Origin of the sequence: Escherichia sp. MOD1-EC6098 (genome assembly GCF_002965865.1) — a bacterium.
Classification (GTDB): Bacteria; Pseudomonadota; Gammaproteobacteria; order Enterobacterales; family Enterobacteriaceae; genus Escherichia; species Escherichia marmotae.
The window spans coordinates 1-215,673 of record NZ_PTSN01000006.1; the positions used below are offsets into that span (position 1 = coordinate 1).

The 215,673-nt window shown below is 50.7% G+C and carries 205 protein-coding genes, 2 tRNA genes and 2 pseudogenes; 124 read left to right on the plus strand and 85 right to left on the minus strand.

Going from position 1 to position 215,673, the window contains the following annotated elements; genetic code table 11:
* Nucleotides 1-263, plus strand: a 263-nt coding sequence (locus C0K55_RS08450) for a cellulose synthase subunit BcsC-related outer membrane protein (protein WP_172955679.1), incomplete at its 5' end; no start/stop codon positions are given.
* Between the two features lie 142 nt (nt 264-405).
* Here the strand turns inward: C0K55_RS08450 and pflA are convergent.
* The 4 genes from pflA to ycaO form a co-directional block, all read right to left on the minus strand.
* The gene (gene pflA, locus C0K55_RS08455) at nt 406-1,146 is read right to left on the minus strand and encodes a pyruvate formate lyase 1-activating protein (RefSeq protein ID WP_105266693.1); all 741 of its coding nucleotides are present in this window, start codon (nt 1,144-1,146) and stop codon (nt 406-408) included.
* A 191-nt stretch (nt 1,147-1,337) separates the two neighbouring features.
* Entirely contained in the window at nt 1,338-3,620 is a 2,283-nt protein-coding gene (gene pflB / locus C0K55_RS08460) for a formate C-acetyltransferase (RefSeq protein WP_001292821.1), read from the minus strand.
* Nucleotides 3,621-3,674: 54 nt separating this feature from the next.
* Nucleotides 3,675-4,532 (minus strand): formate transporter FocA, encoded by an 858-nt coding sequence (gene focA, locus C0K55_RS08465; RefSeq protein ID WP_000642551.1) that lies wholly within the window; start codon nt 4,530-4,532, stop codon nt 3,675-3,677.
* A 406-nt stretch (nt 4,533-4,938) separates the two neighbouring features.
* On the minus strand, nt 4,939-6,699 hold the full coding sequence (gene ycaO, locus C0K55_RS08470; RefSeq protein ID WP_001516111.1) for a 30S ribosomal protein S12 methylthiotransferase accessory factor YcaO: 1,761 nt from the start codon (nt 6,697-6,699) through the stop codon (nt 4,939-4,941).
* 129 nt (nt 6,700-6,828) lie between these two features.
* Between ycaO and C0K55_RS08475 the strand changes: the two genes are divergently transcribed.
* From C0K55_RS08475 to C0K55_RS08540, 14 genes are all read left to right on the plus strand, one after another.
* Nucleotides 6,829-7,521, plus strand: a complete 693-nt coding sequence (locus C0K55_RS08475; protein ID WP_000642842.1) for a DUF421 domain-containing protein — start codon at nt 6,829-6,831, stop codon at nt 7,519-7,521.
* A gap of 197 nt (nt 7,522-7,718) precedes the next feature.
* Nucleotides 7,719-8,807: a 3-phosphoserine/phosphohydroxythreonine transaminase gene (gene serC, locus C0K55_RS08480; RefSeq protein ID WP_000057146.1), complete on the plus strand. Its 1,089-nt coding sequence runs from the start codon at nt 7,719-7,721 to the stop codon at nt 8,805-8,807.
* Nucleotides 8,808-8,878: 71 nt separating this feature from the next.
* A complete protein-coding gene (aroA, locus tag C0K55_RS08485) occupies nt 8,879-10,162 on the plus strand; it encodes a 3-phosphoshikimate 1-carboxyvinyltransferase (protein WP_000445220.1) in 1,284 nt (427 codons plus the stop codon).
* A 168-nt stretch (nt 10,163-10,330) separates the two neighbouring features.
* Nucleotides 10,331-11,095, plus strand: a complete 765-nt coding sequence (gene ycaL, locus C0K55_RS08490) for a metallopeptidase YcaL (protein WP_001516112.1) — start codon at nt 10,331-10,333, stop codon at nt 11,093-11,095.
* Nucleotides 11,096-11,267: 172 nt separating this feature from the next.
* A complete protein-coding gene (cmk, locus tag C0K55_RS08495) occupies nt 11,268-11,951 on the plus strand; it encodes a (d)CMP kinase (RefSeq protein WP_000125014.1) in 684 nt (227 codons plus the stop codon).
* A gap of 110 nt (nt 11,952-12,061) precedes the next feature.
* Nucleotides 12,062-13,735 carry a 30S ribosomal protein S1 gene (gene rpsA / locus C0K55_RS08500; protein WP_105266692.1) on the plus strand — a complete coding sequence of 558 codons (1,674 nt, stop codon included), beginning with the start codon at nt 12,062-12,064 and terminating at the stop codon, nt 13,733-13,735.
* Nucleotides 13,736-13,894: 159 nt separating this feature from the next.
* A complete protein-coding gene (gene ihfB / locus C0K55_RS08505; RefSeq protein ID WP_000167336.1) occupies nt 13,895-14,179 on the plus strand; it encodes an integration host factor subunit beta in 285 nt (94 codons plus the stop codon).
* A gap of 205 nt (nt 14,180-14,384) precedes the next feature.
* On the plus strand, nt 14,385-16,649 hold the full coding sequence (locus C0K55_RS08510; RefSeq protein ID WP_061091096.1) for a ComEC family protein: 2,265 nt from the start codon (nt 14,385-14,387) through the stop codon (nt 16,647-16,649).
* A 36-nt stretch (nt 16,650-16,685) separates the two neighbouring features.
* The gene (msbA, locus tag C0K55_RS08515) at nt 16,686-18,434 is read left to right on the plus strand and encodes a lipid A ABC transporter ATP-binding protein/permease MsbA (protein ID WP_000551252.1); all 1,749 of its coding nucleotides are present in this window, start codon (nt 16,686-16,688) and stop codon (nt 18,432-18,434) included.
* Nucleotides 18,431-19,417, plus strand: a complete 987-nt coding sequence (gene lpxK / locus C0K55_RS08520; RefSeq protein ID WP_001516115.1) for a tetraacyldisaccharide 4'-kinase — start codon at nt 18,431-18,433, stop codon at nt 19,415-19,417. The genes msbA and lpxK overlap by 4 nt, the downstream gene beginning before the upstream one ends.
* 35 nt (nt 19,418-19,452) lie before the next feature.
* Nucleotides 19,453-20,685, plus strand: a complete 1,233-nt coding sequence (ycaQ, locus tag C0K55_RS08525) for a crosslink repair DNA glycosylase YcaQ (protein WP_001516116.1) — start codon at nt 19,453-19,455, stop codon at nt 20,683-20,685.
* Between the two features lie 51 nt (nt 20,686-20,736).
* Nucleotides 20,737-20,919: a protein YcaR gene (gene ycaR, locus C0K55_RS08530; protein WP_000350069.1), complete on the plus strand. Its 183-nt coding sequence runs from the start codon at nt 20,737-20,739 to the stop codon at nt 20,917-20,919.
* Nucleotides 20,916-21,662: a 3-deoxy-manno-octulosonate cytidylyltransferase gene (kdsB, locus tag C0K55_RS08535; RefSeq protein WP_000011587.1), complete on the plus strand. Its 747-nt coding sequence runs from the start codon at nt 20,916-20,918 to the stop codon at nt 21,660-21,662. Before ycaR ends, kdsB begins: the two co-directional genes overlap by 4 nt.
* A gap of 152 nt (nt 21,663-21,814) precedes the next feature.
* Nucleotides 21,815-22,708, plus strand: a complete 894-nt coding sequence (locus C0K55_RS08540; RefSeq protein ID WP_000436936.1) for a YcbJ family phosphotransferase — start codon at nt 21,815-21,817, stop codon at nt 22,706-22,708.
* Here the strand turns inward: C0K55_RS08540 and elyC are convergent.
* A complete protein-coding gene (gene elyC, locus C0K55_RS08545; RefSeq protein ID WP_000899544.1) occupies nt 22,685-23,464 on the minus strand; it encodes an envelope biogenesis factor ElyC in 780 nt (259 codons plus the stop codon). The genes C0K55_RS08540 and elyC overlap by 24 nt on opposite strands.
* 135 nt (nt 23,465-23,599) lie before the next feature.
* On the opposite strand from elyC, the gene cmoM reads away from it, so the two are divergent.
* From cmoM to gloC, 7 genes are all read left to right on the plus strand, one after another.
* Nucleotides 23,600-24,385, plus strand: a complete 786-nt coding sequence (cmoM, locus tag C0K55_RS08550; protein ID WP_001516118.1) for a tRNA uridine 5-oxyacetic acid(34) methyltransferase CmoM — start codon at nt 23,600-23,602, stop codon at nt 24,383-24,385.
* Entirely contained in the window at nt 24,382-25,704 is a 1,323-nt protein-coding gene (gene mukF / locus C0K55_RS08555) for a chromosome partition protein MukF (protein ID WP_001288861.1), read from the plus strand. Before cmoM ends, mukF begins: the two co-directional genes overlap by 4 nt.
* Nucleotides 25,685-26,389 carry a chromosome partition protein MukE gene (mukE, locus tag C0K55_RS08560; protein WP_010329756.1) on the plus strand — a complete coding sequence of 235 codons (705 nt, stop codon included), beginning with the start codon at nt 25,685-25,687 and terminating at the stop codon, nt 26,387-26,389. Before mukF ends, mukE begins: the two co-directional genes overlap by 20 nt.
* Nucleotides 26,389-30,849, plus strand: coding sequence for a chromosome partition protein MukB (mukB, locus tag C0K55_RS08565; protein ID WP_000572625.1), 4,461 nt, complete (start codon nt 26,389-26,391; stop codon nt 30,847-30,849). The genes mukE and mukB overlap by 1 nt, the downstream gene beginning before the upstream one ends.
* Nucleotides 30,850-31,105: 256 nt before the next feature.
* Entirely contained in the window at nt 31,106-32,938 is a 1,833-nt protein-coding gene (gene ldtD, locus C0K55_RS08570; protein WP_105266691.1) for a L,D-transpeptidase, read from the plus strand.
* A 181-nt stretch (nt 32,939-33,119) separates the two neighbouring features.
* Complete coding sequence (locus C0K55_RS08575; protein ID WP_001516120.1) at nt 33,120-33,668, plus strand: YcbK family protein; 549 nt, start codon at nt 33,120-33,122, stop codon at nt 33,666-33,668.
* A 26-nt stretch (nt 33,669-33,694) separates the two neighbouring features.
* Nucleotides 33,695-34,342 carry a hydroxyacylglutathione hydrolase GloC gene (gloC, locus tag C0K55_RS08580; protein WP_001109447.1) on the plus strand — a complete coding sequence of 216 codons (648 nt, stop codon included), beginning with the start codon at nt 33,695-33,697 and terminating at the stop codon, nt 34,340-34,342.
* Nucleotides 34,343-34,392: 50 nt separating this feature from the next.
* Here the strand turns inward: gloC and aspC are convergent, their stop codons facing one another.
* From aspC to pncB, 4 genes are all read right to left on the minus strand, one after another.
* A complete protein-coding gene (aspC, locus tag C0K55_RS08585) occupies nt 34,393-35,583 on the minus strand; it encodes an aspartate transaminase (protein WP_000462674.1) in 1,191 nt (396 codons plus the stop codon).
* Nucleotides 35,584-35,767: 184 nt separating this feature from the next.
* Entirely contained in the window at nt 35,768-36,841 is a 1,074-nt protein-coding gene (gene ompF / locus C0K55_RS08590; protein WP_000977929.1) for a porin OmpF, read from the minus strand.
* A 602-nt stretch (nt 36,842-37,443) separates the two neighbouring features.
* Entirely contained in the window at nt 37,444-38,844 is a 1,401-nt protein-coding gene (gene asnS, locus C0K55_RS08595) for an asparagine--tRNA ligase (protein WP_000117892.1), read from the minus strand.
* Between the two features lie 169 nt (nt 38,845-39,013).
* On the minus strand, nt 39,014-40,216 hold the full coding sequence (gene pncB, locus C0K55_RS08600) for a nicotinate phosphoribosyltransferase (protein ID WP_105266944.1): 1,203 nt from the start codon (nt 40,214-40,216) through the stop codon (nt 39,014-39,016).
* 265 nt (nt 40,217-40,481) lie between these two features.
* On the opposite strand from pncB, the gene pepN reads away from it, so the two are divergent.
* On the plus strand, nt 40,482-43,094 hold the full coding sequence (pepN, locus tag C0K55_RS08605) for an aminopeptidase N (protein ID WP_000193796.1): 2,613 nt from the start codon (nt 40,482-40,484) through the stop codon (nt 43,092-43,094).
* A 105-nt stretch (nt 43,095-43,199) separates the two neighbouring features.
* Here pepN and ssuB read toward each other — a convergent pair whose 3' ends face one another.
* Genes ssuB through ssuE form a run of 5 tightly spaced genes read right to left on the minus strand, consistent with a single transcriptional unit; the run spans nt 43,200 to nt 47,436 of the window.
* Nucleotides 43,200-43,967 carry an aliphatic sulfonates ABC transporter ATP-binding protein gene (ssuB, locus tag C0K55_RS08610; protein WP_001090478.1) on the minus strand — a complete coding sequence of 256 codons (768 nt, stop codon included), beginning with the start codon at nt 43,965-43,967 and terminating at the stop codon, nt 43,200-43,202.
* On the minus strand, nt 43,964-44,755 hold the full coding sequence (gene ssuC, locus C0K55_RS08615) for an aliphatic sulfonate ABC transporter permease SsuC (RefSeq protein WP_000235185.1): 792 nt from the start codon (nt 44,753-44,755) through the stop codon (nt 43,964-43,966). Before ssuC ends, ssuB begins: the two co-directional genes overlap by 4 nt.
* A gap of 11 nt (nt 44,756-44,766) precedes the next feature.
* Nucleotides 44,767-45,912, minus strand: a complete 1,146-nt coding sequence (ssuD, locus tag C0K55_RS08620; RefSeq protein ID WP_105266945.1) for an FMNH2-dependent alkanesulfonate monooxygenase — start codon at nt 45,910-45,912, stop codon at nt 44,767-44,769.
* Nucleotides 45,909-46,868, minus strand: coding sequence for a sulfonate ABC transporter substrate-binding protein (locus C0K55_RS08625; protein WP_016242623.1), 960 nt, complete (start codon nt 46,866-46,868; stop codon nt 45,909-45,911). The genes ssuD and C0K55_RS08625 overlap by 4 nt, the downstream gene beginning before the upstream one ends.
* Nucleotides 46,861-47,436: an NADPH-dependent FMN reductase gene (gene ssuE / locus C0K55_RS08630; protein ID WP_001516126.1), complete on the minus strand. Its 576-nt coding sequence runs from the start codon at nt 47,434-47,436 to the stop codon at nt 46,861-46,863. Before ssuE ends, C0K55_RS08625 begins: the two co-directional genes overlap by 8 nt.
* Before the next feature lie 236 nt (nt 47,437-47,672).
* Here ssuE and pyrD point away from each other — a divergent pair, with 236 nt between their 5' ends.
* On the plus strand, nt 47,673-48,683 hold the full coding sequence (gene pyrD / locus C0K55_RS08640) for a quinone-dependent dihydroorotate dehydrogenase (protein WP_105269083.1): 1,011 nt from the start codon (nt 47,673-47,675) through the stop codon (nt 48,681-48,683).
* 173 nt (nt 48,684-48,856) lie between these two features.
* A complete protein-coding gene (gene zapC / locus C0K55_RS08645) occupies nt 48,857-49,399 on the plus strand; it encodes a cell division protein ZapC (RefSeq protein WP_001220666.1) in 543 nt (180 codons plus the stop codon).
* On the opposite strand, the gene C0K55_RS08650 is transcribed toward zapC, so the two are convergent.
* The gene (locus C0K55_RS08650) at nt 49,396-50,505 is read right to left on the minus strand and encodes a YcbX family protein (RefSeq protein WP_001516128.1); all 1,110 of its coding nucleotides are present in this window, start codon (nt 50,503-50,505) and stop codon (nt 49,396-49,398) included. The two genes, zapC and C0K55_RS08650, sit on opposite strands and share 4 nt — an antisense overlap.
* A 244-nt stretch (nt 50,506-50,749) precedes the next feature.
* Between C0K55_RS08650 and rlmKL the strand changes: the two genes are divergently transcribed.
* The 6 genes from rlmKL (at nt 50,750) to rmf (ending at nt 58,860) form a co-directional block, all read left to right on the plus strand.
* On the plus strand, nt 50,750-52,858 hold the full coding sequence (gene rlmKL / locus C0K55_RS08655) for a bifunctional 23S rRNA (guanine(2069)-N(7))-methyltransferase RlmK/23S rRNA (guanine(2445)-N(2))-methyltransferase RlmL (protein WP_001086563.1): 2,109 nt from the start codon (nt 50,750-50,752) through the stop codon (nt 52,856-52,858).
* An 11-nt stretch (nt 52,859-52,869) separates the two neighbouring features.
* The gene (locus tag C0K55_RS08660) at nt 52,870-54,777 is read left to right on the plus strand and encodes an ABC transporter ATP-binding protein (protein WP_105266559.1); all 1,908 of its coding nucleotides are present in this window, start codon (nt 52,870-52,872) and stop codon (nt 54,775-54,777) included.
* 201 nt (nt 54,778-54,978) lie between these two features.
* Nucleotides 54,979-56,232, plus strand: a complete 1,254-nt coding sequence (gene pqiA, locus C0K55_RS08665) for a membrane integrity-associated transporter subunit PqiA (RefSeq protein ID WP_105266560.1) — start codon at nt 54,979-54,981, stop codon at nt 56,230-56,232.
* A gap of 4 nt (nt 56,233-56,236) precedes the next feature.
* Nucleotides 56,237-57,877, plus strand: coding sequence for an intermembrane transport protein PqiB (gene pqiB, locus C0K55_RS08670; protein WP_105266561.1), 1,641 nt, complete (start codon nt 56,237-56,239; stop codon nt 57,875-57,877).
* Nucleotides 57,874-58,437, plus strand: a complete 564-nt coding sequence (pqiC, locus tag C0K55_RS08675) for a membrane integrity-associated transporter subunit PqiC (protein ID WP_001516130.1) — start codon at nt 57,874-57,876, stop codon at nt 58,435-58,437. The genes pqiB and pqiC overlap by 4 nt, the downstream gene beginning before the upstream one ends.
* Before the next feature lie 255 nt (nt 58,438-58,692).
* The gene (gene rmf, locus C0K55_RS08680; RefSeq protein WP_000828647.1) at nt 58,693-58,860 is read left to right on the plus strand and encodes a ribosome modulation factor; all 168 of its coding nucleotides are present in this window, start codon (nt 58,693-58,695) and stop codon (nt 58,858-58,860) included.
* Nucleotides 58,861-58,929: 69 nt separating this feature from the next.
* Here the strand turns inward: rmf and fabA are convergent, their stop codons facing one another.
* The gene (gene fabA, locus C0K55_RS08685; protein WP_000227927.1) at nt 58,930-59,448 is read right to left on the minus strand and encodes a bifunctional 3-hydroxydecanoyl-ACP dehydratase/trans-2-decenoyl-ACP isomerase; all 519 of its coding nucleotides are present in this window, start codon (nt 59,446-59,448) and stop codon (nt 58,930-58,932) included.
* A 68-nt stretch (nt 59,449-59,516) separates the two neighbouring features.
* Nucleotides 59,517-61,277 (minus strand): AAA family ATPase, encoded by a 1,761-nt coding sequence (locus C0K55_RS08690; protein ID WP_105266562.1) that lies wholly within the window; start codon nt 61,275-61,277, stop codon nt 59,517-59,519.
* A 187-nt stretch (nt 61,278-61,464) separates the two neighbouring features.
* Between C0K55_RS08690 and matP the strand changes: the two genes are divergently transcribed.
* Nucleotides 61,465-61,917: a macrodomain Ter protein MatP gene (gene matP, locus C0K55_RS08695; RefSeq protein WP_001516131.1), complete on the plus strand. Its 453-nt coding sequence runs from the start codon at nt 61,465-61,467 to the stop codon at nt 61,915-61,917.
* A gap of 74 nt (nt 61,918-61,991) precedes the next feature.
* Here the strand turns inward: matP and ompA are convergent, their stop codons facing one another.
* Entirely contained in the window at nt 61,992-63,044 is a 1,053-nt protein-coding gene (gene ompA, locus C0K55_RS08700; RefSeq protein WP_001516132.1) for a porin OmpA, read from the minus strand.
* A gap of 355 nt (nt 63,045-63,399) precedes the next feature.
* Complete coding sequence (gene sulA / locus C0K55_RS08705; RefSeq protein ID WP_000288698.1) at nt 63,400-63,909, minus strand: SOS-induced cell division inhibitor SulA; 510 nt, start codon at nt 63,907-63,909, stop codon at nt 63,400-63,402.
* 217 nt (nt 63,910-64,126) lie between these two features.
* On the opposite strand from sulA, the gene sxy reads away from it, so the two are divergent.
* Entirely contained in the window at nt 64,127-64,756 is a 630-nt protein-coding gene (sxy, locus tag C0K55_RS08710; RefSeq protein ID WP_016261884.1) for a CRP-S regulon transcriptional coactivator Sxy, read from the plus strand.
* Here sxy and yccS read toward each other — a convergent pair.
* Together yccS and C0K55_RS08720 are read right to left on the minus strand one after the other, a co-directional pair.
* Nucleotides 64,719-66,881 (minus strand): YccS family putative transporter, encoded by a 2,163-nt coding sequence (gene yccS / locus C0K55_RS08715; RefSeq protein ID WP_122984262.1) that lies wholly within the window; start codon nt 66,879-66,881, stop codon nt 64,719-64,721. The two genes, sxy and yccS, sit on opposite strands and share 38 nt — an antisense overlap.
* A 9-nt stretch (nt 66,882-66,890) precedes the next feature.
* Entirely contained in the window at nt 66,891-67,337 is a 447-nt protein-coding gene (locus C0K55_RS08720; protein ID WP_001261229.1) for a YccF domain-containing protein, read from the minus strand.
* Between the two features lie 122 nt (nt 67,338-67,459).
* On the opposite strand from C0K55_RS08720, the gene helD reads away from it, so the two are divergent.
* On the plus strand, nt 67,460-69,514 hold the full coding sequence (helD, locus tag C0K55_RS08725; protein ID WP_105266563.1) for a DNA helicase IV: 2,055 nt from the start codon (nt 67,460-67,462) through the stop codon (nt 69,512-69,514).
* Nucleotides 69,515-69,545: 31 nt separating this feature from the next.
* Here helD and mgsA read toward each other — a convergent pair whose 3' ends face one another.
* Nucleotides 69,546-70,004 carry a methylglyoxal synthase gene (mgsA, locus tag C0K55_RS08730; RefSeq protein WP_105263246.1) on the minus strand — a complete coding sequence of 153 codons (459 nt, stop codon included), beginning with the start codon at nt 70,002-70,004 and terminating at the stop codon, nt 69,546-69,548.
* Between the two features lie 95 nt (nt 70,005-70,099).
* The gene (locus C0K55_RS08735; RefSeq protein ID WP_000847778.1) at nt 70,100-70,762 is read right to left on the minus strand and encodes a DUF2057 family protein; all 663 of its coding nucleotides are present in this window, start codon (nt 70,760-70,762) and stop codon (nt 70,100-70,102) included.
* Nucleotides 70,763-70,934: 172 nt separating this feature from the next.
* Here C0K55_RS08735 and C0K55_RS08740 point away from each other — a divergent pair, with 172 nt between their 5' ends.
* The gene (locus C0K55_RS08740; RefSeq protein ID WP_001516136.1) at nt 70,935-71,348 is read left to right on the plus strand and encodes a CoA-binding protein; all 414 of its coding nucleotides are present in this window, start codon (nt 70,935-70,937) and stop codon (nt 71,346-71,348) included.
* Between the two features lie 44 nt (nt 71,349-71,392).
* On the opposite strand, the gene hspQ is transcribed toward C0K55_RS08740, so the two are convergent.
* On the minus strand, nt 71,393-71,710 hold the full coding sequence (gene hspQ, locus C0K55_RS08745; protein ID WP_001295356.1) for a heat shock protein HspQ: 318 nt from the start codon (nt 71,708-71,710) through the stop codon (nt 71,393-71,395).
* Nucleotides 71,711-71,767: 57 nt separating this feature from the next.
* Nucleotides 71,768-72,958, minus strand: coding sequence for a 23S rRNA (cytosine(1962)-C(5))-methyltransferase RlmI (rlmI, locus tag C0K55_RS08750; RefSeq protein WP_000116311.1), 1,191 nt, complete (start codon nt 72,956-72,958; stop codon nt 71,768-71,770).
* Nucleotides 72,959-73,052: 94 nt separating this feature from the next.
* Here rlmI and yccX point away from each other — a divergent pair, with 94 nt between their 5' ends.
* On the plus strand, nt 73,053-73,331 hold the full coding sequence (gene yccX, locus C0K55_RS08755; RefSeq protein ID WP_105266564.1) for an acylphosphatase: 279 nt from the start codon (nt 73,053-73,055) through the stop codon (nt 73,329-73,331).
* Here yccX and tusE read toward each other — a convergent pair.
* The 3 genes from tusE to C0K55_RS08770 form a co-directional block, all read right to left on the minus strand.
* Complete coding sequence (gene tusE / locus C0K55_RS08760) at nt 73,328-73,657, minus strand: sulfurtransferase TusE (protein ID WP_010376933.1); 330 nt, start codon at nt 73,655-73,657, stop codon at nt 73,328-73,330. The genes yccX and tusE overlap by 4 nt on opposite strands.
* A gap of 91 nt (nt 73,658-73,748) precedes the next feature.
* Nucleotides 73,749-74,408 (minus strand): FtsH protease modulator YccA, encoded by a 660-nt coding sequence (gene yccA, locus C0K55_RS08765; protein WP_000375136.1) that lies wholly within the window; start codon nt 74,406-74,408, stop codon nt 73,749-73,751.
* 207 nt (nt 74,409-74,615) lie between these two features.
* A tRNA-Ser gene (locus C0K55_RS08770) sits at nt 74,616-74,703 on the minus strand.
* Between the two features lie 404 nt (nt 74,704-75,107).
* Here C0K55_RS08770 and hyaA point away from each other — a divergent pair.
* From hyaA to C0K55_RS08825, 10 genes are all read left to right on the plus strand, one after another.
* Nucleotides 75,108-76,226 carry a hydrogenase 1 small subunit gene (hyaA, locus tag C0K55_RS08780; protein ID WP_001516139.1) on the plus strand — a complete coding sequence of 373 codons (1,119 nt, stop codon included), beginning with the start codon at nt 75,108-75,110 and terminating at the stop codon, nt 76,224-76,226.
* Entirely contained in the window at nt 76,223-78,016 is a 1,794-nt protein-coding gene (gene hyaB / locus C0K55_RS08785; protein WP_105266566.1) for a Ni/Fe-hydrogenase large subunit, read from the plus strand. Before hyaA ends, hyaB begins: the two co-directional genes overlap by 4 nt.
* A gap of 18 nt (nt 78,017-78,034) precedes the next feature.
* Nucleotides 78,035-78,745 (plus strand): Ni/Fe-hydrogenase b-type cytochrome subunit, encoded by a 711-nt coding sequence (gene hyaC / locus C0K55_RS08790; protein ID WP_001156752.1) that lies wholly within the window; start codon nt 78,035-78,037, stop codon nt 78,743-78,745.
* Nucleotides 78,742-79,329 carry a hydrogenase 1 maturation protease gene (hyaD, locus tag C0K55_RS08795; protein ID WP_105266567.1) on the plus strand — a complete coding sequence of 196 codons (588 nt, stop codon included), beginning with the start codon at nt 78,742-78,744 and terminating at the stop codon, nt 79,327-79,329. The genes hyaC and hyaD overlap by 4 nt, the downstream gene beginning before the upstream one ends.
* Nucleotides 79,326-79,724: a hydrogenase-1 operon protein HyaE gene (hyaE, locus tag C0K55_RS08800; protein ID WP_001516141.1), complete on the plus strand. Its 399-nt coding sequence runs from the start codon at nt 79,326-79,328 to the stop codon at nt 79,722-79,724. The genes hyaD and hyaE overlap by 4 nt, the downstream gene beginning before the upstream one ends.
* Nucleotides 79,721-80,578 (plus strand): hydrogenase expression/formation protein, encoded by an 858-nt coding sequence (locus tag C0K55_RS08805; protein WP_061091110.1) that lies wholly within the window; start codon nt 79,721-79,723, stop codon nt 80,576-80,578. The genes hyaE and C0K55_RS08805 overlap by 4 nt, the downstream gene beginning before the upstream one ends.
* Nucleotides 80,579-80,712: 134 nt before the next feature.
* On the plus strand, nt 80,713-82,257 hold the full coding sequence (gene appC / locus C0K55_RS08810) for a cytochrome bd-II oxidase subunit 1 (RefSeq protein ID WP_105266568.1): 1,545 nt from the start codon (nt 80,713-80,715) through the stop codon (nt 82,255-82,257).
* A gap of 11 nt (nt 82,258-82,268) precedes the next feature.
* On the plus strand, nt 82,269-83,405 hold the full coding sequence (appB, locus tag C0K55_RS08815; protein WP_016261889.1) for a cytochrome d ubiquinol oxidase subunit II: 1,137 nt from the start codon (nt 82,269-82,271) through the stop codon (nt 83,403-83,405).
* A gap of 13 nt (nt 83,406-83,418) precedes the next feature.
* Nucleotides 83,419-83,511 (plus strand): cytochrome bd-II oxidase subunit CbdX, encoded by a 93-nt coding sequence (cbdX, locus tag C0K55_RS08820; RefSeq protein WP_000270307.1) that lies wholly within the window; start codon nt 83,419-83,421, stop codon nt 83,509-83,511.
* 87 nt (nt 83,512-83,598) lie between these two features.
* Entirely contained in the window at nt 83,599-84,909 is a 1,311-nt protein-coding gene (locus C0K55_RS08825) for an AppA family phytase/histidine-type acid phosphatase (protein ID WP_105266571.1), read from the plus strand.
* Here C0K55_RS08825 and cspH read toward each other — a convergent pair.
* A complete protein-coding gene (gene cspH / locus C0K55_RS08830) occupies nt 84,897-85,109 on the minus strand; it encodes a cold shock-like protein CspH (protein WP_000087760.1) in 213 nt (70 codons plus the stop codon). The genes C0K55_RS08825 and cspH overlap by 13 nt on opposite strands.
* A 284-nt stretch (nt 85,110-85,393) precedes the next feature.
* Between cspH and cspG the strand changes: the two genes are divergently transcribed.
* From cspG to C0K55_RS08845, 4 genes and pseudogenes are all read left to right on the plus strand, one after another.
* Complete coding sequence (cspG, locus tag C0K55_RS08835) at nt 85,394-85,606, plus strand: cold shock protein CspG (RefSeq protein WP_000066492.1); 213 nt, start codon at nt 85,394-85,396, stop codon at nt 85,604-85,606.
* A 10-nt stretch (nt 85,607-85,616) separates the two neighbouring features.
* Nucleotides 85,617-85,805 (plus strand): cold shock small protein YmcF, encoded by a 189-nt coding sequence (gene ymcF, locus C0K55_RS08840; RefSeq protein WP_071524879.1) that lies wholly within the window; start codon nt 85,617-85,619, stop codon nt 85,803-85,805.
* Nucleotides 85,780-86,001: pseudogene (locus C0K55_RS26355) on the plus strand (protein YmcE). The gene ymcF and the pseudogene C0K55_RS26355 overlap by 26 nt, the downstream one beginning before the upstream one ends.
* Nucleotides 85,991-86,164, plus strand: coding sequence for a GnsA/GnsB family addiction module toxin (locus tag C0K55_RS08845; RefSeq protein ID WP_001019201.1), 174 nt, complete (start codon nt 85,991-85,993; stop codon nt 86,162-86,164). The pseudogene C0K55_RS26355 and the gene C0K55_RS08845 overlap by 11 nt, the downstream one beginning before the upstream one ends.
* Before the next feature lie 49 nt (nt 86,165-86,213).
* Here C0K55_RS08845 and C0K55_RS08850 read toward each other — a convergent pair whose 3' ends face one another.
* Together C0K55_RS08850 and torS are read right to left on the minus strand one after the other, a co-directional pair.
* The gene (locus C0K55_RS08850) at nt 86,214-87,287 is read right to left on the minus strand and encodes a 4Fe-4S binding protein (protein ID WP_105266569.1); all 1,074 of its coding nucleotides are present in this window, start codon (nt 87,285-87,287) and stop codon (nt 86,214-86,216) included.
* A 71-nt stretch (nt 87,288-87,358) separates the two neighbouring features.
* Nucleotides 87,359-90,103 (minus strand): TMAO reductase system sensor histidine kinase/response regulator TorS, encoded by a 2,745-nt coding sequence (gene torS, locus C0K55_RS08855; RefSeq protein ID WP_001054762.1) that lies wholly within the window; start codon nt 90,101-90,103, stop codon nt 87,359-87,361.
* A gap of 82 nt (nt 90,104-90,185) precedes the next feature.
* Between torS and torT the strand changes: the two genes are divergently transcribed.
* The gene (gene torT, locus C0K55_RS08860; protein ID WP_001516147.1) at nt 90,186-91,214 is read left to right on the plus strand and encodes a TMAO reductase system periplasmic protein TorT; all 1,029 of its coding nucleotides are present in this window, start codon (nt 90,186-90,188) and stop codon (nt 91,212-91,214) included.
* Here torT and torR read toward each other — a convergent pair.
* A complete protein-coding gene (gene torR, locus C0K55_RS08865; protein ID WP_001120100.1) occupies nt 91,187-91,879 on the minus strand; it encodes a two-component system response regulator TorR in 693 nt (230 codons plus the stop codon). The two genes, torT and torR, sit on opposite strands and share 28 nt — an antisense overlap.
* 129 nt (nt 91,880-92,008) lie before the next feature.
* Here torR and torC point away from each other — a divergent pair, with 129 nt between their 5' ends.
* From torC to torD, 3 genes are read left to right on the plus strand one after another with little or no spacing between them, the layout of a single operon-like run.
* Nucleotides 92,009-93,181 carry a pentaheme c-type cytochrome TorC gene (torC, locus tag C0K55_RS08870; RefSeq protein WP_001516148.1) on the plus strand — a complete coding sequence of 391 codons (1,173 nt, stop codon included), beginning with the start codon at nt 92,009-92,011 and terminating at the stop codon, nt 93,179-93,181.
* Nucleotides 93,181-95,727: a trimethylamine-N-oxide reductase TorA gene (gene torA / locus C0K55_RS08875; RefSeq protein WP_016248572.1), complete on the plus strand. Its 2,547-nt coding sequence runs from the start codon at nt 93,181-93,183 to the stop codon at nt 95,725-95,727. The genes torC and torA overlap by 1 nt, the downstream gene beginning before the upstream one ends.
* On the plus strand, nt 95,724-96,323 hold the full coding sequence (gene torD / locus C0K55_RS08880) for a molecular chaperone TorD (RefSeq protein WP_016248573.1): 600 nt from the start codon (nt 95,724-95,726) through the stop codon (nt 96,321-96,323). Before torA ends, torD begins: the two co-directional genes overlap by 4 nt.
* Nucleotides 96,324-96,375: 52 nt before the next feature.
* Here the strand turns inward: torD and cbpM are convergent, their stop codons facing one another.
* The 5 genes from cbpM to C0K55_RS08905 all read right to left on the minus strand — a co-directional run bounded on the left by cbpM (nt 96,376) and on the right by C0K55_RS08905 (nt 100,387).
* A complete protein-coding gene (cbpM, locus tag C0K55_RS08885) occupies nt 96,376-96,681 on the minus strand; it encodes a chaperone modulator CbpM (RefSeq protein ID WP_000024563.1) in 306 nt (101 codons plus the stop codon).
* On the minus strand, nt 96,681-97,601 hold the full coding sequence (cbpA, locus tag C0K55_RS08890) for a curved DNA-binding protein (protein ID WP_000420635.1): 921 nt from the start codon (nt 97,599-97,601) through the stop codon (nt 96,681-96,683). The genes cbpM and cbpA overlap by 1 nt, the downstream gene beginning before the upstream one ends.
* 214 nt (nt 97,602-97,815) lie before the next feature.
* Nucleotides 97,816-98,172, minus strand: coding sequence for a RidA family protein (locus C0K55_RS08895; RefSeq protein ID WP_105266572.1), 357 nt, complete (start codon nt 98,170-98,172; stop codon nt 97,816-97,818).
* Nucleotides 98,169-99,422: a D-amino acid dehydrogenase gene (locus tag C0K55_RS08900; RefSeq protein WP_105266570.1), complete on the minus strand. Its 1,254-nt coding sequence runs from the start codon at nt 99,420-99,422 to the stop codon at nt 98,169-98,171. Before C0K55_RS08900 ends, C0K55_RS08895 begins: the two co-directional genes overlap by 4 nt.
* A 50-nt stretch (nt 99,423-99,472) precedes the next feature.
* Nucleotides 99,473-100,387, minus strand: a complete 915-nt coding sequence (locus C0K55_RS08905) for a LysR family transcriptional regulator (RefSeq protein ID WP_000776564.1) — start codon at nt 100,385-100,387, stop codon at nt 99,473-99,475.
* A 273-nt stretch (nt 100,388-100,660) separates the two neighbouring features.
* Here C0K55_RS08905 and C0K55_RS08910 point away from each other — a divergent pair, with 273 nt between their 5' ends.
* Nucleotides 100,661-102,094, plus strand: coding sequence for a hypothetical protein (locus C0K55_RS08910; protein ID WP_001285182.1), 1,434 nt, complete (start codon nt 100,661-100,663; stop codon nt 102,092-102,094).
* 149 nt (nt 102,095-102,243) lie between these two features.
* A complete protein-coding gene (gene agp, locus C0K55_RS08915) occupies nt 102,244-103,485 on the plus strand; it encodes a bifunctional glucose-1-phosphatase/inositol phosphatase (protein ID WP_001516155.1) in 1,242 nt (413 codons plus the stop codon).
* 1,004 nt (nt 103,486-104,489) lie between these two features.
* Here agp and C0K55_RS08920 read toward each other — a convergent pair.
* Both C0K55_RS08920 and wrbA read right to left on the minus strand, forming a co-directional pair.
* Nucleotides 104,490-104,717 (minus strand): YccJ family protein, encoded by a 228-nt coding sequence (locus C0K55_RS08920; protein WP_001143120.1) that lies wholly within the window; start codon nt 104,715-104,717, stop codon nt 104,490-104,492.
* A 20-nt stretch (nt 104,718-104,737) separates the two neighbouring features.
* Nucleotides 104,738-105,334, minus strand: coding sequence for an NAD(P)H:quinone oxidoreductase (wrbA, locus tag C0K55_RS08925; protein WP_001151439.1), 597 nt, complete (start codon nt 105,332-105,334; stop codon nt 104,738-104,740).
* A 361-nt stretch (nt 105,335-105,695) separates the two neighbouring features.
* Here wrbA and C0K55_RS08935 point away from each other — a divergent pair, with 361 nt between their 5' ends.
* Together C0K55_RS08935 and rutR are read left to right on the plus strand one after the other, a co-directional pair.
* On the plus strand, nt 105,696-105,869 hold the full coding sequence (locus tag C0K55_RS08935; protein ID WP_001273657.1) for a general stress protein: 174 nt from the start codon (nt 105,696-105,698) through the stop codon (nt 105,867-105,869).
* Between the two features lie 212 nt (nt 105,870-106,081).
* Entirely contained in the window at nt 106,082-106,720 is a 639-nt protein-coding gene (gene rutR, locus C0K55_RS08940; protein WP_105266848.1) for an HTH-type transcriptional regulator RutR, read from the plus strand.
* Nucleotides 106,721-106,759: 39 nt separating this feature from the next.
* On the opposite strand, the gene putA is transcribed toward rutR, so the two are convergent.
* Entirely contained in the window at nt 106,760-110,722 is a 3,963-nt protein-coding gene (gene putA, locus C0K55_RS08945; protein WP_105263253.1) for a trifunctional transcriptional regulator/proline dehydrogenase/L-glutamate gamma-semialdehyde dehydrogenase, read from the minus strand.
* Between the two features lie 57 nt (nt 110,723-110,779).
* On the opposite strand from putA, the gene C0K55_RS26090 reads away from it, so the two are divergent.
* The 6 genes from C0K55_RS26090 to phoH all read left to right on the plus strand — a co-directional run bounded on the left by C0K55_RS26090 (nt 110,780) and on the right by phoH (nt 117,504).
* A complete protein-coding gene (locus C0K55_RS26090) occupies nt 110,780-110,983 on the plus strand; it encodes a hypothetical protein (RefSeq protein WP_000939659.1) in 204 nt (67 codons plus the stop codon).
* A 160-nt stretch (nt 110,984-111,143) separates the two neighbouring features.
* A complete protein-coding gene (putP, locus tag C0K55_RS08955) occupies nt 111,144-112,652 on the plus strand; it encodes a sodium/proline symporter PutP (protein WP_001018482.1) in 1,509 nt (502 codons plus the stop codon).
* A gap of 210 nt (nt 112,653-112,862) precedes the next feature.
* Nucleotides 112,863-113,693, plus strand: coding sequence for an iron uptake transporter permease EfeU (gene efeU / locus C0K55_RS08960; RefSeq protein WP_000497945.1), 831 nt, complete (start codon nt 112,863-112,865; stop codon nt 113,691-113,693).
* A gap of 57 nt (nt 113,694-113,750) precedes the next feature.
* The gene (gene efeO, locus C0K55_RS08965) at nt 113,751-114,878 is read left to right on the plus strand and encodes an iron uptake system protein EfeO (protein WP_000210439.1); all 1,128 of its coding nucleotides are present in this window, start codon (nt 113,751-113,753) and stop codon (nt 114,876-114,878) included.
* A 5-nt stretch (nt 114,879-114,883) separates the two neighbouring features.
* Complete coding sequence (gene efeB, locus C0K55_RS08970) at nt 114,884-116,155, plus strand: iron uptake transporter deferrochelatase/peroxidase subunit (RefSeq protein WP_105266849.1); 1,272 nt, start codon at nt 114,884-114,886, stop codon at nt 116,153-116,155.
* A 560-nt stretch (nt 116,156-116,715) separates the two neighbouring features.
* A complete protein-coding gene (gene phoH, locus C0K55_RS08975; RefSeq protein WP_000533531.1) occupies nt 116,716-117,504 on the plus strand; it encodes a phosphate starvation-inducible protein PhoH in 789 nt (262 codons plus the stop codon).
* Between the two features lie 278 nt (nt 117,505-117,782).
* Here phoH and C0K55_RS08985 read toward each other — a convergent pair.
* A tRNA-Ser gene (locus C0K55_RS08985) sits at nt 117,783-117,870 on the minus strand.
* 232 nt (nt 117,871-118,102) lie between these two features.
* Here C0K55_RS08985 and ghrA point away from each other — a divergent pair.
* From ghrA to C0K55_RS09005, 4 genes are all read left to right on the plus strand, one after another.
* Nucleotides 118,103-119,041 carry a glyoxylate/hydroxypyruvate reductase GhrA gene (gene ghrA / locus C0K55_RS08990; RefSeq protein ID WP_016248581.1) on the plus strand — a complete coding sequence of 313 codons (939 nt, stop codon included), beginning with the start codon at nt 118,103-118,105 and terminating at the stop codon, nt 119,039-119,041.
* 54 nt (nt 119,042-119,095) lie between these two features.
* Nucleotides 119,096-119,833 carry a zinc-binding phosphatase gene (gene ycdX, locus C0K55_RS08995; protein ID WP_000283676.1) on the plus strand — a complete coding sequence of 246 codons (738 nt, stop codon included), beginning with the start codon at nt 119,096-119,098 and terminating at the stop codon, nt 119,831-119,833.
* Nucleotides 119,834-119,856: 23 nt separating this feature from the next.
* The gene (ycdY, locus tag C0K55_RS09000) at nt 119,857-120,411 is read left to right on the plus strand and encodes a molecular chaperone YcdY (RefSeq protein WP_001516162.1); all 555 of its coding nucleotides are present in this window, start codon (nt 119,857-119,859) and stop codon (nt 120,409-120,411) included.
* Nucleotides 120,412-120,512: 101 nt separating this feature from the next.
* A complete protein-coding gene (locus tag C0K55_RS09005; RefSeq protein WP_010377210.1) occupies nt 120,513-121,004 on the plus strand; it encodes a DUF1097 domain-containing protein in 492 nt (163 codons plus the stop codon).
* Between the two features lie 50 nt (nt 121,005-121,054).
* On the opposite strand, the gene csgG is transcribed toward C0K55_RS09005, so the two are convergent.
* The 4 genes from csgG to csgD are packed head-to-tail and all read right to left on the minus strand — an operon-like array spanning nt 121,055 to nt 123,401.
* The gene (csgG, locus tag C0K55_RS09010) at nt 121,055-121,888 is read right to left on the minus strand and encodes a curli production assembly/transport protein CsgG (protein WP_001189334.1); all 834 of its coding nucleotides are present in this window, start codon (nt 121,886-121,888) and stop codon (nt 121,055-121,057) included.
* 26 nt (nt 121,889-121,914) lie between these two features.
* On the minus strand, nt 121,915-122,331 hold the full coding sequence (gene csgF / locus C0K55_RS09015) for a curli production assembly/transport protein CsgF (protein ID WP_001264092.1): 417 nt from the start codon (nt 122,329-122,331) through the stop codon (nt 121,915-121,917).
* Between the two features lie 25 nt (nt 122,332-122,356).
* A complete protein-coding gene (csgE, locus tag C0K55_RS09020) occupies nt 122,357-122,746 on the minus strand; it encodes a curli production assembly/transport protein CsgE (RefSeq protein ID WP_000833232.1) in 390 nt (129 codons plus the stop codon).
* Nucleotides 122,747-122,750: 4 nt separating this feature from the next.
* The gene (gene csgD, locus C0K55_RS09025; protein WP_000481523.1) at nt 122,751-123,401 is read right to left on the minus strand and encodes a biofilm master transcriptional regulator CsgD; all 651 of its coding nucleotides are present in this window, start codon (nt 123,399-123,401) and stop codon (nt 122,751-122,753) included.
* A 757-nt stretch (nt 123,402-124,158) separates the two neighbouring features.
* On the opposite strand from csgD, the gene csgB reads away from it, so the two are divergent.
* From csgB to clsC, 6 genes are all read left to right on the plus strand, one after another.
* Nucleotides 124,159-124,614, plus strand: a complete 456-nt coding sequence (csgB, locus tag C0K55_RS09030; protein WP_001516164.1) for a curli minor subunit CsgB — start codon at nt 124,159-124,161, stop codon at nt 124,612-124,614.
* 40 nt (nt 124,615-124,654) lie between these two features.
* The gene (gene csgA / locus C0K55_RS09035; protein ID WP_105266250.1) at nt 124,655-125,116 is read left to right on the plus strand and encodes a curli major subunit CsgA; all 462 of its coding nucleotides are present in this window, start codon (nt 124,655-124,657) and stop codon (nt 125,114-125,116) included.
* 58 nt (nt 125,117-125,174) lie between these two features.
* Complete coding sequence (gene csgC, locus C0K55_RS09040) at nt 125,175-125,507, plus strand: curli assembly chaperone CsgC (RefSeq protein ID WP_000992824.1); 333 nt, start codon at nt 125,175-125,177, stop codon at nt 125,505-125,507.
* 121 nt (nt 125,508-125,628) lie between these two features.
* Nucleotides 125,629-125,940, plus strand: a complete 312-nt coding sequence (locus C0K55_RS09045; RefSeq protein ID WP_000489594.1) for a type 1 fimbrial protein — start codon at nt 125,629-125,631, stop codon at nt 125,938-125,940.
* A gap of 94 nt (nt 125,941-126,034) precedes the next feature.
* Entirely contained in the window at nt 126,035-126,568 is a 534-nt protein-coding gene (ymdB, locus tag C0K55_RS09050; RefSeq protein WP_105266249.1) for an O-acetyl-ADP-ribose deacetylase, read from the plus strand.
* Entirely contained in the window at nt 126,510-127,991 is a 1,482-nt protein-coding gene (gene clsC, locus C0K55_RS09055; protein ID WP_123058141.1) for a cardiolipin synthase ClsC, read from the plus strand. The genes ymdB and clsC overlap by 59 nt, the downstream gene beginning before the upstream one ends.
* A 7-nt stretch (nt 127,992-127,998) precedes the next feature.
* On the opposite strand, the gene mdoC is transcribed toward clsC, so the two are convergent.
* The gene (gene mdoC / locus C0K55_RS09060; RefSeq protein WP_001516166.1) at nt 127,999-129,156 is read right to left on the minus strand and encodes a glucans biosynthesis protein MdoC; all 1,158 of its coding nucleotides are present in this window, start codon (nt 129,154-129,156) and stop codon (nt 127,999-128,001) included.
* Between the two features lie 393 nt (nt 129,157-129,549).
* On the opposite strand from mdoC, the gene mdoG reads away from it, so the two are divergent.
* The 3 genes from mdoG to C0K55_RS09080 all read left to right on the plus strand — a co-directional run bounded on the left by mdoG (nt 129,550) and on the right by C0K55_RS09080 (nt 133,986).
* Nucleotides 129,550-131,085: a glucans biosynthesis protein MdoG gene (gene mdoG / locus C0K55_RS09070; protein ID WP_010377222.1), complete on the plus strand. Its 1,536-nt coding sequence runs from the start codon at nt 129,550-129,552 to the stop codon at nt 131,083-131,085.
* On the plus strand, nt 131,078-133,621 hold the full coding sequence (gene mdoH, locus C0K55_RS09075) for a glucans biosynthesis glucosyltransferase MdoH (RefSeq protein ID WP_010377224.1): 2,544 nt from the start codon (nt 131,078-131,080) through the stop codon (nt 133,619-133,621). Before mdoG ends, mdoH begins: the two co-directional genes overlap by 8 nt.
* A 137-nt stretch (nt 133,622-133,758) precedes the next feature.
* The gene (locus C0K55_RS09080; protein WP_001211026.1) at nt 133,759-133,986 is read left to right on the plus strand and encodes a YceK/YidQ family lipoprotein; all 228 of its coding nucleotides are present in this window, start codon (nt 133,759-133,761) and stop codon (nt 133,984-133,986) included.
* On the opposite strand, the gene C0K55_RS09085 is transcribed toward C0K55_RS09080, so the two are convergent.
* The 3 genes from C0K55_RS09085 to lpxL all read right to left on the minus strand — a co-directional run bounded on the left by C0K55_RS09085 (nt 133,987) and on the right by lpxL (nt 136,768).
* Complete coding sequence (locus C0K55_RS09085; RefSeq protein WP_001516169.1) at nt 133,987-134,361, minus strand: MysB family protein; 375 nt, start codon at nt 134,359-134,361, stop codon at nt 133,987-133,989.
* 82 nt (nt 134,362-134,443) lie between these two features.
* The gene (mdtG, locus tag C0K55_RS09090; RefSeq protein WP_000075038.1) at nt 134,444-135,670 is read right to left on the minus strand and encodes a multidrug efflux MFS transporter MdtG; all 1,227 of its coding nucleotides are present in this window, start codon (nt 135,668-135,670) and stop codon (nt 134,444-134,446) included.
* Nucleotides 135,671-135,847: 177 nt separating this feature from the next.
* Nucleotides 135,848-136,768 (minus strand): kdo(2)-lipid IV(A) lauroyltransferase, encoded by a 921-nt coding sequence (gene lpxL / locus C0K55_RS09095; RefSeq protein ID WP_001516170.1) that lies wholly within the window; start codon nt 136,766-136,768, stop codon nt 135,848-135,850.
* A gap of 223 nt (nt 136,769-136,991) precedes the next feature.
* Between lpxL and trhO the strand changes: the two genes are divergently transcribed.
* Nucleotides 136,992-138,044: an oxygen-dependent tRNA uridine(34) hydroxylase TrhO gene (trhO, locus tag C0K55_RS09100; RefSeq protein ID WP_038354857.1), complete on the plus strand. Its 1,053-nt coding sequence runs from the start codon at nt 136,992-136,994 to the stop codon at nt 138,042-138,044.
* A 41-nt stretch (nt 138,045-138,085) separates the two neighbouring features.
* On the opposite strand, the gene C0K55_RS09105 is transcribed toward trhO, so the two are convergent.
* The 9 genes from C0K55_RS09105 to mdtH form a co-directional block, all read right to left on the minus strand.
* Complete coding sequence (locus C0K55_RS09105; RefSeq protein ID WP_000749251.1) at nt 138,086-138,661, minus strand: YceI family protein; 576 nt, start codon at nt 138,659-138,661, stop codon at nt 138,086-138,088.
* Nucleotides 138,662-138,664: 3 nt separating this feature from the next.
* Nucleotides 138,665-139,231, minus strand: coding sequence for a cytochrome b (locus C0K55_RS09110; protein ID WP_038354856.1), 567 nt, complete (start codon nt 139,229-139,231; stop codon nt 138,665-138,667).
* A gap of 261 nt (nt 139,232-139,492) precedes the next feature.
* Nucleotides 139,493-139,606: a YceO family protein gene (locus tag C0K55_RS09115; protein ID WP_085448872.1), complete on the minus strand. Its 114-nt coding sequence runs from the start codon at nt 139,604-139,606 to the stop codon at nt 139,493-139,495.
* A gap of 48 nt (nt 139,607-139,654) precedes the next feature.
* A complete protein-coding gene (solA, locus tag C0K55_RS09120; protein ID WP_016261903.1) occupies nt 139,655-140,773 on the minus strand; it encodes an N-methyl-L-tryptophan oxidase in 1,119 nt (372 codons plus the stop codon).
* 114 nt (nt 140,774-140,887) lie between these two features.
* Nucleotides 140,888-141,142 (minus strand): biofilm formation regulator BssS, encoded by a 255-nt coding sequence (gene bssS / locus C0K55_RS09125; RefSeq protein ID WP_000414435.1) that lies wholly within the window; start codon nt 141,140-141,142, stop codon nt 140,888-140,890.
* A gap of 275 nt (nt 141,143-141,417) precedes the next feature.
* A complete protein-coding gene (gene dinI, locus C0K55_RS09130) occupies nt 141,418-141,663 on the minus strand; it encodes a DNA damage-inducible protein I (RefSeq protein WP_105266248.1) in 246 nt (81 codons plus the stop codon).
* A gap of 74 nt (nt 141,664-141,737) precedes the next feature.
* Entirely contained in the window at nt 141,738-142,784 is a 1,047-nt protein-coding gene (pyrC, locus tag C0K55_RS09135; protein ID WP_000126569.1) for a dihydroorotase, read from the minus strand.
* 106 nt (nt 142,785-142,890) lie between these two features.
* Nucleotides 142,891-143,451, minus strand: coding sequence for a lipoprotein (locus C0K55_RS09140; protein ID WP_010377240.1), 561 nt, complete (start codon nt 143,449-143,451; stop codon nt 142,891-142,893).
* Nucleotides 143,452-143,621: 170 nt separating this feature from the next.
* On the minus strand, nt 143,622-144,830 hold the full coding sequence (gene mdtH / locus C0K55_RS09145) for a multidrug efflux MFS transporter MdtH (RefSeq protein WP_085448870.1): 1,209 nt from the start codon (nt 144,828-144,830) through the stop codon (nt 143,622-143,624).
* A 235-nt stretch (nt 144,831-145,065) separates the two neighbouring features.
* Between mdtH and rimJ the strand changes: the two genes are divergently transcribed.
* The 4 genes from rimJ (at nt 145,066) to murJ (ending at nt 148,878) form a co-directional block, all read left to right on the plus strand.
* On the plus strand, nt 145,066-145,650 hold the full coding sequence (gene rimJ / locus C0K55_RS09150) for a ribosomal protein S5-alanine N-acetyltransferase (protein WP_000468210.1): 585 nt from the start codon (nt 145,066-145,068) through the stop codon (nt 145,648-145,650).
* A 10-nt stretch (nt 145,651-145,660) separates the two neighbouring features.
* Nucleotides 145,661-146,308 (plus strand): YceH family protein, encoded by a 648-nt coding sequence (locus C0K55_RS09155; RefSeq protein WP_000877132.1) that lies wholly within the window; start codon nt 145,661-145,663, stop codon nt 146,306-146,308.
* A gap of 1 nt (nt 146,309) precedes the next feature.
* Nucleotides 146,310-147,233: a Gfo/Idh/MocA family protein gene (locus C0K55_RS09160; protein ID WP_000736170.1), complete on the plus strand. Its 924-nt coding sequence runs from the start codon at nt 146,310-146,312 to the stop codon at nt 147,231-147,233.
* A gap of 109 nt (nt 147,234-147,342) precedes the next feature.
* Nucleotides 147,343-148,878 carry a murein biosynthesis integral membrane protein MurJ gene (murJ, locus tag C0K55_RS09165; RefSeq protein WP_001050690.1) on the plus strand — a complete coding sequence of 512 codons (1,536 nt, stop codon included), beginning with the start codon at nt 147,343-147,345 and terminating at the stop codon, nt 148,876-148,878.
* A gap of 39 nt (nt 148,879-148,917) precedes the next feature.
* Here the strand turns inward: murJ and flgN are convergent, their stop codons facing one another.
* The 3 genes from flgN to flgA form a co-directional block, all read right to left on the minus strand.
* Complete coding sequence (gene flgN, locus C0K55_RS09170; protein WP_105266247.1) at nt 148,918-149,334, minus strand: flagella biosynthesis chaperone FlgN; 417 nt, start codon at nt 149,332-149,334, stop codon at nt 148,918-148,920.
* Between the two features lie 4 nt (nt 149,335-149,338).
* Nucleotides 149,339-149,632 (minus strand): flagellar biosynthesis anti-sigma factor FlgM, encoded by a 294-nt coding sequence (gene flgM, locus C0K55_RS09175; protein WP_000020864.1) that lies wholly within the window; start codon nt 149,630-149,632, stop codon nt 149,339-149,341.
* Between the two features lie 75 nt (nt 149,633-149,707).
* Complete coding sequence (gene flgA, locus C0K55_RS09180) at nt 149,708-150,367, minus strand: flagellar basal body P-ring formation chaperone FlgA (RefSeq protein WP_105266246.1); 660 nt, start codon at nt 150,365-150,367, stop codon at nt 149,708-149,710.
* A gap of 153 nt (nt 150,368-150,520) precedes the next feature.
* Between flgA and flgB the strand changes: the two genes are divergently transcribed.
* The 11 genes from flgB (at nt 150,521) to flgL (ending at nt 160,487) form a co-directional block, all read left to right on the plus strand.
* Complete coding sequence (gene flgB, locus C0K55_RS09185) at nt 150,521-150,937, plus strand: flagellar basal body rod protein FlgB (protein WP_000884689.1); 417 nt, start codon at nt 150,521-150,523, stop codon at nt 150,935-150,937.
* A 3-nt stretch (nt 150,938-150,940) separates the two neighbouring features.
* Entirely contained in the window at nt 150,941-151,345 is a 405-nt protein-coding gene (flgC, locus tag C0K55_RS09190; protein ID WP_001196470.1) for a flagellar basal body rod protein FlgC, read from the plus strand.
* 11 nt (nt 151,346-151,356) lie between these two features.
* Nucleotides 151,357-152,052 carry a flagellar hook assembly protein FlgD gene (gene flgD, locus C0K55_RS09195; protein WP_105266245.1) on the plus strand — a complete coding sequence of 232 codons (696 nt, stop codon included), beginning with the start codon at nt 151,357-151,359 and terminating at the stop codon, nt 152,050-152,052.
* Between the two features lie 24 nt (nt 152,053-152,076).
* Nucleotides 152,077-153,282, plus strand: a complete 1,206-nt coding sequence (gene flgE / locus C0K55_RS09200) for a flagellar hook protein FlgE (RefSeq protein WP_000885838.1) — start codon at nt 152,077-152,079, stop codon at nt 153,280-153,282.
* A 19-nt stretch (nt 153,283-153,301) separates the two neighbouring features.
* Nucleotides 153,302-154,057: a flagellar basal-body rod protein FlgF gene (gene flgF, locus C0K55_RS09205; RefSeq protein WP_000349270.1), complete on the plus strand. Its 756-nt coding sequence runs from the start codon at nt 153,302-153,304 to the stop codon at nt 154,055-154,057.
* A gap of 171 nt (nt 154,058-154,228) precedes the next feature.
* Nucleotides 154,229-155,011, plus strand: coding sequence for a flagellar basal-body rod protein FlgG (flgG, locus tag C0K55_RS09210; protein ID WP_000625823.1), 783 nt, complete (start codon nt 154,229-154,231; stop codon nt 155,009-155,011).
* Nucleotides 155,012-155,063: 52 nt separating this feature from the next.
* Nucleotides 155,064-155,762 carry a flagellar basal body L-ring protein FlgH gene (gene flgH / locus C0K55_RS09215; protein WP_016248589.1) on the plus strand — a complete coding sequence of 233 codons (699 nt, stop codon included), beginning with the start codon at nt 155,064-155,066 and terminating at the stop codon, nt 155,760-155,762.
* Nucleotides 155,763-155,773: 11 nt separating this feature from the next.
* On the plus strand, nt 155,774-156,871 hold the full coding sequence (gene flgI / locus C0K55_RS09220; RefSeq protein ID WP_000589297.1) for a flagellar basal body P-ring protein FlgI: 1,098 nt from the start codon (nt 155,774-155,776) through the stop codon (nt 156,869-156,871).
* Nucleotides 156,871-157,812 (plus strand): flagellar assembly peptidoglycan hydrolase FlgJ, encoded by a 942-nt coding sequence (gene flgJ / locus C0K55_RS09225; RefSeq protein ID WP_001516180.1) that lies wholly within the window; start codon nt 156,871-156,873, stop codon nt 157,810-157,812. Before flgI ends, flgJ begins: the two co-directional genes overlap by 1 nt.
* A 65-nt stretch (nt 157,813-157,877) precedes the next feature.
* Nucleotides 157,878-159,521: a flagellar hook-associated protein FlgK gene (gene flgK, locus C0K55_RS09230; protein ID WP_016261911.1), complete on the plus strand. Its 1,644-nt coding sequence runs from the start codon at nt 157,878-157,880 to the stop codon at nt 159,519-159,521.
* A gap of 12 nt (nt 159,522-159,533) precedes the next feature.
* Nucleotides 159,534-160,487: a flagellar hook-associated protein FlgL gene (flgL, locus tag C0K55_RS09235; RefSeq protein ID WP_001212793.1), complete on the plus strand. Its 954-nt coding sequence runs from the start codon at nt 159,534-159,536 to the stop codon at nt 160,485-160,487.
* A 195-nt stretch (nt 160,488-160,682) separates the two neighbouring features.
* On the opposite strand, the gene rne is transcribed toward flgL, so the two are convergent.
* The gene (gene rne / locus C0K55_RS09240; protein ID WP_001516183.1) at nt 160,683-163,862 is read right to left on the minus strand and encodes a ribonuclease E; all 3,180 of its coding nucleotides are present in this window, start codon (nt 163,860-163,862) and stop codon (nt 160,683-160,685) included.
* A gap of 572 nt (nt 163,863-164,434) precedes the next feature.
* Here rne and rluC point away from each other — a divergent pair.
* Complete coding sequence (gene rluC, locus C0K55_RS09250; protein WP_024191859.1) at nt 164,435-165,394, plus strand: 23S rRNA pseudouridine(955/2504/2580) synthase RluC; 960 nt, start codon at nt 164,435-164,437, stop codon at nt 165,392-165,394.
* 111 nt (nt 165,395-165,505) lie between these two features.
* Here rluC and yceF read toward each other — a convergent pair whose 3' ends face one another.
* Nucleotides 165,506-166,090, minus strand: coding sequence for a 7-methyl-GTP pyrophosphatase (yceF, locus tag C0K55_RS09255; RefSeq protein ID WP_001516185.1), 585 nt, complete (start codon nt 166,088-166,090; stop codon nt 165,506-165,508).
* 198 nt (nt 166,091-166,288) lie between these two features.
* Between yceF and yceD the strand changes: the two genes are divergently transcribed.
* The 14 genes from yceD to ptsG all read left to right on the plus strand — a co-directional run bounded on the left by yceD (nt 166,289) and on the right by ptsG (nt 178,798).
* Nucleotides 166,289-166,810, plus strand: a complete 522-nt coding sequence (gene yceD / locus C0K55_RS09260; RefSeq protein WP_001174477.1) for a 23S rRNA accumulation protein YceD — start codon at nt 166,289-166,291, stop codon at nt 166,808-166,810.
* A gap of 51 nt (nt 166,811-166,861) precedes the next feature.
* Nucleotides 166,862-167,035 carry a 50S ribosomal protein L32 gene (gene rpmF / locus C0K55_RS09265; protein WP_000290727.1) on the plus strand — a complete coding sequence of 58 codons (174 nt, stop codon included), beginning with the start codon at nt 166,862-166,864 and terminating at the stop codon, nt 167,033-167,035.
* Nucleotides 167,036-167,115: 80 nt separating this feature from the next.
* Nucleotides 167,116-168,186 carry a phosphate acyltransferase PlsX gene (gene plsX, locus C0K55_RS09270; protein WP_000197582.1) on the plus strand — a complete coding sequence of 357 codons (1,071 nt, stop codon included), beginning with the start codon at nt 167,116-167,118 and terminating at the stop codon, nt 168,184-168,186.
* Nucleotides 168,187-168,253: 67 nt separating this feature from the next.
* On the plus strand, nt 168,254-169,207 hold the full coding sequence (fabH, locus tag C0K55_RS09275) for a beta-ketoacyl-ACP synthase III (protein ID WP_000288127.1): 954 nt from the start codon (nt 168,254-168,256) through the stop codon (nt 169,205-169,207).
* Nucleotides 169,208-169,222: 15 nt separating this feature from the next.
* Nucleotides 169,223-170,152 carry an ACP S-malonyltransferase gene (gene fabD / locus C0K55_RS09280; protein WP_001516187.1) on the plus strand — a complete coding sequence of 310 codons (930 nt, stop codon included), beginning with the start codon at nt 169,223-169,225 and terminating at the stop codon, nt 170,150-170,152.
* Nucleotides 170,153-170,164: 12 nt separating this feature from the next.
* On the plus strand, nt 170,165-170,899 hold the full coding sequence (gene fabG, locus C0K55_RS09285) for a 3-oxoacyl-ACP reductase FabG (RefSeq protein WP_001008542.1): 735 nt from the start codon (nt 170,165-170,167) through the stop codon (nt 170,897-170,899).
* 210 nt (nt 170,900-171,109) lie between these two features.
* Nucleotides 171,110-171,346 (plus strand): acyl carrier protein, encoded by a 237-nt coding sequence (gene acpP, locus C0K55_RS09290; RefSeq protein ID WP_000103754.1) that lies wholly within the window; start codon nt 171,110-171,112, stop codon nt 171,344-171,346.
* Between the two features lie 88 nt (nt 171,347-171,434).
* Entirely contained in the window at nt 171,435-172,676 is a 1,242-nt protein-coding gene (gene fabF, locus C0K55_RS09295; RefSeq protein ID WP_000044679.1) for a beta-ketoacyl-ACP synthase II, read from the plus strand.
* Between the two features lie 119 nt (nt 172,677-172,795).
* On the plus strand, nt 172,796-173,605 hold the full coding sequence (gene pabC / locus C0K55_RS09300; RefSeq protein WP_016261914.1) for an aminodeoxychorismate lyase: 810 nt from the start codon (nt 172,796-172,798) through the stop codon (nt 173,603-173,605).
* A 2-nt stretch (nt 173,606-173,607) separates the two neighbouring features.
* On the plus strand, nt 173,608-174,630 hold the full coding sequence (yceG, locus tag C0K55_RS09305; protein ID WP_105266244.1) for a cell division protein YceG: 1,023 nt from the start codon (nt 173,608-173,610) through the stop codon (nt 174,628-174,630).
* The gene (gene tmk, locus C0K55_RS09310; protein ID WP_001257001.1) at nt 174,620-175,261 is read left to right on the plus strand and encodes a dTMP kinase; all 642 of its coding nucleotides are present in this window, start codon (nt 174,620-174,622) and stop codon (nt 175,259-175,261) included. Before yceG ends, tmk begins: the two co-directional genes overlap by 11 nt.
* Nucleotides 175,258-176,262 (plus strand): DNA polymerase III subunit delta', encoded by a 1,005-nt coding sequence (gene holB, locus C0K55_RS09315; protein ID WP_001516190.1) that lies wholly within the window; start codon nt 175,258-175,260, stop codon nt 176,260-176,262. The genes tmk and holB overlap by 4 nt, the downstream gene beginning before the upstream one ends.
* A 10-nt stretch (nt 176,263-176,272) precedes the next feature.
* Nucleotides 176,273-177,070 (plus strand): metal-dependent hydrolase, encoded by a 798-nt coding sequence (locus tag C0K55_RS09320; protein WP_105266243.1) that lies wholly within the window; start codon nt 176,273-176,275, stop codon nt 177,068-177,070.
* 294 nt (nt 177,071-177,364) lie between these two features.
* Nucleotides 177,365-178,798 (plus strand): PTS glucose transporter subunit IIBC, encoded by a 1,434-nt coding sequence (ptsG, locus tag C0K55_RS09325; RefSeq protein ID WP_034167088.1) that lies wholly within the window; start codon nt 177,365-177,367, stop codon nt 178,796-178,798.
* 59 nt (nt 178,799-178,857) lie between these two features.
* Here the strand turns inward: ptsG and C0K55_RS09330 are convergent.
* Nucleotides 178,858-179,013: pseudogene (locus tag C0K55_RS09330) on the minus strand (TonB-dependent siderophore receptor); the annotation flags it as partial.
* A gap of 286 nt (nt 179,014-179,299) precedes the next feature.
* Between C0K55_RS09330 and hinT the strand changes: the two are divergent.
* The 8 genes from hinT to C0K55_RS09370 all read left to right on the plus strand — a co-directional run bounded on the left by hinT (nt 179,300) and on the right by C0K55_RS09370 (nt 185,559).
* Nucleotides 179,300-179,659: a purine nucleoside phosphoramidase gene (gene hinT, locus C0K55_RS09335; RefSeq protein WP_010377279.1), complete on the plus strand. Its 360-nt coding sequence runs from the start codon at nt 179,300-179,302 to the stop codon at nt 179,657-179,659.
* Between the two features lie 2 nt (nt 179,660-179,661).
* A complete protein-coding gene (locus tag C0K55_RS09340) occupies nt 179,662-180,039 on the plus strand; it encodes a YcfL family protein (protein ID WP_061090852.1) in 378 nt (125 codons plus the stop codon).
* A 13-nt stretch (nt 180,040-180,052) separates the two neighbouring features.
* Entirely contained in the window at nt 180,053-180,694 is a 642-nt protein-coding gene (lpoB, locus tag C0K55_RS09345; protein ID WP_001516192.1) for a penicillin-binding protein activator LpoB, read from the plus strand.
* On the plus strand, nt 180,675-181,499 hold the full coding sequence (gene thiK, locus C0K55_RS09350) for a thiamine kinase (RefSeq protein WP_105266242.1): 825 nt from the start codon (nt 180,675-180,677) through the stop codon (nt 181,497-181,499). Before lpoB ends, thiK begins: the two co-directional genes overlap by 20 nt.
* Nucleotides 181,500-181,509: 10 nt before the next feature.
* Nucleotides 181,510-182,535, plus strand: coding sequence for a beta-N-acetylhexosaminidase (gene nagZ / locus C0K55_RS09355; protein ID WP_000529327.1), 1,026 nt, complete (start codon nt 181,510-181,512; stop codon nt 182,533-182,535).
* A gap of 22 nt (nt 182,536-182,557) precedes the next feature.
* Nucleotides 182,558-183,100: an alpha/beta hydrolase YcfP gene (ycfP, locus tag C0K55_RS09360; RefSeq protein ID WP_000587920.1), complete on the plus strand. Its 543-nt coding sequence runs from the start codon at nt 182,558-182,560 to the stop codon at nt 183,098-183,100.
* A gap of 387 nt (nt 183,101-183,487) precedes the next feature.
* Nucleotides 183,488-184,792 carry an NADH-quinone dehydrogenase gene (gene ndh / locus C0K55_RS09365; protein WP_001516194.1) on the plus strand — a complete coding sequence of 435 codons (1,305 nt, stop codon included), beginning with the start codon at nt 183,488-183,490 and terminating at the stop codon, nt 184,790-184,792.
* Nucleotides 184,793-185,019: 227 nt separating this feature from the next.
* The gene (locus tag C0K55_RS09370; RefSeq protein ID WP_105266241.1) at nt 185,020-185,559 is read left to right on the plus strand and encodes a glycine zipper 2TM domain-containing protein; all 540 of its coding nucleotides are present in this window, start codon (nt 185,020-185,022) and stop codon (nt 185,557-185,559) included.
* Nucleotides 185,560-185,620: 61 nt separating this feature from the next.
* On the opposite strand, the gene comR is transcribed toward C0K55_RS09370, so the two are convergent.
* Nucleotides 185,621-186,253 carry a TetR family copper-responsive transcriptional repressor ComR gene (comR, locus tag C0K55_RS09375; RefSeq protein WP_000179798.1) on the minus strand — a complete coding sequence of 211 codons (633 nt, stop codon included), beginning with the start codon at nt 186,251-186,253 and terminating at the stop codon, nt 185,621-185,623.
* Nucleotides 186,254-186,493: 240 nt separating this feature from the next.
* Here comR and bhsA point away from each other — a divergent pair, with 240 nt between their 5' ends.
* On the plus strand, nt 186,494-186,751 hold the full coding sequence (bhsA, locus tag C0K55_RS09380) for a multiple stress resistance protein BhsA (protein WP_001516196.1): 258 nt from the start codon (nt 186,494-186,496) through the stop codon (nt 186,749-186,751).
* 82 nt (nt 186,752-186,833) lie between these two features.
* Here bhsA and ldtC read toward each other — a convergent pair whose 3' ends face one another.
* The 3 genes from ldtC to C0K55_RS09395 all read right to left on the minus strand — a co-directional run bounded on the left by ldtC (nt 186,834) and on the right by C0K55_RS09395 (nt 192,689).
* On the minus strand, nt 186,834-187,796 hold the full coding sequence (gene ldtC / locus C0K55_RS09385; protein WP_072274906.1) for a L,D-transpeptidase LdtC: 963 nt from the start codon (nt 187,794-187,796) through the stop codon (nt 186,834-186,836).
* A gap of 248 nt (nt 187,797-188,044) precedes the next feature.
* Nucleotides 188,045-191,491, minus strand: coding sequence for a transcription-repair coupling factor (mfd, locus tag C0K55_RS09390; RefSeq protein ID WP_105266240.1), 3,447 nt, complete (start codon nt 191,489-191,491; stop codon nt 188,045-188,047).
* 127 nt (nt 191,492-191,618) lie between these two features.
* Complete coding sequence (locus C0K55_RS09395) at nt 191,619-192,689, minus strand: acyltransferase family protein (protein ID WP_001516199.1); 1,071 nt, start codon at nt 192,687-192,689, stop codon at nt 191,619-191,621.
* 261 nt (nt 192,690-192,950) lie between these two features.
* Here C0K55_RS09395 and lolC point away from each other — a divergent pair, with 261 nt between their 5' ends.
* Genes lolC through cobB form a run of 5 tightly spaced genes read left to right on the plus strand, consistent with a single transcriptional unit; the run spans nt 192,951 to nt 197,864 of the window.
* Nucleotides 192,951-194,150, plus strand: a complete 1,200-nt coding sequence (gene lolC, locus C0K55_RS09400; protein WP_000284703.1) for a lipoprotein-releasing ABC transporter permease subunit LolC — start codon at nt 192,951-192,953, stop codon at nt 194,148-194,150.
* Nucleotides 194,143-194,844 carry a lipoprotein-releasing ABC transporter ATP-binding protein LolD gene (gene lolD / locus C0K55_RS09405; protein WP_001033706.1) on the plus strand — a complete coding sequence of 234 codons (702 nt, stop codon included), beginning with the start codon at nt 194,143-194,145 and terminating at the stop codon, nt 194,842-194,844. The genes lolC and lolD overlap by 8 nt, the downstream gene beginning before the upstream one ends.
* The gene (gene lolE, locus C0K55_RS09410) at nt 194,844-196,088 is read left to right on the plus strand and encodes a lipoprotein-releasing ABC transporter permease subunit LolE (protein WP_001251382.1); all 1,245 of its coding nucleotides are present in this window, start codon (nt 194,844-194,846) and stop codon (nt 196,086-196,088) included. The genes lolD and lolE overlap by 1 nt, the downstream gene beginning before the upstream one ends.
* Before the next feature lie 27 nt (nt 196,089-196,115).
* Nucleotides 196,116-197,027: an N-acetylglucosamine kinase gene (gene nagK / locus C0K55_RS09415; protein ID WP_105266239.1), complete on the plus strand. Its 912-nt coding sequence runs from the start codon at nt 196,116-196,118 to the stop codon at nt 197,025-197,027.
* 15 nt (nt 197,028-197,042) lie between these two features.
* Complete coding sequence (gene cobB / locus C0K55_RS09420) at nt 197,043-197,864, plus strand: Sir2 family NAD+-dependent deacetylase (RefSeq protein WP_016248601.1); 822 nt, start codon at nt 197,043-197,045, stop codon at nt 197,862-197,864.
* 138 nt (nt 197,865-198,002) lie between these two features.
* Here cobB and C0K55_RS09425 read toward each other — a convergent pair whose 3' ends face one another.
* Genes C0K55_RS09425 through potA form a run of 6 tightly spaced genes read right to left on the minus strand, consistent with a single transcriptional unit; the run spans nt 198,003 to nt 203,110 of the window.
* Nucleotides 198,003-198,788 (minus strand): TPM domain-containing protein, encoded by a 786-nt coding sequence (locus C0K55_RS09425; protein WP_105266238.1) that lies wholly within the window; start codon nt 198,786-198,788, stop codon nt 198,003-198,005.
* Nucleotides 198,785-199,240 (minus strand): DUF3592 domain-containing protein, encoded by a 456-nt coding sequence (locus C0K55_RS09430; RefSeq protein ID WP_105266237.1) that lies wholly within the window; start codon nt 199,238-199,240, stop codon nt 198,785-198,787. Before C0K55_RS09430 ends, C0K55_RS09425 begins: the two co-directional genes overlap by 4 nt.
* Nucleotides 199,241-199,298: 58 nt before the next feature.
* Nucleotides 199,299-200,345, minus strand: a complete 1,047-nt coding sequence (gene potD, locus C0K55_RS09435) for a spermidine/putrescine ABC transporter substrate-binding protein PotD (protein WP_000759322.1) — start codon at nt 200,343-200,345, stop codon at nt 199,299-199,301.
* Complete coding sequence (potC, locus tag C0K55_RS09440) at nt 200,342-201,136, minus strand: spermidine/putrescine ABC transporter permease PotC (protein WP_000580316.1); 795 nt, start codon at nt 201,134-201,136, stop codon at nt 200,342-200,344. Before potC ends, potD begins: the two co-directional genes overlap by 4 nt.
* Entirely contained in the window at nt 201,133-201,990 is an 858-nt protein-coding gene (gene potB / locus C0K55_RS09445) for a spermidine/putrescine ABC transporter permease PotB (protein ID WP_000799418.1), read from the minus strand. The genes potC and potB overlap by 4 nt, the downstream gene beginning before the upstream one ends.
* Nucleotides 201,974-203,110: a spermidine/putrescine ABC transporter ATP-binding protein PotA gene (gene potA, locus C0K55_RS09450; RefSeq protein WP_000531593.1), complete on the minus strand. Its 1,137-nt coding sequence runs from the start codon at nt 203,108-203,110 to the stop codon at nt 201,974-201,976. The genes potB and potA overlap by 17 nt, the downstream gene beginning before the upstream one ends.
* A 249-nt stretch (nt 203,111-203,359) precedes the next feature.
* Between potA and pepT the strand changes: the two genes are divergently transcribed.
* Nucleotides 203,360-204,586 carry a peptidase T gene (pepT, locus tag C0K55_RS09460; protein WP_016248603.1) on the plus strand — a complete coding sequence of 409 codons (1,227 nt, stop codon included), beginning with the start codon at nt 203,360-203,362 and terminating at the stop codon, nt 204,584-204,586.
* Nucleotides 204,587-204,634: 48 nt separating this feature from the next.
* Here the strand turns inward: pepT and roxA are convergent, their stop codons facing one another.
* The 8 genes from roxA to rluE form a co-directional block, all read right to left on the minus strand.
* The gene (gene roxA, locus C0K55_RS09465) at nt 204,635-205,756 is read right to left on the minus strand and encodes a [50S ribosomal protein L16]-arginine 3-hydroxylase (protein ID WP_105266236.1); all 1,122 of its coding nucleotides are present in this window, start codon (nt 205,754-205,756) and stop codon (nt 204,635-204,637) included.
* A gap of 75 nt (nt 205,757-205,831) precedes the next feature.
* Nucleotides 205,832-207,292 carry a two-component system sensor histidine kinase PhoQ gene (phoQ, locus tag C0K55_RS09470; RefSeq protein ID WP_105266235.1) on the minus strand — a complete coding sequence of 487 codons (1,461 nt, stop codon included), beginning with the start codon at nt 207,290-207,292 and terminating at the stop codon, nt 205,832-205,834.
* Complete coding sequence (gene phoP, locus C0K55_RS09475) at nt 207,292-207,963, minus strand: two-component system response regulator PhoP (RefSeq protein WP_001265481.1); 672 nt, start codon at nt 207,961-207,963, stop codon at nt 207,292-207,294. Before phoP ends, phoQ begins: the two co-directional genes overlap by 1 nt.
* A 159-nt stretch (nt 207,964-208,122) precedes the next feature.
* A complete protein-coding gene (gene purB / locus C0K55_RS09480) occupies nt 208,123-209,493 on the minus strand; it encodes an adenylosuccinate lyase (RefSeq protein WP_000423722.1) in 1,371 nt (456 codons plus the stop codon).
* 3 nt (nt 209,494-209,496) lie between these two features.
* The gene (gene hflD, locus C0K55_RS09485; RefSeq protein ID WP_001516208.1) at nt 209,497-210,138 is read right to left on the minus strand and encodes a high frequency lysogenization protein HflD; all 642 of its coding nucleotides are present in this window, start codon (nt 210,136-210,138) and stop codon (nt 209,497-209,499) included.
* Between the two features lie 34 nt (nt 210,139-210,172).
* Complete coding sequence (gene mnmA / locus C0K55_RS09490; RefSeq protein ID WP_001516209.1) at nt 210,173-211,279, minus strand: tRNA 2-thiouridine(34) synthase MnmA; 1,107 nt, start codon at nt 211,277-211,279, stop codon at nt 210,173-210,175.
* Nucleotides 211,280-211,332: 53 nt separating this feature from the next.
* Nucleotides 211,333-211,794, minus strand: coding sequence for a phosphatase NudJ (gene nudJ, locus C0K55_RS09495; protein ID WP_000476079.1), 462 nt, complete (start codon nt 211,792-211,794; stop codon nt 211,333-211,335).
* A 9-nt stretch (nt 211,795-211,803) separates the two neighbouring features.
* Nucleotides 211,804-212,457, minus strand: coding sequence for a 23S rRNA pseudouridine(2457) synthase RluE (gene rluE, locus C0K55_RS09500; RefSeq protein ID WP_001516210.1), 654 nt, complete (start codon nt 212,455-212,457; stop codon nt 211,804-211,806).
* Between the two features lie 171 nt (nt 212,458-212,628).
* Here rluE and icd point away from each other — a divergent pair, with 171 nt between their 5' ends.
* Nucleotides 212,629-213,879: an NADP-dependent isocitrate dehydrogenase gene (gene icd / locus C0K55_RS09505; RefSeq protein WP_000444487.1), complete on the plus strand. Its 1,251-nt coding sequence runs from the start codon at nt 212,629-212,631 to the stop codon at nt 213,877-213,879.
* A 113-nt stretch (nt 213,880-213,992) separates the two neighbouring features.
* On the opposite strand, the gene C0K55_RS09510 is transcribed toward icd, so the two are convergent.
* The 3 genes from C0K55_RS09510 to C0K55_RS09520 form a co-directional block, all read right to left on the minus strand.
* The gene (locus C0K55_RS09510; RefSeq protein WP_105266234.1) at nt 213,993-215,135 is read right to left on the minus strand and encodes a site-specific integrase; all 1,143 of its coding nucleotides are present in this window, start codon (nt 215,133-215,135) and stop codon (nt 213,993-213,995) included.
* Nucleotides 215,125-215,361 carry an excisionase gene (locus C0K55_RS09515; RefSeq protein WP_000088653.1) on the minus strand — a complete coding sequence of 79 codons (237 nt, stop codon included), beginning with the start codon at nt 215,359-215,361 and terminating at the stop codon, nt 215,125-215,127. The genes C0K55_RS09510 and C0K55_RS09515 overlap by 11 nt, the downstream gene beginning before the upstream one ends.
* 139 nt (nt 215,362-215,500) lie before the next feature.
* On the minus strand, nt 215,501-215,673 hold a 173-nt coding region (locus C0K55_RS09520), incomplete at its 5' end, for a DUF4222 domain-containing protein (RefSeq protein WP_105283416.1).

Here is a 215,673-nt window from a genome sequence, read left to right on the forward strand (position 1 = left end):
ACCTGATCCCGACTGACTGGAAAGACGATGCAGCCGGCCAGACCAACGACGGTGGCAGCAGTCAGGGCTTTGGCTACACGGCGCGGGCATTACTTGAACGCCGCGTCACATCCAACTGGTTTGTCGGTACGGCAATCGATATCCAGCAGGCGAAAGATTATGCGCCCAGTCATTTCCTGCTCTATGTGCGGTATTCCGCCGCCGGATGGCAGGGCGACATGGATTTACCGCTGCAGCCGCTGATACCTTACGCCGACTGGTAACGAGCTAGAATCAGAAGATTACGACGCGGAAATTAAGTCGAGCAAGCCAGCGTTGAGAATGCTCCTAACGCTGGCTTACTGATTATCACTAACAGGAGGGGAGCCAAAATTGCAGGGCGAAATTCAACCTGCACGTGATGTTTTAGAACATCACTTTATGACCATACTGCTCAAGAATGCCTTTCACGCGCTCCATGGTCTCTTTCTTCGGTGGTTTCACGCCATCGAGTTTGTACTCTTCGCCCATCGCCACCCATTTGTGTTTGCCCAGCTCATGGTAGGGGAGGAGTTCGATTTTTTCGACGTTACCCATATCACGGGTAAATTCACCAAGACGGTGGGCGGAATCGTCGTCGTCAGACCAGCCAGGTACTACGACATAACGGATCCAGACTTTCACATTTTTGTTCGCCAGATATTTGGCAAACTCCAGCGTTCGGTGGTTGGAAACGCCTACCAGATTTTGGTGGATCTCGTCGTTCATTTGTTTGAGATCAAGCATTACCAGGTCGGTTACTTCCAGCAGTTCATCAATCACCGGATCGTAACGACGAACAAAACCGTTGGTGTCCAGACAGGTATGAATGCCTTCTTTTTTGCAGGCGTGGAACCAGTCACGAACAAACTCAGCTTGCAGAATTGCTTCGCCGCCAGATGCGGTAACGCCGCCACCTGAAGCGTTCATAAAGTGGCGATAGGTCACCACCTCTTTCATTAAATCTTCAACGGTAACTTCTTTACCGCCATGCGTGTCCCAGGTGTCGCGGTTATGACAATACAGGCAGCGCATCAGGCAGCCCTGGAAAAAGGTGATAAAGCGAATACCCGGGCCGTCTACGGTTCCACAGGATTCAAAGGAGTGAATGCGACCAATAACTGACATTGCGGTGTTTCTCCAGATGTGGCCCATCTGAGGCCGTGTTGGTGCGCAGCTCGAAGGCTACGTCGAGTCTGTTTTGGCAGTCACCTTAAAGTATAGATAGCTGACAAAAAAGGCTCTCTTGCTAAAAAAGGCCCCACTTTCGTGGAGCCTTTATTGTACGCTTTTTACAGTACGATTTCAGTCAAATCTAATTACATAGATTGAGTGAAGGTACGAGTAATAACGTCCTGCTGCTGTTCTTTAGTCAGCGAGTTGAAACGTACTGCGTAGCCAGATACACGGATGGTCAACTGCGGATATTTTTCCGGGTTTTCCATTGCGTCGAGCAGCATTTCACGGTTCATCACGTTTACGTTCAGGTGCTGACCACCTTCGATGGACGCTTCGTGGTGGAAGTAACCATCCATCAGACCAGCCAGGTTGGTCTTACGAACTTCGTCGTCTTTACCCAGTGCGTTCGGAACGATAGAGAAGGTGTAAGAGATACCATCTTTAGCGTAAGCGAACGGCAGTTTAGCAACGGAAGTCAGAGAAGCTACAGCACCTTTCTGGTCACGACCGTGCATCGGGTTAGCACCCGGTCCGAACGGTGCGCCAGCACGACGACCGTCTGGGGTGTTACCGGTTTTCTTACCATACACAACGTTAGAAGTGATGGTCAGAACAGACTGAGTCGGGATAGCGTCACGGTAGGTGTGCAGTTTCTGAATTTTCTTCATGAAACGTTCTACCAGATCAACAGCCAGGTCATCTACACGCGGATCGTTGTTACCAAACTGCGGGTATTCGCCTTCGATTTCGAAGTCGATAGCCAGACCGTCTTCGTCACGAATCGGTTTAACTTTCGCATATTTGATTGCAGACAGGGAGTCAGCAGCAACGGACAGACCAGCGATACCACACGCCATGGTGCGGATAACGTCACGGTCGTGCAGCGCCATCAGAGCGGCTTCGTAGCTGTACTTGTCGTGCATGTAGTGGATGATGTTCAGTGCAGTGATGTACTGTTTAGCCAGCCAGTCCATGAAGTGATCCATGCGCTCCATCACTTCATCGTAGTTCAGGACGTCGCCTTTGATCGGTTCAGATTTCGGACCAACCTGCATTTTCAGTTTTTCGTCAACGCCGCCGTTGATTGCGTACAGCATGGTTTTCGCCAGGTTTGCACGCGCACCGAAGAACTGCATTTGTTTACCAACGATCATCGGGCTTACGCAGCAAGCGATAGCATAGTCATCGTTGTTGAAGTCCGGACGCATCAGGTCATCGTTCTCATACTGCAGAGAAGAGGTGTCGATGGACACTTTAGCGGCGAATTTCTTGAAGTTCAGCGGCAGTTTTTCAGACCACAGAATGGTCATGTTCGGTTCCGGAGACGGACCCATGGTGTACAGGGTGTTCAGGAAACGGAAGCTGTTTTTGGTAACCAGCGTACGACCGTCGAGACCCATACCACCGATAGATTCGGTTGCCCAAATCGGGTCACCAGAGAACAGTTCATCGTACTCCGGAGTACGCAGGAAGCGAACCATACGCAGTTTCATGACCAGGTGGTCAACCATTTCCTGCGCTTCTTGTTCGGTGATTTTACCAGCTTTCAGGTCACGTTCGATGTACACGTCCAGGAAGGTGGAGGTACGACCGAAGGACATTGCAGCACCGTTCTGAGACTTAACAGCAGCCAGGTAGCCGAAGTAAGTCCACTGGATAGCTTCCTGAGCATTGGTAGCCGGACCAGAGATGTCGTAGCCGTATTTAGCAGCCATTTCTTTCATCTGACCCAGAGCGCGGTGCTGTTCAGCGATTTCTTCGCGCAGACGAATGGTCTGTTCCAGGTTTACGCCGTTTTCCAGATCAGCCTGCAGAGAGGTGAACTGTGCCAGTTTATCTTTCATCAGGTAGTCGATACCGTACAGCGCAACGCGACGGTAGTCACCGATGATACGACCACGGCCATAAGCATCTGGCAGACCGGTCAGAACACCGGATTTACGGCAACGCAGGATGTCCGGAGTGTAAACGTCGAACACGCCCTGGTTGTGAGTTTTACGGTATTCAGTGAAGATTTTTTTGATCATCGGATCCAGTTCGCGGTTGTACGCTTTGCAGGAACCTTCGATCATTTTGATACCACCGAACGGGATAAGAGCACGTTTCAGCGGAGCTTCAGTCTGCAGACCAACGATTTTCTCAAGCTGCTTGTTGATGTAGCCAGCGTCGTGAGAGGTGATGGTGGAAGCAACAGCGGTGTCAAAGTCAACTGGCGCGTGAGTGCGGTTTTCCAGTTTAACGCCTTCCATTACTTTGTCCCACAGGGTAGTGGTCGCTTCAGTAGCGCCAGCCAGGAAGGACTCGTCACCCTCGTACGGAGTGTAGTTTTTCTGAATGAAGTCACGGACGTTTACTTCATTCTGCCAGTCACCTTTGGTAAAACCTTCCCAGGCTGTGGCTAACTTTTCATTAAGCTCGGACATGTAACACCTACCTTCTTAAGTGGATTTTTTATTTACTGCGTACTTCGACAGCCATTAATGGTTGTCGTTTTCACGCAGGTAAATGACCCAGTATGTCAACCCAACCAACAAACCACCGCCGATAATATTGCCGATCGTAACCGGAATCAGGTTATCAGTGATGAAGTTCATCACGGTCAGGTGAGAAAAATTTTCCGGTGCTGAACCGACAGCGGTCCAGAATTCCGGTGTAGCGAAGTCGCGGATTACAATACCCATCGGGATCATAAACATGTTTGCGATACTGTGCTCAAAACCGCTGGCAACAAACATCGCGACCGGCAGCACCATGATAAACGCTTTGTCCATCAGGCTGCGGCCAGAATAGCTCATCCATACCGCCAGGCATACCATCAGGTTAGCCAGGATACCGAGGCAGACGGCCTCAATAAAAGTATGGTGCACTTTGTGGTCGGCGGTTTGTAGGACGTTCAGCCCCCATTGACCATTGGCGGTCATATACTCGCCGGAAAGCCACATTAAAAGTACAAATAACAACGCGCCGACCAGGTTGCCAAAATAGACATTCAGCCAGTTTTTCGCCAACTGGCCCCAGGTGATACGCCCACTCGCCTTGGCAACAACAATCAACACGGTAGAAGTAAAGAGATCGGCACCGCAGACAACACAAAGAATCAGCCCCAGAGAGAAGCAAATGCCGCCAACCAGTTTTGCCATGCCGAAGGGCATTGTGCCTGTGCCAGTGGTTGCTGTGATATAGAAGACGAATGCGATTGAGATGAAAACACCGGCGGTAATCGCCAGATAGAAAGTCTTAAGCGGATGTTTCGTTGCTTTATAGACACCTGCCTCTTCGGCCACTTTGGCCATTGCTGCAGGAAGTAAAAGATCAAAAGGGTTGTCAGCTTTCACACTAACTCTCTCTTTATTAAGTCGGCGACGAGATACTAACAAAGCATTATAGATGAGAAATTGATATAGATCATATCTCGCCTGGCTTATAGGCCCGTAAGTCGCATGGTTTTTATGCAAATACGGAGTAAGTATTTGATTATCCAAATAAAAATAAATTTTAAAAATTAACAAATGAGTTGAATTTTTTCCGCATCCTCCGCTAAAACAGTTAATTAAAAGGGGGGCATCAGGCAAATAAAGTAACAATATCGATCGTATTTATTAAATATAAATTACCGATATTTAACTTTATAATTACAATTATTTTATTAATGCAAATATATGTAAAGCGGGGCATTAAAAAAACGCCCCGTAATATAACTCAGACTAATCATTAAGCCTACATTGCGTAGGCTATTTGATTTTATTTTGTCCAGAATGCCGCTTTGGCGTGTTGCAGTTTTTCGTAAGCTTTCAGCAGTGACTGATGTGCGGCAAACGCATGTAGATCGTTGTCTACCGGTTGCAGGCCATAAAACGCGGCTTCGCCACTCATGGCTGCGCTGGCAGCTTCTACCGCATCAGCACCGTACATGCGAACAAACGCGTTCAGATATTGCAGTGGCTGACGATCTTCTTCCTGAGCAAGCAGCAGTAAGGTTTGCAGGCAGCGATAATAGTTCGCGCGCTCCGGGCTGAACACCGATGAGTTAAACTCCATCGTCCATTCGGTCCAGACCAGAGCCTGTTCCAGGTCGCCACCAGCCAGAGCCAGCATGGCTTTCAGTTCACCGATACGCAGGGTATACCAGCCGTTGTCCGACCCCGTTGCCAGACCCAGCAGCTCACGTACGCGGGTAAAATCGTCAAAACCTTCTTCATCCAGTTGCTCGATGAGGTTCAGGTAATCTTCTTTTTCCCATTCACTGCCTGGCAGCGACAGAATCGTTTCTCGTAAATGGCTGCCCATACTGTTATTCGCCATCCACAAATCTTCTGCCGGATAAATATCGGACATGCCCGGCACGATAATACGGCAAGCGTAGACACCCAGATGCTCATAATCAGCAATATAAACGTCTTTACCTTCCTTATTGAAGATAGCCATCAGCGTGGCGAACTCTTCTTCAGTGGTGCCGGAGAAATTCCAGTCGACAAACGGATAATCGGCATCCTGCTTGAACAGATCCCAGGAGATCAAACCGCTGGAATCAATAAAGTGCGTTTCGAGGTTGGTATGTTCAGCTACTTCTTCATCGTCGAAGGTTGGCGGAGTAAATACATCCAGGTCCTTCAAACTGCGGCCCTGCAGCAGTTCAGTCACGGTACGTTCCAGTGCAACGCCAAAATCAGGATGTGCGCCGAAAGAGGCAAAGCAAGTGCCGTTAGCCGGGTTGAACAGTACCACGCAGATCACCGGATACTGACCGCCAAGCGAACCATCATAAGCAAAGATTGGGAAACCTTCCGCTTCCAGCGTTTCGATGGCTTCAACCACCGCCGGATAACGTGCCAGCACATCAGCCGGGATCTCTGGCAGGCTGATGCTTTCAGCGATGATGCGGTTTTTCACATAGCGTTCAAAAACTTCGGATAATCCCTGGACGCGCGCTTCGTTGCGGGTATTACCAGCGGACATACCGTTGGAAACATACAGGTTACCGATAATATTCATCGGAATATAAACGGTTTGATTGTCGGACTGGCGAGTAAACGGCAGGCCGCAAATACCGCGATCTTCATTACCGGATTGCAGATCAATCAGCATACTGCCGGTCAGTTCATTCTCCGGGTCGTAAAATGCCCTCAGACGGTCATCAAGCAGGCCTTCCGGCACATCGTCGTTTTCGGTCAGTGGGAACCATTTTTCGTTGGGATAATGCACGAACGGGCCGTTGGCGATGGTTTCGCCCAGCCAGAAATCAGCAAAAAAGTAGTTAGTAGAGAGACGCTCGAAATATTCACCGAGGGCAGAAGCCAGCGCCGCCTTTTTGGTTGCGCCTTTACCGTTGGTAAAACATAGCGCGCACTCTTTATCGCGGATGTGTACAGACCAGACGTTAGGCACCGGATTCAGCCAGGAAGCTTCTTCAATTTGAAAACCGAGGTCGGAGAGTTTTTGCTGGAAGCGAGCGATGGAATCTTCCAGAGCGGCATCTTTGCCGGGGATAAATGTTTGTGTCATGAAAATCACTTTAGTCGTACGGAAAGCGCGCAATAATACGGGTTTTATCTCAAAGGCGCTATCACCGCCGCCATGCCGATGAACTGTTGACTATGCTTTTAGTGGATAAACCACGATAAGAGCATAAAAATGAAGGCGTTCGATCTCCACCGTATGGCATTCGATAAAGTGCCTTTTGATTTCCTTGGCGAAGTTGCCCTACGCAGTCTCTATACCTTTGTGTTGGTCTTTCTGTTCCTCAAAATGACCGGAAGACGCGGCGTGCGGCAAATGTCGCTGTTTGAAGTGTTAATCATTTTGACACTAGGGTCGGCGGCTGGGGATGTGGCATTTTATGACGATGTGCCGATGATCCCGGTACTTATTGTCTTTATTACTCTGGCGTTGTTATATCGCCTGGTGATGTGGTCGATGGCGCACAGTGAAAAACTGGAAGATCTGTTGGAGGGTAAGCCGGTTGTCATTATTGAAGATGGTGAGCTGGCCTGGTCGAAACTTAATAACTCCAACATGACGGAATTTGAGTTTTTTATGGAGCTACGGTTGCGTGGTGTGGAACAACTGGGACAGGTTCGTCTGGCTATTCTTGAAACCAACGGGCAAATCAGCGTCTATTTCTTTGAAGATGAAAAGGTGAAACCGGGATTACTTATTTTACCCAGTGATTGTACTCAGCGTTATAAAGTGGTGCCGGAGTCGGCGGACTACGCCTGTATCCGTTGCAGTGAAATCATTCATATGGAAGCAGGTGAAAAACAATTATGTCCCCGCTGTGCAAATCCAGAATGGACGAAGGCAAGTCGGGTAAAACGGGTGACCTGACAGCAAAAACAGCGGCTTTTTGACTAGAATCCGAGATATTCTGTTGTGTGACGCGGGCCACATTTTTACCCGCAACAGTTTTACCCATTGCGACGCGCGTCACTGAATGATAAAACCGATAGTCACAGGAATAACGTATTACCCAGGGTCGCAATCGATTACCGTGGGTCAATAACAACGCAACGTGGTGAGGGGAAATGGCTCAAATCTTCAATTTTAGTTCTGGTCCGGCAATGCTACCGGCAGAGGTGCTTAAACAGGCTCAACAGGAACTGCGCGACTGGAACGGTCTTGGTACGTCGGTGATGGAAGTGAGCCACCGCGGCAAAGAATTCATTCAGGTTGCAGAGGAAGCCGAGAAGGATTTTCGCGATCTTCTTAACGTCCCCTCCAACTATAAAGTATTGTTCTGCCATGGTGGCGGTCGGGGTCAGTTTGCGGCTGTACCGCTGAATATTCTCGGTGATAAAACCACTGCAGATTATGTTGATGCCGGCTACTGGGCGGCAAGCGCCATCAAAGAAGCGAAAAAATACTGCACGCCAAATGTGTTTGACGCCAAAGTGACTGTTGATGGTTTGCGCGCGGTTAAGCCAATGCGTGAATGGCAACTCTCTGATAATGCTGCTTATATGCATTATTGCCCGAATGAAACTATCGATGGTATTGCCATCGATGAAACGCCAGACTTTGGTAAAGATGTGGTAGTCGCTGCCGATTTCTCTTCAACGATTCTTTCCCGCCCGATTGATGTCAGCCGCTACGGCGTGATTTACGCTGGCGCGCAGAAAAATATCGGCCCGGCTGGCCTGACGATCGTCATCGTTCGCGAAGACTTACTGGGTAAAGCGAATATCGCATGCCCGTCGATTCTGGATTACTCCATCCTTAACGATAACGATTCCATGTTTAATACGCCGCCGACCTTTGCCTGGTACTTATCTGGCCTGGTCTTCAAATGGCTGAAAGCGAACGGCGGTGTGGCTGCAATGGACAACATCAATCAGCAAAAAGCAGAACTGCTGTATGGCGTAATAGATAACAGCGATTTCTATCGTAATGATGTCGCAAAAGATAACCGTTCGCGGATGAATGTGCCGTTCCAGTTGGCGGACAGTGCGCTTGACAAGTTGTTCCTCGAAGAGTCTTTCGCTGCGGGCCTTCATGCGTTGAAAGGTCACCGTGTGGTCGGCGGAATGCGCGCGTCTATTTATAATGCCATGCCGCTGGAAGGTGTTAAAGCGCTGACAGACTTCATGGTTGAGTTCGAACGCCGTCACGGCTAATGCCGAAATTTTGCTTAATCCCCCACAGCCAGACTGTGGGGTTTTTATTTCTGTTGTAGAGAGTTGAGTTCATGGAATCCCTGACGTTACAACCCATCGCCCGTGTTGATGGCACCATTAATCTGCCCGGTTCCAAGAGCGTTTCTAACCGCGCTTTATTGCTGGCGGCATTAGCACACGGCAAAACCGTATTAACCAATCTGCTGGATAGCGACGATGTTCGCCATATGCTGAATGCACTGCAGGCGTTGGGGGTGAGCTATACGCTTTCTGCTGATCGTACGCGTTGCGAAATTATCGGTAACGGCGGTCCATTACACGCAGAAAGTGCGCTGGAGTTATTTCTCGGTAATGCGGGGACAGCGATGCGTCCTCTGGCGGCGGCACTTTGTCTGGGAAGCAATAATATTGTCCTGACCGGTGAACCGCGTATGAAAGAACGCCCGATCGGTCATCTGGTCGATGCGCTGCGCCAGGGCGGGGCAAAAATCGCTTACCTGGAACAAGAAAATTATCCACCGTTGCGTTTACAGGGTGGTTTTACTGGCGGCAATGTCGAAGTTGATGGCTCTGTTTCCAGTCAGTTCCTCACCGCACTATTAATGACCGCACCGCTTGCGCCGGAAGATACGGTTATTCGGATTAAAGGTGATCTGGTTTCTAAACCTTATATCGATATCACGCTCAACCTGATGAAGACGTTTGGTGTTGAGATTGAAAATAAGCAATATCAACAATTTGTAGTAAAAGGCGGTCAATCTTATCAGTCACCGGGCCACTATTTAGTGGAAGGGGATGCATCCTCGGCGTCTTACTTTCTCGCTGCAGCAGCGATTAAAGGCGGTACGGTAAAAGTGACTGGCATTGGACGCAACAGTATGCAGGGTGATATTCGCTTTGCTGACGTACTGGAAAAAATGGGGGCGACCATTAGCTGGGGCGATGATTATATTGCCTGCACGCGTGGTGAACTGAACGCTATCGACATGGATATGAACCATATTCCCGATGCGGCGATGACTATCGCTACGACGGCGCTATTTGCTAAAGGCACTACCACGCTGCGCAATATTTATAACTGGCGCGTTAAAGAGACGGATCGTCTGTTTGCGATGGCGACCGAATTACGTAAGGTCGGCGCAGAAGTGGAAGAGGGATATGATTTCATTCGCATTACGCCGCCAGAAAAACTGAAATTTGCCGGGATCGCCACTTATAACGATCACCGAATGGCAATGTGTTTCTCGCTGGTAGCATTGTCAGATACGCCGGTGACGATTCTTGATCCTAAATGTACGGCTAAAACATTCCCGGATTACTTCGAGCAACTGGAACGTATTAGCCAACCAGCCTGAACGAATATCAGGCAATAAATAGACAGATCTTTCTTTATCAAAACGTCGGTTTATTGTCGGCGTTTTTTTTCGGACATTGTGAGCCATTCGTATTAATGGTAGCGTTAGTTGTCAATGTAACTTGTTGATACATAATATTTATGTATGATTAATCAACGGATGATTCACATGAAGAATACTAAATTACTGCTGGCGATTGCGACCTCTGCAGCATTACTGACAGGGTGTCAGAATACGCACGGTATTAATACCGATCTGGCTATCAGCTCCGGTTTAAATGCCTATAAAGCCGTAACGTTAAGCGATGCCGATGCAAAAGCGATTGCCAATCAGGGTTGTGTCGAAATGGACAGCGGCAACAAAGTCGCTAGCAAATCCAGCAAGTACGGTAAACGTCTGGCAAAAATCGCCAAAGCATTGGGTAGCAATATTAACGGTACGCCGGTCAACTATAAGGTATATATGACCAGCGACGTTAACGCATGGGCGATGGCAAACGGCTGTGTTCGTGTCTACAGTGGCCTGATGGACATGATGAACGACAATGAAATTGAAGGCGTTCTGGGCCATGAATTGGGGCACGTTGCATTGGGTCACTCGCTGGCTGAAATGAAAGCCTCTTATGCGATCGTTGCCGCACGTGATGCGATTTCCGCAACCAGCGGTGTGGCTTCTCAGCTTTCCCGTTCACAATTAGGCGATATCGCAGAAGGCGCTATCAATGCTAAGTACTCCCGCGATAAAGAGTCCGAAGCAGATGATTTCTCCTTTGATCTGCTGAAGAAACGTGGCATCAACACCCAGGGACTGGTCGGTAGCTTTGAAAAACTGGCCAGCCTGGATGGCGGTCGTACCCAGTCTATGTTTGACTCTCATCCACCATCAACAGAGCGTGCACAACACATCCGTGACCGTATCGCCTCTGGTAAGTAAATCATTGTCATCTTTCGGGCTGGTCTTTCGCCAGCCCGCTATAATTGCGCAATAAATCCCCATCTGAATACAGACAAAACTGGTTTTTGCACACAACGTTAACGATTTGTGGCGCTGGCGCGTATAATGCGCGCGGTTATGTTAACGGTACGCCTGTTTTAAGGAGATAAAGATGACGGCAATTGCCCCGGTTATTACCATTGATGGCCCAAGCGGTGCAGGGAAAGGCACTTTGTGTAAGGCTATGGCGGAAGCGTTGCAATGGCATCTGCTGGACTCGGGTGCAATTTATCGCGTACTGGCACTGGCGGCATTACATCACCATGTTGATGTGGCGTCGGAAGATGCTCTGGTGCCACTGGCATCCCACCTGGATGTACGTTTTGTATCGACCAACGGCAATCTGGAAGTGATCCTCGAAGGGGAAGATGTCAGTGGTGAAATTCGCACCCAGGAAGTGGCGAATGCCGCTTCACAAGTCGCGGCATTTCCCCGTGTTCGCGAAGCATTATTGCGTCGCCAACGCGCATTTCGCGAATTACCTGGCCTGATTGCCGATGGCCGCGATATGGGAACGGTGGTATTCCCTGATGCACCAGTGAAAATTTTCCTTGACGCCTCCTCAGAAGAACGTGCACATCGCCGCATGCTACAGTTGCAGGAGAAGGGCTTTAGTGTTAACTTTGAGCGCCTTTTGGCCGAGATCAAAGAACGCGACGACCGCGATCGTAATCGCGCGGTAGCGCCGTTGGTTCCGGCAGCCGATGCTTTAGTGTTGGATTCCACCACCTTAAGCATTGAGCAAGTGATTGAAAAAGCGTTACACTACGCGCGCCAAAAATTGGCTCTCGCATAAGCGACCGAATTTGCAGTACCCCCGCTGCAATGGAATGACAGCGGGTATGTTAAACAACCCCATCCGGCACGGAGCCAGGTGGACGTTAAATATAAACCTGAAGATTAAACATGACTGAATCTTTTGCTCAACTCTTTGAAGAGTCCTTAAAAGAAATCGAAACCCGCCCGGGTTCTATCGTTCGTGGCGTTGTTGTTGCTATCGACAAAGATGTAGTACTGGTTGACGCTGGTCTGAAATCTGAGTCTGCCATCCCGGCTGAGCAGTTCAAAAACGCCCAGGGCGAGCTGGAAATCCAGGTAGGTGACGAAGTTGACGTTGCTCTGGACGCAGTAGAAGACGGCTTCGGTGAAACTCTGCTGTCCCGTGAGAAAGCTAAACGTCACGAAGCCTGGATCACGCTGGAAAAAGCTTACGAAGATGCTGAAACTGTTACCGGTGTTATCAACGGCAAAGTTAAGGGCGGCTTCACTGTTGAGCTGAACGGTATTCGTGCGTTCCTGCCAGGTTCTCTGGTAGATGTTCGTCCGGTGCGTGACACTCTGCACCTGGAAGGCAAAGCGCTTGAATTCAAAGTAATCAAGCTGGATCAGAAGCGCAACAACGTTGTTGTTTCTCGTCGTGCCGTTATCGAATCCGAAAACAGCGCAGAGCGCGATCAACTGCTGGAAAACCTGCAGGAAGGCATGGAAGTTAAAGGTATCGTTAAGAACCTCACTGACTACGGTGCATTCGTTGATCTGGGCGGCGTTGACGGCCTGCTGCACATCACTGACATGGCCTGGAAACGCGTTAAGCATCCGAGCGAAATCGTCAACGTGGGCGACGAAATCACTGTTAAAGTGCTGAAGTTCGACCGCGAACGTACCCGTGTATCCTTGGGCCTGAAACAACTGGGCGAAGATCCGTGGGTAGCTATCGCTAAACGTTATCCGGAAGGTACTAAACTGACTGGTCGCGTAACCAACCTGACCGACTACGGCTGCTTCGTTGAAATCGAAGAAGGCGTTGAAGGCCTGGTACACGTTTCCGAAATGGATTGGACCAACAAAAACATCCACCCGTCCAAAGTTGTTAACGTTGGCGATGTAGTGGAAGTTATGGTTCTGGATATCGACGAAGAACGTCGTCGTATCTCCCTGGGTCTGAAACAGTGCAAAGCTAACCCGTGGCAGCAGTTCGCGGAAACCCACAACAAGGGTGACCGTGTTGAAGGTAAAATCAAGTCTATCACTGACTTCGGTATCTTCATCGGCCTGGACGGCGGCATCGATGGCCTGGTTCACCTGTCTGACATCTCCTGGAACGTTGCAGGCGAAGAAGCAGTTCGTGAATACAAAAAAGGCGACGAAATCGCTGCAGTTGTTCTGCAGGTTGACGCAGAACGTGAACGTATCTCCCTGGGCGTTAAGCAGCTCGCAGAAGATCCGTTCAACAACTGGGTTGCTCTGAACAAGAAAGGCGCTATCGTAACCGGTAAAGTAACTGCAGTTGACGCTAAAGGCGCAACCGTAGAACTGGCTGACGGCGTTGAAGGTTACCTGCGTGCTTCTGAAGCATCCCGTGACCGCGTTGAAGATGCTACCCTGGTTCTGAGCGTTGGCGACGAAGTTGAAGCTAAATTCACCGGCGTTGATCGTAAAAACCGCGCAATCAGCCTGTCTGTTCGTGCGAAAGACGAAGCTGACGAGAAAGATGCAATCGCAACTGTTAACAAACAGGAAGATGCAAACTTCTCCAACAACGCAATGGCTGAAGCTTTCAAAGCAGCTAAAGGCGAGTAATTCTCTGACTCTTCGGGATTTTTATTCCGAAGTTTGTTGAGTTTACTTGACAGATTGCAGGTTTCGTCCTGTAATCAAGCACTAAGGGCGGCTACGGCCGCCCTTAATCAATGCAGCAACAGCAGCCGCTAAATTTGCCTTTAAGGAACCGGAGGAATCATGACCAAGTCAGAATTGATAGAAAGACTTGCCACCCAGCAATCGCACATTCCCGCCAAGACGGTTGAAGATGCAGTAAAAGAGATGCTGGAGCATATGGCCTCGACTCTTGCGCAGGGCGAGCGTATTGAAATCCGCGGTTTCGGCAGTTTCTCTTTGCACTACCGCGCACCTCGTACCGGACGTAATCCGAAAACTGGCGATAAAGTAGAACTGGAAGGAAAATACGTTCCTCACTTTAAACCAGGTAAAGAACTGCGCGATCGCGCCAATATTTACGGTTGAGTTTTTACACAAACTTGAACGCGAAAAAAGCACCTGTCGGGTGCTTTTTTCATTTCTGTAATCTGAATCTGGAAGATGTCTCGCAGAGTTGTGTACAGTTTTCATCTTCCTGTTAAATTCTTCTGAACGCGCCTCGGGCAAAGCAAAACACCCACCAGACAACTGCCGAACAAAGTTGCACACTTTCCAAAACAGGGAGGGGTGCATGAAAGTAACGACGATCAGCGTATGCGTAATTTGTGGGATTTTTCCACTGCTGGTATTACCGCAACTACCCGGGACGTTAGCCACTGCAGTTCTTACAACTTTCGCCTGCGTACTGGCATTTATTCCTGTTAAAGCTGTTCGTTATTTCACGCTGATATTGCTGTTTTTTCTTTGGGGCGTACTGGCGGCGAAGCAAGTTATGTGGGTAGGAGAAGCCTTAGCTGGTGCGACGCAGGATGCAATCGTCGAGATTACTGCCACTGATGGCATGACCACTCATTACGCTCAAATTACCCACTTACAAGGCCGACGTCTTTTCCCTGCGCCAGGCATCGTGCTGTATGGCGAATATCTGCCGCAAGCAGTTTGTGCCGGACAACAATGGTCAATGAAACTCAACGTTCGTGCGGTTCACGGCCAGCTTAATGATGGCGGCTTTGACAGCCAGCGTTATGCCATTGCCCAGCATCAGCCGCTCACCGGGCGCTTTCTGAAGGCAAGCGTCATTGAAGCGAGTTGTAGTCTGCGAGCGCAATATCTGGCCTCTTTACAAACGTCTCTGCAACCCTATCCGTGGAAAACGGTCATTCTTGGTTTAGGTATGGGTGAACGGTTATCTGTACCCAGAGAAATCAAAAATATTATGCGCAATACCGGTACAGCGCATTTAATGGCGATATCGGGATTACACATTGCTTTTGTGGCATTACTGGCGGCAGGGCTTATTCGCAGTGGGCAAATTTTCCTTCCTGGGCGTTGGATCCATTGGCAGATACCATTAATTGGCGGAATTTGCAGTGCTGCTTTTTATGCATGGTTGACTGGTATGCAACCTCCCGCATTGCGTACCGTAGTGGCGCTTGCAACGTGGGGAATGCTTAAGTTAAGTGGTCGACAATGGAGTGGCTGGGATGTGTGGATATGCTGCCTTGCAGTAATATTGCTGATGGACCCTGTTGCCATTCTCTCGCAAAGCTTGTGGCTCTCTGCCGCCGCGGTGGCGGCGCTTATTTTTTGGTATCAGTGGTTTCCCTGTCCGGTATGGTCGCTGCCACCTGCAGTGCGTGCGATGGTTTCTCTCATCCATCTGCAACTGGGAATAACGCTCCTGTTAATGCCTGTACAAATCGTCATATTTCATGGCATTAGCCTGACCTCGTTTATAGCAAATCTATTTGCCATTCCTTTAGTGACATTTATTACTGTTCCGTTGACGCTTGCCGCGATGATCGTGCATTTAAGCGGACCATTAATTGTGGAGCAAGGATTATGGTTGCTTGCCGACAGGTCTTTGGCTTTACTTTTCTGGGGGTTAAAGAGTTTGCCGGAAGGATGGATCAACATTGCTGAACGTTGGCAATGGCTATCATTTTCTCCCTGGTTATTGTTGATAGTATGGCGACTAAACGTATGGCGAACACTGCCAGTGGTGTGTGTGGCTGGAGGCATTATGATGTGCTGGCCGCTGTGGCAAAAACCACAGCCCGACGAGTGGCAGGTGTATATGCTTGATGTCGGCCAGGGACTGGCAATGGTGATTGCGAGAAATGGCAAAGCGATTCTCTATGATACGGGACTTGCCTGGCCGGAGGGCGACAGCGGGCAACAAATTATTATCCCCTGGCTACGCTGGCATAACCTTGAACCGGAAGGCGTCATTCTTAGCCATGAACATCTGGATCATCGGGGAGGACTGGACTCGATATTACGTACCTGGCCGACGTTATGGGTCAGAAGCCCTTTAAATGGGGAGCATCATCAGCCCTGTGTGCGTGGCGAAGCGTGGCAGTGGCAAGGATTACGTTTTAGTGTGCACTGGCCTTTACAAGGTAGCAACGATAAAGGAAATAACCATTCCTGTGTGGTTAAGGTTGATGACGGAATGTATAGCATTCTTTTAACTGGTGATATTGAAGCACTAGCTGAACAAAAAATGCTAAGTCGTTACTGGCAGCATGTGCAGGCGACATTACTTCAGGTGCCCCATCACGGTAGTAATACCTCATCATCATTGCCATTAATTCAGCGTGTGAATGGAAAAGTGGCACTGGCATCGGCATCGCGCTATAACGCGTGGCGACTACCCTCCAGTAAAGTTAAAAGACGTTATCAACTTCAGGGATATCAATGGGTTGACACCCCTCATCAGGGGCAAATAACCGTCGATTTTTCAGCGCAAGGTTGGCTGGTACGCAGCCTAAGGGAGCAAATTTTACCTCGTTGGTATCATCAGTGGTTTGGCGTGCCAGTGGATAACGGGTAGAATATGCGGCTATTTCAACAAATGCTGGTTTTTTGAATGCATAACGACAAAGATCTCTCTACGTGGCAGACATTCCGCCGACTGTGGCCAACCATTGCGCCTTTTAAAGCGGGTCTGATCGTGGCGGGCATAGCGTTAATCCTCAACGCGGCCAGCGATACCTTCATGTTATCGCTCCTTAAGCCACTTCTTGATGATGGCTTTGGTAAAACAGATCGCTCCGTGCTGATGTGGATGCCGCTGGTGGTTATTGGGCTGATGATTTTACGTGGTATCACCAGTTATATCTCCAGCTACTGTATCTCCTGGGTATCTGGCAAAGTGGTAATGACCATGCGTCGTCGCCTGTTTGGTCATATGATGGGAATGCCGGTTTCATTTTTTGATAAACAGTCAACCGGGACTCTGCTTTCACGTATTACTTACGATTCTGAACAGGTTGCTTCGTCATCTTCCGGCGCACTGATTACTGTTGTACGTGAAGGTGCGTCCATCATTGGTTTGTTCGCCATGATGTTCTATTACAGTTGGCAGTTATCGATCATTTTGATTGTGCTGGCACCCATTGTCTCGATTGCAATTCGTATCGTATCGAAGCGTTTTCGCAGCATCAGTAAAAACATGCAAAACACGATGGGGCAGGTGACCACCAGTGCGGAACAGATGCTGAAAGGCCACAAAGAAGTGCTGATTTTTGGTGGCCAGGAAGTGGAAACGAAGCGTTTTGATAAGGTCAGCAACAAAATGCGTTTGCAGGGGATGAAGATGGTGTCCGCCTCGTCCATCTCTGACCCGATCATTCAATTGATCGCTTCTTTGGCGCTGGCGTTTGTTCTGTATGCGGCGAGCTTCCCAAGTGTGATGGATAGCCTGACAGCCGGTACGATTACCGTTGTTTTCTCTTCAATGATTGCACTGATGCGTCCGCTGAAATCGCTGACCAACGTTAACGCCCAGTTCCAACGTGGTATGGCGGCCTGTCAGACGCTGTTCACCATTCTGGATAGTGAACAGGAGAAAGACGAAGGTAAGCGTGAGATTGAGCGTGCTACCGGCGATGTGGAATTCCGTAATGTTACCTTCACCTATCCAGGGCGTGAAGTTCCCGCTTTGCGTAACATCAACCTGAAAATCCCGGCAGGGAAAACAGTTGCTCTGGTTGGACGTTCTGGTTCGGGTAAATCGACCATCGCGAGTTTAATCACTCGCTTCTACGATATCGATGAAGGCGAGATCCTGATGGATGGTCACGATCTACGCGAGTATACCCTGGCGTCATTGCGTAATCAGGTTGCGCTGGTGTCGCAGAATGTCCATCTGTTTAACGATACGGTTGCCAACAACATTGCTTACGCACGTACTGACCAGTACAGCCGTGAGCAAATTGAAGAAGCGGCGCGTATGGCTTATGCCATGGACTTTATCAATAAGATGGATAACGGTCTCGATACGGTAATTGGCGAAAACGGTGTACTGCTTTCTGGCGGTCAGCGTCAGCGTATTGCTATTGCTCGTGCTTTGTTGCGTGACAGCCCGATTCTGATTCTGGACGAAGCCACCTCGGCACTGGATACTGAATCTGAACGTGCAATTCAGGCGGCGCTGGATGAGTTGCAGAAAAACCGTACTTCACTGGTGATAGCCCACCGTTTGTCTACCATTGAAAAGGCAGACGAAATTGTGGTCGTCGAGGACGGGGTCATTGTGGAACGCGGTACGCACAACGATTTGCTTGAACACCGTGGTGTCTACGCGCAACTTCACAAAATGCAGTTTGGCCAATGATTGAAAAAATCTGGTCTGGTGAATCGCCTTTGTGGCGGCTGTTGCTGCCACTCTCCTGGCTGTATGGCCTGGTGAGTGGTGCAATCCGTCTTTGCTACAAATTAAAATTGAAACGCGCATGGCGCGCGCCAGTGCCAGTTGTGGTGGTCGGTAACCTCACCGCAGGTGGCAATGGAAAAACCCCGGTCGTTGTCTGGCTGGTGGAACAACTGCAAAAACGCGGTGTTCGCGTTGGTGTGGTGTCAAGGGGGTATGGCGGTAAGGCCGAGTCGTATCCGTTGTTACTGTCGGCAGATACCACCACGGCACAGGCGGGTGATGAACCGGTGCTTATTTATCAGCGCACTGGTGCGCCTGTTGCGGTTTCTCCCGAACGTTCTGATGCAGTAAAAGTGATTCTGGCGCAGCATCCTGATGTACAACTCATCGTGACTGACGACGGTCTACAGCATTATCGCCTGGCGCGAGATGTAGAAATTGTCGTCATCGATGGTGTGCGTCGCTTTGGTAATGGCTGGTGGTTGCCCGCGGGGCCAATGCGTGAGCGAGCGGGGCGCTTAAAATCGGTTGATGCGGTAATCGTCAACGGCGGTGTACCGCACAATGGTGAAATCCCAATGCATCTGCTGCCGGGTCAGGCTGTGAATTTGCGTACTGGTACGCGTTGTGATGTTGCACAACTTGAACATGTGGTAGCAATGGCGGGGATTGGTCACCCGCCGCGCTTTTTTGCCACGCTGAAGATGTGCGGTGTTCAACCAGAAAAATGTGTTCCGCTGGCCGATCATCAGTCTTTGAATCATGCGGATGTCAGCGCACTGTTAAGTGCCGGGCAAACGCTGATCATGACTGAAAAAGATGCGGTGAAATGCCGGGCCTTTGCAGAAGAAAATTGGTGGTATTTGCCCGTTGACGCACAGCTTTCGGGCGATGAACCAGAGAAACTGCTTGCGCAACTTTCCTCGCTGGCTTCTGGCAACTAATTCCGCCGCGGCAGCGTTCAATAGATGGAGCCATGATGACGCTGCCGTATATTTCCCTTGCCGATGCGCGTAATCTTCACCTTGCCGCGCAAGGCCTGTTAAACAAATCCCGCCGTCGTGCGTCGCCAGAAGATATCCTGTCAACTATCTCCCGTATCTCCCTGCTACAAATAGACACTATCAATATCGTTGCCCGCAGCCCTTATCTGGTACTTTTTAGTCGCCTTGGTAATTATTCTCCGCAGTGGCTGGATGAGTCACTGACACGTGGCGAATTAATGGAGTACTGGGCGCATGAAGCCTGCTTTATGCCGCGTAGCGATTTTCGTCTTATTCGCCACCGAATGCTGGCACCTGAAAAAATGGGCTGGAAATACAAAGACGCCTGGATGCAGGAACATGTAGCAGAAATTGAACAGTTAATTCAGCACATACAAGATAACGGACCGGTACGTTCAGCCGATTTTGAACATCCCCGAAAAGGGGCAAGCGGTTGGTGGGAGTGGAAGCCCCATAAACGGCATCTGGAAGGCTTATTTACTGCCGGAAAAGTCATGGTAGTTGAACGGCGCAACTTCCAGCGAGTTTATGATCTAACCCATCGCGTCATGCCTCACTGGGATGATGAGCGTGATCTCGTTTCGCAAACAGAAGCAGAAATCGCCATGCTGGATAACAGCGCGCGTTGCCTGGGAATATTCCGCGAACAGTGGCTGGCGGATTATTATCGTTTGAAACGTCCTGCACTGTCGGCCTGGCGTGATCTATGTGCTGAACAGCAACAAATTATCCCCATAAATGTGGAGAGATTAGGACAACTCTGGCTGCATGCTGACTTGTTGCCTCTTCTCGAAACAGCTCTCGCGGGGAAACTAACCGCGACGCATAGCACTGTACTGTCACCTTTTGACCCTGTCGTCTGGGATCGTAAACGTGCAGAGCAACTTTTTGATTTTAGCTACCGGCTGGAATGCTACACGCCAGCGCCGAAACGCCAGTATGGCTATTTCGTTCTGCCGTTACTACATCGTGGGCAATTAGTCGGGCGAATGGATGCCAAAATACATCGCCAGGCGGGCATTCTTGAAGTTATCTCCCTCTGGTTACAGGATGGCATCAAACCGACAGCTTCTCTTCAAAAAGGGTTACGCCAGGCGATTACCGATTTTGCTAGCTGGCAGCAGGCGACGCGAGTGACATTAGGGCGCTGCCCACCCGATCTTTTTACCGATTGCCGCACTGGCTGGGAAATAGCCCCCTACGCATAAATGATTATGATAAGATTTATGCATTCATAACCCGATCCATCTGGAGGAACTATGGATCATCGTCTGCTTGAAATCGTTGCCTGCCCGGTTTGCAACGGCAAACTTTGGTATAACCAGGAAAAACAAGAACTGATTTGCAAACTGGATAACCTGGCTTTCCCGCTGCGCGATGGCATTCCAGTTCTGCTGGAAACGGAAGCCCGTGTACTGACTGCCGATGAGAGTAAATCATGAGTTTTGTGGTCATTATTCCCGCGCGCTACGCTTCTACGCGTCTGCCCGGTAAACCGCTGGTCGATATTAACGGCAAGCCCATGATCGTTCATGTCCTTGAGCGCGCCCGCGAATCAGGTGCCGATCGCATCATCGTGGCAACCGATCATGACGATGTCGCCCGCGTCGTTGAAGCTGCGGGTGGTGAAGTATGCATGACGCGCGCCGATCATCAATCAGGCACTGAGCGTCTGGCGGAAGTTGTCGAAAAATGCGCGTTCAGTGACGATACGGTGATTGTTAATGTGCAGGGGGATGAACCCATGATCCCTGCAACAATCATTCGTCAGGTTGCCGATAATCTCGCCCAGCGTGAAGTGGGAATGGCTACCCTGGCTGTACCTATCCACAATGCGGAAGAAGTCTTTAATCCGAATGCGGTTAAAGTGGTTCTTGATGCTGAAGGTTATGCGCTTTACTTTTCACGTGCCACCATTCCGTGGGATCGTGACCGTTTTGCAAAAAGTCTGGAAACCGTTGGTGATAACTTCCTGCGGCATCTCGGTATTTATGGCTACCGTGCAGGTTTTATCCGCCGTTATGTTAACTGGCAGCCAAGCCCGTTAGAACACATCGAAATGTTAGAGCAGCTTCGCGTACTGTGGTACGGCGAAAAAATCCATGTTGCTGTCGCCCGGGAAGTTCCTGGTACAGGTGTGGATACCCCTGAAGATCTCGAGCGCGTTCGCGCTGAAATGCGCTAAGTTAATTTCACGACACTCCACCCGATTTTCGGGGGAGTGTCGTACCGTTACGATTTTCCTCATTTTTCTTTTCAACAATTGATCTCATTCAGGTGACATCTTTTACATTGGCGCTCATTATGAAGGCAGTAGCTTTTATGAGGGTAATCTGAATGGAACAGCTGCGTGCCGAATTAAGCCATTTACTGGGTGAAAAACTCAGTCGTATTGAGTGTGTCAATGAAAAAGCGAATACGGCGTTGTGGGCTTTGTATGACAGCCAGGGAAACCCAATGCCGCTGTTGGCAAGAAGCTTTAGTACGCCAGGGCAAGCACGACAGTTGGCATGGAAAACCACCATGCTGGCGCGCAGCGGGACTATCCGTATGCCAACTATTTATGGTGTGATGACACATGAAGAACACCCAGGCCCCGATGTCCTGTTACTGGAGCGGATGCGTGGTGTTTCTGTGGAAGCACCTGCACGTACACCGGAACGTTGGGAGCATCTGAAAGAGCAAATTGTTGAAGCTCTGTTGGCCTGGCACCGACAGGACAGTCGCGGTTGCGTTGGCGCAGTGGATAATACCCAGGAAAATTTCTGGCCCTCCTGGTATCGGCAACATATTGAAGTGTTATGGACCACGCTCAATCAGTTCAATAACACCGGTTTAACCATGCAGGATAAGCGGATTCTGTTCCGCACCCGCGAATGTCTTCCAGCATTATTTGAAGGATTTAACGACAATTGTGTGCTGATTCACGGCAATTTCTGTTTGCGTAGCATGTTGAAAGATTCGCGCAGCGATCAACTACTGGCGATGGTCGGGCCGGGATTAATGCTTTGGGCACCGCGAGAGTATGAACTGTTCCGACTAATGGATAATACGCTGGCAGAAGATTTACTCTGGAGTTACCTGCAACGCGCGCCAGTGGCGGAGTCGTTCATCTGGCGACGTTGGCTATATGTGTTATGGGATGAAGTTGCGCAACTGGTCAATACCGGACGGTTTAGTCGGAGCAACTTCGATCTGGCATCAAAATCACTCTTGCCGTGGCTCGCCTGATGAACCTTTTAACCACTGCCAGATGCGGCCAAGCGTTTCATAACCGGCCCGGTCGCTATGCATCAACCAGACCGGAGACGGGATTGCCCGTTCCCACGGGTTAAGCGGTGAATCGATCGCCAGTTGATTGGCGGGGGCAGGTAGCGGATTTAACCCTGCATGTTGAAAAAAGATCATCGCGCGCGGCAAATGAGACGCAGAGGTCACCAACAGGAAAGGGGCGTCACCAATTGCCTGTTTCACTGCTGTGGCTTCTTCTTCGGTATCTTTCGGTAAATCCAGCGTAATAATCTGCTCGCGTGGGACACCCAGCGATTGCGCCACTCTGGCCCCCACTTCTGCTGTACTCACCGTATTGGTTTTTGCCACACCCCCCGTGAAGATTAACTTTGATCCCGGATTTTCACGCCACAAACGCACGCCTTCATTCAGGCGTGGCAGACTGTTATTGATTAAATTTGAACTTGGCGCCCACTGCGGGTTCCAGGTATAGCCGCCGCCCAGCACCACTATATAGTCCACTTTTTGTACATTGTTCCATGTCGGATAGGTGCTTTCGATGGGGCGCAGCAGACGATCTGCTACCGGTTGCAAACTTAATAACAAAAGTGCCAGCCATCCTACGCTAATAAATATCTTCCCGGTTTTTTGAAAACGACTAAACCACAGCAGCACCAGGCCAGCACCAATAATCAGCAACATCAGCGGAAGTGGCAGCAGCATACCGCCAATCACTTTTTTCAGTGTAAAAAGCATCCTTTCTGGTTCCTTTTTTAACCATATAGCGAGGGATCGGCAGTGATATTACACCAGACGGGTTCATTCTCGCCTCGGCTGTGACAAAATAGCGCCTTTATCAGAAAACGTCTTAGCCAACCGGTGGAGAAAGCAATGCAGGATCGCAATTTTGATGATATTGCGGAAAAGTTTTCCCGTAACATTTACGGCACCACCAAAGGACAGCTTCGACAGGCTATTCTGTGGCAGGATCTCGATCGTGTGCTGGCGGAAATAGGCTCGCAAAAATTGCGAGTGCTGGATGCTGGCGGTGGTGAAGGGCAGACGGCGATCAAAATGGCCGGGCGTGGGCATCAGGTCATTTTATGCGATCTTTCTGCGCAGATGATCGATCGCGCAAAGCAGGCGGCAGAAGCAAAAGGTGTGAGCGGCAACATGCAATTTATACATTGCGCTGCTCAGGATGTTGCTTCGCATTTGGAAACGCCCGTTGATCTGATATTGTTCCATGCGGTGCTGGAGTGGGTCGCTGACCCCCGTAGCGTGTTACAGACTCTGTGGTCAGTGTTGCGCCCAGGAGGCATGTTGTCGTTAATGTTCTACAATGCGCACGGTTTGCTGATGCACAACATGGTTGCAGGGAATTTTGATTACGTGCAGGCGGGAATGCCGAAAAAGAAAAAACGGACGCTTTCGCCAGACTCTCCGCGCGATCCGGCGCAGGTATATCAGTGGCTGGAAGAAGCTGGCTGGCAAATTACCGGCAAGACCGGCGTTCGCGTGTTTCATGATTATCTGCGTGAAAAGCACCAACAGCGCGATTGCTACGAAGCATTACTTGAATTAGAAACGCGTTATTGCCGTCAGGAACCTTACATTAGCCTGGGGCGTTATATTCATGTCACCGCGCGCAAACCGCAGAGCAAGGATAAAGTATGAGTGAATTTTCCCAGACAGTCCCCGAACTGGTTGCTTGGGCCAGAAAAAACGACTTCTCCATCTCGCTGCCGGTAGACCGTCTCTCTTTTCTGCTGGCGGTGGCCACGCTGAACGGCGAGCGTCTGGACGGCGAGATGAGTGAAGGTGAGCTGGTGGATGCATTCCGCCACGTGAGTGATGCGTTTGAGCAAACCAGCGAAACCATCGGCGTGCGCGCCAACAACGCGATCAACGATATGGTGCGTCAACGTCTGCTGAACCGCTTTACAAGCGAACAGGCGGAAGGGAACGCCATTTACCGTCTGACGCCGCTCGGCATCGGCATTACTGATTACTACATCCGTCAGCGCGAGTTTTCTACGCTGCGTCTTTCTATGCAATTGTCGATCGTTGCAGGCGAACTGAAGCGTGCGGCGGATGCGGCAGAAGAGGGCGGCGATGAGTTTCACTGGCACCGTAACGTCTATGCGCCGCTGAAATACTCGGTAGCAGAAATTTTCGACAGTATCGACCTGACGCAACGTCTGATGGACGAACAGCAGCAACAGGTGAAAGACGATATCGCCCAGTTACTGAATAAAGACTGGCGGGCGGCGATCTCAAGCTGTGAAATGTTGCTTTCGGAAACCTCTGGTACGCTGCGTGAATTGCAAGATACGCTGGAAGCGGCGGGCGACAAATTACAGGCTAACCTGTTGCGCATCCAGGATGCGACCATGACCCATGACGATCTGCATTTTGTCGATCGTCTGGTGTACGACCTGCAAAGCAAACTCGACCGTATTATCAGTTGGGGTCAGCAATCTATCGATTTATGGATCGGTTATGATCGCCACGTACATAAATTTATCCGTACTGCGATCGATATGGATAAAAACCGTGTCTTTGCCCAGCGATTACGTCAGTCGGTACAAACCTATTTTGATGACCCGTGGGCGCTGACTTACGCCAATGCCGATCGTCTGCTGGATATGCGTGACGAAGAGATGGCACTGCGTGACGAAGAAGTGACCGGGGAACTTCCGCCAGATTTAGAGTACGAAGAGTTTAACGAGATCCGCGAACAACTGGCGGCAATCATCGAAGAGCAGCTCGCCGTCTATAAAACCAGACAAGTACCGCTGGATCTTGGTCTGGTGGTACGCGAATATCTGGCGCAGTATCCGCGTGCGCGTCACTTTGATGTTGCGCGCATTGTTATTGATCAGGCGGTACGCCTCGGCGTAGCGCAAGCAGACTTCACCGGACTGCCAGCGAAATGGCAGCCGATTAATGATTACGGAGCCAAGGTACAGGCGCATGTCATCGACAAATATTGAACAAGTGATGCCGGTTAAGCTGGCGCAAGCGCTGGCGAATCCGTTATTTCCGGCGCTGGATAGCGCCTTACGTTCAGGTCGCCATATCGGTCTTGACGAACTGGACAACCATGCATTCCTGATGGATTTTCAGGAATACCTGGAAGAGTTTTACGCGCGTTATAACGTTGAGCTTATTCGCGCGCCGGAAGGTTTCTTCTATTTGCGTCCACGTTCCACCACGTTGATCCCTCGTTCCGTGTTGTCCGAACTGGATATGATGGTTGGGAAAATCCTCTGTTATCTCTATCTCAGCCCGGAACGGCTGGCGAACGAGGGGATCTTTACTCAGCAGGAACTGTATGACGAACTGCTCACCCTGGCTGACGAAGCGAAACTGCTGAAACTGGTAAACAACCGTTCTACCGGTTCAGACGTTGACCGCCAGAAGTTGCAGGAAAAAGTACGTTCTTCGCTAAATCGTCTGCGTCGTTTGGGCATGGTGTGGTTTATGGGCCACGACAGCAGCAAGTTCCGCATTACCGAATCGGTGTTCCGTTTTGGTGCGGATGTGCGTGCTGGTGACGATCCGCGCGAAGCCCAACGTCGCCTGATTCGCGATGGTGAAGCAATGTCTCTGGAAAATCACCTGCAACTCAACGACGAAACCGAAGAGAATCAGCCAGATAGCGGAGAGGAAGAATAATGATTGAACGCGGTAAATTTCGCTCACTGACGCTGATTAACTGGAACGGCTTTTTTGCCCGTACCTTTGACCTCGATGAGCTGGTCACAACGCTTTCCGGCGGTAACGGTGCAGGTAAATCCACCACTATGGCGGCGTTTGTTACGGCGCTTATTCCTGACCTGACCCTGCTGCACTTCCGTAACACCACGGAAGCCGGGGCCACCAGTGGTTCGCGCGATAAAGGTTTGCACGGTAAGCTAAAAGCGGGCGTCTGTTATTCGATGCTCGACACCATCAACTCGCGCCATCAGCGCGTGGTGGTCGGTGTGCGTCTGCAACAGGTTGCCGGGCGCGATCGTAAAGTGGATATCAAACCGTTTGCGATTCAGGGGCTACCGATGTCGGTGCTGCCGACGCAACTGGTGACAGAAACCCTGAACGAACGCCAGGCGCGCGTGCTGCCGCTTAATGAGCTGAAAGAGAAGCTCGAAGCGATGGAAGGCGTGCAGTTTAAGCAGTTCAATTCCATCACCGATTACCATTCACTGATGTTCGATCTGGGCATCATTGCGCGTCGTCTGCGCTCGGCGTCTGATCGTAGTAAATTCTATCGTCTGATCGAAGCCTCACTGTACGGCGGTATTTCCAGTGCCATTACCCGTTCTCTGCGTGACTACCTGCTGCCAGAAAACAGCGGCGTGCGTAAAGCGTTCCAGGATATGGAAGCAGCGCTGCGTGAAAACCGCATGACGCTGGAAGCGATTCGTGTAACGCAGTCCGATCGCGACCTGTTTAAGCATTTGATCAGTGAAGCCACCAACTATGTGGCGGCGGACTATATGCGTCACGCCAACGAACGTCGCGTTCATCTGGATAAGGCACTAGAGTTTCGTCGTGAGCTACACACTTCTCGTCAGCAACTAGCGGCGGAGCAGTACAAACACGTCGATATGGCGCGTGAACTGGCAGAGCACAACGGTGCGGAAGGCGATCTGGAAGCAGATTATCAGGCAGCCAGCGATCACCTGAACCTCGTGCAAACCGCACTGCGTCAGCAGGAAAAGATCGAACGTTACGAAGCGGATCTCGATGAATTGCAGATCCGTCTCGAAGAGCAAAACGAAGTGGTGGCAGAGGCCATCGAACGTCAGGAAGAGAATGAAGCGCGCGCGGAAGCCGCCGAACTGGAAGTGGACGAGCTGAAAAACCAGCTTGCTGACTACCAGCAGGCACTGGACGTCCAGCAAACGCGCGCGATCCAGTACAACCAGGCGATTACTGCACTTAACCGCGCTAAAGAACTGTGTCATCTGCCGGACTTAACTGCCGACAGCGCCGCCGAGTGGCTGGAAACCTTCCAGGCGAAAGAGCTGGAAGCCACCGAAAAAATGCTCTCTCTTGAGCAGAAAATGAGCATGGCACAAACCGCGCATAGCCAGTTTGAGCAGGCTTATCAGTTAGTCGCAGCCATTAACGGTCCGCTGGCGCGTAACGAAGCGTGGGATGTTGCTCGTGAACTGCTGCGCGAAGGGGTCGAACAACGTCACCTTGCAGAACAGGTTCAGCCGCTGCGGATGCGCTTAAGCGAACTGGAACAGCGCCTGCGTGAGCAACAGGAAGCCGAGCGCCTGCTGGCGGATTTCTGCAAACGCCAGGGCAAGAACTTTGATATCGATGAACTGGAAGCCCTGCATCAGGAACTGGAAGCACGCATTGCCTCCCTTTCTGACAGCGTGTCTAATGCCCGTGAAGAGCGCATGGCGCTGCGTCAGGAACAGGAACAACTGCAATCACGCATTCAGAGTCTGATGCAGCGTGCGCCGGTTTGGTTGGCTGCGCAAAACAGCCTCAATCAGTTGAGCGAGCAGTGCGGTGAAGAGTTCACCTCCAGTCAGGATGTCACTGAATACATGCAACAGTTGCTGGAGCGCGAGCGCGAGGCGATTGTTGAACGTGACGAAGTGGGCGCGCGCAAAAACGCCGTTGACGAAGAGATCGAGCGTTTAAGTCAGCCGGGGGGCTCTGAAGATCAGCGCCTGAATGCGCTGGCGGAACGTTTTGGCGGCGTGCTGTTGTCAGAAATTTATGACGACGTTAGCCTGGAAGATGCGCCGTACTTCTCGGCGCTGTATGGCCCCTCTCGTCACGCCATCGTAGTGCCCGATCTGTCGCAGATTGCCGAACAACTGGAAGGTTTAACCGATTGCCCGGAAGATCTCTATCTGATCGAAGGTGATCCGCAGTCATTCGATGACAGCGTGTTTAGCGTTGATGAACTGGAAAAAGCGGTGGTGGTGAAAATTGCCGACCGTCAGTGGCGTTATTCGCGCTTCCCTGAAGTGCCGTTGTTTGGTCGTGCGGCGCGCGAAAGCCGTATTGAAAGCCTTCATGCCGAACGTGAAGTGCTTTCCGAACGCTTCGCCACGCTCTCCTTTGATGTACAGAAAACTCAGCGCCTGCATCAGGCTTTCAGTCGCTTTATCGGCAGCCATCTGGCGGTGGCATTTGAGTCCGATCCGGAAGCTGAAATCCGTCAACTGAACAGCCGCCGCGTCGAACTGGAGCGGGCGTTGAGTAATCATGAAAATGATAACCAGCAGCAACGCATTCAGTTTGAGCAGGCGAAAGAGGGCGTGACAGCGCTTAACCGCATCCTGCCGCGCCTTAACCTGTTGGCTGACGATACGCTGGCAGATCGCGTCGATGAAATCCGCGAACGTCTGGATGAAGCCCAGGAAGCGGCGCGTTTTGTTCAGCAGTTCGGTAATCAACTGGCGAAACTGGAGCCGATCGTTTCAGTGTTGCAAAGCGATCCGGAACAGTTTGAACAGTTAAAAGAAGATTACGCATACTCCCAGCAGATGCAGCGCGATGCCCGTCAGCAGGCATTTGCCCTGACGGAAGTGGTGCAGCGTCGCGCACACTTTAGCTACTCCGACTCGGCAGAAATGCTCAGTGGTAACAGCGATCTCAACGAAAAATTGCGTGAACGTCTGGAACATGCGGAAGCAGAGCGTACCCGTGCTCGTGAAGCACTGCGTGGTCATGCTACACAGTTGAACCAGTACAATCAGGTGCTGGCATCGCTGAAAAGTTCTTACGACACTAAAAAAGAACTGCTTAACGATCTGCAACGCGAATTGCAGGATATCGGTGTGCGTGCCGATAGCGGCGCAGAAGAGCGCGCGCGTATTCGCCGTGACGAGCTACATGCGCAACTCAGTAATAACCGTTCCCGTCGCAACCAACTGGAAAAAGCGCTCACCTTCTGCGAAGCGGAGATGGACAACCTGACCCGTAAACTGCGCAAGCTGGAGCGTGATTATCACGAGATGCGCGAGCAGGTGGTGACCGCCAAAGCGGGCTGGTGCGCGGTAATGCGCATGGTGAAAGACAACGGCGTCGAACGCCGCTTGCACCGTCGCGAGCTGGCTTATCTTTCTGCTGATGATTTGCGTTCCATGTCGGATAAGGCGTTAGGTGCGCTGCGTCTGGCGGTAGCGGATAACGAACATCTACGCGACGTGCTGCGTATGTCGGAAGATCCAAAACGTCCGGAACGTAAAATCCAGTTCTTCGTGGCGGTTTACCAGCATCTGCGCGAACGAATCCGCCAGGATATTATTCGTACCGATGATCCGGTAGAAGCTATCGAGCAGATGGAGATCGAACTTAGCCGTCTGACCGAAGAATTAACCTCCCGTGAGCAGAAACTGGCGATCAGTTCCCGCAGTGTGTCGAACATTATTCGCAAAACCATTCAGCGCGAACAGAACCGTATCCGTATGCTCAACCAGGGCTTGCAGAACGTGTCGTTCGGCCAGGTGAACAGCGTACGTCTGAACGTGAATGTGCGTGAAACGCACGCCATGTTGCTGGATGTGCTTTCTGAACAGCATGAACAACATCAGGATTTGTTTAACAGCAACCGTCTGACCTTCTCGGAAGCGCTGGCGAAACTGTATCAGCGCCTTAACCCGCAAATTGATATGGGGCAGCGCACGCCGCAGACCATTGGTGAAGAGCTGCTGGATTATCGCAACTACCTGGAGATGGAAGTTGAAGTTAACCGTGGTTCCGATGGATGGCTGCGTGCGGAGTCAGGCGCGTTGTCAACGGGTGAGGCCATCGGTACAGGGATGTCGATTCTGGTGATGGTGGTACAGAGCTGGGAAGATGAATCCCGTCGTCTGCGCGGTAAAGATATTTCTCCTTGTCGTCTGCTGTTCCTCGATGAAGCAGCGCGCCTGGATGCCCGTTCTATCGCCACGTTGTTTGAATTGTGTGAACGTTTGCAAATGCAGCTCATCATCGCGGCACCAGAAAATATTAGTCCGGAAAAAGGCACCACCTACAAACTGGTGCGTAAGGTATTCCAGAATACCGAACACGTACATGTGGTTGGTTTGCGTGGCTTTGCGCCGCAGCTTCCTGAAACGCTTCCAGGAACTGACGAAGCGTCTTCCCAGGCAAGTTAAGATTAAGGCGGCAGCGATGTCGCCTTTTTTTTCGAAAACTCCGTTTCTGCACTAAAAAAATGCCGCATTACGGTGCGCTTTTCTTTAAACTTCTTTACATTAGGTTGTGTAAAAACGTATCGACGTTTATATACTGAAGGTAAGCCTGATAAGTAACAGGCTTGCTCGTCATACTTTCGTGAGTATTGGCGTTGTACAGGCAAGTAGAGAAAAGCAGCCTGGCTATTCAAAGTATGATAAAAACAGGGGGCAAGGGATGTTGCTTAACATGATGTGTGGTCGTCGGCTTTCGGCAATAAGTTTTTGTCTGGCCGTAACATTCGCTCCACTGTTCAGTGTGCAGGCTGATGAGCCTGAAGTAATCCCTGGCGACAGCCCGGTGGCTGTCAGCGAACAGGGAGATGTACTGCCGCAAGCGCAAGCGACGGCAATTATGGCGGGGATCCAACCGCTACCAGAGGGTGCGGCGGAAAACGCTCGCACACAAATCGAATCTCAATTACCCGCAGGTTATAAGCTGGTTTATCTTAACCAGCTTCAACTGCTGTATGCCGCACGTGATATGCAGCCGATGTGGGAAAACCGTGATGCGGTTAAAGCTTTCCAGCAGCAACTGGCGGAAGTGGCGATTGCCGGTTTTCAGCCGCAGTTTAATAAATGGGTAGAGTTACTGACTGACCCAGGTGTTAACGGTCTGGCACGTGACGTAGTGTTGTCGGATGCAATGCTGGGTTACCTTCATTTCGTTGCTAACATTCCGGTCAAAGGCACGCGCTGGCTATACAGCAGTAAACCTTATGCGCTCTCAACACCACCGCTCTCGGTCATTAACCAATGGCAGGTGGCGCTAAATAATGGCCAATTGCCAACGTTTGTTGCAGGACTGGCACCGCAGCATCCGCAATATGCCGCGATGCATGAATCTTTACTGACCTTGCTCAGTGATACCAAACCGTGGCCACAACTAACCGGTAAAGCAACGTTGCGTCCTGGCCAGTGGAGTAATGACGTACCAGCACTGCGCGAAATATTGCAGCGCACAGGTATGCTCGATGGTGGGCCGAAAATTACGCTGCCTGGCGATGAAACACCCGCTGATGCAGTCGTTAGCCCATCTGCCGTTGCCGTCGAAACTGCGGAAAAGCAAACAAAGTTTCTTAGTAAACCTAAGCCAACTGTACGTGCCGCCTACGATAATGAGCTTGTTGAAGCGGTTAAACGTTTTCAGGCATGGCAAGGATTGGGGGCAGATGGTGCTATTGGTCCAGCCACACGTGATTGGCTCAATGTGACACCTGCACAGCGTGCAGGTGTGTTGGCGCTCAACATCCAGCGTTTACGTTTGCTGCCTGCGGAGCTTTCTACCGGCATCATGGTCAATATACCGGCCTATTCTTTGGTCTATTACCAGAACGGTAATCAGGTGCTGGACTCGCGGGTGATTGTCGGCCGTCCTGACCGCAAAACACCAATGATGAGCAGTGCCTTAAACAATGTGGTAGTGAATCCGCCGTGGAACGTACCGCCGACGCTGGCACGCAAAGATATTCTGCCGAAAGTGCGTAATGATCCGGGCTATCTGGAAAGCCATGGCTATACGGTGATGCGTGGCTGGAACAGCAAGGAAGCAATTGACCCGTGGCAGGTTGACTGGTCGACGATTACCGCGTCGAATTTACCGTTCCGCTTTCAGCAAGCTCCAGGCCCACGAAATTCGCTAGGACGGTATAAATTTAATATGCCGAGTTCAGACGCTATCTACTTACATGACACGCCTAATCACAATCTGTTCAAGCGTGATACGCGTGCGTTGAGCTCTGGCTGTGTGAGGGTGAATAAGGCATCCGATCTGGCAAACATGCTGTTGCAGGATGCAGGCTGGAATGACAAGCGTATTTCCGATGCTCTGAAGCAGGGAGATACCCGTTACGTCAATATCCGTCAGTCTATCCCGGTTAATCTCTACTACCTGACAGCATTTGTCGGCGCAGATGGGCGTACTCAATATCGTACAGATATTTACAATTATGATCTGCCTGCGCGATCCAGCTCGCAAATTGTATCGAAAGCGGAACAATTAATCAGGTAAATGAAGTAGTTCGGGGAAATCAGTTGTCGTAATAATTGGCATGATTGGGGGCTATTCCTTGTAGCCCCCATCACTGCTGGGGTTGAGTCACCTTGACGTTAGCTTTATGGGCGGTTAAGGTGCACTCTTGTGCGCCAGAAGTGCATATAAACGATAACATTGACCTGTAGACTTGATTACCATGGACAAATTCGACGCTAATCGCCGCAAACTACTGGCGCTTGGTGGTGTTGCACTTGGTGCTGCCATCTTGCCGACCCCTGCGTTTGCGACACTCTCCACCCCACGCCCGCGTATTTTGACACTCAACAATCTCCATACTGGAGAGTCAATTAAAGCGGAGTTTTTCGATGGCAGAGGCTATATTCAGGAAGAATTGGCAAAACTAAACCATTTTTTCCGCGATTTCCGCGCGAACAAAATAAAGTCCATCGATCCAGGATTATTCGACCAGTTGTATCGCCTGCAAGGCCTGTTAGGTACTCGCAAGCCGGTACAGTTAATTTCTGGTTACCGTTCTATCGACACCAATAATGAATTACGCGCACACAGCCGTGGAGTAGCGAAGAAAAGCTATCACACCAAAGGCCAGGCGATGGATTTCCATATTGAAGGCGTCGCGTTAAGCAATATTCGCAAAGCCGCGTTATCTATGCGCGCAGGTGGTGTAGGATATTACCCACGTAGTAACTTTGTGCATATTGATACCGGACCTGCACGGCACTGGTAGCAATCGCTTAACGAAACAGGGGCAGTATGAATTATCGTATTATTCCGGTCACTGCATTCTCCCAGAACTGCTCATTGATCTGGTGTGAACAAACTCGCCTGGCAGCACTGGTTGATCCTGGCGGTGATGCGGAAAAAATTAAACAGGAAGTTGATGCCAGCGGCCTGACGCTGATGCAGATCCTACTGACACATGGCCATCTGGATCACGTTGGTGCAGCGGCGGAACTGGCAAAACATTACGGCGTGCCAGTACTTGGTCCGGAAAAGGAAGATGAGTTCTGGCTGCAAGGCTTGCCTGCGCAAAGCCGCATGTTTGGCCTGGATGAGTGTCAGCCACTGACGCCGGATCGTTGGCTGAATGAAGGCGACACGATCAGCATAGGGAATGTGACTTTACAGGTGTTACATTGCCCAGGGCATACACCGGGTCATGTGGTCTTTTTTGATAATCAGTCAAAACTGCTGATTTCTGGCGACGTCATTTTCAAAGGTGGAGTAGGGCGCAGTGACTTCCCACGTGGCGACCATAATCAACTGATCTCCTCTATCAAAGATAAACTGCTGCCGCTTGGCGATGATGTGACGTTTATTCCAGGGCACGGGCCGTTATCCACCCTCGGCTATGAACGGTTGCATAACCCCTTCCTGCAAGACGAAATTCCCGTCTGGTAAAGGCGCATAAAAAAGCCCGCTTTCACAGCGGGCTTCATTGGTTTTAATGCTTACAGTACAGCCACAATCGCTTCGCACAGCGGAGCCATGTTGTCTGGCGTCATCCCGGCTACGTTCACACGACCGGAAGCCACAGCATACACGCCAAACTCTTCACGCAGACGCAGTACCTGTTCTTTAGTCAGACCGCTAAAAGAGAACATGCCGTTTTGTTTGATAATGAAACTGAAGTCGCGGTTTGCGCCTTTTTCCTGCAGCGTATTAACGAACAATTGACGCATACGCTGAATACGCTGACGCATATCAGTCAGCTCTTGTTCCCAGATAGCACGTAACGCATCATTACTCAGGATAGTGGCAACAACCGAAGCTCCGTGCGCGGGTGGGTTAGAATAGTTCGCACGAATCGCCGCTTTCATCTGGCTGAATGCGCGATCCACGGTTTCACTGTCCGCAGCAACCAGCGTACATGCGCCTACACGCTCGTTGTACAGACCAAAGTTTTTAGAGTAGGAACTGGCGACGATCAGTTCTTTATGCAGAGCTGCGAAAACGCGCAGACCTTCAGCATCTTCTTCCAGACCGCGAGCAAAACCCTGGTAAGCAAAGTCAAACAGCGGTAACCAGCCTTTCTCAACGGAAAGCTGCGCCAGCGTTTGCCATTGCTCCAGTGTAGGATCAATGCCGGTTGGGTTATGGCAGCAACCGTGGAACAGCACCACGTCGCCAGCCTGGGCTTCGTTCAGACTGTTAATCAGGGCGTCGAAGTCCAGAGTATGTTTTTCCGCGTCGTAATAAGCGTATTCACGTACTTCCAGACCTGCAGAGTTAAAGACGCTCTTATGGTTCGGCCAGCTAGGGTTGCTCACCCACACACGCTTAACGTCGGTATTTTTTGCCAGGAAATCGGCAGCCACGCGTAACGCACCAGTACCACCAGGGGTCTGAGCTGTGCGGGCGCGTTTGTCGTTGATTAGGGCGCTACCTTTACCAAACAGCAGTTCCTGGGTGCAACGACCAAATTCAGGAATACCGTCAATGCCGAGGTAGTTTTTGGTGGTTTCATTTTCGAGCAGATACTGTTCAGCCTTTTTAACGCTGGTCAGTACCGGGGTTTTGCCCGTCTCATCTTTATAGACACCAATCCCGAGGTTAATTTTGCCGGGACGTTCATCGGCACGAAACAGATCGGCCAGGCCCAGAATCGGGTCGGCAGGAGCGGCGGTAATGTTCTCAAACATGACGAGGTTCCATTATGGTTACAGAAGGGAAGTCCGCTATCAGGGTAACGGGAGATTTACAAAATTCCAACTATTACTGATGAAAACACCGGCTGTTTTTGCAAGACGTGAGATTGCTCTGGAAGGCATAAAAAAAACAGGACCAAAGTCCTGTTTTTTCGGCATTTAACAAAGAGGTCTGCTATTAGAACTGGTAAACGATACCCACAGCAACTGTGTCGTCAGAACCTACGCCCAGTTTGTTGTCAGAATCGATCTGGTTGATGATGTAGTCAACATAGGTAGACATGTTTTTGTTGAAGTAGTAGGTTGCGCCCACTTCAACATAGTTCACCAGATCAACATCACCGATACCACCTTCTACGTCTTTCGCTTTAGATTTGGTGTAAGCGATGGACGGACGCAGACCGAAGTCAAACTGGTATTGTGCAACTAACAGGATATCTTGCGTTTTGTTAGCAAAGCCGCCGGTGATCGGCGTAGCGTTACGGGTTTCACCGTAGTTTGCTGCCAGGTAGATGTTGTTCGCATCGTACTTCAGGCCGGTAGCCCACTGTTCAGCTTTTTTACCCTGGCCGAGAGGCTGGGCTTCCTGCAAGTTTGTACGGTCAGCAGCACCATAAGCACCAACGATACCAAAGCCTTCGAATTCGTAGCTGATGGAGCCGCCAACACCGTCGCCGTTAGAACGACGTGCGGTGTCGCGTTCGTTTTTACCCAGGTACTGAACAGCGAAGTTCAGGCCGTCAACCAGACCAAAGAAGTTGGAGTTACGGTAAGTTGCAACGCCGCCAACACGACCAACGAAGAAGTCATCGCTGTATGCAGTGTCACCACCAAATTCCGGCAGCATATCGGTGTAACCCAGTGCGTCATAAACCACACCATAGTTACGACCGTAATCGATTGAGCCAGCATCAGCAAATTTCAGACCAGCGAACGCCAGACGGGTTTTGTTGCCATTTTGGGCATCAGAACCCTCAGAGTTGTTACCCTGGAAGTTGTATTCCCACTGACCGTAACCGGTCAGATCAGAATTGATTTGAGTTTCCCCTTTAAAACCAAGACGGGCATAGGTCATATCGCCATTGCCACCGTAACTGTTTTCACCGTTACCCTTGGAAAAATAGTGCAGACCGACAGCTTTACCGTACAGATCTACTTTGTTGCCATCTTTGTTATAGATTTCTGCAGCGTTTGCAGTTCCTGCTACTAACAGAGCAGGGACGATCACTGCCAGAATGTTGCGCTTCATCATTATTTATTACCCTCATGGTTTTTTTTATGACACCTGCCACTGCCGTCAATAAGTTTCGTCAATAAATATTTACGGAGCTATTGATGAAAGTTTGGTGTCTTTATGTATCTGCAGGCATCTTTCCATTCAAACTAACGTTTCGCTACCGTGAAAGTGCTACAAATATAAAGATATAGTTACAAAAAGAAAAAATGTGTAACCAAGTATTGATTTTAAGGAACTTTGTGAACACCGTCATATTTCCACCAGGATTTAATGATATTTATGGCGGATCTTATATATGTATATGATTTACTTATATTAAATCTAACTAAACAGAAATTTTCTTTCTGATGATTTCTCTCTGTGACTTCTCTCTAATACACTTTCAGCCATCCAGAAAGCCAATAATAAGTATAAAAATTGTGCTATCAGATAAGAAATGACTAATCCTCAATAAGGCTATGGGTTATTTTTTGTTCGCAAATGTTGCAGAGAAACATTCCGTAACAGGAAGATTGCTTTGGCAGGGTTGCAATTAGATTGATTGACTTAACAAACAGATAACTTGACAGAAGGGGATAAAAAAGAGCCAGCGGGTGCTGGCTCTCGGAAAAGTTAAATTAGAAACTGGCGTTACGTGGAGTGCGTGGGAACGGAATTACGTCACGCACGTTTTGAACGCCAGTCACGTAGGCGATCAGGCGTTCAAAACCAAGACCGAAACCGGAATGTGGAACAGTACCGTAGCGACGCAGATCGCGATACCACCAGTAATCTTCTTTATTCAGGCCCATCTCCAGCATACGTTCGTCCAGAACGTCCAGACGCTCTTCACGCTGGGAACCACCAATGATCTCACCGATACCCGGAGCCAGAACGTCCATTGCTGCAACGGTTTTACCGTCTTCGTTAAGGCGCATGTAGAACGCTTTAATGTCTTTCGGATAGTTTTTCACGACTACCGGCGCTTTAAAGTGTTCTTCTGCCAGGTAACGTTCATGCTCGGAAGAGAGATCCACACCCCAGTAAACCGGGTTTTCAAATTTCTTACCGCAGTTTTCGAGGATGGTTACCGCGTCGGTATAATCCACCTGCGCGAAGTCTGCCTCAATGAAACGCTCCAGACGTGAAACTGCATCTTTATCCACGCGTTCAGCGAAGAATTTCATATCGTCAGCACGTTCTTCGAGAACCGCTTTAAAGACGTATTTCAGCATGGCTTCTGCCAGGCCGGCGATATCGTTCAGGTTAGCAAACGCGACTTCCGGCTCCAGCATCCAGAATTCCGCCAGGTGACGGCTGGTGTTGGAGTTTTCTGCACGGAAAGTCGGGCCGAAGGTATAAATTTTAGACAGCGCACAGGCATAAGTCTCGCCGTTTAACTGGCCTGATACGGTCAGGAACGACTCTTTACCGAAGAAATCTTTGTCGAAATCAACTTTGCCCTGATCGTTACGCGGCAGGTTTTCCAGATCCAGTGTTGAAACACGGAACATTTCGCCAGCGCCTTCGGTATCGGATGCGGTGATCAGCGGTGTAGAAACCCAGAAGAAACCTTGTTCGTTAAAGAATCGATGCAGTGCCTGCGCCAGCGTGTGGCGAACGCGCGCAACGGCACCAATCAGGTTGGTACGTGGACGCAGGTGAGCGACTTCACGCAGATACTCAATGCTGTGGCGTTTTGCTGCCATCGGGTAAGTGTCTGGATCTTCAACCCAACCAGCGACTTCAACATTGCTGGCCTGAATTTCAAATTGTTGCCCCTGGCCCGGCGACGCCACGACTTTACCCGTCACAATGACCGAGCAACCGGTGGTCAGACGCAGTACGTCTTCATTGTAATTGGGCAGAGAATTATTGATGACAGCCTGTACAGGATCAAAGCAGGAACCGTCATAAACGGCGAGGAAGGAGATGCCAGCTTTTGAATCTCGGCGGGTACGTACCCATCCGCGCACGGTGACTTCGCTGTCAACGGCTACGCGGCCCTGGAGTACGTCGGCTACAGGCACAACGCTCATAATATTCTCTCTGTTAATAGTCGGAAAAAATAAACACTTGTCCACCCGTGAAATGGGGGGATACCTATGTTACCTGGCATCCGCAATCAGACAAGCAGAATTCGCAGATGCAGCGAAAGATTTCGGAATTAAAGGTAAAAAAGGGAGCCGTTATGGCTCCCTGATGATATTAACTGGCTTTTTTAATGTGCGGAAGGTCGAACGCTTTACGAAGTGCGCGAACAAACGCCTTGTCGTGGCAGATTGTTTTGCCAGGACTGTCAGAAAGTTTCGCCACAGGTTTACCGTTACACTCCACCAGCTTAATCACAATATTCAGTGGCTTGACTTGGGGGATATCGCAGGTCAGGCGTGTACCTATACCAAAACTTAATTGCACACGGGAAGAGAAGTGGCGATAAAGCTCGACCGCTTTGCGTAAATCCAGATTGTCAGAGAAAACCAGCGTTTTGCTCTGAGGGTTGATTCCCAGCGTCTCATAATGCGCGATGGCTTTTTCGCCCCATTCTACCGGGTCGCCAGAGTCATGACGCAGCCCCTGATAGCGGCTGGCAAATTCCACGCCGAAATCACGCAAGAATGCGTCCATAGTAATGCAATCGGTTAACGCAATTCCCAGTTGATCGGGATATTCATTGAGCCATGCGGCAAGTGCAGCACGTTGGCTGTTGGCAAGATCCGGGCTGATTTGTTGATGCGCCTGGAACCATTCGTGAGCCTGAGTTCCCATTGGCGTGAGGGAAAGCCGACGCGCCAGATCGTAGTTACTGGTGCCAACGAACCAGGATTCTTGTTGCAAACGTTGAACGATGGTTTCCTGGACTTCGCGGGAAAAACGTCGGCGGGTGCCGAAATCCATCAGATGGAAGCGCGACATATCGAGATCGGCAGTTAACGCCGAGAAGTCGACTAATTTGCTTTCCAGCGTATCAAGGGCTTGCGCAACGTCGGCCTGCGGTGAGCGGTGGCGATGTACCAGTTCACTGATGACCGCCAGCAAAGGAACTTCCCAGAGGATGACTTCACGCCACGGACCGCTTAAACGAATATCCAGCTTGCCGTTATCGTTGGTGACGGTGACCTGTTCCGGGTTAAAGCGGAACTCGCGCAACCAGTTGAGGTAGTCGGCCTTAAAAAAAGGCAGGGCAGAGAGCCATTGATATTCATCATCCTGCAGGCGCAGACGCTGCATCGCCTGGACCTGTTCACGAATAGCATCGGCATAAATACCCAGCAGATCGTCACCTCGGCAACGAAACTCCGCCGCGACATGCACATCATAATAGTGATGAAACACGGCTTGCTGCATATGCAACTTATAAGCATCTGTATCCAGCAGCGAGTGCAGAACAGGAGAAGCGAATTGTGTCATAGGTGCGCAGTAGCGTCCTCGTACGGGAGCGTTTAGTACAATAAACATCTTCAGGAACTGCTGGAGTATACCTTGTTTCGCAATTTATTGAACCCCGATCACACCATATGCCACGTTTATGGTCGATGGCGTTGCGCTCTGTATGTTATAAAAATGTAGCAATAAAAGCGTTTGTACCTGAAAAGATGAAGATTCTGCGTAGCGAGATTTATACAACAGGAATAGACTGAACACCTGACTCTATAAAAGATGCTAAAGGTTATTTATGACTCAACAGCCACAAGCCAAATACCGTCACGATTATCGTGCGCCGGATTACCAGATTACTGATATTGACTTGACCTTTGACCTGGACGCGCAAAAGACGGTGGTTACCGCGATCAGCCAGGCTGTCCGTCATGGTGCATCAGATGCTCCACTTCGTCTTGACGGCGAAGATCTTAAACTGGTCTCTATTCATATTAATGATGAGCCGTGGTCCGCCTGGAAAGAAGAAGAGGGCGCACTGGTCATCAGTAATTTACCGGAGCGTTTTACGCTCAAGATCGTTAATGAAATTAGCCCTGCGTCCAACACTGCACTGGAAGGGCTTTACCAGTCAGGCGATGCGCTTTGCACCCAGTGTGAAGCCGAAGGTTTCCGCCACATTACGTACTATCTCGATCGCCCGGACGTGCTGGCGCGTTTTACGACTAAAATTATTGCCGATAAAACCAAATACCCGTTCCTGCTTTCTAACGGTAACCGCGTTGCGCAAGGTGAGTTGGAAAACGGACGTCACTGGGTACAGTGGCAGGACCCGTTCCCGAAACCGTGCTATCTGTTTGCGCTGGTGGCAGGCGATTTTGATGTGCTACGCGACACCTTCACCACGCGTTCTGGCCGCGAAGTGGCGCTGGAGTTGTATGTCGATCGCGGCAACCTTGACCGCGCGCCGTGGGCGATGACCTCGCTGAAAAATTCCATGAAGTGGGATGAAGAGCGCTTTGGTCTGGAGTATGACCTTGATATTTATATGATCGTTGCCGTGGACTTCTTCAACATGGGCGCAATGGAGAATAAAGGTCTTAACATCTTTAACTCCAAATATGTACTGGCGCGCACCGACACCGCTACCGACAAAGATTACCTCGACATTGAACGCGTTATTGGCCATGAATATTTCCACAACTGGACCGGTAACCGTGTGACTTGCCGCGACTGGTTCCAGCTTAGCCTGAAAGAAGGTTTAACCGTGTTCCGCGATCAGGAGTTCAGCTCTGACCTGGGTTCCCGTGCCGTTAATCGCATCAACAATGTGCGCACCATGCGCGGGTTGCAGTTTGCGGAAGACGCCAGCCCAATGGCTCACCCAATCCGCCCGGACATGGTCATTGAGATGAATAACTTCTATACCCTGACCGTTTATGAGAAGGGCGCAGAAGTGATTCGAATGATCCACACCCTGCTGGGCGAAGAAAATTTCCAGAAAGGGATGCAGCTCTATTTCGAGCGTCATGATGGCAGTGCGGCAACCTGTGACGATTTCGTCCAGGCGATGGAAGATGCGTCAAATGTCGATCTCTCTCATTTCCGCCGTTGGTACAGCCAGTCCGGCACGCCGATTGTGACTGTTAAAGACGACTACGATCCAGAAACTGAGCAGTACACCCTGACCATCAGTCAGCGCACGCCAGCTACGCCAGATCAGGCAGAAAAACTGCCGCTGCATATTCCGTTTGCTATTGAGTTGTATGACAACGAGGGCAAAGTAATCCCGTTGCAGAAGGACGGTCATCCGGTCAATTCAGTGCTGAATGTCACCCAGGCGGAACAGACTTTTGTTTTTGATAACGTCTACTTCCAGCCGGTGCCTGCGCTGCTGTGTGAATTTTCCGCGCCGGTGAAACTGGAATATAAATGGAGCGATCAGCAACTGACCTTCCTGATGCGTCATGCGCGCAATGATTTTTCCCGCTGGGATGCGGCGCAAAGTCTGCTGGCAACGTACATCAAACTGAATGTCGCCCGTCATCAACAAGGGCAGCCGTTATCGCTGCCAGCACATGTTGCAGATGCTTTCCGCGCTGTGCTGCTCGATGAGAAGATCGACCCGGCGCTGGCGGCAGAAATCCTGACACTGCCTTCTGTCAATGAAATGGCGGAACTATTCGATATCATCGATCCGATTGCCATTGCCGAAGTTCGCGAAGCACTCACCCGTACACTGGCGACTGAACTGGCGGATGAATTGTTGGCTATCTATAACGCCAATCACCAGAGTGAGTATCGTGTTGAACATGAAGACATTGCGAAACGTACTCTGCGTAATGCCTGCCTGCGCTTCCTCGCCTTTGGTGAAACGCATCTGGCTGACGTGTTAGTGAGTAAGCAGTTCCATAAAGCGAACAATATGACCGATTCGCTGGCGGCACTTTCGGCGGCGGTTGCTGCGCAGTTACCGTGCCGTGACGCGTTGATGCAGGAGTACGACGACAGGTGGCATCAGGACGGTCTGGTGATGGATAAATGGTTTATCCTGCAAGCCACCAGTCCAGCGGCGAATGTGCTGGAGACGGTGCGTGGCCTGTTACAGCATCGCTCATTCACCATGAGCAACCCGAACCGTATTCGTTCGTTGATTGGTGCGTTTGCAGGCAGCAACCTGGCAGCGTTCCATGCTGAAGATGGCAGTGGTTACCAGTTTCTGGTGGAAATGCTCACCGATCTGAACCGCCGTAATCCGCAGGTGGCTTCACGTTTGATTGAGCCGCTGATTCGCCTGAAACGTTACGATGCCAAACGTCAGGAGAAAATGCGTGCGGCGCTGGAACAATTGAAAGGGTTGGATAATCTCTCTGGCGATCTTTACGAGAAGATCACCAAAGCACTGGCTTAATACAAAAGTGCCTGATGCGACGCTGGCGCGTCTTATCAGGCCTACAAACCCGTTGGAATTGTTGGTTTTGTAGGCTGATAAGGCGTTCACGCCGCATCTGGCATGTTAACCATGACGCCGAATTGGTTGTTCAGAATGCCCTCGCTGCATCACCCGCTGTAACACTTCCGCTTCCAGTTCCGCTAACCGTACTGACCCTAATCGGCGCGGGCGAGGAATATCCACCGTCAAATCCAGGCCAATCTTTCCCTCTTCAATCAACAGCACCCGGTCAGCCATCGCTACCGCTTCGCTCACATCATGCGTCACCAGCAAGACGGTAAAGCCGTGCTCCTGCCAAAGTGACACAATTAAATCCTGCATCTCCAGTCGCGTTAAGGCGTCCAGTGCGCCCAGCGGTTCATCGAGCAACAATAAACCCGGACGATGAATCAACGCTCTTGCCAGCGCCACACGCTGTTTCTGCCCGCCAGAAAGTGCGGCAGGCCATTCCCCGGCACGATTTTCCAGCCCTACCGCAGCCAGTGCCTGATGCGCCGCATCGCGCCATTGGCCTTTAAGACCTAACCCAACGTTATCAATCACCGATTTCCATGGCAGCAGACGCGCATCCTGAAACATCATCCGCGTATCATCCTGAATCTCGGCCAGCGGTGTTATACCCGCCAGTACATCACCTGCGGTTGGTGTTTCCAGCCCCGCCAGCAGACGCAGCAGAGTACTTTTACCGCCGCCGCTACGACCAACAACAGCCACAAACTGACCTGCCGGAATATGCAAATCCAGTTGATTCAGCACGATATTTTCTGCGTAATGTTTGCTCACCGCATTAAGTAGCAGTGGTGTACCCTGGTTCAGACGGGCAGTATTCATGCCGTGGCCTCCTTCAGATGATAAGCCGGGTTCCAGCGCAACCAGAGACGCTCTAGCAATTGGGCGCTAATGTCAGCAAGTTTGCCGAGCAGGGCGTAGAGAATAATGGCGACGACGACGACATCCGTTTGCAGAAACTCCCGCGCATTCATCGCCAGATAACCAATGCCAGAATTGGCAGAGATGGTTTCGGCAACAATCAGCGTCAGCCACATCAGGCCCAACGCAAAACGCACGCCGACCATAATTGAGGGCAGGGCACCAGGCAGGATCACATGCACAAACAGCGGCAAGCCGGATAAGCCATAGCTACGCGCCATCTCCACCAGCCCGCGATCGATATTACGGATGCCGTGCCAGGTATTGATATAAATGGGGAACAGCGTGCCGAGCGCTACCAGGAAAATTTTTGCAGACTCATCAATGCCAAACCACAAAATCACCAGCGGGATCAGCGCCAGATGCGGCACGTTGCGCAACATTTGAATTGAGCTGTCCAGCAACCGTTCTCCCCAGCGCGACAGGCCGCTAATCAATCCCAGAATCAACCCCAGCGATCCGCCAATCGAAAAACCAATCAGCGCCCGCCAGGAGCTGATCGCCAGATGCTGCCACAGCTCACCGCTGGCCGAGAGCGTCCAGAACGCGGCCACCACTCCTTCCGGAGAGGGCAAAATACGCGTCGACAGCCAGCCAACCGAGGAGGCCAGTTGCCACACCGCCACGATGCCCACCGGTAAAAACCAGGGGGCAACGCGCAATAACCACTTCTTCACTGGCGTTGCCATCATTTTCTTCCTTAGCTTTGCGCGACATTACGTGGGATGAACTCATTCGCTACCGCTTCGCCTTGCAGGTTCAATGGCTGTGGTTGGGGAATCTGTGGAATGGCAACATCCAGATGTGGGAACAGTAATTCGCCAACCCGATACGCTTCTTCCAGATGTGGATATCCTGAGAGGACAAAACTGTCGATGCCAAGCGCGGCGTATTCGTTGATTCGTGCGGCGACTGTCGGACCATCGCCTACCAGCGCCGTCCCCGCACCGCCGCGTACCAGACCAACGCCTGCCCATAAATTGGGGCTGATCTCCAGGTTGTCGCGCTTGCCGTTATGCAACGCAGCCATTCGCTGTTGTCCCACGGAATCCGTGCGGGCAAATGCAGCCTGTGCTCTGGCGATGGTGTCATCATCAAGATGGGAGATTAACCGTTCTGCGGCCTGCCACGCTTCGTCGTTGGTTTCGCGGACAATCACATGGAGGCGAATACCGAAACGAATTTTGCGACCATGTGCGGCCGCTTTTGCCCGCACTTGCTCGATCTTCTCTTTTACCAGTGCTGGCGGCTCGCCCCAGGTGAGATAAAGATCAACTTGTTCTGCGGCCAGATCCTGGGCGACGTCTGACGATCCGCCAAAGTAAAGCGGAGGATACGGTTGTTGAATCGGTGCAAAGAGTAGTTTTGCCCCGCGCACATGAATATGCTTACCGTTGAAATCGACAGTTTCTCCCTGCAATAAACGTCGCCAGACCTGAGTAAATTCCGCCGAGGCTGCGTAACGCTCGCTGTGGTCGAGGAACACGCCGTCTCCCGCCAGTTCTTGTGGATCGCTGCCTGTTACCAGGTTAAACAACGCACGGCCATTCGACAGACGGTCGAGCGTGGCGGCCTGGCGGGCGGCAACGGTAGGTGACGTTACACCAGGGCGCAGGGCGACAAGAAACTTCAGCCTTTGCGTAACCGGGATCATCGACGCCGCCACCAGCCACGCATCTTCGCAGGAAGGGCCCGTAGGGATCAGCACGCCGGTATAGCCAAGACGATCCGCCGCTTGCGCGATCTGTTGCAGATAACCGTGATCAACCGGACGAGACTCTGTTTCCGTTCCCAGATAATGACCGTCACCGTGCGTAGGTAAAAACCAGAATATATTCAGACTCATAATTGTTTTCCTTCCAGTTGAGTGGGGTGCCAGATGCGCTGGCGAATATCGACTTTTTTCGGCAGCAGATGATTTTCATAAAACAGGTCGGCAGTATGTTGCTGTAAAGCGGCAACCTCGGCACTCACTGGTTTGATGGTGGTGGGAGGACGGTGGCCAAGATAAGAGGCTATTACCGGTGCCGGTAAGCCCATCGTTTTTGCCAGCAAGGTGATACTTTGCTCGCGCTGGCTGTGGGTTAACGCATCGGCCTGGCTAAAGGTCTCCAGTACGCCCTGAATAAAGGCACCGTTTTTTTCTGCATAGGGGCGGGCCGCCAGATAAAACGACCCGGTCTGATTCAGACCAGTACCATCTTTTAATACCCGCACACCACCCTGTAATAATGCAGCAGAGTAGTAAGGATCCCAGATGGCCCAGGCATCTACGTTACCTTGCTGGAAGGCCGCGCGGGCATCAGCAGGTGTCAGGTAAGTGGGCTGGATATCGGTGAATTTAAGCCCGGCCTGTTGCAGTGCGCGTAGTAACAGGTTGTGCGAACTGGAACCTTTCTGAAATGCGACTTTGTGGCCCTTCAGTTCAGCCACGGTTTTTATGGGACTGTTTTCTGGCACCAGAATGACTTCGGCTTTTGGTTTTGGCGGCTCGACACCGACGTATACCAAATCCGCACCAGCAACTTGGGCAAAGATAGGTGGAATGTCGCCCGTGCTGCCAAGATCAATACTGCCGATGTTGAGTGCTTCCAGCATCTGTGGACCCGCAGGAAATTCCACCCATGAAATTTTTGTTTGCGGATAGCGTTTTTCCAGGAGTTGATGGCTTTTTGCCAGCACCATGCTGATGCTGCCTTTCTGATAACCTATCCGTAACGCTTCAGGCGAAGACTCCGCAGCAACCGCGAGCGTAGTGACGCTAAGTAATCCCGCCAGCGCCAGTTTAAATATGTTACGCATGGGCGTTTCCTCGTAGAGAGAAAAGATCAGGAACCTGGACATCACGACGGTGCAACGCCTGCCAGAAGGCTTCGAGTGCGACATCAAGACGGGATTGCAGATTCGGCGTGAATTGCGGTTTATGCTGGAAATCAATCACCTGCGAGTCATCGGCAAACACACCGTGCAGGATCTCCTGCGCTTTTAAAGCGCTTAGTACCGGTTTGAGTGCGTAATCGACCGCCAATAGATGAGCCACTGTGCCGCCTGTTGCCAGTGGTAAAACCACTTTGCCTTGCAGTGCGCGTTCAGGTAGCAGGTCGAGAAGGGTTTTTAACGCCCCGGAATAAGCCGCTTTGTAGACGGGGGTCGCGACAATCAGCCCGTCAGCCTCTTGCAGTTGTGCAGTGAAAGTTTTCAGAGCCGGGCTGTCGAAACGTGCATAGAGCAAATCTTCCGGGGCGAAGTTTTGCAGATTCCAGTGATAAACCTCCACATCCAGGCTATTCAGCTTTTCTCGCGCATATTCCAGTAAGGAACTGGAGCGAGAAGGAAAGCGAGGACTTCCAGCCAGGGTAATGACACGCATACTCTCTCCTTATAACTAATTGTTCTTATTTCGTTAACATTGATAACAATTGGGTCAGTCTGACAGAGGGAGCTGGTGAGTCGAAATGATTTATCTGGTGAAGGAAAGCCAAAAAAAGCATAAAAAAGGCGCAATAAGAAAACGTTTGCTATTTATTGCCGCAGGTCAATTCCCTTTTTGGCTGAACTCGCACATAATACGCCCCCGGTTTGCACACCGGGAATCCAGGAGAGTTCATGTACTACCCCTTCGTTCGTAAAGCCCTTTTCCAGCTCGATCCTGAGCGCGCTCATGAATTTACTTTTCAGCAATTACGCCGCATTACCGGAACGCCGTTTGAAGCACTTGTTCGGCAGAACGTTCCAGCGAAACCGGTTAACTGCATGGGACTGACCTTTAAAAACCCGCTTGGTCTGGCTGCCGGTCTTGATAAAGACGGGGAGTGTATTGACGCTTTAGGTGCAATGGGATTTGGATCGATCGAGATCGGTACTGTCACCCCGCGTCCACAGCCAGGAAACGATAAGCCTCGTCTCTTTCGCCTGGTGGATGCGGAAGGTTTGATCAACCGTATGGGCTTTAATAACCTCGGCGTTGATAATCTCGTAGAGAACGTTAAAAAAGCCCATTATGACGGTGTTCTGGGAATTAACATCGGCAAAAATAAAGATACGCCGGTAGAGCAGGGTAAAGATGACTATCTGATTTGTATGGAAAAAATCTACGCCTATGCGGGATATATTGCCATCAATATTTCATCGCCAAACACCCCAGGATTACGCACTTTACAATATGGCGAAGCACTGGATGATTTATTAACTGCAATTAAAAATAAGCAAAATGATTTACAGGCGATCCACCATAAATATGTGCCAATTGCAGTGAAGATCGCGCCGGATCTTTCTGAAGAGGAGTTGATCCAGGTGGCCGATAGTTTGGTTCGCCATAATATTGATGGTGTTATTGCGACTAATACCACCCTCGATCGTTCTTTAGTTCAGGGAATGAAAAATTGCGAGCAAACCGGTGGATTAAGTGGTCGCCCGTTACAATTAAAGAGTACAGAAATTATTCGCCGCTTGTCGCAGGAATTAAACGGCCGTTTACCAATCATTGGTGTTGGTGGTATTGACTCGGTCATCGCCGCCCGTGAGAAGATTGCTGTGGGTGCATCACTGGTGCAAATTTATTCTGGTTTTATTTTTAAAGGCCCGCCGCTGATTAAAGAAATCATTACCCATATCTAATTATTTCTTTCATTTTCTCTTTATAAGATAATCAGGGCTTTATTTTCAGCCCTGGTTGTTTTATATTCATTCCTGTTACTTATTTAGATATTTTGTACTTTTCTTGTTGAGGTTATTAAGCAAAGCGACAATGGAATGTGTTGCGGTAGATTTATAGGGTAGAGGAGAGGCATATGCGAATTAAACCAGATGATAACTGGCGTTGGTATTACGATGAAGAGCATGATCGAATGATGCTTGATTTAGCCAATGGTATGCTATTTCGCTCACGTTTTGCTCGTAAAATGCTGACACCGGATGCTTTTTCTCCTGCGGGATTTTGCGTTGATGACGCCGCGCTCTATTTCACGTTTGAAGAAAAATGCCGCGACCTTAACTTATCAAAAGAACAAAAAGCCGAACTGGTGCTTAATGCGCTGGTGGCGATTCGTTACCTCAAACCGCAAATGCCGAAAAGCTGGCATTTTGTTTCTCATGGCGAAATGTGGGCACCAGTATCGGGTGATGCAGCCTGTGTCTGGTTAAGCGACACCAATGAGCAAGTCAATTTACTGGTTATTGAATCTGGCGAAAATGCTGCACTGTGCCTGCTGGCACAGCCTTGCGTCGTCATCGCCGGGCGCGCCATGCAACTGGGTGACGCTATCAAAATTATGAATGACAGGCTGAGACCGCACGTGAGTTATGACAGCGTCAGCCTTGAACAAGCCGTTTAACCTTTCAGTTTCAATGCACTCTTCGGCACACAACTACAGCAAAGAATTGTTCCGTCGTCGCTCATAGCTGATTTTTTCAGCGGGGTGACTTCGCCTTCCAGAAGCTGGATACGACAACTTCCGCAGATGCCAGCACGGCAAGAATAGGGAATACGAATCCCTTGATTTTCTAATTGTTCCAGTAATACCTGTTGGTTATTACCGCGAAATGCCTGCCCTTGCCAGTCGATATCTACATTTGCGTCCGCTTGTTGTGTCGCTGGGAAAGTGTCGTCCGCTGCGGCTGCGCCGTAGGCTTTTGCCGGTGCCGTTGCCAGAATTTCCACTTCATCGCCAACACGAATAACACCGCTGTTGCGGGCAATCAGGTTCTGACCGAAATCGACATCGCCGTTATCCTGGGCAGTACGGAAAGATTGCAACGTTTTTAATGGTTCGCCAGCCGGATGCTTTTGCCCTTTTTCCGGGCTAACGGTGGTGAAAATACAACGGCTACATGGCTTCACCACATCGAACACCACATCGCCAATACGAATCACTTTCCAGGTGTCTTCTTCCCACGCAGGCACGCCAGAAACAACCAGATTGGGGCGGAATTGTTCCATTCTGACGCTTGCCGGACAGCGTTGCTGTACATCACGTAATGAGGATTCATTCGCGAGTAGATACGGATAGCCATCAGCGAATGACAGGGGTACAGTGTTGTGGCGTTTTACGCGCCGCGTCATCTGCGGCCCCACCCAGCGCAACTGCACTTCGCGGGAGAAAAATCCACTTAACCATGTGTTGATCGTGGCTGGAGCAATACGTGCAGTAAAATGGTTGCCCCACACTTCCGTTGGTGCGTCCTGTACGGCGAAATCGGCAAAGCGTACCCACGCGCTGCTGCCATCGGGCGCAGTGAGATGCAGACCGTCATGAACGGGAGAGGGGGTAAAGCGCACCATCTGTGGAAACTGACGGGCGGTAATAAATGTGCCGTCGGGTTCTGTCAGCATAAAAATTCGATCGAAGGCCAGCCCGCTGATATCTGCAAGAGCGTGTGTCAGACCAATGCCGCGCATGGATTTAACAGGATGAATAAAAAGCCGGGTTAATGTCGCCACGGAGCGGTCCTCAAATGAAAATAAGCCCTCAACTTTATGACATGACGCACTTATTAGCTATAATGCGCAACAATTTTCTTAGAGCCTATACCAATAGGCTATTTTATTTGTCAGTTCGGCCCTGGGCTGCGCCCGAAATCATTAGGTACTACGTGTACGCACCGGTTTCTCCGCGCTGCCCATATCCTGACTGACTGCAACAATTACGCCTACTGCGGTAGGCTCTTAGAGTAAAAGTGACGATATGAATTCTCTGTTTGCCAGTACGGCCCGTGGGCTGGAAGAGCTGTTAAAAACTGAACTGGAAAACCTGGGGGCCGTTGAATGCCAGGTGGTTCAGGGTGGGGTCCATTTCAAGGGCGACACGCGGCTTGTTTACCAGAGCCTGATGTGGAGCCGCCTGGCCTCGCGTATTATGTTGCCGCTGAGCGAGTGCAAGGTTTACAGCGATTTAGACCTCTATCTCGGTGTTCAGGCGATCAACTGGACAGAGATGTTTAATCCAGGCGCGACCTTCGCTGTTCACTTCAGCGGCTTGAATGACACCATCCGTAACAGCCAGTATGGCGCGATGAAAGTGAAAGATGCCATCGTTGATGCTTTCACGCGTAAGAATCTGCCGCGTCCGAATGTTGATCGCGATACGCCGGATATCCGCGTTAACGTCTGGCTGAATAAAGAAACCGCCAGCATTGCTCTCGACTTAAGCGGTGACGGTTTACATCTGCGTGGCTATCGCGATCGTGCGGGTATTGCGCCAATCAAAGAAACCCTGGCGGCGGCTATTGTAATGCGTTCCGGCTGGCAGCCGGGAACACCACTGCTCGATCCGATGTGTGGTTCCGGTACGTTGCTGATTGAAGCGGCGATGCTGGCGACCGATCGCGCACCGGGCTTGCACCGTGGGCGTTGGGGATTTAGCGGCTGGGCGCAGCACGACGAAGCCATCTGGCAGGAAGTAAAAGCTGAAGCACAGACCCGTGCCCGTAAAGGTCTGGCGGAATACAGCTCTCATTTTTACGGTTCCGACAGCGATGCGCGGGTGATTCAACGCGCACGCACTAACGCCCGCCTCGCCGGTATTGGCGAACTGATTACTTTTGAAGTGAAAGATGTCGCGCAACTGACCAATCCGCTGCCAAAAGGGCCGTACGGTACAGTACTGAGCAACCCGCCATATGGTGAACGTCTGGACAGCGAACCGGCGCTGATTGCGCTACATAGCCTGCTGGGTCGAACCATGAAAAACCAGTTTGGTGGCTGGAATCTCTCTTTATTCAGCGCTTCGCCGGATCTGTTAAGTTGCCTGCAACTGCGCGCAGACAAACAGTACAAAGCGAAAAACGGACCGCTGGACTGCGTGCAGAAAAATTACCACGTTGCCGAAAGTACTCCGGACAGCAAACCAGCGATGGTGGCGGAAGATTACGCTAACCGTCTGCGTAAAAACCTGAAAAAGTTCGAGAAGTGGGCACGCCAGGAAGGGATTGAATGTTATCGCCTGTATGACGCCGATTTGCCGGAATACAACGTTGCCGTTGACCGCTATGCTGACTGGGTGGTGGTGCAGGAGTATGCGCCGCCGAAAACGATTGATGCGCACAAAGCGCGTCAGCGCCTGTTCGATATTATCGCCGCGACCATTTCGGTATTGGGGATTGCGCCAAACAAACTGGTGCTGAAAACCCGTGAACGGCAGAAGGGTAAAAATCAGTATCAGAAACTGGGCGAAAAAGGCGAGTTTCTTGAAGTCACTGAATACAACGCTCACTTATGGGTGAATCTGACGGATTACCTCGATACTGGTCTGTTCCTCGATCACCGCATCGCACGCCGTATGCTCGGTCAAATGAGCAAAGGCAAAGATTTCCTCAACCTCTTCTCCTATACCGGTAGCGCCACCGTGCATGCGGGATTAGGCGGCGCACGCAGCACCACTACGGTGGATATGTCGCGTACGTATCTGGAGTGGGCAGAACGCAACCTGCGTCTGAATGGCTTAACTGGCCGTGCGCATCGACTGATTCAGGCCGATTGCCTGGCGTGGCTGCGTGAGGCTAATGAGCAGTTCGATCTAATCTTTATCGATCCGCCAACCTTCTCTAACTCAAAACGAATGGAAGATGCGTTTGATGTTCAGCGCGATCATCTGGCGCTGATGAAAGATCTGAAGCGTCTGCTGCGCGCAGGGGGGACGATTATGTTCTCAAACAACAAACGCGGTTTTCGTATGGATCTCGACGGACTGGCAAAACTGGGGCTGAAAGCACAAGAAATTACGCAAAAAACACTTTCCCAGGATTTTGCCCGTAACCGCCAGATCCACAACTGCTGGCTGATTACCGCAGCCTGAAAGGAATAGTAATGTCATTAATCAGTATGCATGGCGCATGGCTGTCGTTCAGCGACGCGCCACTTCTCGATAATGCAGAGCTGCATATCGAAGATAACGAACGTGTTTGTCTGGTGGGCCGTAATGGCGCGGGCAAATCGACGTTAATGAAGATCCTCAACCGTGAACAGGGGCTGGATGACGGTCGCATTATTTACGAGCAAGATTTAATCGTTGCTCGTCTGCAACAAGATCCGCCGCGTAACGTTGAGGGAAGCGTTTATGATTTCGTCGCTGAAGGTATTGAAGAACAAGCGGAATACCTGAAACGCTACCACGATATTTCACGCCTGGTGATGAATGACCCGAGCGAGAAAAATCTTAACGAACTGGCGAAAGTTCAGGAACAGCTTGATCACCATAACCTGTGGCAACTGGAAAACCGCATCAACGAAGTACTGGCACAATTGGGATTAGATCCCAATGCTGCGCTGTCGTCGCTTTCTGGCGGTTGGTTGCGTAAAGCGGCATTAGGACGTGCGCTGGTTAGCAATCCGCGCGTGTTACTGCTCGACGAACCGACCAACCATCTGGATATCGAAACTATCGACTGGTTGGAAGGTTTCCTCAAAACATTCAACGGGACGATAATTTTCATCTCCCACGATCGTTCATTTATTCGCAATATGGCGACGCGTATTGTCGACCTCGATCGCGGTAAGCTGGTGACCTATCCTGGGAATTACGACCAGTATTTACTGGAAAAAGAAGAAGCTCTGCGCGTTGAAGAACTACAAAATGCTGAGTTTGATCGCAAACTGGCACAGGAAGAGGTGTGGATCCGTCAGGGGATCAAAGCGCGTCGTACCCGTAATGAAGGTCGTGTACGTGCCCTGAAAGCGATGCGTCGTGAACGTAGCCAGCGCCGCGAGGTAATGGGCACAGCGAAGATGCAGGTCGAAGAGGCCAGCCGCTCCGGTAAAATCGTCTTTGAAATAGAAGATGTTTGCTATCAGGTTGAGGGCAAACAACTGGTGAAAGATTTTTCCGCTCAGGTGCAACGTGGCGACAAAATTGCGTTGATTGGCCCGAATGGTTGCGGAAAAACCACGTTGTTAAAACTGATGCTGGGGCAACTTCAGCCAGACAGCGGGCGCATCCATGTCGGGACGAAACTGGAGGTGGCTTATTTCGATCAGCATCGTGCGGAACTCGATCCCGATAAAACGGTGATGGATAACCTGGCAGAAGGTAAGCAAGAGGTGATGGTTAACGGTAAACCACGCCACGTGCTGGGCTATTTGCAGGACTTCCTGTTCCATCCGAAACGGGCGATGACGCCGGTACGTGCACTTTCTGGTGGGGAGCGTAACCGTCTGCTGCTGGCGCGTCTGTTCCTCAAACCAAGTAACTTACTGATCCTTGATGAACCGACCAACGACCTTGACGTCGAAACGCTGGAACTGCTTGAAGAACTCATCGACAGCTACCAGGGCACGGTGTTGCTGGTGAGCCACGATCGTCAGTTTGTCGATAACACCGTAACAGAATGCTGGATCTTTGAAGGTGAAGGTAAAATCGGTCGTTATGTTGGCGGTTATCACGACGCTCGCGGTCAGCAAGAACAGTATGTGGCGCTTAAGCAACCAGCGGTGAAGAAAACCGAAGAAGTGCCTGTGCCAAAAGCAGAAGCTGTAAAACGCAGCACGAGCAAACTAAGCTATAAACTGCAGCGCGAACTGGAACAGCTCCCGCAATTACTTGAAGAGCTGGAAGCAAAGCTGGAAGCCTTACAGGCACAGGTGGCAGATGCCTCCTTCTTCAGTCAGTCTCATGAACATACGCAAAAAGTGCTTGCCGATCTGGCTGCTGCTGAGCAGGAGCTGGAACAAGCTTTTGAGCGTTGGGAGTATCTTGAAGCGTTGAAAAATGGTGGCTGATCGCAAAACAGTTGTTTGATATAGAGGCTGATGACAAAGATAAATTGCCTGATGCGCTACGCTTATCAGGCATGAGGGAAACCTCAATTTATTGGATTTGTACAATTTATCATGCCGGAAAAGGCGCTCGCGCCGCATCCGGCATGATAAACGAATACGTTGTCAGCAATCTGTAAAATAGCGCATCATTAAGGAGTACCAATGTGCGAACATCATCATGCCGCGAAGCATATTTTGTGCCCGCAGTGTGACATGCTGGTGGCGTTACCCCACCTTGAGCATGGTCAGAAAGCGGCATGTCCCCGGTGTGGCACGACGTTAACTGTTGCGTGGGATGCCCCACGTCAGCGCCCCACAGCATACGCGTTGGCTGCACTGTTTATGCTGTTGCTGTCCAACCTGTTTCCTTTTGTGAAAATGAACGTCGCCGGGGTAACCAGCGAAATTACGTTGCTGGAAATTCCTGGTGTGTTGTTTTCCGAAAACTATGCCAGCCTTGGCACTTTCTTTCTGTTATTTGTGCAACTGGTTCCTGCGTTTTGCCTGATAACTATTTTGTTATTGGTCAACCGCGCGGAATTGCCAGTTCGCCTGAAAGAGCACTTAGGACGGGTGCTTTTTCAACTTAAAACCTGGGGAATGGCGGAGATTTTCCTCGCTGGTGTACTGGTGAGTTTCGTTAAACTGATGGCTTATGGCAGCATTGGCGTAGGCAGCAGTTTTATTCCCTGGTGTTTGTTCTGCGTGCTTCAGTTGCGTGCCTTTCAGTGTGTCGATCGCCGTTGGTTATGGGATGATATTGCTCCTATGCCTGCGCTGAATCAGCCGCTGAAACCGGGGGGGACAGGTATTAACCAGGGGCTGCGCTCCTGTTCTTGTTGCACAGCAATCCTTCCTGCCGATGAACCGGTGTGCCCACGCTGTAGCACCAAAGGGTATGTTCGACGTAAAAACAGTCTGCAATGGACGCTGGCGTTGCTCGTTACGTCGATCATGCTGTATCTCCCTGCCAATATCTTGCCCATCATGGTGACCGATTTTTTAGGTTCAAAGATGCCGTCGACTATTCTCGCCGGGGTGATCTTGCTGTGGAGCGAAGGTTCTTATCCGGTCGCTGCGGTTATCTTTTTGGCCAGTATCATGGTTCCGACCTTAAAAATGATCGCCATTGGCTGGTTGTGCTGGGATGCCAAAGGACACGGCAAGCGTGACAGCGAAAGAATGCATTTGATTTACGAAGTTGTTGAGTTTGTAGGTCGCTGGTCAATGATTGACGTTTTCGTGATTGCGGTGCTCTCGGCGCTGGTGCGTATGGGAGGTTTAATGAGTATTTATCCGGCAATGGGTGCATTAATGTTTGCTTTAGTCGTCATTATGACAATGTTTTCTGCGATGACGTTTGACCCGCGTTTGTCGTGGGATCGTCAACCTGAACCAGAGCATGAGGAGTCCTGACAGTATGGAATCTAATAATGGGGAAGCCAAAATCCAGAAAGTGAAGAACTGGTCTCCCGTGTGGATATTTCCTATCGTCACGGCGCTTATAGGAGCGTGGGTTCTTTTTTATCATTACAGCCATCAGGGGCCGGAAGTGACCCTGATCACCGCGAATGCGGAAGGGATAGAAGGTGGCAAGACCACTATTAAAAGCCGTAGTGTTGATGTCGGAGTGGTTGAAAGCGCCACACTGGCTGATGATTTGACGCACGTTGAAATCAAAGCGCGTTTGAACGCAGGTATGGAAAAACTGCTGCATAAAGATACCGTTTTTTGGGTAGTAAAACCGCAGATTGGTCGCGAGGGCATTAGCGGCCTGGGGACTCTGCTGTCAGGGGTTTATATTGAGCTGCAGCCTGGGGCGAAAGGGGGCAAGCAGATGAGATACGATTTGCTTGATTCACCACCGCTGGCTCCGCCGGATGCGAAAGGGATTCGGGTGATACTTGACAGTAAAAAAGCCGGGCAACTTTCTCCGGGGGATCCGGTGTTATTCCGCGGCTTTCGGGTTGGCTCGGTGGAAACCAGCACGTTTGATACCCAAAAACGTAATATTAGTTACCAGCTCTTTGTTAACGCGCCTTACGACCGACTGGTGACCAGCAATGTTCGCTTCTGGAAGGACAGTGGCATTGCGGTTGATCTCACGTCAGCGGGAATGCGCGTGGAGATGGGGTCGTTGACAACGCTACTCAGCGGCGGCGTCAGCTTTGACGTGCCTGAAGGGCTGGATTTAGGGCAGCCTGTTGCACCGAAAACAGCATTCGTTTTGTATGACGATCAGAAGAGCATTCAGGATTCGCTGTACACCGATCACATTGATTATCTGATGTTCTTTAAAGATTCGGTACGCGGCCTGCAGCCTGGCGCACCAGTGGAATTCCGTGGTATTCGCCTGGGTACAGTCAGTAAGGTGCCTTTCTTTGCGCCGAATATGCGTCAGACATTTAATGATGATTACCGTATTCCGGTACTCATTCGCATTGAACCGGAACGACTGAAAATGCAGCTTGGCGAAAATGCGGATGTCGTTAAGCATCTCGGAGAGTTGTTGAAGCGTGGTTTACGTGGATCGCTGAAAACCGGAAATCTGGTTACTGGCGCACTCTATGTTGATCTCGATTTCTACCCGAATACGCCAGCGATAACTGGGATCCGAGAGTTTAATGGTTATCAGATTATCCCGACCGTTAGCGGCGGCCTGGCGCAAATCCAGCAGCGACTGATGGAGGCGTTGGATAAGATCAACAAACTTCCGTTGAATCCGATGATTGAGCAGGCGACCAGCACGCTGTCGGAAAGCCAGCGCACGATGAAAAACCTGCAAACTACGCTGGATAGTATGAACAAGATTCTGGCCAGCCAGTCGATGCAGCAGTTGCCGACGGATATGCAGTCAACGTTGCGTGAGCTGAATCGCAGTATGCAGGGCTTCCAGCCTGGCTCCGCAGCTTACAACAAGATGGTGGCGGATATGCAGCGTCTTGATCAGGTCTTGCGTGAATTGCAACCAGTGCTGAAAACGCTCAATGAGAAGAGCAACGCGCTGGTATTTGAAGCGAAGGACAAAAAAGATCCAGAGCCGAAGAGGGCGAAACAATGAAAAAGTGGCTAGTGACGATCGCGGCACTGTGGCTGGCCGGATGCAGCTCCGGCGAAATCAATAAAAACTATTACCAGTTACCTGTTATGCAGAGCGGTACGCAAAGTACCGCCAGCCAGGGTAATCGCCTGTTATGGGTAGAGCAGGTCGCAGTTCCTGACTATCTGGCGGGGAATGGCGTGGTTTATCAAACCAGCGATGTGAAGTATGTGATTGCCAACAACAACCTGTGGGCCAGCCCACTAGATCAACAGTTGCGCAACACCCTGGTCGCCAACCTGAGTACGCAACTGCCCGGTTGGGTGGTTGCCTCCCAGCCTTTGGGAAGCGCCCAGGACACGCTCAACGTAACCGTAACTGAGTTTAACGGCCGCTATGATGGCAAGGTTATTGTCAGTGGCGAGTGGCTATTGAATCACCAGGGACAACTGATCAAACGGCCGTTCCGTCTGGAAGGGGTACAAAATCAGGATGGTTACGATGAAATGGTTAAAGTGCTGGCTAATGTCTGGAGTCAGGAAGCCGCTGCTATTGCGCAAGAGATAAAGCGTCTACCTTAATTATAAATATTTGTAAATATAACCGTCTCCGGCATGTTGCCAGAGGCGGTTTTTTTGTGCAATTCGCAGTAAAAAACTTGTTCCTCTTCACATTTTTTGTACAACCAACATGTCCGTGTGGCTCACAAATATGACAGTGGCGTGAATTTTGCGCATTGACGGCAGTTATGATTCGCGGTATTGCTTAACTGTGATTGCACATTTAGTAATCACTGTTTTCTTTTCCACCAGAAACCAGTATGAGGGAAACGAGGCATGAAGAGACAAAAACGAGATCGCCTGGAACGGGCACATCAACGTGGTTATCAGGCCGGCATCGCCGGACGCTCAAAAGAAATGTGTCCCTATCAGACGCTGAATCAAAGGTCAGAATGGCTGGGAGGCTGGCGAGAAGCCATGGCGGACAGGGTAGTTATGGCCTGATTCTGTCTCTTTAAAAAGAAACCTCCGCAATGCGGAGGTTTCGCCTTTTAATATGCAGCCTGATTTAAATCAGAATGCAGAAGTATCCTGGAACAGACCAACTTTCAGATCGCTGGCGGTGTAGATCAGACGACCATCAACCAGTACTTCGCCGTCTGCCAGACCCATGATCAAGCGACGGTTAACAATGCGTTTAAAGTGAATACGATAGGTCACTTTTTTTGCCGTAGGTAGAACCTGACCAGTGAATTTCACTTCGCCTACGCCCAGTGCGCGGCCTTTACCTTCGCCGCCCAGCCAGCCCAGGTAGAACCCTACCAACTGCCACATGGCATCCAGGCCCAGACATCCCGGCATTACCGGATCACCGATGAAGTGACAACCGAAGAACCACAGATCCGGGTTAATATCCAGTTCTGCTTCAACATACCCTTTGTCGAAGTTGCCACCGGTTTCGGTCATTTTGACCACCCGATCCATCATTAGCATGTTCGGCGCTGGCAATTGCGGGCCTTTTGCGCCAAACAGTTCACCGCGACCAGAGGCAAGAAGGTCTTCTTTTGTATAGGATTCGCGTTTATCTACCATGTTCTCTGTAAGCCTTATTTTATTGAAGCACGCAGGATAGCTAACACGTGTACGCTGAACAAGTCCGATCAGTTCGGAATAAACCAGTTCAGCCAACGTAATGGCCACGGAAAACGGTGACGACCTTCCTGTTGCGATGCTTGCGCAATACGCTCCTGTATGGTCTGCATCAACGTCGTCTGGCCTTCGCCATCCCACATCAGATTTAATAATAAAGGCAGTGCATCAGTGACATCGTCCACTGCCCAGATTGTGAATTTGCCTTCCTCAACCGCCTTCACCAGTTCGCTGTGAAGACTCAAATGGCGAACGTTAGCCGTAGGGATAATCACGCCTTGTTTACCACTTAACTCACGCTGTTGGCAGATAGCGAAGAAACCTTCAATTTTCTCATTTAAACCGCCGACTGGCTGGGCGCGGCCGAATTGATCCACCGAACCTGTGATAGCGATACTCTGATTCACCGGTACATCGGCAAGGGCGCTTATCAGGGCGCAGAGTTCAGCCATTGAGGCGCTATCGCCATCCACTTCGCTATATGACTGCTCAAAAGTCAGTGATGCCGAGAAAGGGATCTGTTGCTCGAGCTGCAGTTCCGACATCAGGAACGCCTGCATGATCATCATCCCTTTAGCGTGTATGTTGCCGCCAAGCTCGGCTTTGCGTTCGATATCGGTAAATTCGCCGTCGCCTATATGCACAACACAGCTAATACGAGAAGGTTCGCCAAAAGCGCGCGGATGGCCCGGAAATTCGATAACCGAAAGAGCGTTAATCTGCCCAACGCGTTCACCTTCGGTTTCGATCAGGATCTGCTCCTGAAGGATCTCATCCTGCATCCGTTCGGCAAGGAATCCTTCGCGCCATTCCCGCTGTTGTAGCATCAAGTTTAGCTGCTCGCCGGTAAAGCTATCGCCTTCGCATAAGGATGCGACTTCTTTACACTGGCGCAGGATCCACTGCGGTCCAAGCGGCAGAGTTTCTTGATCACCTGTGTAGCGGGTGGCTTCGCGGATAAGCACAGGCCAGGCATCGGCACTAGGCGCAGGTAACTGGTTATGTCGGGCGATAAACGTAACCCACCGACACCACTGGCTTACTGATCCCGCATCGACAATCTGGAGGGTATCTTCAAATTCACTATAAATAGCCTGCTCAGACAGTTCCGGCTCCATCTCCTGAAAATCAGCCAATGACTCGCGTTCACCGACCAGAATGACTTTAAGCTTCAGCGGTATTGAAGGAACAGAGACAGGGAGGGGGCGCGACTCATCAAACGCTACCCAGTCAAAACGTTCGCGCTTGACGATATTTTTCAGCCGCATCCACAGCAGAGGTTGTGCCAGCAGTGTACGCAAGGAGATGATTAAAATACCGCCATTTGCCTGATGCACCAGCCCTGGTTGCAAGGTAATGTCGCCATTAAACTGGCGAAGGCAGCCAAAGAGTTGTTCCGCTTCCACCCAGTCAGCAATGACGACTTGCGTTAGTGTTGCGAAATTATCATTTGCGCTAACGGCGTTACGTAAGCGAATGGTGTGGCCGGAAATCTCATAGTGACCGCCCATCAGTTGGCCTGCATCGCTTTGTAGCGTGCTTGCGGCATCGGCAATGAAATTCAGATACTCGGACTCTTCCGGGGCTTTCGCCAGCATAAAAGAGGATGATGCTCGGGCGTGCAGTAACTGTTCCAGCGCAAATTGCAGCCGCGGTTGAATGTCACTGAATAAAGGCTCGTTTTCGTCAATCAAATGTGGCTGTGCAAATACTTCCTGATAGCTTTCGGTATCAGGGACTAAGTCACGCCATGCAAGTTTCGTAATGGTCAAAGTTGATGTTTTTTAGTCTGTTGTCAAAGACGCGATTATACCGTAACCGACACTTCAGCACACGTGGAAAGCGCTGACAAAAGACCAGGCATTCACGCTAAAGCATCACAGGATGCGAGATTCTTTTCATCACACAGTTAAAAAACTGATATTCTGTAAAGAGTTACAGGGTAACATTGAGATCGCTATGAAATATCAACAACTTGAAAATCTGGAAAGCGGTTGGAAATGGAAGTATCTGGTGAAGAAACACCGTGAAGGGGAGTTAATCACCCGTTACCTGGAAGCCAGTGCCGCCCAGGAAGCCGTTGACGTGTTGCTATCGCTGGAAAATGAACCCGTGCATGTTAATGGCTGGATTGAAAAGCATATGAATCCGGAGCTGGTCAATCGCATGAAGCAGACCATTCGGGCCAGACGGAAACGCCATTTTAATGCGGAACATCAGTACACACGTAAGAAATCAATTGATCTGGAATTTATTGTCTGGCAACGGCTGGCAGGTCTTGCGCAGCGTCGCGGTAAAACGCTTTCCGAAACGATTGTCCAGCTAATTGAAGATGCAGAAAACAAAGAAAAATATGCGAATAAAATGTCTTCTTTGAAGCAGGATTTGCAGGCCTTGCTGGGTAAGGAATAACTTGCAAAGATTATTTACTTTACTGAAGACGAAAAAAACCCCGCGTGAAGCGGGGTTTTTTATCAGACGAGAACTTAAGCCTGCGGCTGAGTTACAACGTCTTTGATACCTTTAACTTCGATCTCTACGCGACGATCCGGAGCCAGGCAGTCGATCAGTGCAGCGCGCTGTTTCACGTTGTCACAGGTGTTGCCGGTAACCGGGTTGGATTCGCCCATACCACGTGCAGAGATTTTGTCAGACGGGATACCTTTAGAGATCAGGTAATCAACGACGGACTGAGCACGACGCTCGGACAGAGCCTGGTTGTAAGCGTCAGAACCGATGCGGTCAGTGTAACCCAGAACAACTACGGAACCGTCTTTCGGATCCAGGTTGCTCAGTTGGCTGTACAGCTGATCCAGAGCAGCCTGACCTTCCGGTTTCAGGGTTGCTTTGTTGAAGTTGAACAGAACGTCAGACTTCAGAGTGAAGTGCTTGGTCTGTACTTCCGGTGCCGGAGCTGGAGCCGGAGCAACTACTGGAGCTGCTTCGCCCTGACCGAAACGGTAGGAAACACCCAGGCTCAGCAGGCCGTTGTCCGGACGAGTGCCGATGGTGTGTGCGTCACCGATGTTGTTGGTCCACTGGTATTCCAGACGGGTAGCGATTTCAGGAGTGATCGCGTACTCAACACCACCTGCGAATACCGGGGAAACGCCGGTGTCGTGGTCTTTATAGGATGCGCCACCAGGTACGTTAGCCTTGGTGTCCGCACGCCATACCATACCACCCAGACGAGTGTAGATGTCCAGATCGTCAGTGATTGGGTAACCCAGTTTAGCGGTCAGTTGAACGCCCTGAGCTTTGTATGCGCCATTGATGTTGTCGCCTTTGTACGGCATACGACCTAACCAGTCGTAACCCATTTCAAAGCCAACATACGGGTTAACCTGGTAACCACCAAAAGCACCTGCACCCAGTTGGTTTTCGTGGGTCGGACCATTGTTAGGAATGAAACCAGTGTCATGGTACTGGGACCAGCCCAGTTTAGCACCAGTGTACCAGGTGTTATCTTTCGGAGCGGCCTGCGCTACGGTAGCGAAACCAGCCAGTGCCACTGCAATCGCGATAGCTGTCTTTTTCATTTTTTGCGCCTCGTTATCATCCAAAATACGCCATGAATATCTCCAACGAGATAACACGGTTAAATCCTTCACCGGGGATCTGCTCAATATTAACTCTACCGATATCTTCGGCTTATGCCGAGCACCCCTGGCGATGTAAAGTCTACAACGTAGTTGAAAACTTACAAGTGTGAACTCCGTCAGGCATATGAAAAAAAAGATTTGTATAAGGTACGTTTAACCTTTTTTGTTAACGATAATTTACAGCATAAAATCGCGGAAACCGCTTCAGACAAGCCTCCGCAGGGAAAATGAGCCATGAGTGAAATCATCAGCCGGACGGTAAAAAAAGTTCCAGGATTAATCCTAAATTTACTTAATGATACAAATTAGAGTGAATTTTTAACCCGGAAAGTTGTCTCGTGGCGTGAGAGGATGCGCTTACTGGACGCATAATGAACCCCATTGCGTTACCTTCATTGGCGGCATCCACAAGCTCAGCATGTTCTTCTTCTGTCAGATCATCTGCTAACCAACCGATCACCACGCTGTAATTTCCTGTGCGTAATGCGCGAACCATTGATTCCACTGTGTGGCAAGGGGAAAGCTGGTTGATCTGCATCACTTTCGTTAAAGGTAGTCCAGCAGCCTGAACCCATTCACGACTCAATTTTTGTTGTGGCGTTAACCATAACTGCCAACGCGATTGTTGGCCGAGTTGTTGTAATAATGGCAAAAGCAAGAGTTGCGTCATCATGGGCTGATCTTCGCGATAGACAACTTCACTAATTAGCCCAGCTGTAGTGTTTTCCGTAGAGACACGCGCGATTTTGCTTGTTGCGGATGAGAACAACGAAGAACGATGTGCATAGCCTGAAGTGTACATAATCAATCCAGCCCTGTGAGTTACTGTATGGATATACAGTACATCCGGTGACAACAAAGATCAACCCTATTTTCGGAAAGTGCCTCGCAAATTTTGTCGTTGGTGGCTGGAAAACATAAATTAATCTTGCCCCTTGAGAATAAGTTGCCTATTTTCGTATTTAACGGATCCGTTAATGTGAATCATTCTTTTATATTATGATTTTAAAAGGAATTTTATGAAAAGCCTCTCCTATAAGCGGATCTATAAGTCACAGAAATACCTGGCAACGTTGGGCACAATTGAATACCGATCATTGTTTGGTAGTTACAGTCTGACCGTTGACGACACGGTATTTGCGGTAGTTTCTGATGGTGAGTTGTATCTTCGGGCTTGTGAGCAAAGCGCACAATACTGTGTAAAACATCCGCCAGTCTGGCTGACATATAAAAAGTGTGGACGGTTCGTTACCCTCAATTACTATCGGGTTGATGAAAGTTTATGGCGAAATCAACTGAAGCTGGTACGTCTGTCAAAATATTCTCTCGACGCAGCGCTTAAAGAGAAAACTACACGTAATACCCGGGAAAGACTGAAAGATTTGCCCAATATGTCTTTTCATCTGGAAGCGATTCTCGGGGAAGTGGGGATTAAGGATGTACGGGCGTTACGTATACTTGGGGCGAAAATGTGTTGGTTGCGGCTGCGGCAGCAAAATAGTCTGGTGACAGAAAAGATCTTGTTTATGCTTGAAGGCGCAATTATCGGTATTCATGAAGCAGCGCTCCCGGTGGCACGCCGCCAGGAGCTTGCTGAATGGGCTGATTCTATTACGCCAAAGCAGGAGTTTCCTGTGGAACTTGAGTAATCCTGTGCTGCAGGCGGCCAATTTCTGGCAGTAATGCAATCAATAACCCGATTTGTTGTACAACCAGAGGTTCCTTGCTGTCTGCTCGCGGCTCAAGTTGCTGCATCCGTTGTTTCAGGTCTGCTAATGCCTGATTGACACGTTCTTCATCGGCAGGTTGATGATGTAGCGCGTCATCAACGTAGCAAACAGCATCATCAAGAAACGCCAGAATTTCAGGATTAGTTAACTGCTCACGGTGTGCGCCGAGGGCTGAGATGTAGCTGGTGAATGTATGGTTGAGACACAGTAACCGGAACGCGTCTTCGCGAATTTGCGGTGTAACGTTCGGTTCGCTGGACATATTCGACACTACTGAAGCCAGCTCTGCATCGCGGTTGTGGGCATCGCGGCGGGCAATACGATACGCCAGACGGTTATCACGTCCCTGATGATATTGCTCGAGAATGGCATCGAGATAGCGGCAGTTGGCCTCGGTCGCGCGCTCAAGCATCCTGGGCAGATTGCGGAAACGCCAGTCTGGCCAGATGTAACTTACCGCTGCCCATGCTATGGCACACCCGATTAGCGTATCGATTACGCGTGGCAGCGCCACTTCAAAACCCTCACCCAGCAGATTGAAGCACAGCAGCACCAACAGCGTAATGAACATCGTTGCATGAGCATATTGCACGTTACGGAAGGCGAAAAAGAGCACGCCGGTAATGACCAGGAGCACCAATTGCCCTTCCAGTGATGGAACAAACCACAGCACTGGAATACCAATCGCAATACCCACCAACGTACCAATAATCCTTAACTTCAGGCGGTGGCGCGTGGCGTTATAGTTTGGCTGGCAAACAAACAGGCTGGTCAGCAAGATCCAGTAACCGTGATGCATCCCGGTTATCTGAATGATGGCGTAGCCGACGCACAACACCAGTGACATCCTTACCGCGTGGCGGAAGAGGGCGGATTCCGGCGTAAAGTTACGGCTAAGGCGCAGCCAGATATCACTTAATCCGTGTGGGCTGTCGTCGGCAAGTTGGCTTTCAGTATCGTTATGCGGCATCGCCTGAGCTTGCTCTGATTCAATCGTCGCCAGTTGAGCATCAATGGCGCGTAAGTTTGTCAGCAGAAATCCCAACGTTTTTAGCAAATCAATCGGCGCACCGTTATCGCGCATCCGCTCAAGCGCTGCGTCAATGTGAGTGAAGGCGCGTTCAAAATGCGGGTCGTGTTGGTAAGGCTGACGCAGCAAAATACAGCGTGACAGTTGCTGGCAAGCTTGTCCCTGCATTGACATCAGCCGCTGGAAACGGAACAGCACGTCGCTGTGGCGAAAATGTTCCCGCAACGTTTGATATTGAATATGAGAAGAGCTGGCACGCTCGTGGATATCTTGCGCCACAAAGTAGTAATGTAATGTGCGACGCGTTCCCCGTTGACCACGATCGCCGCGTAAGCGAGTCAGCAATGAGAGCTTCGTCTGGTTCAGCGTCGCCATTAGTTGCCCGTTGGCGAGAGCCAGTTCGTAGAGCGGCGCCTGGCTTTCGTCTTCTATATCGGGATCGAACATGCGTGATTTCAGTTCCAGATAACGTGCCAGTTGTTCATAGCAACGCGCCAGATTGTCCTGCAATGGGCGGACAGGGAACAGCAGATGGCCGATAAGCGTCAGGATGTTGTACCAGACGGCTCCTGCAAGCAGATACATAGGCTGTTGATACCAGTGCTCATACAGAGATGTTCCCAGCATGGTGTAAATGGCTATCAACAACGCGCCAAAAGCGATAGTCGCGTAGCGTTGCCCCAGTCCGCCGAGCAAAATGAAGCCGCTGGTGGAGAGCGTTAAGCCAATGGCAAACAACCAGGGCCACGGGAACAACAGTTCTACCGAGGCCGAAGCGATAAAAAAGCAGAACAGCGTAATGATGAGGTTACGCAGACGTCCCGCCAGCCGGTCATCGAGATCGGTCAATGCCGCCGCAACCATTCCGAGTGTCAGCGGAATCGTCAGTTTTACATCACCCAGCCACCACGGAAACGCAGTAGTACCGCAAAGTGCGATAAAAATGCGGGCGTAATACAGCCAGGCGCTGTTCCAGGTATAGCGTTTGAGCAAAGGGCTTAGCATAAAGGCCATAAAATTAGATTATTCGAAACGGCGGCGCGCATTCGCTTCACGCGCAGCTTGAGCTGTTTCCACAGAAACTACGCGGCGACCTACCGGCCACAGTGCAATAGCGGCAATTTTAAAGTTCGCAATGCCGACAGGAATACCGATGATGGTGAGGCATTGCGCAATACCAGAAGCAATATGCATCAAGCATAACCACCAGCCGAAGAAAATCAGCCAGAAAATATTCAGTACGGTGCCGCCCGTGTTGAGCAACACATTTTTACCCGCCGGATTCAGTTCATCGACATGAATAGCTTCATTGCCGTAGGGCAACAACGAAAGTTTAGTGATTTCCCAGCAGGAACGAGTCAGCGGTAAGGTAAAAATCAGCACAATACTGACAAGGGTCGCTAACAACCAGGCCAGGGTAGTGGCGAATCCGCCCAGGACAAAGTTCAGAATGTTCAAAACGGTACGCATAAAACCTCGCTTTACTGTGGTTTTCAGTAATGGGCGGCAATTGTAACGTTTTTTTGGGCTGGAGCACGTTTTCTCTGACGGTTACACTGATAAGAAATAACATCGTGTGGATCTACAGAGACATGGAACTGAAAGCGACAACTCTTGGCAAGCGTCTGGCACAGCACCCTTACGATCGGGCGGTGATCCTCAATGCCGGGATAAAAGTTTCCGGCGATCGTCACGAATATCTCATTCCTTTCAATCAATTACTGGCGATTCACTGTAAGCGCGGTCTGGTGTGGGGCGAGCTGGAATTTGTGTTGCCTGATGAAAAAGTAGTGCGTCTGCACGGCACCGAATGGGCTGAGACACAGCGTTTTCACCATCATCTTGATGCTCACTGGCGGCGGTGGAGCGAGGAGATGAGCGAAATTGCGGCCGGCGTCTTACAGCAGCAACTCGATTTGATTGCCACGCGCACCGGCGACAATAAATGGCTGACGCGGGAGCAAACTTCTGGCGTACAGCAACAAATTCGCCAGGCTTTGTCGGCGTTACCGTTGCCGGTCAACCGGCTAGACGAATTCGATAACTGTCGTGAAGCGTGGCACAAATGTCAGGCCTGGCTGAAAGATATTGAAGGCAGTCGGTTGCAGCATAATCAGGCGTACACCGAAATCATGCTCAATAAGTATGCGGATTTTTTCCGTCAGGTTGAGTCTTCACCACTTAATCCGGCGCAGGCTCGTGCAGTTGTCAATGGCGAGCATTCGTTATTAGTACTTGCTGGCGCAGGAAGCGGAAAAACGTCCGTGCTGGTAGCGCGAGCCGGCTGGTTGCTGGCGCGCGGCGAAGCGTCTCCTGAGCAAATCTTATTGCTGGCGTTTGGCCGAAAAGCGGCTGAAGAGATGGATGAGCGTATTCGCGAACGGCTCCATACTGAAGACATTACCGCACGCACGTTTCATTCACTGGCGCTGCATATTATTCAGCAAGGTAGCAAAAAAGTACCGACAGTCAGCAACCTGGAAAATGATACTACTGCCCGTCATGAACTCTTTATTGCTGAGTGGCGCAAGCAATGCAGCGAGAAGAAAGCGCAGGCGAAGGGCTGGCGGCAATGGCTGACGGAAGAAATGCAGTGGTCAGTGCCAGAAGGTAACTTCTGGGATGATGAAAAATTGCAGCGTCGTCTCGCATCTCGCCTCGATCGCTGGGTAAACCTGATGCGGATGCACGGTGGTGCACAGGCTGAAATGATTGCCAGCGCGCCCGAGGAAATTCGTGACTTGTTCAGTAAACGCATCAAGTTGATGGCTCCCTTGTTGAAGGCGTGGAAAAGCGCACTGAAGGCAGAAAATGCCGTTGATTTTTCCGGTTTGATTCATCAGGCCATTGTAATCCTTGAGAAAGGCCGCTTTATCAGCCCGTGGAAACATATTCTGGTCGATGAGTTTCAGGATATCTCACCGCAGCGCGCCGCTTTGTTAGCGGCATTACGCAAGCAAAACAGTCAGACGACGTTGTTCGCCGTTGGCGATGATTGGCAGGCCATTTACCGCTTCAGCGGGGCGCAAATGTCGCTCACCACGGCTTTCCATGAAAACTTCGGTGAAGGCGATCGCTGTGATTTAGATACTACTTATCGTTTCAACAGCCGTATCGGGGAGGTGGCGAATCGCTTTATCCAGCAAAACCCCAGTCAACTGAAAAAGCCGCTAAACAGTTTAACCAATGGCGACAAAAAAGCCGTTACTCTGCTGGAAGAGAGCCAGCTTGATGCTTTGCTGGATAAACTGTCTGGTTATGCCAAACCGGAAGAGCGCATTCTGGTGCTGGCGCGTTACCATCATTTGAAACCCGTCAGTCTGGAAAAAGCGGCGACGCGCTGGCCGAAGTTGCAAATTGACTTTATGACGATTCATGCCAGCAAAGGGCAACAGGCGGATTACGTCATCATTGTTGGTTTGCAGGAGGGGAGTGATGGCTTCCCGGCTGCGGCGCGTGAGTCGATTATGGAAGAGGCGCTATTGCCGCCAGTGGAAGATTTCCCTGACGCCGAAGAACGGCGGTTAATGTACGTTGCGCTGACTCGTGCAAGGTATCGGGTATGGGCATTGTTCAACAAAGAGAATCCTTCTCCCTTTGTCGAAGTCCTGAAAAAACTGGATGTTCCGGTGACGAGAAAACCGTAAGAAACAGGTGGCATTTGCCACCTGTGCAATATTATTTCAGGCGTTCCGCGAGATAACGCTGATAATCCGGGATCAGAATATCCACGGCGTCGTTGAAATGCGGCGACTGGATGATGAAATCTGCCGTTGCTACGTTGGTAGCGACCGGAATGTTCCACACTGTCGCCAGACGTAGCAATGCTTTCACATCGGGATCGTGCGGCACGGCGTTTAACGGGTCCCAGAAGAAAATCAGCACATCAATTTTCCCTTCAGAAATTAATGCGCCGACCTGCTGGTCACCGCCCATTGGGCCACTTAGCATGGCATTAACGTTCATTCCTGTTGCGCGGGAAATTAAGTTACCCGTGGTGCCCGTTGCATAAAGCTCGTGCTGCTCCAGAAGCGGTTGATGCCGCTCCACCCAGCTCATCAGCGTTTGTTTGCAGTGATCGTGTGCCACCAGCGCAATATGTTTCCGCGCAGGTAAAGTGCGAGTCGTCAGTTCCATAATTTACATCCGTAGTTAGCTTTCCTACAGATTACTGTAAGCACTTACCGCTGCAAGATAAAGACCGAAAAAGCCTGCGCGCAGGCACAAAAATATCAGGAAGATGGTTGTTTTTCCGCCCATTGCAGGAAGGTATTTCGCGTTTGTGGATCAGCCAGCTTAAACCAATACTTCAGCCGTTGTTCAGTGAGCACCTGAGATTGCGGTGGAATCGCATCCAGTTCGGAAACGCCAGAAAGCAGTGTGCTGTCATCTGCCATCATGGTGGCAAATTGCGGAAGCGAGGCGCGCTTCGCAGATTTGTTATAGCGTTCAACCTCTCCTTCATAATCAATCGTTTTTGCGGTTGAGGTAATCGCCAGAATATCCAGCTTTACCGGGATCGGCGTCGCATCGCCATCTAACAATTCAAGGCGCGGAGTGGCATCAAAATGGGTCGCTTCCCGTTCATTCTCCAGACGGGGCAGGCGAAAATTCACCTGGCTGATAAGTTGGGTATTAAAACTGACGACCAGAGGTGGGGAGATATACAGACGTTCTTCATTACCAGAAAGGTTGATGGTTTTCTCGACGCGAAACACTAATTGATGCGGGCCGTTATCCAGTTCAATGCTGTCCGCGCCGCGCAGCAGAGAACTGGAAACTTTCTTGCCGTCGAGCACCAGAAGGTCAACGTCGCTGGACAGCCGCAGCGTGGTGGCAAAAACGGTCACCGGCAAACATAATACAATCAAGGTGGTCAAAATGCCGGTTTTCATAGATAGCTCCTGTCTAATGACCGCCCGAATAATAATGTATCAAAATTTTTCTTTAATCATACTTACTAACATATAGACATATTTCCATCTTTTGCTCTCATACATTCGTATTAGCTGCATGGTTGGTATGTCGGTATTGTCGTACACTTTGGTAAATAGTCTGGAGGAAATGATGAAAGAAACCGATATTGCAGCCATTTTAACGTCCACTCACACCATTGCGCTGGTAGGGGCAAGTGATAAACCTGACCGTCCAAGTTATCGCGTAATGAAATATCTGCTTGATCAGGGCTATCACGTCATTCCTGTCTCACCAAAAGTCGCCGGTAAAACGCTGCTGGGCCAGCAGGGTTACGGTACGCTGGCGGAAGTTCCGGAAAAAGTAGATATGGTAGATGTCTTCCGTAATTCAGAAGCTGCGTGGGATGTAGCGCAGGAAGCTATCGCCATCGGTGCGAAAACCTTATGGATGCAGCTAGGGGTGATTAATGAGCAAGCTGCGGTACTGGCGCGGGAAGCTGGGTTAAATGTGGTAATGGATCGTTGCCCGGCCATTGAGATCCCTCGTCTGGGGCTGGCTAAATAAAAAAATCCCCGGAAGGCAAAAACCTTCCGGGGATTTTATGGGGATTAGTTACGCAGACGCGGTGCCTGGAGTTGCTTGCGGATCGTCTGCGCCAGCTCATCCATTGACGGCTGCTCTGGATGTTCATCCTGCAATTCGCTACTTAGCTGGGCTTCAGCCAGGTAGGTATGAACCGGTAGGCCGTTGTCATCCTCCATCACCACGTGATACCACGGAGCGGCGCGAAGCTCATCGTTCACCGCCAGCTCATCAGGTGACGGTTCAGAGAGCGAATAAACCGGGTCGATATCCACGACCACTCCGAGATAACCTAACAGGGAATGGCGGACCTGCTGGCCGATACCGAATTTGCTGGCAATCATAGTCACCTCCCGGGAAATCTTCACCTTTGATATAAGGACAGAATTCCACATTTCAAGTTACATGACGCGACAGGCAAACCCTTTCAGATATAGCCCTTCCGGGTAGGTAGCGATCACCGGATGATCGGCTGCCTGACGGAACTGCTCTATAAATTGTATATCACGACCGGCATCAATTGCGGCATCAGCGATGATTTTCTGAAATAAATCGCTGGTCATCAGGCCAGAACAGGAAAAAGTCAGAAGAACACCGCCCTCATTCAATAACTGAATTGCCAGCATGTTGATGTCTTTATAGCCGCGGCACGCGCCCATTAGCTGACTTTTGTTCTCAACAAACTTCGGCGGGTCCATCACGATAACGTCAAATTTTTCACCGCGATCGCGGTAGGTGCGCAGTAATTTAAAGACGTCATCGCGCACAAACTCAGCTTTGCTCAAATCGAGTTTGTTTAGCTCAACGTTTTTCCGTGCGATATCCAGTGCTTCCTGTGAAGTATCGACACTGACCACCTGGCTACAACCGCCCATCAATGCCGATACTGCGAATCCACCGGTATAAGAGAAGCAGTTCAGCACGCGTTTATTTTCTACATAGCGGCGTGTTGCCAGGCGACTGTCACGCTGGTCCAGGTAGTAGCCCGTTTTGTGCCCGTGTTGAATGTCCACCAGTAGCTTCATGCCATGTTCTTCAATAGGCAGCAGGGCAGGTGGCAGCTCGCCGGTTACTGGCCCCTGGGTCAGCTCCATCCCCTCTTTTTTACGTACTGCCACGTCGCTACGATCGTAAATCGCGCATTCCGGATAGAGCGTTTGTAGGGCGCTGATTAATGCTGCGCGCTGATACTCCGCGCCTGCACTCAGCAGTTGCAGCACCAGAAAATTGCCGAAACGATCAATAGTAATACCCGGCAGGCCGTCAGACTCACCGGCGATTAAACGATAGCTATCGAGACCATCTTTTTTCGCCAGCCAGTCGCGCCACTTTTGCGCCTGTTGTAAGCGGCGGGTGAAAAAGGCAATGTCGATGGATTCTGACGGATCAAACGTCCAGACACGAGCGCGGATTTGCGACGCTGGCGAATAAGCGCCGCGTGCTAACCATTTTCCCTGATGATCAACAATATCGATGGTTTCACCGAGGCTGGCTTTACCTTCCATACGTGCGACGGCACCGGAAAAGACCCACGGATGGCGACGAAGTAATGATTTTTCGCGCCCTTTGGCTAACACTAAACGTACACTCATAATTTACTATTCTGTCGATGCAAAGAAATGGGCGTCATTGTCCGGAGTTTTCCATGGATTTGCAACGCGTCCATTAAGGATAAGGAGAGCGGTGATGTCGAAAGTATGCATAATTGCCTGGGTTTATGGGCGAGTTCAGGGGGTAGGGTTTCGTTATACCACTCAGTACGAAGCGAAAAGGCTAGGGTTAACCGGCTACGCAAAAAATCGTGATGATGGCAGCGTGGAAGTGGTTGCCTGTGGTGATGAAGGGCAGGTGGAAAAATTAATGCAGTGGTTAAAGAGCGGCGGTCCGCGTTCAGCCCGCGTGGAACGGGTGCTTAGCGAACCGCATCATCCTTCTGGCGAATTAACGGATTTTCGTATCCGTTAAATGCATTTCACGGGTTTCGGCAGGCCGGCAATTTTGGTGGCTTGCTTTGCCGGGCCTTTCGGGAACAGTCGGTACAGATAGCGGCTGTTACCTTTTTCTTCGCCAAACTTATTCGCCATCGCTTTTACCAGCATACGAATCGCCGGAGACGTATTAAATTCCAGGTAGAAGTCACGCACAAAGCGCACTACTTCCCAGTGTTCAGGCGACAGCGTAATCCCTTCCTTTTCGGCAATCACGGCTGCCAGAGGTTCGCTCCACAGGCTACTCTCTTTGAGATAGCCTTCGGTATCGGTCTCTATCTCTTTACCTTCGAAGATCAACATATTCATTTACTACCTTAGTCAGACTGGCTGCAGTGTAGCAAAAAACAAAGCCCCGCATAAAGCGAGGCTCTGTAAGTGGTATCGGGCGAGATTAATCGCGGCTGGCGAAGCCAAGAATGCTCAACAGGCTCACGAAGATGTTGTACAGCGACACATACAGACTCACCGTGGCACGAATGTAGTTCGTTTCACCGCCATGAATGATGTTGCTGGTTTCAAACAGAATCGCGCCAGAGGAGATCAGAATAAATACCGCACTGATTGCCAGATGCAGGGCAGGCAGTTGCAGGAAGATATTCGCTACCATTCCAATCAACACCACCACAATACCGGCCATCAGCATACCGCCGAGGAAAGACATGTCTTTGCGGGTGGTAAGCACATACGCAGAGCAGCAGAAGAACACTAATGCTGTGCCGCCCAGCGCCATAGCGATTACGTCGCCCATTCCGGCAGACAGGTAAGTGTTCAGAATCGGGCCGAGGATATAACCGAGAAAACCGGTAAAGGCGAACGCGGAGATAATCCCGGTTGGTTTGTTGGCGGTTTTATAGGTCAGGAACATCAGACCATACATCCCTACCAACGTCAGAATCAGGCCCGGAGATGGCAGCATCAGAACCGTACTGGCCGTCGCGGTAATTGCCGAAAAGGCCAGCGTCAGGCTCAGCAGAAAATAGGTATTACGCAGCACCTTATGGGTGCTAAGTAGTGATGTACGGTCATGTGAAGAACTAACTATACGATCCATGGAGTCACTCTCTATGACAGGTGTAATTAATAAAGCAGCATAATGATATTGCCGAAAGCTACCCAGAGGTTTTACCCATCTTTACGCATTTGATCTGGAACAGATTTAGCAAAGACGAGTTTAACCATTGGGAATGGTATAACGGCATGGTGATTTTGACAGGTAAAAGAAAAAGGGGTTAGCATTTAGCTAACCCCTTATCTTATTTGGCGGAAGCGCAGAGATTCGAACTCTGGAACCCTTTCGGGTCGCCGGTTTTCAAGACCGGTGCCTTCAACCGCTCGGCCACACTTCCGGAATGACGCGAACTATAAACATCCCGATGCGTCGTGTAAACCCCCAATTTGTTTGTTTGCCTGAAAAACAAACAAATTGGTGTTGTTTGCGTGAAATAACAGCAATTTGGGTGTTTCGTCGCCATAAAAACCACTCGTAATCTTCCTGCGTCAGGCTTTTAGGAAAATAAGATCCATTTTTATCGCTAAAAGATAAATCCACATACTTTGTATTGTTTTGTGCAAAACGTTCACTACGCTTTATTAACAATACTTTCTGGCGACGTGCGCCAGTGCAGAAGGATGAGCTTTCGTTTTCTGTCTCTCTCGTGAAGCGATAGTTTACCTTGCTACAGGGACGTCGCTTGCCGACCAAAAGCGCCCGGCACTTCAGTCGGTGTCGCAAGGAGAAGAGACGTGCGATATGAATAATGAGGAAACCTTTTACCAGGCTATGCGACGTCAGGGGGTTACCCGGCGGAGTTTTCTTAAATATTGCAGTCTGGCTGCCACCTCGCTGGGATTAGGCGCGGGGATGGCACCGAAGATTGCCTGGGCGCTGGAGAATAAACCGCGCATTCCGGTAGTGTGGATCCACGGTCTGGAATGTACCTGCTGCACCGAATCTTTTATCCGTTCTGCTCATCCGCTGGCGAAGGATGTCATTCTTTCCCTTATTTCTCTCGACTACGACGATACCTTAATGGCTGCCGCTGGTACTCAGGCGGAGGAAGTCTTTGAAGATATCATCACGCAATACAACGGCAAATATATCCTTGCAGTAGAAGGTAACCCGCCGCTGGGCGAGCAGGGGATGTTTTGTATCAGCAGCGGTCGGCCGTTTATTGAGAAACTCAAACGTGCCGCCGCGGGGGCCAGCGCAATTATTGCCTGGGGAACCTGCGCATCCTGGGGCTGCGTACAAGCCGCTCGCCCCAATCCGACGCAGGCAACGCCTATCGATAAAGTCATTACCGACAAACCAATCATTAAAGTCCCTGGTTGCCCGCCGATCCCGGATGTGATGAGCGCCATCATTACTTATATGGTGACGTTTGATCGCCTGCCAGATGTCGACAGAATGGGGCGTCCACTGATGTTCTACGGTCAACGTATCCACGATAAATGCTATCGCCGCGCCCACTTTGACGCTGGTGAGTTTGTCCAGAGTTGGGACGATGACGCCGCTCGCAAAGGTTACTGCCTGTACAAAATGGGGTGTAAAGGGCCAACCACCTATAACGCCTGCTCCTCAACCCGTTGGAATGATGGCGTCTCCTTCCCGATCCAGTCCGGTCACGGTTGCCTGGGCTGTTCTGAAAATGGTTTCTGGGATCGCGGCTCATTCTACAGCCGCGTGGTCGATATTCCGCAGATGGGAACGCACTCTACCGCCGATACCGTGGGCTTAACCGCGCTTGGCGTCGTGGCTGCGGCTGTTGGCGTACATGCAGTCGCCAGCGCGATTGACCAGCGCAGACGTCATAACCAGCAACCAGCAGAGACCGAACAACAGCCAGGCAACGAGGATAAACAGGCATGAGCACTCAGTACGAAACTCAGGGATACACCATCAATAATGCCGGACGTCGCCTGGTGGTCGACCCGATCACGCGTATCGAAGGTCATATGCGCTGTGAAGTGAATATTAACGATCAGAATGTGATCACCAATGCTGTCTCCTGCGGCACGATGTTTCGCGGGCTGGAGATCATTTTGCAAGGCCGTGATCCGCGTGATGCGTGGGCGTTCGTTGAACGTATCTGCGGCGTCTGCACCGGCGTACACGCCCTGGCTTCGGTTTACGCCATTGAAGATGCTATTGGCATCAAAGTGCCGGATAACGCCAATATCATTCGCAACATTATGCTGGCGACGCTCTGGTGCCACGACCATCTGGTGCACTTTTATCAGCTCGCCGGAATGGACTGGATCGACGTACTTAACGCGCTGCAAGCCGACCCGCGTAAAACTTCCGAACTGGCGCAAAGCCTCTCCTCGTGGCCGAAGTCTTCCCCAGGTTACTTCTTTGATGTGCAAAATCGACTGAAGAAATTTGTCGAAGGCGGGCAGTTAGGGATCTTCCGCAACGGCTACTGGGGGCACCCGCAGTACAAACTGCCACCAGAAGCCAACCTGATGGGCTTTGCTCACTATCTCGAAGCTCTCGATTTCCAGCGTGAGATCGTCAAAATCCACGCGGTCTTTGGCGGTAAAAACCCGCATCCCAACTGGATTGTCGGCGGGATGCCTTGTGCCATAAATATCGACGAAAGCGGTGCGGTCGGGGCGGTTAATATGGAGCGCCTGAACCTGGTGCAGTCGATCATTACCCGCACGGCGGACTTCATTAATAACGTGATGATCCCCGACGCCTTAGCCATCGGCCAGTTCAACAAACCGTGGAGTGAAATCGGCACTGGCCTTTCTGATAAATGCGTCCTCAGCTACGGTGCGTTCCCGGATATCGCTAACGACCTTGGCGAGAAAAGTCTGCTGATGCCTGGCGGTGCGGTGATCAATGGCGATTTCAAAAACGTACTGCCAGTGGATTTAGTTGATCCGCAGCAGGTGCAGGAATTTGTCGATCACGCCTGGTATCGTTATCCCGACGATCAGGTCGGGCGTCATCCGTTCGATGGTATCACCGACCCGTGGTACAACCCCGGCGACGTTAAAGGCAGCGATACAAACATTCAGCAACTGAATGAACAGGAGCGCTACTCGTGGATCAAAGCGCCACGCTGGCGCGGTCACGCGATGGAAGTAGGGCCGCTGGCTCGCACGTTAATCGCTTACCACAAAGGCGATGCTGCGACCGTTGAGTCGGTTGATCGGATGATGTCGGCGCTGAACCTGCCGCTTTCTGGCATCCAGTCGACGTTAGGCCGCATTCTGTGCCGCGCCCATGAAGCTCAGTGGGCTGCAAGTAAGTTACAGTACTTTTTCAACAAGTTAATGACCAACCTGAAAAACGGCAATCTTGCCACCGCCTCCACCGAAAAATGGGAGCCTGCGACCTGGCCGAAAGTGTGCCGTGGCGTCGGATTTACTGAAGCACCGCGTGGGGCTTTAGGTCACTGGGCCGCTATTCGCGATGGCAAAATCGATCTCTACCAGTGTGTGGTGCCGACCACCTGGAACGCCAGCCCGCGCGATCCCAAAGGGCAAATTGGTGCTTATGAAGCCGCGCTGATGAACACCAAAATGGCGATCCCCGAGCAACCGCTGGAGATCCTGCGTACCCTGCACAGCTTCGACCCGTGCCTCGCCTGTTCAACGCATGTGCTGGGTGACGACGGTAGCGAACTGATCTCCGTGCAGGTGCGCTAACAGCGAAGGAGAATCATCATGCAAGAGAAAAGCGACAACGTTATCAGCCACTATGTCTTTGAAGCGCCCGTGCGGATATGGCACTGGCTGACGGTGCTGTGCATGGCGGTATTGATGGTCACCGGCTACTTTATCGGCAAGCCGCTGCCTTCAGTCAGTGGTGAGGCGACGTATCTGTTCTATATGGGCTACATCAGGCTAATACACTTCAGCGCCGGGATGATTTTTACCGTCGTCTTGCTGATGCGGATCTACTGGGCGTTTGTCGGCAATCGCTACTCACGCGAGCTTTTCATCGTGCCGGTATGGCGCAAAAGCTGGTGGCTGGGCGTGTGGTACGAAATCCGCTGGTATCTGTTTCTGGCAAAACGCCCGAGCGCTGACATTGGCCATAACCCCATCGCGCAGGCTGCGATGTTCGGCTATTTCCTGATGTCTGTTTTTATGATCGTCACCGGTTTTGCGCTGTATAGCGAACACAGCCAGTACGCCATTTTTGCGCCGTTTCGTTATGTAGTGGAATTTTTCTACTGGACGGGCGGCAACTCGCTGGACATTCATAGCTGGCATCGGCTGGGCATGTGGTTGATTGGCGCATTTGTGATTGGTCATGTTTATATGGCGCTGCGTGAAGACATCATGTCCGACGACACGGTGATCTCCACGATGGTGAACGGCTACCGTAGCCACAAATTTGGAAAGATGAGCAGCGACAAGGAGCGTTCATGAGCGAGCAACGTGTAGTGGTAATGGGGTTGGGCAACCTGCTGTGGGCCGATGAAGGTTTCGGTGTGCGGGTGGCGGAACGGCTGTATGCCCATTATCACTGGCCCGAAAACGTGGAGATTGTCGATGGTGGTACTCAGGGGCTGAACCTGCTGGGGTATGTTGAAAACGCCAGCCATCTGTTGATTCTCGATGCTATTGATTACGGGCTGGAACCCGGAACACTACGAACATATGCCGGAGAGCGCATTCCGGCATATCTCAGTGCGAAGAAAATGAGCCTGCACCAGAACAGTTTCTCCGAAGTATTAGCGCTGGCAGATATCCGCGGACATCTGCCAACACATATTGCCCTCGTCGGGTTACAACCGGCAATGCTCGACGACTACGGCGGTAGCCTTAGCGAGCCTGCGCGGGAGCAACTGCCTGCAGCGGAACAGGCGGCGCTGGTGCAACTGTCGGCGTGGGGAGTTGTGCCACAACGGGCGGAGGAATCGCGTTGTCTCAATTATGGCTGTCTGTCGATGGAAAATTACGAAGGTGTTCGCTTGCGTCAGTATCGGATGACGCTGGAGGAGCAGGGATGATTAACGACTCACCTTTTAGTGCGTTGTGGCAACGTATGCTGGCGCGTGGCTGGACGCCGATCACTGAGCCTCGTCTCGATCAGTGGCTTATGCAAGCGCCGGATAGTGTGGTGCTGTTAAGCAGCGATCCGAAACGTACTCCTGAAGTCAGTGATAATCCGGTGATGGTCGCAGAGCTACTGCGTGAGTTTCCAGATTATGCATGGCAGGTGGCAATTGCCGATCTTGAGCAAAGTGAAGCCATCGGAGACAGATTTAGTGTTTTTCGTTTTCCAGCCACATTAGTGTTTACTGATGGTCATTATCGCGGCGTATTGAATGGCATTCACCCGTGGGCAGAGCTGATAAACCTGATGCGCGGCCTTGTCGAATCAAAACAGGAATGTGATTCATGAGTGAGACTTTTTTCCATCTGCTGGGGCCAGGAACGCAACCTGATGATGACAGTTTCAGTATGAATCCGCTGCCAATTACCTGTCAGGTGAATGATGAACCGAGCATGGCGGCACTGGAGCAGTGTGCTCATAGTCCACGGGTGATTACGCTGTTAAACGATCTACAGCATCAACTAACGCAACGCGTACCGCCATTAGGCGAGGTGCTGGCCGTCGATCTGTTAAATCTCAATGCTGATGATCGCCACTTTATCAATACGCTTCTCGGAGAAGGGGAAGTGTCAGTGCGCATCCAACATATTGACGGCAGTGAAAGTGAAATTCAGGAGGCGATCTTCTGCGGATTGTGGCGAGTACGCAGGCGTAGCGGTGAGCTGTTGCTGGAAGACCGGCTGGAGACAGGCTGCGCGCCGCTGCCGTTATGGCAGGCGGCAACGCATAATACGCTGCCGACAGATTCGCTGCTACCACCGCCCATTGATGGTCTGATGAACGGACTGCCGCTGGCTCATGAATTGCTGGCGTATGTGCGTAATCCTGAGGCGCAGCCACATAGTATTAACCTGACGCAGTTGCCTGTCAGCGAGGCTGACAGGTTATTTCTCTCGCGGCTGTGCGGGCCGGGTAATATCCAGATTCGCACTATTGGCTATGGCGAGAGCTATATCAACGCCACCGGTTTGCGACATGTCTGGCATTTACGCTGTATGGATACGTTAAAAGGCCCATTACTTGAGAGTTATGAAATCTGCCCGATACCGGAAGTTGTGCTGGCAGCGCCGGAAGATTTGGCGGACTCCGCGCAGCGGTTGGGCGAGGTGTGTCAGTGGCTTATAGAAAGCGCGCAACAGTGAAAATGGCGGCAAATATCGCTTTCAGTCCTATGAATATCGCAATCAGCGAATACAACCACCTACAAACTGTAAGGATAAAAAGGGAGATCTACTATTAAAGGGTTATTTCCCTCTCTTCGCCTACAGGAGTTCGCATGTGGGATGTTATTGATTTGTCGCGCTGGCAGTTTGCACTGACCGCGCTATACCACTTTTTGTTCGTGCCCCTTACCCTGGGGCTGATTTTTTTGCTGGCTATCATGGAAACCATTTACGTGGTCACCGGCAAAACAGTCTACCGCGATATGACGCGCTTCTGGGGTAAGCTCTTCGGTATCAACTTCGCTCTCGGCGTGGCTACTGGTCTCACCATGGAGTTTCAGTTTGGTACTAACTGGTCATTCTATTCCAACTATGTGGGCGACATTTTTGGCGCACCGTTGGCGATGGAAGCATTAATGGCCTTCTTCCTCGAATCCACCTTTGTCGGTCTGTTCTTCTTTGGCTGGCAACGGCTGAATAAATACCAGCACCTGCTGGTCACCTGGCTGGTGGCATTTGGTTCCAATATCTCCGCATTGTGGATTTTGAATGCCAATGGGTGGATGCAGTTTCCGACCGGCGCGCATTTCGATATCGACACCTTGCGTATGGAGATGACCAGTTTCAGCGATCTGGTCTTTAACCCCGTCAGCCAGGTGAAATTTGTCCATACGGTGATGGCTGGTTATGTGACCGGGGCGATGTTCATTATGGCGATCAGCGCCTGGTACTTACTGCGCGGACGGGAGCGTGATGTCGCTTTACGTTCGTTTGCTATCGGTTCGGTCTTTGGCACACTGGCGATAATCGGCGCGCTGCAACTTGGAGACAGTTCTGCTTATGAAGTCGCACGCGTTCAGCCGGTAAAACTGGCGGCAATGGAAGGGGAGTGGCAAACCGAACCGGCACCTGCGCCGTTCCATCTCATTGCCTGGCCGGAACAGGATCAAGAGCGTAACGCTTTTGCCATCAAAATCCCTGCGCTGTTAGGGATCCTCGCCACTCACTCATTAGATAAGCCTGTACCAGGGTTGAAAAATTTGATGGATGAAACTTATCCACGATTGCAACGCGGGCGTATGGCCTGGCTGCTGATGCAGGAGATTTCGCAAGGCAACCGCGAGCCGCATGTACTGCAAGCATTTCATGAGCTGGAAAACGATCTCGGTTATGGCATGTTGCTCTCCCGCTATGCGCCGGATATGAATCATGTCACACCTGCGCAGTATCAGGCGGCTATGCGCGGTGCTATTCCACAAGTTGCGCCGGTGTTCTGGAGTTTCCGCATCATGGTGGGCTGCGGTTCGCTGTTGTTACTGGTAATGCTGATTGCGCTCGTTCAGACGCTGCGCGGCAAAATCGACCAGCATCGTTGGGTGCTGAAAATGATGCTCTGGAGTTTGCCGCTGCCGTGGATTGCCATTGAAGCAGGGTGGTTTATGACCGAGTTTGGCCGTCAGCCGTGGGCGATTCAGGACATTTTGCCAACATACTCCGCGCACTCTGCCTTAACCACAGGACAACTGGCTTTTTCACTGATCATGATAGTAGGGCTTTACACCCTGTTCTTAATCGCTGAAGTCTACCTGATGCAGAAATATGCCCGTCTGGGGCCAAGCGCGATGCAGAGTGAACAACCGACGCAGCAGCAGGGGTAAAGGAGAGAATCATGTTTGATTATGAAACATTGCGCTTCATCTGGTGGCTACTGATTGGCGTGATTCTGGTGGTCTTTATGATCTCCGACGGATTTGACATGGGGATCGGTTGCCTGCTGCCGCTGGTGGCGCGTGATGATGATGAACGCCGGATAGTGATTAACAGTGTTGGCGCACACTGGGAAGGCAACCAGGTCTGGTTAATCCTCGCGGGAGGGGCATTATTTGCCGCCTGGCCCAGAGTTTACGCCGCTGCGTTTTCTGGATTTTATGTGGCGATGATCCTGGTGCTGTGCTCGCTGTTCTTCCGCCCGCTGGCCTTTGATTATCGCGGAAAAATCGCGGATGCACGCTGGCGTAAAATGTGGGATGCCGGGCTGGTCATCGGTAGTCTGATACCGCCGGTCGTCTTCGGTATCGCGTTTGGCAATTTGTTACTCGGCGTGCCGTTTGCTTTCACGCCGCAATTACGCGTGGAGTACCTCGGTAGCTTCTGGCAATTGCTGACGCCATTCCCTCTACTGTGCGGTTTGCTCAGTCTTGGAATGGTGATTTTGCAAGGGGGCGTCTGGCTGCAACTAAAAACAGTCGGTGCTATTCACCTGCGTTCGCAACTGGCGACCAAACGCGCGGCTCTGCTGGTGATGCTCTGCTTTTTGCTGGCGGGGTACTGGCTGTGGGTTGGTATTGATGGCTTCGTATTGCTCGCTCAGGATGTTAACGGTCCATCCAATCCGTTAATGAAACTGGTTGCGGTATTGCCTGGTGCCTGGATGAATAATTTTGTTGAATCGCCGGTATTGTGGATCTTCCCGCTGCTGGGTTTCTTCTGCCCGTTGCTGACGGTGATGGCGATTTATCGTGGTCGCCCCGGTTGGGGATTTCTGCTGGCGTCATTGATGCAATTTGGCGTGATTTTCACGGCAGGCATCACGCTGTTTCCATTTGTTATGCCTTCGAACATCAGCCCGATCTCCAGCCTGACGCTGTGGGATAGCACCTCCAGTCAACTGACGTTGAGCATTATGTTAGTAATTGTGCTGATATTTTTGCCTATTGTGTTGCTCTACACTGTGTGGAGCTACTACAAAATGTGGGGGCGTATGACAACTGAAACTCTCCGCCATCACGATCATGAGCTGTACTAAGGAGGGATGAACAATGTGGTATTTATTGTGGTTCGTCGGCATTTTGTTGATGTGTTCACTCTCCACCGTGGTGTTGGTGTGGCTGGAACCGCGTCTAAAAGGTTGATTTGACGCACAACGAACATAGGCCGGAGAAGAAGCGTCAGCGTCGTATCCGGCAATAATGCGAAACATGAAAAACGGAAACCTGGCGATGAAAGCGATATTGCTCCCCTTTTTTTCTCTTCTGCTTCCGTTAACACCACTACCTGCATACGCTCAGAGTGAGCCGGAACTGAAATTGGAGAGTGTGGTGATTGTCAGCCGTCATGGCGTGCGTGCCCCCACTAAATCTACGCAACTCATGCAGGAAATTACTCCAGACACATGGCCAGGCTGGCCGGTGAAACTGGGTTGGCTGACACCACGAGGCGGTGAGCTGATCTCTTATCTCGGACATTACCAACGCCAGCGTCTGGTGGCTGGCGGTTTGCTGGCAAAAAATGGCTGTCCGAAACCAGGTCAGGTGGCGATTATTGCTGATGTCGACGAACGCACCCGTAAAACAGGCGAAGCCTTTGCCGCCGGGCTGGCTCCCAATTGTGCAATAACCGTACATACCCGGTCAGACACCGCCAGTCCCGATCCGCTATTTAACCCGCTGAAAACCGGTGTCTGCCAACTGGATAAAGCGAACGTGACAGAAGCTATTCTTAACAGGGCAGGCGGCTCGATCACTAACTTTACTGATCATCGGCAAACGGCATTTCACGAACTGGAGCGGGTGCTTAATTTCCCGCAATCAAGTCTGTGCCTCAAACGAGAGAAACAAGACGAAAGTTGTTCATTGACGCAAGTATTGCCGTCTGAACTGAAAGTAAGTACCGATAACGTTTCATTAACCGGTGCGGTGAGTCTGGCATCAATGCTGACGGAGATATTTCTCCTGCAGCAGGCACAGGGAATGCCGGAGCCTGGTTGGGGACGAATTACTGATTCACACCAGTGGAACACCTTGCTGAGTCTGCATAATGCGCAGTTTTATCTGCTGCAACGTACCCCAGAAGTGGCCCGTAGCCGTGCCACGCCCCTGTTGGATTTGCTCCTGACGGCGCTGACGCCACATAATCCGCAAAGGCAGAGCTATGGTGTTACGCTACCGACTTCGCTGCTGTTTATTGCCGGGCATGATACTAACCTGGCGAATTTAGGTGGGGCACTGGGACTTAACTGGACGCTGCCGGGCCAACCGGATAACACCCCGCCGGGAGGTGAACTGGTATTTGAACGCTGGCGGCGGCTAAGTGATAACAGTCAGTGGATTCAGGTTTCGCTGGTATTCCAGACCTTGCAGCAGATGCGTGATAAAGCCCGTCTGTCGCTTGATACGCCGCCAGGGGAAGTGAAGTTGACGTTGGCCGAGTGTGAAGAAAGAAACGCGCAGGGCATGTGTTCACTGGCGGATTTTACGCAAATCGTGAATGAAGCGCGTATTCCGGCCTGCAGTTTATATCAGGATAAATAAACATTTGCCGCTGTTGGTCCACGCAGGCCATTAACGCGGCAAAACTCTACGCGTAACCCTGGTATAAGTACTTCTGCGTCGCGGGGGCTGAATGCGGAAATATGGACCTGGACTTCTTTACGACCGTCGGAGGGGATGATGAATCCTTTGCCGCTTTTGCGATCAAAGGTTTTGACAATTCCTGTCATTTTACGGGACAAACAAATTCCTTACTAAAAATACTGCGCTGCACTATACGGTTTTAAAAAAATAAAGCCAGCGATATTTAAGACCGCCGGACGGCTAAAATAAATTTGCTTAATTATGTGTATCATGCGTTAATAGCTGCGTCGGTTTGAAAGACAGACAGCATACAAAGTAGTTTACTAAAGCAGTTCTCATTATCAGGCATTATCCCCTTCTTTTGAGTCTCTCTCCTGAACACTAAGTAGTTTCTGTATTAAAGCCCTGTTTGCCGAAAGGCCCAAAATGAAGGAAGTAAAATATGTCTAATAAAATGACTGGTTTAGTAAAATGGTTTAACGCAGATAAAGGTTTTGGCTTTATCACTCCTGATGATGGCAGCAAGGACGTCTTCGTTCATTTCACCGCCATCCAGAGCAATGAATTCCGCACTCTGAATGAAAATCAGAAAGTCGAATTTTCTATTGAGCAGGGGCAACGTGGTCCCTCGGCAGCGAACGTTGTTGCGCTCTAAGGTTGCCGTTATTACTCAACATCTCCATTTCCGCTGTCCATGTTGTCATGGTTCACAGTACCGCACATCGGCATTCGATGTGACGGAGCGAAATCCTTTGGGAGCTAAGTGTATTTTCTGTAAATCGACGATGATCACCTTTGATAACGTTGCTTTACAAATACGCACAGACCATGCGCCACTGGATTTCACAAAATAATATCAGGCTCCCTCGCGGAGCCTTTTTTATATCTTCTGTTTGCACTCATCCCTGTATGCATATTGAGCGATAACCTACTGATTATTGAATCTTTCAGGCAGATAGCTTATAACTTTTGTTACCTGAACAGGGAACCAACACCTTACTGGCGTGTTGCTGCCTTTTAAGACCAGAAGAGGTTAACAGTGAATATTGAAGAGCTAAAAAAACAAGCCGAAACAGAAATCTCCGACTTTATTGCGCAAAAAATCACCGAGTTAAACAAGAGCACAGGGAAAGAAGTCTCTGAAATTCGCTTCACCGCGCGGGAGAAAATGACCGGGCTTGAAGGCTATGACGTCAAAATCCAAATAATGTGATTTTGTGGACATCACCCCAGCACGAGGTGATGTTCCGCTTGTCACTCTGTTAATGACCAATCATTGCCGCCCGTGGAATTAAGCGTCGGTACAATTCCTCTGGCACCGGGCTTTGCCATACACCTGCATACATCGCGTAACCAATCACCGCGAACATAATTCCCAATATCAGTAGTGTTATTAGCCAGCCAGATAACGCAAAAGCTTTTTTATTTATCGCGGGGTTTCGCAGCGAAAAAGTTAATGTTGAGGCGACCGGGCATGACTCGATGCAGGTCATACAGCCGGTACATTCCACCGTTCTAACCTGGATTAATTTATCGACAGGGATCCGTGACGGACAATTATTTGCGCATTTGCCGCAGTCGATACAACTTTCGGCATTGCGACGAATCTTAAACGGCGATAATAGCGAAACCAGTCCCATTAACGCGCCATACGGGCAGAGATAACGACACCAGGCATGGCGAATAAACAGGCTGGCAATCAGCAAAACGATCACGCTGATTAACGTCGCTGTCCCCATATGACGAAAGAAATCGAGCATTTTAACATCCATCACCACGCTGTAGGGCGATAGCATAAAATAGTGAATCGCCTGAGCGGGCATGAATAACGCGATATAGAGAAAAAAACTCAACAGCAGATATTTCGCCGCACGCAGAGGAATATCCAGCCAGAGAGGAAGGGCAAATTGCCGACCAAACAGTTTTTTCCCCAGATCGCCAATTAACTCAGATAGCGTACCAACCGGGCATAGCCACGAGCAAAAGGCTTTTTTCAGCAGCAAGCTGATAATGATAAAAGCGACCAGCAACAGCATCGCGGCGGCGTGCACGGAAGGTAACTGGCCTGTTTCAAGGCTGTATTTCAGATTCATCAGACCGGCAATAGGGAGCCAGCCTTCAATACCACCTGGCCTTGCGATAAAAGGCGTACTACCTGCCGTTTCGTAATAGCGCACCCAATACCAGAAGGTGATGGCAATATAAATATTGATTGCCAGCAGTAATAATTGCGTCGCTTTACGCCAGGTCGTGGCATTGCGCCAGTCATTCCACGGTAATTTACCGCCCGTTGTGCCTGGCCGCCGCTGCCAGCGGATTCTTTTTTTCTCAGCCATGATTTTGCCAGTCCATTAAGTTGCATGCTAAATGCTACTATTCTAAGTCTTCTTATCTGGCTGATATTGATTCAAATCGCGTTCAGGTCTTTCTTATTCAACCACTCTTCCAGAGCCGCGATACTGCGTGTAATTTCTTCGCGCGGCAGGAGAGCGGCTAATGGTTCCCGCTCAAGTTGCCCGCACAACTGGCTGGCACTGCGCATTCCCAGACTGGCGCAACTACTTTTTAGCTGGTGCGCAGCGCGTTTGATTTTCTCGCTGTCGTGTCTGGCGCGAGCAGTGTCTATTTCATCAAGAAGCGGCAGGGTATGTTGTTTAAATAATGTCAGCCATTCGTGGATCTTATCCGCTCCCATTAACTGTGCATCTTCATTGAGTTGCGATACATCCAGCGGCTGATCGTTATTTTTTTGCTGGTGGAGATAGTGCGCCAGTAACTGACCGAGCACTTCACGCGGCACCGGTTTAGGGATAATTCCGCGAAATAGAGAACTGGTACGCTGGCGCAACGTTTCGTCGATGACATGGGCGCTAAAGCCAATCAAAACCAGCGACGGATATTGCAGCGAAAGTTGCCTGGCAAGTGTAATGCCGTCGATATCCGGCAGATCAAAATCCACCAGCGCGGCAGCAAACGATTCACTATTTTGCAGCGTCTCTAAAGCCTGCGTGGCATTTCCAACGGCAGTGACCTGAGCACCACTGGCGTTCAGTATCTCGATGGTAATACGCTGCGTTAGCGGGTTATCTTCAATTAACAGCAAGCGTAAACCATCCAGATGCACCGCCTGATTGACTATTTTAGGTGCTGGCGCGGTGGCAACGCGTAACGGTAACCGTAAGCAAAAACAGCTTCCAACCCCCGGCGTGCTTGTGGCGATCAGTTCGCCGCCCATCGCCTGGGCCAGGCTGGTACTGATCGTCAACCCCAGTCCACTGCCGCCGCGTTTACCACTCACCTGAACAAATGGCTGGAAGATATCAGCCAGTTTCGCGGGATCAATACCACAGCCGCTGTCTTCCACTTCGACCAGCCATTGTTCGCCATCAGTGCGGCTACGCAGGACAATCTGCCCCTCGTCAGTGAAACGCAGGGCATTACTCAACAAATTGGTAATAACCTGGCGAATACGTCGCGGATCACCCATTAACGCGGTCGGTACATCGTCGGCAATTTCCGTTGCCAGTCGAATCGGACGACCTTTCACCCGCCCGCTCATTAATTGCAGGGTACTTTCCAGCAGCGGGCGCGGTTCATACGGTTCATCGCTGACCGAGACATTCTTGCCACCTGCTTCGATAGCCGAATAATCGAGAATATCGTTAAGGATGGTCAGCAATGATTCGCCAGAATCGGTAATTGCCCGCAAATCATCACGCTGGGCGTTAAGCGCCGGGTTATCCGCCAGCAGTTGAGCGGTGCCGAGAATGCCGTACAGCGGCGTGCGGATCTCATGGCTCATTGCCGCCAGAAACGCCGATTTTGCCTGACTGGCTTTTTCTGCTTCTGCCCGTGCCAGCCGGTGTTCTACTACCAGTTCCTGCAATTCGGCAGTGCGCGCTTTGACCTGCGCTGCCAGTTGTTCGCGGTGGCGATTAAGCGCATGAACACTACTGCGAAAAGCATCCATCAGCCGCCCGATGGTATCCAGCTCCCGCACGCCAGCGGTTTCCGGGAAAGGGGAGTCGATATCGCCGTCCAGCAGGCGTTGCAGTGCCTGCGTTTGTTCGGCAAGTGGGCGCGTGACTGAACGATAAACCACGCGCCAGAGGATCAGAATCAAAGAGCAAAGGGAAACGACGCCCAGGAGTAGCAGGCTGTATTGCCCTCGTTCACTGGCTTTTTCCAGATGAGTGAGTCCACTTTGGTTGCGTTGCTCAATAGTGTCAACCAGTTGGCTGACTTCGCTACTAAACTGTGCGAACTGGGCGATGTTATTTTGGGCGAGAGTTTGCAGACGATTGCTGATTTCATTGTCCTGCTGATAAAGCGCCAGTAAATCGCTATAACGATGAATGATTTCTAAGGATTGTGCCACCCGTGTGCGCACACCCGGATCTTCAATGCGTATTTGCCGACGTTGTAGAATTTTCACTGCATTATTGAGTTGATTTTCCAACGTTGGCGCATCTTTCTGGATCTGCTCCAGCCTCAGAGTCATCACCATTTGCTGCACCCGCAGGGCGCTGAGACGCAGTTCATTCATTTGGTTAACGTACTCAAGATCGATATCAATCAGCCGATCGAGCGCACTTTCGGCAGCCTGGTGTTGATGACGTTCGATCAAATCATAAATCCCGGCTTGAGTGGCTCCGGCAGAGGTCGCAGCGTTATTCGCCTGACCTTGCGCCATACGTGCGATCGCATCAGCGGCAGCGACAATTTGCTGACTGAGTTGTTGCTGTTGCTGGCGCAGTTGCAAACGCTGCCCCACCAGTTCGCCTTGCTGACGTAACGAACGGGAGATCTCCTGCTCCTGTTGTTCAATCGCAGAGGTGTCGAAACCTTGTTCCCGTAACGCTTGCAACAACGCGTTAATCTTCAGGCTTTGCGCGGTGAGCATTCGCCCCTGTGCCTGCCACATCTTTTCGTTATCGGCACTGGTCAGGTTCTGCGCGGCGAAAAGTTCCCAGGCGCTGGCTTCGCTCAACTGACGCGCCATATTCATGGTAGGAATCAATGCCTGAGTATTGGCTTTTTCTACCTGGCTGACAAAACGCAGGTTGTACCATCCCACCAGAGTACTGGTCAGGGTTAGCAACGCCATCAGGGCAAAGCCCATCCAGAGTCTTCGGGTCAGGGTTAAATTCACAGTTGGTGCACTTTAGGTGAAAAAGGTTGAGTCGCAAAGTGGAATGCATCTAGCATAAAGCCTTATTATTGATGAGGCTATCATGCGCATACTGCTTTTGTTACTTCTTCCCTTTTTCGTGTTACCCGTTTTTGCGGGCGATAACCTGTTGCGCTGGCATGATGCGCAACATTTTACGGAGCAGCCTGTTACATCACTTAAAGTCAAACGCTCATGGAAATTGTGTGCGCTCTATCCCAGTCTGAAGGATTCATACTGGTTATCGTTGAACTATGGTATGCAGAAAGCAGCCCGCCGCTATGGTGTGGATTTAAAAGTGCTGGAGGCCGGTGGCTACGGTCAGTTGGCTACTCAGCAGGCGCAAATTGAGCAGTGTAAACAATGGGGCGCAGAAGCGATTTTGCTCGGTAGCAGCACGACGTCATTTCCCGAATTGCAAAAGCAGGTAGAAAGTCTGCCAGTGATCGAGCTGGTGAATGCCATTGACGACTCACAGGTAACAAGCCGCGTTGGCGTGCCCTGGTTTCAGATGGGCTATCAGCCGGGGCGGTATCTGGTGCAATGGAGCAACGGAAAACCTCTCAATGTATTGTTGATGCCCGGCCCGGACAACGCCGGGGGTAGTAAGGAGATGGTAGCGGGGTTCCGCGCAGCCATTGCCGGAAGCCCGGTGCGTATTGTTGATATTGCGCTCGGAGATAACGATATTGAAATCCAGCGTAACCTGTTGCAGGAGATGCTGGAGCGTCATCCAGAAATCGACGTTGTTGCCGGAACGGCCATTGCCGCAGAGGCGGCGATGGGCGAAGGGCGCAACCTGAAAACGCCGCTCACCGTAGTGTCATTTTATCTTTCACACCAGGTTTATCGTGGCCTGAAGCGGGGAAGAGTGATTATGGCTGCCAGCGATCAAATGGTCTGGCAGGGGGAACTGGCTGTTGAGCAGGCTATCAGACAATTACAGGGACAATCGGTGTCTGATAATATCAGCCCACCGATTTTAATCCTGACGCCGAAAAATGCCGACCGTAAACATATTCGCCGCTCGCTGTCGCCAGGAGGATTTCGTCCGGTCTATTTTTATCAGCACACATCAGCGGCTAGGAAATAGCCCTCGCCATGTTGAGTCACCAGTAAATCCGCGCTGAGTTTATGGCGTAAACGACGAATTAACACATCGACGGTACGCAGGTCGGGGTTTTCCACCCGACGGGCAGAGAGCATACGCAGCAGACGTTCGCGACTGAGAATTTTGCCGGGATTGGTCACAAACGCCACCAACATTTCATACTCTGCGCGGGTCAGTTTAATCGGCTCGCCATCCAGCTCCAGCGTATGGCGCGACACATTTAGGCAATAACCAGCAAAGCAATAACAGTTGTCCTGAGTAAGTGGTTGCACCTGCCGCGCGAGGTCGATGCGCCAGAGCAGATTTTTCACCCGCACCACCAGTTCGCGCAATTCCAGCGGCTTGGTTACGTAATCGTCCGCGCCCATCTCCAGCCCGACAATGCGGTCAATCTGATCGCTGCGTCCGGTAACCAGAATAATGCCTACCGTCGAACGTTCCCGCAACGCGCGGGTTAACATCAGGCCATTTTCATCAGGTAAATTAATATCCAACAGAATTAAATCGACCGGCTGATTCTGCATAATTTCCCGCAGCCCGGCACCGCTCGCCGTAACGGAAACGGTATACCCCTCTTGGGTAAAGTAGGTTTGTAAGCGTGCCTGGGTAATCGGCTCATCTTCAACAATAACAATATGATGTGGCATCAGGGGGGATTACTCATTCTGTTCATATCTGTTCATATTTTGCCGTAAGCCGTTCATCCTGACCAGTGCCGCTGTTCATATTTGCTCATTAAGATCACTTCACTAAACCTTAATTTTACAGGGGCTATTATGCGGAAACTCTGGAATGCGCTACGCCGACCCAGTGCTCGTTGGTCGGTGCTGGCGCTGGTCGCTATTGGGATTGTAATTGGCATCGCGCTGATTGTGTTGCCTCACGTTGGGATCAAAGTCACCAGCACAACCGAATTTTGTGTCAGTTGCCACAGTATGCAACCGGTGTATGAAGAATATAAACACTCGGTGCATTTCCAGAACGCCTCTGGCGTGCGTGCCGAATGCCATGACTGCCATATTCCGCCGGATATTCCGGGCATGGTGAAGCGTAAACTGGAAGCGAGCAACGACATTTACCAAACCTTTATTGCCCACTCCATTGATACACCTGAGAAATTCGAAGCCAAACGAGCGGAACTTGCCGAGCGTGAATGGGCGCGAATGAAAGAAAACAACTCGGCAACCTGCCGTTCCTGTCATAACTACGATGCGATGGATCATGCGAAGCAGCATCCGGAAGCGGCGCGTCAGATGAAGGTGGCAGCGAAAGATAACCAATCCTGCATCGACTGTCATAAAGGTATTGCCCACCAGTTGCCGGATATGAGTAGCGGTTTCCGTAAGCAGTTCGACGAGCTGCGCGCCAGTGCTGATGACAGTGGAGACACGCTGTACTCCATTGATATCAAGCCGATTTATGCGGCGAAAGGCGATAAAGAGGCGTCTGGTTCTCTGCTGCCTGCCTCAGAAGTGAAAGTCCTTAAACGTGACGGCGACTGGCTGCAAATTGAAATTACCGGCTGGACGGAAAGTGCCGGACGTCAGCGTGTACTCACCCAGTTCCCAGGCAAACGCATCTTTGTTGCCTCGATTCGTGGTGATGTTCAGCAGCAGGTGAAAACGCTGGAGAAAACCACCGTGACCGATACCAATACCGAGTGGAGCAAGTTGCAGGCCACTGCGTGGATGAAGAAAGGCGACATGGTGAACAACATCAAACCAATCTGGGCTTATGCGGATTCGCTGTACAACGGCACCTGTAATCAGTGCCACGGCGCACCGGAAATCTCCCACTTTGACGCTAACGGTTGGATTGGCACGCTCAACGGCATGATTGGCTTTACCAGCCTCGATAAACGTGAAGAACGCACCTTGCTGAAATATCTGCAAATGAATGCGTCCGACACTGCAGGCAAGGTTCACGGCGATAAGAAGGAAGAAAAATAATGAAGAATAACGATCTCTTTCAGGCATCACGTCGGCGTTTTCTGGCGCAACTCGGCGGCTTAACTATCGCCGGGATGCTGGGGCCGTCACTGTTAACGCCGCGCCGTGTGAATGCGGCGCAAGCGGCTACTGAGGCGGTCACCTCGAAAGAGGGCATTCTGACCGGGTCGCACTGGGGGGCTATCCGCGCGACGGTGAAGGATGGTCGCTTTGTGGCGGCAAAACCGTTCGAACTGGATAAATATCCGTCGAAAATGATCGCCGGATTGCCGGATCACGTACACAACGCGGCGCGTATTCGTTACCCGATGGTACGCGTGGACTGGCTACGTAAGCGCCATCTGAGCGACACATCCCAGCGTGGCGATAACCGCTTCGTGCGCGTGAGCTGGGATGAAGCCCTCGACATGTTCTATGAAGAGCTGGAACGTGTGCAGAAAACGCACGGTCCGAGCGCCCTGTTGACTGCCAGCGGTTGGCAATCGACGGGGATGTTCCACAATGCTTCCGGTATGTTGGCGAAAGCCATTGCACTGCATGGCAATAGTGTCGGTACAGGTGGTGACTATTCTACCGGTGCTGCGCAGGTGATCCTGCCGCGTGTGGTTGGTTCGATGGAAGTGTATGAACAGCAAACCTCCTGGCCGCTGGTATTGCAGAACAGCAAAACCATTGTGCTGTGGGGCTCCGATTTGCTGAAAAACCAGCAGGCGAACTGGTGGTGCCCGGATCATGACGTTTATGAATATTACGAGCAGCTAAAAGCGAAAGTTGCTGCTGGTGAAATTGAAGTCATCAGCATCGATCCGATCGTGACGTCAACTCACGAGTATTTGGGGCGTGAGCATGTGAAGCACATTGCGATTAACCCGCAAACTGATGTGCCGCTGCAATTGGCGCTGGCGTATACGCTGTACAGCGAAAATCTGTACGACAAAAACTTCCTCACCAACTACTGCGTGGGCTTTGAGCAGTTCCTGCCGTATCTGCTGGGCGAGAAAGACGGTCAGCCGAAAGATGCCGTATGGGCTGAAAAACTGACTGGTATTGATGCCGAAACAATTCGTGCGCTGGCACGGCAGATGGCGGCGAACAGAACACAGATCATTGCTGGCTGGTGTGTACAGCGTATGCAGCACGGTGAACAGTGGGCGTGGATGGTTGTGGTTCTGGCAGCGATGCTGGGACAAATTGGCCTGCCGGGCGGTGGCTTTGGTTTTGGCTGGCACTATAACGGCGCAGGTACGCCGGGGCGTAAAGGCGTTATTCTGAGCGGTTTCTCCGGTTCAACGTCGATTCCGCCTGTTCACGACAACAGCGACTACAAAGGTTATAGCAGCACCATTCCGATTGCCCGTTTTGTCGATGCGATCCTCGAACCAGGGAAAGTGATCAACTGGAACGGTAAATCGGTAAAACTGCCGCCGCTGAAAATGTGTATTTTTGCCGGAACTAATCCATTCCATCGTCATCAGCAGATCAACCGTATTATCGAAGGCTGGCGTAAGCTGGAAACGGTTATCGCCATAGATAACCAGTGGACCTCAACCTGCCGTTTTGCCGATATCGTGCTACCTGCGACCACGCAGTTTGAGCGTAACGATCTCGACCAGTACGGCAACCACTCCAACCGTGGAATTATCGCTATGAAACAGGTGGTGCCGCCACAGTTTGAGGCGCGCAATGATTTTGATATTTTCCGCGAGCTGTGCCGTCGCTTTAATCGTGAAGAAGCCTTTACTGAAGGGCTGGATGAAATGGGCTGGCTGAAACGCATCTGGCAGGAAGGTGTACAACAGGGCAAAGGACGCGGCGTTCATCTACCAGCGTTTGATGACTTCTGGAATAACAAAGAGTACGTCGAGTTTGACCACCCGCAGATGTTTGTTCGCCACCAGGCATTCCGTGAAGATCCGGATCTCGAACCGCTGGGGACGCCGAGCGGCCTGATTGAGATCTATTCGAAAACCATCGCTGACATGAACTATGACGATTGTCAGGGGCATCCGATGTGGTTTGAGAAAATCGAACGCTCCCACGGTGGGCCAGGCTCGCAGAAATATCCGTTGCATTTGCAATCTGTGCATCCGGATTTTCGACTTCACTCGCAGTTATGTGAGTCGGAAACTCTGCGTCAGCAGTATACGGTGGCGGGTAAAGAGCCTGTCTTTATTAGCCCGCAGGATGCCAGTGCGCGCGGCATTCGTCACGGTGATGTGGTACGCGTCTTTAACGATCGCGGTCAGGTGTTAGCAGGGGCAGTCGTTTCTGACCGTTATGCACCCGGTGTGACGCGAATTCACGAAGGGGCATGGTACGATCCGGATAAAGACGGCGAGCCAGGGGCGCTGTGCAAATACGGTAACCCCAATGTGTTGACCATTGACATCGGCACCTCACAGTTAGCGCAGGCGACCAGTGCGCATACCACACTGGTGGAAATCGAAAAATACACAAGCACAGTGGATCAGGTGACGGCGTTTAGCGGCCCCATCGAAATGGTGGCGCAGTGCGAATATGTTCCGGCGTCGCAGGTGAAATCATGACTTCCTTGACGGCACAACAGACTGCCTGCGTCTACGCCTGGCTGGCGCAGTTGTTTTCCCGTGAACTGGACGATGAACAACTGACGCAAATCGCCAGTGCGGAGATGGCTGAATGGTTTTCTTTGCTGAAAAGCGAACCGCCGCTGGCTGCGGCGGTGGACGAGCTGGAGAAAAGCATTGCTGCCCTGGTGGTACGTAACGACGCCCGTCTGGAACTGGCCGCTGATTTTTGCGGCCTGTTTCTGATGACCGACAAGCAAGCGGCGCTGCCGTATGCATCGGCCTACAAACAGGACGAGCAAGAGATTAAACACTTGTTGGTTGAGGCGGGCATGGAAACCAGTAGCAACTTCAACGAACCGGCAGATCATCTGGCGATTTATCTTGAGTTGTTGAGCTATCTGCATTTTTCACTGGGGGAAGGGAAAGTTACCACACAAAAAATCAACAGCTTACGGCAAAAAACGCTGGCGGCGCTGCGATCATGGCTACCGGAATTTGTAACGCGTTGCCGTCAGTATGACAGCTTTGGTTTTTACGCGACACTAAGCCAGTTATTGCTGGTGCTGGTGGAGTGCGACAACCAAAACAGATAATGCCGTTTGTAGGCCTGATAAGACGCGTTAAGCGTCGCATCAGGCAACAAACTCACGGATGAGCCACAAACCGGGAAAGCCGTTGGCGCAGCAGGCGGTTTTCCTGTTTCAGATGTGCGATATCATCCATTAACGTTAGCGCCACCGCGATCCCCGGCCAGTCAAGCGCCAGTTCCTGACGCAGACGTACCGCGCGTTGCACCACAATGGCGGCATGGTCGTCAAACACCCAGGTCGTTTCCTGAATCTCACGCGGTTCAACTACGCCTAAACCGACAATTTCATTCAACTCCTCTTCAGAAATGCCGGTATGCAGGCAAAATTCAGTAATGGTAAAAGTCACCGTAACGTTAGCCATTATGCTTTCCCCCAATCTTTACGTGGATCAAAAGACGACTGGGCGTCTGCCAGTTGTTGCCACAGCGCAGCAGTGTTTTCATCAGGTTTCGGCGGCATGACGATTTTCAGCACCGCATACAGGTCGCCGGTCTGTTTTTTACCGACCAGACCTTTACCTTTAACGCGCAATCGTTGTCCGGCCTGACTGCCTGGTGGGATGGTCAGCAAAATGCTTTCTTTCAGTGTTGGAACGGTGACTTTAGCTCCCAGTGCCGCTTCCCACGGACTAACCGGCACCACAATTTCCAGATCCTGACCGACAATATCAAACAACGGATGTGGCGCAATATGAATCACCAGCCACAGATCGCCATTCGGACCGCCGTTTTCGCCCGGCGTCCCCTGGCCTTTCAGGCGGATACGTTGACCATTGCCGACACCCGCCGGGATCTTCACATTCAGCGTTTTCGGGATTTCCTGTTCGATCATGCCAAAGGCGTTATAAACCGGCAGGTTATAGCTGATGGTACGCTTATGCTCAGTAAGCGTTTCTTCAAGGAATACCGCCACTTCGATTTCAATGTCGTGGCCACGTGTGGCCGGGCGCTGGCGGCTCTGACGGGCATGCTGACCGAAAATTGATGAGAAGATATCGTCAAAATCTTCGGCGTTGAAACTCTGGCCGTCACCATGCTGGAACTGACGGTTAAATTGCGGATCGTTGCGATGTTGCCACATCTGATCATATTCAGCGCGACGTTGTTCATCACTCAATACTTCCCAGGCTTCAGCGACCTCTTTGAAGCGGGCTTCGGCATCGGGTTCTTTGCTGACATCAGGATGGTATTTGCGGGCCAGTCGACGATAGGCGGTCTTGATTGTCTTGAGATCGTCCGTCGGTTTCACGCCCATGATGGCGTAATAATCCTTTAATTCCATAGCGTTATCTCGCGTAAATCAATACAGACAAAGGGAAACCCCTGACAAGGTATCAGTGTTAAGTGTAGGGGAAATCAGAAAAAATCGTAGGTCTGTGACGAAACATAACTAAAAATGATATTTTCAGCCTGAATGTTGGCAGGTAAAAGAGGGGGGCGTTTACCCTTCATGGATGCCCCATGACTACGTTGCCAGGGGGCTGAAAACGGGGAACTTATCTTGCTTTTACTGCCGTGACCATCACTTCAACCAGAATCTCCGGGCGAGCCATCTCAGCTTGTACGGCAGCACGGGCTGGGCTATATCCTTCTGGTATCCAACTAACCCATACGTCGTTGAAATCGGCAAAATCGCGGGTGATATCTTTTATCCATACCTGCGCGAATAAGATATGAAATTTATCACTGCCAGCCGCTGCAAGTAATTCGTCGATTTTTTCCAGCACTTCGCGCGTTTGTTGCGCGATGTCTGGGGTATTGCTTTTCGGTGTCTGGCCGGAGAGAAAAACAAGGTTGCTATATTCCACGCTGGCGGCCAGACGCGGCTGTGGGTTATTACGTTTGATATTCAAGCTGATTGGCTCCATGTCAGTCCATCAAGTGAAATTGCAGGATCTTCGCCCGACAGCAGAGCGCCTAACACCACAGCACTACCTGCCGCCAGCGTGAAGCCCAGACTGCCCTGACCAAGATTCATCCAGAGATTTTGATACTTCGCCCGTCCTAATAGTGGCGGACCCGCAGGAGTGGATGGACGCATACCTGTCCATAATTCGGCATCATCGATACCTTGCAGTTGCGGAAAACTGGAGGCTACGATCTGTTTTAAGGCATCAATGCGTTCAGGGCGCAGTTCATTACCGTCATAGCCAATATCGACCATGGCGGCGATACGCAACCGGTCACCGAGTCGGGCATAGACAATTTTATGACCATAGTCGGTGACACTGATTTGCGGTGCGATCCCCATTTTTTGTGGGAAAGGGAGTGTCAGACTGTAACCTTTCAGACCGCAAAGCGGTACGTGAATCCCGGTTTCGGTAAGTAAATGTGTGCTGCCATTTCCGGCGGCAACGACATAATCATCAGCAATCAGCGTTCCTGTACTGGTGGTAATGGAGACTATGCGCTCACCTTTTTTATTCAACTGCAAAACTTCACAACCGGTCTGTAGCGAAAAATTCGCGCTGGCATTAAGTTTGGCAAGTAATGCCTGGCAGAACTTATAGCAGTCCGCCGTTTCATCGCCGGGAGAATAAATACCACCACACAGGGAATTACCAATATGTTTTAGTGCGGGTTCAAGATGAACGCACTCTTCGCGTAATAGAGTCTGTTGAAAATGCGGATTAATGCCTTTTGCCGCTTTGGCTAAATCTTGCTGGCGGCGATGAATAATCAGTTTGCCAGAACGGCGCCAGTGGAAATCATCAAGATTATCCTCCAGCAACCACGCTTCCATTACCTGACAACTTAATAGTGATAAGCGTAAAATATGATCGCCATTGAGTTTATTTGTCCGGTTATTGCAGGCCAGTAAAAACGCCAGCAACCAGCGCCACTGACTTAATGACATGCGCAAACGCATATTCAGTGGAGAGTCACTTTTCCCCATCCATTTAAGCCCCTGCATCGGTACGCCTTTATCCGCCAGAGGAGCAACGTAACGATAACTGAGTTGCCCACCGTTAGCGAAACTGGTGGCGACGCCTGCCTGGCTGTTGCGTTCTAACAATTGTACCTGATGGCCCTGTTTTACCAGGACCCATGCTGTCGCCAGACCAATGACCCCGCCGCCAATAACTACAATGCGTTTTTTCATCACCTGAGATATCCACCGCTAATAAATGCGTTGGGGTTATGTCAAAACATTTAGGCCTGAGGAGCAATTGACTTTTTATTTTCAGGGTATAACTCAAGGTTAATGGCTCGCAGTTGCTGACGTAATTGCTGGCAGAGGAAATCAACAAATTTTTGTGTAATGGGGCTAAGTGACACGTCGGCACGACGTAGCAAACAAAGATCAATTTTCATTGGTGGCTCGATGGGGTGAATTGTTTCTGCCGGGAGGTTATGACGGGCAGAGAAAATATCGGTAATACTGCATCCCATTCCTCGTTTTACAAATTCAGTCGCCATGTAATAGGTCTGGACATTCAGGCGCGTTGTCAAAAAATCACGCCGTTTGGCTATGGCATTGGAAAGGGAATGTGGGCCAGGAGAAATCCAGCGTTGTTGGTCAATCTTGTCTATTTCTACCGCGCCCTGGCGATAGTCCCGGTCGATATAAACCAGCGGAACTTCGGCTATCAGTGTCGTCATAATCTCCCCCTGTTGAATCGGCTGTAGCGTCAGGGCCAGATCAATCTCACGCAGATCAAGTTTTTTAACCAACGTTTCAGTGTGCTCTGTCGTCAGTGTCATTACCAGATTTGCATTCTGCTGGTAAAACGCAGTGACTATTTCGGGCACCAGGCTTAATCCCAGGCTTGGCAGGCATCCCAGGGCTATTCTGGCTCGGGGATCTCGCGTCAGGTTATCGGCCAGCAGTCGCAGGTTATCGAGTTCGTGATAAATCGACTGCGCTTTTTCAAAAAGTGTGATCGCTTCGCTGGTTGGAAGAAGCTTGCCACGAACTCGCTGAAAGAGCTGAAAACCGAGTTTTTGTTCAGCGTTTTTTAACGCTTTACTGGCGGCCGGTTGGGAAATATTCAGCGATTCCGCTGCACGTGAAAGTGTTCCGCATGTCATCACGGCATAGAAGATTTCCAGGTGGCGCAGTTTCATTAAGAGTTAACCCAGAGTTATAGACGATAGATAAAAAGTCATTTCATGGTAACACCAAGTTAACATAAATTTAATCTGTAACGCCTGTTCTGGTAACAATGCGTTATTTGCCCACCTAAAAGGGGTTAATTACGAACTCAGAATAATACCTGTAGTACCCGGACAAACCCTCAGTGCATTTTGCCAACAATAATAACGAGGGGGGATATTTTCTGAGCTGTCCAAATACATCGGCTGATATTGACGGTCGATTCGATGGGGTTAAGGAGTTATATGAGTGACTCAATGCTCGCTGGTGGTTTGCTAACCAGACAAAATATCACCAAAAAGAATGTCATTATTGGCTTACTGTTGGTTATTTTTTTATTGACAGCGTTCTGGTGTCAGGGGCGTCCAGGTAATGAACTCGGACTGCTGGGTTTCACACCGTTGGTGGCGTTAGCGGTGCTCTCGTTGATAGGCGTCGATATTGTTCTGGCGGTTATTTCATCCATTATTATTGCGATGATAATGACTTCCACCGGTTTACCAGAAATGGGCACCATGCTGGCAAAATCGACAGGATCGTTTATCGCCACTGTTGGACTGATCATTATGCTTGGCGCAGGCGTCGGTGAAGTGGCAACACGTACCGGAGCGGCCGTTGAACTGGTCAAATTTGTGGTACATCGGATCGGGCTTTCCAGCCAGACACGGGTCAAATTTGGCATCGTCATCTCTTCCATTCTCATCTGTGGCGCGCTGGGCACTATGGCGGGTGGCAATGCCATTATTGTTGCGGTGATTATTCCTGTGGCAGCAGCAGTACGGCTTACACCTCCCACGGTGGCGGCACTGATGATGACGGCGGGGTCAGTGGGATTGTTTACCGGGCCTTTTACCCCCAGCACAGTGACGATTTTACAACTCGGCGGCCTGACTTATCCGCAATATCTGATGTACGTCGGGTTACCAATGAGCGCCGTGACGTTATTCGCAGGCTGGATCATGGCCGGGCGAATTCAGAAGATGACGGAAGGAAAATTGCATTACGACGTCGATCTTTCAGAGAAAACGCAGGAAGAAGAAGATCCCGCACGCGATCGCCGTCGCAAGCTCAGCGCCCTGGCATTTGCAGCAACCATTATTGTTATGGCGGTTATTGGCGTAGTGATAAAAGCAGGTTTTAGTTTTGCCATTATCGTTATGTTGTTGGTGGCTCTGGTCACCGGGCTGGTGGGAGGGTTAAGTCCAACCGGGATCTTGCAGGCGCTGTATAAAGGGTGTGGCAGGCTGGTGTGGATGTTTCTGCTCTACTGGCTGTATAACCCGATTCTGGAACTTATGGATAGCCTACAGGCGTATCAGGGGTTGCTCGAATATACCCAACCCCTGTTAACCGGGATATCTCCGGCATGGCTTTGCTTCTGTATTTTTGCCTTTAACATTATCGGTCATGTGCCTGGAGCCGCAGTGGCTCAGATGACTTTTACGCACAAAATATTTGGCCCGATGTTGATGGCTGCAGGTGTACCGCCACAGGGTACAACGGCGGTATTGTTAGCTTCATCGCAAGTGGACTGGTTTGGGCCTTTCCCTTCATCGGATATGTTTGGCCAAATGGGGCTGGCACAATCTACTCACCTGAAATATATGCTTTATAACGGTTGGGCCATTGTCATTGCCAATATCATTCTTTTTGCCGTGCTGTTTCAGATATTAGTTTAACGATACAAACCAGGCGATAGCGCAGCTACTGTCCGTTATCGCCTGACGGTTTCCCGCCTCGTCATCTGCTAAATTGCGAACCGGTTCCCGGAAAAATGCCATATTTCTGTCACACTCTTAATTGATTGATAACTAAAGAGGTGATGGGAATGAAAAAAACGCTAATCGCTGCGGCCGTGGCTGGAATGGTTTTACTCTCTTCGAATGCTCAGGCACAGACAGTGCCGGAAGGCTATCAGCTACAGCAAGTGCTACTCATGAGCCGTCATAACTTACGTGCGCCGCTGGCAAATAATGGCAGCGTGCTTGAGCAGTCCACGCCGAATAAATGGCCGCAATGGGATGTCCCCGGAGGGCAACTCACCACCAAAGGCGGCGTGCTGGAAGTGTATATGGGCCATTACATGCGTGAATGGCTGGCAGAGCAGGGGATGGTGAAATCGGGCGAATGTCCGCCACCGGACACCGTTTACGCCTACGCGAACAGCCTGCAACGTACCGTCGCCACTGCGCAGTTCTTTATTACTGGCGCATTCCCGGGGTGTGATATTCCTGTTCATCATCAGGAAAAAATGGGCACGATGGACCCAACCTTTAACCCGGTAATCACCGATGATTCCGCTGCATTCAGCGAGCAGGCAGTGGCAGCAATGGAAAAAGAGTTGAGTAAACTCCAGCTTACCGACAGCTACCAGCTACTGGAAAAAATCGTTAACTATAAAGATTCTCCGGCCTGTAAAGAAAAACAGCAGTGTTCACTGGTGGATGGCAAAAATACTTTTAGCGCGAAATATCAACAAGAGCCGGGCGTTTCCGGGCCGTTGAAGGTGGGCAACTCGCTGGTGGATGCGTTTACTTTGCAATACTACGAAGGTTTCCCGATGGATCAGGTGGCCTGGGGAGAGATCAAATCAGATCAACAGTGGAAGGTGTTGTCGAAACTGAAAAATGGTTACCAGGATAGCCTGTTTACTTCACCGGAAGTGGCGCGCAATGTCGCGAAACCGCTGGTGAGCTACATCGACAAAGCCCTGGTCACCGATCGCGCCAGTGCGCCGAAGATTACGGTGTTGGTAGGACACGACTCTAACATTGCCTCGCTACTCACTGCGCTGGATTTCAAACCGTATCAACTGCATGACCAGAATGAACGTACGCCCATTGGTGGCAAGATTGTCTTCCAGCGTTGGCATGACAGCAAAGCCAATCGTGATTTGATGAAAATCGAGTATGTGTACCAGAGTTCGCAGCAGTTGCGTAATGCCGACGCCTTAACCCTGCAAGCACCTGCTCAGCGCGTGACGCTGGAACTTACCGGCTGCCCGATAGATGCCAACGGATTTTGCCCGATGGATAAGTTTGATAGCGTGTTGAATGAGGCAGTGAAATAACAGAAAACTCCCCCGCGAGAAGCGAGGGAGTATGAGACAGATGACAAATGTTAGATTGCCTGATGCGCTACGCTTATCAGGCCTACCCGAGAATTGCACTATATCGAATTTGCACGATCATGTAGGTCGGATAAGGCGTTTACGCCACATCCGACATGAACAAAGCGCACTTTGTCAACAATTTGAAAACTCCCCCGCGAGAAGCGGGGGAGTATGAGACAGATGACAAATGTTAGATTGCCTGATGCGCTACGCTTATCAGGCCTACCCGAGAATTGCACTATATCGAATTTGCACGATCATGTAGGTCGGATAAGGCGTTTACGCCGCATCCGACATGAACAAAGCGCACTTTGTCAACAATTTGAAAACTCCCCCGCGAGAAGCGGGGGTGTATGGGACAGATGACAAATGTTAGATTGCCTGATGCGCTACGTTTATCAGGCCTACCCGAGAATTGCACTATATCGAATTTGCACGATCATGTAGGTCGGATAAGGCGTTCACGCCGCATCCGACATGAACAAAGCGCACTTTGTCAACAATTTGAAAACTCCCCCGCGAGAAGCGGGGGAGTATGGGACAGATGACAAATGTTAGATTGCCTGATGCGCTACGTTTATCAGGCCTACCCGAGAATTGCACTATATCGAATTTGCACGATCATGTAGGTCGGATAAGGCGTTCACGCCGCATCCGACATGAACAAAGCGCACTTTGTCAACAATTTGAAAGCTCCCCCGCGAGAAGCGGGGGAGTATGGGACAGATGACAAATGTTAGATTGCCTGATGCGCTACGCTTATCAGGCCTACCTGAGAATTGCACTATATCTGTTAGATTGCCTGATGCGCTACGTTTATCAGGTCTACCCGAGAATTGCACTATATCGAATTTGCACGATCATGTAGGTCGGATAAGGCGTTCACGCCGCATCCGACATGAACAAAGCGCACTTTGTCAACAATTTGAAAACTCCCCCGCCAGAAGCGGGGGAATTGCGGATTAAACGTTTTTACGTTCGATGGTCTGTTCGCCCCAAAAAAGCGAATCTTTATCGGTTTTGGCAAAGGCTTTGACTAACACTTCATCGCTACCTTCTTCCCAAATTTTTTCCGCCATTTTTTCGTCATACCCGGCGACTTCAAAAATGGCCTCGGCTATTTCCGGCGACGTATTGCGCAGAGATGCCCATTCACCCACGTGATGGGCTTTCGCTTCTTGAGTTGGCATGCGTATCCTCCTGTTGAAGATTAGCCATTAAGTTTGACTGCCAGACCAGCAACATATTCCCCCTGGTAACGTGCGATAGACAACTCTTCCTGGCTGGGCTGGCGCGAACCGTCACCGCCTGCAATGGTGGTAGCGCCGTAAGGCGTTCCGCCGCGAACCTGCGAGACGTCAAATAATTCCTGCGCTGCGTAGCCAATGGGGACAATCACCATGCCGTGATGCGCAAGGGTCGTCCAGGTGGAAGTAATGGTTTGTTCCTGACCGCCGCCAGTTCCGGTAGAGCTAAAGACGCTCGCCAGTTTTCCGTACAGCGCACCGGAAGCCCACAGGCCGCCAGTCTGATCCAGGAAGGTGCGCATCTGCCCTGACATATTGCCAAAGCGGGTCGGCGTACCAAAAATGATGGCATCGTAATCGGCCAGTTCTTGCGGGGTTGCAACGGGCGCAGTTTGCGGTTTACCGCCTGCTTTTTCGAATAATTGCGGCTGCATGGTTTCCGGTACACGCTTAACGACAACTTCTGCGCCATCGACTTTGCTTGCGCCTTCTGCGACTGCACGCGCCATCGTTTCAATATGTCCGTACATGGAATAATAAAGCACCAGAACTTTAGCCATTTCTAACCACTCCTCGTGTTATCTCTATTCCGTAGCGATTCGCTACCACTCATTTAAAGATAAGACGTCCTTTTCAGAGTGCAAATTTCACAACCACTTATTTGATTTATAACAACTTTCACAAGCCTGTAATTTTGTCGCAAAATGATACATTTTTATCTCATAGCGTTTTTTTAATCATAAGAGCGGCTTATGGCTGATTATCAGAAATGATATCTATTCTCGCTAAGAAGCTGTTGCAGGATATTACCAAACGCAGGCTTACCCGCGTCAGTTCACTAAGCTTAGTCCCACGTAGCGAAAATATGGCATCCGCCATACGCCGCGTTAATCCTGGGCACTATGATGACGGAGGTCAGTAATGGCAAACCATCGAGGCGGTTCCGGCAATTTTGCAGAAGACCGCGAAAGAGCATCAGAAGCAGGTAAAAAAGGTGGACAGCACAGCGGGGGGAATTTCAAAAATGACCCGCAGCGCGCATCTGAAGCAGGAAAAAAAGGTGGTAAAAGCAGTCACGGCAAAAGCGACAAATAGCCGGGCTTAATCAATGACGAATGCGTTTTTGTCTGACGCGCGTCATTAGCCACCACCGCCGGAAACCCCGGCGGTTTTTTCGTTCTGGTGTTCTCCTTTATATCCTCACGTTAATACCTTCTCGCTTATTCCATTCATATTGCGAATGTTGATGGTCGAGGCATTGTGCTGATTTTGCTATCCTGTTGCCCATCGACAAGAGGGGAGAGCGCATGACGCAAGGCGCAGTGAAAACAACGGGTAAACGTTTGCGCGCAGTGAGCGTGAAGAAAAAAGCGATTCTTAGCGCGGCACTGGACACTTTTTCACAATTCGGTTTTCACGGCACAAGACTGGAGCAAATTGCAGAGTTGGCGGGCGTTTCAAAAACCAATCTGCTGTATTACTTCCCGTCGAAAGAGGCACTGTATATTGCCGTGCTGCGGCAAATTCTGGATATCTGGCTGGCACCGTTAAAGGCGTTTCGTGAAGATTTCGCTCCGCTGGCGGCGATCAAAGAGTACATCCGGCTGAAGCTGGAAGTTTCCCGTGATTATCCGCAGGCTTCGCGCCTGTTCTGTATGGAGATGCTGGCTGGCGCGCCGCTGTTGATGGATGAACTGACCGGCGACCTGAAGGCGTTAATTGATGAGAAATCGGCGCTGATTGCCGGTTGGGTCAAAAGCGGCAAACTCGCACCGATTGATCCGCAGCATCTGATTTTTATGATTTGGGCTTCCACCCAACATTACGCTGATTTCGCTCCCCAGGTGGAGGCGGTAACGGGCGCGACATTGCGCGATGAGGTGTTTTTCAATCAAACGGTTGAAAACGTGCAGCGGATTATTATTGAAGGGATCCGACCACGTTAATGATGCCGGAGGAGGTTGCGACATCCTCCGGCTACCTGTTTAACCGATCGTCATCAAACTGGCGTTACCTCCGGCGGCAGCGGTATTCACACTCAGCGAGCGTTCAATATACAGCCGTTCCAGCAGGATATTGCTTTCGCCACGGGCAAACCCCTGCACTGAAACAATCGCACCGTCCCGTGCGGCAACCGCTTCACACAACGCCCGAAGCTGATCCGAATCACCGTGGAAGATCACCGCATCAAACGGTTGAGCGGTAATATTTTCCGCTTTCGCCAGTTGAATACGTTCGCTGACTGCCGATGGCAATGCCTTCACTAACTGACGATGCAGCGCGTCATCCGGCCACAGCACCTGGCTGCCCACAGCCAGCACGGCGGCAAGCTGGGTTAATGCATCCTGTTCATCATCCGCAATACACAGCACGCGCTCACGCGGCAGCAGCGTCCAGGTATTACGTTCACCCGTCGGTCCTGGCAGTAATCGCTGTGTTCCTGCCTGTGCCAGCTCGCCATATTGCGTACATAACGCCTGCAATTCTGTTCGGTTTGATGCCCATTCCCGCAGCGCATTCAGTGGCTGAATTAATGCTGCTTTCAGTTGGGCATCAACCGGATACTCTGCATCCTGACGTGCGAGCGTCACCGCCAGTGCACTTTCCGGGCGATTCGCCAGCAGACGGTAGAGATAGAGCGGACCACCCGCTTTCGGGCCTGTACCGGACAACCCTTCGCCGCCGAACGGCTGCACACCAACTACTGCGCCAACCATATTACGGTTAACATAAAGGTTGCCGACATGTGCCGAGCCAGTGACCTGGGCGATAGTTTCATCAATACGCGTATGGACACCGAGCGTCAGGCCATAGCCGGAAGCGTTAATCTGCTCGATCAGCTCCGGTAATTGATTACGGTTGTAGCGCACTACATGTAGCACCGGGCCAAAGACTTCTTTTTGCAATTCAGCAAAGCTATCCAGTTCGATCAGCGTCGGCGCGACAAAAGTGCCGCTTTGCCATTCACGGGCATCTTCACTGTTTTCCCGCACTGTCTGAAATACCGGACGGCCTTTGCTGCGCATGGTCTGAATATGACGCTCAATATTCGCTTTCGCTTCGCTATCGATCACCGGCCCGATATCGGTGGTCAGGCGACCCGGATTGCCCATTCGGCACTCGGCCATTGCGCCGCGCAGCATTTTCAAGGTGTGATCGGCAATCTCATCTTGCAAACACAGCACGCGTAGCGCCGAACAACGCTGGCCTGCGCTGTCGAACGCCGAGGCCAGTACATCTATTACTACTTGTTCAGTCAGTGCTGAAGAATCGACAATCATCGCGTTCATCCCACCGGTTTCAGCGATAAGCGGAATAGGGCGACCCTGAGCGTCCAGACGGCTGGCGATATTGCGTTGTAGCAAGGTAGCGACTTCGGTTGAACCGGTGAACATCACCCCGCGCACACGATCATCACCCGTCAGTTGTGCGCCCACGGTTTCACCCTGACCTGGCAGCAATTGTACTACGCCTGGCGGCACACCCGCTTCCAGCAAAATGGCGATCCCTTGCGCCGCAATCAGCGGCGTTTGCTCCGCCGGTTTTGCCAGTACGCTGTTACCTGCCGCCAGCGCGGCAGCAATTTGCCCGGTGAAAATGGCCAGCGGGAAGTTCCACGGGCTGATACATACCACGGGGCCTAAAGGACGATGCGTTTCGTTAGCGAAATCATCACGTACCTGTCCGGCGTAGTAGTGGAGAAAATCAACGGCTTCACGCACTTCGGCAATGGCGTTACTGAACGTTTTTCCGGCTTCACGCACCAGAATACCAATCAGTTGCTGCATCTGACTTTCCATTAGCACGGCAGCGCGATGCAAAATCGCTGCGCGTTCAGCCGGAGGGGTGGCAAACCAGATAGGCGCATTGTTGACGGCATTTTCCAGTGCCTGGTCCACTTCACGTGGCGTGGCTTCACGCACATAGCCCACAATATCTTTCGGTTCCGCCGGGTTGATAACGGGCGACATTTCGCCTGCCGCAACCGGTTGTTCCAGCATTGGCAAGGCCTGCCACTTTTGCAGCGCACTGTTGAGCAGAGCAGAGGAGAGTGACGCCAGACGGTGTTCATTGGCGAGATCTAACCCTGCCGAGTTGTCGCGCCCGCGACCGTAGAGATCGCGCGGCAGGGGAATTTTCGGATGCGGTAATCCGGTTTGCCCTTCCTGCTGCGCTATTTTTTCTACGGCAGCGACCGGATCGGCAACCAGTTCATCCAGTGGCAGAGAGGTGTCGGCAATGCGGTTAACGAACGAGGTGTTAGCACCGTTTTCCAGCAGACGACGCACCAGATACGCCAGCAGCGTCTCATGTGTGCCAACCGGCGCATAAATACGACACGGACGGTTAAGTTTGCCGTCGGCAACTTTCCCGGTGACCTGCTCATACAGCGGCTCGCCCATACCATGCAGGCACTGGAACTCATACTGACCCGGATAGTAGTTCTGTCCCGCCAGTTGATAAATCGCCGCCAGCGTGTGGGCGTTGTGTGTCGCGAACTGCGGGTAGATTAAATTCGGCACCGCCAGCAGCTTTTTCGCACAGGCGAGATAAGAAACATCGGTGTACACCTTGCGGGTATAAACCGGATAGCCTTCAAGGCCGTCCATCTGTGCTCGCTTGATTTCACTGTCCCAGTACGCGCCTTTCACCAGACGAATCATCAGGCGGCGACGGCTACGGGTCGCCAGATCAATCAGGTAATCAATTACCATCGGGCAGCGTTTCTGATAAGCCTGAATAACAAAACCGATGCCGTTCCAGCCTGCCAGTTCTGGCTCGAAACAGAGTTTTTCCAGCAGATCGAGGGAGATCTCCAGACGATCGGCCTCTTCGGCATCGATGTTAATACCAATATCGTACTGGCGTGCCAGCAGCGTCAGGGATTTCAGGCGCGGGTAAAGTTCGTCCATCACGCGGTCATACTGCGCGCGGCTGTAACGCGGGTGTAGGGCGGAGAGCTTAATTGAGATCCCCGGGCCTTCGTAGATACCGCGTCCGTTAGAGGCTTTACCAATCGCGTGGATAGCCTGCTGATAAGAGACCATATACGCCTGCGCGTCCGCTGCGGTTAGCGCGGCTTCGCCCAGCATATCGTATGAGTAACGGAAACCTTTCTCTTCCAGCTTACGGGCATTGGCTAACGCCTCCGCGATGGTTTCGCCGGTGACGAACTGTTCACCCATCAGACGCATCGCCATATCCACACCTTTGCGGATCAGTGGTTCACCGCTCTTACCGATAATGCGGTTCAGCGAACGGGAGAGGCTGGCTTCGTTATGGGTAGAAACCAGTTTACCGGTAAAAAGTAGCCCCCAGGTGGCGGCATTAACAAACAGCGACGGGCTACGACCAATATGTGACTGCCAGTTACCATTGCTGATTTTGTCGCGAATTAAGGCGTCACGGGTGGCTTTATCGGGGATACGCAGTAACGCTTCTGCCAGACACATCAGCGCTACACCTTCCTGTGATGACAGCGAAAACTCCTGCAATAGTCCCTGAACCATGCCTGCGCGACCACTGGCGTTTTTTTGGTTACGCAGTTTATCCGCCAGTTGATATGCCAGTTTATGCGCCTGTTCAGCAACCGGCTGTGGCAGACGAGCTTGTTCCAGTAACATGGAAACAGCTTCTGTTTCCGGGCGGCGATACGCGGCGGTGATGGCGGCGCGGGAAACCGACTGCGGCAAAATTTGCTCGGCAAAATCGAGGAAAGGCTGGTGTGGTTCATCTGCCGGATTCGGTGCTTCATCGCTCTCATTGGCCGCGCCAGAAAGCAGCGCAGGTAGCTCCGGCAAGGTATCGCTGTTTTCAAGTTGTTCGAGATAAGAAAAAATCGCCTGCTTAATTAACCAGTGTGGTGTGCGATCGATACGTGTCGCGGCAGACTTAATACGCTCACGCGTCGCGTCGTCCAGCTTAACCCCCATAGTGGTGGTTCCCATGCCATTACTCCTGTTGTTCTGAAAGGTGCAACTTAACGTTATCGTGAAATATCCATTATGTTGCAACTTTGTGCAACTGCGTTAAATGTGACCTGCGTAGCAAGCTTAAAAATGAATGAAATGTTAATAAAAGTAATCGTTATGACAGGAATTAAAAAAGTAACGCAGACTTTTTCTCTGCGGCAGTTAACATTTTTGAAAGGTGCAACCGCAAAAAATGTGAGGGAGTGCAACCTGATGGAAAATAGTATCGCTGGGTAATAAAAATTGATGTAAATGATGTGTTAAATCGATTGTGAATAACCAGCGCTTACGGCAGGATACGGTCGCCCTGGTAAACATAAACTCTGTTACCCCGTTCCGGTGGCAGATATAACGGCAAGTTTCGACATTGCCGATAATATTTTTTTGGAGACTTTAGATGGCTATTAGCACACCGATGTTGGTGACGTTTTGTGTCTATATCTTTGGCATGATATTGATTGGGTTTATCGCCTGGCGATCAACCAAAAACTTTGACGATTATATTTTGGGTGGCCGCAGTCTTGGCCCATTTGTAACGGCATTATCGGCGGGTGCGTCGGATATGAGCGGCTGGTTATTAATGGGGTTGCCGGGCGCGGTATTTCTTTCCGGGATTTCAGAAAGCTGGATCGCCATTGGCCTGACATTAGGCGCGTGGATCAACTGGAAACTGGTGGCCGGGCGGTTGCGTGTTCATACCGAATACAACAATAACGCCTTAACTCTGCCGGACTATTTCACCGGGCGCTTTGAAGATAAAAGCCGTATTTTGCGTATTATCTCCGCGCTGGTTATTTTACTGTTTTTCACTATTTATTGTGCTTCGGGCATTGTGGCTGGCGCACGTCTGTTTGAAAGCACCTTCGGCATGAGCTACGAAACGGCTCTGTGGGCAGGTGCGGCGGCGACCATCCTTTATACCTTTATTGGCGGTTTCCTCGCGGTGAGCTGGACCGATACCGTGCAGGCCAGCCTGATGATTTTTGCGCTGATCCTCACTCCGGTGATCGTGATTATCAGCGTCGGTGGTTTTGGTGACTCGCTGGAAGTGATCAAACAAAAGAGCATTGAAAACGTTGATATGCTCAAAGGCCTGAACTTTGTCGCCATTATCTCGCTGATGGGGTGGGGGCTGGGCTACTTCGGGCAGCCGCATATTCTGGCGCGTTTTATGGCAGCGGATTCCCACCATAGCATCGTCCATGCGCGTCGTATCAGCATGACCTGGATGATCCTCTGCCTGGCCGGAGCGGTGGCTGTCGGCTTCTTTGGTATTGCTTACTTTAATGATCATCCGGCGGTAGCGGGTGCGGTAAACCAGAATGCTGAACGCGTATTTATCGAACTGGCGCAAATTCTGTTTAATCCGTGGATTGCCGGAATTCTGTTGTCAGCGATTCTGGCAGCGGTGATGTCAACACTAAGCTGTCAGTTGCTGGTATGTTCCAGTGCGATTACCGAAGATCTGTACAAAGCGTTTCTGCGTAAACATGCCAGCCAGAAAGAACTGGTGTGGGTTGGGCGCGTGATGGTGCTGGTGGTGGCGCTGGTGGCCATTGCGTTGGCGGCAAACCCGGAAAACCGCGTGCTGGGTCTGGTGAGCTACGCGTGGGCAGGTTTTGGTGCGGCGTTTGGTCCGGTCGTGCTGTTCTCGGTAATGTGGTCACGCATGACGCGCAACGGTGCGCTGGCGGGGATGATTATTGGCGCGCTTACGGTTATCGTCTGGAAACAGTTCGGCTGGCTGGGGCTGTACGAAATTATTCCGGGCTTTATCTTCGGCAGCATTGGGATTGTGGTGTTCAGTTTGCTGGGTAAAGCACCGTCAGCGGCGATGCAAAAACGTTTTGCTGAAGCGGATGCGCATTATCATTCGGCGCCGCCGTCACGGTTGCAGGAAAGCTAAGGGAAGGCGTTTTACCGAAACATAACAGGCAGCAGGCAGAGGGCAATCAGTGATTGCCCTCTGTGTTTTCTTTCAAAGTATTTTTACATTTCATCATCATTATCACTACATTTCGCTTGTGTTTTCCTTCGCCGTAATGATAATCGCTATCACTGCGATTTACTTTTCTTTGCATAGATTGACTCAGAAAAACGTTTAAGGGTGGGTGGCATGTTTGTTCCGTTTCTCATTATGTTGCGCGAAGGACTTGAAGCCGCGCTGATTGTTAGTTTGATTGCCAGCTATCTTAAGCGTACCCAGCGGGGCCGATGGATTGGTGTGATGTGGATTGGCGTGTTGCTTGCCGCCGCGTTGTGCCTGGGACTGGGCATCTTCATTAATGAAACCACCGGCGAATTCCCACAAAAAGAACAAGAACTGTTTGAAGGTATCGTGGCGGTGATTGCCGTGGTGATCCTCACCTGGATGGTTTTCTGGATGCGCAAAGTGTCGCGCAACGTCAAAGTGCAACTGGAACAGGCGGTCGATAGCGCATTGCAGCGCGGAAACCATCACGGCTGGGCGCTGGTGATGATGGTCTTTTTTGCCGTTGCAAGGGAAGGGCTGGAGTCGGTCTTTTTCTTGCTGGCGGCATTTCAACAGGATGTCGGGATTTGGCCGCCGCTGGGCGCAATGCTTGGTCTCGCTACTGCCGTAGTGCTCGGTTTCTTGCTCTACTGGGGGGGGATTCGCCTGAATCTTGGCGCATTTTTCAAATGGACGAGCCTGTTTATCCTCTTCGTCGCCGCAGGGCTGGCCGCTGGTGCCATTCGCGCATTTCATGAAGCCGGACTGTGGAACCACTTCCAGGAAATCGCCTTCGATATGAGCGCGGTGCTCTCAACTCACTCTCTGTTCGGTACGCTGATGGAAGGTATTTTTGGTTATCAGGAAGCGCCCAGCGTCAGCGAAGTGGCCGTCTGGTTTATTTATCTCATCCCGGCGTTGGTGGCGTTTGCTCTGCCGCCACGTACCGGTACGACAGCGTCTCGCTCCGTGTAACGAATACGACGCAAACTCTTACTTAGTTACAACATACTTTAAAGGGATAGTCTCGTCATGACCACTAACTTCCGCCGTAGCGCACTGTACCTGAGCGTGGCTGCGCTTTTCTCCACCGCTTTTATGGCTAACGCTGCTGATGTTCCGCAGGTCAAAGTGACTGTGACGGATAAACAGTGCGAACCGATGACCATTACGGTCAACGCCGGTAAAACGCAGTTCATTATTCAGAATCACAGCCAGAAGGCACTGGAGTGGGAGATCCTCAAAGGTGTGATGGTGGTGGAAGAGCGGGAAAATATCGCCCCTGGTTTTAGCCAGAAAATGACGGCGAATTTACAGCCAGGTGAATACGATATGACCTGCGGTCTGCTGACTAACCCGAAAGGGAAGTTGATCGTCAAAGGCGAGGCGACGGCGGATGCGGCGCAAAGCGATGCGCTGTTAAGTCTTGGCGGTGCAATTACCGAATATAAAGCGTATGTCATGGCGGAAACCGCGCAACTGGTTACCGATACCAAAGCCTTTACCGACGCAATCAAAGCAGGCGATATCGAAAAAGCCAAAGCACTGTATGCCCCGACGCGCCAGCACTATGAGCGCATTGAACCAATCGCTGAACTGTTCTCTGATCTGGATGGCAGCATTGACGCGCGTGAGGATGATTACGAACAAAAAGCGGCTGACCCGAAATTCACCGGTTTCCACCGTCTGGAAAAAGCGCTGTTTGGCGACAACACCACCAAAGGGATGGATAAGTACGCTGACCAGCTTTATACCGATGTGGTCGATTTGCAAAAACGTATCAGTGAACTGGCTTTCCCGCCATCAAAAGTCGTTGGTGGCGCAGCCGGGCTGATCGAAGAAGTGGCAGCCAGCAAAATCAGTGGTGAAGAAGATCGCTACAGCCATACCGATCTGTGGGACTTCCAGGCAAACATTGAAGGCTCTCAGAAAATTGTCGATCTGCTGCGTCCACAATTACAAAAAGCTAATCCAGAACTGCTGGCGAAAGTTGACGCCAACTTCAAAAAAGTCGATACCATTCTGGCGAAATATCGAACTAAAGACGGTTTTGAAACCTACGATAAGCTGACCGATGCCGACCGTAACGCGCTGAAAGGGCCGATTACTGCGCTGGCAGAAGATCTGGCGCAACTTCGCGGTGTGCTGGGACTGGATTAAGCGTTATGCAGTACAAAAATGAAAACGGCGTGAATGAACCGTCACGCCGACGTTTACTTAAAGGGATTGGCGCGCTGGCGCTGGCAGGGAGTTGCCCGGTCGCTCATGCGCAAAAAGTGCAAAGTGCGCCGGGTACGCTTTCGCCAGAAGCGCGCAATGAGAAACAACCTTTTTATGGTGAGCATCAGGCGGGCATTCTGACACCACAGCAAGCTGCAATGATGCTGGTGGCGTTTGATGTGCTGGCCAGCAATAAAGCCGATCTTGAGCGGCTGTTTCGTTTGCTGACTCAGCGGTTTGCTTTTCTGACTCAGGGCGGAGTGGCACCAGAAACGCCCAATCCTCGCTTGCCGCCACTCGATTCCGGCATTCTCGGCGGATACATTGCGCCTGATAATCTCACTATTACACTGTCTGTGGGGCATTCGTTGTTTGATGAGCGGTTTGGCCTTGCGTCGCAGATGCCGAAAAAGTTGCAGAAGATGACGCGTTTCCCTAACGACTCGCTGGATGCAGCATTGTGTCATGGTGATGTGCTGTTGCAGATTTGCGCTAACACCCAGGACACGGTGATCCATGCGCTGCGCGATATCATTAAACACACGCCAGATTTACTCAGCGTTCGCTGGAAACGGGAAGGGTTTATTTCCGATCATGCGGCGCGTAGCAAAGGCAAAGAGACGCCGATTAATTTGCTGGGCTTCAAAGATGGCACCGCCAATCCCGACAGCCAGAATACGAAACTGATGCAAAAAGTGGTGTGGGTAACGGCAGATCAGCAGGAGCCAGCCTGGACTATTGGTGGCAGCTACCAGGCCGTGCGTTTAATTCAGTTTCGGGTGGAGTTTTGGGACAGAACACCACTGAAAGAGCAGCAGACGATTTTTGGTCGAGATAAACAAACCGGTGCACCGCTGGGTATGCAGCATGAGCATGATGTACCGGATTACGCCAGTGACCCTGAAGGGAAGGTGATTGCGCTGGACAGCCATATCCGGCTGGCGAATCCCCGCACGCCAGAGAGTGAGTCCAGCCTGATGCTGCGTCGCGGCTACAGTTATTCGTTGGGTGTCACCAACTCCGGGCAACTTGATATGGGGCTTTTGTTTGTCTGCTACCAACACGATCTGGAAAAAGGCTTCCTGACAGTTCAAAAAAGGCTGAATGGTGAGGCTCTGGAGGAATATGTCAAACCCATCGGCGGGGGGTATTTTTTTGCGCTGCCGGGGGTGAAGAATGCGAACGATTACCTGGGAAGCGCGTTATTGCGGGTTTAATGTTTGTTTACGCCGCATCTGGCGTTCGTGCTCTGATGCCTGATGCGACGCTTGCGCGTCTTATCATGCCTACGGTTAGGGTACAGAGCACACTAATATCGACCCAAATTGCTCGTTTTTGTCATCACACTGTCATCTTTGCGATACAAGCTAATGTCATCAAAATGGTGGTTTATAGTTAAATATAAGTAAATATATTGTTGCAATGAATAAGAGATCTGTTGTACTTATTATGTAACAGCGGTAGTTCCCGGCAGTGATAGTCAGTCACTATGGAGATCGCGGATGGTAACGTCCTGTACTGGACATGTTTTTGACAATCAACGCTCGACTAAACGCGGAGACTTCTCCTCCGGTAGCAACTGCGTCACTCTACATTCTCATCCACTTCCTTTCTTTATTCGTGTTACCGACGCCTTTAACGGTGCGCGTAGCCGTTTTCGGTGTTATTTCCAAAAGCAAACTATGGCTTACAAGGAAGCCAACCCTCTGATGTTCGTGCGCATAATCGCGCTGCCAACGGCGCGTGTGATGAATACAAACAACTCAAGGTGCTCTCCATGGGAAGACAAAAAGCAGTGATCAAAGCTCGTCGCGAGGCAAAACGTGTGCTGAGACGGGATTCGCGTAGCCATAAACAGCGTGAAGAAGAATCGGTCACCTCGCTTGTGCAGATGAGCGGCGTAGAAGCCATTGGCATGGCTCGCGACAGTCGTGATACTTCGCCAATCGCCGCGCGAAATGAAGCGCAATTGCACTATCTGAAGGCTATTGAGAGTAAGCAGCTTATATTTGCCACTGGCGAAGCCGGGTGCGGCAAAACCTGGATCAGTGCTGCAAAAGCGGCAGAGGCTCTGATTCATAAGGATGTCGACAGGATTATCGTCACCCGTCCAGTATTGCAGGCCGATGAAGATCTTGGCTTCTTACCTGGAGATATTGCAGAAAAGTTTGCTCCTTATTTTCGCCCGGTCTATGACGTGCTTGTCCGGCGCCTGGGGGCTTCCTTTATGCAGTATTGCCTGCGACCGGAAATAGGGAAGGTGGAAATCGCGCCGTTCGCCTACATGCGTGGACGTACCTTTGAAAATGCAGTTGTCATTCTTGACGAGGCGCAGAATGTGACTGCCGCGCAAATGAAAATGTTTTTAACCCGCCTCGGGGAAAACGTGACGGTTATCGTCAACGGTGATATCACGCAATGCGATTTACCTCGCGGCGTGCGATCCGGATTAAGTGACGCTCTGGAACGTTTTGAAGAAGATGAGATGATCGGGATTGTCCGATTCGGCAAAGATGATTGCGTACGTTCGGCACTTTGCCAACGAACGCTACATGCTTACAGCTAAGTGTATTATTGGTTCAAAGCCCGGGCGAGCCGGGCTTTGAGATTGATGACAAACGTAAGATGCCTGATGCGCTACGCTTATCAGACCTACAAGATAATCACAATGTATTGAATTTGCGAGATTTTGTGGGGCGGATAAGACGTTCATGCCACATCCGGCATGAACAAAGCGCACAGTGTCAACAATCTGAGAACCCCGGCCGGGGCTTCTCATCCCCCCCGGTGTATGCAATATGCGAAAAAAAAGCCCGTACTTTCGTACGAGCTCTTCTTAAAATATGGCGGTGAGGGGGGGATTCGAACCCCCGATACGTTGCCGTATACACACTTTCCAGGCGTGCTCCTTCAGCCACTCGGACACCTCACCAAATTGTTGTTCCTGTCTTGCTGGAACGGGCGCTAATTTAGGGAAATCATGGCCTGAGGTCAACAAACTTTTTAAAAAAATCGCGCGTTTATTCAAACTTCAATCAATATGCAGTTTTAATAAGCAAAATCTGCTTTTTTTGCCACCGACCGCTGATTTGTTATGCTGGTGGTCTTTGTAGATCATAACGATAAGTGCGAATAAATTTCGCTCAGATTTTTCGGGAGTCAGTATGGATATCATCTTTTATCACCCAACGTTTGATACCCAATGGTGGATTGATGCGCTGGGGAAATCGCTTCCACATGCAAGAGTCAGAGCATGGGAAACCGGCGATAATCATCCTGCGGATTATGCTTTGGTCTGGCATCCTCCGGTCGGGATGCTGGCAGGGCGTGACCTTAAGGCGGTGTTCGCGTTGGGTGCTGGTGTTGATTCGATTTTGAGTAAATTACAGACACACCCTGAAATGCTGAAACCGTCTATTCCGCTTTTTCGCCTGGAAGATACCGGTATGGGCGAGCAAATGCAGGAGTACGCAGTGAGCCAGGTGTTGCACTGGTTTCGGCGCTTTGACGATTATCGCGAGCAACAAAATGCTTCGCTTTGGCAACCACTGCCTGAATATCACCGGGAAGATTTTACTATCGGCATTCTGGGGGCTGGTGTATTGGGCAGTAAAGTCGCACAGAGTTTGCGAACCTGGCGCTTTCCATTGCGTTGTTGGAGTCGCACTCGTAAATCCTGGTCTGGTGTTCAAAGCTTTGCCGGAAGCGAAGAGTTGCACGCATTTCTGAGCCAATGCCGCGTATTGATTAATCTTCTACCGAATACCCCCGAAACGGCCGGCATTATTAATCAACAATTATTAGAAAAATTACCGGATGGCGCGTATCTCCTGAATCTGGCGCGTGGCGTTCATGTAGTAGAAGATGACCTGCTCGCGGCGCTGGATAGCGGTAAGGTTAAAGCGGCGATGCTGGATGTTTTTAATCGTGAACCCTTACCGTCGGAAAGTCGGCTCTGGCAACATCCACGTGTGACAATAACACCACATGTTGCAGCCATTACCCGACCTGCTGAAGCGGTGGAGTATATTGCACGCACCATTACGCAACTTGAACGAGGGGAGACGGCTAGCGGGCAGGTCGATCGCGCTCGAGGCTACTAATAAAGCTTCCGGATTCCTGCTATCCTTGGCGGTAATTGAATACAGGAGAGAGTTATGTATCCCGTCGACCTTCATATGCATACCGTTGCCAGTACGCATGCATATAGCACATTAAGTGATTACATTGCCCAGGCCAAACAGAAGGGCATTAAACTTTTTGCGATCACCGATCATGGCCCGGATATGGAAGATGCACCGCACCATTGGCACTTCATTAATATGCGTATCTGGCCGCGAGTGGTCGATGGGGTAGGGATCCTGCGTGGAATCGAAGCCAACATCAAAAACGTTGATGGTGAAATTGACTGCAGCGGCAAAATGTTTGAGTCGCTGGATTTGATCATTGCTGGTTTTCATGAACCAGTTTTTGCACCACATGATAAAGCCACTAACACGCAAGCGATGATCGCGACTATTGCCAGTGGTAATGTGCATATTATAAGCCATCCGGGGAACCCCAAATATTCCATAGATTTTAACGCTGTTGCCGAAGCAGCGGCTAAATATCAGGTGGCGCTGGAAATTAATAATTCCTCATTCTTACATTCGCGTAAGGGCAGTGAAGAAAACTGCCGTGCAGTGGCTGCGGCGGTGCGCGATGCCGGTGGCTGGGTCGCGTTAGGATCGGATTCTCACACCGCGTTTACCATGGGGGACTTTGCAGAGTGTCGTAAAATCCTCGACGCGGTTGATTTTCCGCAAGAGCGTATTCTGAATGTTTCACCGCGCCGCTTACTGAACTTCCTTGAATCTCGCGGTATGGCACCAATTGCAGAATTTGCTGATCTTTAATTGTTATTAACGGAAATAAATTAATGAACGAGTTTTCTATCCTGTGTCGTGTACTGGGTTCGCTCTATTACCGCCAACCGCAGGACCCTTTACTGGTTCCGCTGTTTACCTTGATTCGTGAAGGAAAACTGGCGGCGAACTGGCCGCTGGAACAGGATGAATTACTGGCGCGCTTGCAGAAAAGCTGTGATATGGCGCAAGTATCTGCCGATTACAATGCACTATTTGTCGGAGATGAATGCGCAGTTTCGCCTTATCGCAGCGCCTGGGTTGAGGGTGCCACTGAAGCAGAAGTGCGTGCTTTTCTTTCCGAACGCGGGATGCCGTTAGCGGATACGCCAGCGGATCATATCGGTACTTTATTGCTGGCAGCTTCCTGGTTGGAAGATCAGTCAACAGAAGATGAAAGCGAAGCGCTGGAAACACTGTTCAGCGAGTATCTGTTGCCCTGGTGCGGCGCATTTCTCGGTAAAGTTGAGGCCCATGCGACCACGCCGTTCTGGCGTACCATGGCACCGCTGACCCGCGATGCCATTAGCGCAATGTGGGATGAACTTGAGGAACAGTCAGAAGAATAAATGTGACTCACGTCACTTATAACTGCAATCTATAATTTGCCGTTGCATAAAATGTGTGCTCGATCTCATTCAATTTCGCGTTTTCTGCTATTATGCGCGGCATGAACATACTTCTCTCTATTGCAATCACAACAGGCATTCTCTCCGGTATCTGGGGATGGGTGGCTGTTTCTCTTGGCTTACTTAGCTGGGCGGGTTTCCTGGGCTGCACGGCCTACTTTGCCTGTCCACAGGGTGGTTTGAAAGGACTGGCAATCTCCGCTGCAACGTTGCTGAGTGGCATGGTGTGGGCGATGGTTATTATTCACGGTAGTGCGCTGGCACCACATCTGGAAATTCTCGGTTATGTCATAACGGGGATTGTGGCTTTTCTGATGTGTATTCAGGCTAAACATCTGTTGTTGTCGTTTGTCCCTGGTACATTTATCGGCGCATGTGCGACGTTTGCCGGGCAGGGGAACTGGAAGCTGGTTTTACCCTCTCTGGCGCTTGGGTTGGTGTTTGGCTACGCGATGAAAAACAGTGGTCTTTGGCTGGCAGCGCGCGGTGCTAAGTCCGCTCAGCGAGAGCAACAAGTCAAAAATAAAGCGTGAGGAGCACTCACGCTTTAGATTGAATAGTAAAGAGCCAGCTTTTTTATGTATCAGGATTCCGGCGGTACTGATAAGTGGCGGTATTTCACCAGAATGTCATTCTGCCGTTCTGCTTTATTCTGCAAATCCCACAGGCCACGGTCGATACCGTCGTTAATCAGGAAGATAACGCCTGTTTCGATGGCTGACATCAGGCACAGCATAACCGGCTCGTTAGAGGTATAACCCACTTCCCCTTCCAGTAACCGTTGGTAGTCAATAAAGCGGAAGACACCCGCCTGGACTTCATAGGAAAGGATTGTCTTACTGGTGTTCACCGAAGAAAGGATCTCGCCGGTACTCACATTGACGACGCGCAGGTTCACGGCGATCTGATCAAGTTGGTATTGCGTGTCTGCACCAATACCAAAGTATCTCGCCCCAACACCGCCCGATTTGACGTTGCTTTCATAACCAATAATTGAGCCTTCAACCATGATATTGGCTGCGGTCAGCGATTGAAGCGGGATTCGGTTGTTTACCGCTACAGTACCGTTTTCCTGTGCTGCACGAATAATCTTGCGTTCGTTGAGCAGGTTTTGTAGGCCCTGACGCTCCAGCGGTATAAACCAGCGAGAATCTTTCAATGCCGTGACCAGCATCGCGGTGGCGCTTTGCGGAACAGCAGTGGAGAAGTTACTCGCCGGGTAGGCTTTAAATTGCCCGGTTTCGTCCTGAATGTTGTATACCGAAACAAAGATCTTACCCGTTGGTGCAGGTAAATGGGTCAAATCTTTATAGCTCTGGGCTCGAGGCATTAATGTTGGCTTGGCGGCTTCTTTTGGTGGGGCGGTTAAGCATCCGCTCAGCAACATGACGGCAACCAAAACAAATAAGCGCTGCATGATTAATTTCCTTATGGAGCTGGGGCTTAAAAATCGGTTGAGTTATTTTGTAAACCCGACACTTCAATAGTCGAAGTTTGTCCGGTTTTACGATCTGTCACGTTCAACTGCAATTGACCATCGCGGTTGGCAATATCGATAATATATTCGTTAGTCACCATTCGGCCCGGTTTGCCAGTGTTAATATTCGACAGCAGGCCACCTAAAATTTGTGACTGAATAGCCTGGGTGAAGTTATCCAGCGCCGATGGTGTTTCAATACCAAAGTCATCGTTATAGCTGGGATCTTTATATGAGTTCTGTGCCTGGGCGCTATTTAATAAAAAAGCGCCGTTATTCGGGTTGCCACCAAAGTTTGGGTTGCGGAACTGAAAGGTCATAGTTCCAGCCCAACTTAATGGAGAAATAAGCATGAGTAGAACTACTGCATGTTTGACACGCATTGCAGCCTCCTGACAAATTTTTTATTTAGAATTCATCATGCGCCAAATCGCCCGTACCCAATAACGCCTGATTTATCTGGCGACGATTTAGTGCTTCTTCAGTTTGTATCAGTGCAAAGACGACAGTTTTCTCGAAGTCTCTTTTCAACGGGAATAAAAATGTCTGGAAAATAACGTCCTGATTCACCGTTATTGTGATCCAGCTTCCCCATCGTGCACTGGGTCTTTCATTAATCGTTAAATTACCGGTGTAGTCACTTTCCCATTTATCACTAAAGGCACGGTAAAAATCGTGCCCAATAGATGAAACAGTATGGTCAGTTAACAATCCCGGTACTTCTACCTCAACGGCGTGAACATTGCCCGCAGCGAAGAGAAGTTCTGCTGCTACAATCCAGCATAAATAACGTTTCATGGCTTTATCGCCTGAGGTTATCGTTTGCCCATGAGACCGCTTGTGTTCGGTTTTTTACAGCTATCTTCTTGAAAAGATTATAAAGATGCGTTTTAACCGTATTTTCGCTGATGAACAGCGAACGAGCAATCTCGTTATTGGAGGCGCCGATACGCAGCTTATTAAGGATCTCTTTTTCCCTATGAGTAAGGAGGGCAGATTCCGTGCTGTTATAACGATAGTTACCGGAGTGTGTAATCAGGTAACTGGCAAGCTTTTGCGTAAAGTAGCATTCACCACGTAAGACGCCTTGCAACCCATTGACTACGCGTTCTTGATCCTCCATGGCGTAAAAAACACCATTGATATGTGGCCAGTTTTCAATGTCGCGGTACGGATAATCATCTGGGGTATTTAACAACATTGTTTTAATGTTGTTGTGTTTTCTGCTTAATGTATCCTGCCAGTAATGAATGAGCTTTTTATCTGCTTCCATCATATCCAACAGAATAATGCAGCCAGAAGATATATCGTCCAGAGAACGTTGAATATTATGCAGTTTTCCTGTGATTGCCAGCGATTGTTTTAAATGCTGCAATAACGCTGTCGCCTGCAAGGAAGGTTTAGTGATCAACAGTAAAGTATGACCATGAACACTATGGACTTCATTAAACATGATGAAACCCCGCTTTTTTTTATTAATCGCACACCTGACAGCTACCTCTAAAAATAGAGGCACCAGAAGTACTGACAGATGTTGCACTGCTGTGTGTAGTAATAAATCAACCCTAAATGGGTAAAATATAAAACTAATGGATTACATCTGATTTCAATCTAGCTATTACAAATCTTAAAGCAAGTGTTAAACGTGTAACAAAATGTAATCTGGTATTTAAAAATGTTAACGCTGCGGGGTGATTAAGTTTAGAAATGATAGAAAAGTTGTACATATAGCTTTTATTGCACAATTTTAAAAAGTCATACAAATAACGCTAAGTCCATAATTATGCATATAAAATTTATTCCCACATAGTCCTTTTGTTGCGCGGAAATTTCTTAATTTTTCGGAGGTTCTCCCTGGACAAATTTTTGCTGCAAAAAGACGATGTTTGTCACGGCTTGTTGAACAGACATATCGACGTAATCTTCTCGACTTGTGCAGAGAGGCCGTCCGTTGAATTTTTGCGGTCAAAAAATAGCAATTTAAAAGTAAACAAAATATTTTTTACGTAAATAACAGCGTATTTACGCGAGTTTTAATACTTTGGTATGAACAAAAAAAGAAAAATACAACGCGTGGGTGAGTTATTAAAAATATTTCTACAGACATACTTTCCATCGTAACGCAGCGTTAACAAAAAGCGGTTTGCGTTAACAACCAAGTTGAAGTGATTTAAATTTCTTTAATGTACGACCAGGTCCAGGGTGACAACATGAAAAACAGATTGTTATTTATGATGTTAACAGTACTGGGTGCGCCTGGGATTGCAGCCGCGGCAGGTTATGATTTGGCTAATTCAGAATATAACTTTGCGGTAAATGAATTGAGTAAGTCTTCATTTAATCAGGCAGCCATAATTGGTCAAACTGGCGCTAATAATAGCGCGCAGTTACGGCAGGGAGGCTCTAAACTTTTGTCGGTTATTTCGCAAGAAGGTAATAGTAACCGAGCCAGGATTGACCAGAAAGGAGATTATAACCTTGCGTATATTGACCAGACGGGCAATGCCAACGATGCCAGTATATCGCAAGGCGCATATGGTAATACTGCAATGATTATCCAGAAAGGTTCTGGTAATAAAGCAAATATTACTCAGTATGGTACTCAAAAAACGGCAATTGTAGTGCAGAGACAGTCGCAAATGGCTATTCGCGTGACACAACGTTAATTTCCATACGACTTTTAAATCAATCCGATGGGGGTTTTACATGAAACTTTTAAAAGTAGCAGCAATTGCAGCAATCGTATTCTCTGGTAGTGCTCTGGCAGGTGCTATTCCTCAGTACGGCGGCGGTGGCGACGGCAACCACGGTGGTGGCGGCAATAACAGCGGCCCGAATTCAGAGCTGAATATTTACCAGTACGGCGGCGGTAACTCTGCTGTTGCATTGCAGGCTGATGCCCGCAACTCCGATCTGACTATTACCCAGCATGGCGGCGGTAACGGCGCTGATGTTGGACAAGGTTCTGATGACAGCTCAATCGATCTGACTCAGCGTGGTTTCGGTAACAGCGCTACTCTCGATCAGTGGAATGGTAAAGATTCTACTATGACCGTTAAACAGTTCGGTGGTGGTAACGGTGCTGCTGTTGACCAGACTGCATCTAACTCCAGCGTCAACGTAACTCAGGTTGGCTTTGGTAACAACGCGACCGCTCATCAGTACTAATACAGAATTTGTATGACAGAAACAGGGCGTAAGCCCTGTTTTTTTTCGGGAGAATAGTATGAACGCGTTATTACTTCTCGCGGCGCTTTCCAGCCAGATAACCTTTAATACGACCCAGCAAGGCGACATGTACACCATTATCCCTGAAGTCACCCTGACACAATCTTGCCTGTGTCGGGTACAAATATTGTCTCTGCGCGAAGGCAGTTCTGGGCAAAGCCAGACGAAGCAAGAAAAGACCCTCTCAGTGCCCGCTAATCAACCCATTGCTTTGACAAAATTGAGCTTAAATATTTCCCCGGACGATCGAGTGAAAATAGTTGTTACTGTTTCTGATGGACAGTCACTGCATTTATCACAACAATGGCCGCCATCTTCAGGAAAGTCTTAATGCGTTGATATATTGAGCATAAAATGAATCGGGAGAGAATGGTCTGATGCGAATCGGCCAACCTGACAGTATGGATAACAGCAACCCTCAAGGATGATTAATCATTGAGGAAATAGAATAAATGTTCAGACCATTTTTAAACTCTCTTATGCTCGGCAGTCTGGTTTACCCTTTTATTGCCATCGCAGGCAGTAATGCACAAGGTGGCGTGATCTATTTTCGTGGTCAAATTGTAGAACCGACATGTGATGTCAGTACTCTTCAGGCACCACCAGAAATGACCTGTATGCAGAATGGTTCGGTTCCGGACAAAACCTATTCCAGCAAAGAGTTGATGAGCGGTAACGTCAAAAATCCGCAAATTGCCTCAGTAAAAGTGCAGTACCTTGATGAGCAGAAAAAGCTGGCTGTGATGAACATCGAATATAACTAAGTTTCTGAGCAACTCACGTTGCTGACAACAAAAATGCGATTTCCCTAAAAGCCCTGCTGTACACTTAAGGAACAAGATGGTGTAAGGAGGCGTTATGAAATCGCGTATTCATGTTGTGCAGGGTGATATTACCAAACTGGCCGTTGATGTTATTGTTAATGCGGCAAATCCATCATTAATGGGGGGCGGCGGTGTTGATGGCGCTATTCATCGCGCTGCTGGTCCGGCCTTGCTGGATGCTTGTTTAAAAGTTCGTCAGCAACAGGGCGATTGCCCTACGGGACATGCAGTCATTACTCTTGCAGGCGATCTTCCTGCCAAAGCAGTTGTGCATACCGTTGGGCCAGTCTGGCGCGGGGGCGAACAAAATGAAGACCAGTTATTGCAGGATGCCTATCTCAATAGTCTGCGACTGGTGGCTGCGAACGGTTATTCGTCAGTGGCTTTTCCTGCCATTAGCACTGGTGTATATGGTTACCCGCGTGCTGCTGCGGCTGAAATAGCTGTAAAAACCGTTTCGGAATTTATTACCCGTCACGCTTTACCTGAGCAAGCATACTTTGTCTGTTATGATGCAGAAAACGCCCACCTCTACGAAAGACTCCTTACCCAACAAGGAGATGAATGATTTGCCCCGGCTGGCGAGCGCGGTGCTGCCGTTGTGCTCGCAACATCCTGGAAAATGCGGCATTTTCCCTCTTGATAAAAGCCTGGATGCGTTTGCCGCAAGATATTATCTGGCGGAAATGGCGGAACATACGCTGGATGTTCAGTACTACATTTGGCAGGACGATATGTCGGGGCGGTTGCTGTTTTCCGCCCTGTTAGCCGCAGCGAAGCGTGGCGTTCGCGTCCGGTTGTTGCTCGATGACAACAATACCCCCGGGCTTGATGACATTTTACGCTTGCTCGATAGTCACCCGCGTATTGAAGTCCGGCTTTTCAATCCTTTCTCGTTTCGTTTGTTGCGCCCGCTTGGCTATATCACCGATTTTTCCCGCCTCAATCGCCGTATGCATAATAAAAGTTTTACCGTTGATGGTGTGGTAACGCTGGTGGGCGGGCGAAACATTGGCGACGCTTATTTTGGTGCGGGGGAAGAGCCGCTTTTTTCTGATTTAGATGTCATGGCAATCGGGCCAGTTGTTGAGGACGTTGCCGATGATTTCGCCCGCTACTGGTATTGCAAATCGGTTTCACCGTTGCAGCAGGTGCTGGATGTTCCCGATGGCGAAATGGCTGACCGCATTGAGCTACCTGCGTCCTGGTACAACGACAGCGGGACACATCGCTATTTGCGCCAAATGGAGTTAAGTCCTTTTATAAATCAACTGGTTGACGGGAAATTGCCGCTAGTCTGGGCAAGAACGCGTTTATTAAGTGATGATCCCGCGAAAGGGGAGGGCAAGGCAAAACGCCATTCACTGCTGCCGCAACGTCTGTTCGATATCATGGGCTCACCCAGCGAACGTATTGATATTATCTCTTCCTATTTTGTGCCAACGCGCGCGGGAGTGGCGCAGCTTTTACGAATGGTGAGAAAAGGGGTCAAGATAGCTATCTTAACCAATTCACTTGCCGCTAACGATGTCGCTGTCGTTCATGCTGGGTATGCCCGCTGGCGCAAAAAATTGCTCCGCTATGGCGTTGAATTATATGAACTGAAGCCGACGCGGGAACAGAGCGGAACGCTGCACGATCGCGGTATAACCGGGAATTCTGGCGCAAGTCTGCATGCCAAAACGTTTAGTGTCGATGGCAAAATTGTGTTTATTGGCTCATTCAATTTCGATCCGCGTTCAACGCTGCTCAATACTGAAATGGGCCTGGTGATAGAGAGTGAAACGCTGGCGCAATTAATCGATAAACGCTTTATGCAGAGTCAGTATGATGCGGCCTGGCAGCTCCGTTTGGATCGTTGGGGAAGGATCAACTGGGTCGATCGTCATGGGAAGGAAGATATTATCCTCAAAAAAGAACCCGCAACCAGTTTCTGGAAGCGGGTTATGGTCAGACTGGCGTCAATATTGCCCGTAGAATGGTTATTATAAACGTGGCTTAACGGGCTGGCGCTTTATCATTCTCACGCTTCACGTTCGGTTTGCCAGAGAATAAAAACTTCAGCAACGGAATGCGTAAATGAATTTCGTACAGAATTATCGCAATCCCTATCACAAATATCAGACCGCAGAGAAAACCAAGCCAATTTGAGGTGATATGCGGGGTGATGTATGCGCCGAAAAAGAGCGTTAACGGGTGGTGAACCAGGTAGATAAACAGCGACGCGTTGACAAAATAAGTTACCCGTGCCGACTGAAAATTAAGCAGGCGGTGGCCGAAGGAGAAGACCACATTAACCATCCACAGTCCGAGCACCATCGTGATCACCGACTCAGTTTCATACATCCAAGCATCGCCACTGCCGTAACGTTGATTGAGCAAATAAGCCATAAATGCCAGTGCTGCCGCGAGGGTACAGCCGCGAGATGGGGTGGTAAACAAAGCTTTAAGGTTAGGAAAAATGAAAGCCAGTGCACCGAGAATAAAGAACGGCATATAAAACAGCGTCTGCATGAAAATAAAATTGAACATGCCATCGCTTAAAATGGGCGGATAAATGATAAATAGTGTTCTTCTTATTGCTGCATAGCCAACACCCAGACAGAAAAATAATATCGATAGCTTAACCATCGAGAAAGATTTATTCGCCTTATCTGAATTTTCTAAATTATTTCTGATGCGCTTAAATATCCACACGCACAGTGTCGTCATAACGACCAGCACCAGTAAAAACCACAGATGCGAGACTAATTCCCAGGCCAGAGTATTATATTTGTCATACAATGATAGCCCAGGCCAGCTTTCCGCTTTGCCTTTGACATATTGCAGCATAATGAATTGCGGCAAGGTGAGCAGGGGAATTGCCGTTAACATCGGGATACCTACGCGCTCAACGCGCACTTTCCACCATTTTTTCAATGGGTAGCGCAAAAACAGCATGTAGGAAAAATACCCGGAAATAACGAAAAATACCTGCATACGGAAGGCGTGGATAAAATCGTTAAAAAGCGTCAGCCACCATGATGGTTCTGCGCTATTCACATGCCAGGTGTGGCTTGAATAAATTAAAGAAATATGAAAAGGGATCCCTAACAACATCAACCATGCGCGGATGGAGTCGAGGAAATATTCACGCTGCGCGGGTACTGGATTCATATATGGTTAACTAATCTCGGATTTTTCGTCTTATCCCGACCGGGTAATGCCTTTAGGCTTTTGCCGTAGCGACACTGACCTGACCACATGTGGCGCAGATTTCAAGTGTGTTTTTATGCGGCATAACCGCTACCACGAACCAAAATGGAAGCGCCTGTAAGACGGTTGATAAATAAATTTGCTGGCAAACCCTACACGAACTCGCTCCTTCTGTCTTTAGGAGAAGCACGGAAAGTGAAAACGGTTGCAATCAGGTGCTTAATCCATGAGCCGGTACGCCGAATAATACCGGGATTCTGTTGTCGGAATGGCTGGTTATCCATTAAAATAGATCGGATCGATATAAGCACACAAAGGGGGAAGTGCTTACTTATTATGAAACATAAACTACAAATGATGAAAATGCGTTGGTTGAGCGCTGCAGTAATGTTAACTCTGTATACATCGCCAGGCTGGGCCTTCAGCATTGACGATGTCGCAAAGCAAGCTCAATCCTTAGCCGGGAAAGGCTATGAGGCACCTAAAAGTAATTTGCCCTCCGTTTTCCGCGACATGAAATACGCGGACTATCAGCAGATCCAGTTTAATCATGACAAAGCCTACTGGAACAATCTGAAGACCCCATTCAAGCTCGAGTTCTACCATCAAGGTATGTACTTCGACACGCCGGTCAAAATCAACGAAGTCACCGCAACGGCAGTAAAAAGAATCAAATACAGTCCGGATTATTTCACTTTCGGTGATGTTCAGCATGACAAAGACACGGTAAAAGACCTTGGCTTCGCCGGTTTTAAAGTGCTTTACCCGATCAACAGCAAAGATAAAAACGATGAAATCGTCAGCATGCTCGGGGCCAGCTATTTTCGCGTGATTGGCGCAGGTCAGGTTTACGGTCTTTCTGCCCGTGGCCTGGCAATTGATACCGCTTTGCCATCCGGTGAAGAATTTCCGCGATTTAAAGAATTCTGGATCGAGCGTCCAAAACCGACTGACAAACGTTTAACGATTTATGCGCTGCTTGATTCGCCGCGTGCGACAGGCGCTTACAAGTTCGTTGTTATGCCGGGACGTGACACGGTTGTTGATGTGCAATCGAAAATTTACCTGCGCGATAAAGTCGGCAAACTGGGCGTTGCACCGTTAACCAGTATGTTCCTGTTCGGGCCGAATCAGCCATCTCCGGCGAATAACTATCGTCCGGAATTGCACGATTCTAACGGCCTTTCTATCCATGCTGGTAACGGTGAGTGGATCTGGCGTCCGCTGAACAACCCGAAACATCTGGCGATCAGCAGTTTCTCGATGGAGAACCCTCAAGGTTTCGGTCTACTGCAACGCGGCCGCGATTTCTCCCGTTTTGAAGATCTCGACGATCGTTATGATTTGCGTCCTAGCGCCTGGGTAACGCCGAAAGGGGAGTGGGGTAAAGGCAGCGTTGAGCTGGTAGAAATTCCAACCAACGATGAAACCAACGATAACATCGTCGCTTACTGGACACCGGATCAGTTGCCGGAGCCGGGCAAAGAGATGAACTTTAAATACACCATCACCTTCAGTCGTGACGAAGACAAACTTCACGCGCCTGATAACGCCTGGGTGCAGCAGACGCGCCGTTCAACGGGCGATGTAAAGCAGTCGAACCTGATTCGCCAGCCTGATGGCACTATTGCCTTTGTGGTCGATTTCACCGGCGCAGAAATGAAAAAACTGCCAGAGGATACGCCGGTCACCGCGCAAACCAGCATTGGCGATAATGGTGAGATTGTCGAAAGCACGGTGCGTTATAACCCGGTTACTAAAGGCTGGCGTCTGGTGATGCGTGTGAAAGTGAAAGATGCCAAGAAAACCACTGAAATGCGTGCTGCGCTGGTGAATGCCGATCAGACGTTGAGTGAAACCTGGAGCTACCAGTTACCTGCCAATGAATAAGACAACCGAGTACATTGACGCAATGCCCATCTCTGCAAGCGAGAAAGCGGCATTGCCGAAGACCGATATCCGCGCTGTTCATCAGGCGCTGGATGCTGAACACCGGATCTATGCGCGGGAGGATGACTCCCCACAAGGCTCGGTAAAGGCACGTCTGGAACAAGCCTGGCCTGATTCGCTTGCTGATGGACAGTTAATTAAAGACGACGAAGGACGCGACCAGCTTCAGGCAATGCCGAAAGCAAAACGCTCCTCTATGTTTCCCGATCCGTGGCGAACTAATCCGGTAGGGCGATTCTGGGATCGTCTGCGTGGGCGCGATGTGACGCCGCGCTATCTGGCCCGGTTGACCAAAGAAGAGCAGGAAAGTGAGCAAAAGTGGCGTACCGTCGGGACAATCCGTCGTTACATCCTGCTTATCCTGACGTTGGCGCAAACTGTTGTCGCCACCTGGTACATGAAGACGATTCTGCCGTATCAGGGATGGGCGTTGATTAATCCGGTTGATATGGTTGGTCAGGATCTGTGGGTTTCCTTCATGCAGCTCCTGCCTTATATGCTGCAAACCGGCATTCTGATCCTCTTCGCTGTTCTTTTCTGTTGGGTGTCTGCCGGGTTCTGGACGGCGCTGATGGGCTTCCTGCAGTTACTTATTGGTCGCGATAAATACAGTATATCTGCGTCAACCGTTGGTGATGAGCCGTTAAATCCGGAGCATCGCACGGCATTGATCATGCCTATTTGTAATGAGGATGTGAACCGCGTCTTTGCAGGCTTGCGCGCAACGTGGGAATCGGTAAAAGCCACCGGCAATGCTCAACACTTTGATGTCTATATTCTGAGTGACAGCTACAACCCAGACATCTGTGTGGCAGAACAAAAAGCGTGGATGGAGCTGATCGCTGAAGTCGGTGGCGAAGGTCAGATTTTCTATCGCCGTCGTCGTCGTCGCGTGAAGCGTAAGAGCGGTAATATCGATGACTTCTGCCGTCGTTGGGGCAGTCAGTACAGCTACATGGTGGTGCTGGATGCCGACTCAGTGATGACCGGTGATTGCTTGTGTGGTCTGGTGCGCCTGATGGAAGCCAATCCGAATGCCGGGATTATCCAGTCTTCACCGAAAGCGTCCGGTATGGATACGCTGTATGCGCGCTGCCAGCAGTTTGCTACCCGTGTCTATGGGCCATTGTTCACTGCCGGTTTGCACTTCTGGCAACTCGGTGAGTCGCACTACTGGGGGCATAACGCGATAATCCGCGTGAAACCGTTTATCGAGCATTGTGCGCTGGCACCGCTGCCTGGTGAAGGATCATTTGCTGGTTCAATTCTTTCGCATGACTTTGTGGAAGCCGCACTGATGCGCCGTGCAGGCTGGGGGGTATGGATTGCTTACGATCTTCCTGGCTCTTATGAAGAGTTGCCGCCTAATCTGCTTGATGAGCTAAAACGTGACCGCCGCTGGTGCCACGGTAACCTGATGAACTTCCGTCTGTTCCTGGTGAAAGGGATGCACCCGGTACACCGCGCGGTGTTCCTGACAGGTGTGATGTCTTATCTTTCCGCACCGCTGTGGTTTATGTTCCTCGCGCTTTCTACCGCATTGCAGGTAGTGCACGCGCTGACCGAGCCGCAATACTTTCTGCAACCACGGCAGTTGTTCCCGGTGTGGCCACAGTGGCGTCCTGAACTGGCTATTGCGCTGTTTGCCTCGACCATGGTGCTGCTGTTCCTGCCGAAGTTGTTGAGTATTTTGCTCATCTGGTGCAAAGGGACGAAAGAGTATGGCGGCTTCTGGCGCGTGACGTTATCGTTGTTGTTAGAAGTGCTGTTCTCCGTGTTGTTGGCACCGGTACGCATGCTGTTTCATACGGTATTCGTGGTCAGCGCCTTCCTCGGTTGGGAAGTGGTGTGGAATTCACCGCAGCGTGATGATGACTCCACTTCCTGGGGCGAAGCGTTTAAACGCCACGGCTCTCAGTTATTGCTGGGGTTAGTGTGGGCGGTCGGTATGGCGTGGCTGGATCTGCGTTTTCTGTTCTGGCTGGCACCGATTGTCTTCTCGTTGATCCTGTCACCGTTTGTTTCGGTGATCTCCAGCCGTACAACCGTTGGTTTGCGCACGAAACGCTGGAAACTGTTCCTGATCCCGGAAGAGTATTCACCGCCGCAGGTACTGGTCGATACCGATCGTTTCCTTGAGATGAACCGTCAACGTTCTCTCGACGATGGCTTTATGCACGCGGTGTTTAATCCGTCGTTTAATGCCCTGGCAATGGCAATGGCCACCGCGCGTCACCGCGCCAGTAAGGTGCTGGAAATCGCCCGCGATCGCCACGTTGAACAGGCGCTGAACGAGACGCCAGAGAAGCTGAATCGCGATCGCCGCCTGGTGCTGTTGAGCGATCCGGTGACCATGGCACGCCTGCATTTCCGTGTGTGGAATTCCCCGGAGAAATATTCTTCATGGGTGAGTTACTACGAAGGGATAAAGCTGAATCCACTGGCATTACGTAAACCGGATGTGGCTTCGCAATAAAGCGTAGTTACCTGCAATATATTGAATTTGCAAGGTTTCGTAGATCGGATAAGACGTTCACGCCACATCCGGCAAAAACAACGAGCCAATAAAAATACCGGCGTAATGCCGGTATTTTTTTACAGAAGAGGGTACGAATGCGTTTCATTTTGGTAGGCATCATGGTTGCTTTGCTGAGTGGTTGTGGCAGCATCATCAGCCGCACCATACCGGGGCAGGGGCATGGCAATCAATATTATCCAGGTGTGCAATGGGATGTGCGTGACTCCGCATGGCGCTATGTCACGATCCTTGATCTTCCATTCTCTTTAGTCTTTGATACCTTACTGCTGCCGATCGACATTCACCACGGAGCATATGAGTAATTAACGTTCATCCCACTCATCGGCTGCTGTGCGCCCTTCTTCGGTATCCAGCGGAGGCTCAAGCTGGAATTCGCCTTCGTCCCATTCATGCAGAGTATTTTCTTCCTGCCATTCCTGGCGGATTTCAATCTCATCATAATCGCCATCAAATATGCTCTGTGCGGCTTCTCCACTGAACATTGGCAGGCATTCACCTTCTTCGCCTTCATCGGCGTAAAACTCAACCTGCCACATAATGTCGCCATCTTGCAGAATGTATTTTTGGACATTGAACTGTTGCACATTCGCTTCTTCGGCGTCGATGCCGGGATTATCAGCAAGAAATTCTTCGCGTGCGGCATCAATGGCTTCTTCAAGCGTTGCGTACATAGTCATCACGATTCTCCCTTTGATTTGATGAGGTATTCAGGGAAAGAATAGCTGATTCTCCGCTTTTGCAAGTATGAAAGGCGAAAAATCAGTTCGATACCTGGGGGAATCGGCGGCGACGCAGGCTGTTCCAGGAATAGACAGCGTTAAACAGAACGACTCCGGCAGTAACCAGAAATACTGCCCGGAAGCCATAGTTTGCTGAGATAGCGGCCCCCATCAATGGCCCCGTAACGTTGCCAATATCACGAAACGACTGGTTATAACTGAAAATGCGACCGGCGATTTGGTTGGTCGAATTGTAAACCAGCAGCGTCTGTACGGCGGGGAGCAAAGCACCATCTGCAGCACCGAGTAAAAACCGTAAAATCCCCAGTTGCAATGGCGTCTGGACATAAGACATTGGGATCAACAGCAGTACAGAAAAGATCAGCGCAGTTATCAGAATCTTTTCTGGTCCGATTCGATCGCCAAGTTTGCCGAGTCGTGGTGCGCTAAGTAGAGCTGCCACGCCGGGGACTGAGGCGATCATCCCGCTGATAAACGCGATATTACTGACATTGCCGGCCAGTTCGCGGACATACAGCGTCAGGATTGGGGCGATTGAACCGGTGGCAATCTGGATAATTAACGTCGTGACAAACAGGCTGAGTACCAGTTTTGGGTTTTTAAGTGACGTTACGACTTCCCGCATGTGCAGCATCTCTTTTTTGCTGACCGGTTGGAATTTTTCTTTGATACAAAATAGGGTGACAAAAAAACAGAGTAGCAGCACGCTAGCGGTGATAAAGAACACCGGACGTAAGCCGTAGCTATCCGCGAGCAGACCGCCAGCCATTGGGCCGAGCAACGCGCCACTAACCCCACCGGTAGAGAGTGTCCCCAGCGCCCAGCCGCTTTTGTTGCGTGGGACCTGGGTGGCGATTAAGGCGTTGGCGTTGGGAACAAATCCACCGAGCAGCCCCAGTAGCGCCCGCAGGATCAGGAACTGCCAGATATTTTGCGCCAACCCCATCAACACCATCACGATGCCCATCCCGAGAGCCGAGCGCAATAGCATAATTTTTCGGCCTTTGCGATCGGCAAGCCCGCCCCAAAACGGGGAGGCGATAGCAGAAAATAAAAAGGTAATACTGAAGACAATTCCGGACCACATATTCAGCTCACTGTGACCGGTGACGCCAAGTTGCTCAACGTAGAGGGGTAAGAACGGCATCACCAGACTGAAGGCGGCGCCGGTGAGAAAACAACCTAGCCAGGCAACGATCAGGTTTCGTTTCCAGTTTATGGAGGTGTCATTATCAGAGGGTGACATAGCAATCCGCTGTTGGTGCGCCAGGCGCGGTGAACATAAGAAGAAAAAATAAGCACACTAATTATGCGCCTGACTTATAGGTGGTGCAACGCAGAGAGCTTTTATCGCTAAATCAGGGGATTTGATGCTGACAGGCCGGATGTGATGCAGGCATCTTATCCGGCCTGTGAATATGTATTAATAGCGAGAAGGTACGCCTTGCGGGCGCGTTTTAAAGCGACGATGCAGCCACATGTACTGTTCCGGCGCCATCATGATGCATTTTTCTACCACTTTATTCATCCACGCAGCGGTGGTTTCAGCGTTATCCAGCGGAGGTGAACACTCTGGCGGCAGCATGATCAATTGATACCCTTTGCCATCTGGCTTACGACGCGGAACAAACGGCACCAGACACGCACCAGACATTCTGGCCAGCATCCAGGTGCCGCTGGTGGTCGCCGCCTGTTCAACGGCAAACAGCGGCACAAAAACGCTTGAGCGTGGACCGTAATCGTGATCTGGTGCATACCAGACCACTTCGCCTTTCTTCAGTGCTTTAATCATTCCTTTTAAATCTTTGCGATCGAGCATCGATTTATTCGAACGCAGACGCCCCCAGGTTTGCAGCCAGTCGATCAATGGATTATCGTTCGGGCGATAGACACCGATACCCGGTTCCTGCATACCAAATTGCCTTGCGCCCAGTTCCAGAGTCAGAAAATGGATGCCAACTAACAGGATGCCGCGCTTTTGTGCCTGCACGTCACGGATATGTTCCATGCCGATCACTTCTGTCCAACGGGCAACCCGACGGTCCGGCCAGAACCATGCCATGCCAGTCTCCATCAGCCCCATGCCAACGGATTCGAAATTCTTCACCACCATTTCACGGCGTTCCTGTTCACTCATCTCCGGGAAGCACAGTTCCAGGTTGCGGTGCACAATTTTGGCGCGTCGTTTCATAAAACGTAACGCCAGTCGTCCCGCCGCGATGCCGAGGCGGTAGATAATTGGGTAGGGTAACTGAACGACCAACCAAAGTACGCCAATACCCAACCAGGTTAACCAATAACGCGGATGAAGCAGTGCGGTGGAGAACTTGGGTAGATTCGTCATATCAATCCTGTCTTTCAACCTATACGGGCAATTGTATGTATTGTCGCATTTTTTCGTCCGCAACCAAAATTTGTGACCGGGGATTGGGTGAAATTGCCGCGCATGTAAACCATTATTAATTTTTAATGTGCAAATGTAGCGTAAAATGTGTGGATGTTAATTATCGATAATTGCTATATGATGCCGCGGATTTTTACTTACCCACCCGCAGGAACCGTACACCATGCCAGTGTTACACAACCGCATTTCTAATGACGCGCTGAAAGCCAAAATGCTGACCGAGAGCGAACCACGCACCACCATGTCGTTCTATAAATATTTCCAAATTGCCGATCCCAGGGCGACCCGCGATGCTTTATATCAGCTATTTACTGCGTTGAATGTCTTTGGGCGGGTCTATCTGGCACGTGAAGGGATCAACGCACAAATCAGCGTACCGGCGAGCAACGTAGAGACATTTCGCGCACAGCTTTATGCTTTTGACCCTGCTTTAAACGGATTACGTCTGAATATTGCGCTGGATGATGACGGGAAATCCTTCTGGGTGCTGCGCATGAAAGTCCGCGAACGAATTGTTGCCGATGGTATTGACGATCCTCAATTTGACGCCAGTAACGTCGGGGAATATCTACAAGCGGCGGAAGTGAACGCCATGCTTGACGATCCAGATACGCTGTTTATCGACATGCGCAACCACTATGAATACGAAGTGGGGCATTTTGAAAACGCGCTCGAAATTCCGGCTGATACCTTCCGTGAGCAACTGCCGAAAGCGGTTGAGATGATGCAGGCGCATAAAGATAAAAAAATCGTGATGTACTGCACCGGTGGTATTCGTTGCGAAAAGGCCAGTGCCTGGATGAAACATAGCGGATTCAATAAAGTCTGGCATATCGAAGGCGGCATTATTGAATACGCCCGCAAAGCGCGGGAACAAGGTCTGCCGGTCCGCTTTATTGGTAAAAATTTCGTTTTTGATGAGCGGATGGGAGAGCGCATCTCTGATGAAATTATCGCGCATTGTCATCAATGTGGCACACCGTGCGACAGCCATACCAACTGCAAAAATGATGGTTGCCACCTGCTGTTCATTCAGTGTCCGGCGTGCGCCGAGAAATTCAAAGGCTGTTGTAGTGAGATTTGCTGTGAAGAAAGCGCGTTACCGCCAGAAGAACAGCGACGTCTCCGTGCCGGGCGGGAAAATGGCAATAAGATCTTTAATAAATCACGTGGACGCCTGAACATGACACTGGTTATTCCTGATCCAACAGAATAAACATTCGTGCCGGATGCGTGTCATCCGGCAACATCTCAGCACTACTTCTGTTGTATGCCTTCAACCGAAATAATCAGATCAACTTCCTGCGAAGCCGCGCCTAAATCTGTCTTGATATTGAAGTCTTTTAGCTTAATTTTCCCTTCAGCCTCAAAACCCGCACGTTTACCGCCCCATGGATCGTCGCCCTGGCCAATCAATTTCGCTTCCAGCGTTACTGGTTTGGTCACGCCATTCAGCGTCAGATCACCAGTAATATCCAGCTCGTCACCGTTTTTCTTCACGCTGGTGGAGGAGAAGGTTGCCTGCGGATATTTTGCTGTATTAAGGAAATCCGCGCTGCGGAGATGTTTATCGCGCTCGGCGTGATTGGTATCAACACTGGTGGTGTTAATAGTCACATTCACTTTATCGGCTGCAGGATCCTTTTCATCAAACGTAAATGTACCGTCGAAATCTTTAAATGTGCCGTACAACCAACTGTAACCCAGATGCTGGATGCGGAAATTGACAAAGGCGTGCTGGCCTTCTTTGTCAATTTTATAATCGGCGGCGATAGCTGAACCGGCAGAGAACATCAGTGAAGCGAAGGTTAAACCAAGCAGGCTTTTTTTCATTTTTTAAACTCCATAGTCAGATGACGATTTTCCCAGCATGCGCTTCAGGGTGTCGTCTTTATCGATGAAATGATGCTTCAGAGCCATAAATCCGTGCATAACGGACAGAACGATCACGCTCCACGCCAGCCAAAAATGCAGGGCACCGGCTAAGTCAGCCTGCGCGCCAGTATCGGCAAGGGTTGCGGGAACGTCAAACCAGCCAAAAACGCTGATCGGTTTGCCATCGGCGGTAGAGATCAGATAGCCACTGATGCCAATGGCGAAGAGCAAGAGGTACAGCGCAAGATGTCCAGTCTTTGCACCAAGACGAGTCATAAGCGAATAATTTTGCAACGGACCTGGCGGTGGGGATATGACACGCCACAGAATACGAACAACCAGCCCCATCATTAACAGAATACCGATGCTTTTATGCAGTTCTGGTGCTTTGTGATACCAGCCATCGTAATAACTGAGCGTTACCATCCACAGACCCAAAGCAAACATGCCATAGACAATGATTGCACTTAGCCAATGAAAGGCTGTTGATATAACGCCATAGCGTTCAGGGGTATTTGTAAGTGGCATAAGGGCATCCGAAACATATTTGCGAGAGAATGAAAATGGCGTGTCGGAGAATGAATTGCAACTTAAAAATAACAATTCGAATGATATTTATTTTTATTTCAATAATTTTGATTTAATAATGAAGAGATCTTCATAAGTTTAGTTGTTTCAGGATGAGTGAAATCTGGTGAATGCGGTTATTGCAGGAATAAGCTTATTCAAATTTTCACACCAAATGAAAGAGATATTAAATATTTGTCAATTTATGTCAGTGATTACGGGTTAGAAATAAAATACATAGATGAGATCCATAATCGCCAGCAGTGACCAAAGAACAAGATAAAGCATGAGGTGTTCGCGAATATTATTGATGAGATAGTTCACCAAACGACGCATTAAAAAACTCCTGTAAAAACGGCCTCATTTTGGAGGCCGTAATGATGATTATTGGAAGCGGGAAAGTCTGAATGGCGTCAAATCAAAATTGCTTTTTTTGTCTTGTGCAAAGTCAGCGGCTATTTCCCCTAAAACCGACGCAAATTTAAAGCCGTGCCCACTCAGGCCGGTAATCAGCAGCGTATTATCGTGACCGGGCAGGGTATCGATAATAAAATCTTCGTCAGGCGAATTATCATAGGTGCAGGAAGCGCCGTACAGGCAGCAGCCAATACCTGGCAACACCTGGCGCAAGAATGGGAAGGCTTCAGAACCGTCGCTGGTAATTTCCGCAAATGGAACTCGTTCATCCGCGGAATGAATCACCTGACCACCGTTATGTTTACCAATCTTCAGAGCGTCATTTTCGGCAGGAAAACCGTAATATTGATCGCCATTGGGCAGTTCGCCAGTAAACGCCGGAAATTTATTTTTAATGCTATAACGACCATCTGCCTGATACCAGGCAAATACTTTGCGTACTGGCTGAATCGGGAGTTCTGGTAGCAGGTCTTTTACCCAGGTTCCCGCGCAGACGATCGCTTTCTTTGCCTGATACTCGCCATCAGCCGTTGTAATAGTTACGCCGTTGTCATCATGGTGAATAGCGGTGACCGGGCAATTAAACAGTTGCGCGCAGCCAGCTTCATTCGCCAGTTTGATCCAGGTTTTAATCGCCAGTTCACTGCGCAAAAAGCCGGAATCAGCTTCAAATAAGCCGATGTAGTTGTCCGGGACGCGTATTTCCGGCCAGCGGGCCATAATCGCTTGCGCATCCAGTTTTTCGACGTTGAGTTGCCACTGTTCCGCACTGTGGGCAACGTTGGTGAGGAATTTGGAGTCAGATGGACCAAGGTTGATGACGCCAGAGCGCACAAAAATAGGGTCTTCTTCGTTGTAATGGGAGAGTTCATCCCACAACGTTTGCGCGCGAAGCACTAACGGAACATATTTTTCGCCTTCACCATAAGCATGGCGAATTAATCGCGTATCACCGTGGTGACTGCCGTGTTGATGTGGTGGCATATGGGCGTCGGTCATCAGCACTTTCAAACCGGCCTGGGTGGCATAATACCCGGCTGCAGCACCTACGGAACCGCTGCCAATAATGATGAGATCGTATTTCATTTTTTTCTCTCTGCTCTCATGGTACAAGCAGAGTAATTAAGTGAATGCAGATATACAACCCAGAAATGGTAAAGGCACCGGTCAGGTGCCTTTTGGGTGGATGGTCATGTCATGTTAATGACGCCGATACTCATTTACATGGAAATCACCAGATTCAATTTTGGCGATTCCTGCTTCTAATATCGAAATAAATTGTCTGGCAACATCAGTAGTTAACCAGAGTGTCTGACCAACTTCAGTCCCTTCCTGCTCGGACTTATTTGGGGTCTGGTAGTGCAAACGCAACATCAGCGCATCATAGCTATCAACGGTGCTGATGTCCCACCCTACGAGCGGATGAGTCTGAATGACTTCATTGTTTTTTTCCATCATGGCCCCCTAATTCGTGTTACTAGACAACGTTATTCGAGGTTCAATGCGTTTTTATCTGAAGCAACTTCAGTATACCAATAAGTAAGGGTGTTCACCGAATTTTTAAAGGGGGAAAGAGATATTTTTTTGGTTTTAAGATTTATATGAACAATAAAACAGCATGTCATTCATATTTTTTTAGCATATTGTGCAATTATTTTGAGGAAGTGTAGAAGATTTGTACGCAAAATAAAAAAGCCGGGGCGACCCGGCAAAACAAACATTACTGCATATTATTCGCTAACGAACCAGTCATCTGCGCTTTCCCATGTTTCTTGCAGAATTTCGCTAATACGTTGTTTATCTTCTTTTGTCGCGCCAATAACCGATAAATTATTGGCTGAAGCATAACGAACAGACACATGGCTTTCGTTATCAGGAAACGCAGACTGAATACGGCGGGAAAGTTCACCTGCCAGAGCGTCAATAGCCCCGGCAGGTAATGGAGAAGTTTTCGCGATGGTGACTTCAATTCTCATAATAGCCCCCTGTTAAATATACTGGTTATTTATACAGGTAAAATAACCTAATGACAACAGGGTGCTACGTTTTTTTATTGTTTAACTGTCCAGCGAACCGTTTCTCCGGCCAGGAATGGCACCAGCGTGTCGTCGGTCAGAGCGATGCTTTCAGCAACTTGTTGCTCTTCGCGTACCAGTTCAATAAACGATTCGTTGACCGGTAAACCATAGAACTGCGGGCCGTTTAAAGAACAGAACGCTTCAAAGTGCTGCAACGCATCCATTTCTTCAAATACAGTGGCGTAACTGCCCAGCGCCGTTGGTGCATTAAAACAGCCTGCACAACCGCAGCTACTCTCTTTGCGATGACGTGCATGTGGTGCGGAGTCAGTCCCGAGAAAAACGCGATTAAAGCCACTGGCGACCAGCTCACGCAGTGCCTGTTGATGCACATTACGTTTGAGAATGGGCAGGCAGTACAGGTGCGGACGTACACCGCCAACCAGCATATGGTTACGATTAAACATCAGATGCTGGGGGGTAATAGTAGCGGCCAGCAATTCATTACCGTCACGAACATATTCGGCAGCATCTTTAGTGGTGATGTGCTCAAAAACCACTTTCAGCGCAGTCAGGCGCTGGCGCAGTGGCTCCATAACCGTTTCAATAAAGCGGGCTTCACGGTCAAAAATGTCGATATCGGCGTGTGTAACTTCTCCGTGCACCAGCAGCGGCATGCCAATTTTTTCCATTCGCTCAAGTACCGGCATGATAGTGTCAACCGACGTCACACCGTGGCTGGAGTTGGTGGTAGCGTTTGCCGGGTAAAGTTTTGCCGCGGTGAACACGCCTTCGTTAAATCCACGCTCCAATTCATTGGGGGCCAGCGAATCTGTTAAATAACAGGTCATCAGCGGGGTGAAATCGTGTCCGGCAGGTACGGCGTCAAGAATACGCTGGCGATACGCTACGGCAGCTTCGACGGTCGTTATGGGCGGAGCCAGATTGGGCATAACGATGGCCCGGCCATAAGTTTTGCTGGTATACGGCACGACAGTTTTTAACATGTCGCCATCGCGGAGGTGAAGGTGCCAGTCGTCTGGGCGGCGGATCTTTAATACCTGGGATGGTGCAGTCATTAATCTCTATGCTCCGGCTGAAGGGATGTTTTTGCCGGACACAAAGGATAAGCGGAAACGTTTTCCTTTGCACGAAAAATAAAGGGCGCGAATGCGCCCTTCGTGTTTAATCAGTAAACGGAATGACAATTTCGCCAGGTTTCACCTCAATACCTTTCGCCAGTTTTTTCGCCATTGCTTCACCCTGACTACCATCTTCGCGCAGAACGTAAGCCGGTTGCTGGTTGAAGTAATTGCGTAGTGCCTGGTTCAAATAGGGAAGCAATGTTTGCATTACCGTTTGCATTTTTTCTGGCTGCACCGTTGCGTCGACCACTTCCATCTCTTTCAGGAAGATCGCGCCTTTTTCTTTATCAAACACCGGCAGCGCCTTCAGCTTCAGTTTCATGGTTGCTTTCTGGCTGCCGAAAAGAGAGTTCATATCCAGATTGGCATCACCGGTTAAGGTGATCTTATTTGGCTCTTCGCGGCCAATTTGACTGGCCAGATTTGTCAGAACGATATGGGCATCAGCCACACCGGGCAAACCGATATCTTTTGAGAAATTATTATGTTTCGCAAGCGACTGGTTAATTTCTTGTTCGCTAATCGTGTACTGGGTGAGTTGATTACAGCCAACGAGCAGGCCGCTGATGATCAATGCAGCGGCAAATAAAAACTTGTTCATGGTAGTCCTCGACATGAAATCTGCGTCAATATCCTGACACAACGCAGCATGTGTCACCAGCGTTAAACCCGCCAGCAGAAAAAACTGAAAACAGCGGCGACAGGTAATAACAGGTTGCTGCGGCGAGTAGATTGACTGGGCGAACAATGGTAACAGAAAGCATGGCATTTTCAGGCGTCGCGTTCCAGCAACCGACGCGTAGCGCGTTTCTGGCTAAATTGCCACCCCATCGCAACGAAGGTGATGATGCCAATAATGCCCAACATTATCCACGGTAGTTCTGGTTGCTGCGCCGATTTACCCAGGTCAAACAGCCAGCCGCCACCGACATAACCGATAGCACCGCCAATCGCCAGGCCCAGACGACTAAACCCCATATAGCTGCCGCGCGCTCGTGCATCTGCCAGCGAGGCGCTTAGGGTTTCACGCGCAGGTTCGGCAATGATTGAACCGATATAAAATAGACAAATCAGGGTGAAGAGTTGTTGCAGATTGCTGACCATTCCAACCGGTATCATGCTTAACGACATGACCAATAGCCCAGCCATCAATCGGTGTTCCAGACGAAAACGTCTTTCGCTCCAGCGGGCGATAGGGTAAAGCAACGTTAAGGAGAGACACGCTTCAATGGCATACATCCATTTAACGGCAGAGGGCGCTCCGGCGATATCGTTGACCATAATCGGCAGCATCAGCATTACCTGAACGGCCAGCATGTAGTAGCCTGCCAGCGTCAGAACATAGGTGACAAAACGTTTATCGCGCATCACGCGGGCCATGCCTTCGCGGACTGGCGTACGCGCGGTAGAAAGTTTCCATGCCGGTAACAACCAGGCATTAAATGCCGCACACAGCACAAACAAAATTGCACCCGTCGCGCAGACCAGGCGGAAATCGTATTGCAACAGCCAGCTACCTAATAATGCGCCAATGACCGCACCAGCACTGTCCTGCATCATCAACAGGGAGAAAAAACGTCCACGCTGTTGCGGGCGGATCAATTTGACCACCAGTGCCGAACGCGGCGGATCGAACAGAGTACCGCCAAGACCTGAGAGAAGGCAGGAAAACCACAGCATCCATGGCTCGTGGGCGATCCCCATAGTGGCAAATCCCGCGGCGCGCATCAGCATTCCGGTGACGATCATCGGTTTTGCGCCAAAGCGGTCGGCAATTGCGCCGCCAAAAATGCCTAAACCTTGCTGAATGAACTGACGCAGACCGAGAGCAATACCGACCATCACGGCTGCCCAGCCCATTTGATCAACGAAGCGGATAGAGATCAGGGGGAAGACAACAAAGAACCCCAGCACGACCAGCATATTATCGATGAGCAGGAAATATTTACCCAGGTTCCTGGCCTGTGAAACGCGCGACATTTCCCCTCCCGGGAAATAAAAGATGAGCACTTTCTATTCTGCATGGTCGCTAATACTTTTCCCATATTTCCCGGGACAATATTTTTTTATCGAAAGTCCTCTTTGATAGAGAGTTTTTATCAAATATGTGAATAATGCAGGAAATGGCATTTTGGACTTTTCACAGGTTCTGGTTGCGCAGGTATAGTAATACTTACAGCGTATTAAAGACGTTACGGGAAGGAGTAGGTATAGAATGTTTGGCTATCGTAGTAACGTGCCAAAAGTGCGCTTAACCACAGACCGACTGGTCGTGCGTCTGGTGCATGAACGTGATGCCTGGCGGCTGGCGGACTATTACGCAGAAAATCGCCATTTTCTCAAGCCCTGGGAACCAGTGCGCGACGAAAGCCACTGCTATCCTTCAGGCTGGCAGGCCAGGTTAAGCATGATTAATGAATTTCATAAACAAGGTTCTGCATTCTATTTTGGGTTGTTCGACCCGGATGAGAAAGAGATTATTGGCGTTGCCAATTTTTCTAATGTGGTGCGAGGATCTTTCCATGCCTGCTATCTCGGTTATTCAATCGGACAAAAATGGCAGGGCAAGGGGCTAATGTTTGAAGCCCTGACCGCCGCCATTCGTTATATGCAGCGTACCCAACACATTCATCGCATTATGGCCAACTATATGCCGCACAATAAACGTAGCGGTGATTTGCTGGCGCGACTGGGTTTTGAAAAAGAAGGTTATGCGAAAGATTATCTGTTGATTGATGGACAATGGCGCGATCACGTGCTGACGGCATTAACCACCCCGGACTGGACGCCCGGCCGCTAAGGAGAATGTTATGAAGTATCAACTTACCGCACTGGAAGCCCGCGTGATTGGCTGTTTACTGGAAAAACAGGTGACGACGCCGGAGCAATACCCGCTCTCCGTGAATAGCGTAGTCACGGCCTGTAATCAGAAAACGAACCGTGAACCGGTAATGAACTTAAGCGAATCTGAAGTGCAGGAGCAGTTGGATAATCTGGTAAAACGTCATTATTTACGCACGGTGAGCGGTTTTGGTAATCGGGTCACCAAATATGAGCAACGCTTTTGTAATTCAGAATTTGGCGATCTGAAACTGAGCGCCGCAGAAGTGGCGTTAATCACCACGTTGTTATTGCGTGGTGCCCAGACGCCGGGTGAACTGCGCAGCCGCGCGGCGCGAATGTATGAATTTAGCGATATGGCGGAAGTAGAGTCGACGCTGGAACAACTGGCGAATCGCGAAGATGGCCCTTTTGTGGTGCGTCTGGCTCGCGAACCGGGTAAACGCGAAAGTCGCTATATGCATCTTTTCAGTGGTGAGATAGATGAGCAACCTGTGGTAACGGAACCGTCGAAGGCGGTTGAAGGTGATTTACAGGCCCGTGTCGAAGCACTGGAAATCGAAGTGGCAGAACTGAAACAGCGTCTTGATTCGTTGCTGGCCCATCTGGGAGATTAAAGTGAAAAAATTACGTATCGGCGTAGTGGGGTTAGGAGGGATCGCGCAAAAAGCGTGGTTACCGGTGCTGGCGGCAGCGTCTGACTGGACGTTACAGGGGGCATGGTCGCCAACGCGCGAGAAAGCTCTACCCATTTGTGAAAGCTGGCGCATTCCTTATGCCGATTCGTTATCTAACCTTGCTGCCAGTTGCGATGCAGTTTTTGTCCACTCCAGCACCGCCAGTCATTTTGAAGTGGTCAGTGCGTTATTAAACGCTGGCGTTCATGTCTGTGTCGATAAACCCCTGGCAGAAAATCTGCGCGATGCCGAGCGGCTGGTGGAACTGGCGGCGCGGAAAAAACTGACGTTGATGGTCGGTTTTAACCGTCGCTTTGCACCGCTCTACAGTGAGCTAAAAACGCAACTTGCCACCGCAGCGTCGCTGAGAATGGATAAACATCGTACTCATAGCGTCGGGCCACACGATCTTTATTTCACGTTGCTGGATGATTATCTGCATGTGGTTGACACTGCTCTGTGGCTGTCTGGCGGCAAAGCCTCCCTTGACGGTGGTTCGCTGTTGACTAACGAGTCTGGCGAAATGTTGTTTGCCGAGCACCATTTTTCGGTGGGGCCTTTGCAAATCACCACCTGCATGCATCGCCGTGCTGGTAGCCAGCGTGAAACGGTGCAGGCCGTGACCGACGGCGCGCTCATCGACATTACGGATATGCGTGAATGGCGCGAGGAGCGCGGGCAGGGCGTGGTGCACAAACCGATTCCCGGCTGGCAAAGTACCCTCGAGCAGCGTGGATTTGTTGGCTGCGCGCATCATTTCATCGAATGCGTGCAAAATCAGACAGTTCCACAAACTGCTGGTGAGCAGGCAGTACTGGCGCAGCGCATCGTTGACAAACTCTGGCGAGACGCGATGAGTGAATAAACCCTGTAACATCTGGCGGTAGCAATTCACCATAATCCAGGTAGACTATTCGCCTCTTTCAGCGCCTGCGTTGCAGGCGTTTTGTTCGTGGGTCTGGATTAGAACACCAATGAATTTATTAAAATCGCTGGCCGCCGTCAGCTCGATGACCATGTTTTCGCGTGTGCTTGGCTTTGCTCGTGACGCTATTGTCGCCAGAATTTTTGGCGCAGGGATGGCAACCGACGCTTTTTTCGTCGCTTTCAAACTTCCTAACTTGTTGCGCCGTATCTTTGCCGAAGGGGCATTCTCCCAGGCATTCGTGCCGATTCTGGCGGAATATAAAAGCAAGCAAGGTGAAGATGCAACTCGGGTCTTTGTCTCTTATGTCTCGGGCCTGCTGACGCTGGCACTGGCGGTTGTGACCGTTGCCGGGATGCTCGCCGCACCGTGGGTGATAATGGTGACCGCGCCGGGCTTTGCTGACACCGCCGACAAATTCGCGCTGACCACTCAGCTATTGCAGATCACTTTTCCCTATATTTTGCTGATCTCCCTAGCATCGCTGGTGGGGGCTATTTTGAATACCTGGAACCGTTTCTCGATTCCGGCATTTGCCCCGACGTTACTTAACATCAGCATGATTGGTTTTGCGCTGTTTGCTGCACCGTACTTTAATCCGCCGGTGCTGGCGCTGGCGTGGGCTGTTACGGTGGGCGGTATACTGCAACTGGTGTATCAGCTACCGCACCTGAAGAAGATCGGCATGTTGGTTCTGCCGCGCATTAACTTTCACGATGCAGGAGCAATGCGCGTGGTGAAACAGATGGGTCCGGCGATCCTTGGTGTTTCTGTTAGTCAGATCTCCTTGATCATCAACACCATTTTTGCTTCGTTTCTTGCCTCAGGTTCCGTGTCGTGGATGTACTACGCCGACCGTTTAATGGAGTTTCCGTCTGGCGTACTGGGCGTGGCGCTGGGGACTATTTTGCTGCCGTCGCTGTCGAAAAGTTTTGCCAGCGGTAATCATGATGAATACAACCGCTTGATGGACTGGGGCCTGCGTCTTTGTTTCCTGCTGGCGCTGCCGAGCGCGGTAGCGTTGGGTATTCTCTCAGGTCCATTAACTGTTTCGCTGTTCCAGTACGGTAAATTTACCGCCTTTGATGCGCTGATGACTCAGCGGGCATTGATTGCCTATTCAGTGGGGTTGATCGGCCTGATTGTGGTGAAAGTGCTGGCTCCGGGTTTTTATTCCCGCCAGGATATTAAAACACCGGTGAAAATTGCCATCGTCACGCTGATTTTGACGCAGTTGATGAACCTGGCGTTTATCGGCCCGTTGAAACATGCCGGACTGTCGCTTTCCATTGGTCTGGCAGCTTGCCTGAATGCCTCGCTGCTTTACTGGCAGTTGCGTAAGCAGAAAATCTTTACCCCGCAACCCGGTTGGACTGCGTTTCTGCTGCGTCTGGTGGTAGCAGTGCTGGTGATGTCTGGCGTACTTTTAGGTATGTTGCACATCATGCCGGACTGGTCATTGGGTACTATGCCCTGGCGCTTACTGCGTTTGATGGCGGTAGTTGTCGCGGGAATTGCGGCGTACTTTGCCGCGCTGGCGGTGCTGGGCTTTAAAGTCAAAGAGTTTGCCCGTCGGACGGCTTAATAACCAATCCCGGCCTGCATTGCAGGCCGGAGAAAATCTTCAGATAGATATCTTTTTACCGCCGCGATGGGGCGTTGAGGTTTGACCGTTGGCCCCGTACAGCGTCGGCTCCTGATGTGGTTTCAGCATTTCCAGCGCCTGTTGATTGCGCTCAATCTGTCCTTCCAGTAGCCAGCCGTTATGTTGATTTAACTGACGCAGTTGCTGCGTTTTTACGGTAATTTCCTGCCAGCATTGTGCGATATCGTTGCTGTTTGCGACATCCGGTATTTGCCGACGTAACTGCTCGAGGTAATCCAGCGTCGCCAGCAGTGAGCTTTTTTGTTCTGTAATCCGTTGTAACTGACTGCCGTTGATCTGCCCCATAGAGAGATGTTGCAGCTCTTGCTCCATCACCGTTTTAAGATCGTTAAGCACTGCGGACATCTGGTCGAGGATCTCTGCAAGACGCGTCATACGTTTATTTACTCAGTAAGTCTTGTTGCACTTCGCTGATCAGTGCATCGGCAATTTTGCCGACATCTATCTTTAGTTCACCGTTACGAATCGCCAGTTTCAACGCTTCTACGCGCTCAAGATTGATATCACTGCTGCCTGGTTGCATCAGTTTTGCTTGTGCATCGCTTAATGTCACACTGGTACTGGCGGCGGCGGTCGTTTTTGTCGAGCGGGTATTGGCTACCGGAGTGTCACTGGTTTCGCGTGGCTGAACGGTGCTTATGGGCTTCAGGGGAGCGGTGCGGTCAATACTCATGGTTTATTCCTCATTGAGGGCGCTTTTATCATTTGTTGCTTATTTATCGGCAATAGTCGGTCAATCTTTAACAGATTACAGGTTTATAAGAATATTCCCATCCGCATCCACCACACCACTGACCACCTGACCCGACACCATGCGGACACGAGCATTTTGCGCAACCGCCGCGTTGTTCAGCGCCTGACCTTCAGCATTAGCGCTGAAACCATCGCCACTGGCGATCACGTTGACACGCTGTCCGGCTTTTACTCGCCAGGCCTGGCGCAGCATGGTTAGTTGTATTGGCTGCCCGGGCGTCAGATCGCGCAGACTGACTGCATCAACCAGTTGATTAACATCCAGTACAGTACGTGGCGGTAAGGTATCCAGCCGTCCGCGTTTCAGTTTGACGCTGGCAGATTCCAGTTTTCCTCCCCGCACAATGGGCATCGCGGCAACGACATAATTCCCAGTGGCCTGCACATTGACTTGCACATATCGTTTGTCGTTGCCGCAGCGTGCCAGCACATTCACATTGCCCCACAGGCGGGAATTACTGGTGATGGAAAACAATGGCTGTTCACACGCAGGCAGTAAATGGGGGGGCGTGCGAATAGAGATACGAACCTCATCACTCAACCCCGCCAGTTGTACCACAAAAAAGGTTTTCAATTGTGATGTGAAATCGCCAGCCGTACTCAGCGGGCCGAACAGTATCGCGATGAGTACCACGCCATGCTTCATTATTTGCATTTCCGCCCCCAGCCATTTCTACAGGCTAAATTGTACCCGCGCGGCGTGACCATCAACGGCATAAATAGCGACCCATTTTGCGTTTATTCCGCCGATAACGCGCGCCTAAAGCCTTTAAGCTGACGGCAGAATTTTGATATCTGCGGAGGAGATATGCTCGATAAGCTCGACGCCGCCTTACGTTTTCAACAAGAGGCGCTCAATCTGCGCGCTCATCGTCAGGAAGTGCTGGCGGCAAACATCGCCAACGCCGATACCCCTGGTTATCAGGCGCGCGATATAGATTTTGCCAGTGAACTTAAAAAAGTAATGCTGCGTGGACGGGATGAAACCAGTGTGGTGGCCCTGACCATGACCTCAACGCAACACATTCCGGCGCAGGCGCTGACGCCTCCTTCCGCAGAACTGCAATACCGTATTCCGGATCAGCCTTCGCTGGACGGCAATACCGTCGATATGGATCGCGAACGCACCCAGTTTGCCGATAACAGCCTGCAATATCAGATGAGCCTTAGCGCGTTGAGTGGGCAAATCAAAGGCATGATGAACGTTTTACAGAGCGGAAATTAACGGATGGCACTGCTGAATATTTTTGAGATCGCCGGGTCGGCGTTAACTGCCCAGTCCCAGCGTCTGAACGTAGCGGCCAGTAATCTGGCGAATGCCGATAGCGTGACAGGGCCAGACGGACAACCTTATCGGGCAAAACAGGTGGTGTTTCAGGTGAACGCCGCGCCGGGAACCGCGACAGGTGGGGTGAAAGTGGCTGACGTGATTGAAAGCCAGGCGCCAGACAAACTGGTATATGAGCCGGGAAATCCACTGGCGGACGCGAAGGGTTACGTGAAAATGCCAAACGTGGATGTGGTTGGGGAGATGGTTAACACCATGTCGGCATCACGCAGTTATCAGGCCAACGTTGAAGTCCTCAACACGGTGAAAAGCATGATGCTGAAGACCCTCACGCTCGGTCAATAAAGGAGAAAACCATGTCCATTGCGGTAACCACCACCGATCCGACAAATACTGGTGTCAGTACTACCAGCAGTAGTTCGCTCACTGGCAGTAACGCTGCAGATTTACAAAGCAGTTTTCTGACTTTGCTGGTGGCGCAACTGAAAAATCAGGATCCGACCAATCCGATGGAGAACAACGAGTTGACATCGCAACTGGCGCAAATCAGCACGGTTAGCGGGATTGAAAAACTCAATACTACACTCGGTTCGATTTCCGGACAGATAGACAACAGTCAGTCGCTACAGGCCAGTAACCTGATTGGTCATGGTGTGATGATCCCCGGCACCACCATTCTTGCCGGTACTGGCAGTGAAGAAGGGGCGGTAACCACGACCACGCCGTTTGGTGTTGAACTGCAACAGGCGGCAGACAAAGTCACCGCCACGATCACTGATAAAAATGGCGCGGTTGTACGCACGATTGATATCGGTGAACTGACCGCCGGAGTCCACAGTTTCACCTGGGACGGCACATTAACTGACGGCATAACCGCACCGAATGGTTCTTATAACGTGGCGATTAGCGCCAGTAACGGTGGTACGCAGTTAGTTGCGCAACCGCTGCAGTTTGCTCTGGTGCAGGGCGTGATCCGCGGTAACAACGGTAATACGCTGGATCTCGGCACTTACGGCACCACCACTCTCGACGAAGTACGGCAGATAATTTAAGCCTTCACATTTCAGGAGTCAGTCATGGCCTTTTCTCAAGCGGTTAGCGGATTAAACGCAGCCGCCACCAACCTCGATGTTATTGGCAACAATATCGCCAACTCCGCCACCTATGGTTTTAAATCCGGTACGGCTTCTTTTGCTGATATGTTCGCGGGTTCTAAAGTGGGGCTGGGGGTAAAAGTTGCCGGCATTACCCAGGATTTTACCGATGGAACGACCACGAATACAGGACGTGGCCTTGACGTTGCCATCAGCCAGAACGGTTTCTTCCGCCTCGTAGACAGTAACGGCTCAGTGTTTTACAGCCGTAACGGGCAATTTAAACTCGATGAAAACCGTAATCTGGTGAATATGCAAGGTTTACAGTTAACGGGGTATCCGGCAACCGGCACACCACCGACTATTCAGCAGGGGGCGAATCCAGGCAATATTTCGATTCCGAATACCCTGATGGCGGCGAAAACGACGACAACGGCGTCAATGCAGATCAACCTTAACTCCAGTGATCCTCTTCCGACAGTCAAAACTTTCGATGCCAGTGATGCGGATAGCTATAACAAAAAAGGTTCGGTAACGGTATTTGACAGCCAGGGGAATGCTCATGACATGAGCGTCTACTTTGTGAAGACCGGGGATAATAACTGGGATGTTTACACCCAGGATAGTAGTGATGCAGCCAGTATCGCTAAGCAAGTAACAACACTGGCGTTTGATGCGAATGGAACTCTGACATCTGGTGCTTCTGCGTTAGTTGCCACCGGTGCAATTAACGGTGCAGATCCCGCCTCATTCTCGTTAAGTTTCCTCAACTCCATGCAACAAAACACCGGTGCGAACAACATCGTGGCAACCACCCAGAACGGCTACAAACCGGGCGATCTGGTGAGTTACCAAATCAACGATGACGGTACGGTAGTCGGCAACTATTCCAACGAACAAACCCAACTGTTGGGGCAGATTGTGCTGGCTAACTTCGCTAACAACGAAGGACTGGCGTCCGAAGGCGATAATGTCTGGTCTGCGACGCAATCTTCTGGCGTGGCGCTGTTGGGGACTGCCGGAACAGGCAATTTTGGCACGCTGACCAATGGTGCGCTGGAAGCGTCCAATGTCGATCTCAGCAAAGAACTGGTCAATATGATTGTCGCCCAGCGTAACTATCAGTCCAACGCCCAGACTATCAAAACCCAGGACCAGATCCTCAACACGCTGGTTAACTTACGCTAATCGCTGACGGGATAGCTCAATGGATCACGCAATCTATACCGCGATGGGGGCCGCCAGCCAGACGCTGAATCAGCAAGCGGTAACTGCCAGTAATCTGGCGAATGCATCTACACCTGGTTTTCGCGCGCAGATAAACGCCTTACGTGCAGTGCCGGTAGAGGGACTTTCGCTGCCTACACGCACGCTGGTGACGGCATCTACGCCAGGGGCAGACATGACGCCCGGCAAGATGGATTACACCTCACGTCCGCTGGATGTTGCGTTACAGCAAGACGGCTGGCTGGCCGTGCAGACCGCTGACGGTAGCGAAGGATATACGCGTAATGGCAGCATTCAGGTTGATCCCACCGGGCAACTGACGATTCAGGGGCATCCGGTGATTGGTGAGGCGGGGCCGATTGCTGTGCCGGAAGGGGCGGAAATCACTATTGCTGCCGATGGTACTATCTCGGCGCTGAATTCTGGCGATCCGGCAAATACCGTCGCTCCAGTCGGGCGGCTGAAACTGGTGAAAGCTACGGGCAGTGAAGTGCAGCGCGGCGATGACGGCATTTTTCGTTTGACTGCTGAAAGTCAGGCCACACGTGGAGCGGAACTTCAGGCAGACCCGACGTTACGGGTGATGTCGGGCGTGCTGGAAGGCAGTAATGTCAATGCTGTTGCGGCGATGAGCGACATGATTGCCAGCGCGCGGCGTTTTGAAATGCAGATGAAGGTTATCAGCAGCGTTGATGATAACGCAGGCCGTGCCAATCAACTGCTTTCGATGAGTTAATTGAAAGGATAAGTGACAAGCATAAGTTACCTGATGCGCAATTTTATCGGGCTTACGAGTTGCATCGCAATGTATTGAATTTGCGAGATCTTGTAGGCCGGATAAGGCGTTTACGCCGCATCCGGTAAAAAGACATATGCACGTGGTCAGCACTCCACTACAGGACATTTTATGATCAGTTCATTATGGATCGCCAAAACCGGCCTCGACGCCCAGCAAACCAATATGGACGTCATTGCCAACAACCTGGCAAACGTCAGTACCAACGGTTTCAAGCGTCAGCGGGCGGTGTTTGAAGATCTGCTTTATCAAACCATTCGCCAGCCTGGTGCGCAGTCTTCCGAACAAACCACCTTGCCGTCCGGGTTACAAATCGGTACTGGTGTGCGTCCGGTTGCCACTGAACGCCTACACAGTCAGGGCAACCTGTCGCAAACCAATAACAGCAAAGATGTGGCGATTAAAGGGCAGGGCTTTTTCCAGATCATGCTGCCGGATGGCTCATCGGCCTACACCCGCGACGGCTCTTTCCAGGTGGATCAGAACGGGCAGTTGGTGACGGCGGGTGGTTTTCAGGTACAGCCTGCGATCACCATTCCAGCGAATGCGTTAAGCATCACCATCGGTCGTGATGGCGTGGTCAGCGTAACCCAGCAAGGCCAGGCGGCTCCGGTTCAGGTTGGGCAGCTTAATCTCACTACCTTTATGAACGACACTGGGCTGGAGAGCATTGGCGAAAACCTCTACACCGAAACGCAATCCTCCGGCGCACCGAACGAAAGTACACCGGGTCTGAACGGCGCGGGGCTGCTGTATCAAGGGTATGTTGAAACATCTAACGTCAACGTGGCGGAAGAACTGGTCAACATGATTCAGGTACAACGTGCCTACGAAATCAACAGTAAAGCGGTATCTACCACCGATCAGATGCTGCAAAAACTGACGCAACTCTAAGGCATAACCGGTGGCTGGTTCACCGGTTTACTGATTTTTGAAGATGATAGCCATGCAAAAAAACGCTGCGCGCATTTACGCCATTTCCAGCTTGTTGGTGTTTTCACTGACCGGCTGTGCCTGGATACCCTCCACGCCGTTGGTACAGGGGGCGACTACTGCACAGCCGGTTCCTGGTCCGACACCCGTCGCCAACGGTTCCATATTCCAGTCTGCTCAGCCGATTAACTATGGCTATCAACCGCTGTTTGAAGATCGCCGCCCACGTAATATTGGCGATACGCTGACCATTGTGTTGCAGGAAAACGTCAGTGCCAGCAAGAGTTCTTCCGCGAATGCCAGCCGCGACGGTAAAACCAATTTTGGCTTTGATACTGTGCCGCGCTATTTGCAGGGGCTGTTTGGTAATGCCCGCGCTGATGTCGATGCCTCTGGCGGCAATAGCTTCAACGGGAAAGGTGGAGCTAATGCCAGCAATACCTTCAGCGGCACGTTGACGGTGACGGTCGATCAAGTGCTGGTAAACGGTAACCTGCATGTGGTGGGTGAAAAACAGATCGCCATTAATCAGGGCACCGAATTTATTCGCTTCTCCGGCGTGGTCAATCCACGCACTATCAGTGGTAGCAACACCGTACCGTCTACCCAGGTGGCGGATGCGCGCATTGAGTACGTTGGCAATGGCTACATTAACGAAGCACAAAATATGGGCTGGTTACAGCGTTTCTTCCTTAACCTGTCGCCAATGTAAGTGAGGCTGTGGTGATTAAATTTCTCTCTGCATTCATTCTTCTGCTGGTTGCGGTCGTGGCGCAGGCCGAGCGTATTCGCGATCTCACCAGCGTTCAGGGCGTACGGCAAAACTCGCTGATTGGTTATGGGTTGGTAGTTGGCCTGGATGGTACGGGTGACCAGACGACCCAGACGCCGTTTACCACGCAAACGCTAAATAACATGCTCTCGCAGTTGGGAATTACCGTTCCGACAGGCACCAATATGCAGTTAAAAAACGTCGCTGCGGTAATGGTGACGGCGTCACTTCCGCCTTTTGGACGCCAGGGGCAAACCATTGATGTCGTGGTGTCGTCGATGGGTAACGCCAAAAGTCTGCGTGGCGGTACGCTGCTGATGACACCGCTTAAGGGTGTCGATAGCCAGGTGTATGCGCTGGCGCAGGGCAATATTCTGGTCGGCGGCGCAGGCGCATCGGCGGGGGGCAGCAGTGTTCAGGTTAACCAATTGAATGGCGGACGGATCACCAATGGTGCAATTATTGAGCGCGAATTGCCCAGCCAGTTTGGTGCTGGCAATACCTTCAATTTGCAGCTAAATGAGGAAGATTTCACCCTGGCGCAGGAAATTGCCGATACCATCAACCGCACACGCGGATACGGCAACGCGACGGCGTTAGATGCGCGAACTATTCAGGTACGCGTGCCGAGTGGCAACAGTTCCCAGGTGCGTTTCCTTGCCGATATCCAGAACATGCAGGTCAATGTCACTCCGCAGGACGCCAAAGTGATTATTAACTCGCGTACCGGTTCAGTGGTGATGAATCGTGAAGTGACCCTCGATAGCTGCGCGGTGGCACAGGGCAACCTCTCGGTTACGGTGAATCGCCAGGTGAATGTCAGCCAGCCAGATACGCCGTTTGGTGGTGGAGAAACCGTGGTAACCCCACAAACGCAGATCGACTTACGTCAGAGCGGTGGTTCGCTGCAAAGCGTGCGTTCAAGCGCCAGCCTCAATAACGTAGTGCGCGCGCTCAATGCATTGGGGGCTACGCCGATGGATCTGATGTCCATACTGCAATCGATGCAAAGCGCGGGATGTCTGCGGGCAAAACTGGAAATCATTTGATGATTAGCGACAGCAAACTGCTGGCCAGTGCCGCCTGGGATGCACAATCGCTTAATGACCTGAAAGCGAAAGTGGGTGAAGATCCGGCGGCAAATATTCGCCCGGTGGCTCGTCAGGTAGAAGGGATGTTCGTGCAGATGATGCTGAAAAGTATGCGTGAAGCCTTACCGAAAGATGGCCTGTTCAGCAGCGAGCATACCCGACTCTACACCAGTATGTATGACCAGCAGATTGCCCAACAGATGACAGCAGGCAAAGGTCTGGGGCTGGCGGAGATGATGGTTAAACAGATGACACCAGAGCAGCCGTTGCCAGATGAAGCAACGCCAGCGGCACCGATGAAATTCCCGCTTGAAACTGTGATGCGTTACCAAAACCAGGCGCTCTCGCAACTGGTGCAAAAAGCCGTACCACGTAACTACGATGATTCGCTACCTGGTGACAGCAAAGCGTTCCTCGCGCAACTCTCGCTTCCCGCCCAACGGGCAAGCCAGCAAAGTGGTGTGCCGCATCATCTGATCCTTGCCCAGGCGGCGCTGGAATCAGGCTGGGGACAACGGCAAATCCGTCGTGAAAATGGTGAGCCAAGCTATAACCTGTTTGGCGTCAAAGCCTCCGGCAATTGGAAAGGGCCGATCACTGAAATTACCACCACCGAATATGAAAATGGCGAAGCGAAGAAAGTAAAGGCGAAGTTCCGGGTTTACAGCTCATATCTTGAAGCGCTTTCAGATTATGTCGGTCTATTAACACGTAACCCGCGTTACGCCGCCGTGACGAATGCCAAAAGCGCTGAGCAGGGGGCGCAGGCATTACAGGACGCGGGATATGCGACCGATCCTCATTATGCCCGCAAACTAACCCATATGATTCAGCAGATGAAATCGGTAAGCGACAAAGTGAGCAAAACTTACAACATGAGTATCGATAATCTGTTCTGAAGAACTCAAGTCCGGCGGGTGTCTGCCGATAATGCTCTGTAATTGAAAGCTTATAAGGAACCTCCATGTCCAGCTTGATCAATAACGCCATGAGCGGACTTAACGCGGCGCAGGCAGCGTTAAATACGGCGAGTAATAATATTTCCAGCTATAACGTTGCCGGATATACCCGCCAAACCACCATTATGGCGCAGGCCAACAGCACTCTGGGTGCAGGTGGTTGGGTTGGCAATGGTGTCTACGTATCCGGTGTGCAACGTGAGTATGATGCGTTTATTACCAACCAGTTACGTGCGGCGCAAACCCAGAGTAGCGGTCTGACTTCCCGCTATGAACAGATGTCGAAAATCGACAATATGCTTTCTGGCAGCACGACCTCGCTGGCAACACAGATGCAGGATTTCTTCACCAGTCTGCAAACACTGGTCAGTAACGCGGAAGATCCGGCGGCACGTCAGGCGCTGATCGGTAAAGCAGAAGGGCTGGTAAACCAGTTTAAAACCACCGATCAGTATCTGCGCGACCAGGATAAACAGGTCAATATCGCGATAGGTGCCAGCGTTGACCAGATCAACAATTATGCTAAACAAATCGCCAGTCTGAACGATCAAATCTCACGCCTGACAGGTGTGGGGGCGGGGGCGTCACCTAACGAACTGCTGGATCAACGTGATCAACTGGTGAGCGAATTAAACCAGATCGTTGGTGTAGAAGTCAGCGTTCAGGATGGCGGCACTTACAACATCACGATGGCCAATGGTTACTCACTGGTACAGGGCAGCACGGCGCGTCAGTTGGCGGCAGTACCGTCCAGCGCCGATCCTTCCCGCACGACAGTCGCTTATGTTGATAGTACTGTGGGCAATATTGAGATCCCGGAGAAATTACTGAATACCGGGTCGCTGGGCGGCCTTCTGACATTCCGTTCTCAGGATCTCGACCAGACGCGCAATACGCTCGGACAACTGGCGCTGGCATTTGCCGGGGCTTTCAATACTCAACACAAAGACGGGTTTGATGCCAATGGCGATACAGGGAAAGATTTTTTTGCCATCGGGAAACCGGCTGTGCTGGAGAATACTAAAAACCAGGGTAGTAGCGCGATCAGCGCCACGGTGACCGACGGCTCCGCGGTGCTGGCAACAGATTACAAAATCTCTTTCAACAATAATCAGTGGCAGGTCACCCGCCTTGCCAGCAATACTACTTTTACGGTGACGCCAGATACCGACGGTAAAGTTTCGTTTGACGGTCTGGAGTTGACGTTTACCGGCACACCAGATGCTAATGACAGCTTCACGTTGAAACCGGTAAGCGATGCCATCGTCAACATGGACGTTTTAATCACCGACGAAGCGAAAATCGCCATGGCGAGCGATAAAACCGCTGGTGAGAGCGATAACCGTAATGGTCAGGCGCTGCTGGATTTGCAAAGCAACAGTAAAACGGTGGGCGGGGCGAAATCCTTCAACGACGCCTATGCCTCGTTAGTGAGTGATATCGGCAATAAAACTGCTACGTTGAAAACCAGCAGTACGACGCAAGGTAATGTGGTGACGCAACTCTCTAATCAGCAGCAATCTATTTCCGGCGTCAACCTTGATGAAGAGTACGGCAACTTGCAACGTTTTCAGCAGTACTACCTGGCGAATGCGCAGGTTCTGCAGACGGCGAACGCCATTTTCGATGCGCTTATTAACATTCGCTAAGGGAGAGAAAAAATGCGTTTCAGTACCCAGATGATGTACCAGCAAAATATGCGCGGTATCACCAGTTCCCAGGCGGAATGGATGAAGTATGGCGAACAGATGTCGACGGGTAAGCGAGTTGTTAACCCTTCTGACGATCCCATTGCTGCATCACAAGCTGTCGTGCTCTCACAAGCGCAGGCGCAAAACAGTCAGTACACGCTGGCGCGTACTTTCGCGACGCAAAAAGTGTCGCTGGAAGAGAGTGTGCTTAGCCAGGTTACTACGGCAATCCAGAACGCCCAGGAAAAAATTGTCTACGCCAGCAACGGCACGTTAAGTGACGATGATCGGGCATCGTTAGCCACGGATATTCAGGGACTCCGCGACCAGTTGTTGAATCTGGCGAATACCACTGACGGTAACGGGCGCTACATTTTTGCTGGTTATAAAACCGAATCCGCACCGTTTAGCGAAGCGAAAGGTGAATATGTCGGCGGAACTGAAAGTATTAAGCAACAGGTTGATGCTTCGCGTTCGATGGTGATAGGGCATACCGGCGACAAAATTTTTAATAGCATTACCAGTAATGCGGTAGCGGAACCAGATGGTAGCGATTCTGAAACCAGCCTTTTTGCTATGCTGGATAGCGCCATCGCTGCGCTGAAAACACCGGTTGCAGATAGTGAAGCGGATAAAGAAACCGCTGCTGCGGCATTAGATAAAACTAACCGTGGCCTGAAAAACTCGCTGAATAATGTGCTCACCGTACGTGCGGAATTAGGCACACAGTTGAACGAACTGGAGTCGCTGGATTCATTAGGTAGCGATCGCGCTTTAGGTCAGACGCAGCAGATGAGTGATTTGGTTGATGTGGACTGGAACGCGACGATTTCATCTTACATCATGCAGCAAACGGCGTTACAGGCGTCGTACAAAGCGTTTACTGATATGCAAGGATTATCGCTTTTTCAGCTCAATAAATAAGCACTTTTCAAACATATCATGAAACTGGGTATGTTTTGTCTGCCCGCTCTGGGATCGCCTGAGCGGGCATTTTTTTGCCTTATTTTTGAGTGTGGCTGGCAAGAATACCATTGGGTGAAGTTGAATATATTGATTCATAACTGAAATAAAAAAAGCCCCGGCGGTTGCCAGGGCTTGATCGCTTTGAGTTAATGATTACTCAACAGGTTGCGGACGCGCAGGGGCGGCAGAGGCATGATGCGTCGCCGTATGACCACCTGCGGCACCTTTACCTTCGAAGGCAAAGGCTGGACGCTGCCAATCACTGTGGCGCGGCGCTTCCGGAACATATTCCGGTGCCGGAGCACGTGTCATCGGCGCGGTAGCGTGGTTATGCTCTACGACTACCTCGGCTTCAACAGGGGCTACTGTTTCAACCTCTGCTGCAACTTCAGCGACCACAGGCGCGGCAGGTTGAGCAACGACTTCAGGTTCGGCAATCACAACCTCGGCAGTTTCGGCAACTTCTTCAATATCAGCCGTCTCTTCCTGCGGTTCAACCACTGGTTCTGCGTGCTCTGCAACTTCCTGCGCTACGGCAACATCAGCTTCGGCAATCACCTGCGGCTGTTCAGTTACTGCAGCGGCAATCACTTCAGGATGCGTCGTTTCAACCACTTGCGGTTCGGCAACCTGAACAGGTGCTTCTACGACTTCAGTTACTTCTTCAACAACCGGCGCGGCAATGACTGGCTCCACAGCGGCGGCGACAGGGACTTCAGTCACCATCGGCTGAACCTGTACTTCTTCCTGCTCGCGTTGTTCTTCAACCTGTACATCTTGCGGACGTACAACCGGGTAGCGGATCCAGACTTTGCCAGAGGCCAGTTCCGGAGATGCGCACGCTACAGTTAACGGCATTGGTGACTGAACCGGATAACGCTCGTCACGATAGCGGCGACGACGCTGGCCACTTACGCGCAGGTGACGAGGCGAACGACGAGAACGACGTGGCATGCCACCGTTGTCACGGTTATCGGCATTGTTCTCTTCTTGCTGTTCCGGCGCAGTTTGCGCAACCACAGGCAGCGGAACTTTTACCAGTTCAGTTCGCTGGGCAGGCGTTTCCTGCATAACAGGCTCGGCAGCGACGGTTTCTTCAACCACCGGTGCGACTACAACTTCTTCAGCAACGCTTTGCTCGTAACGCACTTTTTGGTTCAGTTGACGCTGTTTACGACGTGGTTGAACCGGACGTACACGTTCTTCCTGGTCGGTTTCCTGAACAGATGGCTCTTCAACATTCAGCGCTTTAGCTTCTTGTTGCACCTGACGTTTATCGTCGTTACGGCGACGGCTACGTTCACGACGCGGTGCTTGCTGCTCGTCAGTGGTGCGTGCTTTTTCAGTTACATCGGTCTGCTGACGGTTCTCACGAGCCTCGGCAGTCTGCTGCTGTGCCTGGCGACGATTACGACGGTTTTCTTCGCGATTATCGCTGCCCTCTGTACGCTCACTACGTGTATCGCGGCGTTCATTACGGTCACGGCGGTTGTTCTGGCGAGGCTTACGGCGATCCTGTTGGCGCTCCGGTTTTGCTTCTGCTTTCGACGCGGGTTGCTCGGCCGGTTTGGTTTCTTCGCCGCCGCTGAACAACGATTTCAGTGCGTTGAAAAGACGGCTCAACAGGCCTGGTTGTGCTGGAGCAGCAGGCGTTGTCGGCGCAGCTTTCGGTGCTGGGGCTGCTGCCGGTGCTACAGTTTCAGCCGGGGTTGGCGCTGGTGGAACATCCGGCATGGCGAAGGTTGCCAGTGCAGGTTGTTCCGGGCGTTTACGTTCAGGGAATTCTTCCTCAGAAGGTAATGCCATCGCTTCTTCATGCAGTTTTGGCAGCATGTAGCTTAAGGTCGGCGTCTCTTCTCCTTTACGCACGCGCAGTACGTGGTAGTGCGGGGTTTCCATCTGATCGTTTGGTACAATCACGCAGCGCACGCCGTCCTGACGGGTTTCAATTGCATTCACCGCAGAACGTTTTTCGTTCAGCAGGTAAGAAGCAATGGGGACAGGAACAATAGCGTGGACTTCCTGAGTGTTCTCTTTCAGGGCTTCTTCTTCAATCAGACGCAGAATAGAGAGCGACAGGGATTCGTTGTCACGCACGGTGCCAGTACCGGAGCAACGCGGGCAGACGTGATGGCTGGATTCACCCAGCGATGGGCTAAGGCGCTGACGGGACATCTCGAGCAGGCCGAAGCGAGAAATATGGCTGATTTGAATACGCGCACGATCCTGACGCACCGCTTCACGCAGACGGTTTTCTACCGCACGCTGGTGGCGTACTGGCGTCATGTCAATAAAGTCGATAACAATCAGGCCGCCGAGGTCACGCAGACGCAACTGACGAGCAATCTCATCAGCAGCTTCCAGGTTAGTGTTAAACGCGGTTTCTTCGATATCACCGCCGCGGGTTGCGCGTGCGGAGTTGATGTCGATGGCGGTTAACGCTTCGGTGCTGTCGATAACAATAGAACCACCGGACGGCAGACGAACTTCACGCTGGAAAGCGGACTCGATCTGCGATTCAATCTGGTAGTGGCTGAACAGTGGAATTTCACCCGTGTACAGTTTGATTTTGCTGCTGAAATCCGGGCGGCCCAACGCGGCGATATGCTGACGCGCCAGTTCGAGCACTTTCGGGTTATCAATAAGGATTTCACCTATGTCCTGACGCAGGTAGTCGCGGAAAGCGCGAACGATAACGTTGCTTTCCTGGTGAATCAGGAACGGAGCAGGGCGGCTTTCAGCGGCTTTTTTGATCGCTTCCCAGTGTTTCAGACGGAAGCTCAGATCCCACTGGAGCGCCTCGGCAGATTTGCCGACGCCAGCAGTACGCACGATAAGCCCCATGCCTTCAGGCAGTTCAAGGCTTGCCAGTGCTTCTTTTAATTCGGTACGGTCGTCGCCTTCGATACGGCGAGAAATGCCACCCGCGCGCGGGTTGTTCGGCATCAGAACCAGATAGCTACCCGCCAGGCTGATAAAGGTGGTCAGTGCTGCGCCTTTGTTACCGCGCTCTTCTTTATCGATCTGAACAATGACCTCCTGACCTTCACGCAACACATCTTTAATGTTGGGGCGGCCATGAGCACTGTAGTTAGCAGGGAAATATTCGCGGGCAATTTCTTTTAGTGGGAGGAAACCGTGACGTTCAGCGCCGTAATCAACAAAAGCAGCTTCCAGACTCGGTTCAATGCGGGTGATTTTACCTTTGTAGATGTTCGCCTTTTTCTGTTCATGCCCTGGACTTTCGATATCCAGATCATACAGACGCTGCCCATCTACAAGGGCAACGCGCAACTCTTCCTGCTGAGTTGCGTTGATTAACATTCTTTTCATCGTAACTTACTCATTATTCTTACATTGACGACTAAGCTGCGGGCAAAGTAACGCCTTTCCGGGTGTGAACCGATGGCCTCGTGTCTAGTCGCGTCGCCAACCTCACGGTTATCGTCAGCTCAAAGAGGCGCAGAGTGTCGGTTGCCCGTTTTTCATGCGGAAAAACAGCGCAATTATCAGAGAAACAGACTGGGTATTACTCTCCAGAAATATTTCCATCTACCGGTAAGGACTGCAACCCGCAGCCCGCTAACTGCCTGAAAGATCAATACGTCTTACGCCATTGCTGCGTTGATGATCGGTCGGGCAAAATGGGGTATTCCGTAAAATTTCTTGTTTTAACAAGGTTGGACACGGAAACGTTCTCATTATTCCACTGCAAGCCTTGTTATAGCAAGATGACTTTTACCATTTATCACCCACTTACTCACAGTTTTTTCACTTCTTGCTGGTGATTGGTTTAATAACCAGCAATTAAGTGATTGCGCTGGGAAGTAATAAGGTGCAGAACTAAATATAAGCATAGAAAAATGAGTGGCGCGAATCCTGCTGGCTATTTAGAATCGCCCACCATGAAAACAGAGACTCCATCCGTAAAAATTGTTGCTATTACCGCTGATGAAGCGGGGCAACGTATCGACAACTTTTTGCGTACCCAATTGAAAGGCGTACCAAAAAGTATGATCTACCGTATTTTGCGTAAAGGCGAAGTACGGGTGAACAAAAAACGTATTAAGCCTGAATATAAACTCGAAGCTGGCGATGAAGTGCGTATTCCGCCGGTTCGCGTTGCTGAACGGGAAGAAGACGCGGTTTCGCCGCATCTGCAAAAAGTCGCTGCGCTGGCGGATGTCATCTTATATGAAGATGATCATATCCTGGTGTTGAATAAACCGTCTGGCACAGCAGTACATGGCGGCAGTGGTTTAAGTTTCGGCGTTATTGAAGGACTGAGGGCGTTGCGCCCCGAAGCGCGGTTCCTTGAACTGGTGCATCGACTCGACCGGGACACCTCTGGTGTACTGCTGGTAGCGAAAAAACGCTCGGCGTTACGTTCTCTACATGAGCAATTACGTGAAAAAGGTATGCAAAAAGATTACCTGGCGCTGGTGCGCGGTCAGTGGCAGTCACACGTGAAAAGCGTGCAAGCGCCGTTGCTGAAAAACATTCTGCAAAGCGGTGAGCGTATTGTGCGTGTGAGCCAGGAGGGTAAGCCGTCAGAAACGCGCTTCAAAGTGGAAGAACGCTATGCGTTTGCCACGCTGGTGCGTTGTAGCCCGGTGACCGGTCGTACACACCAGATCCGTGTGCATACGCAATACGCTGGTCATCCGATTGCCTTTGATGATCGTTACGGCGACCGCGAATTTGATAAACAACTCACTGAAGCGGGAACGGGATTAAATCGTTTATTCCTGCACGCCGCGGCGTTGAAGTTTACCCATCCGGGAACGGGTGAGGTGATGCGTATCGAAGCGCCGATGGATGATGGTTTGAAGCGTTGTTTGCAGAAACTGCGTAATACGCGTTAATGCGAGCATATAAATCAGATAGTAGGCGGTAGGCCTGATAAGGCGTTTACGCCGCATCAGGCAGTCAGCACCAATTGCCGGATGCGGCGTAAACGCGTCCGGCCCATAAAATTATCCCATCAGCGGGTTTTTCCCTTCCCGACGTAACATCTGACAGAGCGCAATAAGCGGCAAACCAACCAGCGTGTTAGGGTCACGCCCTTCTAAACGCTCGAATAGCGTAATGCCAAAGCCTTCACTCTTAAAGCTACCTGCACAGTGCAGGGGATGCTCCTTACGCACGTAATTATCAATCTCCGCCTCGCTCAGATGACGGAAATGGACGTCAAATGGTTCCACTTCTGTTTGCAGATGTCCGTTGGCGGAATTATACAATGCCAGCCCGGTATAAAAGGTGACAATATTGCCGCTGGCTTTGCGTAATTGCAGGCGCGCATTTTCTTCCGTTAACGGTTTACCGGTGATTTCACCGTCAAGAACACACACCTGGTCAGAACCAATAATTAAATGGTCTGGATAACGTGATGCTAAGGATTGCGCTTTTTCTTGCGCCAGTCGAAGCACCAGTTGGCGAGGTGATTCATCGCTATGCGGGGTTTCGTCGACCTCCGGCGCGGCACATTCGAAAGAGATTTGCAGTTTTTCAAGTAGAGCGCGGCGCCAGGGCGAGGTGGAGGCTAAAATAAGTTTAGACATATTTTTTTCCATCAGATATAGCGTATTGATGATAGCCATTTTAAACTATGCGCTTCGTTTTGCAGGTTGATGTTCGTTGTCAGCACTGAACGAAAATAAAGCAGTAACCCGCAATGTGTGCGAATTATTGGCAAAAGGCAACCACAGGCTGCCTTTTTCTTTGACTCTATGACGTTACAAAGTTAATATGCGCGCCCTATGCAAAAGGTAAAATTACCCCTGACTCTCGATCCGGTTCGTACGGCTCAAAAACGCCTTGATTACCAGGGTATTTATACTCCTGATCAGGTTGAGCGCGTCGCTGAATCTGTAGTCAGTGTGGACAGTGATGTGGAATGCTCCATGTCGTTCGCTATCGATAACCAACGTCTCGCAGTGTTAAACGGCGATGCGAAGGTGACGGTAACGCTCGAGTGTCAGCGTTGCGGGAAGCCGTTTTCTCATCAGGTCTACACAACGTATTGTTTTAGTCCTGTGCGTTCAGACGAACAGGCTGAAGCACTGCCGGAAACGTATGAACCGATTGAGGTTAACGAATTCGGTGAAATCGATCTGCTTGCAATGGTTGAAGATGAAATCATCCTCGCCTTGCCGGTAGTTCCGGTGCATGATTCTGAACACTGTGAAGTGTCCGAAGCGGACATGGTCTTTGGTGAATTGCCTGATGAAGCGCAAAAACCAAACCCATTTGCCGTATTAGCCAGCTTAAAGCGTAAGTAATTGGTGCTCCCCGTTGGATCGGGGATAAACCGTAATTGAGGAGTAAGGTCCATGGCCGTACAACAGAATAAACCAACCCGTTCCAAACGTGGCATGCGTCGTTCCCATGACGCGCTGACCGCAGTCACCAGCCTGTCTGTAGACAAAACTTCTGGTGAAAAACACCTGCGTCACCACATCACTGCCGACGGTTACTACCGCGGCCGCAAGGTCATCGCTAAGTAATCACGCGTCTGCGTGATGAAGCTTAGTGAGGATTTTCCCCAGGTAACTGGGGAAAGACCAAACCGGGCGGCGACGATACCTTGACACGTCTAACCCTGGCGTTAGATGTCATGGGGGGCGATTTTGGCCCTTCTGTGACAGTGCCTGCAGCTTTGCAGGCACTGAACTCTAATTCGCAACTCACTCTTCTTTTAGTCGGTAATCCCGACGCCATCACGCCATTACTTGCTAAAGCTGACTTCGAACAACGTTCGCGTTTGCAGATTATCCCTGCGCAGTCAGTTATCGCCAGTGATGCCCGGCCTTCGCAAGCTATCCGCGGCAGTCGTGGTAGCTCAATGCGCGTGGCTTTGGAACTGGTGAAAGAGGGGCGAGCGCAGGCCTGTGTCAGTGCCGGTAATACCGGGGCGCTGATGGGACTGGCAAAATTATTGCTCAAACCCCTGGAGGGGATTGAGCGTCCGGCGTTGGTGACGGTGTTACCGCATCAGCAAAAGGGCAAAACGGTGGTTCTCGATTTAGGGGCCAACGTCGATTGTGATAGCACAATGTTGGTGCAATTCGCCATTATGGGCTCTGTTTTGGCAGAAGAGGTGGTGGAAATCCCTAACCCTCGCGTGGCGTTGCTCAATATTGGTGAAGAAGAAGTAAAGGGTCTCGACAGTATTCGGGACGCCTCAGCTGTGCTTAAAACAATCCCTTCTGTCAATTATATCGGCTATCTTGAAGCCAATGAGTTATTAACTGGCAAGACAGATGTGTTGGTCTGTGACGGTTTTACAGGAAATGTCACATTAAAGACGATGGAAGGTGTTGTCAGGATGTTCCTTTCTCTGCTGAAATCCCAGGGAGAAGGGAAAAAACGGTCGTGGTGGCTACTGTTATTAAAGCGTTGGCTACAAAAGAGCCTGACGAGGCGATTCAGTCACCTCAACCCCGACCAGTATAACGGCGCCTGTCTGTTAGGATTGCGCGGCACGGTGATAAAAAGTCATGGTGCGGCCAATCAGCGAGCTTTTGCGGTCGCGATTGAACAGGCAGTGCAGGCGGTGCAGCGACAAGTTCCTCAGCGAATTGCCGCTCGCCTGAAATCTGTATACCCAGCTGGTTTTGAGCTGCTGGACGGTGGCAAAAGCGGAACTCTGCGGTAGCAGGACGCTGCCAGCGAACTCGCAGTTTGCAAGTGACGGTATATAACCGAAAAGTGACTGAGCGTACATGTATACGAAGATTATTGGTACTGGCAGCTATCTGCCCGAACAAGTGCGGACAAACGCCGATCTGGAAAAAATGGTGGATACCTCTGACGAGTGGATTGTTACTCGTACTGGCATCCGTGAACGTCATATTGCTGCACCAAACGAAACCGTTTCTACCATGGGCTTCGAAGCGGCGACACGTGCAATTGAAATGGCGGGGATCGACAAAGACCAGATTGGCCTGATTGTTGTGGCAACGACTTCTGCCACGCACGCCTTCCCGAGCGCAGCATGTCAGATTCAAAGCATGTTGGGCATTAAAGGTTGCCCGGCGTTTGACGTTGCCGCAGCCTGTGCAGGTTTCACCTACGCCCTGAGCGTAGCTGATCAATATGTGAAATCTGGTGCGGTGAAGTATGCTCTGGTCGTCGGTTCCGATGTACTGGCGCGCACCTGCGATCCAACAGATCGCGGGACCATTATCATTTTTGGTGATGGTGCGGGCGCTGCGGTGCTGGCCGCCTCTGAAGAACCAGGAATTATCTCCACCCATCTGCATGCCGACGGCAGCTATGGTGAATTGCTGACGCTGCCTAACGCTGACCGTGTGAATCCAGAGAATTCAATTCATCTGACTATGGCAGGCAACGAAGTCTTCAAGGTCGCGGTAACTGAGCTTGCGCACATCGTTGATGAGACGCTGGCGGCGAATAATCTTGACCGTTCTCAACTGGACTGGCTGGTTCCGCATCAGGCGAACCTGCGTATTATCAGCGCAACGGCGAAAAAACTCGGCATGTCGATGGACAATGTCGTCGTGACCCTGGATCGCCATGGTAATACCTCTGCTGCTTCTGTGCCTTGTGCACTTGATGAAGCGGTACGCGATGGGCGTATTAAGCCTGGTCAGTTGGTCCTGCTTGAAGCCTTTGGCGGTGGGTTTACCTGGGGCTCCGCGCTGGTTCGTTTCTAGGATAAGGATTTAAAGATGACGCAATTTGCATTTGTGTTCCCTGGACAGGGTTCTCAAACCGTTGGAATGCTGGCTGATATGGCGGCGAGCTATCCCATTGTTGAAGAAACGTTTGCTGAAGCTTCTGCAGCGCTGGGCTACGACCTGTGGGCGCTGACCCAGCAGGGGCCAGCCGAAGAACTGAATAAAACCTGGCAAACCCAGCCAGCACTGTTAGCTGCATCTGTTGCGCTGTATCGCGTATGGCAGCAGCAAGGCGGCAAAGCTCCAGCAATGATGGCTGGTCACAGCCTGGGCGAATACTCCGCGCTGGTTTGTGCTGGTGTGATTGATTTTGCTGATGCGGTGCGTCTGGTTGAGATGCGCGGCAAGTTCATGCAGGAAGCTGTGCCGGAAGGGACTGGCGCAATGGCGGCAATCATCGGTCTGGATGATGCGTCTATTGCTAAGGCTTGTGAAGAAGCAGCGGAAGGCCAGGTGGTTTCTCCGGTAAACTTCAACTCTCCGGGCCAGGTGGTTATTGCCGGTCATAAAGAAGCGGTTGAGCGTGCAGGTGCTGCCTGTAAAGCTGCTGGCGCAAAACGTGCGTTGCCGTTGCCAGTGAGCGTTCCGTCTCATTGTGCGTTGATGAAACCGGCTGCCGACAAGCTGGCTGTTGAATTAGCAAAAATCACTTTTAACGCCCCAACCGTTCCGGTTGTGAACAACGTTGATGTGAAATGCGAAACCAATGGTGATGCCATCCGTGATGCCCTGGTGCGCCAGCTTTATAACCCAGTTCAGTGGACGAAGTCCGTTGAATACATGGCAACGCAAGGCGTAGAACATCTTTATGAAGTCGGCCCGGGCAAAGTGCTTACTGGCCTGACAAAACGCATTGTCGACACCCTGACCGCCTCGGCGCTGAATGAACCTTCAGCGATGGCAGCGGCGCTCGAGCTTTAAAAGAGGAAAATCATGAATTTTGAAGGAAAAATCGCACTGGTAACCGGTGCAAGCCGTGGGATTGGCCGCGCAATTGCTGAAACGCTCGCAGCCCGTGGTGCGAAAGTTATCGGCACTGCGACCAGTGAAAGCGGCGCTCAGGCGATCAGTGATTATTTAGGTGCTAACGGTAAAGGTCTGATGTTGAATGTGACCGACCCGGCATCTATCGAATCTGTTCTGGAAAAAATTCGCGCAGAATTTGGTGAAGTCGATATCCTGGTCAATAATGCCGGTATCACTCGTGATAACCTGTTAATGCGAATGAAAGATGATGAGTGGAACGATATTATCGAAACCAACCTTTCATCTGTTTTCCGTCTGTCAAAAGCGGTAATGCGCGCTATGATGAAAAAGCGTCATGGTCGTATTATCACTATCGGTTCTGTGGTTGGTACCATGGGAAATGGCGGTCAGGCCAACTACGCTGCGGCGAAAGCGGGCTTGATCGGCTTCAGTAAATCACTGGCGCGCGAAGTTGCGTCACGCGGTATTACTGTAAACGTTGTTGCTCCGGGCTTTATTGAAACGGACATGACACGTGCGCTGAGCGATGACCAGCGTGCGGGTATCCTGGCGCAGGTTCCTGCGGGTCGCCTTGGCGGCGCACAGGAAATCGCCAACGCGGTTGCATTCCTGGCATCCGACGAAGCAGCTTACATCACGGGTGAAACTTTGCATGTGAACGGCGGGATGTACATGGTCTGACCGCGAATTGCACAAAATGCTCATGTTGCGCGCAGTCTGCGTGGTTATGAGTAATAATTAGTGCAAAATGATTTGCGTTGTTGGGGGGTATGGCCTCAAAATAGCGTAAAATCGTGGTAAGACCTGCCGGGATTTAGTTGCAAATTTTTCAACATTTTATACACTACGAAAACCATCGCGAAAGCGAGTTTTGATAGGAAATTTAAGAGTATGAGCACTATCGAAGAACGCGTTAAGAAAATTATCGGCGAACAGCTGGGCGTTAAGCAGGAAGAAGTTACCAACAATGCTTCTTTCGTTGAAGACCTGGGCGCGGATTCTCTTGACACCGTTGAGCTGGTAATGGCTCTGGAAGAAGAGTTTGATACTGAGATTCCGGACGAAGAAGCTGAGAAAATCACCACCGTTCAGGCTGCCATTGATTACATCAACGGCCACCAGGCGTAAGTGAACATCTCCAGGCGGTCGTTCGACCGCCTGAGTTTTATCTTTTTGTCCCACTAGAATCATTTTTTTCCCTCCCTGGAGGACAAACGTGTCTAAGCGTCGTGTAGTTGTGACCGGACTGGGCATGTTGTCTCCTGTCGGCAATACCGTAGAGTCTACCTGGAAAGCTCTGCTTGCCGGTCAGAGTGGCATCAGCCTAATCGACCATTTCGATACTAGCGCCTATGCAACGAAATTTGCTGGCTTAGTAAAGGATTTTAACTGTGAGGACATTATCTCGCGCAAAGAACAGCGCAAGATGGATGCCTTCATTCAATATGGAATTGTCGCTGGCGTTCAGGCCATGCAGGATTCTGGCCTTGAAATAACGGAAGAGAACGCAACCCGCATTGGTGCCGCAATTGGCTCCGGGATTGGCGGCCTCGGACTGATCGAAGAAAACCACACATCTCTGATGAACGGTGGTCCACGTAAGATCAGCCCATTCTTCGTTCCGTCAACGATTGTGAACATGGTGGCAGGTCACCTGACTATCATGTATGGCCTGCGTGGCCCAAGCATCTCTATCGCGACCGCCTGTACGTCTGGCGTGCATAACATTGGCCATGCTGCGCGTATTATCGCGTATGGCGATGCTGACGTGATGGTTGCAGGTGGCGCAGAGAAAGCCAGTACGCCGCTGGGCGTTGGTGGTTTCGGCGCGGCACGTGCATTATCTACCCGCAATGATAACCCGCAAGCGGCCAGCCGCCCGTGGGATAAAGAGCGTGATGGTTTCGTACTGGGCGATGGCGCCGGTATGCTGGTGCTCGAAGAGTACGAACACGCAAAAAAACGCGGTGCGAAAATTTACGCTGAACTTGTCGGCTTTGGTATGAGCAGCGATGCCTACCATATGACGTCGCCGCCGGAAAATGGCGCAGGCGCAGCACTGGCAATGGCGAATGCTTTGCGTGATGCAGGCATTGAAGCGAGCCAGATTGGCTACGTTAACGCGCACGGTACTTCAACGCCAGCAGGCGATAAGGCCGAAGCGCAGGCAGTGAAAACCATCTTCGGTGAAGCTGCAAGCCGTGTGCTGGTAAGTTCCACGAAATCCATGACTGGTCACCTGTTAGGTGCAGCGGGTGCAGTAGAGTCTATCTACTCCATCCTGGCCCTGCGCGATCAGGCTGTTCCGCCGACCATCAACCTGGATAACCCGGATGAAGGCTGCGACCTGGATTTTGTGCCGCATGAAGCGCGCCAGGTAAGCGGAATGGAGTACACCTTGTGTAACTCCTTCGGCTTCGGTGGCACTAATGGCTCTTTGATCTTTAAAAAGATCTAATCTGCCGTTTTTCACCATTATAAAAGGTCCGCTTGCGGGCCTTTTTTCTTAGGTTTTATTCAGACTTGTTCCGTAGAGAACATGCTGCCACACTAACAATCCTCTGATAAGGAGCCGGTATGTTCTTAATTAACGGTCATAAACAGGATTCGCTGGCAGCGAGCGATCGGGCTACGCAATTTGGCGATGGCTGTTTCACCACAGCCAGAATTATCGACGGAAAAGTCAGCTTATTATCCGCTCACATCACGAGGCTACAGGAAGCCTGTCAGCGCTTAATGATCACCTGTGACTTCTGGTGCCAGCTTGAGCAAGAGATGAAAATTCTGGCGGCAGAGCAGCAGAATGGTGTGCTGAAAGTGGTGATCAGTCGCGGCAGTGGCGGGCGAGGGTACAGCGCATTGAACAGTGGCCCGGCAACGCGGATGCTTTCAGTTACGGCTTATCCAGCACATTACGACCGTTTGCGTAACGAGGGGATGACGCTGGCGCTAAGCCCGGTGCGGCTGGGGCGCAATCCTCATCTTGCAGGTATTAAACATCTGAATCGCCTTGAGCAAGTACTGATCCGCTCTCATCTTGAGCAGACAAACGCTGATGAGGCGCTGGTTCTTGACAGCGAAGGGTGGGTTACGGAATGCTGTGCGGCTAATTTGTTCTGGCGCAAGAACAACGTAGTTTATACGCCGCGTCTGGATCAGGCTGGTGTCAACGGCATTATGCGACAATTCTGTATTCGTTTACTGGCACAATCCTCTTATCAGGTTGTCGAAGTGCAAGCCACACTGGAAGAAGTGATGCAGGCGGATGAGATGATAGTTTGTAATGCGCTAATGCCGATTATCCCTGTACGCGCTTGTGACGATGTCTCCTTTTCGTCAACAACGCTATATGAATATTTAGCCCCACTTTGTGAGCACCCGAATTAGTCATGAAAAAAGTGTTATTGATTGTCTTGTTATTGCTGGTGGTACTGGGTATCGCCGCTGGTGTGGGCGTCTGGAAAGTTCGCCACCTTGCTGACAGCAAATTACTTATTAAAGAAGAGACTATATTTACCTTGAAACCGGGGACCGGGCGACGGGGGCTCGGTGAACAACTTTATGCCGATAAGATCATCAATCGCCCACGTGTATTTCAATGGTTGCTGCGTATCGAGCCGGATCTTTCTCATTTCAAAGCCGGTACTTACCGTTTTACACCACAGATGACCGTGCGCGAGATGCTGAAATTGCTGGAAAGCGGTAAAGAAGCGCAGTTCCCGCTACGCCTGGTGGAAGGGATGCGTCTGAGCGATTACCTCAAACAATTGCGTGAGGCACCGTATGTTAAGCACACGCTGAGCGACGATAAATACGCCACCGTGGCACAGGCGCTGGAGCTGGAAAACCCGGAGTGGATTGAAGGCTGGTTCTGGCCAGATACCTGGATGTATACCGCCAATACCACTGATGTCGCGTTACTCAAACGAGCGCACAAGAAAATGGTGAAAGCGGTCGATATCGCCTGGGAAGGTCGTGCAGATGGGCTGCCCTATAAAGATAAAAACCAACTGGTGACCATGGCGTCGATTATCGAAAAAGAAACGGCCGTTGCCAGTGAACGCGATCAGGTGGCCTCGGTATTTATCAACCGTTTACGTATTGGCATGCGTCTGCAGACCGACCCGACGGTGATTTACGGGATGGGAGAGCGTTATAATGGCAAGCTTTCCCGTGCAGATCTGGAAGCACCAACAGCGTATAACACTTATACCATTACCGGTCTGCCGCCAGGCGCAATTGCAACACCGGGGGCGGATTCGCTGAAGGCTGCTGCGCATCCGGCAAAAACGCCGTATCTCTATTTTGTGGCCGATGGTAAAGGCGGTCACACGTTTAATACCAATCTTGCCAGTCATAACAAGTCTGTGCAGGATTATCTGAAAGTGCTTAAGGAAAAAAATGCGCAGTAAGTATATCGTCATTGAAGGGCTGGAAGGTGCAGGCAAAACTACCGCGCGTAACGTGGTGGTCGAGACGCTTGAGCAACTGGGTATCCGTGACATGGTTTTCACTCGGGAACCTGGCGGCACGCAACTTGCCGAAAAGTTAAGAAGCCTGGTGCTGGATATCAAATCGGTAGGCGATGAAGTCATTACCGATAAAGCCGAAGTGCTGATGTTTTATGCCGCGCGCGTTCAGTTGGTCGAGACTGTCATCAAACCCGCGCTGGCTAATGGAACCTGGGTGATTGGCGATCGCCACGATCTCTCCACTCAGGCGTATCAGGGCGGTGGCCGTGGTATTGACCAGCATATGCTGGCAACGTTACGTGATGCCGTTCTTGGGGATTTTCGCCCTGACTTAACGCTCTATCTCGATGTTACCCCAGAAGTCGGCCTTAAGCGCGCACGTGCGCGTGGCGAGCTGGATCGCATTGAGCAAGAGTCTTTTGATTTCTTTAATCGTACCCGCGCCCGCTACCTGGAACTGGCCGCACAAGATAAAAGCATTCATACCATTGATGCTACCCAGCCGCTGGAAGCCGTTATGGACGCGATTCGCACCACCGTGACTCACTGGGTTAAGGAGCAGGACGCATGAGATGGTATCCATGGTTACGACCTGATTTCGAAAAACTGGTAGCCAGCTATCAGGCCGGAAGGGGTCACCATGCGCTACTGATTCAGGCGTTACCCGGTATGGGCGATGATGCCTTAATCTATGCTCTGAGCCGTTATTTACTTTGCCAACAACCGCAGGGCCACAAAAGCTGTGGTCACTGTCGTGGATGCCAGTTGATGCAGGCGGGGACACATCCCGATTATTACACTCTTGCACCTGAAAAAGGAAAGAACGCGCTGGGCATTGATGCTGTGCGTGAAGTCACTGAAAAATTGAATGAGCACGCACGCTTAGGCGGTGCAAAAGTTGTCTGGGTCACCGATGCCGCCTTGCTGACCGATGCTGCTGCTAATGCCTTGCTGAAAACTCTGGAAGAGCCGCCAGCGGAAACCTGGTTTTTCCTCGCTACACGAGAAATTGAACGCTTACTGGCCACACTGCGCAGCCGTTGTCGCTTGCATTACCTTGCACCACCGCCAGAACAGTACGCGGTGAGCTGGCTTGCGCGTGAAGTGACAATGTCACCAGAGGCCATACTCACCGCATTGCGCCTGAGCGCCGGTTCGCCTGGTGCGGCGTTGGTGTTGTTTCAGGGAGATACCTGGCAGGCACGTGAGACTCTTTGTCAGGCGTTGGCACATAGCGTGCAATCTGGCGACTGGTATTCGATGTTGTCGGCACTTAATCACGAACAAGCTCCGGCGCGTTTACATTGGCTGGCAACTTTGTTGATGGATGCGCTCAAACGCCATTATGACGCCTCACACGTCACCAATGTTGATGTTCCTGGCGTTGTCACCGCGCTGGCAAACCAGCTTTCTCCCTCTCGCCTGCAGGCTATACTGGGGGATGTTTGCCAAAGTCGTGAACAATTAATTTCTGTCACAGGCGTAAACCGCGAGCTTCTCATCACCGATCTTTTACTGCGTATTGAGCATTACCTGCAACCGGGCGTTGTGTTACCGGTTCCTCATCTTTAAGAGAGACATTATGTTTTTAGTCGACTCACACTGCCATCTTGATGGTCTGAATTATGAATCTTTGCATAAGGACGTGGATGACGTTCTGGCGAAAGCCGCCGCGCGCGATGTGAAATTTTGTCTGGCGGTTGCCACGACATTACCGGGTTACTTGCATATGCGAGATCTGGTAGGCGAACGTGACAACGTTGCATTTTCTTGCGGTGTACATCCGCTCAACCAGAACGATCCCTACGATGTGGAAGATTTACGCCGCCTGGCGGCAGAAGAGGGGGTTGTTGCGCTGGGTGAAACCGGGCTGGATTATTATTACACGCCGGAAACTAAAGTGCGTCAGCAAGAGTCCTTTATTCACCATATCCAGATTGGCCGCGAACTGAACAAACCGGTTATCGTTCATACGCGCGATGCCCGTGCCGATACGCTGGCAATTCTGCGCGAAGAAAGAGTGACGGATTGCGGTGGCGTACTACACTGTTTTACAGAGGACAGAGAAACAGCGGGCAAGTTACTGGATCTCGGATTTTACATCTCCTTCTCCGGCATTGTGACCTTCCGAAATGCGGAACAGCTACACGATGCCGCGCGCTATGTGCCTCTGGATCGGTTGTTGGTCGAAACTGACTCACCTTATCTGGCACCCGTACCGCATCGAGGAAAAGAGAATCAACCTGCGATGGTTCGTGACGTTGCAGAATACATGGCTGTGTTGAAAGGTGTTGCCGTTGAAGAACTGGCGCAGGTAACCACCGATAACTTCGCCCGTCTGTTTCACATCGACGCTTCCCGCCTTCAATCCATCTGTTGAATGAATTTTTTTTAAGCTCGTAATTAATGGGTAAAACGAGTAAAGTTCACCGCCGCAAATTGGGCGGTGGATAACCACGTTTGAAATATCTTGACATATGTTTTGTCAAAATGTGCAACTTCTCTCATGACCAGAAGTTGAAACGTGATAACCGTCAAACAAATCAACATTGAATTATTTTACTCTGTGTAATAAATAAGGGGCGCTTAGATGCCCTGTATACGGTAAGGCTCTCCCCCCTTGCCACGCGTGAGAACGTTAAAAAAGCACCCATACTCAGGAGCACTCTCAATTATGTTTAAGAATGCATTTGCTAACCTGCAAAAGGTCGGTAAATCGCTGATGCTGCCGGTATCCGTACTGCCTATCGCAGGTATTCTGCTGGGCGTCGGTTCCGCGAATTTCAGCTGGCTACCCGCCGTTGTATCGCATGTTATGGCAGAAGCAGGCGGTTCCGTCTTTGCAAACATGCCACTGATTTTTGCGATTGGTGTTGCCCTCGGCTTTACCAATAACGATGGCGTATCTGCGCTGGCCGCAGTTGTTGCCTATGGCATCATGGTAAAAACCATGGCCGTGGTTGCGCCGCTGGTACTGCATTTACCTGCTGAAGAAATTGCCGCTAAACATCTGGCGGATACAGGCGTACTCGGGGGGATCATCTCCGGTGCGATTGCAGCGTACATGTTTAACCGTTTCTACCGTATTAAGCTGCCTGAGTATCTTGGCTTCTTTGCCGGTAAACGCTTTGTGCCGATCATTTCTGGCCTGGCTGCCATCTTTACTGGCGTTGTGCTGTCCTTCATTTGGCCGCCAATTGGTTCCGCAATTCAGACCTTCTCCCAGTGGGCTGCTTACCAGAACCCGGTAGTTGCGTTTGGTATCTACGGCTTCATCGAACGCTGCCTGGTACCGTTTGGTCTGCACCACATCTGGAACGTACCTTTCCAGATGCAGATTGGTGAATACACCAATGCCGCAGGTCAGGTGTTCCACGGCGATATTCCGCGTTATATGGCGGGTGACCCGACTGCGGGTAAACTGTCTGGCGGCTTCCTGTTCAAAATGTACGGTCTGCCGGCTGCCGCGATTGCTATCTGGCACTCTGCTAAACCAGAAAACCGCGCTAAAGTGGGCGGTATCATGATCTCCGCGGCACTGACCTCGTTCCTGACCGGTATCACCGAACCGATCGAGTTCTCCTTCATGTTCGTTGCGCCGATCCTGTACATCATCCACGCGATTTTGGCAGGTCTGGCATTCCCAATCTGTATTCTGCTGGGGATGCGTGACGGTACTTCGTTCTCGCACGGTCTGATTGACTTTATCGTACTGTCTGGTAACAGCAGCAAGCTGTGGCTGTTCCCGATTGTCGGTATCGGTTATGCGATTGTTTACTACACTATCTTCCGCGTGCTGATTAAAGCTCTGGATCTGAAAACGCCGGGCCGTGAAGACGCAACTGAAGATGCGAAAGCAACCGGTACTAGCGAAATGGCACCGGCTCTGGTTGCCGCATTTGGCGGTAAAGAAAACATCACTAACCTCGACGCATGTATTACCCGTTTGCGCGTCAGCGTTGCTGATGTGTCCAAAGTGGATCAGGCTGGCCTGAAAAAACTGGGCGCAGCGGGCGTAGTGGTTGCTGGTTCTGGTGTTCAGGCGATTTTCGGTACTAAATCCGATAACCTGAAAACTGAAATGGATGAGTACATCCGTAACCACTAATCCGTAAGATGTTGGGGAGACTAAGGCAGCCGAATGGCTGCCTTTTTTACTGGCGTCAATCAGAACGGGTACGTTCCGGTAATGCTGAAATTACGCGGTGCACTGTAGACGATAGAACCTTCTACGTTGGTATCATAGGTTTTATCGAACAGGTTATTGACGTTCCCCTGTAACGAGAAGTTTTTTGTCACCTGATAACGGGTGAACAGATCAACTGTCGTTTTCGGCGCGAAAGAATAATGCCAACGCAATACAGGCGGGTAACAATGGCGGCTGTGTATCCCTGTTTAATATATAAACTAAAGAGAAATCATGTTTTCGGTTCATTAGCAGGCGGAAATGGGAATAATAGCGATGTATGCGGCAGTAAAGCGATTTTTTGCTTAATAAATCGTGAGTTAAGGTTGAAAGAGCGGGTTTAACTCGACCATACTCTATACTCGCAGTGTGGCGCGGCGTAGCATGGCGCAACGCATGGCTATTATGAAAAAGGAAAATGTCGTGGCAGAAGAAACTATTTTCAGCAAAATTATTCGTCGTGAGATCCCCTCCGATATCGTTTACCAGGATGATCTGGTAACGGCGTTTCGCGATATTTCGCCGCAAGCGCCAACACATATTCTGATCATTCCTAATATCCTCATTCCTACCGTGAATGACGTGTCAACCGAGCATGAGCAGGCGCTGGGGCGCATGATCACCGTGGCGGCAAAAATCGCTGAGCAGGAAGGGATTGCCGAAGATGGTTACCGTTTGATCATGAATACCAACCGTCATGGTGGACAAGAGGTGTACCACATCCATATGCACCTGCTGGGTGGCCGTCCGTTGGGGCCAATGCTGGCGCATAAAGGTCTGTAACGATGAGAAAAGGATGCTTTGGGCTGGTGTCTCTGGCGCTGTTATTGCTGGTGGGTTGTCGCTCACATCCGGAAATTCCGGTGAATGATGAACAATCCCTGGTGATGGAGTCATCACTTCTGGCTGCTGGTATCAGCGCAGAAAAGCCTGTTTTTTCAATGTCTGACATTCAGTCTTCAGCATCCTCGACGCTCTATAACGAAAGGCAAGAACCCGTTACCGTTCATTATCGTTTTTATTGGTATGACGCCAGAGGGCTGGAGATGCATCCTCTGGAAACGTCACGCAGTGTCACGATTCCCGCGCGTTCAGCGGTGACTCTGTACGGCAGCGCCAATTATCTTGGGGCGCACAAAGTCAGACTTTATATTTATTTGTAAGGGGTGAATCTTGATGACAAAAATGAGTCGCTACGCCTTAATCACCGCGCTGGCGATGTTTCTCGCCGGGTGTGTGGGGCCACGTGAACCCGCACCGGTAGAAGAGGTGAAACCTGCGCCGGAGCAACCTGCCGAGCCGCAACAGCCAGTACCCACGGTGCCATCGGTGCCGACGATCCCGCAGCAGCCAGGGCCAATTGAGCACGAAGATCAAACCGCGCCTCCTGCACCGCATATTCGTCATTATGACTGGAATGGCGCAATGCAACCAATGGTCAGTAAGATGCTTGGGGCTGATGGCGTGACTGCGGGGAGCGTTCTGCTGGTTGATAGCGTTAACAACCGTACTAACGGTTCGCTGAATACCGGAGAAGCGACTGAAACGCTGCGTAATGCGCTGGCCAATAACGGTAAATTTACCCTTGTTTCCGCCCAGCAGCTTTCTATGGCTAAGCAGCAGCTAGGTTTGTCGCCGCAGGACAGCTTAGGCACGCGTAGTAAAGCCATAGGCATTGCTCGCAATGTCGGAGCTCATTACGTGCTTTACTCCAGTGCCTCTGGCAACGTCAATGCACCGACCCTACAAATGCAACTGATGTTGGTGCAGACGGGCGAAATTATTTGGTCAGGTAAAGGTGCCGTTCAGCAGCAATAATCCCATCACGCGCGACGAATTACTGTCGCGCTATTTTCCGCAGTATCATCCCGTCGCGACGTTTAATCATGGGCTTAGCGGCGGGAGTTTTCTCATTGAATATAAGGATCAGCGTTTTGTTGTGCGTCAGCCGCACGATCCTGATGCGTCGCAGTCCGCGTTTTTACGTCAGTATCGGGTGTTATCACAATTACCTGCATACCTTGCGCCAAAGCCGCATTTATATCTTCGTGGCTGGATGGTGGTTGACTATTTACCCGGCGAGGTAAAAACGCAATTGCCAGATACCGACGAACTGGCTGGCTTGCTGTATTATTTGCATCAACAACCGCGTTTTGGCTGGCGAGTAACGTTGTTGCCGCTACTGGAACTGTACTGGCAGCAAAGCGATCCTGCGCGGCGAACAACGGGGTGGCTGCGAGTGTTGAAACGTCTGCGCAAAGCGCGGGAACCACAGCCACTACGCCTGAGTCCGTTGCATATGGATGTTCATGCCGGAAACCTGGTGCATAGCGCGTCAGGGTTAAAACTCATCGACTGGGAGTATGCCGGTGATGGCGATATCGCGCTGGAACTGGCGGCGGTGTGGGTGGAAAATACTGACCAGCACCGACGGTTGGTTAATGATTATGCCGTGCGGGCGAAGATTAATCCGGCGCAATTGTGGCGTCAGGTCAGGCGCTGGTTTCCCTGGTTGCTGATGCTGAAAGCAGGGTGGTTTGAGTACCGCTGGCAACAAACCGGCGATCAACAATTTATCAGGCTGGCCAATGACACCTGGCGGCAGCTATCAATAAAACAATAAGGAGAGCAGTGTGGGTCCAGTAATGTTGGATGTTGAAGGTTACGAACTGGACGCGGAAGAGCGTGAGATTCTCGCGCATCCGCTGGTCGGAGGGCTGATTCTCTTTACGCGTAACTATCACGATCCAGAGCAGTTACGCGAACTGGTGCGTCAGATCCGAGCAGCTTCGCGCAATCACCTGGTGGTGGCGGTGGATCAGGAAGGTGGGCGTGTGCAGCGTTTTCGTGAGGGTTTTACCTGCTTACCGGCGGCGCAATCATTCGCTGCACTGCTGGGAATGGAAGAGGGTGGCAAACTGGCGCAAGAGGCGGGTTGGTTAATGGCCAGCGAAATGATCGCTATGGATATTGATATCAGCTTTGCGCCAGTGCTGGACGTAGGGCATATCAGCGCGGCGATTGGTGAGCGTTCTTATCATGCTGATCCAGAAAAAGCCCTCGCAATCGCCAGCCGATTTATTGATGGTATGCATGAAGCCGGAATGAAAACCACCGGTAAACACTTTCCTGGTCACGGCGCAGTAACTGCTGACTCACATAAAGAGACGCCGTGTGATCCGCGTCCGCAAGCGGAAATTCGTGCCAAAGATATGTCAGTCTTCAGCACGTTAATTCGCGAAAATAAACTCGACGCCATTATGCCTGCGCATGTGATCTACAGTGATGTTGATCCGCGTCCGGCGAGCGGATCTCCCCACTGGCTTAAGACCGTTTTACGTCAGGAACTGGGTTTTGACGGTGTGATTTTCTCTGACGATTTATCGATGGAAGGCGCAGCGATTATGGGCAGTTATGCTGAACGTGGGCAGGCATCACTGGATGCGGGTTGCGATATGATCCTGGTCTGCAATAATCGTAAAGGGGCCGTCAGCGTGTTAGATAATCTGTCACCGATCAAGGCAGAACGTGTTACACGTTTGTATCATAAAGGTTCATTTTCGCGACAGGAACTGATGGACTTGGCTCGCTGGAAAGAGATCAGCGCCCGTCTGAATCAGTTACATGAACGCTGGCAGGAAGAGAAAGCAAGTCACTAACCCTGGCTTATGTGAGGAAGCGATGATTATCTATTTACACGGTTTTGACTCTAACAGTCCGGGTAACCACGAAAAAGTCTTACAATTGCAGTTTATTGATCCCGATGTACGGCTGATAAGCTACAGCACTCTGCACCCGAAACACGATATGCAGCATCTGCTCAAAGAAGTGGACAAAATGCTGCAACTGAATGTTGACGAGCGCCCGTTAATTTGCGGTGTTGGGCTGGGTGGTTACTGGGCGGAGCGGATTGGTTTTCTCTGTGATATCCGCCAGGTGATCTTCAACCCTAATCTGTTCCCTTATGAAAACATGGAAGGGAAGATTGATCGCCCGGAAGAGTACGCTGATATTGCTACTAAGTGTGTGACCAACTTCCGCGAGAAGAATCGCGATCGTTGCCTGGTGATCTTGTCGCGTCACGATGAAGCGCTTAATAGCCAGCGGACATCTGAAGAGTTGCATCATTATTACGAGATTGTCTGGGACGAAGAGCAGACGCACAAGTTCAAAAACATCTCCCCGCATTTGCAGCGTATTAAAGCGTTCAAAACCCTCGGTTAAAAGCTATCATCGGTCGCATCAGGTAACCTTGCCGCTATCTGATGCGCCCCGGATTCTGTAGGTCGGATAAGGCGTCCACGCCGCATCCGACAGCCGTGCACCAATGTCTGATGTGCATCTTATCAGGCCTAACACCTCACCCTGTTTCACTCTCCCGAAGCTGCTTGAACAATAAACAAAGCACTGTGTTTTTTGATCTCATCCGGTAAATCCGATTATCTTTTCAGCAACAAAACTTGATTCACATCAATTTTGGTATGACCAATGCACCATTCATGTTATTCTCAATAGCGAAGAACATTTTCATCACTGTAACCTGCTGTTAATTAAGGGCTATGATCATAACCATTAATTAACAATTGGTTAATAAATTTAAGGGGGGTCACGTTGACTACGCCATTGAAAAAGATTGTGATTGTCGGCGGCGGTGCTGGTGGGCTGGAAATGGCGACACAGCTTGGACATAAGTTGGGGCGCAAGAAAAAAGCCAAAATTACGCTGGTAGATCGTAACCACAGCCATCTGTGGAAACCGCTGCTGCACGAAGTGGCGACTGGATCGCTCGATGAAGGCGTTGATGCGCTGAGCTATTTGGCCCATGCACGTAATCATGGTTTCCAGTTCCAGTTGGGTTCTGTGGTTGATATCGATCGTGAAGCGAAAACAATCACCATTGCTGAACTGCGCGACGAAAAAGGCGAACTGCTGGTGCCTGAACGCAAAATTGCCTATGACACGCTGGTAATGGCATTGGGCAGCACCTCCAACGATTTCAATACGCCGGGTGTAAAAGAGAACTGCATTTTCCTCGATAACCCGCACCAGGCGCGTCGTTTCCACCAGGAGATGCTGAATCTGTTCCTGAAGTACTCTGCTAATTTGGGCGCCAATGGCAAAGTGAACATTGCGATTGTCGGCGGCGGCGCTACTGGCGTGGAACTCTCTGCCGAACTGCACAATGCGGTGAAACAACTACATAGTTACGGTTACAAAGGGCTGACTAACGAAGCCCTGAATGTAACGCTGGTGGAAGCGGGCGAGCGAATTTTGCCAGCATTGCCGCCACGTATCTCTGCTGCGGCTCACAGTGAGTTAACGAAACTGGGCGTTCGCGTACTGACGCAAACGATGGTGACCAGTGCCGATGAAGGCGGTTTGCACACTAAAGATGGCGAATATATTCAGGCCGATCTGATGGTGTGGGCTGCCGGAATTAAAGCGCCGGATTTCCTGAAAGATATTGGTGGGCTGGAAACCAACCGTATCAACCAACTGGTGGTGGAACCGACGCTGCAAACCACGCGCGATCCAGACATTTATGCCATTGGCGACTGTGCGTCGTGTCCGCGTCCGGAAGGGGGCTTTGTACCGCCGCGCGCCCAGGCCGCACATCAGATGGCTACCTGCGCAATGAACAATATTCTGGCGCAGATGAACGGTAAACCACTAAAAAATTATCAGTATAAGGATCACGGTTCGCTGGTATCACTGTCGAACTTCTCTACCGTTGGTAGCCTGATGGGTAACCTGACCCGAGGTTCGATGATGATTGAAGGACGTATTGCGCGTTTTGTGTACGTTTCTCTGTACCGCATGCATCAGATTGCGCTGCATGGCTACTTTAAAACGGGGCTGATGATGCTGGTAGGTAGCATTAACCGCGTGATCCGTCCGCGTCTGAAACTGCATTAATTGGCTTGTACTGGCGGATGTGGTGTGAACGCCTCATCCGCCCTTACAGGAAGAGGACGATTTGTGAGCCTGATAAGACGCGTTAAGTGTCGCATCAGGCATCCCTTCAGACTCATCTGAATCATTCAGTATTTCCTGCTATTCCCGCGTTTTTCATCTTCTGTCTGATAGCGGCTTTTCCTCTTCGCTTGCATGATTGGCATAACTGCAAAGAAGGAGGTGTTCCCGTGAATAAATCAATGTTGGCGGGTATCGGGATTGGTGTCGCGGCTGCGCTCGGCGTAGCGGCAGTAGCCAGTCTGAACGTGTTTGAACGTGGCCCGCAATACGCTCAGGTTGTTTCTGCAATCCCAATCAAGGAAACAGTTAAAACACCGCGCCAGGAGTGCCGCAACGTCACGGTGACTCACCACCGACCGGTACAGGATGAAAATCGCATCGCCGGTTCGGTTCTGGGCGCTGTGGCGGGCGGGGTTATAGGGCATCAGTTTGGCGGTGGGCGCGGTAAAGATGTTGCCACCGTTGTGGGGGCGCTTGGTGGTGGGTATGCCGGTAATCAGATTCAGGGCTCTCTCCAGGAAAGCGATACTTACACGACCACCCAACAGCGTTGTAAAACGGTATATGACAAGTCAGAAAAAATGCTGGGATATGACGTGACCTATAAGATTGGCGATCAGCAGGGCAAAATCCGCATGGGTAGCGATCCGGGCACACAAATCCCATTGGATAACAACGGACAACTGGTTCTGAATAACAAAGTATAAAAAAGCTGTACTCTGCAATTTAGCCCCTCATTCGCTCAGGCTGAGGGGCTTTTTTTGCGTCTTATTTCACCAGCGCTGGCCATAAGCGCAATGTTGTCCGCGAAATCTGCATTAGTTTTTCCAGCGATGCGCCTTCCCGGGCACTGATCGACATCCCCTGAATTATACAATTAAGAAATTCCGCAAGATGCGTTACGTCACAGTGGGCAGGAATTTCCCCGCGAGCCTGGCGTTGACATAAAAACTGTTGCAAGGTGCGTTCCTGCATCGCGTGGCGTGACTTTACGGTATGGGCGATATCTCCAGAATCCGGGGAGAGCGTGGCGCAGTTGTTAATCATAAAGCAACCTGCAGGGGTGTCTTTACTGGTAAAACAGCTCGCGATGGCGGCGAAATAGTCTGCCAGTGCAGACTCCACGCTTTTCTCTTCACAAAACAATTGCGCTTCGTGCTTTGCGGCAAAACGGTCGATATAGCGGTCAAGTACGGCGCGGAATAATCCCTCTTTGTTGGTGAATTCCGCATACAGCGTCGGCGCTTTGGCTCCGGTCGCTTCGACGAGATCGGCAAGGGAAGTTGCTTCATAACCGTGCAGCCAGAACAGTTTCATAGCCTTATCAAGCGCGGCTTCCCTGTCGAACATTTTGGGGCGGCCACGGCTTTTTTTTACACAATGTGCTGAGTCAGTTGCCATGATGCCGTTGTACCTTGTAGCTGTGAATGAATGATTATTATAAAAATAATCACCACCGTTCACCAGTCCAGAGAGCAGAAAAATAATTGCTCTCTATTTAACTGAAATTTAAAGAATTTTAATTTAATTAATGAATGTTATAAAAAATATCTTGTATGTGATCCAGATCACATCTATCATTTAGTTATCGATCGTTAAGTAATTTCTTGCGACGCCATTCATCTGCATAAGGTCACTATTATGAAAAACGTAAAAACCCTCATCACTGCGGCGATTTTAAGCTCCATGTCATTTGCCAGCTTTGCGGCTGTCGAAGTTCAGGCAACACCAGAAGGTCAACAAAAAGTGGGTACTATCAGTGCTAACGCGGGGACAAATCTGGGATCGCTGGAAGAACAACTGGCACAAAAAGCGGATGAGATGGGCGCAAAATCTTTCCGTATTACTTCAGTAACCGGCCCGAATACCCTTCATGGAACGGCAGTAATTTATAAATAAGCATTAACCCTCATTAATGCCCGCTACTGCTGCTTTTTTTCCCCGCGACATGCCGTGCCGCGGGGATTTTTTTATCCGGTATTTACAACGCTTGTTGGTTCACTTGATGACGGCGTACATCCACCGGCATTCCTGAACGTACATCCATCACATGCTGCATTACTTCGGCGTCAGTTTGCGCTGCATTTTTAAATGCCTGCATCGCACTATTGAGCGTAATCGGCAACAATTGCGGATCGTCATCAATCTTCTCTGACAGAGGCTGATGCACTTCTACCAGGCGTGCGCCATTTGGCTCGGCAGAGACTTTAATCGGTGTGTTGATAATGTTCACTTTGGTGCCAGGAGTGACCTGGCTGAAAAGTGTTTTGATATCGTCATCGCGCAGACGAATACAGCCGGAACTTACCCGCATACCAATGCCGAAATCGGCGTTTGTACCGTGAAGCAAATAAACGCCGCCATAGGCCGCCAGACGGATCGCATGATGACCCATCGGATTATCCGGTCCTGCCGGAACAACAGCTGGAAGTTCGATGCCCTGGGCTTTATAACGGGCGCGGATGTTTGCGGTAGGTGTCCATGTTGGGTTAGCTCGCTTGTCCGAAACGGTAGTTACCATTGTTGGCGTCAATGTGTCTCCGCCTAACTGGCCAATGCCGATCGGATATACGGTCACCGAATTTTTACCCGGTGGATAATAATAGAGACGTAACTCTGCAATATTGATCACAATGCCTTCACGTGGCGCATCCGGCAGCAGCGTTTGCAACGGAATCGTTAACACGCTTCCGGCTCGTGGTACATACGGATCAACGCCAGGGTTGGCCTGTAACAGCGCCAGGAAACCGACGTTATATTTTTTGGCGATGGCTTCCAGCGAACCACCGTCATTCTCCACCACATGAAATTTGTTTTCACCAACCAGACGACTACCCGCAGGCGGCAGCGGCCAGGTATTGGCTTTTGCCGGTAGCGCCAGTGCTACGGCTGCGGCGAACGTAAAATACGTCAGCCAGCGAGAAAAACGCGTTTTGATCATCACCAAAAATCCATAAAAAATATAAGGTTATTGTAATAAAAAGATAAGTATGAATTATGAATGGTGGCAGTGTCGGGTAGTGCAGGGAAGTGCAAAGAATTTGTAAATATTAGGAGAGATGCTGGTTCATGCCTGATGCGGCGTGAACGCCTTATCCGCCTGCAAATTCAATACACGGTAGGCCTGATAAGCGTAGCAAATTTTGTTTATGCTTTGTGTCTAAAGGGGGCATAACCGCCCCCGATTTACTACTACGCGATGGCGTTCTCTTCCAGCTCACGCATAAACTGGCGCACCCAGTCGATACGTTGTTTCCGCTCGCTCAAATCCTGAATAAACTTCAGGCGCGTCGGGCCATCGAGACGATAGTGCTGCGGCTGTTTTTGCAGCAAACCAATCAACCAGGCTGGATTCACGTGATTCTTCTCGGCAAATTCGATCACGCCGCCTTTCTCATTCCCCTCCAGCTTCCGGATCCCCAGCTTCTGCGCTTGCTGGCGCAGGCGGGCAATCTCCAGCAGAGTACGTGCCGGATCCGGCAGCAGGCCGAAGCGATCGATAAGCTCTACTTTGATCTCTTCCAGTTCATTTTCCGTTTTGGCGCTGGCAATGCGTTTATAGAACGACAGACGTGTATTCACGTCAGGGATGAAATCGTCCGGCAGTAGCGACGGCATCCGCAGTTCGACTTCCGTTTGCTGGCTGGTGAGATCTTCCAGCGACGGCTCGCGTCCGGCTTTCAGCGCATCAACGGCGTTTTCCAGCAACTCCATATACAGCGAGAAACCGATGGTTTCCATCGAACCACTTTGTTCTTCACCGAGCAGTTCACCCGCACCGCGAATCTCCAGATCGTGAGTTGCCAGCGCAAAGCCCGCACCAAGGTCTTCCAGAGACGCAATCGCCTCGAGACGTTTTTGCGCATCGGGAGTCATCGCTTTCGGATGTGGCGTCAGCAGCCACGCATACGCCTGATGGTGTGAGCGTCCGACGCGACCGCGCAACTGGTGCAACTGCGCCAGACCGAAATGATCCGCGCGTTCAATGATAATGGTGTTGGCGGTAGGAATGTCGATCCCGGTTTCGATAATTGTGGTACAAACCAGCACGTTGAAACGCTGGTGATGGAAATCATTCATCACCCGTTCCAGTTCGCGCTCACGCATCTGCCCGTGACCGATGGCAATTCGTGCTTCTGGCACCAGTTCCGCCAGCCGTTCGGCGGCTTTCTGGATGTTTTCCACGTCATTGTAGAGATAATAAACCTGTCCCCCACGCAAAATTTCACGCAGGACGGCCTCCCGGACGACCAGGCTGTCGTACTCGCGGACAAACGTTTTGACCGCCAGACGACGGGCGGGCGGTGTGGCGATAATTGACAGATCGCGCATTCCACTCATTGCCATGTTCAGCGTGCGCGGAATTGGTGTCGCGGTGAGCGTCAGTATGTCGACGTTCGCGCGCATCGCTTTAATGCGTTCTTTATGACGGACACCAAAGCGGTGTTCTTCATCGACAATCAGCAAGCCCAAATCTTTAAACTTGACGTCGTTTTGCAGCAGTTTGTGCGTGCCGATCAAAATATCGATTTTCCCTTCCGCCACTTCCGTAAGGATTTGCGCCTGTTCTTTGGCGCTGCGGAAACGGGAGATCATTTCGATGCGCACCGGCCAGTTAGCAAAACGGTCGCGGAAGTTGTCGTAGTGTTGTTGGGCGAGGAGGGTGGTTGGCACCAGCACTGCCACCTGCTTGTGGTTTTCCACCGCCAGGAAAGCGGCACGCATCGCCACTTCCGTTTTACCAAAGCCAACGTCACCGCACACCAGACGATCCATTGCCAGTGGCCGACACATGTCGCTAAGAACTGCGTTGATGGCCTGCGCCTGATCCGGCGTGGTTTCGAACGGGAAGCTGTCGCAGAACAATTGATATTGTTCGCGATCGTGTTTAAACGCGAAGCCTTCTTTGGCAGCGCGTTGGGCGTAGATATCCAGCAGTTCCGCTGCCACATCACGCACTTTTTCCGCCGCTTTCTGCCGCGCCCGTGACCACACATCTCCGCCAAGTTTATGCAGCGGAGCGTTTTCTTCTGCGCCACCGGCGTAACGGCTAATCAGGTGCAGCGATGACACCGGAACATACAGTTTGGCGTCGTTGGCGTAGGTGAGCATCAGATACTCGCCCGTAATGCCGCCAGCCTCCAGCGTGGTCATTCCGGCATAGCGCCCGACGCCATGTTCTAGGTGAACAACTGGCTGGCCGATATGCAGCTCCGCGAGGTTGCGGATCAGCGTGTCTGGGTTGATGGCGCGACGAGAGTCCTGACGACGACGGGCAACACGTTCACCGAGCAGATCGCTTTCACAAATCAGCGCCAGATGACGTACTGTATCGATAAAACCATGTTCGGCAGCACCGATCATCAGATAACGTCCACGCTCGCTGGCCTCATCGAGACGCATAATGCGTTGCGGGGCAATTTTGATTCGGGCGAGCAGTTCCCCGAGTGCTTCGCGGCGGCCTTCACTTTCTACCGAGAACACCACCGGGCCATCGAAGGATTCGAGAAATTTACGCAGCGCATCCAGCGGCGCTTTTTGTTGCGCCTGAATGGCCAGGTCTGGCAGTTTCTGAAAACCTAAATTGGCATTCGCTGCTTTCGTCGGTAAATGCTCGGTTTTAAGCTGCACACGAGGCCAGTTTTTTAACGCCGAGAAAAGTTCATCCACTCGCAGCCAGAGCGATTGTGGCGGCAATAGCGGTCGCATCGGATCGACGCCGCGACTTTCAAAACGCGCCAGCGTATCGGCCTGGAAACGTTCGGCACTGTTTTCCAGATCGCCGGTATTCACCAGCAACGTATAGGCCGGGAAATAACTGAACAGTGGCGGCAGCGGTTCGCTGAAGAACAGCGGCTGCCAGTATTCGATCCCGGCAGGCAGCGTGCCTTTACTCACTTGCTGGTAAATATGTTCCGGATCGCGTTTCACCTCAAAAGTATCGCGCCACTGACTGCGGAACAGCTCAATCGCCGCTTTATCGGTCGGAAATTCATGCGCGGGCAGCAGGTTGATGGCTTCCACTTCTTCCAGCGTGCGCTGGCTGTCGACGTCAAATACCCGCAGGCTGTCGATTTCATCATCAAAAAAATCAAGACGATAAGGCAGTTCGCTGCCCATTGGGAAAAGATCCAGCAACGCACCACGCGTGGCGTATTCGCCGTGCTCCATCACCTGATCAACATGGCGATAACCGGCGCTGTCCAGTTGGGTACGCAATGCATCGCGCGATAACCGCTGACCTTTTTTCATTACCAGCGCATGGCCGTGGAGAAAACTGTGCGGGCAAACGCGCTGCATAAGCGTATTCACCGGAACAATCAGTACGCCACGCTGCATTGATGGTAACTGGTAAAGGGTGGAAAGACGCGAGGAGATAATGTCCTGATGAGGCGAAAAACTGTCGTAGGGGAGGGTTTCCCAGTCCGCCAGGTTCATCACCATCTGGTCGGTGAACTGGCTGATTTCATCGTGCAAACGCAGGGCATTTTGCATATCTGGTGCAATAAGCACCACCGGTCCGGCGTGACGTTCGGCAATTTCGGCTACCAGCGTCGCGCAGGCAGCTCCGGTTAACTCGCCCAGCAGACGCTGCTCACCCGCTTTGACGGGCAGCGTATAACGATATTGTTCAGGCATAACAGTTGTCAGAGTCTCGTTAGGATATGCCTCAACATATGGGGGCATATCTCTGATAAGCAATGCTGTTCATTATCCGGAATCGACATGGTTTAGCAAATTGAATCGCCCCGGCTGGGGCGATGGCTTAGCGAGAGTAACTGGTTGCAGGCAGAGAAGGCGGGGAGAACAACAGATCGTTGAATGCGCGTTGTGAAAATTTTCGCACCAGCAAGCCAGCCAGTGTGCAAATCAACAAACTGACAAAGGGATAAACCAGCAGGAGCGCCAGTTCGATTGGCGGCGACCAGCGCGCCGCGTTTATTTGCGGAATCAGACTTAAGCTGAATATCTCTACCAGAATGCGATGGGTGGTGTAGATGGCGATGGTGTTGGAACCAATCACATTCAACAGGCTGAGGGAACGCATACCGAAGCGCTGCTCGAACTGATAAAACAGCTTCATAATCACCACAATCGACACCAGCGACAGTAGTAGCGACACGTTCAACAACCAGGCTCCGATCGCCAGAACAGCCAGCAGCACTGCTATCAACAGATGGCGACGTAGCGGCACCTCTTTAACGTAGGTCATCAACGTTGAGCCAAACCATGCGCCAAGACTGTAATAAGGCAAATTGCGGATCACACTGTTCATCCCCCACCACGGTGTGGGAACGAAATTAACAGCCACGCTCATCAGTACAAACAGGGCGAATAACGGCAGTGCCTGGCGGTTAAAAGCTTTACACACCACGAAATAGACGATTAAGGCATACAGATACCACAAGCTGGTGCTGGCGGTGGCCATCCCATGCAGGAACTCGCCGGTGGAATCGGCATAAGCAGCATTGGCGGTATTGTTTAAATCGCGCTCTGGTGCCAGCCATTGGTTGAGCGCGCTCAACGCCAGCCACTGGACAATGCCCCAAAGCGCCAGCACCCAAAAGATGCTCCAGATGCGTTTATCGACACAATTACCCCACGGCACGCTGTCGATGTAGCGGCGAATCAAATAGCCGGATATAAAGAAAAAGACCGGCATCCGAAAGGGTGCAAGGTAAAGATTGAAATAGATCCAGCATTTGCTCAAGACTTCCGATAACGGATGCTGGAAAGTGGTCAGATGCGGATAAAAGGTAACAACCGAGTGATAAACCACCACCAGGCAAATACATAACCCTTTGATCTGATTAATCCATAGCTCTTTTTGTTTCATCAGGACAACACGCTCATAAAATTTAACATGCCGTTGATCCTGCGGGGTGAGCGGCGTGGTGTAATGCGTATCTGTCTGTATTTGGTTATTTTTCAGATAAAGATCAGGTTACAAGGCAGATGAGAAAACGAGACACTTTAGCCGATTGATTTACTGATACTTTTCAGATTAGCCCTGACGATCACTTACAGTTCAGGCGTTTACCCATCCTGCTTTCGCTTATATACTCGTGTCTTTGCTAACAGCAACCAGACGGATTTCATGTACCAACCTGTCGCTCTATTTATTGGCCTGCGTTACATGCGTGGGCGTGCAGCGGATCGCTTCGGTCGTTTCGTCTCCTGGCTTTCTACCATCGGCATTACCCTCGGGGTGATGGCGCTGGTCACGGTATTGTCAGTGATGAACGGTTTTGAGCGCGAACTGCAAAACAACATCCTTGGCCTGATGCCACAGGCAATTCTCTCTTCGGAGCATGGCTCCCTTAACCCGCAACAACTCCCGGAGACTGCGGTCAAACTTGACGGCGTAAATCGTATTGCGCCTCTCACTACAGGTGATGTGGTGCTGCAAAGCGCGCGCAGCGTGGCGGTCGGGGTGATGCTGGGTATCGACCCGGCGCAAAAAGATCCGCTAACCCCGTATCTGGTCAATGTGAAGCAAGCCGACCTCGAACCGGGGAAATATAATGTCATCCTCGGTGAACAACTTGCCTCACAGTTAGGTGTCAATCGCGGCGATCAAATCCGTGTGATGGTGCCGTCTGCCAGCCAGTTTACGCCGATGGGGCGTATTCCAAGTCAGCGTCTGTTCAATGTGATTGGCACTTTTGCTGCCAACAGTGAAGTCGACGGCTATGAAATGCTGGTGAATATTGAGGATGCCTCGCGTCTGATGCGTTACCCAGCGGGTAATATCACCGGCTGGCGTCTGTGGCTGGATGAGCCGCTGAAAGTCGACTCTTTAAGCCAGCAAAAACTGCCAGAAGGCAGCAAGTGGCAGGACTGGCGCGATCGTAAAGGCGAGTTGTTCCAGGCCGTGCGCATGGAAAAAAATATGATGGGCCTGCTGCTGAGTCTGATTGTCGCCGTTGCAGCGTTTAACATTATTACATCGCTGGGGCTGATGGTAATGGAGAAGCAGGGCGAAGTGGCGATCCTACAGACACAAGGCTTAACTCCACGACAAATCATGATGGTCTTTATGGTACAAGGAGCCAGCGCTGGCGTTATCGGTGCGATCCTGGGCGCTGCGCTTGGTGCACTGCTTGCCAGCCAGTTAAATAATCTGATGCCGATAATCGGCGTCCTGCTTGATGGCGCGGCGTTACCGGTCGCTATCGAACCTTTACAGGTCATTGTTATTGCGCTGGTGGCGATGGCTATCGCGCTGCTTTCTACGCTTTACCCTTCCTGGCGCGCTGCCGCCACTCAACCCGCTGAGGCTTTACGTTATGAATAAGATCCTGTTGCAATGCGACAACCTGTGCAAACGCTATCAGGAAGGCAGTGTGCAAACCGACGTGCTGCACAATGTCAGTTTCAGCGTGGGCGAAGGCGAAATGATGGCCATTGTCGGTAGCTCCGGTTCTGGCAAAAGTACCTTGCTGCATTTACTGGGCGGGCTGGATACGCCAACCTCCGGTGATGTGATTTTTAGCGGTCAGCCGATGAGCAAACTGTCGTCGGCGGCGAAAGCGGAACTGCGCAACCAGAAGTTGGGCTTTATTTATCAGTTCCACCACCTGCTGCCGGACTTTACCGCGCTGGAAAACGTCGCTATGCCGCTGCTGATTGGCAAGAAAAAGCCTGCTGAAATTAACAGTCGGGCGCTGGAAATGTTAAAAGCTGTGGGGCTGGAGCACCGGGCGAATCACCGCCCGTCAGAACTTTCTGGCGGTGAGCGTCAGCGTGTGGCGATTGCCCGGGCGCTGGTTAATAACCCGCGTCTGGTGCTGGCGGATGAACCTACTGGTAACCTCGATGCGCGTAACGCTGACAGCATCTTCCAGTTGCTCGGAGAATTGAATCGCTTGCAGGGCACTGCCTTTCTGGTGGTTACTCACGATCTGCAACTGGCGAAACGTATGAGCCGTCAACTGGAAATGCGTGATGGTCGTCTGACGGCGGAACTGAGCCTGATGGGGGCGGAGTAATGGCGATGCCTTTATCGTTATTAATTGGCTTGCGTTTTAGTCGCGGACGGCGACGCGGCGGCATGGTGTCGCTGATCTCCGTTATTTCTACCATTGGCATTGCCCTGGGCGTGGCAGTATTGATTGTCGGTTTAAGTGCGATGAACGGCTTCGAACGTGAACTGAACAACCGCATTCTGGCAGTGGTGCCGCATGGTGAAATTGAAGCGGTGAATCAGCCGTGGACGAACTGGCAAGAAGCACTGGATAAAGTGCAGAAAGTGCCGGGTATTGCCGCCGCTGCGCCATATATCAATTTCACGGGGCTGGTGGAGAGCGGTGCAAATTTGCGCGCTCTGCAGGTAAAAGGTGTTGACCCACAGCAGGAACAGCGACTGAGCGCGCTGCCATCGTTTGTCCAGGGAGATGCCTGGAACAATTTTAAAGCCGGTGAACAGCAGATTATTATCGGCAAAGGCGTGGCGGATGCGTTGAAAGTGAAGCAGGGCGATTGGGTGTCGATCATGATCCCGAACTCAAACCCTGAGCATAAGCTGATGCAGCCGAAACGTGTGCGCTTGCAAATTACCGGAATTTTGCAGCTAAGCGGTCAACTTGATCACAGTTTTGCCATGATCCCGCTGACGGACGCTCAACAATATCTTGATATGGGTTCCAGTGTGTCAGGTATTGCCCTTAAAATGACGGATGTTTTTAACGCCAACAAGTTGGTACGCGATGCGGGTGAAGTGACCAACAGCTATGTCTATATCAAGAGCTGGATCGGTACTTACGGCTATATGTATCGGGATATCCAGATGATCCGCGCCATTATGTATCTGGCAATGGTACTGGTGATTGGCGTAGCCTGTTTCAACATCGTCTCCACCTTAGTGATGGCGGTGAAAGACAAGAGCGGCGATATCGCAGTATTGAGAACGCTGGGTGCTAAAGACGGTTTAATTCGCGCTATTTTCGTCTGGTATGGACTACTGGCGGGGCTGTTTGGCAGCCTGTGTGGCGTGGTTATCGGCGTGGTGGTTTCGCTGCAACTTACTCCGATTATTGAGTGGATTGAAGGTCTGATCGGTCATCAGTTCCTCTCCAGTGACATCTATTTTATTGACTTTCTGCCATCGGAATTACACTGGCTGGACGTCTTCTACGTACTGGTCACAGCATTGTTGCTGAGTCTTTTGGCAAGTTGGTATCCGGCGCGGCGCGCCAGTAATATTGACCCTGCGCGAGTCCTTAGCGGCCAGTAAGGCAGTACATTAAAACAAGGAGTGGCAATGTATTACGGGTTTGATATTGGTGGGACGAAAATTGCGCTTGGCGTGTTTGATAACAATCGGCAACTGCAATGGGAAAAGCGGGTGTCGACGCCGCGTGACGGCTATGACGCATTTTTAGATGCGGTGTGCGAGTTGGTGACCGAAGCTGACCTGCGTTTTGGCTGTAAAGGTTCTGTTGGCATTGGCATTCCTGGAATGCCGGAAACGGAAGATGGCACTTTGTATGCCGTCAATGTTCCTGCTGCCAGCGGTAAACCGCTGCGTGCCGACCTGAGCGCACGTCTTGATCGCGATGTGCGCCTTAATAACGATGCCAACTGTTTTGTCCTTTCTGAAGCCTGGGATGAGGAATTTACCCAATATCCGTTGGTGATGGGGTTAATTCTTGGTACTGGCGTTGGTGGCGGGCTGGTATTCAACGGTAAACCGGTGACGGGAAAACGCTATATTACCGGCGAGTTTGGGCATATGCGTCTGCCGGTCGATGCGTTAACCATGATGGGACTGGATTTCCCGTTACGCCGTTGCGGTTGTGGCCAGCATGGCTGTATCGAGAATTATCTTTCTGGTCGCGGTTTTGCGTGGCTGTATCAACATTATTATCATCAACCGTTGCAGGCTCCAGAGATTATTGCGCTTTACGATCAAGGCGATGAGCAGGCAAGGGCGCACGTTGAGCGTTATCTGGATTTATTAGCGGTTTGTCTGGGAAATATCCTGACTATCATTGACCCTGATTTGCTGGTCATTGGTGGCGGGTTATCCAATTTCCCGGCAATCACAACGCAACTAACGGACAGGTTGCCTCGTCATCTCTTACCTGTAGCTCGTGTCCCACGCATTGAGCGTGCGCGTCACGGGGATGCAGGAGGAATGCGTGGAGCTGCCTTCTTACATCTTACCGATTAATCAATAGAGGTTGCTATGCTGTCGCGTCGGGGTCATCGGTTAAGTCGTTTTCGTAAAAACAAACGCCGCCTGCACGAGCGTTTGCGTCAGCGTATTTTTTTCAGAGATAAAGTGGTGCCGGAAGCAATGGAAAAACCAAGAGTACTCGTACTGACAGGGGCAGGCATTTCTGCGGAATCAGGTATTCGTACCTTTCGCGCTGCAGACGGCCTGTGGGAAGAACATCGTGTAGAAGATGTCGCGACGCCAGAAGGCTTTAACCGCGATCCTGAACTGGTACAGGCATTTTATAACGCCCGTCGCCGTCAACTACAGCAGCCAGAAATTCAACCTAACGCTGCGCATCTTGCATTGGCAAAACTGCAAGACGCCCTGGGCGATCACTTTTTGCTGGTGACGCAGAATATCGATAACCTGCATGAACGCGCGGGCAATACCAATGTGATTCATATGCATGGGGAATTGCTGAAAGTACGCTGTACGCAAAGCGGGCAGGTGCTCGACTGGACGGGCGATGTCACGCCAGAAGATAAATGCCATTGCTGCCAGTTTCCGGCACCGCTGCGCCCACACGTGGTGTGGTTTGGTGAAATGCCGTTCGGTATGGATGAAATCTATATGGCGTTATCGATGGCGGATATTTTCATTGCTATTGGCACGTCCGGGCATGTTTATCCGGCAGCAGGATTTGTCCACGAAGCGAAGCTGCATGGCGCGCATACGGTTGAACTGAACCTTGAACCGAGCCAGGTTGGCAATGAGTTTGCCGAGAAATATTACGGCCCGGCAAGTCAGGTCGTGCCAGAGTTTGTTGAGAAGTTGCTGAAGGGCTTATAAAGCAGAAGTCATTGCCTGATGCGCTACGCTTATCAGGCCTATAAAAGGGCACAATTAATTGAATTTGTGGGTTTTGTAGGCCGGATAAGGCGTTCACGCCGCATCCGGCATAATACACGCGCATTTTACCGACCTCTTTTAACTTTTACTCGGCCATGACAGCGCGGCAAAAAACGTACAGACACCAATCAGCACCGCCCAGAGCGGCGATATTCTGGCAATCGTAAAGCTATTATCGATACACAGGCATAAAGCCTGATAGCCCATATTGGCAACAGTCATAGCTACTGCAAATTTTAGCGCATAAATAAAACGTGTCGTGTAGTAAAAGATCCTGGAAAATAAGACAAACGCTGCAGCCCAGGAGATAAAACCTAATGTCGAGGTGCTGCCTGGCGGATCACTCTCATGCTTTTGTTCGGGATGCGGATAATATGTCAGTGGCGGCGTCGGTTGTTTTAATATCTGTGCTTGTAAAATATCCAGTGCATTATTCATACCCTGATACCAGAGATCAGCATTTAAATAAGCCAGTGTGTAATTTTCTATCAGCCGTCCCAGATGTTTATCGTCCATACTGCTTTCAACCTGGCCGTTGGTTATCACAATTAACCGTGGCTCCCGGGTAGTAAAGATTAACAGAACACTCCCTTTTACATCAGTCAATGAAGATGACGCATGCGCCAGCATCGCTTTGCCATTTTTCCTGAGACTGGTTTCATTGATGTCAGGAACAACCACGATAAATGGCGCAATCCCGGTTTGTTGACGAAAGATCTCCGCTTTACGCGCGATATCCTCGCCATCGGGAACGGTGCCAGTGGTATCCGTAAAGAATGTTTTCATTACGGGTATTACAGGCTGGCTTATTCCCGCCAGTGGCAGAAAAATCAGTAAGTAAAGCAATATAAATAACTTTTTCATTGACGGGATTTCCTTTTCCTGCGCGTCTTTTTAGAGGAGGGCATACTGATTAATAAACCGACGGCGATAAAAATAACGCCCATCATGCCGATAAATCCCCATTTGAAAAAATTAACCCACGGGTTATTTATTTCAGCCTTTTCAGGATGTCCTGGAGGATAATAAACATTAACTTTATCGCCTTCGCTGTTTTCATAAAAAGTACTACCGATACTCGAATTGAAAATGAGCGTGTAGTCTGGCGTAGGACGAAATGCGACAACAGGATGCCATGAACCATCATTACCGATCTGGCGTGAATTGTGCCAGACGGTATCAACAATGATCCCTTCGGTATGTACAGTATTTTTGCTGTAGGTGAACTGGTTATAAAAGATAACAATAGAAATAAGGAGGAGTATCAGACCGACTCCAGGGAAAACGCGGGATAAAATTTGATTGTCCTGACTCATAAGCAACATCCTTGCTTAATAAAAAAGCGGGCGGTAATAACTCCGCCCGCTTGCTGAATTAACGTCCTGCTTTCAGCTTCTGATAATACTCTTCATAAATGCTGCTGGCTGAGCCAACGTCACTCTGCCATTCGCCATTTTTGATGGTTTCGGCATCCGGATAGAGGGTCTTGTCGTTCGCCACTTCCGGGCTTAACAGTTTACGTGCGGCGAGGTTTGGTGTTGGATAACCAATAGTTTCCGCAACCTGTTTTGCCACATCCGGACGTAGCAGGAAGTTGATCAGTTTCAGCGCGCCTTCTTTGTTTTTGGCATTTGCTGGAATAGCCAGGCTGTCCATCCAGAAAATGCCGCCTTCTTTCGGCCAGACCACGTCAATTGGCGTGCCTGCCTGACGGGCAACGAAAGCAGAACCGTTCCAGATCATGCCGAGGTTAACTTCGCCTTCCATGTACGGGTTAGCCGGGTTATCGGAGTTAAACGCCGCTACGTTTGGCATCAGCTTTTTCAGCTCGTTATACGCGGCTTCAATCTCTTTCGGATCGGTGGTGTTGCCAGAATAACCCAGCTTACGCAGTGCCATCTGGAACACTTCACGGGCGTCGTCGGTCAGCAGCAGGCTGCCTTTGTATTCAGGCTTCCACAAATCGGCCCAGCTCGTCACGGATTTCGGATCAACCGCATCACCGTTAACGCCAATCGCCGTCGCGCCCCAGATATACGGAATGGAGTAATCGTTATTCGGGTCAAATGGCTTGTTGAGCATTTCTGGATCGAGGTTGCTGAAGTTCGTTAACTTCGACTTGTCGATCTTCTGGATCATCCCTTCTTTACGCATTTTATCGACGTAATAGGTTGAAGGAACCACTAGGTCATAAGCACCGTCTTTGTACGTTTTCAGCTTGGCGTACATGGTTTCATTCGACTCATAAGTCGAATAGATAACTTTAATGCCGGTTTCTTTAGTGAACTGTTCCAGCAGTCCTGGCGGTACGTACTCGGTCCAGTTGTAGAAATACAGCGTGTTGTTGTCATCGGCGTGAGCGGCGCTCATGCCCAGTGCCAGAGCACCCGCCGCGAGCAGGTGGCGTGACCATTTTTTCATTTAACGTCCCCTGTGTTACCTTTCGTTTTATCACGAGCAATAAGCTGGCTGGCAATCACCATCACCAGCGACAGCACCAGTAAAATGGTTGCCAGCGCGTTAACTTCCGGCGATACGCCGACTTTGACCATCGAATAAATTTTTAACGGCAGAATTTCATAGCTCGGCCCGGTGACAAACGACGAAACTACCACATCGTCCATGGACAGGGTAAAGCTTAACACCCAACCCGCCGCCACCGCTGGCATTGCCAGTGGCAGAATGATTTTCCGCAGAATGGTGAACTCGCTGGCACCGAGATCTTTCGCTGCTTCCAGCATCCGCACATCAAAGCCTTTCAGACGCGAATACACCGTCACCACCACAAATGGCAGGCAGAAGGTAATGTGTGAGAACAGCAGCGACCAGAAGCCAAGCTGAATACCCAGCAGCATAAACAGCACCAGCAGGGAAATCGCCATCACGATATCTGGCGACATCATTACCACAAACAGCATCCCGCTAACGAACGGCTTACCGCGGAAGCGATAGCGGTACAGCGCAACAGCCGTCAGTGAGCCAATAAGCGTAGCGAATGTCGCTGAAAACACCGCCATCGTCAGTGAATGTTGTGCTGCTTGTAACAGACTATCGTTGTTCATCAGCAGGCTATACCATTTGGTGGTAAAACCCTGCCAGTTGATGCCAAAGCGCGAGCTGTTAAAGGAGTTCACAATCAAAATGATGATTGGAATATACAGGTACGCATAGATAGCGGTCATAAAACCGCCGCGGAGCAGTCGACCGATCATTCGAGTTCCACCTTCTTGTTCAGCAAACGAGAAGCGCGCCAGTAAACCAGCAGCATCAGACCCATTACGATAGTCAGGGTAATACTGGTCGCGGCACCAAACGGCCAGTCGCGAATGTTGAGGAACTGCACTTTGATGACGTTACCGATCAGCAGGTTTTTCGCACCGCCCATCAGGTCAGAAACATAGAACAGGCCCATTGCTGGCAGCATCACCAACAGACATCCGGCAATAATCCCCGGCATGGTCAGTGGGATGATGATGCGGATAAAAGTCTGCAACTTGCTGGCACCGAGATCGCGAGCCGCTTCCAGCAATGGTTTATCCAGCTTTTCAATACTGGAATAAAGTGGCATCACCATAAACGGCAACAGGATATATACCAGACCGATAATCACCGCGCTGGGGGTGAACATGATGCGAATTGGGGTATCAATAACGCCCAGCCACAGCAAGAACTCGTTGAGATAGCCTTTGGTGCTGAGGAAAATTTTCAGGCCATAGATACGAATCAGTGAGTTGGTCCAGAACGGCACAATCAACAGAAACAGTAACAGCGGACGCACCTTGTGTGGCAGTTTAGCCAGAAACCAGGCAAACGGGTAGCCCAGCACCAGGCAGGCTATAGTCGCGATCAGCGCCATATTCAGTGAGTGCAGCAGCACTTCAAAATAGAGCGGATCGAGCAGACGGGCGTAGTTCTCCAGCGTAAAAACCATTTTGACGAAACTGGCGTCGTCGCGGGTCAAAAAGCTGGTGCCAATGATCATCAGGTTGGGCAGAAAGACAAACAACACAAGCCAACCGACAATAGTGACAATCACTACATTCTGGAACTTACTTGTGTTCTTCATCAGCCAGTACAACCTCCCAGCTTTCTACCCAATTAATGGCCATTTTCTGGTCGAGAGAATGGTCAAAGTCAGGATCGTCTTCATTAAAGAATTCGCTGACCATCACCATCTTGCCATTTTCCAGTTCGACAACTGATTCCAGCGTCATACCTTTGTAGTTGCGTTCGCGAACGTAGCCAATAAGCCCTTCGACGTGGTTGTCATCGTTGATTTCGTCAACGCGTAAGTCTTCCGGGCGCAGCAAAACATGCAACTTTTGCCCTGGTTCAACAGCGAAGTTAACGTAAATATTACATTCGCGGCCTTCAACGTTGGCTCGTACGCGTTGTTCGTCGAGACGCTCGATCACCGTGGCGTTGAACATATTGATTTCGCCAATGAATCCGGCAACAAACAAGTTTTTCGGCTCTTCGTAAATTTCACGCGGCGTGCCGTCTTGTTCAATGCGACCATCGCGCATCACCACAATTCTGTCCGACATGGTGAGCGCTTCTTCCTGATCGTGGGTGACGAAAACGAAAGTAATGCCAAGCTTACGCTGTAAAGCTTTCAGCTCGTTCTGCATCTGTTTACGCAGTTTGTAATCCAGCGCGGAGAGCGATTCATCCAGCAGCAACAGGCGAGGCTTGTTAACCACCGCGCGGGCAATGGCTACGCGTTGCTGTTGACCGCCAGAGAGTTGATGAGGTTTGCGTTGAGCGAAGGTCTCCAGTTGCACCATCCGCAGAGCCTCCATCACGCGAGGCGTAATTTCAGCAGCGGGGGTTTTTTGCATACGCAAGCCAAAGGCCACATTTTCGAACACGGTCATGTGGGGGAATAGCGCGTAGCTTTGGAAAACGGTGTTCACATAGCGGTTTTCCGCCGGAACGTGGGTGATGTCCTCGTTATCCAGCATGATGCGTCCAGAATCAACAGTTTCCAGACCTGCAATCAGGCGAAGAACGGTTGTTTTACCGCAGCCAGAAGGGCCAAGCAGCGTAAGGAACTCGCCATTGTTGATAGTCAGATCCAACTGGGGAATGACTTCTTTACCATCAAAGCATTTGCGAATTCCCGCCAATTGCACCAGCGGTGAAAGCGAACTCGGTTGTTTATTCAATTTTTTACTCTGTCCCATGTAAACGCAACGGATGGCTTACCGATGCGGGGTTTGTGGTTAACCACCTTGGTGACTCTTAATGAGGGCGGTAATTCTACGGCAAACCATCGTAATCGCCAATCCTTGTTGTGAATTACTGGCTTAGCTTTATATTGATTAAGGTAATGTTGATAAATATTCCCGCTTGCAGGGGTAAAAGTGACCTGACGCAATATTTGTCTTTTCTTGCTTCTTAATAATGTTGTCACGAAAAGTGAGGGTGACTACATGGATAAACTACTTGAGCGTTTTTTGAACTACGTATCTCTGGATACCCAATCAAAAGCGGGGGTGAGACAGGTTCCCAGCACGGAAGGCCAGTGGAAGTTATTGCATCTGTTGAAAGATCAGCTTGAAGAGATGGGGCTTATCAATGTGACCTTAAGTGAGAAGGGCACATTGATGGCGACGTTACCGGCTAACGTTCCAGGCGATATTCCGGCGATTGGCTTTATTTCTCATGTGGATACCTCTCCGGATTGCAGCGGTAAAAATGTAAATCCGCAAATTGTTGAAAACTATCGCGGTGGTGACATCGCGCTGGGTATCGGTGATGAAGTCTTATCACCGGTGATGTTCCCGGTTCTGCATCAACTATTGGGGCAGACGTTGATCACCACCGATGGTAAAACCTTGTTAGGTGCAGATGATAAAGCGGGTATCGCAGAAATCATGACCGCGCTGGCAGTATTGCAGCAGAAAAACATTCCACACGGCGATATTCGCATCGCCTTTACGCCAGATGAAGAGGTGGGCAAAGGGGCAAAACACTTTGATGTTGAAGCCTTTGATGCTCGTTGGGCTTATACCGTTGATGGCGGTGGCGTAGGTGAACTGGAGTTTGAAAACTTTAATGCCGCATCGGTGAATATCAAAATAGTCGGCAACAACGTTCACCCTGGCTCGGCAAAAGGCGTGATGGTTAATGCGCTGTCACTGGCAGCACGCATTCATGCGGAAGTTCCGGCGGATGAAAGCCCGGAAACTACCGAAGGTTATGAAGGTTTTTATCACCTGACGAGCATGAAAGGCACCGTTGAGCGTGCCGATATGCACTACATCATTCGTGATTTCGACCGTAAACAGTTTGAAGCGCGTAAACGTAAGATGATGGAAATTGCCAAGAAAGTGGGCAAAGGGCTACACCCTGACTGCTACATTGAACTGGTGATTGAAGACAGCTACTACAATATGCGCGAGAAAATCGTTGAGCATCCGCATATTCTTGATATCGCCCAGCAGGCGATGCGCGATTGCGATATTGAACCGGATCTGAAACCGATCCGTGGCGGCACCGACGGTGCACAGTTGTCATTTATGGGATTGCCGTGCCCGAACCTGTTTACTGGCGGTTATAACTATCATGGTAAACATGAGTTTGTGACCCTGGAAGGAATGGAAAAAGCGGTACAGGTGATCGTGCGTATTGCCGAGTTAACGGCACAACGGAAGTAAGCGAAAAGGGATGCGGCATGTGATGCCGCATCCGGCTTAGATTCAAACTTATCCTTCGAAGAACCAATACCCGCTATTGACCAGCGCCGCGAGCATCGCGAGGAACGATGGATCTTCCAGCGCAGCGCCAAAATTCTCGGCGGTCAGAGCAATATTGCTGGCGAGTGCCTCCAGCGCCGGACGGTGTGGAGAATCGATCTTTTCACCATTAGCATATACTTCATCACCAATACGCAACACGCGCAGACCACCCAGACGTACCAGTACATCACCTTGTTTCAGCGCGTCGTATATTTCATCCGGTTGATAAGGCGGTTCTGGCGGAGCGATATCCAGTTCATGCCGTGACTGGGAGATAAATTCGCCAAACCACTGTTTAAAGTGTTCTGGCTGGTTGATCAATTCAAGCATCATCTCACGCAGTTTATCCATCTCCTGCGGCAGAACGTCCGCCGGATGGGCGCGAGGAGGGATATCCGGATCACTGTAATAATTACCGCCCAGCTCACGTTGCAGAACATAATCGGCAAAACCGCTGATCAGCTCCCGCGTATTCGGTGCACGAAAACCGACAGAATAGTTCATCGCATTTTCCAGCGCGTAGCCTTCGTGCGGGAATCCTGGCGGAATATAAAGAATATCGCCTGGCTCCAGTTCTTCGTCGATAATTGCTTCAAACGGCTCGACCTGTAGCAGATCCGGATGCGGGCAGTGTTGCTTCATCTGCAGCTTTTCACCCACCCGCCAACGACGACGACCGGTGCCCTGAATAATAAAAACGTCGTACTGATCGAGATGTGGACCGACGCCGCCGCCAGGTACGGAAAATGAGATCATCAGGTCGTCAATGCGCCAGTCTGGTAATTCACGGAACGGACGCATCAGCGCGGCGGTTGGCTCATGCCAGTGATTCACTGCCTGCACCAGCAATGACCAGTTGGTCTCACCGAGATGATCGTAGCTTTCGAATGGACCGTGGCTGACCTGCCATTTGCCATCCTGATGACTGACCAGCCGACTGTCGACTTCCGTTTCCATTGCCAGACCTGCCAGCTCGTCTGGAGAGATCGGGTCAATAAAATTATTAAAGCCGCGTTTTAACACCACCGGACGTTTCTGCCAGTGGCGTTTAAGAAAATCGGGCCAGTTAAGGGTAAGTTGGTATTCCATATTAAGCGTCCATAGGCGGGTATCTGCAACCGATTATAACGGATGCTTAACGTAATGCGTGAAGAAAGGGCATATTTATTCACCCTTTGGTGCAGAATGCTGGCGACCAAAAATGACCTCCATTCGTGCGCCGCCGAGCATACTCTCTCCGGCGATGATTTTTCCGTCGTATTGCTCGGTAATTTCACGGGCGACAGCCAGACCAACACCTTGTCCGGGACGCAAAGTATCTATACGTTGGCCGCGGTCGAAAATGACTTCACGCTTGCTTAATGGAATTCCCGGGCCGTCATCCTCGACCACAATATAGAGATGATCTTCGGTTTGCCTCGCTGAAATTTCCACGAACTCAAGACAGTATTTACAGGCGTTATCCAGTACGTTGCCCATCACTTCGACAAAGTCATTCTGCTCGCCAACAAAACTGATTTCTGGCGAAATATCGAGAGAAATATTGACCCCTTTACGCTGATACACTTTGTTCAGCGCCGAGGTGAGATTGTCCAGTAACGGGGTAACGGGATGCAGTTCGCGGCTAAGCAGCGTTCCACCGCGCATACTGGCGCGATGCAGGTAGTAGCCGATTTGTTGTGAAATACGGCTGATTTGTTCCAGCATTACCGGCTCAGCATCACTGACGCTCATCTTTTCACTACGCAAAGAACGCAGCGTACTTTGCAGTACCGCCAGTGGTGTTTTCAGGCTGTGCGTCAGGTCGGTGAGCGTTGTGCGGTATTTGTCGTAACGTTCACGCTCACTCTTTAATAGCCGGTTCAGGTTACGCACCAGACTGGTCAGTTCTCGTGTCGTGGCTGGGTTGAGCAATTCGCGGTTATGTTCTTCCAGTTCGCGGACTTCTTTTGCCAGGGCTTCGATGGGGCGTAAACTCCACCAGGCGGCGACCCATAACAGAGGGATCACTAACAGCAGGTTGGCTGAGAGCACGTAGACAAACCAGCTCCACACCATATAGGAACTTTTAAGCTCCACCGGAATAGTATCCACCACCACAATGGTTAACTTCGGCATCCGCGACGTTGCCGGGTAGATGTTCACCGCCACCGAGTGGGTCATCTCTGCGTCGTCGTCATCTTCTCGTACTTCCTGTAACTGTTGCTGTATCGAATGATCTTCACTCAGCAAGATGCTGGTGTCGTTAACATCCGCTTCGATTTCATGGAAGCCATTTGATTTCAGCCAGTCAGGCTGGATCATTTTCATCAGCCAGGGAACGTCACGCTGCGCCCATAAAAGTTGCCCGTTCTCATCATAAATTAGCGTCATGGTGGGGCTTTGCTTGTCGATATTTTCTGGTAACTCGACATGCAACTTATTGTTTTCCCACTTTGCGAGGGTATAGAACAAATTGCTCTCGCCGCGTAACAGGCGAAACGTGGTTTTATCGAAACTGACGCTATAACCGATCAGCGCGACCATTCCGTAGGCCAGCGAAAGCACCAGTACTACCGCCGCCGTCGCTAACAGAAAACGTACCCGCAGCGAAAGCGGGAAAAAAAGACGCAGTAATTTTTTCATCAGCGCAATTCGAACAAATAACCCTGGCCGCGAACGGTGGTAATCACTTCTTGCGGATATTGCGCCTGAATTTTTTTGCGCAGACGCCCCATGAGTACATCAATGGTATGGCTTTCCCGCAATTCGGCGTCCGGGTAGAGTTGTAACATCAACGAATCTTTGCTGACCACTTTGCCATTATTACGAATCAACGTTTCCATAATGGTGTATTCAAACGCGGTCAGTTTGATCACTTCGTCATTAATCGATAGTTCACGGCGGGAAAGATCAACCTGAAACGGTGGCAGCGAAATAACCTGTGAAGCCAGACCACTATTACGACGCATTAATGCCTGCATCCGCGCCATCACCTCTTCAATATGAAACGGTTTAGTCACGTAATCGTCAGCGCCGGCGCTTAATACTTCGACTTTGTCCTGCCAGCTTTCACGGGCGGTTAATACCAGAATCGGCAGTGAAACATCATTGCTGCGCCAGCGGCGGATCAGTGACAGACCGTCTTCGTCAGGCAAACCGAGATCGACAATTGCAATATCTGGCAAATGTTCATTGAGATAATAATCTGCTTCTTTGGCATCTTCTGCGTCATCGACCTGATGACCAGCGTCCTGAATCTGAACTTTAAGATGGTGACGTAACAACGCATTGTCTTCGACAACCAGTACGCGCATTTTTATTTCTCCCTGTCTTAATTATTAAAATAGTGTAACGCGATTATGTGTTTATGGGAGTAAACATTAATTAAACCAGCGGGTAGGGGAGATAATACGGGAAAAGATCAGCTTAAGAAGCAGGCCGGACAGCATCGCCATCCGGCATTGATATGGGTGTTATTTCAGCTCATCCACCATTGTGATGGCGCGACCAATGTAGTTAGCAGGGGTCATCGCTTTCAGGCGCGCTTTCTCTTCTTCCGGCAGCGCCAGACCGTCGATAAATTGCTTCATGCCTTCGGCGTCAACGCGTTTACCGCGAGTCAGTTCTTTCAGCTTCTCGTACGGTTTTTCGATGCCATAGCGACGCATAACTGTCTGGATCGGCTCAGCCAGCACTTCCCAGTTGTGATCCAGTTCATCCAGCAGATGGTCACGGTTCACTTCCAGTTTGCTCACGCCTTTCAGGGTGGACTGGTAAGCAATTAGCGCATAACCGATGCCCACTCCGAGGTTACGTAGCACGGTAGAGTCGGTCAGGTCACGCTGCCAACGGGAAACCGGCAGTTTGCTGGCCAGGTGCTGCAACACCGCGTTGGAAAGCCCCAGGTTACCTTCGGAGTTTTCGAAGTCGATTGGGTTAACCTTGTGCGGCATGGTGGAAGAACCAATCTCACCGGCGATGGTTTTCTGTTTGAAATGGTTAAGGGCGATATAACCCCAGACGTCACGGTCAAAGTCGATCAGAATGGTGTTAAAGCGCGCGATGCAATCAAACAGTTCGGCAATGTAGTCGTGCGGTTCAATCTGGGTGGTGTACGGGTTCCACTGAATACCCAGTGAGGTGACAAACTCTTCACTGAACTGATGCCAGTCAACTTCCGGATACGCGGCGATGTGGGCATTATAGTTACCGACCGCGCCGTTGATTTTGCCGAGGATTTCCACCTGATTAAGCTGGCGGAACTGGCGCTCCATACGATAAGCGACGTTAGCCATCTCTTTACCGATGGTTGACGGCGTCGCTGGCTGACCGTGGGTACGGGATAGCAGCGGAATATCGCGATACTGAACAGCCAGATCTTTAATGCCGTCAATCAGTTGACGCCAGTACGGCAGGATCACTTCATCACGCGCGGTTTTCAGCATCAATGCGTGGGAGAGGTTGTTGATGTCTTCTGAGGTGCAGGCAAAGTGAATAAATTCAGAAACTGCGTGCAGTTCTGGGATCTCAGCCACTTTTTCTTTCAGGAAATACTCAACCGCTTTAACGTCGTGGTTAGTGGTACGCTCAATGGTTTTGATTCGCGCCGCATCTTCTTCACTGAAATTAGCGACGATTGCATCAAGGTAACCGATTGCGTCGGCAGCAAAAGCAGGAACTTCCTTGATCGCTGCGTGCGCGGCCAGTTTTTGCAGCCAACGTACTTCAACTTGTACACGGAATTTCAGCAAACCATATTCGCTGAAAATCCCGCGCAGCGCGCTGACTTTATCGCCGTAGCGTCCGTCGACAGGGGAAACGGCGGTCAGTGAGGATAATTCCATAGATCACAACTCCGGGGTTAAATGAGCAAGAATTTGTTTTGCCTGAGTGGTCAGGCGATTACGAGAAAACATCAGTTGTAGACGTCCGCCGCCAACCTGGTGCCAGAGCACGGCGGCGCGAATGCCTGCCAGCAGGGTAGCGCGAACTTTCGCCTGCACCTGTGGGCTTTGCAGTACGGCAGGGGAACCGGTGACCTGAATACGTGGGCCAAGTGGGCTGATAACATCAACATAAATAGCAGCCATTGCGCTCATCAGCGTTTCCGACTGTAAATCGAAATGTTCGAGCTGGCGTTGCAGGCCGTTAATCCGGTTACCCAGAGTGTCGAGCGCACCTTTGGCAGACGAGAGTTTGCGCTCAAGCACCATCAGGCTAAGGGTGTAGCGGGTTAACTCAGCGTTTAAACCCTGGCGACTGCTGGCATTGAGCACGCCGAGCAGGGTTTCCAGCCCGACGCGCAGGTTGGCTTCGCTGCCGCCAAAAACCGCCAGCGTGGAGCTGGGGTTCACATCGATAATACTGTTGAGTGAGACGTGTAGCGCATCAGCATCACAATGCCCCTGGTGAGCAAGCTGTTGTACCAGGCGTGCCGCCTGACAAATACCGGCCAGGGCGAGGGTGATGTCATAGTAATTCTTTGCCACGTTCACTGCTTCCTTGTTTTAAGTAAGAAAATAATCAGACTGGCAGCGGCAGACGCTGCTCAATGATGCCGCCGCCGAGGCACACTTCACCGTTATAGAAGACGGCGGATTGACCTGGAGTGACGGCCGCAACCGGCTCATCGAAAATCACTTCAATGCGATCATCATCCAGCGCCTTGACGGTGCATGGAATGTCAGTCTGGCGGTAGCGGGTTTTCACCGTGCAACGCATAGTGCCGGTGAAAGGTTCGCGATCGACCCAGTGCAGTTGCTGGGCAATCAATCCGACAGACATCAGACGTGGGTGTTCATGACCCTGCGCAACAATCAGAATGTTGTTCTCGACGTCTTTATCCACCACGTACCACGGCTCTTCAGTGCCGTCTTTGGTGCCACCGATGCCCAGGCCTTTACGCTGTCCGAGGGTGTGATACATCAGCCCCTGGTGCTCGCCAATCTCATCACCATCGACAGTAATGATTTTTCCCGGTTGCGCCGGGAGATAACGGCCAAGAAACTCGCGGAATTTACGTTCACCGATAAAGCAGATCCCGGTAGAATCTTTTTTCTTCGCGGTGACCAGACCGAGATCTTCCGCAATCTTACGTACCTGCGGTTTTTCCAGTTCGCCAACCGGGAACAGGCTTTGCGCTATCTGCTCATGGCTAAGTGTATAAAGGAAGTAGCTCTGGTCTTTGTTGCTGTCCAGACCACGCAGCAGGCGGCTCTTGCCATTGACATCTGCACGACGAACGTAATGGCCGGTAGCGATATAATCGGCACCTAAATCTTCGGCGGCAAATTCGAGGAAGGCTTTAAATTTGATCTCTTTGTTGCACAGAATATCCGGGTTCGGCGTGCGACCCGCTTTATATTCAGCAAGGAACAGTTCAAAGACGTTGTCCCAGTACTCGGCTGCAAAGTTGACAGTGTGCAGTTCAATGCCGAGCTTATCGCAGACAGCCTGGGCATCAGCCAGATCCGCTGCCGCCGTGCAATATTCCTCACCGTCGTCTTCTTCCCAGTTCTTCATAAACAGGCCTTCGACCTGATATCCCTGTTGTTGCAACAGCCAGGCAGAAACGGAGGAATCGACGCCGCCGGACATGCCGACGATCACTTTTTTTGCGGTTTCAGACATTGGATTACTCACGACATTGAACTTCAAGGCGGCGTATTCTATCACGCAGCCTTTTAGATGACACCCTTTGTAAAAGGCCAGTTAAACTCGCCAATCATCTCCAGCGGATAATGTTGCCCGCTTTGATAACAACGAATACTTTCTGCCACTAATGGCGAGCGCAGATTTGGTGCCTGTAAAATCTCTTCAGCACTGACCCAACGGCAACAGTCGATATCACTGTCATGAGGGTGTGTTGGGCATATTTGCTCAAGCTCAATGGCAAACAGGAAGCGCAAAAATGGCGTCTTATCCGGCGCAATCCACTGATGCATACGGATGAAATATTGCGGTTGCGCGCTGATGCCGGTTTCTTCCCACAGCTCACGCGCCGCTGCTTCTGTTAATGTTTCATCCGCCTCCAGATGCCCGGCGGGTTGGTTCCATAACGCTTTACCATTAATCGTCTCTTCAACGACTAAAAATTTGCCTTCTGCGTGCACCACGCAGGCAACGGTAACGTGCGGTTTAAACATTTTGCGTCCTTATTCTGTCGCTTCTCGCCATTCGCCATTGGCAAGATTATCCAGCGTGTAATTACCCATCGCATAGCGAATCAGTCGCAGCGTGGGGAAACCAACATGGGCGGTCATGCGGCGCACCTGGCGATTACGTCCTTCATATAAGGTGATCTTAAGCCAGGAGGTAGGAATACTTTTACGCTCACGAATTGGTGGATTACGTGGCCATAACCACTCCGGTTCTTCAACCAGTTCCACACCTGCGGGCAGGGTAGGGCCATCATTTAAGGTTACGCCATTGCGCAAGGCTTCAAGTGCGTCTTGCGTGGGAATGCCTTCCACCTGCACATAATAGATTTTTCCGGTGCGTTTGCCCGGCTGGGTTAAACGCGCCTGTAACGCGCCATTATTCGTCAGCACCAGTAACCCTTCGCTATCTCTGTCGAGACGACCTGCCGCATAAACGCCCTGAACAGGGATGAATTCTTTTAATGTTTTGCGCCCGGCTTCATCGGTGAACTGCGGAAGAACATCGTAGGGTTTATTGAACAGGATCACGCGCGTGGGCTGGTTTTCAGGTTTGCGCCTGGTGGAACGTTGCGAGCTGAATCGCTTAACCTGGTGATTTCTAAAAGAAGTTTTTTGCATGGTATTTTCAGGGTTTATGAATTGCCGCATTATAGCCTAATAACGCGCATCTTTCATGACGACAAACAATAGGGTAGTATTGACAAGCCAATTACAAATCATTAACAAAAAATTGCTCTAATGCATCCGTGTGGCAGGACGCAAACGCATGTGCAACGTGGTGGCAGACGAGCAAACCAGAAGCGCTCGAAGGAGAGGTGAATGGAAAGTAAAGTAGTTGTTCCGGCACAAGGCAAGAAGATCACCCTGCAAAACGGCAAACTCAACGTTCCTGAAAATCCGATTATCCCTTACATTGAAGGTGATGGAATCGGTGTAGATGTAACCCCAGCCATGCTGAAAGTGGTCGACGCTGCAGTCGAGAAAGCCTATAAAGGCGAGCGTAAAATCTCCTGGATGGAAATTTACACCGGTGAAAAATCCACCCAGGTTTATGGTCAGGACGTCTGGCTACCTGCTGAAACCCTTGATCTGATTCGTGAATATCGCGTTGCCATCAAAGGCCCGCTGACTACTCCGGTTGGTGGCGGTATTCGTTCTCTGAACGTAGCACTGCGCCAGGAACTGGATCTCTACATCTGCCTGCGCCCGGTTCGTTACTACCAGGGCACTCCAAGCCCGGTTAAACACCCTGAATTGACTGATATGGTCATCTTCCGTGAAAACTCGGAAGACATTTATGCAGGTATCGAGTGGAAAGCTGACTCTGCTGACGCTGAGAAAGTGATCAAATTCCTGCGTGAAGAGATGGGGGTGAAGAAAATTCGCTTTCCGGAACATTGCGGTATCGGCATTAAGCCGTGTTCTGAAGAAGGCACCAAACGTCTGGTACGAGCAGCAATCGAATACGCAATTGCCAACGACCGTGACTCAGTGACCCTGGTGCACAAAGGCAATATCATGAAGTTCACCGAAGGCGCGTTTAAAGACTGGGGTTACCAGTTGGCGCGTGAAGAGTTTGGCGGTGAACTGATCGACGGCGGCCCGTGGCTGAAAGTCAAAAACCCGAACACCGGCAAAGAGATCGTCATTAAAGACGTGATTGCTGACGCATTCCTGCAACAGATCCTGCTGCGTCCGGCTGAATACGACGTTATCGCCTGTATGAACCTCAACGGTGACTACATTTCTGACGCACTGGCAGCACAGGTTGGCGGTATCGGTATCGCCCCTGGTGCAAACATCGGTGACGAATGCGCACTGTTTGAAGCCACCCACGGTACAGCACCGAAATATGCCGGTCAGGACAAAGTAAACCCAGGCTCTATCATTCTCTCCGCTGAGATGATGCTGCGCCATATGGGTTGGACTGAAGCGGCTGACCTGATTGTTAAAGGTATGGAAGGCGCAATCAATGCCAAGACCGTAACCTATGACTTCGAACGTCTGATGGAAGGCGCTAAACTGCTGAAATGTTCAGAGTTTGGTGACGCGATCATCAAGAATATGTAATCACTACATGTGTTAAATATTGAAACGGGCGTATAACACGCCCGTTGTTTTATGATGATTTAAAATCTTCCCCAAAACTTTCCCCAAAACCCTTCCCCAAAACTGGCTATTTTCTATGCTGTTTTGATATCTACGATAATCCAGTCTTTACCACGATCATCATTGTATCGGTCGGTCATTTTTCTGGATTTATGACCTAACAACTTTTGCGTATCCAGACCCTGTTCCCGATATAACCGTTCTGACAGAGATCGCTGCTCATGAAATGTGGGCGCAGTTCCTTGCTCCCATTTTATGCCACATTTTTCCCTGGCCTTTTTAAAAGCCGTTGTAAGAGTATTTGCAGACACCTGGTCTCCTCTGTTTGCTTGAGAGGTAGTGTGACGGTAATGGACCAGATATTTACTAACAACAGCATCCCTGCACTGAGATATAACTTCACGAAGGGTAATATTCAGAGCATCGCATTTCAGGTTAAGCGGAATAGCAAGTTTTGAACCGGTTTTTTCCTGAGTAATGTGCAACATGTCGTCCCAGATATCAGAGAATTTCAAATTGCAGATATCGCCTAAACGTTGTCCAGTGACAAGAGCAAGTAGCATCCCGCATTTTAAATAGGGCTGCCGTCTGCTTACGCTGTCAAATATTGCCTGCCATTCGGGCAGTGATAATCTTTGGCGGTTTACTCGATTTCGCGGTTGTTTTGTTGCCTGCGCTGGGTTAAATCCTGGCGGAACATGTCCGGCGTGTTGTGCTTCTTTGAAGACGTCGATCAACACCATTCTCACGACTTGCGCCATCCTGTTATGACCTTCAGCCTTTACAGCATCAATTATTTCGGCAATATCAAGTGCGGTAATATCCTTGAGGTGTTGCATTCCACAATGCTCACGGAAAAGACGAATGGGTTTGCCTTTTTGCCGATAGGAGTTGGGTCTTAGTTCATTATGTTGCAGCCTGTCCTCCTGGATAGAAATATATTTATCAAGCCATTCTGTCACCGTAATGTCTGAGCGCCTGCCTTTCATTCTTTCCAGACGCTCATTGACGCTTAATATTTGTCGGGTACGTTGTTCAGCAATAATGGTATTTGCTTCAGTAGCAACTTGTTTTGCTTCATTCTCATCAGTTCCTAAGCTATGAAAACGACCGGATAGTGGATGTTTGTATTGCCAATATACCTTTCCGGTTCGCTTATCTAATTTGCAATATAAATTGGGTATAGAGATTTTGTGAGATCGGGGGCTAGCAGCCATCAGCGATTATCCGTTGGAGTTTTGGGTTTGCGTTTATTGGGAGTTGCGGTTCTGCAAGCGTTCCTACAAAACGGGAATTTCGGTCAATCATCCAGTAGCGACCAACTTTTATAGCGGGTGGGGCCATCATTTTCCCTTGCGCGTATTTTTTCAGAACTCGCTCACTTGGTGCTAAGTCCCCAAATTCTTCTTTAGCCCAGTCCTGTAAAGTGATTAGTCGAGACATTTGTCCTCCTCTTAGCTGCTGAGGGAGTTTGTGACCGATATATCTGACATGATATTAAGCTCATGGCAGGTACATCTCTTGACTGGTCATAGAGATAAATTTAATGCTGAGAAATGCAGTATTGAATTTATCAATTTTTCTATTTCCTGCGTATGGCACGTAACTTCTTAATGTGTTCTGCTGTATCGATCTCTTCGGCTATCCGCTCTGATTCCACTTTACTCACAGGTTCAAAGTCATGATTAAAGCGGAACATGCTGGCGATACATGTTCTGCCTTTTCGGATGTAGTGAACTTTGTTGTGGGTAGAAC

What these genes read in the sequence shown, in the direction of transcription:
- pflA (WP_105266693.1), bottom strand. Translation starts at nt 1,146, where the DNA reads ATGTCAGTTATTGGTCGCATTCACTCCTTTGAATCCTGTGGAACCGTA.
- pflB (WP_001292821.1), bottom strand. Translation starts at nt 3,620, where the DNA reads ATGTCCGAGCTTAATGAAAAGTTAGCCACAGCCTGGGAAGGTTTTACC.
- ycaO (WP_001516111.1), bottom strand. Translation starts at nt 6,699, where the DNA reads ATGACACAAACATTTATCCCCGGCAAAGATGCCGCTCTGGAAGATTCC.
- C0K55_RS08475 (WP_000642842.1), top strand. Translation starts at nt 6,829, where the DNA reads ATGAAGGCGTTCGATCTCCACCGTATGGCATTCGATAAAGTGCCTTTT.
- serC (WP_000057146.1), top strand. Translation starts at nt 7,719, where the DNA reads ATGGCTCAAATCTTCAATTTTAGTTCTGGTCCGGCAATGCTACCGGCA.
- aroA (WP_000445220.1), top strand. Translation starts at nt 8,879, where the DNA reads ATGGAATCCCTGACGTTACAACCCATCGCCCGTGTTGATGGCACCATT.
- ycaL (WP_001516112.1), top strand. Translation starts at nt 10,331, where the DNA reads ATGAAGAATACTAAATTACTGCTGGCGATTGCGACCTCTGCAGCATTA.
- cmk (WP_000125014.1), top strand. Translation starts at nt 11,268, where the DNA reads ATGACGGCAATTGCCCCGGTTATTACCATTGATGGCCCAAGCGGTGCA.
- rpsA (WP_105266692.1), top strand. Translation starts at nt 12,062, where the DNA reads ATGACTGAATCTTTTGCTCAACTCTTTGAAGAGTCCTTAAAAGAAATC.
- ihfB (WP_000167336.1), top strand. Translation starts at nt 13,895, where the DNA reads ATGACCAAGTCAGAATTGATAGAAAGACTTGCCACCCAGCAATCGCAC.
- C0K55_RS08510 (WP_061091096.1), top strand. Translation starts at nt 14,385, where the DNA reads ATGAAAGTAACGACGATCAGCGTATGCGTAATTTGTGGGATTTTTCCA.
- msbA (WP_000551252.1), top strand. Translation starts at nt 16,686, where the DNA reads ATGCATAACGACAAAGATCTCTCTACGTGGCAGACATTCCGCCGACTG.
- lpxK (WP_001516115.1), top strand. Translation starts at nt 18,431, where the DNA reads ATGATTGAAAAAATCTGGTCTGGTGAATCGCCTTTGTGGCGGCTGTTG.
- ycaQ (WP_001516116.1), top strand. Translation starts at nt 19,453, where the DNA reads ATGACGCTGCCGTATATTTCCCTTGCCGATGCGCGTAATCTTCACCTT.
- ycaR (WP_000350069.1), top strand. Translation starts at nt 20,737, where the DNA reads ATGGATCATCGTCTGCTTGAAATCGTTGCCTGCCCGGTTTGCAACGGC.
- kdsB (WP_000011587.1), top strand. Translation starts at nt 20,916, where the DNA reads ATGAGTTTTGTGGTCATTATTCCCGCGCGCTACGCTTCTACGCGTCTG.
- C0K55_RS08540 (WP_000436936.1), top strand. Translation starts at nt 21,815, where the DNA reads ATGGAACAGCTGCGTGCCGAATTAAGCCATTTACTGGGTGAAAAACTC.
- elyC (WP_000899544.1), bottom strand. Translation starts at nt 23,464, where the DNA reads ATGCTTTTTACACTGAAAAAAGTGATTGGCGGTATGCTGCTGCCACTT.
- cmoM (WP_001516118.1), top strand. Translation starts at nt 23,600, where the DNA reads ATGCAGGATCGCAATTTTGATGATATTGCGGAAAAGTTTTCCCGTAAC.
- mukF (WP_001288861.1), top strand. Translation starts at nt 24,382, where the DNA reads ATGAGTGAATTTTCCCAGACAGTCCCCGAACTGGTTGCTTGGGCCAGA.
- mukE (WP_010329756.1), top strand. Translation starts at nt 25,685, where the DNA reads ATGTCATCGACAAATATTGAACAAGTGATGCCGGTTAAGCTGGCGCAA.
- mukB (WP_000572625.1), top strand. Translation starts at nt 26,389, where the DNA reads ATGATTGAACGCGGTAAATTTCGCTCACTGACGCTGATTAACTGGAAC.
- ldtD (WP_105266691.1), top strand. Translation starts at nt 31,106, where the DNA reads ATGTTGCTTAACATGATGTGTGGTCGTCGGCTTTCGGCAATAAGTTTT.
- C0K55_RS08575 (WP_001516120.1), top strand. Translation starts at nt 33,120, where the DNA reads ATGGACAAATTCGACGCTAATCGCCGCAAACTACTGGCGCTTGGTGGT.
- gloC (WP_001109447.1), top strand. Translation starts at nt 33,695, where the DNA reads ATGAATTATCGTATTATTCCGGTCACTGCATTCTCCCAGAACTGCTCA.
- aspC (WP_000462674.1), bottom strand. Translation starts at nt 35,583, where the DNA reads ATGTTTGAGAACATTACCGCCGCTCCTGCCGACCCGATTCTGGGCCTG.
- ompF (WP_000977929.1), bottom strand. Translation starts at nt 36,841, where the DNA reads ATGATGAAGCGCAACATTCTGGCAGTGATCGTCCCTGCTCTGTTAGTA.
- asnS (WP_000117892.1), bottom strand. Translation starts at nt 38,844, where the DNA reads ATGAGCGTTGTGCCTGTAGCCGACGTACTCCAGGGCCGCGTAGCCGTT.
- pncB (WP_105266944.1), bottom strand. Translation starts at nt 40,216, where the DNA reads ATGACACAATTCGCTTCTCCTGTTCTGCACTCGCTGCTGGATACAGAT.
- pepN (WP_000193796.1), top strand. Translation starts at nt 40,482, where the DNA reads ATGACTCAACAGCCACAAGCCAAATACCGTCACGATTATCGTGCGCCG.
- ssuB (WP_001090478.1), bottom strand. Translation starts at nt 43,967, where the DNA reads ATGAATACTGCCCGTCTGAACCAGGGTACACCACTGCTACTTAATGCG.
- ssuC (WP_000235185.1), bottom strand. Translation starts at nt 44,755, where the DNA reads ATGGCAACGCCAGTGAAGAAGTGGTTATTGCGCGTTGCCCCCTGGTTT.
- ssuD (WP_105266945.1), bottom strand. Translation starts at nt 45,912, where the DNA reads ATGAGTCTGAATATATTCTGGTTTTTACCTACGCACGGTGACGGTCAT.
- C0K55_RS08625 (WP_016242623.1), bottom strand. Translation starts at nt 46,868, where the DNA reads ATGCGTAACATATTTAAACTGGCGCTGGCGGGATTACTTAGCGTCACT.
- ssuE (WP_001516126.1), bottom strand. Translation starts at nt 47,436, where the DNA reads ATGCGTGTCATTACCCTGGCTGGAAGTCCTCGCTTTCCTTCTCGCTCC.
- pyrD (WP_105269083.1), top strand. Translation starts at nt 47,673, where the DNA reads ATGTACTACCCCTTCGTTCGTAAAGCCCTTTTCCAGCTCGATCCTGAG.
- zapC (WP_001220666.1), top strand. Translation starts at nt 48,857, where the DNA reads ATGCGAATTAAACCAGATGATAACTGGCGTTGGTATTACGATGAAGAG.
- rlmKL (WP_001086563.1), top strand. Translation starts at nt 50,750, where the DNA reads ATGAATTCTCTGTTTGCCAGTACGGCCCGTGGGCTGGAAGAGCTGTTA.
- C0K55_RS08660 (WP_105266559.1), top strand. Translation starts at nt 52,870, where the DNA reads ATGTCATTAATCAGTATGCATGGCGCATGGCTGTCGTTCAGCGACGCG.
- pqiA (WP_105266560.1), top strand. Translation starts at nt 54,979, where the DNA reads ATGTGCGAACATCATCATGCCGCGAAGCATATTTTGTGCCCGCAGTGT.
- pqiB (WP_105266561.1), top strand. Translation starts at nt 56,237, where the DNA reads ATGGAATCTAATAATGGGGAAGCCAAAATCCAGAAAGTGAAGAACTGG.
- pqiC (WP_001516130.1), top strand. Translation starts at nt 57,874, where the DNA reads ATGAAAAAGTGGCTAGTGACGATCGCGGCACTGTGGCTGGCCGGATGC.
- rmf (WP_000828647.1), top strand. Translation starts at nt 58,693, where the DNA reads ATGAAGAGACAAAAACGAGATCGCCTGGAACGGGCACATCAACGTGGT.
- fabA (WP_000227927.1), bottom strand. Translation starts at nt 59,448, where the DNA reads ATGGTAGATAAACGCGAATCCTATACAAAAGAAGACCTTCTTGCCTCT.
- matP (WP_001516131.1), top strand. Translation starts at nt 61,465, where the DNA reads ATGAAATATCAACAACTTGAAAATCTGGAAAGCGGTTGGAAATGGAAG.
- ompA (WP_001516132.1), bottom strand. Translation starts at nt 63,044, where the DNA reads ATGAAAAAGACAGCTATCGCGATTGCAGTGGCACTGGCTGGTTTCGCT.
- sulA (WP_000288698.1), bottom strand. Translation starts at nt 63,909, where the DNA reads ATGTACACTTCAGGCTATGCACATCGTTCTTCGTTGTTCTCATCCGCA.
- sxy (WP_016261884.1), top strand. Translation starts at nt 64,127, where the DNA reads ATGAAAAGCCTCTCCTATAAGCGGATCTATAAGTCACAGAAATACCTG.
- yccS (WP_122984262.1), bottom strand. Translation starts at nt 66,881, where the DNA reads ATGGCCTTTATGCTAAGCCCTTTGCTCAAACGCTATACCTGGAACAGC.
- C0K55_RS08720 (WP_001261229.1), bottom strand. Translation starts at nt 67,337, where the DNA reads ATGCGTACCGTTTTGAACATTCTGAACTTTGTCCTGGGCGGATTCGCC.
- helD (WP_105266563.1), top strand. Translation starts at nt 67,460, where the DNA reads ATGGAACTGAAAGCGACAACTCTTGGCAAGCGTCTGGCACAGCACCCT.
- mgsA (WP_105263246.1), bottom strand. Translation starts at nt 70,004, where the DNA reads ATGGAACTGACGACTCGCACTTTACCTGCGCGGAAACATATTGCGCTG.
- C0K55_RS08735 (WP_000847778.1), bottom strand. Translation starts at nt 70,762, where the DNA reads ATGAAAACCGGCATTTTGACCACCTTGATTGTATTATGTTTGCCGGTG.
- C0K55_RS08740 (WP_001516136.1), top strand. Translation starts at nt 70,935, where the DNA reads ATGAAAGAAACCGATATTGCAGCCATTTTAACGTCCACTCACACCATT.
- hspQ (WP_001295356.1), bottom strand. Translation starts at nt 71,710, where the DNA reads ATGATTGCCAGCAAATTCGGTATCGGCCAGCAGGTCCGCCATTCCCTG.
- rlmI (WP_000116311.1), bottom strand. Translation starts at nt 72,958, where the DNA reads ATGAGTGTACGTTTAGTGTTAGCCAAAGGGCGCGAAAAATCATTACTT.
- yccX (WP_105266564.1), top strand. Translation starts at nt 73,053, where the DNA reads ATGTCGAAAGTATGCATAATTGCCTGGGTTTATGGGCGAGTTCAGGGG.
- tusE (WP_010376933.1), bottom strand. Translation starts at nt 73,657, where the DNA reads ATGTTGATCTTCGAAGGTAAAGAGATAGAGACCGATACCGAAGGCTAT.
- yccA (WP_000375136.1), bottom strand. Translation starts at nt 74,408, where the DNA reads ATGGATCGTATAGTTAGTTCTTCACATGACCGTACATCACTACTTAGC.
- hyaA (WP_001516139.1), top strand. Translation starts at nt 75,108, where the DNA reads ATGAATAATGAGGAAACCTTTTACCAGGCTATGCGACGTCAGGGGGTT.
- hyaB (WP_105266566.1), top strand. Translation starts at nt 76,223, where the DNA reads ATGAGCACTCAGTACGAAACTCAGGGATACACCATCAATAATGCCGGA.
- hyaC (WP_001156752.1), top strand. Translation starts at nt 78,035, where the DNA reads ATGCAAGAGAAAAGCGACAACGTTATCAGCCACTATGTCTTTGAAGCG.
- hyaD (WP_105266567.1), top strand. Translation starts at nt 78,742, where the DNA reads ATGAGCGAGCAACGTGTAGTGGTAATGGGGTTGGGCAACCTGCTGTGG.
- hyaE (WP_001516141.1), top strand. Translation starts at nt 79,326, where the DNA reads ATGATTAACGACTCACCTTTTAGTGCGTTGTGGCAACGTATGCTGGCG.
- C0K55_RS08805 (WP_061091110.1), top strand. Translation starts at nt 79,721, where the DNA reads ATGAGTGAGACTTTTTTCCATCTGCTGGGGCCAGGAACGCAACCTGAT.
- appC (WP_105266568.1), top strand. Translation starts at nt 80,713, where the DNA reads ATGTGGGATGTTATTGATTTGTCGCGCTGGCAGTTTGCACTGACCGCG.
- appB (WP_016261889.1), top strand. Translation starts at nt 82,269, where the DNA reads ATGTTTGATTATGAAACATTGCGCTTCATCTGGTGGCTACTGATTGGC.
- cbdX (WP_000270307.1), top strand. Translation starts at nt 83,419, where the DNA reads ATGTGGTATTTATTGTGGTTCGTCGGCATTTTGTTGATGTGTTCACTC.
- C0K55_RS08825 (WP_105266571.1), top strand. Translation starts at nt 83,599, where the DNA reads ATGAAAGCGATATTGCTCCCCTTTTTTTCTCTTCTGCTTCCGTTAACA.
- cspG (WP_000066492.1), top strand. Translation starts at nt 85,394, where the DNA reads ATGTCTAATAAAATGACTGGTTTAGTAAAATGGTTTAACGCAGATAAA.
- C0K55_RS08850 (WP_105266569.1), bottom strand. Translation starts at nt 87,287, where the DNA reads ATGGCTGAGAAAAAAAGAATCCGCTGGCAGCGGCGGCCAGGCACAACG.
- torT (WP_001516147.1), top strand. Translation starts at nt 90,186, where the DNA reads ATGCGCATACTGCTTTTGTTACTTCTTCCCTTTTTCGTGTTACCCGTT.
- torR (WP_001120100.1), bottom strand. Translation starts at nt 91,879, where the DNA reads ATGCCACATCATATTGTTATTGTTGAAGATGAGCCGATTACCCAGGCA.
- torC (WP_001516148.1), top strand. Translation starts at nt 92,009, where the DNA reads ATGCGGAAACTCTGGAATGCGCTACGCCGACCCAGTGCTCGTTGGTCG.
- torA (WP_016248572.1), top strand. Translation starts at nt 93,181, where the DNA reads ATGAAGAATAACGATCTCTTTCAGGCATCACGTCGGCGTTTTCTGGCG.
- torD (WP_016248573.1), top strand. Translation starts at nt 95,724, where the DNA reads ATGACTTCCTTGACGGCACAACAGACTGCCTGCGTCTACGCCTGGCTG.
- cbpM (WP_000024563.1), bottom strand. Translation starts at nt 96,681, where the DNA reads ATGGCTAACGTTACGGTGACTTTTACCATTACTGAATTTTGCCTGCAT.
- cbpA (WP_000420635.1), bottom strand. Translation starts at nt 97,601, where the DNA reads ATGGAATTAAAGGATTATTACGCCATCATGGGCGTGAAACCGACGGAC.
- C0K55_RS08900 (WP_105266570.1), bottom strand. Translation starts at nt 99,422, where the DNA reads ATGAAAAAACGCATTGTAGTTATTGGCGGCGGGGTCATTGGTCTGGCG.
- C0K55_RS08905 (WP_000776564.1), bottom strand. Translation starts at nt 100,387, where the DNA reads ATGAAACTGCGCCACCTGGAAATCTTCTATGCCGTGATGACATGCGGA.
- C0K55_RS08910 (WP_001285182.1), top strand. Translation starts at nt 100,661, where the DNA reads ATGAGTGACTCAATGCTCGCTGGTGGTTTGCTAACCAGACAAAATATC.
- agp (WP_001516155.1), top strand. Translation starts at nt 102,244, where the DNA reads ATGAAAAAAACGCTAATCGCTGCGGCCGTGGCTGGAATGGTTTTACTC.
- C0K55_RS08920 (WP_001143120.1), bottom strand. Translation starts at nt 104,717, where the DNA reads ATGCCAACTCAAGAAGCGAAAGCCCATCACGTGGGTGAATGGGCATCT.
- wrbA (WP_001151439.1), bottom strand. Translation starts at nt 105,334, where the DNA reads ATGGCTAAAGTTCTGGTGCTTTATTATTCCATGTACGGACATATTGAA.
- C0K55_RS08935 (WP_001273657.1), top strand. Translation starts at nt 105,696, where the DNA reads ATGGCAAACCATCGAGGCGGTTCCGGCAATTTTGCAGAAGACCGCGAA.
- rutR (WP_105266848.1), top strand. Translation starts at nt 106,082, where the DNA reads ATGACGCAAGGCGCAGTGAAAACAACGGGTAAACGTTTGCGCGCAGTG.
- putA (WP_105263253.1), bottom strand. Translation starts at nt 110,722, where the DNA reads ATGGGAACCACCACTATGGGGGTTAAGCTGGACGACGCGACGCGTGAG.
- C0K55_RS26090 (WP_000939659.1), top strand. Translation starts at nt 110,780, where the DNA reads ATGTTGCAACTTTGTGCAACTGCGTTAAATGTGACCTGCGTAGCAAGC.
- putP (WP_001018482.1), top strand. Translation starts at nt 111,144, where the DNA reads ATGGCTATTAGCACACCGATGTTGGTGACGTTTTGTGTCTATATCTTT.
- efeU (WP_000497945.1), top strand. Translation starts at nt 112,863, where the DNA reads ATGTTTGTTCCGTTTCTCATTATGTTGCGCGAAGGACTTGAAGCCGCG.
- efeO (WP_000210439.1), top strand. Translation starts at nt 113,751, where the DNA reads ATGACCACTAACTTCCGCCGTAGCGCACTGTACCTGAGCGTGGCTGCG.
- efeB (WP_105266849.1), top strand. Translation starts at nt 114,884, where the DNA reads ATGCAGTACAAAAATGAAAACGGCGTGAATGAACCGTCACGCCGACGT.
- phoH (WP_000533531.1), top strand. Translation starts at nt 116,716, where the DNA reads ATGGGAAGACAAAAAGCAGTGATCAAAGCTCGTCGCGAGGCAAAACGT.
- ghrA (WP_016248581.1), top strand. Translation starts at nt 118,103, where the DNA reads ATGGATATCATCTTTTATCACCCAACGTTTGATACCCAATGGTGGATT.
- ycdX (WP_000283676.1), top strand. Translation starts at nt 119,096, where the DNA reads ATGTATCCCGTCGACCTTCATATGCATACCGTTGCCAGTACGCATGCA.
- ycdY (WP_001516162.1), top strand. Translation starts at nt 119,857, where the DNA reads ATGAACGAGTTTTCTATCCTGTGTCGTGTACTGGGTTCGCTCTATTAC.
- C0K55_RS09005 (WP_010377210.1), top strand. Translation starts at nt 120,513, where the DNA reads ATGAACATACTTCTCTCTATTGCAATCACAACAGGCATTCTCTCCGGT.
- csgG (WP_001189334.1), bottom strand. Translation starts at nt 121,888, where the DNA reads ATGCAGCGCTTATTTGTTTTGGTTGCCGTCATGTTGCTGAGCGGATGC.
- csgF (WP_001264092.1), bottom strand. Translation starts at nt 122,331, where the DNA reads ATGCGTGTCAAACATGCAGTAGTTCTACTCATGCTTATTTCTCCATTA.
- csgE (WP_000833232.1), bottom strand. Translation starts at nt 122,746, where the DNA reads ATGAAACGTTATTTATGCTGGATTGTAGCAGCAGAACTTCTCTTCGCT.
- csgD (WP_000481523.1), bottom strand. Translation starts at nt 123,401, where the DNA reads ATGTTTAATGAAGTCCATAGTGTTCATGGTCATACTTTACTGTTGATC.
- csgB (WP_001516164.1), top strand. Translation starts at nt 124,159, where the DNA reads ATGAAAAACAGATTGTTATTTATGATGTTAACAGTACTGGGTGCGCCT.
- csgA (WP_105266250.1), top strand. Translation starts at nt 124,655, where the DNA reads ATGAAACTTTTAAAAGTAGCAGCAATTGCAGCAATCGTATTCTCTGGT.
- csgC (WP_000992824.1), top strand. Translation starts at nt 125,175, where the DNA reads ATGAACGCGTTATTACTTCTCGCGGCGCTTTCCAGCCAGATAACCTTT.
- C0K55_RS09045 (WP_000489594.1), top strand. Translation starts at nt 125,629, where the DNA reads ATGTTCAGACCATTTTTAAACTCTCTTATGCTCGGCAGTCTGGTTTAC.
- ymdB (WP_105266249.1), top strand. Translation starts at nt 126,035, where the DNA reads ATGAAATCGCGTATTCATGTTGTGCAGGGTGATATTACCAAACTGGCC.
- clsC (WP_123058141.1), top strand. Translation starts at nt 126,510, where the DNA reads ATGATGCAGAAAACGCCCACCTCTACGAAAGACTCCTTACCCAACAAG.
- mdoC (WP_001516166.1), bottom strand. Translation starts at nt 129,156, where the DNA reads ATGAATCCAGTACCCGCGCAGCGTGAATATTTCCTCGACTCCATCCGC.
- mdoG (WP_010377222.1), top strand. Translation starts at nt 129,550, where the DNA reads ATGATGAAAATGCGTTGGTTGAGCGCTGCAGTAATGTTAACTCTGTAT.
- mdoH (WP_010377224.1), top strand. Translation starts at nt 131,078, where the DNA reads ATGAATAAGACAACCGAGTACATTGACGCAATGCCCATCTCTGCAAGC.
- C0K55_RS09080 (WP_001211026.1), top strand. Translation starts at nt 133,759, where the DNA reads ATGCGTTTCATTTTGGTAGGCATCATGGTTGCTTTGCTGAGTGGTTGT.
- C0K55_RS09085 (WP_001516169.1), bottom strand. Translation starts at nt 134,361, where the DNA reads ATGACTATGTACGCAACGCTTGAAGAAGCCATTGATGCCGCACGCGAA.
- mdtG (WP_000075038.1), bottom strand. Translation starts at nt 135,670, where the DNA reads ATGTCACCCTCTGATAATGACACCTCCATAAACTGGAAACGAAACCTG.
- lpxL (WP_001516170.1), bottom strand. Translation starts at nt 136,768, where the DNA reads ATGACGAATCTACCCAAGTTCTCCACCGCACTGCTTCATCCGCGTTAT.
- trhO (WP_038354857.1), top strand. Translation starts at nt 136,992, where the DNA reads ATGCCAGTGTTACACAACCGCATTTCTAATGACGCGCTGAAAGCCAAA.
- C0K55_RS09105 (WP_000749251.1), bottom strand. Translation starts at nt 138,661, where the DNA reads ATGAAAAAAAGCCTGCTTGGTTTAACCTTCGCTTCACTGATGTTCTCT.
- C0K55_RS09110 (WP_038354856.1), bottom strand. Translation starts at nt 139,231, where the DNA reads ATGCCACTTACAAATACCCCTGAACGCTATGGCGTTATATCAACAGCC.
- C0K55_RS09115 (WP_085448872.1), bottom strand. Translation starts at nt 139,606, where the DNA reads ATGCGTCGTTTGGTGAACTATCTCATCAATAATATTCGCGAACACCTC.
- solA (WP_016261903.1), bottom strand. Translation starts at nt 140,773, where the DNA reads ATGAAATACGATCTCATCATTATTGGCAGCGGTTCCGTAGGTGCTGCA.
- bssS (WP_000414435.1), bottom strand. Translation starts at nt 141,142, where the DNA reads ATGGAAAAAAACAATGAAGTCATTCAGACTCATCCGCTCGTAGGGTGG.
- dinI (WP_105266248.1), bottom strand. Translation starts at nt 141,663, where the DNA reads ATGAGAATTGAAGTCACCATCGCGAAAACTTCTCCATTACCTGCCGGG.
- pyrC (WP_000126569.1), bottom strand. Translation starts at nt 142,784, where the DNA reads ATGACTGCACCATCCCAGGTATTAAAGATCCGCCGCCCAGACGACTGG.
- C0K55_RS09140 (WP_010377240.1), bottom strand. Translation starts at nt 143,451, where the DNA reads ATGAACAAGTTTTTATTTGCCGCTGCATTGATCATCAGCGGCCTGCTC.
- mdtH (WP_085448870.1), bottom strand. Translation starts at nt 144,830, where the DNA reads ATGTCGCGCGTTTCACAGGCCAGGAACCTGGGTAAATATTTCCTGCTC.
- rimJ (WP_000468210.1), top strand. Translation starts at nt 145,066, where the DNA reads ATGTTTGGCTATCGTAGTAACGTGCCAAAAGTGCGCTTAACCACAGAC.
- C0K55_RS09155 (WP_000877132.1), top strand. Translation starts at nt 145,661, where the DNA reads ATGAAGTATCAACTTACCGCACTGGAAGCCCGCGTGATTGGCTGTTTA.
- murJ (WP_001050690.1), top strand. Translation starts at nt 147,343, where the DNA reads ATGAATTTATTAAAATCGCTGGCCGCCGTCAGCTCGATGACCATGTTT.
- flgN (WP_105266247.1), bottom strand. Translation starts at nt 149,334, where the DNA reads ATGACGCGTCTTGCAGAGATCCTCGACCAGATGTCCGCAGTGCTTAAC.
- flgM (WP_000020864.1), bottom strand. Translation starts at nt 149,632, where the DNA reads ATGAGTATTGACCGCACCGCTCCCCTGAAGCCCATAAGCACCGTTCAG.
- flgA (WP_105266246.1), bottom strand. Translation starts at nt 150,367, where the DNA reads ATGCAAATAATGAAGCATGGCGTGGTACTCATCGCGATACTGTTCGGC.
- flgB (WP_000884689.1), top strand. Translation starts at nt 150,521, where the DNA reads ATGCTCGATAAGCTCGACGCCGCCTTACGTTTTCAACAAGAGGCGCTC.
- flgC (WP_001196470.1), top strand. Translation starts at nt 150,941, where the DNA reads ATGGCACTGCTGAATATTTTTGAGATCGCCGGGTCGGCGTTAACTGCC.
- flgD (WP_105266245.1), top strand. Translation starts at nt 151,357, where the DNA reads ATGTCCATTGCGGTAACCACCACCGATCCGACAAATACTGGTGTCAGT.
- flgE (WP_000885838.1), top strand. Translation starts at nt 152,077, where the DNA reads ATGGCCTTTTCTCAAGCGGTTAGCGGATTAAACGCAGCCGCCACCAAC.
- flgF (WP_000349270.1), top strand. Translation starts at nt 153,302, where the DNA reads ATGGATCACGCAATCTATACCGCGATGGGGGCCGCCAGCCAGACGCTG.
- flgG (WP_000625823.1), top strand. Translation starts at nt 154,229, where the DNA reads ATGATCAGTTCATTATGGATCGCCAAAACCGGCCTCGACGCCCAGCAA.
- flgH (WP_016248589.1), top strand. Translation starts at nt 155,064, where the DNA reads ATGCAAAAAAACGCTGCGCGCATTTACGCCATTTCCAGCTTGTTGGTG.
- flgJ (WP_001516180.1), top strand. Translation starts at nt 156,871, where the DNA reads ATGATTAGCGACAGCAAACTGCTGGCCAGTGCCGCCTGGGATGCACAA.
- flgK (WP_016261911.1), top strand. Translation starts at nt 157,878, where the DNA reads ATGTCCAGCTTGATCAATAACGCCATGAGCGGACTTAACGCGGCGCAG.
- flgL (WP_001212793.1), top strand. Translation starts at nt 159,534, where the DNA reads ATGCGTTTCAGTACCCAGATGATGTACCAGCAAAATATGCGCGGTATC.
- rne (WP_001516183.1), bottom strand. Translation starts at nt 163,862, where the DNA reads ATGAAAAGAATGTTAATCAACGCAACTCAGCAGGAAGAGTTGCGCGTT.
- rluC (WP_024191859.1), top strand. Translation starts at nt 164,435, where the DNA reads ATGAAAACAGAGACTCCATCCGTAAAAATTGTTGCTATTACCGCTGAT.
- yceF (WP_001516185.1), bottom strand. Translation starts at nt 166,090, where the DNA reads ATGTCTAAACTTATTTTAGCCTCCACCTCGCCCTGGCGCCGCGCTCTA.
- yceD (WP_001174477.1), top strand. Translation starts at nt 166,289, where the DNA reads ATGCAAAAGGTAAAATTACCCCTGACTCTCGATCCGGTTCGTACGGCT.
- rpmF (WP_000290727.1), top strand. Translation starts at nt 166,862, where the DNA reads ATGGCCGTACAACAGAATAAACCAACCCGTTCCAAACGTGGCATGCGT.
- fabH (WP_000288127.1), top strand. Translation starts at nt 168,254, where the DNA reads ATGTATACGAAGATTATTGGTACTGGCAGCTATCTGCCCGAACAAGTG.
- fabD (WP_001516187.1), top strand. Translation starts at nt 169,223, where the DNA reads ATGACGCAATTTGCATTTGTGTTCCCTGGACAGGGTTCTCAAACCGTT.
- fabG (WP_001008542.1), top strand. Translation starts at nt 170,165, where the DNA reads ATGAATTTTGAAGGAAAAATCGCACTGGTAACCGGTGCAAGCCGTGGG.
- acpP (WP_000103754.1), top strand. Translation starts at nt 171,110, where the DNA reads ATGAGCACTATCGAAGAACGCGTTAAGAAAATTATCGGCGAACAGCTG.
- pabC (WP_016261914.1), top strand. Translation starts at nt 172,796, where the DNA reads ATGTTCTTAATTAACGGTCATAAACAGGATTCGCTGGCAGCGAGCGAT.
- yceG (WP_105266244.1), top strand. Translation starts at nt 173,608, where the DNA reads ATGAAAAAAGTGTTATTGATTGTCTTGTTATTGCTGGTGGTACTGGGT.
- tmk (WP_001257001.1), top strand. Translation starts at nt 174,620, where the DNA reads ATGCGCAGTAAGTATATCGTCATTGAAGGGCTGGAAGGTGCAGGCAAA.
- holB (WP_001516190.1), top strand. Translation starts at nt 175,258, where the DNA reads ATGAGATGGTATCCATGGTTACGACCTGATTTCGAAAAACTGGTAGCC.
- C0K55_RS09320 (WP_105266243.1), top strand. Translation starts at nt 176,273, where the DNA reads ATGTTTTTAGTCGACTCACACTGCCATCTTGATGGTCTGAATTATGAA.
- ptsG (WP_034167088.1), top strand. Translation starts at nt 177,365, where the DNA reads ATGTTTAAGAATGCATTTGCTAACCTGCAAAAGGTCGGTAAATCGCTG.
- C0K55_RS09340 (WP_061090852.1), top strand. Translation starts at nt 179,662, where the DNA reads ATGAGAAAAGGATGCTTTGGGCTGGTGTCTCTGGCGCTGTTATTGCTG.
- lpoB (WP_001516192.1), top strand. Translation starts at nt 180,053, where the DNA reads ATGACAAAAATGAGTCGCTACGCCTTAATCACCGCGCTGGCGATGTTT.
- ycfP (WP_000587920.1), top strand. Translation starts at nt 182,558, where the DNA reads ATGATTATCTATTTACACGGTTTTGACTCTAACAGTCCGGGTAACCAC.
- comR (WP_000179798.1), bottom strand. Translation starts at nt 186,253, where the DNA reads ATGGCAACTGACTCAGCACATTGTGTAAAAAAAAGCCGTGGCCGCCCC.
- bhsA (WP_001516196.1), top strand. Translation starts at nt 186,494, where the DNA reads ATGAAAAACGTAAAAACCCTCATCACTGCGGCGATTTTAAGCTCCATG.
- mfd (WP_105266240.1), bottom strand. Translation starts at nt 191,491, where the DNA reads ATGCCTGAACAATATCGTTATACGCTGCCCGTCAAAGCGGGTGAGCAG.
- C0K55_RS09395 (WP_001516199.1), bottom strand. Translation starts at nt 192,689, where the DNA reads ATGAAACAAAAAGAGCTATGGATTAATCAGATCAAAGGGTTATGTATT.
- lolC (WP_000284703.1), top strand. Translation starts at nt 192,951, where the DNA reads ATGTACCAACCTGTCGCTCTATTTATTGGCCTGCGTTACATGCGTGGG.
- lolD (WP_001033706.1), top strand. Translation starts at nt 194,143, where the DNA reads ATGAATAAGATCCTGTTGCAATGCGACAACCTGTGCAAACGCTATCAG.
- lolE (WP_001251382.1), top strand. Translation starts at nt 194,844, where the DNA reads ATGGCGATGCCTTTATCGTTATTAATTGGCTTGCGTTTTAGTCGCGGA.
- nagK (WP_105266239.1), top strand. Translation starts at nt 196,116, where the DNA reads ATGTATTACGGGTTTGATATTGGTGGGACGAAAATTGCGCTTGGCGTG.
- cobB (WP_016248601.1), top strand. Translation starts at nt 197,043, where the DNA reads ATGCTGTCGCGTCGGGGTCATCGGTTAAGTCGTTTTCGTAAAAACAAA.
- C0K55_RS09425 (WP_105266238.1), bottom strand. Translation starts at nt 198,788, where the DNA reads ATGAAAAAGTTATTTATATTGCTTTACTTACTGATTTTTCTGCCACTG.
- C0K55_RS09430 (WP_105266237.1), bottom strand. Translation starts at nt 199,240, where the DNA reads ATGAGTCAGGACAATCAAATTTTATCCCGCGTTTTCCCTGGAGTCGGT.
- potD (WP_000759322.1), bottom strand. Translation starts at nt 200,345, where the DNA reads ATGAAAAAATGGTCACGCCACCTGCTCGCGGCGGGTGCTCTGGCACTG.
- potC (WP_000580316.1), bottom strand. Translation starts at nt 201,136, where the DNA reads ATGATCGGTCGACTGCTCCGCGGCGGTTTTATGACCGCTATCTATGCG.
- potB (WP_000799418.1), bottom strand. Translation starts at nt 201,990, where the DNA reads ATGAAGAACACAAGTAAGTTCCAGAATGTAGTGATTGTCACTATTGTC.
- potA (WP_000531593.1), bottom strand. Translation starts at nt 203,110, where the DNA reads ATGGGACAGAGTAAAAAATTGAATAAACAACCGAGTTCGCTTTCACCG.
- pepT (WP_016248603.1), top strand. Translation starts at nt 203,360, where the DNA reads ATGGATAAACTACTTGAGCGTTTTTTGAACTACGTATCTCTGGATACC.
- roxA (WP_105266236.1), bottom strand. Translation starts at nt 205,756, where the DNA reads ATGGAATACCAACTTACCCTTAACTGGCCCGATTTTCTTAAACGCCAC.
- phoQ (WP_105266235.1), bottom strand. Translation starts at nt 207,292, where the DNA reads ATGAAAAAATTACTGCGTCTTTTTTTCCCGCTTTCGCTGCGGGTACGT.
- phoP (WP_001265481.1), bottom strand. Translation starts at nt 207,963, where the DNA reads ATGCGCGTACTGGTTGTCGAAGACAATGCGTTGTTACGTCACCATCTT.
- purB (WP_000423722.1), bottom strand. Translation starts at nt 209,493, where the DNA reads ATGGAATTATCCTCACTGACCGCCGTTTCCCCTGTCGACGGACGCTAC.
- mnmA (WP_001516209.1), bottom strand. Translation starts at nt 211,279, where the DNA reads ATGTCTGAAACCGCAAAAAAAGTGATCGTCGGCATGTCCGGCGGCGTC.
- nudJ (WP_000476079.1), bottom strand. Translation starts at nt 211,794, where the DNA reads ATGTTTAAACCGCACGTTACCGTTGCCTGCGTGGTGCACGCAGAAGGC.
- rluE (WP_001516210.1), bottom strand. Translation starts at nt 212,457, where the DNA reads ATGCGGCAATTCATAAACCCTGAAAATACCATGCAAAAAACTTCTTTT.
- icd (WP_000444487.1), top strand. Translation starts at nt 212,629, where the DNA reads ATGGAAAGTAAAGTAGTTGTTCCGGCACAAGGCAAGAAGATCACCCTG.
- C0K55_RS09510 (WP_105266234.1), bottom strand. Translation starts at nt 215,135, where the DNA reads ATGGCTGCTAGCCCCCGATCTCACAAAATCTCTATACCCAATTTATAT.
- C0K55_RS09515 (WP_000088653.1), bottom strand. Translation starts at nt 215,361, where the DNA reads ATGTCTCGACTAATCACTTTACAGGACTGGGCTAAAGAAGAATTTGGG.